Annotated in this window: 153 protein-coding genes, 3 pseudogenes and 1 riboswitch (1 of these 157 running past the window's edge); of the genes and pseudogenes, 72 read left to right on the top strand and 84 right to left on the bottom strand. The window is 63.2% G+C overall.

Features of this window, described 5'->3' with window-relative positions; genetic code table 11:
* Window positions 1-219: 219 nt before the first annotated feature.
* Window positions 220-1,116: a LysR substrate-binding domain-containing protein gene (locus tag NKI47_RS12775; RefSeq protein WP_023676118.1), complete on the bottom strand. Its 897-nt coding sequence runs from the start codon at window positions 1,114-1,116 to the stop codon at window positions 220-222.
* Between the two features lie 328 nt (window positions 1,117-1,444).
* Between NKI47_RS12775 and NKI47_RS12770 the strand changes: the two genes are divergently transcribed.
* From NKI47_RS12770 to NKI47_RS12760, 3 genes are all read left to right on the top strand, one after another.
* On the top strand, window positions 1,445-2,470 hold the full coding sequence (locus tag NKI47_RS12770; RefSeq protein WP_352590436.1) for an aldo/keto reductase: 1,026 nt from the start codon (window positions 1,445-1,447) through the stop codon (window positions 2,468-2,470).
* Between the two features lie 142 nt (window positions 2,471-2,612).
* Window positions 2,613-3,335 (top strand): SDR family oxidoreductase, encoded by a 723-nt coding sequence (locus NKI47_RS12765; protein ID WP_352590419.1) that lies wholly within the window; start codon window positions 2,613-2,615, stop codon window positions 3,333-3,335.
* A gap of 68 nt (window positions 3,336-3,403) precedes the next feature.
* Window positions 3,404-4,237, top strand: coding sequence for an SDR family NAD(P)-dependent oxidoreductase (locus tag NKI47_RS12760; protein ID WP_352590416.1), 834 nt, complete (start codon window positions 3,404-3,406; stop codon window positions 4,235-4,237).
* A gap of 117 nt (window positions 4,238-4,354) precedes the next feature.
* Here the strand turns inward: NKI47_RS12760 and tnpC are convergent.
* A pseudogene (tnpC, locus tag NKI47_RS12755) lies at window positions 4,355-5,061 on the bottom strand (IS66 family transposase); the annotation flags it as partial.
* A 116-nt stretch (window positions 5,062-5,177) separates the two neighbouring features.
* Window positions 5,178-5,774, bottom strand: coding sequence for a response regulator (locus NKI47_RS12750; protein ID WP_036238319.1), 597 nt, complete (start codon window positions 5,772-5,774; stop codon window positions 5,178-5,180).
* Between the two features lie 335 nt (window positions 5,775-6,109).
* Between NKI47_RS12750 and NKI47_RS12745 the strand changes: the two genes are divergently transcribed.
* Window positions 6,110-7,888 (top strand): chemotaxis protein CheB, encoded by a 1,779-nt coding sequence (locus tag NKI47_RS12745; RefSeq protein ID WP_352590414.1) that lies wholly within the window; start codon window positions 6,110-6,112, stop codon window positions 7,886-7,888.
* 14 nt (window positions 7,889-7,902) lie between these two features.
* Entirely contained in the window at window positions 7,903-8,244 is a 342-nt protein-coding gene (locus NKI47_RS12740) for a response regulator (protein WP_352590412.1), read from the top strand.
* Window positions 8,245-8,311: 67 nt separating this feature from the next.
* Here NKI47_RS12740 and NKI47_RS12735 read toward each other — a convergent pair.
* Window positions 8,312-10,613: pseudogene (locus tag NKI47_RS12735) on the bottom strand (FdhF/YdeP family oxidoreductase).
* A gap of 147 nt (window positions 10,614-10,760) precedes the next feature.
* Between NKI47_RS12735 and NKI47_RS12730 the strand changes: the two are divergent.
* From NKI47_RS12730 to NKI47_RS12710, 5 genes are all read left to right on the top strand, one after another.
* On the top strand, window positions 10,761-10,979 hold the full coding sequence (locus NKI47_RS12730; RefSeq protein ID WP_254818791.1) for a hypothetical protein: 219 nt from the start codon (window positions 10,761-10,763) through the stop codon (window positions 10,977-10,979).
* On the top strand, window positions 10,900-11,451 hold the full coding sequence (locus tag NKI47_RS12725; RefSeq protein ID WP_352590433.1) for a GFA family protein: 552 nt from the start codon (window positions 10,900-10,902) through the stop codon (window positions 11,449-11,451). The genes NKI47_RS12730 and NKI47_RS12725 overlap by 80 nt, the downstream gene beginning before the upstream one ends.
* A gap of 147 nt (window positions 11,452-11,598) precedes the next feature.
* Window positions 11,599-11,757, top strand: coding sequence for a hypothetical protein (locus NKI47_RS12720; protein ID WP_023676108.1), 159 nt, complete (start codon window positions 11,599-11,601; stop codon window positions 11,755-11,757).
* Between the two features lie 127 nt (window positions 11,758-11,884).
* Window positions 11,885-12,064 carry a hypothetical protein gene (locus tag NKI47_RS12715; protein ID WP_031193315.1) on the top strand — a complete coding sequence of 60 codons (180 nt, stop codon included), beginning with the start codon at window positions 11,885-11,887 and terminating at the stop codon, window positions 12,062-12,064.
* Window positions 12,065-12,067: 3 nt separating this feature from the next.
* The gene (locus NKI47_RS12710; RefSeq protein WP_352590409.1) at window positions 12,068-12,286 is read left to right on the top strand and encodes a hypothetical protein; all 219 of its coding nucleotides are present in this window, start codon (window positions 12,068-12,070) and stop codon (window positions 12,284-12,286) included.
* A gap of 43 nt (window positions 12,287-12,329) precedes the next feature.
* Here the strand turns inward: NKI47_RS12710 and NKI47_RS12705 are convergent, their stop codons facing one another.
* Window positions 12,330-12,596, bottom strand: coding sequence for a hypothetical protein (locus NKI47_RS12705; protein ID WP_352590406.1), 267 nt, complete (start codon window positions 12,594-12,596; stop codon window positions 12,330-12,332).
* 447 nt (window positions 12,597-13,043) lie between these two features.
* Here NKI47_RS12705 and NKI47_RS12700 point away from each other — a divergent pair, with 447 nt between their 5' ends.
* The 9 genes from NKI47_RS12700 (at window position 13,044) to NKI47_RS12660 (ending at window position 20,862) form a co-directional block, all read left to right on the top strand.
* Complete coding sequence (locus tag NKI47_RS12700; protein ID WP_352590403.1) at window positions 13,044-13,760, top strand: GntR family transcriptional regulator; 717 nt, start codon at window positions 13,044-13,046, stop codon at window positions 13,758-13,760.
* Entirely contained in the window at window positions 13,760-14,854 is a 1,095-nt protein-coding gene (locus NKI47_RS12695) for an LLM class flavin-dependent oxidoreductase (protein ID WP_352451596.1), read from the top strand. The genes NKI47_RS12700 and NKI47_RS12695 overlap by 1 nt, the downstream gene beginning before the upstream one ends.
* Window positions 14,854-15,399: a flavin reductase family protein gene (locus NKI47_RS12690; RefSeq protein WP_352590400.1), complete on the top strand. Its 546-nt coding sequence runs from the start codon at window positions 14,854-14,856 to the stop codon at window positions 15,397-15,399. The genes NKI47_RS12695 and NKI47_RS12690 overlap by 1 nt, the downstream gene beginning before the upstream one ends.
* A gap of 91 nt (window positions 15,400-15,490) precedes the next feature.
* On the top strand, window positions 15,491-16,468 hold the full coding sequence (gene dctP, locus NKI47_RS12685; RefSeq protein ID WP_352590397.1) for a TRAP transporter substrate-binding protein DctP: 978 nt from the start codon (window positions 15,491-15,493) through the stop codon (window positions 16,466-16,468).
* Between the two features lie 57 nt (window positions 16,469-16,525).
* Window positions 16,526-17,038 carry a TRAP transporter small permease gene (locus NKI47_RS12680; RefSeq protein ID WP_352451558.1) on the top strand — a complete coding sequence of 171 codons (513 nt, stop codon included), beginning with the start codon at window positions 16,526-16,528 and terminating at the stop codon, window positions 17,036-17,038.
* Window positions 17,039-17,041: 3 nt separating this feature from the next.
* Entirely contained in the window at window positions 17,042-18,352 is a 1,311-nt protein-coding gene (locus NKI47_RS12675) for a TRAP transporter large permease (protein WP_352590394.1), read from the top strand.
* A gap of 26 nt (window positions 18,353-18,378) precedes the next feature.
* Window positions 18,379-19,092 carry a hypothetical protein gene (locus NKI47_RS12670; RefSeq protein ID WP_352590391.1) on the top strand — a complete coding sequence of 238 codons (714 nt, stop codon included), beginning with the start codon at window positions 18,379-18,381 and terminating at the stop codon, window positions 19,090-19,092.
* A 42-nt stretch (window positions 19,093-19,134) separates the two neighbouring features.
* Entirely contained in the window at window positions 19,135-19,893 is a 759-nt protein-coding gene (locus NKI47_RS12665) for an HpcH/HpaI aldolase family protein (protein ID WP_352590388.1), read from the top strand.
* Window positions 19,894-19,905: 12 nt separating this feature from the next.
* The gene (locus NKI47_RS12660) at window positions 19,906-20,862 is read left to right on the top strand and encodes a C-terminal binding protein (RefSeq protein WP_352590385.1); all 957 of its coding nucleotides are present in this window, start codon (window positions 19,906-19,908) and stop codon (window positions 20,860-20,862) included.
* A gap of 267 nt (window positions 20,863-21,129) precedes the next feature.
* Here NKI47_RS12660 and NKI47_RS12655 read toward each other — a convergent pair whose 3' ends face one another.
* From NKI47_RS12655 to NKI47_RS12620, 8 genes are all read right to left on the bottom strand, one after another.
* Window positions 21,130-21,582, bottom strand: coding sequence for a MaoC/PaaZ C-terminal domain-containing protein (locus tag NKI47_RS12655; protein WP_352569274.1), 453 nt, complete (start codon window positions 21,580-21,582; stop codon window positions 21,130-21,132).
* Between the two features lies 1 nt (window position 21,583).
* Entirely contained in the window at window positions 21,584-22,660 is a 1,077-nt protein-coding gene (locus tag NKI47_RS12650) for a Gfo/Idh/MocA family protein (protein ID WP_352590382.1), read from the bottom strand.
* Window positions 22,653-22,982, bottom strand: a complete 330-nt coding sequence (locus NKI47_RS12645) for an L-rhamnose mutarotase (protein ID WP_023676093.1) — start codon at window positions 22,980-22,982, stop codon at window positions 22,653-22,655. The genes NKI47_RS12650 and NKI47_RS12645 overlap by 8 nt, the downstream gene beginning before the upstream one ends.
* A 9-nt stretch (window positions 22,983-22,991) precedes the next feature.
* The gene (locus NKI47_RS12640; protein ID WP_352590379.1) at window positions 22,992-24,104 is read right to left on the bottom strand and encodes a mandelate racemase/muconate lactonizing enzyme family protein; all 1,113 of its coding nucleotides are present in this window, start codon (window positions 24,102-24,104) and stop codon (window positions 22,992-22,994) included.
* A gap of 4 nt (window positions 24,105-24,108) precedes the next feature.
* On the bottom strand, window positions 24,109-25,206 hold the full coding sequence (locus NKI47_RS12635) for an ABC transporter ATP-binding protein (RefSeq protein ID WP_352590377.1): 1,098 nt from the start codon (window positions 25,204-25,206) through the stop codon (window positions 24,109-24,111).
* 1 nt (window position 25,207) lies between these two features.
* A complete protein-coding gene (locus NKI47_RS12630) occupies window positions 25,208-26,074 on the bottom strand; it encodes a carbohydrate ABC transporter permease (RefSeq protein WP_352451567.1) in 867 nt (288 codons plus the stop codon).
* A 2-nt stretch (window positions 26,075-26,076) separates the two neighbouring features.
* A complete protein-coding gene (locus tag NKI47_RS12625; RefSeq protein WP_023676089.1) occupies window positions 26,077-26,973 on the bottom strand; it encodes a carbohydrate ABC transporter permease in 897 nt (298 codons plus the stop codon).
* Window positions 26,974-27,115: 142 nt separating this feature from the next.
* Window positions 27,116-28,432, bottom strand: coding sequence for a type 2 periplasmic-binding domain-containing protein (locus NKI47_RS12620; protein ID WP_352590374.1), 1,317 nt, complete (start codon window positions 28,430-28,432; stop codon window positions 27,116-27,118).
* A 158-nt stretch (window positions 28,433-28,590) separates the two neighbouring features.
* Here NKI47_RS12620 and NKI47_RS12615 point away from each other — a divergent pair, with 158 nt between their 5' ends.
* Both NKI47_RS12615 and NKI47_RS12610 read left to right on the top strand, forming a co-directional pair.
* Window positions 28,591-29,379: an IclR family transcriptional regulator gene (locus NKI47_RS12615; RefSeq protein ID WP_352590371.1), complete on the top strand. Its 789-nt coding sequence runs from the start codon at window positions 28,591-28,593 to the stop codon at window positions 29,377-29,379.
* Window positions 29,380-29,446: 67 nt separating this feature from the next.
* The gene (locus NKI47_RS12610) at window positions 29,447-30,283 is read left to right on the top strand and encodes an amidohydrolase family protein (protein WP_352590368.1); all 837 of its coding nucleotides are present in this window, start codon (window positions 29,447-29,449) and stop codon (window positions 30,281-30,283) included.
* A gap of 131 nt (window positions 30,284-30,414) precedes the next feature.
* Here NKI47_RS12610 and NKI47_RS12605 read toward each other — a convergent pair whose 3' ends face one another.
* Window positions 30,415-30,843 (bottom strand): hypothetical protein, encoded by a 429-nt coding sequence (locus tag NKI47_RS12605; RefSeq protein ID WP_352590365.1) that lies wholly within the window; start codon window positions 30,841-30,843, stop codon window positions 30,415-30,417.
* A gap of 139 nt (window positions 30,844-30,982) precedes the next feature.
* Between NKI47_RS12605 and NKI47_RS12600 the strand changes: the two genes are divergently transcribed.
* Entirely contained in the window at window positions 30,983-31,312 is a 330-nt protein-coding gene (locus tag NKI47_RS12600; RefSeq protein WP_352590362.1) for a hypothetical protein, read from the top strand.
* Window positions 31,313-31,467: 155 nt separating this feature from the next.
* Here NKI47_RS12600 and NKI47_RS12595 read toward each other — a convergent pair whose 3' ends face one another.
* The 8 genes from NKI47_RS12595 to NKI47_RS12560 are packed head-to-tail and all read right to left on the bottom strand — an operon-like array spanning window position 31,468 to window position 39,003.
* The gene (locus NKI47_RS12595; protein ID WP_352590359.1) at window positions 31,468-32,433 is read right to left on the bottom strand and encodes an ABC transporter permease; all 966 of its coding nucleotides are present in this window, start codon (window positions 32,431-32,433) and stop codon (window positions 31,468-31,470) included.
* Between the two features lie 5 nt (window positions 32,434-32,438).
* Window positions 32,439-33,389, bottom strand: coding sequence for an ABC transporter permease (locus NKI47_RS12590; RefSeq protein ID WP_352590356.1), 951 nt, complete (start codon window positions 33,387-33,389; stop codon window positions 32,439-32,441).
* The gene (locus tag NKI47_RS12585; protein WP_352472917.1) at window positions 33,386-34,129 is read right to left on the bottom strand and encodes an ATP-binding cassette domain-containing protein; all 744 of its coding nucleotides are present in this window, start codon (window positions 34,127-34,129) and stop codon (window positions 33,386-33,388) included. Before NKI47_RS12585 ends, NKI47_RS12590 begins: the two co-directional genes overlap by 4 nt.
* Complete coding sequence (locus NKI47_RS12580; RefSeq protein WP_352590353.1) at window positions 34,122-34,859, bottom strand: ATP-binding cassette domain-containing protein; 738 nt, start codon at window positions 34,857-34,859, stop codon at window positions 34,122-34,124. Before NKI47_RS12580 ends, NKI47_RS12585 begins: the two co-directional genes overlap by 8 nt.
* Window positions 34,860-34,916: 57 nt before the next feature.
* Window positions 34,917-36,104 carry an ABC transporter substrate-binding protein gene (locus NKI47_RS12575; protein ID WP_352590350.1) on the bottom strand — a complete coding sequence of 396 codons (1,188 nt, stop codon included), beginning with the start codon at window positions 36,102-36,104 and terminating at the stop codon, window positions 34,917-34,919.
* Between the two features lie 20 nt (window positions 36,105-36,124).
* Window positions 36,125-37,267 (bottom strand): carbohydrate ABC transporter substrate-binding protein, encoded by a 1,143-nt coding sequence (locus tag NKI47_RS12570; protein WP_352590430.1) that lies wholly within the window; start codon window positions 37,265-37,267, stop codon window positions 36,125-36,127.
* Between the two features lie 20 nt (window positions 37,268-37,287).
* Entirely contained in the window at window positions 37,288-38,448 is a 1,161-nt protein-coding gene (locus NKI47_RS12565; protein ID WP_352590347.1) for a CaiB/BaiF CoA transferase family protein, read from the bottom strand.
* Window positions 38,449-38,451: 3 nt separating this feature from the next.
* Window positions 38,452-39,003 (bottom strand): MaoC family dehydratase, encoded by a 552-nt coding sequence (locus NKI47_RS12560; protein WP_352455282.1) that lies wholly within the window; start codon window positions 39,001-39,003, stop codon window positions 38,452-38,454.
* Between the two features lie 190 nt (window positions 39,004-39,193).
* On the opposite strand from NKI47_RS12560, the gene NKI47_RS12555 reads away from it, so the two are divergent.
* Window positions 39,194-40,291 carry a lactonase family protein gene (locus tag NKI47_RS12555; protein WP_352590342.1) on the top strand — a complete coding sequence of 366 codons (1,098 nt, stop codon included), beginning with the start codon at window positions 39,194-39,196 and terminating at the stop codon, window positions 40,289-40,291.
* Window positions 40,292-40,298: 7 nt separating this feature from the next.
* Here NKI47_RS12555 and NKI47_RS12550 read toward each other — a convergent pair whose 3' ends face one another.
* Window positions 40,299-41,012: a GntR family transcriptional regulator gene (locus NKI47_RS12550; RefSeq protein WP_023676076.1), complete on the bottom strand. Its 714-nt coding sequence runs from the start codon at window positions 41,010-41,012 to the stop codon at window positions 40,299-40,301.
* A gap of 258 nt (window positions 41,013-41,270) precedes the next feature.
* Between NKI47_RS12550 and NKI47_RS12545 the strand changes: the two genes are divergently transcribed.
* The 6 genes from NKI47_RS12545 to NKI47_RS12520 all read left to right on the top strand — a co-directional run bounded on the left by NKI47_RS12545 (window position 41,271) and on the right by NKI47_RS12520 (window position 47,208).
* Window positions 41,271-42,359, top strand: a complete 1,089-nt coding sequence (locus tag NKI47_RS12545) for an ABC transporter ATP-binding protein (RefSeq protein ID WP_352590339.1) — start codon at window positions 41,271-41,273, stop codon at window positions 42,357-42,359.
* A gap of 36 nt (window positions 42,360-42,395) precedes the next feature.
* Window positions 42,396-43,685: an ABC transporter substrate-binding protein gene (locus NKI47_RS12540; protein ID WP_023676074.1), complete on the top strand. Its 1,290-nt coding sequence runs from the start codon at window positions 42,396-42,398 to the stop codon at window positions 43,683-43,685.
* A gap of 203 nt (window positions 43,686-43,888) precedes the next feature.
* Window positions 43,889-44,800, top strand: a complete 912-nt coding sequence (locus tag NKI47_RS12535) for an ABC transporter permease (protein ID WP_023676073.1) — start codon at window positions 43,889-43,891, stop codon at window positions 44,798-44,800.
* 4 nt (window positions 44,801-44,804) lie between these two features.
* The gene (locus NKI47_RS12530) at window positions 44,805-45,623 is read left to right on the top strand and encodes an ABC transporter permease (protein ID WP_352451583.1); all 819 of its coding nucleotides are present in this window, start codon (window positions 44,805-44,807) and stop codon (window positions 45,621-45,623) included.
* Window positions 45,624-45,625: 2 nt separating this feature from the next.
* Window positions 45,626-46,366 (top strand): aspartate/glutamate racemase family protein, encoded by a 741-nt coding sequence (locus NKI47_RS12525; RefSeq protein ID WP_352590335.1) that lies wholly within the window; start codon window positions 45,626-45,628, stop codon window positions 46,364-46,366.
* Window positions 46,367-46,371: 5 nt separating this feature from the next.
* Window positions 46,372-47,208 (top strand): GNAT family N-acetyltransferase, encoded by an 837-nt coding sequence (locus NKI47_RS12520; RefSeq protein ID WP_352590332.1) that lies wholly within the window; start codon window positions 46,372-46,374, stop codon window positions 47,206-47,208.
* 51 nt (window positions 47,209-47,259) lie between these two features.
* Here the strand turns inward: NKI47_RS12520 and NKI47_RS12515 are convergent, their stop codons facing one another.
* From NKI47_RS12515 to NKI47_RS12490, 6 genes are all read right to left on the bottom strand, one after another.
* A complete protein-coding gene (locus tag NKI47_RS12515) occupies window positions 47,260-47,406 on the bottom strand; it encodes a hypothetical protein (RefSeq protein ID WP_352452379.1) in 147 nt (48 codons plus the stop codon).
* A gap of 76 nt (window positions 47,407-47,482) precedes the next feature.
* Window positions 47,483-48,775, bottom strand: coding sequence for an NAD(P)/FAD-dependent oxidoreductase (locus NKI47_RS12510; RefSeq protein WP_352590329.1), 1,293 nt, complete (start codon window positions 48,773-48,775; stop codon window positions 47,483-47,485).
* A complete protein-coding gene (locus NKI47_RS12505; RefSeq protein ID WP_352569443.1) occupies window positions 48,772-49,749 on the bottom strand; it encodes a branched-chain amino acid ABC transporter permease in 978 nt (325 codons plus the stop codon). The genes NKI47_RS12510 and NKI47_RS12505 overlap by 4 nt, the downstream gene beginning before the upstream one ends.
* Window positions 49,746-50,654 carry a branched-chain amino acid ABC transporter permease gene (locus NKI47_RS12500; RefSeq protein WP_352569309.1) on the bottom strand — a complete coding sequence of 303 codons (909 nt, stop codon included), beginning with the start codon at window positions 50,652-50,654 and terminating at the stop codon, window positions 49,746-49,748. Before NKI47_RS12500 ends, NKI47_RS12505 begins: the two co-directional genes overlap by 4 nt.
* On the bottom strand, window positions 50,651-51,400 hold the full coding sequence (locus NKI47_RS12495; RefSeq protein WP_352590326.1) for an ABC transporter ATP-binding protein: 750 nt from the start codon (window positions 51,398-51,400) through the stop codon (window positions 50,651-50,653). The genes NKI47_RS12500 and NKI47_RS12495 overlap by 4 nt, the downstream gene beginning before the upstream one ends.
* Window positions 51,397-52,194 (bottom strand): ABC transporter ATP-binding protein, encoded by a 798-nt coding sequence (locus tag NKI47_RS12490; protein ID WP_352590323.1) that lies wholly within the window; start codon window positions 52,192-52,194, stop codon window positions 51,397-51,399. Before NKI47_RS12490 ends, NKI47_RS12495 begins: the two co-directional genes overlap by 4 nt.
* A gap of 126 nt (window positions 52,195-52,320) precedes the next feature.
* On the opposite strand from NKI47_RS12490, the gene NKI47_RS12485 reads away from it, so the two are divergent.
* From NKI47_RS12485 to NKI47_RS12460, 6 genes are read left to right on the top strand one after another with little or no spacing between them, the layout of a single operon-like run.
* A complete protein-coding gene (locus tag NKI47_RS12485) occupies window positions 52,321-53,058 on the top strand; it encodes a GntR family transcriptional regulator (protein WP_352505374.1) in 738 nt (245 codons plus the stop codon).
* Window positions 53,055-53,543: a DUF3830 family protein gene (locus NKI47_RS12480; RefSeq protein WP_031211593.1), complete on the top strand. Its 489-nt coding sequence runs from the start codon at window positions 53,055-53,057 to the stop codon at window positions 53,541-53,543. Before NKI47_RS12485 ends, NKI47_RS12480 begins: the two co-directional genes overlap by 4 nt.
* A complete protein-coding gene (locus tag NKI47_RS12475) occupies window positions 53,544-53,903 on the top strand; it encodes a TIGR04076 family protein (protein ID WP_352472221.1) in 360 nt (119 codons plus the stop codon).
* Entirely contained in the window at window positions 53,900-54,955 is a 1,056-nt protein-coding gene (locus tag NKI47_RS12470) for an aldo/keto reductase (protein WP_352590320.1), read from the top strand. Before NKI47_RS12475 ends, NKI47_RS12470 begins: the two co-directional genes overlap by 4 nt.
* An 8-nt stretch (window positions 54,956-54,963) precedes the next feature.
* A complete protein-coding gene (locus tag NKI47_RS12465; protein WP_023676059.1) occupies window positions 54,964-55,392 on the top strand; it encodes a DUF4440 domain-containing protein in 429 nt (142 codons plus the stop codon).
* A 48-nt stretch (window positions 55,393-55,440) separates the two neighbouring features.
* Window positions 55,441-56,700, top strand: coding sequence for an ABC transporter substrate-binding protein (locus NKI47_RS12460; RefSeq protein WP_352590317.1), 1,260 nt, complete (start codon window positions 55,441-55,443; stop codon window positions 56,698-56,700).
* 75 nt (window positions 56,701-56,775) lie between these two features.
* On the opposite strand, the gene NKI47_RS12455 is transcribed toward NKI47_RS12460, so the two are convergent.
* From NKI47_RS12455 to NKI47_RS12445, 3 genes are all read right to left on the bottom strand, one after another.
* A complete protein-coding gene (locus NKI47_RS12455) occupies window positions 56,776-57,693 on the bottom strand; it encodes a sigma-70 family RNA polymerase sigma factor (RefSeq protein ID WP_036238331.1) in 918 nt (305 codons plus the stop codon).
* Between the two features lie 10 nt (window positions 57,694-57,703).
* Complete coding sequence (locus NKI47_RS12450; RefSeq protein WP_023676056.1) at window positions 57,704-58,243, bottom strand: dihydrofolate reductase family protein; 540 nt, start codon at window positions 58,241-58,243, stop codon at window positions 57,704-57,706.
* Window positions 58,244-58,382: 139 nt separating this feature from the next.
* Window positions 58,383-58,922: an Lrp/AsnC family transcriptional regulator gene (locus NKI47_RS12445; protein ID WP_352455265.1), complete on the bottom strand. Its 540-nt coding sequence runs from the start codon at window positions 58,920-58,922 to the stop codon at window positions 58,383-58,385.
* Between the two features lie 48 nt (window positions 58,923-58,970).
* On the opposite strand from NKI47_RS12445, the gene NKI47_RS12440 reads away from it, so the two are divergent.
* Both NKI47_RS12440 and NKI47_RS12435 read left to right on the top strand, forming a co-directional pair.
* On the top strand, window positions 58,971-60,152 hold the full coding sequence (locus NKI47_RS12440; RefSeq protein ID WP_352569316.1) for an MFS transporter: 1,182 nt from the start codon (window positions 58,971-58,973) through the stop codon (window positions 60,150-60,152).
* Window positions 60,153-60,207: 55 nt separating this feature from the next.
* The gene (locus NKI47_RS12435) at window positions 60,208-60,636 is read left to right on the top strand and encodes a GNAT family N-acetyltransferase (RefSeq protein WP_352590313.1); all 429 of its coding nucleotides are present in this window, start codon (window positions 60,208-60,210) and stop codon (window positions 60,634-60,636) included.
* Here the strand turns inward: NKI47_RS12435 and NKI47_RS12430 are convergent, their stop codons facing one another.
* The 9 genes from NKI47_RS12430 to murA all read right to left on the bottom strand — a co-directional run bounded on the left by NKI47_RS12430 (window position 60,637) and on the right by murA (window position 71,294).
* Window positions 60,637-61,767, bottom strand: coding sequence for an anhydro-N-acetylmuramic acid kinase (locus NKI47_RS12430; RefSeq protein WP_352590310.1), 1,131 nt, complete (start codon window positions 61,765-61,767; stop codon window positions 60,637-60,639).
* A gap of 5 nt (window positions 61,768-61,772) precedes the next feature.
* Window positions 61,773-62,774, bottom strand: a complete 1,002-nt coding sequence (locus NKI47_RS12425) for a serine hydrolase domain-containing protein (RefSeq protein WP_352590307.1) — start codon at window positions 62,772-62,774, stop codon at window positions 61,773-61,775.
* A 69-nt stretch (window positions 62,775-62,843) separates the two neighbouring features.
* On the bottom strand, window positions 62,844-64,592 hold the full coding sequence (locus NKI47_RS12420; RefSeq protein WP_352590304.1) for an ABC transporter ATP-binding protein: 1,749 nt from the start codon (window positions 64,590-64,592) through the stop codon (window positions 62,844-62,846).
* Window positions 64,589-65,428 (bottom strand): ABC transporter permease, encoded by an 840-nt coding sequence (locus NKI47_RS12415; protein ID WP_023676049.1) that lies wholly within the window; start codon window positions 65,426-65,428, stop codon window positions 64,589-64,591. Before NKI47_RS12415 ends, NKI47_RS12420 begins: the two co-directional genes overlap by 4 nt.
* Window positions 65,428-66,387: an ABC transporter permease gene (locus NKI47_RS12410; protein WP_352590301.1), complete on the bottom strand. Its 960-nt coding sequence runs from the start codon at window positions 66,385-66,387 to the stop codon at window positions 65,428-65,430. The genes NKI47_RS12415 and NKI47_RS12410 overlap by 1 nt, the downstream gene beginning before the upstream one ends.
* 34 nt (window positions 66,388-66,421) lie before the next feature.
* Window positions 66,422-67,942 carry an ABC transporter substrate-binding protein gene (locus NKI47_RS12405; protein ID WP_352590299.1) on the bottom strand — a complete coding sequence of 507 codons (1,521 nt, stop codon included), beginning with the start codon at window positions 67,940-67,942 and terminating at the stop codon, window positions 66,422-66,424.
* Window positions 67,943-68,041: 99 nt separating this feature from the next.
* A complete protein-coding gene (murQ, locus tag NKI47_RS12400) occupies window positions 68,042-68,965 on the bottom strand; it encodes an N-acetylmuramic acid 6-phosphate etherase (protein WP_352455307.1) in 924 nt (307 codons plus the stop codon).
* 185 nt (window positions 68,966-69,150) lie between these two features.
* Window positions 69,151-70,041 (bottom strand): glucosamine kinase nucleotide-binding domain-containing protein, encoded by an 891-nt coding sequence (locus tag NKI47_RS12395; protein WP_352590296.1) that lies wholly within the window; start codon window positions 70,039-70,041, stop codon window positions 69,151-69,153.
* On the bottom strand, window positions 70,038-71,294 hold the full coding sequence (gene murA / locus NKI47_RS12390) for a UDP-N-acetylglucosamine 1-carboxyvinyltransferase (RefSeq protein ID WP_352590293.1): 1,257 nt from the start codon (window positions 71,292-71,294) through the stop codon (window positions 70,038-70,040). The genes NKI47_RS12395 and murA overlap by 4 nt, the downstream gene beginning before the upstream one ends.
* A gap of 186 nt (window positions 71,295-71,480) precedes the next feature.
* On the opposite strand from murA, the gene NKI47_RS12385 reads away from it, so the two are divergent.
* The 3 genes from NKI47_RS12385 to NKI47_RS12375 all read left to right on the top strand — a co-directional run bounded on the left by NKI47_RS12385 (window position 71,481) and on the right by NKI47_RS12375 (window position 74,623).
* A complete protein-coding gene (locus NKI47_RS12385; RefSeq protein ID WP_352590290.1) occupies window positions 71,481-72,329 on the top strand; it encodes a MurR/RpiR family transcriptional regulator in 849 nt (282 codons plus the stop codon).
* Window positions 72,330-72,571: 242 nt separating this feature from the next.
* Window positions 72,572-73,681, top strand: coding sequence for a carbohydrate kinase (locus tag NKI47_RS12380; protein ID WP_023676042.1), 1,110 nt, complete (start codon window positions 72,572-72,574; stop codon window positions 73,679-73,681).
* Window positions 73,682-73,693: 12 nt separating this feature from the next.
* Window positions 73,694-74,623 (top strand): pseudouridine-5'-phosphate glycosidase, encoded by a 930-nt coding sequence (locus NKI47_RS12375; protein WP_023676041.1) that lies wholly within the window; start codon window positions 73,694-73,696, stop codon window positions 74,621-74,623.
* A gap of 35 nt (window positions 74,624-74,658) precedes the next feature.
* Here NKI47_RS12375 and NKI47_RS12370 read toward each other — a convergent pair.
* The 12 genes and pseudogenes from NKI47_RS12370 to NKI47_RS12315 form a co-directional block, all read right to left on the bottom strand.
* Window positions 74,659-76,058: pseudogene (locus tag NKI47_RS12370) on the bottom strand (FAD-binding oxidoreductase).
* 183 nt (window positions 76,059-76,241) lie between these two features.
* Complete coding sequence (locus tag NKI47_RS12365; RefSeq protein ID WP_023676039.1) at window positions 76,242-77,498, bottom strand: VWA domain-containing protein; 1,257 nt, start codon at window positions 77,496-77,498, stop codon at window positions 76,242-76,244.
* Window positions 77,491-79,749, bottom strand: a complete 2,259-nt coding sequence (locus tag NKI47_RS12360; RefSeq protein ID WP_352590287.1) for a DUF5682 family protein — start codon at window positions 79,747-79,749, stop codon at window positions 77,491-77,493. Before NKI47_RS12360 ends, NKI47_RS12365 begins: the two co-directional genes overlap by 8 nt.
* A 4-nt stretch (window positions 79,750-79,753) precedes the next feature.
* Window positions 79,754-80,833: an ATP-binding protein gene (locus tag NKI47_RS12355; RefSeq protein WP_023676037.1), complete on the bottom strand. Its 1,080-nt coding sequence runs from the start codon at window positions 80,831-80,833 to the stop codon at window positions 79,754-79,756.
* Window positions 80,834-80,853: 20 nt separating this feature from the next.
* Complete coding sequence (locus NKI47_RS12350; RefSeq protein WP_352590284.1) at window positions 80,854-81,978, bottom strand: DUF5691 domain-containing protein; 1,125 nt, start codon at window positions 81,976-81,978, stop codon at window positions 80,854-80,856.
* Window positions 81,979-82,283: 305 nt separating this feature from the next.
* On the bottom strand, window positions 82,284-83,684 hold the full coding sequence (locus NKI47_RS12345; protein ID WP_352590282.1) for an SWIM zinc finger family protein: 1,401 nt from the start codon (window positions 83,682-83,684) through the stop codon (window positions 82,284-82,286).
* A 192-nt stretch (window positions 83,685-83,876) separates the two neighbouring features.
* Complete coding sequence (locus NKI47_RS12340; RefSeq protein WP_023676034.1) at window positions 83,877-85,157, bottom strand: amylo-alpha-1,6-glucosidase; 1,281 nt, start codon at window positions 85,155-85,157, stop codon at window positions 83,877-83,879.
* 32 nt (window positions 85,158-85,189) lie between these two features.
* Window positions 85,190-86,230, bottom strand: coding sequence for an ABC transporter ATP-binding protein (locus NKI47_RS12335; protein ID WP_023676033.1), 1,041 nt, complete (start codon window positions 86,228-86,230; stop codon window positions 85,190-85,192).
* Window positions 86,231-86,251: 21 nt separating this feature from the next.
* Window positions 86,252-87,094 carry a carbohydrate ABC transporter permease gene (locus NKI47_RS12330; RefSeq protein WP_023676032.1) on the bottom strand — a complete coding sequence of 281 codons (843 nt, stop codon included), beginning with the start codon at window positions 87,092-87,094 and terminating at the stop codon, window positions 86,252-86,254.
* A complete protein-coding gene (locus tag NKI47_RS12325) occupies window positions 87,091-87,936 on the bottom strand; it encodes a carbohydrate ABC transporter permease (protein WP_352590279.1) in 846 nt (281 codons plus the stop codon). Before NKI47_RS12325 ends, NKI47_RS12330 begins: the two co-directional genes overlap by 4 nt.
* Before the next feature lie 75 nt (window positions 87,937-88,011).
* Window positions 88,012-89,280, bottom strand: a complete 1,269-nt coding sequence (locus NKI47_RS12320; protein ID WP_023676030.1) for an ABC transporter substrate-binding protein — start codon at window positions 89,278-89,280, stop codon at window positions 88,012-88,014.
* A 36-nt stretch (window positions 89,281-89,316) separates the two neighbouring features.
* Window positions 89,317-90,360, bottom strand: a complete 1,044-nt coding sequence (locus NKI47_RS12315; RefSeq protein ID WP_023676029.1) for a LacI family DNA-binding transcriptional regulator — start codon at window positions 90,358-90,360, stop codon at window positions 89,317-89,319.
* A 227-nt stretch (window positions 90,361-90,587) separates the two neighbouring features.
* On the opposite strand from NKI47_RS12315, the gene NKI47_RS12310 reads away from it, so the two are divergent.
* The 10 genes from NKI47_RS12310 (at window position 90,588) to NKI47_RS12265 (ending at window position 102,324) form a co-directional block, all read left to right on the top strand.
* The gene (locus NKI47_RS12310; RefSeq protein WP_352455242.1) at window positions 90,588-91,562 is read left to right on the top strand and encodes a sugar-binding transcriptional regulator; all 975 of its coding nucleotides are present in this window, start codon (window positions 90,588-90,590) and stop codon (window positions 91,560-91,562) included.
* A gap of 44 nt (window positions 91,563-91,606) precedes the next feature.
* Window positions 91,607-93,052 carry an ABC transporter substrate-binding protein gene (locus tag NKI47_RS12305; RefSeq protein ID WP_352455241.1) on the top strand — a complete coding sequence of 482 codons (1,446 nt, stop codon included), beginning with the start codon at window positions 91,607-91,609 and terminating at the stop codon, window positions 93,050-93,052.
* 152 nt (window positions 93,053-93,204) lie between these two features.
* Complete coding sequence (locus NKI47_RS12300; RefSeq protein ID WP_352452414.1) at window positions 93,205-94,128, top strand: carbohydrate ABC transporter permease; 924 nt, start codon at window positions 93,205-93,207, stop codon at window positions 94,126-94,128.
* Window positions 94,129-94,137: 9 nt separating this feature from the next.
* Complete coding sequence (locus NKI47_RS12295) at window positions 94,138-94,995, top strand: carbohydrate ABC transporter permease (protein WP_023676025.1); 858 nt, start codon at window positions 94,138-94,140, stop codon at window positions 94,993-94,995.
* 4 nt (window positions 94,996-94,999) lie between these two features.
* Complete coding sequence (locus tag NKI47_RS12290) at window positions 95,000-96,118, top strand: ABC transporter ATP-binding protein (RefSeq protein ID WP_023676024.1); 1,119 nt, start codon at window positions 95,000-95,002, stop codon at window positions 96,116-96,118.
* Complete coding sequence (locus NKI47_RS12285) at window positions 96,115-97,239, top strand: ABC transporter ATP-binding protein (protein WP_352455240.1); 1,125 nt, start codon at window positions 96,115-96,117, stop codon at window positions 97,237-97,239. Before NKI47_RS12290 ends, NKI47_RS12285 begins: the two co-directional genes overlap by 4 nt.
* On the top strand, window positions 97,239-98,801 hold the full coding sequence (locus NKI47_RS12280; RefSeq protein ID WP_352590274.1) for an FGGY-family carbohydrate kinase: 1,563 nt from the start codon (window positions 97,239-97,241) through the stop codon (window positions 98,799-98,801). The genes NKI47_RS12285 and NKI47_RS12280 overlap by 1 nt, the downstream gene beginning before the upstream one ends.
* 7 nt (window positions 98,802-98,808) lie before the next feature.
* The gene (locus NKI47_RS12275) at window positions 98,809-99,849 is read left to right on the top strand and encodes a 2-hydroxyacid dehydrogenase (protein ID WP_352569340.1); all 1,041 of its coding nucleotides are present in this window, start codon (window positions 98,809-98,811) and stop codon (window positions 99,847-99,849) included.
* 19 nt (window positions 99,850-99,868) lie between these two features.
* Entirely contained in the window at window positions 99,869-101,386 is a 1,518-nt protein-coding gene (locus NKI47_RS12270) for a glycerol-3-phosphate dehydrogenase (RefSeq protein WP_352569341.1), read from the top strand.
* A complete protein-coding gene (locus NKI47_RS12265; RefSeq protein WP_352569446.1) occupies window positions 101,386-102,324 on the top strand; it encodes a sugar phosphate isomerase/epimerase family protein in 939 nt (312 codons plus the stop codon). The genes NKI47_RS12270 and NKI47_RS12265 overlap by 1 nt, the downstream gene beginning before the upstream one ends.
* Window positions 102,325-102,371: 47 nt before the next feature.
* Here the strand turns inward: NKI47_RS12265 and fba are convergent, their stop codons facing one another.
* Window positions 102,372-103,436, bottom strand: coding sequence for a class II fructose-bisphosphate aldolase (gene fba / locus NKI47_RS12260; protein WP_352569342.1), 1,065 nt, complete (start codon window positions 103,434-103,436; stop codon window positions 102,372-102,374).
* 255 nt (window positions 103,437-103,691) lie between these two features.
* Here fba and NKI47_RS12255 point away from each other — a divergent pair, with 255 nt between their 5' ends.
* The 3 genes from NKI47_RS12255 to derI are packed head-to-tail and all read left to right on the top strand — an operon-like array spanning window position 103,692 to window position 105,695.
* Window positions 103,692-104,456: a DeoR/GlpR family DNA-binding transcription regulator gene (locus NKI47_RS12255; RefSeq protein ID WP_352569343.1), complete on the top strand. Its 765-nt coding sequence runs from the start codon at window positions 103,692-103,694 to the stop codon at window positions 104,454-104,456.
* Between the two features lie 10 nt (window positions 104,457-104,466).
* On the top strand, window positions 104,467-105,225 hold the full coding sequence (locus NKI47_RS12250) for a triose-phosphate isomerase (RefSeq protein ID WP_352569344.1): 759 nt from the start codon (window positions 104,467-104,469) through the stop codon (window positions 105,223-105,225).
* 26 nt (window positions 105,226-105,251) lie between these two features.
* Window positions 105,252-105,695, top strand: a complete 444-nt coding sequence (derI, locus tag NKI47_RS12245; RefSeq protein WP_023676015.1) for a D-erythrulose-4-phosphate isomerase — start codon at window positions 105,252-105,254, stop codon at window positions 105,693-105,695.
* On the opposite strand, the gene dhaL is transcribed toward derI, so the two are convergent.
* From dhaL to mtnK, 10 genes are all read right to left on the bottom strand, one after another.
* Window positions 105,692-106,330 (bottom strand): dihydroxyacetone kinase subunit DhaL, encoded by a 639-nt coding sequence (gene dhaL, locus NKI47_RS12240; protein ID WP_352569345.1) that lies wholly within the window; start codon window positions 106,328-106,330, stop codon window positions 105,692-105,694. The two genes, derI and dhaL, sit on opposite strands and share 4 nt — an antisense overlap.
* A gap of 9 nt (window positions 106,331-106,339) precedes the next feature.
* Window positions 106,340-107,347: a dihydroxyacetone kinase subunit DhaK gene (locus tag NKI47_RS12235; RefSeq protein ID WP_352569347.1), complete on the bottom strand. Its 1,008-nt coding sequence runs from the start codon at window positions 107,345-107,347 to the stop codon at window positions 106,340-106,342.
* A gap of 66 nt (window positions 107,348-107,413) precedes the next feature.
* Entirely contained in the window at window positions 107,414-107,887 is a 474-nt protein-coding gene (locus NKI47_RS12230; RefSeq protein WP_023676012.1) for a 6,7-dimethyl-8-ribityllumazine synthase, read from the bottom strand.
* Window positions 107,888-107,964: 77 nt separating this feature from the next.
* A riboswitch (FMN riboswitch) is annotated at window positions 107,965-108,111 on the bottom strand.
* Window positions 108,112-108,227: 116 nt separating this feature from the next.
* A complete protein-coding gene (locus tag NKI47_RS12225; RefSeq protein WP_352590268.1) occupies window positions 108,228-110,537 on the bottom strand; it encodes a xanthine dehydrogenase family protein molybdopterin-binding subunit in 2,310 nt (769 codons plus the stop codon).
* 98 nt (window positions 110,538-110,635) lie between these two features.
* Window positions 110,636-111,106, bottom strand: coding sequence for a nuclear transport factor 2 family protein (locus NKI47_RS12220; protein WP_352569349.1), 471 nt, complete (start codon window positions 111,104-111,106; stop codon window positions 110,636-110,638).
* Window positions 111,107-111,177: 71 nt separating this feature from the next.
* Entirely contained in the window at window positions 111,178-112,164 is a 987-nt protein-coding gene (locus NKI47_RS12215) for an FAD binding domain-containing protein (RefSeq protein WP_352569350.1), read from the bottom strand.
* 3 nt (window positions 112,165-112,167) lie between these two features.
* Window positions 112,168-112,827 carry a 2Fe-2S iron-sulfur cluster-binding protein gene (locus tag NKI47_RS12210; protein WP_352590264.1) on the bottom strand — a complete coding sequence of 220 codons (660 nt, stop codon included), beginning with the start codon at window positions 112,825-112,827 and terminating at the stop codon, window positions 112,168-112,170.
* 130 nt (window positions 112,828-112,957) lie between these two features.
* Entirely contained in the window at window positions 112,958-113,842 is an 885-nt protein-coding gene (locus tag NKI47_RS12205) for a helix-turn-helix domain-containing protein (RefSeq protein WP_352590261.1), read from the bottom strand.
* Window positions 113,843-114,023: 181 nt separating this feature from the next.
* Window positions 114,024-115,118: an S-methyl-5-thioribose-1-phosphate isomerase gene (gene mtnA / locus NKI47_RS12200; protein ID WP_352455228.1), complete on the bottom strand. Its 1,095-nt coding sequence runs from the start codon at window positions 115,116-115,118 to the stop codon at window positions 114,024-114,026.
* Entirely contained in the window at window positions 115,115-116,386 is a 1,272-nt protein-coding gene (gene mtnK, locus NKI47_RS12195) for an S-methyl-5-thioribose kinase (RefSeq protein ID WP_352590258.1), read from the bottom strand. The genes mtnA and mtnK overlap by 4 nt, the downstream gene beginning before the upstream one ends.
* Window positions 116,387-116,521: 135 nt before the next feature.
* Between mtnK and NKI47_RS12190 the strand changes: the two genes are divergently transcribed.
* From NKI47_RS12190 to NKI47_RS12180, 3 genes are all read left to right on the top strand, one after another.
* Window positions 116,522-118,033: a sugar ABC transporter ATP-binding protein gene (locus tag NKI47_RS12190; RefSeq protein ID WP_352590255.1), complete on the top strand. Its 1,512-nt coding sequence runs from the start codon at window positions 116,522-116,524 to the stop codon at window positions 118,031-118,033.
* 83 nt (window positions 118,034-118,116) lie between these two features.
* Window positions 118,117-119,112 (top strand): ABC transporter permease, encoded by a 996-nt coding sequence (locus NKI47_RS12185; RefSeq protein WP_352590252.1) that lies wholly within the window; start codon window positions 118,117-118,119, stop codon window positions 119,110-119,112.
* 46 nt (window positions 119,113-119,158) lie between these two features.
* The gene (locus NKI47_RS12180) at window positions 119,159-120,214 is read left to right on the top strand and encodes a substrate-binding domain-containing protein (protein ID WP_352590249.1); all 1,056 of its coding nucleotides are present in this window, start codon (window positions 119,159-119,161) and stop codon (window positions 120,212-120,214) included.
* Window positions 120,215-120,279: 65 nt separating this feature from the next.
* On the opposite strand, the gene NKI47_RS12175 is transcribed toward NKI47_RS12180, so the two are convergent.
* Both NKI47_RS12175 and NKI47_RS12170 read right to left on the bottom strand, forming a co-directional pair.
* Window positions 120,280-122,334 carry a bifunctional aldolase/short-chain dehydrogenase gene (locus NKI47_RS12175; protein ID WP_352590246.1) on the bottom strand — a complete coding sequence of 685 codons (2,055 nt, stop codon included), beginning with the start codon at window positions 122,332-122,334 and terminating at the stop codon, window positions 120,280-120,282.
* Window positions 122,335-122,417: 83 nt separating this feature from the next.
* Complete coding sequence (locus NKI47_RS12170; protein WP_352590243.1) at window positions 122,418-123,383, bottom strand: sugar-binding transcriptional regulator; 966 nt, start codon at window positions 123,381-123,383, stop codon at window positions 122,418-122,420.
* A 188-nt stretch (window positions 123,384-123,571) separates the two neighbouring features.
* On the opposite strand from NKI47_RS12170, the gene NKI47_RS12165 reads away from it, so the two are divergent.
* From NKI47_RS12165 to msuE, 7 genes are all read left to right on the top strand, one after another.
* Window positions 123,572-125,212, top strand: coding sequence for an acyl-CoA synthetase (locus tag NKI47_RS12165; RefSeq protein WP_352590240.1), 1,641 nt, complete (start codon window positions 123,572-123,574; stop codon window positions 125,210-125,212).
* A 236-nt stretch (window positions 125,213-125,448) separates the two neighbouring features.
* Window positions 125,449-126,057, top strand: coding sequence for a TetR/AcrR family transcriptional regulator (locus NKI47_RS12160; RefSeq protein WP_352590238.1), 609 nt, complete (start codon window positions 125,449-125,451; stop codon window positions 126,055-126,057).
* A 62-nt stretch (window positions 126,058-126,119) separates the two neighbouring features.
* On the top strand, window positions 126,120-127,268 hold the full coding sequence (locus NKI47_RS12155) for an efflux RND transporter periplasmic adaptor subunit (protein ID WP_352590235.1): 1,149 nt from the start codon (window positions 126,120-126,122) through the stop codon (window positions 127,266-127,268).
* Window positions 127,269-127,476: 208 nt separating this feature from the next.
* Window positions 127,477-130,617, top strand: a complete 3,141-nt coding sequence (locus NKI47_RS12150; protein WP_352590232.1) for an efflux RND transporter permease subunit — start codon at window positions 127,477-127,479, stop codon at window positions 130,615-130,617.
* Between the two features lie 70 nt (window positions 130,618-130,687).
* On the top strand, window positions 130,688-132,181 hold the full coding sequence (locus NKI47_RS12145; RefSeq protein ID WP_352590229.1) for an aldehyde dehydrogenase family protein: 1,494 nt from the start codon (window positions 130,688-130,690) through the stop codon (window positions 132,179-132,181).
* A gap of 133 nt (window positions 132,182-132,314) precedes the next feature.
* Window positions 132,315-133,670, top strand: a complete 1,356-nt coding sequence (locus tag NKI47_RS12140; RefSeq protein ID WP_352569354.1) for an LLM class flavin-dependent oxidoreductase — start codon at window positions 132,315-132,317, stop codon at window positions 133,668-133,670.
* A 115-nt stretch (window positions 133,671-133,785) separates the two neighbouring features.
* Window positions 133,786-134,346: an FMN reductase gene (gene msuE / locus NKI47_RS12135; protein ID WP_352455213.1), complete on the top strand. Its 561-nt coding sequence runs from the start codon at window positions 133,786-133,788 to the stop codon at window positions 134,344-134,346.
* Between the two features lie 147 nt (window positions 134,347-134,493).
* On the opposite strand, the gene NKI47_RS12130 is transcribed toward msuE, so the two are convergent.
* The 16 genes from NKI47_RS12130 to NKI47_RS12055 form a co-directional block, all read right to left on the bottom strand.
* Window positions 134,494-136,200 carry a trimethylamine N-oxide permease gene (locus NKI47_RS12130; protein ID WP_352590227.1) on the bottom strand — a complete coding sequence of 569 codons (1,707 nt, stop codon included), beginning with the start codon at window positions 136,198-136,200 and terminating at the stop codon, window positions 134,494-134,496.
* A gap of 216 nt (window positions 136,201-136,416) precedes the next feature.
* A complete protein-coding gene (locus NKI47_RS12125) occupies window positions 136,417-138,783 on the bottom strand; it encodes a trimethylamine N-oxide demethylase (protein WP_352590224.1) in 2,367 nt (788 codons plus the stop codon).
* A 265-nt stretch (window positions 138,784-139,048) separates the two neighbouring features.
* Window positions 139,049-139,678 carry a sarcosine oxidase subunit gamma gene (locus tag NKI47_RS12120; RefSeq protein WP_352590221.1) on the bottom strand — a complete coding sequence of 210 codons (630 nt, stop codon included), beginning with the start codon at window positions 139,676-139,678 and terminating at the stop codon, window positions 139,049-139,051.
* A complete protein-coding gene (locus tag NKI47_RS12115; RefSeq protein WP_352590217.1) occupies window positions 139,671-142,655 on the bottom strand; it encodes a sarcosine oxidase subunit alpha in 2,985 nt (994 codons plus the stop codon). The genes NKI47_RS12120 and NKI47_RS12115 overlap by 8 nt, the downstream gene beginning before the upstream one ends.
* Window positions 142,655-142,930, bottom strand: coding sequence for a sarcosine oxidase subunit delta (locus NKI47_RS12110; RefSeq protein WP_352569361.1), 276 nt, complete (start codon window positions 142,928-142,930; stop codon window positions 142,655-142,657). Before NKI47_RS12110 ends, NKI47_RS12115 begins: the two co-directional genes overlap by 1 nt.
* A gap of 17 nt (window positions 142,931-142,947) precedes the next feature.
* A complete protein-coding gene (locus tag NKI47_RS12105; RefSeq protein ID WP_352569362.1) occupies window positions 142,948-144,201 on the bottom strand; it encodes a sarcosine oxidase subunit beta family protein in 1,254 nt (417 codons plus the stop codon).
* A gap of 36 nt (window positions 144,202-144,237) precedes the next feature.
* Window positions 144,238-145,545, bottom strand: a complete 1,308-nt coding sequence (glnT, locus tag NKI47_RS12100) for a type III glutamate--ammonia ligase (protein ID WP_352569363.1) — start codon at window positions 145,543-145,545, stop codon at window positions 144,238-144,240.
* A 33-nt stretch (window positions 145,546-145,578) separates the two neighbouring features.
* Window positions 145,579-146,907, bottom strand: a complete 1,329-nt coding sequence (locus tag NKI47_RS12095) for an FMN-binding glutamate synthase family protein (protein WP_023673984.1) — start codon at window positions 146,905-146,907, stop codon at window positions 145,579-145,581.
* Between the two features lie 6 nt (window positions 146,908-146,913).
* The gene (locus tag NKI47_RS12090; protein WP_245274607.1) at window positions 146,914-147,576 is read right to left on the bottom strand and encodes a GltB/FmdC/FwdC-like GXGXG domain-containing protein; all 663 of its coding nucleotides are present in this window, start codon (window positions 147,574-147,576) and stop codon (window positions 146,914-146,916) included.
* A gap of 94 nt (window positions 147,577-147,670) precedes the next feature.
* Window positions 147,671-148,564 (bottom strand): class II glutamine amidotransferase, encoded by an 894-nt coding sequence (locus NKI47_RS12085; RefSeq protein ID WP_352590213.1) that lies wholly within the window; start codon window positions 148,562-148,564, stop codon window positions 147,671-147,673.
* Between the two features lie 83 nt (window positions 148,565-148,647).
* Window positions 148,648-148,980 carry a hypothetical protein gene (locus NKI47_RS12080; protein ID WP_352590210.1) on the bottom strand — a complete coding sequence of 111 codons (333 nt, stop codon included), beginning with the start codon at window positions 148,978-148,980 and terminating at the stop codon, window positions 148,648-148,650.
* Window positions 148,977-149,657: a hypothetical protein gene (locus NKI47_RS12075; protein WP_352590207.1), complete on the bottom strand. Its 681-nt coding sequence runs from the start codon at window positions 149,655-149,657 to the stop codon at window positions 148,977-148,979. The genes NKI47_RS12080 and NKI47_RS12075 overlap by 4 nt, the downstream gene beginning before the upstream one ends.
* Before the next feature lie 46 nt (window positions 149,658-149,703).
* The gene (locus NKI47_RS12070; protein WP_292653875.1) at window positions 149,704-151,104 is read right to left on the bottom strand and encodes an APC family permease; all 1,401 of its coding nucleotides are present in this window, start codon (window positions 151,102-151,104) and stop codon (window positions 149,704-149,706) included.
* 15 nt (window positions 151,105-151,119) lie between these two features.
* A complete protein-coding gene (locus tag NKI47_RS12065) occupies window positions 151,120-151,281 on the bottom strand; it encodes a hypothetical protein (protein WP_023673991.1) in 162 nt (53 codons plus the stop codon).
* A gap of 15 nt (window positions 151,282-151,296) precedes the next feature.
* Window positions 151,297-151,674: a hypothetical protein gene (locus NKI47_RS12060; RefSeq protein WP_023673992.1), complete on the bottom strand. Its 378-nt coding sequence runs from the start codon at window positions 151,672-151,674 to the stop codon at window positions 151,297-151,299.
* Window positions 151,675-151,685: 11 nt separating this feature from the next.
* Window positions 151,686-151,973, bottom strand: a complete 288-nt coding sequence (locus NKI47_RS12055; RefSeq protein WP_023673993.1) for a hypothetical protein — start codon at window positions 151,971-151,973, stop codon at window positions 151,686-151,688.
* Window positions 151,974-152,259: 286 nt separating this feature from the next.
* On the opposite strand from NKI47_RS12055, the gene NKI47_RS12050 reads away from it, so the two are divergent.
* From NKI47_RS12050 to NKI47_RS12035, 4 genes are read left to right on the top strand one after another with little or no spacing between them, the layout of a single operon-like run.
* A complete protein-coding gene (locus NKI47_RS12050) occupies window positions 152,260-153,393 on the top strand; it encodes an aminomethyl transferase family protein (protein WP_352590204.1) in 1,134 nt (377 codons plus the stop codon).
* A gap of 14 nt (window positions 153,394-153,407) precedes the next feature.
* Entirely contained in the window at window positions 153,408-154,004 is a 597-nt protein-coding gene (locus tag NKI47_RS12045; protein ID WP_352590201.1) for a dimethylamine monooxygenase subunit DmmA family protein, read from the top strand.
* Window positions 154,001-154,966: a PDR/VanB family oxidoreductase gene (locus NKI47_RS12040; protein WP_352590198.1), complete on the top strand. Its 966-nt coding sequence runs from the start codon at window positions 154,001-154,003 to the stop codon at window positions 154,964-154,966. The genes NKI47_RS12045 and NKI47_RS12040 overlap by 4 nt, the downstream gene beginning before the upstream one ends.
* 9 nt (window positions 154,967-154,975) lie before the next feature.
* On the top strand, window positions 154,976-156,016 hold the full coding sequence (locus NKI47_RS12035; protein ID WP_352590195.1) for a heme-dependent oxidative N-demethylase family protein: 1,041 nt from the start codon (window positions 154,976-154,978) through the stop codon (window positions 156,014-156,016).
* 467 nt (window positions 156,017-156,483) lie between these two features.
* Here NKI47_RS12035 and NKI47_RS12030 read toward each other — a convergent pair whose 3' ends face one another.
* Complete coding sequence (locus NKI47_RS12030; protein WP_352452528.1) at window positions 156,484-157,203, bottom strand: helix-turn-helix domain-containing protein; 720 nt, start codon at window positions 157,201-157,203, stop codon at window positions 156,484-156,486.
* Window positions 157,204-157,462: 259 nt separating this feature from the next.
* Between NKI47_RS12030 and NKI47_RS12025 the strand changes: the two genes are divergently transcribed.
* Window positions 157,463-158,821, top strand: coding sequence for a trimethylamine monooxygenase (locus NKI47_RS12025; protein WP_352452529.1), 1,359 nt, complete (start codon window positions 157,463-157,465; stop codon window positions 158,819-158,821).
* Window positions 158,822-158,847: 26 nt separating this feature from the next.
* On the opposite strand, the gene NKI47_RS12020 is transcribed toward NKI47_RS12025, so the two are convergent.
* Entirely contained in the window at window positions 158,848-159,027 is a 180-nt protein-coding gene (locus NKI47_RS12020) for a hypothetical protein (protein ID WP_352590191.1), read from the bottom strand.
* Between the two features lie 481 nt (window positions 159,028-159,508).
* Between NKI47_RS12020 and NKI47_RS12015 the strand changes: the two genes are divergently transcribed.
* The 4 genes from NKI47_RS12015 to NKI47_RS12000 all read left to right on the top strand — a co-directional run.
* Window positions 159,509-160,093, top strand: a complete 585-nt coding sequence (locus NKI47_RS12015; protein ID WP_352590188.1) for an OsmC family protein — start codon at window positions 159,509-159,511, stop codon at window positions 160,091-160,093.
* Between the two features lie 44 nt (window positions 160,094-160,137).
* Window positions 160,138-161,424 (top strand): NAD(P)-binding domain-containing protein, encoded by a 1,287-nt coding sequence (locus NKI47_RS12010; protein ID WP_352590185.1) that lies wholly within the window; start codon window positions 160,138-160,140, stop codon window positions 161,422-161,424.
* Window positions 161,425-161,617: 193 nt separating this feature from the next.
* Window positions 161,618-161,806, top strand: a complete 189-nt coding sequence (locus NKI47_RS12005; protein WP_352590182.1) for a YjiS-like domain-containing protein — start codon at window positions 161,618-161,620, stop codon at window positions 161,804-161,806.
* Window positions 161,803-161,836: the 5' end (the start) of an alpha/beta fold hydrolase gene (locus tag NKI47_RS12000; protein WP_352590178.1), read on the top strand. 797 nt of this gene lie beyond the right edge of the window; 34 of the gene's 831 nt are visible here — the first part of the coding sequence; it begins with the start codon at window positions 161,803-161,805; the stop codon falls past the right edge of the window. The genes NKI47_RS12005 and NKI47_RS12000 overlap by 4 nt, the downstream gene beginning before the upstream one ends.

Here is a 161,836-nt window from a genome sequence, read left to right as displayed (position 1 = left end):
AACCGAAATCTCCACCCCGCGGGTTCCTTCCCTGGAGGCTTCCGGACGCCGGCCTCGAGCCACGCCATCTCAGTAGACGGCCGGCATCCGAAACCCATCACAACAGCGGACGTTGTTGGATTGCGATCCGCAGCACCAAGGTGACGAAGGCCGTCAATATTCTTCGCGTTGACAGCGGTTCTGTGGGAAGCGAAAGCTGCGTCCAATAGGAAGCTCGCGCTACCTCTTCTCCAGGCCTTTGAGATGTTCGATGAAGGCCCGCAGTTTGGGGTGAACTTGAGACCGCTGCGGGTAGTAGAGGTACACACCCGAGCTTGTCCCGGTGAAGTGGTCCAGAACGACTTCGAGCTTGCCGCTCGTCAACTTGTCGCTGATCGCTTCTTCAGGGCTGTAAACGACCCCTAAGCCGTCGACGGCCGCATCGATCGCCAGCAGAACATCATTGAGGATCAGCGGCCCCTTTACCTGAACCTCAAATTCCTTGCCGTCGCTCTCGAACTCCCACCGATCGTACACACGATTGCCAGCTCCCGCGCAGATGCAAGGATGGGCCAACAGGTCTTTTGGATGTTCAGGGTGCCCATGCTTGTCAAGGTAGGCCGGTGCAGCAGCCACAACCCATCGGACGGGACCGAAGAGTTTGAGCGCCACGACATCTTTGGCAAGGATGTCTGACACCCGTATTCCTGCATCAAACCCGCGCTCGAATATGTTGGTGGCCGCGTTCTCGAAGAAGATCTCAACCGTCACATCCGGGTACTTTTCGATAAAGGTCGCGATCAGCGGCCTAAGGAAGTTCGGATAGACGGTCTGCGGGACATTCAAGCGCAGACGACCGGCAGGCTTGTCCGCTGCGCTTCCCGCGTCCTTCATAGCGGAAAGGATCGCATCCAGCGCCGGTCCCGCCTGTTGCAGGAATTTCTCCCCGGCTTCGGTCAAGCTCGTAGCTCGTGTCGTTCTTGTAAGCAGGGTGACGCCCAGGCGAGTTTCGAGGTGTCTGATCATCTTGCTTATCGCAGGCGGCGAAACCCTGAGTGCTTCTGCCGCCGCCGTGAAGTTCCGCTTCTCGGCGACAAGCGCAAACGCCACAAGCCCATCAAGCTGATCCTTGTCCATTATGAACCTCTGGTTAATGTCGCATCAACCCGAATGCCATTTTTTGAAAAGAACGGCCATCGTATTCTGCGCTCACTTACGAAGACACAGCCGCAAACGCTGATGTGTTTCGGAGGTTGATCAAACCCAGTGGAGGTGCAGCACCATGAAGAACTATGCAGACGATTTCGAAACAGGCGCTCCCGAGATGCCAAGCCGCCGTAAATTGTTCGCCGCTGGGCTAGGCATCGCCGCAGCGTCGCTGCTGCCTCTTTCCGAGTCGAGAGCTCAAACGGCAACATCGGGTGCCGCAGCCACAGGTGCAAGGTCATCGAACCTTCAGCGTCGCATGCTCGGCTCGCTGGAAGTCTCTGCCATGGGGATGGGCTGCCAAAACTTTGCCGGGATGTACAGCCCGCCCACGAACAGGCAGGAGGCCGTGCGGATCATCCGGGCGGCGCATGACCGGGGCGTGACCTTTTTCGACGTCGCTGAAGTCTATGGACCCTTCCTGGGCGAGGATATTGTTGGCGAGGCGCTTTCGCCGATCCGCGACCAGGTGATCATCGCGACCAAGTTCGGCTTCGACATCACGCCCGAAGGCCAGGTCACAGGCGTCAACAGCCGCCCTGACAATATCAAGCGGGTGACCGAGCAACAGCTCCGCCGCTTGAAGACGGACTACATTGATCTTCAATACCAACACCGTGTCGATCCGACCGTGCCCGTCGAAGACGTGGCCGGAGCGGTGCAGGAATTGGTCCGTGAAGGCAAGGTCCGCCACTTCGGCCTGTCCGCTGCAGGCGAAGCGACCATCCGCCGCGCCCACAAAGTGCAGCCAGTCACGGCGGTGCAGAATGAATACTCTGTCTGGACCCGCGATCCGGAGGTGGAGGTTCTGGCGACCTGCGAGGAGCTTGGCATCGGGTTCGTGCCATGGAGCCCGCTCGGCATGGGATACCTGACCGGTACAGTCACCCCCATGTTCGTGCATGGCCCTGCCGACCTACGGGCCAACCTGCCGCGCTTCACGCCTGAAGCCCGCCGCGCCAACTGGCCGGTGGTCGAACTGCTACAGCGCGTAGGCGCACGTCATCAGGCTGCGCCCGGCCAGGTCGCCCTTGCCTGGTTGCTCGCCCGTAAGCCGTGGATCGTGCCCATTCCCGGCCCGATAACGGAGGACCAGATGGACCAGAACATGGACGCGCTGCAGGTCCAGTTGAGTGCGGCCGATGTCAAGGAGATCGATGACGGCTTTGCCCGGATCACGGTCCAGGGCGCGCGTCTCAGCCCACCAATGCTCGCGATGATCGATACCGGCGCAAAACTTGGAACGAGTTCCAAGGGCGGAACCGGCATGTCACCGGTCAGGTGACCAACCCACAAGAACCGACGGGCTGAAGTCTAGCCGGGTACCTGCGGCGCTTCTTGTCCGAGGCGCTGCCACCTCTGTGGTCCTCGCTCCGGTCTTTCCGGATCGGTAGGGCCAGCCAGAGAGCACAACGAAGGAGACTGCCATGAATAACAACAATCGGGTCGCTGTAATCACTGGTGCATCCTCCGGAATCGGTGAGGCGCTGGCACGTGAGCTTCTTTCAGAAGGATATCGCGTAGCCCTTCTAGGGCGGCGCCTCGAGCGTGTCGCGGCACTCGCAGACGAACTCGGCGAAGGCGCTATCGCGATCCAGGCTGACGTGACCGACCGGGACTCCATCGCTGGAGCCGCCGCGCGCGTCCAGGAGTTCGGCGGCGCCGATGTTCTAGTCAACAACGCAGGCGTGATGCTCACAGCGCCGTTTGGATCGGACAAGCGATCCGAGCATCGGCAGATGGTCGAAACCAATCTCCTGGGTGCCATGACTGTGACTGAGGTTTTCCTTGACCAACTCCGCGCCAAGAAGGGAGATCTGGTGAACATCTCTTCTGTGGCAGGTCGCGTAGCTCCAGCCGGGTTCGCTGCCTATTCGGCAACCAAATGGGGGATCAACGGCTGGTCCGAGGCGCTTCGCGTCGAACTCCAGCCAGACATCCGCGTGATAGTCATCGAGCCTGGTGCGGTGGCGACAGAATTATCCGACCACATCACACACGAGGAAAGCAAAAAGTCTGCTCAGGACTACCGCGACAACGTTGCAATTCCGGCTCAAGACATCGCCGAAATCATAGCCTTTGCTCTCAGCCGGCCGAAGCGGACGTCCCTCAACGGGATCCTGGTCCGCCCGACCGTGCAGGCGATGTGAACAACTGTCTTGCAGCCCCATGCGCCGCAAGATCGGTGAAGGGCTGACAACATGAAAGGACACATGAGATGAGTAACAAAGTGTGGTTCATCACCGGGGCAGGACGTGGCCTCGGCCTGGACATTGCCAAGGCGGCCCTGGCAGCCGGCCACAAGGTGGTCGCGACTGGCCGTAATCCAGACAAGGTGGCGAACGCTCTAGGTGCTTCCGACGACCTTCTTGTCGTGAAACTCGATGTCACCAAGGCCGCTGACGCCGACGCCGCCGCGCAGGCGACCCTTGAGCGGTTCGGACGGATCGACGTGCTGGTCAACAACGCGGCCAGCTTCTACGCCGGGTATTTCGAGGAACTGTCTCCCAAGCAGATGCAGTTGCAGCTAAGCACGAGCCTTGACGGTCCGATGATAGTGACGCGGGCGTTCCTTCCGGTCATGCGCAAGCAGCGCTCCGGCCAGATCGTCTCGATCTCCTCGACGGCAGGTCTGATGGGCTTTGAATTCTGCACAGCCTACTCTGCTTCGAAGTTTGGCCTCGATGGCTGGATGGAAGCGCTGCAGACTGAAGTCGGTCCGTTCGGCGTCGAGACGATGATCGTCAACCCAGGCTTTTTCCGCACGGAGCTTCTGACCGAGGAGTCCACTAGTTACGCGGAAATCGCGATCGAAGATTATCACGAGCGACGCACGGCACAGATTGCCTTCTGGACGTCCCAGCACGGCAAGCAGGGCGGTGACCCCGCTAAGCTGGCACGCGCTCTAATCACGCTCGCTGAGCAGGACGAACTGCCACGGCGCTTCCTCGCTGGCTCTGACGCTATCCAGGTGGCGGAGCAGAAGATTGCTCTCTTGCAGCAGCAGATCGAAGCGTACCGAGAACTGTCGAGTTCTCTCGCCATAGACTGAGGACGCTGGAACGCCCTGAGTCCACACCCTGCGTGCGGGCTTTGGGGCATTCGCCGATCCTCTATCTGCGTACCTTCCGAAGTCCGCTTTGGGCCGACTGTAGTCTTCGGGGCCACATTACTTCCCCTTGTAAGCCCAAGGCAGCAGCTCATCGATCCGGCTCTGCTTGTGACCGTTGACGATGGCGGTGAGCGTATTGGTCAGGTAGGCCTGCGAATCGACGGCGTTGAGTTTGCAGGTCTCGATGAGCGATGCGATGGTGGCCCAGTTCTCGGCTCCAGCGTCGTGCCCCGCAAAGAGTGCATTCTTGCGATTGAGGGCATCGGCCGGATGGTTCGCTCGACGCTGTTGTTGTCGATCTCGATGCGGCCGTCGGTCAGGAAGAGCTTCAAACCATCCCAATATTTGGCGATGTACGCCAAGGCCTCGCCGAGTGGAGACTTGGTCGCGACACGGGCGCGGTGATGGACGAGCCAGGTCTGCATGTCGGTGACCAGTGGCGTTGATCGTTCCTGTCGTCCGGCGAGGCGAGCCTCCGGATCAAGGCCACGCAGTTCGGCCTCGATCCGATCCAGTTCGCTGATCCGCTTGACGCCCTCTTCGGCGATAGGTGCTGCTCCGTTGCGGGTTATCTCCACCAGCTTGCGGCGAGCGTGTGCCCAACAATAGGCAAGCCGGATGTCCGAGCCGACACGGTCAGGTGCGATCAGTCTGTTGTATCCGGCATAGCCATCGACCTGCAGGATGCCGGAGAAGCCCTGCAATATCCGTTCGGCATGAATGCCCCGAGCGTAGGTGAAGGCCACACCAGGCGGAGCACCGCCGCAACTGGATGTTCTCAACCGAACAGGCGCGCCTCAAATTGGCCAAGGCCTATCCAAAGCCAACCGCCAAAGAGTCATAATCCATGTGCAGAGATACTAGTTGCCGGCGGGCATGGTCAGTGCAGCAGGTTTGCTCCGCGTGCCTTGACGATGTTTCGCATGATGCCGTTAAGCCAGTCCTCAGTGGAGGAACCGGATCGTCTCCTGTCGATCTCGCCGATCGCCTGCTCGAGCGTCCGCTCGACCAGCCGGTCGGAAGCGTCAACGTCTCCCAGCAGCAGACGCGCTGCGAGCCTGAGCTTAGGCAGCAGGGAAAATACGTCGTCTGACGGCTCGGTCGCCAGATTTCCGCTTGATGCTTTGGGCTCGGAGGGGAAGAGAGCATCGAAAACAGCCTGGCCGTCCGAGGATTTTCTGAGGCTGCTGGCATACCGAAGGCGCTCAGGAATAACGATGTCTTCGTCGCCGCTGAAAAACACGAACGGCACGCCGCGGCGCATCAGTTCGTCCGCGATCGGGAATACCCGTCTTCCGTTGAGATTGACGTCCAGGATTGCGGCTTCCGCCTCATCGGTATGCTTCGACGCCTGTTCGACTGTCGCCACGGGGCCAAGCACGACGGCGCCCATCTTGCTGAAATAACGTGCAAGATCGCCCGCCAGCATCCATTCGTCCTCGACGATCAGGATATGCAAGCCTTGCAGGTCGCGCACCTCATTGTTCCTTCTTTCTGCGGGAGTCACGGCTGTCGGCGCGGACATTTTGCTGGCTTTATCTCAGGTGGTCGTTTTGCCATTGGAACCGCCTCGAAAACCGGATGTTAATGCCCACCGGCGGTGCTTTGTTCCGTTCGAGGACTATTTACTGGCATGAGGCTCGGTCCGGTCCCTAAAGCACGTCGCGTTTTGCCGGCCTCATGCGACGCGCTTTAGGCTGTTGTTTTTATTCATCTCGTTATCGCAAAACCGCTGCACACTTTTGCGCGACATGCATTAGTCTGAGGTCCGATTTGGCGGTTTCGCAGCCGCGGCTGTTACCGAGGCGTGGCATGGTGTTCCAGAACGGAAGATTTCCCATTGTCGGCGTCGGCGCATCGGACGGCGGCATTCCCGCGATGGAGGGCCTGTTCAAAGGGCTGACCGGCGGCACCGGCATGGCGTTCGTCGTCGTCACTAATCTGAGCCCAGAGCGCGAAAGCCTGCTGCATGACGTTATCGCACGTTACACCGGCATGCCGGTCATCGTCGCCGAGGAGGGCATGGCGGTCCAACCCGACCAAGTCTATGTGATGCCGCAAAACGTCGTCCTCACCATCCGTAAGGGCGCGCTTTCGCTGCGCCGGCCGAACACGCTTAACCGCGAGCGCAAACCGATCGACATCTTCTTCCGTGCACTGGCCGAGGACCAAGGGGAGTACGCCATAGGCATCATCCTGTCGGGGGGCGATTCGGACGGCACGCTGGGCGCCCGGGCGATCAAGGAACATGGCGGACTGACGATTGCCCAAACCTCCGACGGTTCCGGCGCGCGCAACCCGGACATGCCGCAAAGCGCGATTTCGAGCGGCCTGATCGATATCGCAGCGCCCGCCGAGGAGATCGGCGCAAAGCTTCAGGCGTTTGGCCGCGGCTTCAATGTGCTGAACGGGCTGGCCGAGGGGGGTGGCGAGCACAAGGCTGACATGGATCGGGCCGCCGATGAAATCGACCCCACTCTGCGCGGCCATTCCGGTCACGACTTTTCCAGCTTAAAGACGAAGACGTTCTCCGTCAATGAAGAGGCACAGTCGACCAATGAGCTTGAGGCCTCGAAGGAGGAAATGCAGTCGCTCAACGAAGAGCTAAACACCATCAACGCGGAGCTGACCGGCAAGATAGAGGAACTCGATCGCGCCAACAGCGATCTCAGAAACTTGTTCGAAAGCACGGAAATCGCCACCATCTTCCTCGACCGCAACCTTGTGGTGCGGACCTTTACTCCCGCCGCGTCATCGTTCTTCAACTTGCGTCCGTCCGATGTCGGCCGACCGCTGACCGATCTTTCGAGCCAGCTCGACTACCCCGAGTTGAAGCGGCACATCCAGGCGGTGTTCGAGACGGGAGAGACCCTGAACCATCACCTTGCGCGCGACGACAAGGGCCGGTTCTATCTGGTTCGCATCAACCCTTACCGGGACAAAGGCGGCAGCATCCAAGGCGTGGTCGTGACCATGATCGACGTGACGACGCTGGCGCAGGCGGAAGAGCGTCAGCAGGTGCTCATCTCGGAGCTGAACCATCGCGTCAAGAACATGCTGGCGGTCGTCGCCAGCATCACCAACCGGACGCGCGAATACTCGGCGTCGAAAGAGGAGTTCGCCGAAGCCTTGATCGGGCGCCTGCATGCAATGTCACGAGCCTATAGTCTGCTCTCGCGCGAGAGCTGGACGGAAGCCTCCGTCGAGGAACTGCTGCACCAGGAACTCGAAGCCTTCGGGGCCGAACGGTTCGAGCTCGATGGCAAGCGGGTAAGCCTCAAGCCTGTACAGGGGCTTTCGTTCGGCATGGCAATCCATGAACTGGCGACCAATGCCGCCAAATATGGCGCACTGTCGAAGCCTGCCGGGCGGATAATTGTGAAATGGTCGGTGGTGGATGGAACCTTCAAGCTCGTCTGGCGCGAGAAGGGCGGCCCTCGCATCAAGGAGCCAACCGACAGCGGCTTCGGCCTTACCCTTCTGCGCGGAGAAATCGGCTATAGGCTGGGCGGAAAAGTTGAAACAAGTTTCCGCTCAAATGGTTTGGAGGCGGAAATCGCATTCCCTCTGACCCGCGAGGAATCGTCGTGACCGGAAAGGTGCGTGTGCTGATCGTCGAGGATGAATGGCTGATCGCCGACGATGCGGCGGCTTACCTGCGCAAAGCCGGCCATCAGGTGGCTGGACCTGTTTCGTCGGTGACGGCGGCACTCCGGCTCATTGGCGAAGGCGGCGTCGACGCGGCGTTACTGGATATCCAGTTGAACGACGAAACCAGCTATCCCATTGCGGAAGCGTTGCGGACGCGTGGTGTTCCGTTCGCCTTCCTCTCCGGCTTTGGCGAACGCGAAATTCCGGCCGGGTTCCGCGCTTGCAGGATCGTGCAGAAGCCGGCGAGCCAGAGTGCGATCCTGAATGCCGTGGATGAACTCGCACGAGCCGGCTGAGGTCGCGATTTGAAAGTCGCGCCAGGTCACATCGGCGTGGTGCGTGCCTGCCGCGAACGACAAACGCCTATGGCAATATCCGCACCGGTACCGATTTGACCGCCGGAACATGAGCCTTTTCGGCTCTGTGCCACAAAGGAACCAGCGGGTTGAGCTCGGGATAAATAACCGGCACAATTTCCCTCCGGCACCGAGTAAGGCGTGATGCGCAGTCCGTGCACGCGGCGCTCCACACCGTCCTGCGCGTTGGCTTCGAGATCGACCTCCTGTCCCACGCTCAAACCGAGGCGCTGGATATCTTTCTCGCTCATCAACAGCACCATGCGTGTGCCGCTGATGCCGCGCAGCCGGTCGTTGTAGCCGTAGACGGTCGTGTTGAACTGATCGTTGGAGCGGACCGTGATCAGTGTCAGCACATCATCGCCGGCGACATCGATGTCGGGATCGGTTTCAAGGCCACTTGGCAGCTTGAAGTTGGCCTTCTTGTTCGGCGTCTCCCACACCCGCTTGCTCGCCTTGATGTCGCGATGGAAGCCGCCGGGCGTCAGGAAACGCTCGTTGAAGTCGCGGAAGTGTTGGGGGTAGCAGCGCTCGATTTCGTCGCGGATGCGGGAATAATCCCCAACCCACTCGTCCCATGGGATCGAACTCCTGCCCGGCACTGTCGCCTTGGCAAGCTCGGCAACGATCCTGGGTTCGGAAAGCAGATTCGGCGAAGCCGGAGGTCGCGATCCGAACGAGCCGTGGATACAGGCGGTGGAATCCTCGATCGACACTCTTTGGTCGCCGCTTGCCTGATGATCTCTTTCCAGCCGTGACAGGCAAGGCAGCAAATAGGTTGTCCGCCCGGCGATCAGGTGACTCCGGTTGAGCTTGGTCGCGATCTCGACATGCAGGTCGAGCCCACGCCAGGCTTTCTCGACCAGGCCGGTTTCCGGCACGGCCCGCACGAAATTGCCGCCGAGCCCGACGAAGCCCTTGACCGATCCGTCGATGACGCCTTCGCACGTCTCGACCGTATCGAGACCTTTCTCGCGCGGCGGTTCAAAGGCGTAGAATTCGGCGAACTTGTCGAGCGGGACGAGCTCGGGCTTTTCCGATATGCCGACGGTGCGCTGCCCCTGGACATTGGAATGGCCGCGCAGCGGCGAAATGCCGGCGCCGGGTTTTCCGATATTGCCGCGCAGCATGAAAAGGTTGCACAGCATCTGGACGTTCTCGGTGCCGTGCCGATGCTGGGTCAAGCCCATGCCGTAATTGCCGATCACCGCGTTGGCATGGCTGTAGACCTCGGCGACATGCTCCAGGTCGGTCTGCGCAATGCCGGATCGCGCGACGATATCGCTCCACTGGGTTTTGCGCAGGAAGGCTTCGAATTCGGCGAAGCCATGCGTGTGCTCGGCGATGAAAGCCGGGTCGAGGACACGCGTCCTGCCGCTTTCGCGGGCGGCATCGTCGAGCGCCAGCAAGGCCTTGGCGATACCCGTCATCGCGGCGATATCGCCGCCCGAACGAACCTGGAAGAAGTCGCTGGACATTTTGGTGCCAGGCCCGGGCGACAGCATGTCGACAGGGTTTTGCGGGTTCTTGAAGCGTTTCAGTCCCCGCTCTGGCAAGGGATTGAAGGTAAAGACGGGCACGTTGCGTTGACGTGCCTCTTGCAGCGGATGCAGCAGGCGCGGCGCCGTCACCCCGGTGTTGTGCCCGAAGAAGAACATCATGTCGCATTTCGCAAAGTCTTCGAGCTGCACGGTCCCGACCGGGGAGCCGATCGATTCCGGCAAGCCGACCGAGGTCGATTCATGACACATGTTGGACGAATCGGGCAGGTTCGAAGACCCATAGATTCGTGCAAAAAGCTGGTACATGAACGAGGCCTCGAGCGAGGCGCGGCCAGACGTGTAGAACACTACCGATTTGGGATCGAGCCGCCGCAGTTCGGCAGCTATGTCGCGGAACGCATCGTCCCAGGAGACCGGCTCGTAACGGTCGGTGGCGGCATTGTAGCGCATGGGCTCGGTAAGCCTGCCCTGCTTCTCCAGATCGTGGTCCGGCCAATCGAGCAGTTCCGTCACCGAATGCTCGGCGAAGAAAGCGGTTTCGCAGCGCAGCTTGGTCTGGTCCCACATCGTCGCCTTGGCACCGTTTTCACAGAATTCGAACGGTCTCGGCTGGGCTGGCTTTGCCCATGAGCAAGACACGCACATATAGCCGTCGGCCTTGTTCTGCTTGAGCAGCGTGCTCCATATCCCGGACAATAGCAGGCCTTCGCCGCGCGCCTTGCGGACCAGGGATTTGAGCGATCCCCAGCCGCCTGTCGGGTGGTCGTATTTCTTGGTTTGGATGCGATCGGTTACGGCGGGTTTCATGCAAGCCACTCCCTGTAGAAGAGCACTCATACGAACCCCGCGGTGAGGCTGAATGTTCCGGGCTGGGTCCGTACCGTCACGCCGGTCCGTCTCGCCGGAACCATTTCCGCCATCGTTTGTTCGGCTCGAAGAAAGGAGCCGCGCGAAATGGAGCGACGTAACGCGTTAATTGCGATGGTGATTTCGGCCATTATTATCGTCGGCTTTCTCATAGGCTTTTTGTACGGCGATATGGGCTGGCAAACCTCGCCGCTCAAAAGAGCCCCTGAGCAGAACCAGGGTGGCAATGCTCCAGCCGACACCTCGCCTGCCGCCGGCATCAAAAAGAACCCCAAGGAAAATACCGAAATGCCAGGCCAGCAATGACGTAAGGCCAGCAATGAAATCCAGCAGCAAGGCAATACCACGAACTGAAACGGGGTCCTGTTTTTGCGGCGCCATAACGGCGGAGATGCGCGGCGAGCCTTTCTGGATTTGCTCCGATCACGATGACGACTGCCGCAAGGCGATAGGAAGCCCACTAACGGTGTGGGTCGGTTATCGGCCTTCCGAATTCTCGTTGCTCACCGGCACGCCGAAGACCTTTTCGAAAACCCCAGGCGTGCTTCGGTCCTTCTGTGCGGATTGCGGAACATCGATCGGCTATGTCGACCAGGGCCTGCCCGACGAACTCTATCTGGCGATCGGCTTCCTCGATCATCCCGAACGGTTTCCGCCGCAGGCTCACGCATATTGGGACATGAGGCTTCCCTGGGTCGACTTTCCAGACGAGCTGCCGCGGGTGGGGACGTATTCGAGGCGGCGAGATCCGGCGTTCGGAAATCCGGCAGACCGATAGCCTACTGCCCGCCTGCAGGTGGAAAAGTACCGTTCGCAGCCTCGTACGAAAACGACAATTGGCGCGCGGCCGAAAACGCGCGATCATGTGCCAATGGGCCGCCGTTTGGATGACAAGCTCGATTGCAAGGCGTGCGGGACGATCCTGATGGAGATTCCCGACAACCCGAAGGATTCGACGCCGATCCATTGCAGCAATTGCGGCGCCTATCTCGGCGAATGGGGCGATCTGCAGGAGGATTTCTTCAGGCAGGCGTTCGGTGCCCAGGCCTTCGATCTGAACAACGGAAACATCATCAAGAAATAATCCTGGATCCCGCCGGCCCCAAGCCACGGCCTGTGGACCCGGCTCGTTGCGGCAATCACCGTTAGTATCGGACCCTCGGGAACCTTTCTCCCGAGCCGCTTGTTTGGGTGGCGGAAGGAGAAACGCCATGAGCACAAAACCTCCGCCTGTGCCGCCGAAGAATCTGAGCCCAAAGGGCGCCGGTGACAAAAAATCGGTAGCAGCCGACCAGGCGCCGCAATCGACCGTGCCGGATCCCGACAAGCAGGGCCAGCAAGGCAATACGAAGGTCAACACCACCCATCAAGGCAACGTCCAGGATCGCTAGGTCATGTCCACGTCGAAGAAGACTCCTGCCAGCATCCGCCAGGGCGGTCCCGGCGCCGCGCACGAAAACGCCAAGAAGCCGCTGAGCGTCGAAAAGCCGCCGGCCGACTCCGACCGTCGCAGCCACAGCAAGGTCTCCGGCGGCGGCGGCGAACGCGACAGCCACCATACCCACGACCCCGAAAAGAAAGGCGACACTCGGCCCGCGCATCAGGGCAAGTGAAGTCGGGCGGCGACGCGATGATCGGTGTGGTTCGAGCGAAGTGTCAGCGGGGACGCCGCGCCGAGGCGAACGGCACGACATTGTCGACATTTGCCACCGGCAAGTCGAACAGCATCGGAAGCCCGCGCGTCGCGGCCATTTCCACGATCAGCTCCTCGATGGAGTGATCGGTCAGACGGGTCTCGACGCCCAGCCGGATCATCGCCGCCAGCTTGTGCACCGGCACCGGCACGGACTTCGCCCGGTCGTCGAGCAGCTTGCTGATTTCGATCACGACGTCGGCGTCGATATTCCTGGGCAAGTCTCGCATAAGCGCCTCCCCGCCAAACGAAACGAAAAGCCCGCCGCACCTTTCGACACGGCGGGCGATCCAGTAATGCGTACCGGCGAGGGGATCGGGGTGGGCGTGCCGGCGCGCGCAGATCGCAAGTAATTTTAGTTAAATCCGTCAACTTCGATGTGTCACGGAAAAACGTCTGTACGTTTTTTACCGAACCGCACGGATCGTTAGCTGTCCCCGCCGTCGCGCGGCGCGGCAGCACAGATGGCGCGATCCATTGCCCTCCGGACAGCGAACTCAAACAGTATACATTATAAACTTAAAACATCTTGCCAGGTGATCCAGCCTATGCTCCACTTGAGCCGGGAACATGGCTGATAGGTCGATTTCTGACGACACGTGGCTGCATTTCAAACGGCACGACTACGAGAACACAGCCTCAAACGATATACGAAATCTTCGCATGGGAAGGCGTGGATGACGGAAACGATAGAGCTCAAACGGGTTGGCGATGGCAATCTGCGTGCCCAGGTCTATCAACAAATCCGGTTGACGATACAGCATGGCGAATTGGCGCCTGGCCAGAAGCTCGTCGACGTCGATATTGCCGCCCAGCTCGGTATTTCCAGAATGCCTGTTCGCGACGCCTTGATGCAGTTGGTGCATGAGGGCTATCTCGTCGGCACCACACGCGGCTTCACCCTGCCCACGCTTACCGCGACGGATGTCGCCGACATCTTCGAGGTCCGCCGCTTGCTCGAGCCGCGTGCCGCCGCGCACGCCGCACGGACACTTGACGCCGCTGGCCTCAAGACGCTGGCAGCCGCGCTTCGGGAGGCCGAGGCTGCGGCCGCCGCCGGCGATGCCGACCGCTTTTTCCAGGCCAATTCGGCATTCAGGAATTGTTGGCTCGGCGCCGTCGCGAACGAGCGCCTTTCACAAACGATTGCAAGGTTCGCCGATCACGTGCTCGTCGTCCGCTTAAGGACGCTGTCGCACCAGCCGACGCAGGCCGTTATCGTTGCCGGCATGCGCGCAATCTATGAGGCATTCGTCAAGCGCGACGCCGTCGCCGCTTACGACCGCATGACCCACTTCATTCAGAACGCCGAGGAGCGTTTCATGAAGCTGAGCCCGCCGTTTCAAAACTCCAACGGTGAAGGTGAGGGCATGTCGCGTCGGGGGAAAGCATGATCAGGAAGCAGCACCCGCTGAAAGGGCCGAACAGGTTCAAGCTCGGCGTCTTTTCAATGAATGCCGATGGCGGCCTGGCAATGACCACCGTTCCCGAGCGCTGGCGTGCCCGCTGGGAAGACAACCTCAACTCCGCCTGTATCGCCGATCGCGCCGGCCTCGAGTTTCTGCTGCCGATCGCCCGATGGCGCGGCTTCGGCGGTCTGACGCATGTGCGGGAATGGTCGTTCGAGACTTTCACCTGGGCGGCGGGACTTGCTGTCGCCACCGAGAACATCGGCCTGTTCATGACCGTGCATGTGCCGCTGGTACATCCGCTGCAGGCTGCAAAAGCGCTGGCGACGGTCGACCACATCTCCAACGGGCGGGCTGGCTTGAACATTGTCTGCGGCTGGAACCCCGACGAGTTCGCGATGTTCGGGCAGACGGTCGGCGATCGAACCTACGATCAAGCGGAGGAATGGATCAACATCATCGTGCGTGCCTATCAATCGAGGGAGCCGTTCGACTTCGGCGGCGAGTTCTATGATCTGAAGGGGGTGGTCAGCCGCCCGCCAAGTCTGCAGGCGCCACGACCGGTGACCATGAACGCCGCCTTCGGCGCGCCGGGGCGCAACTATGCGGCGCGCCACTGCGACTATTTGTTTTCGACTTTTTCCGAAATTGCCGACGGCCGTGCGCATGTGGTCGACATTACCAACCGCGCGGCCGAAGTCGGGCGCGAAGTCGGCGTCTATACGGTCTGTCACGTCGTCTGCCGGGAGACCCAGCAGGAAGCCGAGGACTACTACCGGCACTACGCGCTGGAATGCGCGGACGAGGGTGCGGTCGACGAGCACATGCGCAAGAAGAAGGAATTCGCGAACTCGCACGATGCGAAGGCTTTCACCGAATATCGGCAAAGGTTCGCCGGTGGTGCCGGAACGTTCCCGCTCATCGGAACGCCGGAAAAGATCGTCGACGATCTCACCGAGATCATGGACCAGGGTTATTCCGGCGCCGCCCTCACATTCGTCAACTACACCTACGAATTGCCCTTCTTCTGCGACCGCGTGCTGCCGCTGATGCGCCAGGCCGGGCTTCGAGTCAATTGATGCCGGCGGCCGCCATTCCGACCCCGTGGGTGCATGGGCACGACGCCATCAATCCGCGCGCCTTCAAGCAGGCGATGCGGGCCGTGGCGGGCTCGGTCGCCATCCTCGCATCGGAACATGACGAGATCGGTTTTTGCGGCATCACGGCGACGGCTCTCTGCTCGTTCAGCGCCGAGCCGCCGTCGCTGCTGGCCTGCGTCAACCGCGGCAGCACCTTTGCCTCGGCCATTCGCGAAGGTTTGCCGTTTTCGGTCAATCTTCCCGCCGGCGACCAGGAGAACGTTGTACGTGCCTTTGGCGGCATGACCAAAGCCAAGGGCGCCGCGCGGTTCTCGACCGGATCATGGGTGCGTGGCGAAACCGGCGCGCCCTTGCTTGTCGGCGCACGGGCAATATTCGAATGCCGGGTGGCCGAAATCATTGTGCGGGCGTCGCACATGATCGTCATCGGCATCGTCTCAGGCGTCGCGCTGGACCGCGCTGACCGATCGCCGGTCTTCTACGCGCATGGACGGTTCCTGACAGTAGGAGATGATGCCAACTAACCGCCGTTCACGCGGCGGCGCAGCGATTGCAATTTCAGATCGGCCCGATCATGGGCCGGATCATGGGCGAACTATCAGAGGGAGTACGGCAATGCGCATTTGGAAATCCCTTGTTTTGGCTGCACTCATGTCGGGTGTAGCGGGTATCGCCACGGCCGAAGAGGTCGTCCTCAACGCCGTGCATTTTACGCCGACGCAGAACGGCTACGCCCAGAGCTTCCTGAAATTCGTTCAGAAAGTAAACGAAAAGGGCAAGGGCGTGGTCCAGATCAACGTCCGTGGCGGGCCGGAGGTCATTCCGCCGATCCAGCAGGGCGCGGCGCTCAGGAGGGGCCTGATCGATGTGATCGACACACCGGCAGGGCAGTTCCTGGAGCTCGTGCCCGAAGGCGAGGTTTTCTCCGCATCGTCGAAGACGCCGTGGGAGGTCCGCGACAATGGCGGCTGGGATTTCATCAACGGAATTTTCGAGAAGAAGGCCAATGCCCATCTGCTGGCGCATGTCGACGCGGGTTCGGGCTTCAACGTCTTCACCGTCGACGAACCCAAGCTCAATAGCGAAGGCAGCATCGACTGGGGTGGCCTGAAAATCCGTTCCTCGCCGCTCTACCGCGATTTCCTCGAATCGCTAGGCGCGACGGTGATCGTGCAGGCGCCGGGGGATGTCTACACCTCGCTCGAGCGCGGCGTCGTCAATGCCAACGCCTACACGGTATTTGGTTATGCGTCGTTCGGCTGGGACAAATTCACCAAATACCGTGTCGACCCGCAATTCTTCAAAACCGATGTGCTGATCTCGATCAACAAGGCGAAATGGGACACGCTGTCACCCGAGGCGCAGAAGCTGCTTGCCGACACGGCCGTCGAATACGAGCGCGTGAGCTATGACGCCAATCTCGCCGAGTCCGAAAAGCAGGCACAGGCAATGATCGGCGGCGGGCAGAAGGTGATCAGCTTGACCGGCGCCGGCCGCGACAAATTCCTGGCGGCTGCCACGCAGGCGAGCTGGGCGAGAATGGCCAAACGCGATCCCACCAACATCGATCAGTTGAAGAAATTCTTCCAGTAGCCCGAGCCGAGGGTGCTGGTGCGCCCTTCATCAAGGTGGACATGAGGGTCGTCGGAAATGGACGGATTGTTTGCAGCGATCGGGAAGCTGAGCCTTGCGTTGGCGGCGGCGGCAAAAGTGGTGCTTGGCCTCATCATCGTCGCGGTGGTTGCTGATGTGTGCGTCCGCAATCTCGGCCTGAGGCCGCTTGCCTGGGCGGTGTCCGCAACGGAATACGGTCTGCTCTATGCGGCATTTCTGCCGATGCCCTGGCTGGTCCACAGCAAGGGCCATGTCTTCGTCGAGTTCCTGCGCCAGGCGCTGCCGGTGCGGGCACGGGCGGTGCTTGAAAAGCTGGTCTATCTCGCCTGCATTGCCGTCAGCCTCTACCTCGGCAGCGTCGCTCTGTCTTCGCTGACAAGTGCCGTTGCGGGCGGCGAATACGAAACGCGCAGTTTCGATATGCCGAAATGGCTGGTCTTTCTGCCCATCATGCTCGCCTTCTATCTCTCGGCGCTGGAATGGCTCAGATATCTGCTCGGCCGTGACACGCTGTACACGCTCGATCCGCTGGAAATGGAAGGGCTCTGACCGGTGGCCTGGCTGTTTCCATTCGCCGTGCTCGTTGGCACCATCCTGGTGTTGATGGGGCTTGGGCTGCCGGTCGCCTTCGCGTTCTTCGTCACCAATGTGATCGGGCTGTACCTGTTCTTCGGCGGTTCGATCGGCGTGACGCAGATGGTCGCCAACTTCTCCGACGCTGTCTCGACCTATGCGCTTGCTCCGCTGCCGATGTTTCTCGTCATGGGCAGCCTGTTCTTCCGCTCCGGCCTCGGCGAGAAAGTCATCTACGCGCTCGACCTGTGCGTCGGCAATCTGCGCGGACGCCTCGCCTATGTCGTCCTCGCCGCCGGCACGATCTTTTCGGCGCTGTCAGGTTCCAGCCTTGCCAATACCGGCATGATGGGCTCGCTGATGGTGCCCGAGATGCTGAAGCGAGGCTACAAGCCGCATATGGCCTACGGCCCGGTGCTTGGCGCCGGAAGCCTTGCCGTCATCATCCCGCCATCCTCGCTGGCCGTCTTGCTCGGCTCGCTTGCCCAGATCGACGTCGGCGCGCTGCTCATAGCGGGGGCTCTGCCCGGACTGCTGCTCGTTGTCATGTACGCGGCGCTGATCTTCGCGCAGACAAAGATCGATCCGGACGCCGCTCCGCACTATCCGGTACCCGCCGTTCCCGCGGCCGAGAAGGTGAGGGCGGTTGCCGTCAACATCATTCCGATGAGCGTCATCGTGTTCATGGTGGTCGGCACGATCATCCTTGGGATAGCGACGCCGACGGAATCGGCCGGACTCGGCTGTGCCGCCGTCTTCGCCTTGTTGTTTGTCTACCGACGGTTCAGCTGGTCGGTTGTCTGGAAGTCGCTGGATGATGCGATGAAGGTCACCGGCATGACCTTCCTGATCATCTCGGCTTCGACGACGTTCTCGCAGATATTCGCCTTCTCCGGCGCCTCCAACGGCTTTATCCAGTTCATCGTGGGCTACGATCTTGGACCGTATCCCATGCTGCTCATGATGGTGCTCGTCATCCTGCTGCTCGGCATGTTCATGGATCAGGTCTCGATGATGCTGATCACGCTGCCGATCTTCCTGCCGATCGCCCAGCAATTCGGCTACGAGCCGGTATGGTTCGGGCTGATCCTGCTGCTCGCCTATGAGGTCGGCTTCACCACGCCGCCGTTTGGTCTGCTGCTGTTCATCATGATCGGCGTTGCGCCGAAAGGCACATCGCTCAAGACGGTTGCCATGGCTGCGGCGCCTTACATCGCGCTGACGCTTCTGCTGATCCAGCTGATTGTCCTCTTTCCGCAGATCGCTCTCTTTCTTCCGAATTTGATCTAGTCGAACTCGATCCAGCAGGTGTCCACATGCGCTTTGCCTATCTTGCTTTCTTCCATGATGACCGCGAGGCAAATTTGGCCATCGCCGGCGAAGATGTTGACGCTGTGCGGCGTGTGATTGCATCAACGCCGGGCCTTGCGCTTGCCAACATCTATCTGCCCGAAGTGGCGACGGACATGTTCAACAACGATGGTCCACCGCCGGTCTTTGGCTTCCAGCTCTATTTCGACGAACTGGCGGACATGGAGGCGGCGCTGGCGCCGTCCGGCCATCTGCAGGCGCTTGCCGCACCTGGTATGCTGTCGAGCATCGCCGCTTCGGGGCCGACGCAACAGGCAATGTGCATGCGTCCGTTTCCCGTCGATGACGCTGGCGTCAAGACGTCCGAGCTCCCCTGCAGCTATCTTGTCCACTATCCCGGGCCGGCCGAAGACATGAATGCCTGGCTCTACCACTATGTGACGCATCATCCGCAATTGATGCGGGGCTTCCCCGGCATTCGCCACATCGAGGTTCTGTCGCGACTGGATTGGTGCGGTTCGCTTCCCTGGCCGCGGATCGACCATATGCAGCGCAATCGGGTCATGTTCGACAGTCCCGCGGCATTGACGCACGCGCTGCAATCGCCGGCGCGGCTGGAGATGCGCGCCGACTACAAGACCTTCCCGCCGTTTTCAGGCGGCAGCCGGCATTTCCCGATGTCGACGGAAGCCGTGCATCCTTTGGCGCGGGCCACATAGCGCACACAGGTTTTGCCGACGCCGAAAATTTCTGGAGATTTCATGTACGACTTTCGCAAGAAATGTATCTCTCTCGATCGCCTCATCGGTACCTTCTGTGCCATCCCGCACCCTGTGGCGGTCGAAGTGGCCGCCGCCAGCGGGGTCGATTTCCTGTGCATCGACTGGGAGCATTCGCAGATCGGCCGCGAACGGCTCGAGGATCTGATCCGCGCCGCCGATGTCCACAGGATTCCCGCGATGGTGCGCGTTCCCGGCCACACGCCGGAGTGGATGGCGGCCGCGCTCGACGCCGGCGCGTCGGGTGTCCTGGTACCCCGCGTCTCCACGGCCGAGCAAGCGCGCATGGCGGTCATGGCCTGCCGGTACCCGCCGGTCGGCGCCCGCGGTGTCGGCCCGGGCCGCGCCGCCGGTTATGGCTACAGGATTCCGGACTACCTCAAATCGGCCAACGAGGTCCTGACGGTCGCCATCCAGGTCGAGACGGCCGAAGGCCTCGCCAACATCGACGACATCGTCCAGGTCGACGGCGTCGACGTGGTCTTCATTGGCCCCGGCGACCTGTCGGTCTCGATCGACGCGATGGGGCCCGCCGGCCAGGACAAGCTCAATGCAGCGATTATGAGGATCGCGGCCGCGGCGCGCGCGGCCCGCAAGGCCGTCGGTATCTTTCGCCCTTCGGCGGATGATGTCGGCAAATGGTCGCGGCACGGCATCAGCTTCTACATGCTGGCCAGCGACACGATGTTTCTCGGGGCCGGCCTTGCCGCCGGGGTCGCCTCGGCGCGCAGCGCCTCATAGCAAGAGTTTGCCATGAAGATCATCAAGACCGACGGTGTGCTGTCAGTCGAGGAGGAGCAGCTGCGCTACCTCGACGGCTTGAACGTCGAATTTGTCGAAAAGACGCTGCTCACGGAAGATGCCCTGATCGAACACTGCCGCGACGCCGACGCATTGATGGTATTGCGGGAGCCGATCACGGCTCGCGTTTTGGCGGAACTGAAGAGGCTCAAGGTCATCGGGCGGTTCGGCGTAGGGCTCGATTCGATCGACGTCGAGGCCGCCAGCCGTGCCGGTGTTCAGGTAACCTACGTGCCGGACGCCAATCTGGTTGAAGTCAGCACCCACGCCATGGCCCTGATCCTGGCCTTGACGCGCAGGCTGAAACAGTTCGACAGCGCGGTGCACGCCGGCCGCTGGGCTGCAATGACCGACGGCGCCGGCATCACGCGGCCCGACAGGCAGATCCTCGGCCTGATTGGCTTCGGCCAGATCGGGCGGCTGACTGCCGAGCGGGCGCGGGTCTTCGGCTACCACATCATCGCCTACGACCCGCATATGCCGGCCGAGCGCATCGCGGCCGGTGGTGCCGAACCGGTCGGCTTCGACGAGCTGCTGGCCAGGGCCGACATCGTCTCGCTGCACGTTCCAGCGACACCGGAGACCAGAAACATCATGTCGGCGGAAGCCCTGTCGCGGATGAAGGAAGGGGCGATACTCATCAACGTGGCCCGCGGCGGCCTGGTCGACGAGGTCGCATTGGCGGACGCGATCCGGCGCGGCCATCTGGCAGGCGCCGGCATCGACACGTTCGAGCTGGAGCCGCCTTCGCCTGACAATCCGCTGCTGGCGCTGGACACCGTCCTGGTCAGTCCACACGCGGCGCACTACTCGACCCAGTCTTACGCGGAGGTTCGCAACAAGGTGTTTGCCGATGTCGCATCGGTCCTGCGCGGCGGCAAGCCGGTATATCCGGTCAACCGGATATGACCAATTCCCGATGTCGGCACCACCCGCTGCCTGTCGACAGTTCCACCTTAACGTTCCGGGGCAGGCGCCCCCTGAGCCGACCTCGGCAAGCGGATAAAGACGGGAACGGGTGAAGTGCATTCGCATTTTTTGCCGACAGCGCCACATTTTGTTCTTGCTTTGTGCCGGCAGCTATGCTACTAATTTGGGTATGGTGCTGATTCGCACCGAGAACCCGCCGCAAGGCGGTTTTTTTGTCTTTAGGTTTTCAGCGCCATCCGTCGAGCCTCAACTCGGCTTGTCGCGCCGCTCGACGATGTAGATGTGATCGGCGACCAGCACCACGTCGCCATGCTGGTTGATCACCTCGCAGCGCTCGACGACCCGGCCTGAATCGGGTCGCTTCGGGTCGTCTTCCTTGGCCGAGATGGTGGTGCGGGTCCTGATCGTATCGCCGATGAACACCGGCTTGATGAAGCGCAGCCGGTCGTAACCATAGGAGAAGGCAACCGGGTTGACGACGCTGGCCGTCAGCCCGACGCCGACCGAAAACACCAGCGTGCCGTGGGCGATGCGCTGCCCGAACGGCGTCGTCTTCATGAACTCGGCGTCCATGTGGTGGGGAAAGAAATCACCGGTATGGCCAGCATGGACGACGAAGTCGGTCTCGGTGATCGTGCGCCCGCTGGTCATGCGCGACGAGCCGATCCGGTAGTCCTCGAAATAGACTGTCTGCTCCATGTCAGGGCCTCGCCGCGATCGGTGTTGCCGGCGCCGCGCTCGATCGGTAGGCGGCTTCGACCAGCGCCATGGTGTTCCAGCCGTCCTCGACGGAACTGACAAGCTCGGCGTCCTCGCTCAACGCGTAGCGCTGGACATTGGCCATGCGGCCGGCAAAGGCGTCCGGAAACCATGCGCCGACGAGTGGAACCGCAATCCAGTCCGTGCCGTCTTTGGGGTAGATTTCGAGAATGTCCGGCTCGCCGCGCGGATAGTCGAGGTTGACGCCCAGTTTGAGGTAAGCGGCGCCCTCGGTACCGCAGATGCGGAATTCGCAGGCCTGGTGTTTTCGACCGAATTTGTGATCGTGGTTGATCGACAGTGCACAGCGCACGGTGTCGCCATAGTCGAGAATCGCGCTGGTGCGCGTTTGCGCAACCTTGTGGCCGGGATGGCCGAGCGTCTTGGCGTGAACCCCCTTGGGGTCGCCGAGCAATTGCCGGATCAGGTCGAGATAATGGATGGAATGCATGGCGATCTCGACGCGCGGCGCCTGCAACAGGAATTCCCAGAGCTGCCAGGGTGTCGCCAGCGCCAGCCATGCATCGAAATCGACCACGTCGCCCAGCCAGCCTTTGGCGATCGCATCCTTGAGCGCCAGCATCATCGGCGCGAAGCGAAGCTGGAAATTCACCGCCGCCTTCAGGTCTTTGGAGCGGCAGATTTCGAGGATCTCGGTCGCCTCGGCGAGATTGCTGCCCATCGGCTTCTGGATCAGCGCTACCGCACCATCGGGCAGCGCCCTGAGCACGCCGGCGTGGTGAGCCGGGGGCGTCGCCAGATCGAAGACGGCGTCCTTGATTGACGCAGCTTCCTCGACCGACCGGTAAGCGGTGACGCCCCATCTCTGCGCCAGTTTTTCCGCCTTGGCCAGGTCGGGGTCGAAAAGCCCGGCAACCGGGAAGCCGGCTTTCCCATAGGCCGGGAAATGCGCATCGCCGACGATCGAGCCGGCGCCGAAAATCACGATCGGCCTGGGCTTTGACGGCTGTGCCCAGGCCTGGGAAAGCGAGGCAGGATCGAAAATGTCATCAGTCATAATGGAAGACTTCGTCCATCGACGCCCACCACTCGCCCTCCTTGCGGGTCGGCAGCGGCTCCTGGCATGGCATGCAGAGCGCCCACCATTCCTGCGTCGTGGGATCGGCGGCCATCTTCGCCATGTCGGCGGCATAGTCGGTGCCGTGGTACTCGAAGGTGCTGAACAAAAGGTGCTCCGGCTCCCTCAGATAGATCGAATAATTCTTGATATTGCAGGCGGAAATCATCTTGAGGACGTCCGGCCACACAGCAGCGTGAAGCCGCACATACTCGGCGACTTTCTCCGGCTTGAGGCCGAGCACCATTCCCATTCGCTGCATGTCCGCCTCCTATTTTTCTATCGCCATGGTGAATTCCGCGATGCTCTTCGCCTTGATCGCATCCCAGTCCCAGTCGATGCCGATGCCGGGTTCGTCCGGTGCCAGCGCGTGCCCGTCCTCGATACGCATTTTCTTGCCGGTCAGCTCGTCGAGCTGGGGAATATACTCGACATATCTGCCGTTCTGAACGGCGCATGTCAGGCTGACATGCAATTCCATCAGGAAATGCGGGCAGACCGGTATGTCGAACGCCTCGGCTGCATGCGCCACCTTCAGCCACGGCGTGATGCCGCCGATGCGGCCGACATCGACCTGCACGATCGAACACGCGCCCTTTTGCATATATTCGCGGAAATGCCGGATCGAATAGAGCGACTCGCCGATGGCGATCGGCGTCGATGTGGCCCTCGACAGCCGTACATGGCCGTCAATGTCGTCGGCCGGCAACGGCTCCTCGATCCAGGCGAGGTCGAGTTCACGCAGGCGTTCGGCCCGGCGGATCGCCTCGTCGACAGAAAAGCCCTGGTTGCAGTCGGTCATGATCTCGTAGGAGTCTCCAACCGCCCGGCGCACCGCCGTCAGCCGGGCAAGATCCTCGGAGCCGTGCGGCTTGCCGATCTTGACCTTCGAGCCGCGAAACCCCTTGGCCTTGGCGGCCAGCGCATCCGCGACCAGCGCCTCGGTTTCGATATGCAGCCAGCCGCCTTCGGTCGTGTAGAGCGGGCAGCGGTCCTTGGCGCCGCCGGCAAGCTTCCACAGCGGCAGCCTCTGTTTCTTGGCCCGCAGGTCCCAAAGGGCAGTGTCGATGGCCGCCAGCGCGATTGCCGTGATCGCGCCGATCGTCGTGGCATGGGTGGCGAACTCCAGCTCGTGCCAGATCGCCTCGATCATGTCGGCGTCGCGGCCGATCAGCCGCGGCGCAAGGTGGTCGGCCAGCAGCCGCATCACCGAGGAGCCGCCCGTGCCGATCGTATAGCTGTAGCCGGTGCCGACCGCGCCGTCGGCGTCGGTGATGGTGACGATCGGTGTTTCCTGGCTGACAAAACTCTGGATGGCATCGGTGCGCTTGACCTTCGGCACCAGGTCGACCATCCGCAGTTCGATTTTCTCGATCTTTGCCATGATTTTAACCTCGCAATGTCCTGCCTGTTTCGGCGGAAAACAGATGGGCCTGCGACAGGTCCAGGCTCATCTTGACCCGGTCGCCGGCTTTCAGCGGCTTTGGATTGAGCATCCGCGATACCCAGTCGCTGCCGTTGAATTCGGCAAACACCAGCGTCTCGTTGCCGAGCGGCTCGGTGACGGTCACCGGCAACTCCAGCTGGTGGACGTCGACGTCTTCGCCGGAGCTGATGCCATGCCCGGTCGGATAAATGTCGTCGGGCCTGAGGCCGAACACGACCTTGTCCCCAGTCCCGACATTTGCCTTGAACTGGCTGGGCAGCGGCAATCTCTCGCCACTGGCGAACAGCAACTGTCCGTCGTCGACAACCGCCTCATGCAAATTCATCGGCGGCGAGCCGATGAAGCCGGCGACGAAGCGGGTCTGCGGCCGGCGGAAGACCTCGTCGGGTGTGCCGACCTGCTCGATGAACCCGTCACGCATGATGACGATACGGTCGGCCAATGTCATCGCTTCGACCTGGTCGTGGGTGACGTAGATCACCGTCGACCGGACCTTGGCATGCAGTTTCTTGATCTCGGTGCGCATCTGCGTCCGAAGCTTGGCGTCGAGATTGGAAAGCGGCTCGTCGAATAGGAAGACGTCGGGATCGCGCACGATGGCGCGACCCATGGCGACGCGCTGGCGCTGTCCGCCCGACAGCTGCGACGGCCGGCGGTCGAGCAATTGGTCAAGGCCGAGAATGCCGGACGCTTCGGCGACGCGACGGTCCATTTCTTCTTTCGCGGCGCCCGCTATCTTGAGCGAGAAGCCGAGGTTTTCGCGCACCGTCATATGCGGGTAGAGCGCGTAGGACTGGAACACCATCGAGATGTTGCGCGAGCGCGGCGGCAGGTCGTTGACCATGCGGCCGCCGATCTCGATGATCCCGTCGCTGATCGCCTCGAGGCCGGCGATCATGCGCAGAGTTGTCGACTTGCCGCAGCCGGACGGCCCGACCAGCGCGATGAACTCGCGGTCGGCGACCTCTAGATCGATGCCGTGCACCACCGCCACCGGGCCGTAGCTTTTGGTGAGGTTCTTGAGCGATACAGTTGCCATGTCAGCCTTTCACCGCGCCGGAAGTGAGGCCGCCGACGAGGTGTTTCTGGACGATGAAGGTAAGCGTGAGCGCCGGTATGACCATGACCACGGCGAGCGCGCACATGCCGCGCCAGTCGATGGTGAATTCGGCTGTATAGTCGAGCAGGCCCACCGGCAGGGTCTTGGAGTTGATCGAGCGCGTCAGCTGCGAGGCGAGCGCGAACTCGTTCCAGGAGGTGAGGAAGGCAAAGATGCCGGCCGAGGCGATGCCCGGCCCGGCCAACGGAAACTCGACCTGCCAGAAGGCCTGCCAGCGCGTGCAGCCGTCGATCTGCGCGGCTTCGGCGAGATCTTTCGGCACCTGGCGGAAAAAGCCGTCGATCAGCCAGACGGTGAACGGCACGTTCAGCGCGACATAGACCAGGATCAGCCCGAAATGCGTGTCGATGATGCCGAGCCGCGCAAAGACGAAGAACAGCGGCAGCGACAGTGCGATGCCGGGCACCGTGCGCGTCAGCATCAGGCCGAGGAACATCGCCGATTTGGCGCGAAAGCGGTAGCGCGCAAAGGCGTAGCCGCCGGCCATGCCGATGACGATGGCGATCACCGTCGAGGTCACCGAGATGATCAGCGAATTGCGGAAGTAGTCGAGCACCGGAATGCCGCCCTGGCCGACGCCGCTGAACATGGCGATGTAGGCGTCGAGCGAGAGTTGCTGCGGGATCCACACCGGCGGCTTGGCCATGATTTCGACGGTCGGCCGCAGCGACGACAGCACGATCCAGATGCCGGGCAGGCAGATGACCAGCATGGCCAGGAACAGTCCGATGCCGTGAACGATTCCGAGCGCTTTGTTGCCGACGCGATGCAGGCTGTTCTGGTCCATCCTCACCACTCCGCCGCGATCTGCGTGCGCGCTGCGGCGAGCTTGCGGTAGAAATAGACGGTGAACAGGATCGACAGCAGGATCGAGAAATAGGCCATGGCATTGGCCATTCCCATCCTGGCATCGCTGTAGGCGGTGCGGGCGACCAGCGTCCAGACCAGTTCGGTGCGGCCGGCGGGGCCGCCGTCGGTCATGATCTTGACGATGTCGTAGGCGCGCGCGACGTCAAGCGAGCGGATGGTCATGGCGATAAAGGCAAACGGCATGATGAACGGCCAGGTGACATAGCGGAATGTCTGCCACGGCGTGCAGCCGTCGACGCGGGCCGCCTCGACCGGTTCGCGCGGCATCGCCAGCAGCCCGGCCAGGATCAGGATCGCGAACACCGAAGTCGACGACCAGATCTCGGCGATCAGGATGGCGATGAAGGCGAGATTGCCGTCGATCAGCCACGGGATGGCGCGATCGGTCAGGCCGAGCCCCTGCAGGGCGTTGTTCACCAGGCCGATATTGTCGTTGAACATGAATTTGAACTGGAAGCCGACGAGGATCGGCGAAAACATCATCGGAAACATCATGATGGTGCGCAGGATCCGCTGGCCGCGCGATGCCTTCTCCACCAGCAGCGCCAGCCCGAGCCCGATCAGCATTTCCAGGTTGAGCGCCACCGTCAGCAGCACCACGGTGCGGGCAAAGGCGACCCAGAAAGCGCGGCTGGTCAGAATGGTGACGTAGTTGCGCGCGCCGATGAAGACCCAGAACGTCTCCGGCCTGGTCAGCCGGAACGGCGTGAAGCTGGAATAGAGCGAAAGCAGCAGCGGCACCACCACCACGGCCGCCAGAACGATCACCGCCGGCAGCAGGAGCAGCAATGGCGGCGAAGGTCTCCAGCCTTTCATGGCTATCCGGTTCTGGTTGGTGCCCGGACACCGAAGGCCGCCATCGGCGAGCTGGGATCAAGACAAAGCGTGTTGCGCATGGTTCGCAAAAAGTTCGGGGGCGCCGCTCTTCGATGAGCGCGGCGCCCCCTTGGGAGAATGGTCAAAGCTTGCCGGCGTCCTCGAGGATTTGCATGGCCTTGGCGGCAGCGTCGTCCAGTGCCTGCTTGGAGGTCTTGTCGCCAAGGATGGCGGCCTGCAATTCGGGATAGACGGCGTTGGAGATTTCGATCCATTCAGGTGTCTGCGGCACGGCAAAAGCGTGCTTTGCCTCTTCCTGGAAAGCCGCCAGCACTTCCTTCTTGTAAGGATCGCTGGCCGCCTGCTGGATATCCCAGTCCCACACCGCCGTGCGGGTCGGCAGTGGGCCGCTTGCCGCCTCGAGCTTCTGGCTGTCCTCATTGGTCAGGAACCAGACCAGCGACGCCGCGGCTTCCTTGCTGGCGCAGTTTTCGGTGACCGAAAATCCGTGGTGCCCCGACCAGCCCGTGCGAATGCCTGCCGATCCCTTCGGCGCCACCTTCACCCCGACATTGCCGGCGACCTTCGACGACTTCGGATCGTTGAAGAAGCCTGCCCAGCCCGGCCAGTCGAGGTTGATGGCGACGGTGCCGGAGGCAAAGCCCTGGCCGAGATCGTCCCACAGATAGTTGGTGGTGCCGGCCGGCACCGCCTTAGCCTTGTAGAGATTGACGAACCAGTCGAGCGCGTGCACGCCGGCTTCCGAGTTGAAGGCCGGCTTGCCATCCTTGTCGAGGTATTCGCCGCCGTCGGCGATGAGCATCTCGTAAAAGCGGCCGTTGATCGCCTCTTCCTTGCCGGCGAACTGGGTGCCGTAGAAATCGGGCGGGCTGGCGAAGAATTCCGCCTGCTGGGCGACCTCGTCCCAGGTGTCGGGCGGTGTCAGCTCCTTGCCGTACTTGGCCTTGTAGGCGGCCTTCTTGGCTTCGTCCTGATAGAGGCTCTTCTGGTAATAGAGCGCCGAGACGTCGAACTGCGCGCGCGGCAGCATCACCAGCTTGCCGTCGAGCGTCGAGGCCTTGATCGTCGACGGCACGAAGGCGTCGATCTCCTCCTTCGGCAGCAGCTTGTTGAGGTCGGTGTAGATATCAGGATATTGCGGCGCGAAGGACGAGTGATTCGACCCAACGCACCAGTTGATGCTGCCGGAGGCGATGTCCGACTTGATTTCCTTATCGAGCTCGAAGTGGTTTTTCTTCGAGATCACGTTGACCTTGGCGCCGGTCAGTTTTTCCCATTCGCCGATGCGCGCGTACAGCCCTTCATATTGCTGGCCGCCGATCAGCTTGGCGTCGATCGTGACGCCGTCGAATTCGCCGGGCAGGTCGGCAGCAAGGGCAGTCGCACCCAGTGCGAGCAGCGTTACGCCGGCCGACAGGCCGCAAAACAGTTTCGTCATGGTATCCTCCCAAGAGTCTGCGTCGATCCATAGCGAGGGCGGATCGGCAGCGTCATTCATATACAAACAAAACATTTATAGGATCGTCAAGCCGAAAGTTCTTCCGGAAGCAATGCCGTTATGCGTATATGAAAGATGAAATTCACTGGAGAAGCCCAATGGCAGAGGACGAGGAAGACGACCGCTATCGAGCCCCGGCGTTGGACAAGGGGCTCGACATTCTCGAGCTGCTGGCCGGCGTCGACGGCGGCCTGACGCAGGCGGAAATCGCCAAGAAGCTCGACCGCAGCCCGAACGAGTTCTACCGCATGCTGGACCGGCTGGTGCGGCGCGGCTACGTCACGCGGCCGGATGGCGACCGTTATTCGCTGACGCTCAAGCTGTTTGGCCTGGCGCAGCTGCACGCGCCGGTGCGCCGGCTGGTTTCCTATGCGACGTCGCTGATGCGCGAACTGGCCGAAACCACACAGCAGGCAAATCAGCTCGTCGTCTTCGATCGCGGCTCCGCTGTGGTGATTGCCCAGCAGGAAGCGCCGGATTACTGGGGCATCTCCATCCGCGTCGGCTCGCATATCAGCCTGTTCGACACCGGCTCCGGCCATGTGTTGCTGGCGTTCCGCCCGCCGGAAGAGCGGCAGATGATGATCTCAGAACATCTGCGCAGCACCGACAAGCCACCGCAATCGCCGGAGTTCTTTGCCCGCCTCGACCAGATCCGGGAACGCGGCTACGAGATGATGGCATCGATGCAGACCGCCGGTGTCTTCAACCTGTCAACACCGGTTCTTGGTTCGGACGGCAGGGCGATCGCCGCGCTGTCGATCCCCTACATAACCCTGGTCAACGCACCCAAGGCGCCCGACATTACGAGGACGATTGAGCTGCTGCTGGCAGCGACCGAAAAGCTGTCGCAACTGGCGGGATCGACCGTCAAGCAATCGCGATGAATTCTTATTTGAATGAAGAATTTCTCCGTGAGATGATCTCGAAGTCGCCAAGGAGGAGCGCGCCACCATGATCTTCGACACCCATCTGCACCTGATCGACCAGTCCGCGCTGCGCTATCCCTGGCTGGCCGGCGTGCCGGCGCTCAACCGCGATTTCCCCTACGACGAATATGCAGTCCAGGCCTGCCGCGCCGGCATCGAGGGCGCATTGCATATGGAGGTCGATGTCGATCCTGCCGACATCGCGGCTGAAACCAGCCGTGTCAAAGCGCTGTCGCGGGAAAAGGCCAGCTTGCTGCGGGGGGCAATTGCCTCCTGCCGTCCGGAAGAGCCCGGCTTTGCCGCCTATCTCGAGCGCCAGCGCGCCGATCGTTTCGTCAAGGGCTTTCGCCGCGTGCTGCACGTCATGCCGGACGAGCTTTCGGAGGGCGCGCTGTTTCGTGAAAACATCAAGCGGCTTGCCGGCACCGGCCTGACCTTCGACCTTGTCGTTCTGCCGCACCAGATCCCCAAGGCGATTGCACTCGCTGACCTCGCGCCGGACGTGCAGTTCGTGCTCGACCATTGTGGCGTGCCCGACATCAAGGGTGGTGCCGAGCACCCCTGGCGCGAGCACATGGCGGAGATCGCGCGGCGCCCGAACGTCGTCGGCAAAATTTCCGGTGTGGTCGCCTATGCGGATGCCGGATCCTGGACTGTCGAAACGCTGCTTCCCTATGTCGAGCACACCATCGAATGGTTCGGCTGGGACCGGGTCGTCTGGGGCAGCGACTGGCCGGTCTGCACGCTTGGCGGCGGGCTTGCGACCTGGATTGCGGCAACGCACGCGCTGCTTGCCGGCACCAGCGCCGATGAACGGCAACAACTGCTGTCCGGCAATGCGAAGCGGCTGTGGCGTTTGTAAGCCGGCTTACTTTAGGGTCAAAACTCAATCACTCCGAACGGCCGAGTTCGACCATTTCGGTCGTAGGTCGGTCAGCTAGGAATTTCCAGAGCCGGACCCTCGGCTTTGCGAGGCGGCGGCTGCTCGGTACGCTAAGCAGGCGAAGGCGACCATGCGACTTCAAGCTCGCGGAGCATTCCGCCGGGAAGACCATCTTGACCGGGTAATGCGCGGAACCTTGCCCCATAAAGGGTCGGCAGTTCCTGAAGTCGCGCTATCTGTTCGTCGAGCCAGAACTGCAGTTCGTCGTATTCAGCGTCGCCGCCGTGGCCCGGATGGGTCTCAAGTTCAGCGTCGCCGCTATGAAATTTGCGCTCCCAAGCCCGATAGATGTCCCAATTGCGCATTGCGCGTCGCATGAACTCAGGCCCAATGGGATAGAGCTTGAAATTGTCAGAGTAGTCGTCCGCGCCTTCGTCAAACTGAGAAGCGAAATAGTGGGGAGCGCCATCCAAATCAGCTACGCCGGTCCGAACCCCGTCGTAAAAATCCCAAATTGCATGCACCTGTTCATATCGCATTGGAGAGCACCATACCGCGTGGAAAGTCTAGCGCCAATGTCCGCCTTTGCTGAGTTTCAGGCGAAAGGGGGACCTACCGCTATCCACCCATTGCAGACTTTCGATTATTGGCTGACGGTAAGGGAAAGGGTATTTAAGAATGGACCGTTGGACCGTCATCCGCGAACAAATCGCAACCATTGTTGCGCAGAGCGAAGAGCCCTTCGAGCCTGAGACGATCCAAAACGCTTACGACTTTGTGGCCCTCACACAGACCCATTGCCCTCCGCCTGCCGGTATCGGAAAGGGCTATCGCCCTACGTTCTGCATCTGGTGGAACGATGTGGATTTCGAGATCGCGGCAGACCGGATCGAGTTCTACCGGTCAGGGGAAGGGCACACCGACATCCACGAGCACCTGCGTTCGCCCGGCGAGCCATTTCCTGAAGGTTTGATTATCGACTTACCGAGCTCTGCTGGTTCGAGTTGACCGCTTTCCACCCGTCTCGGCCATTTCGGACAGCCGCCTGATTGAACGGATTCATGGGAGGCGCTTCAAGTTTCTTGTTTTTATGCATGTCGTTAGCGCAAAACCGTTGCGCACCCTCGGTTCAAGCCCGAGGGCATGCTTTTGCGCGACGTGAATTAGATCGTCGCCGACACGTGCCGCTCGCGACCGTAGAGCGAAACCAGGAGCACGATGACCAGGCCAAGTGCCGCCTGCACGGTCGAGGGCCGGAAGCCGAGGCCGATCAGCAGCGTGTTGATCTCCGTCAGCACCAGCACGCCGGCAATGGTGCCGAAATAGCTGCCGCGGCCGCCGACAAGGGCGGCGCCGCCGACCACCACTGCCGCGATCGTCTGGAACAGATAGGGCTGGCCGACATCGCCATAGGCCGAACCGGTGAAGCCGAGCAGCAGCACGCCGGCCGCGGCGGCGAAGAAGGCGCTCGCGGCATAGGTCACGGTCCACATGCGGACTGGATCGATCAGCGCCAGCGGCGCAGCACCTGGATTGCTGCCTAGGGCGTAGAGACGGCGGCCGTATGGCGTGCGCGCCAGCACCAGCGCCACCAGCAAGGTCACCACCGCGACGCATGGCACCAGCCCCGGCACCGGCAGCGGTCCGACCGAACCGCCGATCGAAACGAAGGCGGAAACCGCTTGCGGCGCCGATCCGGATGGAAAGCCACCGGTCCACAACAGGACGGCACCTTGCACGATCATGCCAGTGCCGAGCGTGACGATCAGCGGGTGGATATCGAGCCCACGCGAGATCAGGCCGTTCAGCGCCCCGATCAGTAAGGCGAGCGCGCCGACGACTGCGCAGACAAGGGCAAAATTCCAGCCGCCGCCGTAGAGCTGTGCGGCAACGACATTGGCAAAGCCGATGATGAAGGGGATCGACAGATCGATACCGCCGAGAATGACGACGAGGGTCTGGCCGATCGATGCCACCGCCAGCAGCGAGGCGATGACCAGCAGCGCCCGGATGGCGAACGGCTGGGAGTAGCCCGGGATGAGCAAGGTGCCAAGGAGATGCAAGGCGACAGCGACGGCAAAGGCACCGGCGACGCGGGCATTGGTGGACTGGAACCAGTTCCGGCTCATGCTTCTCAGCCTTTCCGTCCCGAGAGCCGCTCCTGCAGCGCCGTCATGATGACGGCCACAACCAGGATCGCGCCATAGGCGATCTGCAGCACATAGGTGGAGACGTTGAAGGCGGTCAGCACGCTCTGCAGCAGGAAGATGTCGACAGCGCCGATGGCGGCGCCGGCGAGCCCGCCGCGCCCGCCGGCAAGGCTGACGCCGCCGAGCGCCACCGCGGCAATCGCGATCAGCGTGTAGGTTGGCCCGATATTAGGGTCGGCCGAACCGATCAGGGCGGTCAGCATGAGGCCGGCACAGGCGGCAAGTATGCCGGTCATGACATAGGCTATGAAACGTACTTTCGTCACCGGAATGCCGGCCGTGTAGGCGGCGCGGTCGTCGCTGCCCACCGCCATCAGCTGGTCGTAATAAGGCGTCTGTCGCACCAGCCACCAGAACAGCAAGATCAGCGCCAGCGGCAGCGCCGACCAGGGTCCGGCCATTGCCTTCAGCCAGCCCGGCGCCGGCCCGATCGGCGCCGGCAGGATGGTCAGCGTCATGCCGGTGAGGATCAGATAGGTGCCGAGCGTTGCGACGATCGGCTGGATGCGGACGATGGTCGCCAGAAAGCCGTTGGCGGCGCCGACGATCGCGCCGATCAACAGCGCCGCCGGCACGATGAACATCGGCGAAGACATGCCAAGCCTGAGAAACAGCAGCTGGATCACCATCGCATTGACGAAGCCCATCAGTGGCCCGACGGAAATGTCGATGCCGCCGCGCCCGGCGAGGATCACCGGAGCCGAGGCGAGCGCTGCGCCGATCAGCGGCGCGGCGAGCCCGATCAGCGCGCCCCAGGCGGCAGGATGGAAGCGCGCCGGATTGAGCAGCAGATTGACCGCGATCAGGATGACCAGCAGCACTGCCGCAAAGCCAGCGCCGCGCCATCGCGCCGCCATGCGCCGCAAGCCGCTCATGCCGCGCGCCCGAACATGGCGGCGATCACCGTATCGCTTTTCATCGCGTCTCCGGTGATTTCAGCCGCCACCTGCTGTTCGCGGAACACCAGCACGCGATGGCAAAGCAGCAGGATCTCCTCGATCTCGCTCGACAGGATGACCAGCGCCATGCCGTCCGCCGCCAGTCCACGAAACACATCGTAGAGGACATGGCGCGTCGCCACGTCGACACCGCGCGTCGGATCATTGAGGAGCAGGATCGCCGGTTCCAGCGCCAATGCGCGGGCCAGCAGCACCTTCTGCTGATTGCCGCCGGAAAGCGTGGTGATCGGGGCGTCCGGCCGTGGCGCGATGATCGACAGTCTGTCCCGATAGCGTTCATAGCGCTGCCGCCGCGCGGCGAAGCTGAGCAGACCGAAACGCATATCGCGCGACAGCGTCGAGACGGCAAAATTGTCGAGCACCGATTGGGTCGGAAAAATGCCGGTGGTGCGCCGGTCGCGCGGCAAATAGGCGATGCCGCCCGCGACCGCCTTGCGGAAATTGGTGATCGCGCGCGCTCCGGTTGGCGCCTCGACGGTCACCTCGCCGCCGGCCGGGCGTTCCAGGCCGGCCAGCACTTTCAGGAACCGCTCCTGTCCGTGGCCGTCGAGGCCGGCAAGGCCGACGATCTCGCCCGGCGCAATGGTTTGCGTCATGGGGCTTGCGCCCGGCGCGATCACCAGGCCACGCACCGAAAGGCTGGCGCGATCAGCCATGCGCCAGCTCCGCCGCCGTGCGTGGCGCCATCGCTCTGAGAAGTTCGGATGCGGTGGACGTGCCGCGTTCCTCAGTCGTCACCACGCTGCCGCCGCGCAGCACGGAAATCCGGTCCGAAAGCGACATCACCTCGTCCATGCGGTGGGTGATGAACAGGATCAGGCAGCCCTCCGAAGCAAGCCTGCGCATCATGGCGAAAACCGCCTCGCGATCGGCAAAGTCTAGCGCCGCTGTGACCTCGTCGAGGATGAGAATGCGCGGGCTGCGCACCACGGCGCGGGCGAGCACTACCAATTGCTGAACCGCAAGCGGCAATTGCCCGGCCAACTGGTCGAGCGGGATCTCGGTCACCGCGAAGCGCTTCAGCACCGCTTGCGCGCGTTGCCGCCGCTCGGCGCGCGGCACGGTGCGCGTCAGCAAGCCGTCGAGGCCGAGCAGGATGTTGTCCGTCACCGAACGGTCAGGCGCGATCAGCACTTCCTGGAACACGGTGGCGAACCCGGCGCCCTGGAACGCCGCCGGCGAGAGGCCGGTAAAGGGCGCTCCGTCGAGCAGGATCGCGCCGCTGTCCGGCTGGACGATTCCCGACAGCAGCTTGACCAGGGTGCTCTTGCCCGAACCATTCTCGCCCAGGATGGTGTGGATCGTGCCGGCGCGGAATGCGATTGAAGCATTGGCCAGCGCGATCGTTTCGCCGTAGCGTTTCGAGATGGCCTGGACTTCCAGCATGAGCAATCCTGATGGAGAAAGCCGGCACCGCTGGTGCGGAGCCGGCCCTCATAAATGCTACTTGGCGCAGGCGTCCGGCACCTTCGAATAGTCCCAGCCCTTGGTCGGTGCCGGATTGGCGAAGTAGGCATCGAGCCATTCCTCCGGCATCGGATCCTTCGGCGGGACCGGGAAGATCGAGACGGCGTCCGGCGTCATGCAGTCCTTGTACCAGGCGCCGAGGTCGGCATTGTGGACCGGCGGAATCGGGATCAGCAGCGTATTGAGCTTCGGTTTCTGTCCGTCGAGCATGCGCACGCCGACACGAAACAGCGTCTCGGCCGTCCAGTGCGGCAGAACCGCATGGCCTTCGAAGCGGTATTTGTCGGGATTGGCCTTCCAGTAGCCGAGCGCATCGCCGGTGATCGAGCCGGTGATCAGCGGGGCAGGGCGGCCGGCCTCGGCAAAGGCCTCGGCAACGACGCGGCTTTCGCTGCCCGTCGTCCACACTGCATCGATCGGCGCCGGATTGGTGGCGATTGCCTGCAGCACCGCCGTCTTGGTGACGTTGGCCGTCCAGTTGCCGTTGACGCTGCGCGAGACCTTGAGCTTTGAATTTTCGGCCAGTGCCTTGTCGCCGCCCTGGCGCTCCTGCACGACGATCGGGTGACCGGCAATGCCTTCGACCAGAAGCACGCTGCCGCCGTCCGGCATTGCTTTGCCGATCGCCGTCATCATGTCGTAGCCCCAGCGCGCATAGTTGGAATCGACATTGATCGCATTCGGGCTAGTCACCGACCCAGCTGCCGTGATGAAGGGGATGCCGGCTTTGGCTGCCGCATCGATGGCATCGTCCAGCGCCGTCGCCGAGCCGGGGATCGAGGTGATGATCGAGCATTTCTTGTCGATGAAGGCGCGGATCTGGTTGATCTGCTGACTGGCGTCGTTGTTGGAATCCGACACCTCGAAGCTCGCCACGGTGCCGTCGGCGATCAGGCCGTCGACCAGCCGCTTCAACTCCTTGGTCACGGTGACGCGCCACGGATTGCCCTGGTAGGACTCGGAGTGGCACCATTTCCACGGCTTTGACGGCGGCGTGAAATTATCCCAGGCCGACGGCAGCACCTTTTGCGGCGCGCCGTCATATTGTGCCTTCAGTTCGGTCGGCAATCCAGCAATCACGCCCGAAACGTCTTGAGCGCAGGCTATGGTCGTGACCGATGCAAGTGCGGTTGCGGCCATAAGGCCGCGGATCAGGCTGTTCATGTTCTCCTCCGTTCGGTTGTTCAGGCTCCTCCGCCGGCAACGCCGGACACCTGCGTCGAAAGGCTCTCCCGAAACAGGCGATTGAGATCGGCAACGACGCGAGCGGCATTGTGCCTTTCGCTCAGGCCGAGATTGATGCGATCGGACGCCGCCTGCTGGAACGCCATGTAGCCGTCGTGCCGCGGCCTGACCCAGGCACCTTCGAGCGTGGCCCGCGTGTCCTTGTAGAAATTGCCGGCGGCGGCGTTGACGGCGGCATCCGCCCAGGCTGCCGCATGGCCGGGCTGGCCGCCGGCCGAGGCGTAAGGGCCGCGCTGCACGTCACCGCTGGCGATCCAGTAGGCGAAGTCGATTGCTTCCTGTCCGGCCTTCGAGAAGGCCGACACGGCGATGCCGGTGCCGCCGAGCGCCGAGCGTTTGGGGCCGGCATTGCCAGCGGCCGGAATATCCGCGAAAGCCAGGCGGTTGGGTCGAAACCCGGCGATGGCATAGGAGACATAGCCATAGATCAGCGGCGCGCAGGCGATCCGCGAGCCGGATCCGGCCATTTGCTCCAGAACCGCGATCGGATCCATGCCAAGACAGGCCGGGTCGACGAGGGCTGCGATCTCGCGCATCATCTCGAAGACCTGCTTGCCCGCTGCCGGATCCACATGGTCGCCAGGGCCTTCACCGGCGGGTCGGCCGAGATTGCCGGCAAGCGTGTAGAACACCATCAGCGAATGCGGCGGCCTGAGCGGCAACAGCACGTGGCCTTGCCGGGCCAGATCGAGGGCATCGGCCCAGCTCGCCGGCGCAGCCGAAAGCATGTCGGGCCGCCATGCCTGCACCTGGCTGGCCGCGTCGATCGGAAACGCCCACTGCCGGCCTTGCCAGTTGTAGCTCGGAAAGGACCGGCCGACGCTGCCCGCCGCAAGTGCTGCACGCTCGCCTTCCCGGCCGGCGACATCGAGCGGCGTCAGGCAGTTCTCGGCGGTGATCTGGCCGACATGCGGATGGTCGACGACGATCAGGTCGTAGGCACGAGCCAGTTCCTCGACCGGGAAGGATTCGAAATCCTGCAGCGAGCGCTTGTCCCATTCAACGGCGACGCCGGTGCGTTCCGTCCACACTGCCGAACAGGCGACCATCGGGTCATAGCCGCGCGGATGGCTCCAGGTCATGCCTTTGAGCGTGACGTCGCTCACAGCCCGAACTCAGCGCGGATTTTTGCGCTGTGCTCGCCGATGCGTGGCGCGGCCCGCTCGACCTTCGCGCGGATGCCGTCTACCCTGAGCGGCGAGCGCGTGGTGAGGATCGAAACGTCATCCTCGCGCGTCACCGTCTGCAGCATGTCGAGGACCTGGAAGCCTTCGCTGGCCATCATTTCCGGCCAGGTCAAAACCTTGGCGCACCAGATGTCGGCAGGCTCGAGAATGGCAAGCCATTCGTCGACCGTCTTCGTTGCGATCTTTTGCGCGATGATCGCCTTGATCTCGTCGCGGGCGGTGAACCAGGTCGACGGCTGGTCGCGATAGGGCGCAAGCTCCTCGAGCCCGAGGAGATCGGCGAGTTTCGAGATCGGCGTCATGGCGATCGCCAGATAGCCGCCCTTGGCCGGATAGACGCCGTAGGGCGCCGAGAGATAGGCGTGCGCGCTGCGGAAGCTCGACCGCCGCGGCAGCCGGCGCCCGTCATTGAGATGCGTGGTCAGCACCTCGAACTGGAAGTCGACCAGCGCTTCGAGCAGGCTGGTCTCGACATGGCTGCCCTTGCCGGTCACGCCGCGCCGCACCAGTGCGGCGAGGATGCCTTGCGCGGCGGCGGAACCCGCCAGCATGTCGGCGATCGCCAGGCCGAAGGGCACCGGCCCCTGGTCCTCGTCGCCGTTCAGCCACATCACGCCGGAGCGGGCCTGCGCCAGCAGATCCTGCCCGGGCCGCTTGACCCACGGGCCTTCCTCGCCATAGCCGCTGATCGAGGCGTAGACCAGGCGCGGATTGATCTTGCGCACCGCCTCGTAATCGAAGCCCAGGCGTTCGATGACGCCGGGCCTGAAATTCTGGATCAGCACGTCGGCCTTGGCCAGCAGGCCGCGCAGCGCCGCAAGGTCGGCCTCGTCCTTCAAGTCGATGGCAAGGCTTTCCTTGGCGCGGTTGATCGCATGGAAAATGGTGGAATCGCCACCGATCTCGGTGTCGCTGAGATAGAGCCGGCGCGACAGATCGCCGCCGTCCGGCCGTTCGATCTTGATGACGCGAGCGCCGAGGTCGAGCAGTCGCAGCGAGCAGTAAGGCCCGGACAAGAACTGGCTCATATCGACAACGATGAGCCCGGTCAGCGGCAGTTCGGCAATGGCAGCCATTGCCTATTTCTCCGTCTTGCCGGCGAAATCGGCCGGATTGCGGTACTTCACCGTCTGCAGGTGCTCGCAATAAAGCACGAGCTCGCCTTCACCCTTGAAGACTTCATAGCTGGCGCGGATCAGCCCCATTTCCTTGTATTTTGGCTTCTTGTCGAGGTTGGAGCGGATCGAATAGATCGTGTCGCCTATGAACACCGGCTTGATGAAGCGCAATTTGTCGTAGCCATACGAAAAGGCGTTGATGCAATTGGTGGCGACGAGACCGAGCCCGGCCGAGAACACGAAGGCCCCTGCCACCAGCCGCTTGCCGAAAATGCCTTGCGTCTCGGCGAACATCTGGTCCTGCACGTATGGATGGATGTCGAGCACCAGCGTGTTGAAGAGATGGCTGTCGCCCTCGGCAATGGTCCGGCGCAGCGAGCGGATCTTCTGGCCGACCGGCCAGTCTTCGTAGAACCAGTTCTCCGCGTTCCAGACGGGAAGGTCGGCGTGATCCCTAGGCATGTTGGCGGGGTGTGTCGATGCCACGCCCACGGTTGGCGCGAAACCGCTCATGACGACTTCCTTTGGGAGCGGGAATCGTCCATCAGGGCGCGCCGCGGACCAGCGAAATGCATGATCGATCCTCCCGTCAATCTTCTTTTGTGAATAGTATTTTCACATATGGGGTTGTGTTGCAAGCGTGAACAGGCGAAATTTTGCCTGCTCCGTCGGGGCCAATGCCGGCGGAACAAGGGAGGAAGTGATGCAGAATGCCTGTCTGGTTTTCGTCGGCAGCCTCAATCGCGACGCCCCGTATTTTCAGGGCGCGCGCGGCATCGGGCTGGGTGTCTACAGTTTCGACGAAGGGAGGCTGCAGACGAAGAAACTGGCCGAGACGGGAGACATCGACAATCCCACCTTCCTGTCGGTGACGCCGGACGGCTCCCACATCTATGCCAACTCAGAAGTGTTCACCTGGCGCGAAGGGGTGGTCTCGGCCTACCGTTTCGACAGGCAGACCGCCACGCTGTCCTACATCAACAAGCAGCCGACGCTGGGCAGCATCACGGCGCACAACACCATCACGCGCGACCGTACGAAGCTGCTGGTCGCCAATTACGGCATGGGCGAGGGCGGCCCCGATCGCTCGGTCGTGGTCTATGGGTTGGGTGAGAATGGCGGCCTGACAGCGCCGTTGTCGAGCGTTGCCCATAGCGGGACCGGACCAGATCCTGCCCGCCAGGAGCGGCCGCATGCCCATAGCGTAACCGAGACGGTTGCCGGCGGCATGGCGATCGTCGCTGACCTCGGCATCGACCGGCTGGTGTCCTATCGCATCGGCTCAGACGGCAGCCTGACGAAGCTCGCCGAGTCGGCGCTTGCGCCAGGCGCGGGTCCGCGCCATCTCGCACTGCATCCGGGCGGTCGCTTCGTGTTCGTCATGAACGAGCTGGATTCGACGGTTGTCTCGCTGGCGCTGGACGAAGCATCAGGCAAGCTTCCGGTGATCGACAGCAAGCCGGCCGTGCCGCCCGAGGCGCGCGACGGCAATCACTGCGCCGACATCCAGATCTCGCCTGACGGCCGCTTTCTCTACGGCTCCAACCGCGGCCATGACAGCATAGTGGTGTTTTCGATCGACCAGCAAACCGGCAGGCTTGCCCTTGTGGGCTATACGCCTTGCGGCGGCGCCACGCCGCGCAATCTGGCACTGACGCCCTCGGGCGGCCATCTGTTCTCGGCCAACCAGAATGCCGACCGCATCTCGATTTTCGCCCGTGATGTCGCAACCGGCCGGCTGACCGACGCCGGCCGATCCATCGATATTGGCACGCCGATGTGTGTGAGGATCGTGCGTTGACGCGATCTCAGAACTCGAGCGCCTGCCTGAGTGCCGGGCCGCTCCTGACGCGCAGATCGAGGTCGGCCTCGATATGGTCGATGTGGTGCAGCATCAGCGCGCTGGCGCGTTCGGCATTGCCATTTTCCAGCGCCTCGAGGATCTGCGTGTGTTCGTTGTGGCCGCAGCTCGAGATGCCCGAGCGGCCATAGAGTGCGATCACCAGCGATGAACGAGCGACCAATTCCTCCATGAAGCGCTGCAGGATGACGTTTCCCGCGACCGACGCCAGAAGCAGGTGAAAATCCCCCGACGCCTTGATCTCCGATCGCCTTGCGTTCGGTCCGCGTTCGGCGATGAAACGGCCTTCTTCGTCGAGCTGGGCCTTGAACGCGGCGACATGCGCCGGCGTCATCCGTCCGGCGGCGGCAATCGCGATGCCTGGTTCGATGAGCCGGCGCGAAGCAAAAACCTGCCGCGCTTCCTCCGGCGACGGATTGGCGACGAAGGCGCCGCGATTGCGCTCGGTGCGCACCAATCCCTCGAAGGAAAGCATCTGCAGTGCCGCACGCGCCACGGTGCGGCTGACATCGAACAGCGTGCCGACTTCGCCTTCGGAAAGCTTTGTTCCCGGCGCCAGCCGGCGATCGACGATCGCGTCGCGCAACTGGTCGCGGATCGCCTGCGCGCGATCCTCGTTGGCGGCCTCGATAGCAGGGAAGGTCTGGTCGGCAATGTTCATGGCAGTGGTCCTGCGTTCTTCTACCCTGAATCGCATCGCTTGGACGAGAGACAAAGTGAATACAGAGATGAAAAAGATTGCATACGATCTTTGCGAAGATCGGCGGCAATCGCCTATAATTTGTGCATTGCACAAGGGCGACGTATCGGCAGCTATATAGAGGCGGCCCTGATTTCTTCGAGGATTCAGTTGGTTGGTGCGGCGGCGCGCAACTGGCACGCATGATGCTTTGGCTAATCCGACCAAAGGGGAAACTGGATGTCCAAAGCCGCCGAAATCGACATTGTGTCCGTTTCGAAAGTCTATGGCGCGACGACTGCCGTCGAAGGCATCAGCCTGAAAATCCCTGCGGGTACCTATTGCTGCCTGCTCGGTCCGTCCGGCTGTGGCAAGACCTCGACGCTGCGCATGATCGCCGGGCACGAGAGCATATCGAGTGGCGACGTGCGTCTCGGCAACACAGTGGTCACCGACCTGCCGCCGGCCAGGCGCGGCACTGCCATGATGTTCCAGTCCTACGCACTGTTTCCGCATCTCGACCTGATCGACAATGTCGCCTTCAGCCTGAAGATGAAAGGCGTCGGCAAGGAGGAGCGCCGCGCCAAGGCACTCGACATGCTGAAGCTGATGCAGATGGCGGCCTATGCCAGCCGCCGCCCGGCGCAGCTTTCCGGCGGGCAGCAGCAGCGCGTTGCTCTTGCGCGCGCATTGATCACCGATCCCGAGGCGCTGTTGCTCGACGAACCGCTTTCGGCGCTCGATCCTTTCCTGAAGATCCGCATGCGAGCCGAACTGAAGAAGCTGCAGACGTCGCTCGGCATCACTTTCGTCCACGTCACCCACAGCCAGGAAGAGGCGATGGCGCTGGCCGACCTGATCGTGGTGATGAACGATGGCCGTATCGAGCAGGCGGCGCACCCTCGCACGGTGTTCGAGCGGCCGGCCACGGCCTTCGTCGCTCGTTTCATGGGCGACCACAATGTCATCTCCGGGCGCGTCGCCGGCAGTCGCGACGGCATGGTCGTTTTCGATGTGCCCGGCGGCGTCACGCTCGCGGCCAGCGGGCAGGGCAGGGAGACCGGGGAACCCATCGACATCGCCATTCGCACCGACCACGTGCGCATCGGCGAGCCGCCGGCAGCCGGGCTCGGCTTCACCGGCATCGTTTCAAACGTCGAGTACCGCGGTTCGACCGTGAAGCTCTCGGTCAATGGCGCCGGCATCGAGGATTTCACCGTAATCGTCGACGACACCAGCTTCTTCGCCAGCCCGGTTGCCGTCGGCGACGCAGTGCCGATCGCCTGGGACGCCGAGGACGCGATCGTCCTTGGTCGTCTCGATTCCTGAAATCCAGCATAACCAATCAAAACAGGGGAACTGAACATGACCAACACCACCGACAAGAAGACTGGAATATCGCGACGTTCGCTGCTCAAGACAGGTGCCGCCGCCGTCGGTTTCGCCGCCGGTTCCGGCGCCATATCTGGCTTTCCGACCATCTGGGCGCAATCGAACATCACGCTGCGCCAGTTCGGCACCGGCGTATCCAACCTCAATGCCATCGCCGACAAGTGCAAGGCCGATCTCGGCATCACGCTGGAGATGACAGCAACCGATTCCGACGCCGCCGCACAGCGCGCCGTGACGCAGCCCGACAGCTACGACATCGCCGACATCGAATACTGGATCTGCAAGAAGGTGTTCCCGACAGGCGTCCTGCAGCCGATGGATGTCACCAAGCTGAAATATTACGACGAGCTGGTGCCGCTGTTCAAAACCGGCAAGCTGGCGCCGGACAGCGTTATCGCCCAGGGCACCGCGCCGCACACGGTCGGTTACGTCGAGGCGCAGGACAGCAAGGTCTTCGCCAAGGCGCCGACCAACTGGTTCACCATGGTGCCGACGATCTACAATGCCGATACGCTCGGCATCCGCCCCGACCTCGTCGGCCGCGATATCACCACCTGGGCCGACATCATGGATCCGGCCTTCAAGGGCAAGACCGCCATCCTCAACATCCCGTCGATCGGCATCATGGATGCGGCGATGATCATGGAAGCCACCGGCAACATCAAATACGCCGACAAGGGCAACATGACCAAGGAGGAGATCGACAAGACGATCGACTTCCTGATCAAGGCCAAGCAAGCCGGCCAGTTCCGCGCCTTCTGGAAATCCTTCGACGAGAGCGTCAACCTGATGGCTTCAGGCGAAGTGGTGATCCAGTCAATGTGGTCGCCGGCCGTGGCCGCGGTCCGCTCCAAGGGCATCGCGTGCCGGTTCCAGCCGCTCAAGGAAGGCTACCGGTCCTGGGGTGGCGGGCTTGGCCTGGCAGCCCATCTCTCCGGCGCCGAACTCGATGCCGCCTATGAATACATCAACTGGTACACGTCCGGCTGGGTTGGCGGCTATCTCAACCGCCAGGGCTATTACTCGGCCAACATGGTGTCGGCCAAGAAGTTCATGTCCGAGGACGAGTGGGGCTACTGGATCGAAGGCAAGCCGGCAAAGGGCGATATCCTGTCGCCGGACGGCAAGGTCATGGAAAAGGCTGGCGCCGTGCGTGACGGCGGCTCTTTCGAAGAGCGCATGGGCAAGGTCGCCTGCTGGAACTCGGTCATGGACGAAGACCGCTACATGGTGAAGCGCTGGAACGAGTTCATCGCTGCGTAGGTACAACGTCTTCCCCTTCTCCCCTTGTGGGAGAAGGTGGATTGGCGCGCAGCGCCAAGACGGTTGAGGGGTGCCGGCCGGAGCGCTGTTGGTGCCAAGCTGGAACACCCCTCATCCGACCGAGCTTCGCTCGGCCACCTTCTCCCACAAGGGGGAGAAGGAAAGGCGGCTTCGCCGCATCGCTGACTTATACCGAGATGTTCATGACAGCCGCGCTCGAACGCCCCGCCACCGCCGCCGCCAAACCCGCCAGACGCCGCCGGCTCTCGATCGGCGCCCTCGTCCCCTATCTCCAGGCAACACCACTTGCCCTGATCCTCGGCGCGTTCCTCCTGCTGCCAATTCTGATGATCGCCGTGGTCTCATTCTGGGATTACGATTTCGCGGCGATGTATCCGGATTTCCTGACCACCAATTATTCCGACACGCTCGGCTCCTGGGTCACCTGGAAAACCTACCTGAATACGCTGAAATACGCCGCCATCGTCTGGGCGCTGACGCTGTTCATCGGTTTCTGGGTCGCCTATTTCCTTGCCTTCCATATCAGGACCACGGCCATGCAGATGGTGCTGTTCCTTGTCTGCACGGTGCCGTTCCTGACCTCCAACATCATCCGCATGATCTCGTGGATTCCGGTGCTTGGCCGCAATGGCCTGGTCAACTCGACGCTGGTGCAAATGGGGCTGATCCCGAAGCCGATCGAATGGCTGCTCTATTCCGAATTCGCCGTGGTGCTGGCCATGGTGCATCTCTATACGCTGTTCATGGTGACGCCGATCTTCAACACGCTGATGCGCATCGACAAGTCATTGATAGAAGCCGCGCGCGACGCCGGCGCTTCCGGCTGGCAGGTTCTGTGGAACGTCGTCATTCCGCTCGCCAAGCCCGGCATGGCGATCGGCACCATTTTCGTCGTCACCCTGGTGATGGCCGACTTCTCGACGGTGCAGGTGATGTCCGGCGGGCAGAGCGCCTCCGTCGCGCTGATGATGAAGAACCAGATGTCGCTGCTGCAATATCCGGCAGCCGCCGCCAACGCCGTCGTGCTCTTGGTGCTGGTGCTGCTGATGGTCGCGGGCATCCTGCGCATCGTCGACATCCGCAAGGAGCTGTGAGGCGATGAGCCAGGACAAGCGCACCCTCGAATTCTATGTGTTGGCGGCGTTCTTCGGTCTTTTCGTGTTGTTCCTCTACGGCCCGCTTTCGGCGATCCTGATCCTCTCTTTCCAGGGCGAGAACGGCGGTCTGACATTTCCGCTGAACGGCGTGTCGCTGCACTGGTTCGCCAATTTGTTCGAGCGCCAGGCGGTCGGCGACTTCGGCGGCAGCTTCAAACGCTCGCTCGTCCTTGGCCTGATGGTGATGGTCGTCACTGTCGCCGTGTCGCTGCTCGCCGGCCTGGCCTTCCGGCAGAAATTTCGCGGCGCAACCGCACTGTTCTATCTGGCCGTCGCCAGCCTGGTCGTGCCGTCGATCATCATCAGTCTCGGAATCGGCGTCGTCTTCCAGCAGATCGGCTTCCGCCCCGCCTGGTACACCTCCGCTTTCGGCGCCCATCTGACCTGGACCTTGCCTTTCGGCGTGCTGATCATGTTTGCTGTCTTCAACCGGTTCTCGCCAGCCTATGAGGAAGCCGCGCGCGATCTCGGAGCATCGTCGTGGCAGACCTTTGCCCATGTCGTGCTGCCGATGATCGCGCCCAGCCTGATCGGCGTCGGCCTGTTCGGCTTCACTCTGTCATATGACGAGTTCGCCCGCACGCTGATGACCTCGGGCACGTTCAACACGTTGCCGCTCGAAATCTACGGCATGACGACGAATGTCACGACGCCGGTGCTCTATGCGCTGGGCACCGTGACGACCGTGTTTTCCTTCCTGGTGATCCTGCTGACGCTCGGCGCAATCGTCTATGTCGGCCGCCGCCGCGAGCGTGCCTGACAGTGCAGATCCTCGTCGTCAATCCAAACACCACCGCCAGCATGACCGATACTATCGCGGTCGCCGCCCGATCGGTCGCTGCTCAATCGACGAAGATCGTTGCCGTCACCTCGTCGATGGGACCTGTATCGATCGAAGGCTATTACGATGAAGCACTTGCCGTGCCCGGCCTGCTGGTCGAGATCGCCGCCGGCGAACGCTCGGGCGCGCAAGCCGCGATCATTGCCTGTTTCGACGACACCGGCCTCGATGCCGCGCGCGCCATGGCCAACATTCCGGTCATCGGCATTTGCGAGGCATCGCTCAGCACGGCCTCGTTCATCGCCCAGCGCTTCACCGTCGTCACCACCACCGGACGTTCGCGCGTGCCGGTCGAAGGGTTGGTGCAGCGCTATGGCATGGCAGGGCGCGCGCGTGTGCGCGCCGCCGACATCCCGGTTCTTGCCCTCGAAGATCCGGCGTCCGACGCACTGCTCAGGCTGCGCAACGAGATTGCGCGCGCCATCGACGAGGATCGCGCCGAGGCGATCGTGCTCGGCTGTGCCGGCATGGCCGATCTGGCGGCGGCGCTGCAGGGGGAATTCGGGCTTCCGGTCATCGACGGCGTGGGCGCTGCCGTGAAACAGGCCGAGGCATTGATCGCCCTTGGCCTGACGACATCCAAGCGCGGCGCCTATGCAAGCCCGTTGGCAAAGTCCTATCATGGCGCGTTGAAATCCTTCGCGCCTGGCGCCGCCGAGTGATCGCAATGCCCCGAACGATCCGAACGCTCGCACGTGAAGAAGTGCAAACCCTTGTCGATTGGGCGGCGGCGGAAGGCTGGAATCCCGGCCTTAACGATGCCGCGCTGTTTCAGGCAGCCGACCCGCAGGGCTTCATCGGCGCCTTTATCGATGGCGAGATGGCGGCCGGCATTTCGGCCGTTGCCTATGGCGACGGTTTCGGCTTCATCGGCCTCTACATCTGCCGGCCGGACAAGCGTGGCCAAGGCCATGGCAAGGTCGTTTGGGATGCCGGCACGGCGCGGCTCGGCAAGCGCACGATCGGCCTCGACGGTGTCGTCGAACAGCAGGCCAACTACCGCAGCATGGGTTTTGCACCGGCCTACCGGACGATCCGGTTCATGGGGTCACCGAATGTCCCGGCAGCCGTCGGCAACGACATTCGCGCCATAGGGCCGGAACTCGTGCCGGACATACTGGACTATGACCGCCGCTTCTTTCCCGGCCCGAGGCGATCCTTCCTGGAACACTGGCTGCGCCCGCCGCATATGGCGCTTGCGATCCTCAAGCACGGCGCCATTGCGGGATACGGCGTCGCGCGCCAATGCCGGGACGGCCGCAAGATCGGCCCGCTCTTTGCCGACAGCCTGGACGCGGCAAGCCATCTCTTCGCCGCGCTCGCGCACATGTCCGGTCCCGGAAACGTCCATCTCGACGTTCCCGAAACCAGCCGGCAATTTGCAGACTTGCTGTCGTCCGCAGGCCTTCAACCGGGCTTCGAGACGGCTCGGATGTACAAGGGAAAGGCGCCGCAGCTCGTGCAGTCCGGAATTTTTGCGATAACGACGTTGGAGTTGGGGTGAGGCGGTACAAGCCGACTTCCAGTGCAAAGTCGGGCAACAGGACTACGCGGTCTATTTTTCCTGAACTGAAATGCCGGAATCGTCGATGCGAAGTTCCACGCCTTTCGGCCTAGTCTCCTCGCGATAAACGTAAATCCCCAACGCAATAACGGCGACGGCCAAAGCGCCGATGATGAGATAAAGATAGTTCTGCTTCATCCGCTGTCGTTAACAACATGATGTGGGCGAGTCTAGCAGTTCGGGTATCAGGACGGCGGCCGGAGACGCACGTCGATCAGCCATCCAGCCGGTCGCGCAGCATGCTCCAGGGGAGCACCATGTTTGGTGCATGCCGCATCAGGCTATGGAACGGGATCGGCGACGGCGGCGCAAACGGCAGCGGCAAATCCTGAGGCTTTGTTCCATCAGCCCAATCCGCAAGCACCTTGCCCATGCTCGTGGTCATGGCGATGCCGCGTCCGTTGCACGCCAAGCCGGCGATCAGCCCGGGGCCGAGATCGACGAGGTGCGGCAGGAAGTCGGGCTTGACGGCAGCCATCCCCGACCAGCTGTATTCAAGCGGCGGGATGTCCGGGAGATCGAGATGCCCGGCAAGCCGCCGCCAGATCGCCCGCGGCACCCGCGTGTCGGCACCGGGGCCAAAAACATGCATGCCGCCGGTGATCAGCCTGTTTTCGCCGTCGAAGCGGAAGGTGAAGAGATTGCGTCGTGTGTCGCCGACGCCTTGCCCGCCAGGAAGCAGGCGAGTGCGTATTTCGCGCGGCAGCGGCGCTGTCGCGATCTGGAAGATTTTCAGCGGGAAATAGGTTCGCTGCAACGCCCGATCCAGCGCTCCGCCATAGGCGTTGGTGGCGACCAGCACCTTTCCTGCGCGTACCGAACCGGAGGCCGTCTTCAAAGCCCAACCATCGCCTATGTGATCGATCGACGCGACACGCGTATGCTCGAAGATGCGCGCTCCGGCCTTTTCCGCCGCGTCGGCCAATCCGCGCGCATATTCGACCGGATTGAGGACGCCACCCGATCTGTCGATCCAGCCGCCGAGATAACCGCGAACGCCGGTCAGCTCTTCGACCGCCTGTCTATCCAGCGCAACAGCCGGCCTTCCGCGTGGTGCCCATTGTTCGGCGCGCGATCTGGTCTTTTGCAAAGCGGCCGGTGAATGGGCTGGTTGTATCCAGCCGCTCTGGACGGCATCGCATTCGATGGCATGCCGCCTGATCAGGTCGAAGACGAGGTCGGCGCTGCCGGCGGCGAAATCGACAAGGCGTTCGCCGCGTTCGGGCCCGAGCTGGGCAATGATATCGTCGGGGTCTCTTTTCGCGAAATTCGGCACGACGAAGCCGGCATTCCTGCCGGTTGCCCCCCAGGCGATGATTTCCGCCTCGAGGACGGCAACCGAGATGCCTTTCTCGGCACTGTGCAGCGCGGTGGAAAGGCCTGAAAACCCGCCGCCGACAATTGCCAGATCGACATCGAGTGCGCCTTCGAGGGTGGGCCGGTCGCGGCGACTGCGGCTGACGGCATGCCAAAGGGAAACGCCGTGCGGCCGGGTCACAGCGTTCATGAGCCGCTCTCGCTCGAGGCCACGCGTGCACGCTTGCCGAACCTTGGACGCCGCGGCCTGTCGCCAAACAGGCCGTTCGGCCTGACCAGAAGGATGACGCACAGCATCACGCCGATGGCGACGATCTGCAGCGAAGCGGCGCGGGCCTGTTGTTCGGGCGAGAACAACATACTGGTCAAGGCTCCCGATCCGGCCCATATCGCCCAGACCAGGATGCTGCCGATGACGGCGCCGATGTTGCTGCCCGAGCCACCGACGATCAGCATCACCCAGACCTGGAAAGTCAGCGCCGGCAAATAATTGTCCGGCGCGATGAAGCCGGTGAAATGCGCCTGCAGCGCACCGGCAAGCGCCATGATGGCGCCACCGACGGCAAAGGCCTGGACGCGGTAGAACCGTGCGCTTTTGCCTAGGGATATCGCGGCCCGCTCATCCTCGCGAAGCGCCTTCAACACGCGCCCCCACGGGCTGCGCGACAGATGCTCCAGCGCGAGATAGACGATCAGCGTCACCACCGAGACGATCGCAAGGTTCGAAAGGTTGAACAGCAACGGCGTTTCGGCAAGACCGCCGAACGGACGCGGAATGAAGCCGATGCCGAACGGCCCGCCGGTCAGCTTCTGGGCATTGAGCGCTACCAGTTGCACGACGACGGCGACGCCGAAAGTAGTGATCGCCAGATAGTCCGATCTCAGACGTAGCGTGGCAATGCCGGTGATGGCGGCGGCGACGCCGCCCAACAGCATGGCGCCAAGCCAGCCGATAAGGATCGGCAGGTCGAAGCCGCCCAGGCGCGCGGCATCGTCGGGCGTGGTCAGCAGCGCCGAGGTGTAGGCGCCGATGGCAACGAAGCCGGCGACCCCGACATTGAAAAGCCCGGTCAGCCCCCATTGCAGATTGAGCCCGAGCGTGATGAGCGAAAAAATCAGCGCGGTGGTCAGGAAGAAGGCGCCGTAGCCGAGCAGATCCATCAGCGTTCCCTCACTCCGAAAAGGCCGATGGGCCGCACGAACAGCACCGCCATCAGGATGATGAACGAGACGGCTGCCCGCCATTCGGCGCCGATCAGCTGCACCGCGCCGGCTTCGGCCATGCCGATGATCAGGCCGCCGAGAACGGCGCCGGGCACGCTGCCGATGCCGCCGAGGATGGCGGCCGCGAACATCGGCAGCAGCATCTCGAAACCCATGAACGGGCGGATCTGGATGAGAATGCCGATCATGACGCCGGCGACGCAGGCCAGCGCGCCACCGATGATCCAGGTGACGCGCACCACCCTGGCGACGTCGATGCCGACGATGCGGGCAAGTGCCGCGTTCTGGCTCAATGCCTGCATCGAGCGGCCGGTCTGGGTCCGCGTCATCAGGAGATGCACGCCGAGCACCAGCACGGCGGTCAGCAACAGCAGCGCGATCTGGTCCGGGGTGATGCGGATGCCGAAACCTATCGGCATGGCGATCTGGATCGCCCGGCTGAAATAGGTCGGACGCGAGGTGAAGATGAATTCGAGCAGGCTTCTCAGCGCCATCGAGGCGCCGAAGCTCGCCATCACCACGATGATCGCCTGACCCTTGGCCCGTAGCCGCGCGAACAGCACGATGTCGAGCGCCAGCGCCAGCAGGCCGGTGGCCGCCATGCCGATGATGAGCGCGACGATCAGCGGCCAACCGAAGGAGAGGGGCGCGATCGGCGCGATCTTGCCGAAAATCGCGCCAATGGCGCCAACCACGGCGAGCGTCGCATAGGCGCCCCAGGCCATGAAGTCGCCATGGGCGAAGTTCGAGAAGCGCAGGATCGAATAGGTGAGTGTCACGCCGATGGCGCCGAGGCCGATCATCGACCCTGCCAGCAGTCCGTCGACGACGAATTGCAGGTTCATGCCGCGCTTCCTTGTCCAAGGTCGAGGCGGCGCTGGCCAAGATAGAGTTCAGCGACGACCGGGTCGTTCCAGAGCTCGGAGGCGACGCCCTGGTGCCGCTCCTTGCCCTCGACCAGCACGTAGGCGCGGTCTCCAATGGCAAGCGCTGCCTTGGCGTTCTGTTCGACCAGCAGAATGGTGACGCCGGACTTTCGGATGCCGGCCAGCATCTCGAACACCATCGCCACGAATTTCGGCGACAGGCCGGCCGACGGCTCGTCGAGCACCAGCACCTTGGGATGGACGATCAACGCCCGCGCGACGGCCAGCATCTGCCGCTGTCCACCCGACAGATTGCCCGCGGCCGTTCTGCGCTGACGGGCGAGATCGGGAAAGGCCGCATACATTTCCTCGATGCGGGCTGGGACCTCGCGCGGCCTCAGGATGACGCAGGCGACCCTGAGATTGTCCTCGACCGACATCAGCGGGAAGATGTTCTCTGTCTGTGGCACGAAGGCAAGGCCAAGGCGGACCATGATGTGAGCGGGCGACGCCGTGATATCCTTGCCGTCCAGCAGCACCGTGCCGCCGGTGATCGGGACAAGGCCGGCGATGGCCTTGATAAGGCTCGACTTGCCGGCGCCATTGGGACCGAGAACGACGACGATCTCGCCCTGGTCGACGGTGATCGAAGCGCCGCGCACGATCGGAACGCCAGGCTCGTAGCCGGCTTCGAGATCGCGGACATCGAGTACCTTTTGGCTCATGCCGTGCCTCCGAGGTAGGCCTCGATGACGCGCGGGTCGCGCGCCACCTCCTCCGGGGTGCCTTCGCACAGAAGCTGGCCGCTCGCCATGACCAGCACGCGGTGGCAAAGCCGCGTCACCATGTCGATATTGTGCTCGATCAGCAGGAAGGTGATGCCGCGCGCATTGATGTCGCGGATGCGGTCGATAATGATCTCGAGCAGGGTTGCGTTGACCCCGGCCGCCGGCTCGTCGAGCAGGATGATCGCCGGGTCGGCCATCATCACGCGGGCCAACTCGAGCAGCTTGCGCTGGCCGCCTGAAAGCACGCGCGCAGGTTCGTGCGCGAGGTGAGCGATCGTGACGAGCTCGAGCAGTTCGACGGCTCTTGTCTCGGCAGCCCTTTCTTCGGCAGCGACCCGCCGGGGCGTCAGGAAATTGGCGAGCAGTTTTTCTCCGACCTGCCCTTGCGCGGCCAGCATGACGTTTTCGATCAGCGTCAGGTTAGGCAAGGGCCGGGGGATCTGGAACGTGCGGCCAAGGCCGCGGCCAATGCGGCGATGGGCAGCTTCCCCCGACACCGATACGCCGTTGAGGAGGATTTCGCCGCTGGTCGGCAGAATGCTGCCGGCGAGCAGGTCGAACATCGTGGTCTTGCCGGCGCCGTTCGGGCCGATAAGGCCAAGTATTTCGCCCGGCCGGACGTCGAACGAGACATTATTGACCGCGACCAGGCCGCCGAAGCGTCTGAGGACGTTCCTGGCCGTGAGGACCGGCGTACGGATCTCCTCCTGCCGTTCCGTCGTGTCGCTCATCAATTCCTCTGGCCGAAAAGCGATCTTCGTCGCCTATGATTTGATTTGTGATCACGCTTGCTTTGATCACGCTATTCGGCTTTAATTTCTTCCGCAAGCCGAAAACGGCCAAGACCGGGATTGCCTATGCAGAAGGCCGCCATCGAAAAGAACAATGAGATGATCGCAGCCCAGCTTACGCCGGTCGGCCGCGAGACCGTGCAGGATCGCGTCTATTCGGAGCTGCGCCGCGCCTTGATCGGCGGCCTTTTCGAGCCGAGCCAGGTTCTGACCATCCGCGGCCTCGCCGACGCGCTGGTCACCAGCACCATGCCGGTGCGCGAGGCGCTCGGACGGCTGATCACCGAGAAGGCACTGGAGGCGCTTCCCAACCGTTCGGTGCGCGTGCCGCCGATCACGCTGGAGCGCATCGACGACCTCTTGCGCGCCCGCTCTCTGATCGAGGGCGAAGCGATCGCGCTGGCCGCCACGCGCATGAACCCGCGCCAGATTGCTTCGGTCGAGGCCATGCTCGGCGAATGGGACGAGATGCGGGCGCTGAAGCATAAGAAGGATATCGACCGCGAGGCCACGCTCAACCAGAGCTTCCACTTCGAGATCTACCGTTGCTGCGGTTCCGCCGTGCTGATCCCGATGATCGAGAGCCTGTGGTTGCAATCCGGGCCTTGCATCCGCGTTGCCATTTACGCCTTCTCCGACGCCGGCGAGGTCGATACGGCCCACTACCACCGCAGCATCGTCGCAGCGCTTTCCAGGCAGGATGCGCAAGCGGCGCGCGAGGCGCTGGTGGCCGACATCAGCCGGCCCTTCGCCTTTCTGCGCGACAAGCTCCAATCCACAAGCAAGGAAGGATTGAGGGCATGACGGTGCCTGGCATCAACATCACCGAGCCACACTCGATGCTTTCCGTGACCGCGCTGCTGTTGCCTGAAAAGGCGCCCGACAACGCTGCCTTCCTGCTGGCGTATCTCGAGCAGCCGCGCGTCGTTGCCGGCATCCATGCTATGTGGACGGGGCCGGAAATCTCCTGCCCGGTTCCATCAGCCGAACTTGAGGGCCAAACCTATGCCAGGCCCTTGCCGGCGGAGAACGCAACGCTGACGCCGCAGCCGGGCGACATCGTGTTGTCCTACGTGCCGCCGCGCATGTGGGGCGGCAACCCGAATGCCATCTTTGACGTCGGCCTGTTCTACGGAGCGGGTGCACGCCTGCTGTTCCCGATCGGCTGGCTTGCCGGAAGCGTCGTCGCGCAGGTGGTGCCTGAGGATCGCGATAAATTCGCAGCCGCTTGTGGCGTGATCCGCCGCAACGGTGCCTGCGACATCACCTTCACCCGGGTGGAGATCTGAATGGCTGAGACCGACGACAGTTTCGAACTCTTCGACCTTCGCGTCGAGGCGGTTATCCCCGAGGGCAAGCCGATCTATTGCGGCGCCAAGCCCGGCGACTACTTCGAGTTGAAGGGCGAGATGCTGTCGATGCCGGCGGGGCAAGGTTTCTCGATCTATTCCATTGCGGCAGTGTTGCCGCTTCTGGCCGCAAAGCAGCGCCCGACCCACAGGAACGACTGGATGACGTCGGACGCCGAGATCGCTTGTCCGGATCCCAATTGTGCCAGCCGGCTCCGGATCGTCAGGACCGGCAAGCGGCGGTTCAGCCATGCCGAAACGACGGCGGTGCCGCTGCCGAAGGAGAATGACCGGAGATGACCGCCAAGGCTTTCGAGCTCAGCCCCGGCTATACGATCTCGCGCGTTATTCGCGGCGGCTGGCAGCTTGCCGGCGGGCACGGCGCGATCGACCGCCAACAGGCGGTAACTGACCTGATCGCCACCTTCGACGCCGGCATCAGGACCTATGATTGCGCCGATATCTATACCGGTGTCGAAGAGCTGATCGGCGCGGCGCGCCTGCGCCTTGCCAATGAGCGTGGCCTCGACGCTGCCACCAAAATGAAGGTGCACACCAAGCTGGTGCCTGACCTGGAAAGGCTTTCCAATATCAGCCGCGACTACATCAGAGGCATCGTCGAGCAGTCGCTGCGGCGGCTGAAGACCGAGCGGCTCGATCTCGTGCAGTTCCACTGGTGGGACTATGCGCTGCCCGGCTACGTCGAAGCGATGGGCTGGCTCAACGAAATCCGCAGGGAAGGCAAGGTGCGCAACATCGGCACCACGAACTTCGACACGCCGCGGTTGGCCGAGATCCTGGCCGCCGGTGTGCCGCTGGTCAGCCAGCAATTGCAATACTCGGTGCTCGACCAGCGGCCAGCCAACAGCCTTGCAGCGCTCGCCAGCCGGCACGGCGTCAGTTTCCTCTGCTACGGTTCGGTGGCGGGCGGCTTCCTCAGCGAAAAATGGCTTGGCGCTGCCGAGCCGCAGACGCCGCTCGAAAACCGATCGCTGGTCAAATACAAGCTGATCATTGACGACTTTGGTGGCTGGGAGCTTTTCCAGGAGTTGCTTCGCACACTGAAGGCCGTCGCCGACCGCCACGGCGTCGATATCGCCACCATCGCCAGCGCCTGGGTGCTGGAGCAGCCGCAAGTGGCGGCCGTCATCGTCGGCGCCCGCAACCAGGCGCACGCCCTTGCCAATGCCAGAATCATGGACGTCGCGCTCGATGCCGACGACCGGGCGAGGATCGCTGCCGTGATCGCGCAATGCCGTGGGCCGCTGGGCGACGTCTACACATTGGAACGCGACCGTCACGGCCGCCACGGCTCGATCATGCATTACAATTTGAATGCAGGCAGGAACTGAACGCGGCCATGGACGAAAAGCCCTCCTTGCTTTCCCGCGCCAGCGCCGAGGTGGTCGATCTCCACCGCTTCTTCGTCGACTGGTTCAATGCGGCGAGTGCGGACAATGCAGATTTCAGGCGCTTCGAACGCGTCATGGGCGAAGGCTTCTGCATGGTTGTGCCGGATGGCCAGGTCCTCGATCGTGACGCGGTGCTCGACCATGTCAGGGCAAGCCGCGCCACTTGTGACGGCGATTTCACCATCTCGATCGAGGAAATCCGGGCCGGCTGGCAACAAGGCGACACGATCGTCGTCAGCTACATCGAAGCGCAGCAGCGCGCCGGCAAACATAGCCGCCGCCGCTCGAGTGCCGTTTTCACCACCAGTTCATCGGCGCCCAACGGCGTCGAATGGCGACATCTGCATGAAACCTGGCTGCAGATGCCGGAAGGCTGAACAGGCTCAAGACATCAATGAGAGTCGTGTAACGAAAGGGGAACAACAATGAAAAAGACCATACTTCAGATCACCACCGCGCTCGCACTGCTGACAGCGGCCGGCGCAGCGCAAGCCGCCGATTGCAAGATCACCGTCGGCCTCGTCATGGAACTGACAGGCCCGGCCGGCGAGTACGGCCAGGCCGGCGCCAAATCGGTCGAGATGGCCTTCCGCGACATCAACGATGCGGGCGGCGTCCGCGGCTGCGATCTCGCGACCGACACGCGCGACAGCCAGAGCCAGGGCAACATTGCGGTCGACGCCGCGACGCAGCTCGTGCAGGTCAAGAAGGTGCCGGTGATCATCGGCGGCATCATCTCCTCGGTGTCGATCCCGATCCTGACCTCGGTCACCGCTCCGGCCAAGATAGTCCAGGTGTCGCCTGCTTCCTCGTCGCCGACGCTGACGGCGCTCGGGCGCGACGGCAAGACCAACGGCATCTTCTTCCGCACCATCACATCTGATGCGCTGCAGGGCGTCGCTGCCGCCAAATATGCCATCGACAAAGGCTTCAAGAAGCTGTCGGTCATCCACGTCAACAATGACTTCGGCGTCAACATGGTGGCGGAATTTTCGCGCGCCTATAAGGCACTCGGCGGCACCATTGTCTCCGACACGCCCTACAATGAAAAGCAGTCGAGCTATGCCTCGGAAGTGACGGCGGCGATGGCTGGCGAGCCCGACGGGCTTTATCTCGTCAGCACGCCTGTCGACGGCGCAACCATCGCCCGCACCTGGATTTCGCAGGGCGGTGTCCAGAAATTCCTGCTCAATGACGGCATGAACAGCCCGGACTTCATCGAATCCGTTGGCGCGGATTACCTGAAGGATGCGTACGGCACTTCCTCCGGCACCAGTCCGACCGCATCGACCGAGTATTTCACCAAGAACTACAAGGAATTTTCGGGCATCGAACCGTCGAACCCGGCGGCCGACCGGTCGTATGATGCCGGCGCCATCGTCGGCTTGGCCATCGCCATTGCCGGCTCCGAGGATCCGGCCAAGATCAAGGACGCGATGTACAAGGCGGTCGACCCGGCCGGCACGCCGATCTATGCCGGCAAGGACGAGTTCGCCAAGGCGCTCGGCCTGATCAAGGATGGCAAGCCGATCCGCTACGAAGGCGTCATCGGCCCGGTCGCCTTCGACAAATACGGCGACATCACCGGCCCGTTCCGCCTCTGGAAGATCGTCGATGGCAAGGTGACGACCGACGGCGAAATGACGACGGATGACGTCAACGCCCTGCAGGCGAAGCTTCAGTAAGCCGCCTATGTCTTGTCCGGCGTCGATCCCATTTCAATGAGGTTGATGCCGGCCACTTGCATGTCCTGCCGCTGGTTAGGCCGGCCTGGAAACGACCACCGCACCTGCCGCCGGCATGATCCAAGGGCAGGCATAGTAATCGGCGATGCGATTTATGGTCCCGCCGGCGGCTTCGATCCGAACCGGATGGGCCGGCTTCCAACCGTTTTCGCCATGGTGGAGCACTAGCAGCACCGCCTGGCCATCGATCTCGCCAACCGCCATTTTCCAGGTCGTCGAGGCTCTTTCATATTCAACGAAGTAAGGTGATTCCGACAGCCTGCCCTTGAAGCAATCCGCGACACGCAATTGTGCGTCGGCGCTGGTCAACGCCCGTACCCCATCCCAATCGCGGCGGTTGAACAGTTCGACATAGCGGCTGAGCAATTCCAGGAATTCCGGATCGCGTTGGGGCTCCGAACGGACGATTGGGTCGCCTGACAAGGCGGCCAATTTCGAACGGCCACGGCTCAACGCAGCCTTGACGCCGCCCACGGTCGAGCCGACGAGGTCGGCGATCTCTTCCAGCGAATAGTCGAAGACGTCCTTGAGCAGGACGCAGGCGCGTTCTTTGGGCGGCAGGTGGATCACCAGCCGTTCGATCGCGCGATCCGCGCCCTGGCCCGCCGGCTCGACCGGCAGGATGATCTCGTCTTCGGCGAAATTGGCCTCCGCATGCTGACGCACCTGCCGGCTTCGCAGAAAATCGATGCAGCGATTATGTGCAATGCGAAAAAGCCAGGGGCGAAGAGCACTCGCATCGTCCAGCTTCTCGATCTTCCGATAGGCCTCGAACAGCGCCTCTTGCATCACGTCTTCGGCGTCGAGCGTTGAACCGGTCATGCGTGCACAGTAGCGGTGCAGCCGTCCACGCAAATGCGCGACTGTCTCCAGAAAACCGGCGTAGCGGACGTCGAAAAGCCCGGTCGGGTCAAGTCTTGGCTGCATCTTCATGGCATACGGATCATAGCGGGACATAGGTCAACGTAATGACGCCGTTCTTGAAACGGTGGGTATCTATAAGCTCCAGTCTGACCAGGGACGGGTCGACATCCTGGAAAGCGCGTTTGCCATGTCCGACGCGGGTCGGCACGATCGAGAGCTGATACTCGTCGACAAGCCTGTTGGCGAGCAGCGTCTGGTCGAGATTGCTCACTCCGTACTTCAAAATGTTGCCGCCGGCCTGCTGCTTGATCCTGGCAATTTCGGCAGCGATGTCGCCTTCGATCAGCGACGCGTTCCAGCTCACTTCCTTGAGGCTGCGCGACGCGACGAGCTTCTTCAGCCCGTTCATGCGATCCATGTACTTGCTGCCTTTGACCTGCGGCCAACGCGCCGAAAACATTTCGTAGGTGACGCGGCCGAGCAGGAAAAAATCCGCCTCGCCGGCCTTTTCATAGGAGTGTTCCTTCATCTCCTCGTCGAAGAACGGTGACGCCCATTCCATTGGTGCTTCGATGACGCCGTCCAGCGAAATGAAGCTGCCCACGATCAATTTTCTCATCGCGTGTCTCCGGTTGCGCAACAGGCATCCCGTCGGATCCAAGAACCGGCGCAAACGAACCGGCCGGACGGATGACCACAGGATGCAGTGCCTAAGACGTTTCCGGTTCGACTTTGGATACGCGTGAGAATCGTTTGAGCTAATAAAGCGGCTTGGCCATATGCCGGGGGGTCGGCCATTCCGTCGTTATCCCCGGCTGCACCGGCCGCTCGAGATAGGTCGACAGGACCACATAGCTTCGCGTCGAGGTGACGCCAGGCGTTTCGTAGAGGCGCGACAGCAGGCCCTCGAGCGCCCGCGTGTCCTCGGTGCGGACCTTGATCAGCATGCATGTGTCGCCGGCCACCGAATGGATCTCCTCGACTTCGGGGTGTTCGGAGATTGCCATCAGCTCCGGCGTCTTTCCCCACCCCTTTGTGTCGATATGGACAAAGGCAAGCAGCGGCTTGTGCACCGCCTTGGGATCGATGATGACCGCGGTGTTGCGGATGGCGCCGCTGCGCCGGAGGCGCTTGACGCGTTCATGGGCTGCCGGTGGTGAAAGGCCGACGCGGTCGCCGAGCTCGGCATAGCTGATCGTGGCGTCGTCGACCAGAACGCCTAATATTTTTCGATCGGTTGCATCGATATCGCGGGCGGCGGGCCTGTTCTGCGGAATGCCATCTGTTTCTTCATTCATATTAAAATTCCCGATTGATGCAGAATTTAATACGGCCATTATTGCCATATGTCGAACACTGATCAAGTCGCCACATTCGCAGCGGCCCCCAAGCCGCCAATCCCGGCACTCGCTTACGTGCTGACGGGGTGCATTGCCGTGATCGGCTCGAACTCGCTGGTGCTCGGTCCGATCGCGCCGGCGGTGGCCGCGTCCTTCGGCACAAGCGTGCCGGCGGTCATGATCGCGTCGGCCGCGTTCGGGCTCGGGACGTCGGCAAGCGCCTTGTTCCTGGCGCGCTATATCGATCGGCTTGGCGCCCGCCGCATGCTGCAAGGGGCGTTGCTGCTGCTGGCGATAGCGCTCGTCGCCAGCGCCGCTGCGCCGACCGTGACGGCGCTGGTCGCGGCCCAGCTTCTCGCCGGCATCGCTGCAGGTGTCGCCATGCCGGCAATCTATGCCAGCTCCGCCGCGATTGCACCGCCCGGCCGCGAAAGCGGCACCATAGGCGTCGTGCTGACCGGCTGGACGCTGAGCATGGTCGCCGGCGTTTCGCTGTCGGCCGTACTTGCCGATCTGGTACATTGGCGCGCCGTTTTCGCGGCGGTCGCGGTGCTCGCAGCACTCGCATTGGCCAGCCTGTCTCTGACGTCGCTCAGCGATGTCAGGAAGAGCGGTCCGGCGCCGACGCCGCTGGGCGCCTTGAGCGTTCCGGGCATCGTGCCGCTTCTGGTTGCCTGCGCCGCCTTCATGACCGCGTTCTACGGCATCTACGGCTATCTTGGCGATCACCTTCACAACGGCTTGGGACGGCCGGTCAGTGCCAATGGGCTTGCCGCGCTCGCCTATGGCGCCGGCTTCGGCGCGGCGGCACTTCTTGACGGCGTTATCGACCGCTTAGGCGCGCGGCGTGTCATGCCATTTGCCTATCTGCTTGTCGCGGTCGTCTATGTAGTGATTGCCGCGGCAAGCAGTAGTTTTCATCTGACCATAGCGGTGATAGCCCTCTGGGGCCTTGCCAATCATTTCGGGCTGAACGTCCTGGTGATGCGCCTGTCGGCGCTCGACCCTGCGCGTCGCGGCACGATCATGGGTTTGAACAGCGCGGTGACCTATCTTGCGGTGTTCGTAGGCACCACGGCGTTCGGACCGCTCTATTCCACGTTCGGTTTTGCAGCATCGGCGGTGATTGCAGCTTTGCTCATGCTAATCGCTGCTGCGGCAGCGGCGTGGCGTTCGCCGAAGCTATAGCTATAGCGCAGCAAGGCTTGCTTCTCGGTCCCGTCCTTCGATAGATGCTTGGTGGATGGACAATACAACGCTTGAGACAACCGCCGATCCCTTGCCGCACGAGCTGGCTTTTCTCGGAGAGCGGCTTGCGGCGTTCAACGACAGTGATGTCGGCGCCTCCGGCAGGAAGGCATTGGCCGTGTTCGTGCGCGATGAGCATGGCGCTATTGTCGCCGGCATCTCGGGATATACAGCCTGGGGCTGGCTCTATGTGCAATGGCTCTGGGTCGATGAAAAACTGCGCGGTCACCGCATGGCCGGCAGGATGCTCGAGGCGGCCGAGAGGGAGGCGATCGCGCGCGACTGTCACGGCGCCTGGATCGACACGTTCAATCCCAAGGCCGCCAAGGCCTATGAGCGCCAGGGCTATCAGCCCTTCGGCGTGCTCGCCGATTTCCCCATTGGCCGCAGCCGTATCTTCCTGCAGAAGAAATTGTTGGCTTAGTTAGCCGGCAAGGCGTCCGCCGCGCATCGGCTGGGGCACGCCGGTCGTACTGGGGAAGCTGATCGGCAAGCCTCTGAGCACGCGCACTGCCAGGAACGCAAAACACTCCGCCTCCACCGCATCGCCCTTCCAGCCAAGCGCCTCGGCCGGAACCGCTTCGACGCCAGCGCGGCTGGCAAGCATGGCCATGATCGTTGGGTTGTGTCGACCGCCACCGCTGACCACCAGCCGCTTCGGCCGGCGCGGCAGAAGATCGAGCGCCTTGCCGACGGCGGCCGCGGTGAAGGCCGTCAGCAGGGCTGCGCCATCCTCGGCGTTCATTCCGTCCGCCATCGAGGCGCCGAAATCGAAACGGTCCAGCGATTTCGGATAGGGTTTGGTCAAATATGGATGCTGCAGGAGCTTGGCCAGCCGTGCCTCGTCGACCGTGCCGGCGCGGGCAAGGGCGCCGTCGCGGTCCATTTCGCCGAGCCCCTTCGATTTGATGAAATCGTTCAGCGGTGCGTTGGCGGGCCCGGTGTCGAAGGCAACAACATTGTCCGTGCCGTCCCACCAGGTGATGTTGGCGACGCCGCCGAGATTGAGCACCGCCGTGTCGCCGGTGGCGTCGGCTTCGCGCAGCAGCGCGGCGTGATAGGCGGCCGACAGCGGCGCGCCCTGGCCGCCGGCGCGCATGTCGGCCGAGCGGAAGTCATAGGCGACCCTGGTGCCAAGGATGGCATGCATCAGCTCGCCGTCGCCAAGCTGGCGGGTCTGGCCCAGTCGGCCCACTTGCGGGGCACGGTGCAGCACGGTCTGGCCGTGGAAGCCGACGACCCCTATATCGGCCATCGTCAGCCCGTGGCTTTCGACCAGATCCTTGACCGCCGCGGACTGGGCGCGCGTCAGCGCTTCCTCTGCCTCGTGGAAGATTGCCGGTTCCGGCCCTGTGAAATTCCAGCTCCTTGCCTGCCGCAGCGTCTCTTCCAGCAAGGTCCGGATCGACTGCGGGTAGGGGGCCAGCGTGTAGATGCCGAAGTCGTCAATCCGTTCGCCGTCGGTCTTGATCAGCGCGACATCGATATTGCCGTCCAGCACGGTGCCGGTCATCAGGCCGACGGCCCACATGGGTTCGCCATTTTTCGGATTCATGGTTGTCAGGCTCCGTTGACGAGATCGCCGACCGCTTGGCGAAGCGCTGCGATCCCGCTGTTGAAATGACGTGTCGGATGGATCCGGTTGGTGAGCAAGGTCCAGGCTCTGCCTTTGTCGAAGTCGACCCACAGCCCGACACCGGTAAAGCCGGTATGCCCGATGGTTTCGGGGCTGCATAACCGGCCGCCGGACCAGCCTTCGTAGGGTCGCTCCCAGCCATGGGTGCGGGTTGCCGACAAGGGCGTGCGCATTAGCGCGATCGAACGCTGCGACGCGCCGGTCCCGTCCAGCAGCCCTTGCGCAAAGTCGAGGACCGAAGCCGCCGTTCCGAACAGGCCGGCGTGACCGGCACCTTGCAAGGCCGAGCAATTGTCGTCGTGGACTTCGCCGCAGAGCACGCGATGGCGCCATGTGCAGTCTTCGGTCGCCGCCGCTTGATCCGGTTCGGCGGAGAACGCGAAGCCCGGACCGGGATCTATGTCGCGAATGGTCTTGCCAGACAGGCGCTCCAGGACGAAGCCGAGCAGGATGAAGTTGATATCGGAATAGACCGGCTCGCCAGCCTGCCATTCGCGCTGCAGGATGAAGGCGCGCAGCAGCTCGGGGTCACGCCCATAGGTGTAGATTGGCGCGACGGCGGGAAATGGTGTCTGATGGCCGAGACACTGGCGAAACGTTACGTTCCGTTCCCAGGCTTTTTCGTCATATTGGCGAAGGTCGGGCAGGGCGGAAATCAGCGGCGCGTCGAGGTCGATGACGCCTTCTTCCGCCAGTGCCAGGATACGCGACGTGGTGAAGATGACTTTGGTCAGGGATGCCAGGTCGAACCATGTCCCGACATGCATCGGCCGTATCTTGGGCACGACTTGGGCTGAGCCGATTGCCCGGACGATGCGTTCGCCGTCCCCGTCAACTATGCCGAGCACGCCGCCCGGAATGCGCGATGCGGCCACGGCCGCTTCGAGCGGGGCGAATGCGCGGGAGAAGAGATCATGGTCGATCAACTACGCCTCCGTTTGGAAGGCAGCGATGGGGCTGTCCCTCCGGCCTTTCATATCCTTGGGCGACAATCATCACACTTCCACCTGTGCTCTATGATCCGGCCCGAATTGCTGCCAATTGGCCGGGCCCGGCTCAAACCCCAGCGGACGCACGAGCGAGGGGACCTGGCGCGTGTCCAGCTCGAAACGTTTATGCCGTCGGTCTATAGTAGGAACGGCCGCGATAAGCTGTTTGCTATAGGAGTGCTTCGGCTCCGAGAGCACCGATCTGGCATCGCCGATCTCGACAATCTGGCCGGCATAGATGACCGCGATGCGATGGGCGATCCGCTCGACGACAGCCATGTCATGCGAGATGAACAGATAGGCCAGCCCGAATTCACGCTGCAGCTCGATCAAAAGCTTCAACACCCTGGCCTGCACCGACACATCGAGCGCCGAAACCGCTTCGTCGAGGACGATAACCGAAGGATTGAGCATCAGCGCGCGAGCGATGCACAGGCGTTGCCGCTGGCCGCCGGAGAATTCGTGCGGATAGCGCTGCAGGCTGTTTTCCGGAAGGCCGACGCGTTTCAGCAGCGCGGCCATTTTCGCCCGTGTTTCAGCAGTTATCCGTCCGCCGGTAGCGATCACCGGCTCTGCGAGGAGGTTTTCGACGGTGAGTCTGGGATTGAGCGAGCCATAGGGATTCTGGAACACCATCTGCACGGGAAGGGCGCTCTGCCCGGCGGCGGCCTTGCGCGCGCCGGCCGAGATTGTGCCGCGCGTCGAGCGCACCAGCCCCAGAATCGCGCGGGCGGTGGTGGACTTTCCGGAACCGCTCTCGCCGACGACCGCCAATGTCTCGCCCGGCATTAGCTCGAAATCCACACCGTCCACGGCATGGACGGCACCGCTGGTACGGCTGAGAAAGCCACCCTTGACTGGAAATCGCACTACGAGGCCATCGACCTTCAGCGCCGGCTCGGCAGCTTTTTGTTTTTCGCGTTGCGCGTCCCTGCGTGTCGCGCTGCCGCCGGCGAAATGCGGCACCGCATGTAGCAGATGCCGCGTATAGGGATGCTGCGGATCGTCCAATATCTGGTTCAATGCGCCCTGCTCGACAGCTTCTCCGCCTTGCATCACCATCACCTTGTCGGCGATGCCTGCAACCAGACCGATGTCGTGGGTGATGAAGATCATCGACATCCCGGTTTCCTGCTTCAACTCGGCGAGCAGCGCCATGATCTGCGCCTGCACCGTAACATCCAGCGCCGTCGTTGGCTCGTCGGCAATGAGCAGGCGCGGGTTGCACGCAATCGCCATGGCGATCATCACCCGCTGCAGCATGCCGCCCGACAGCTGGTTGGGCGTGTATTTCAGCCGCCGTGCAGCGTCGGGAATACGGACGCGGTCGAGCGCGTCCTTGGCCGCCGCCGTTGCTTGTCGTCCGGTCAGGCCGCGATGCAGGCGAAATGATTCCTCGATCTGCCAGCCAATGGTCAGCACCGGATTGAGCGAGCTCATCGGCTCCTGGAAGATCATGCCGATTTCGCCGCCGCGGATCTTCGTCAATTGCGGCTCGGCTGCGGCGGTCAGGTCGAAGGTGCTGCCGTCGGCCCGCCTCAGCTTGATCGACCCGCCGGTGATGCGGCCGCCGCCATAATCGACAAGGCGATTGATCGACAGCGCCGTAACCGATTTGCCCGAGCCGCTTTCGCCGACGATGGCCAGCGTTTCGCCGTCGGCGAGATCGAAGCTGACGCCGCGCACGACCTCATTGGCTTGCGGGTTGCGACCGAAGCCGACGCGCAATCCGCTGACGGACAGCAGCGGGATCATGCGATCGATCTCCGCATCTTCGGGTCGAGGACATCGCGCAACGCATCGCCGAGCAGGTTGAAACCGAGGATGCCGATCATGATCGCCACGCCCGGGAAGATCATCAGCCAGGGAGCTGTCTCCATCAGATTGCGGCTGTCGCTCAGCATCAGGCCGAGCGACGCGGCGGGCGGCTGCGTGCCGAGCCCGAGGAAGCTTAAGCCGGCTTCGGTCAGCAGTGCCCAGGCCAGCGCCAGCGTCACCTGAACCGTCAGTGGCGCCACCAGATTGAGCAGCAGATGCCGCGTTACGATATAGCCCGCACTGCTGCCGAACGTGCGGGCCGCGTCGACGAACTCGCGCGCCTTGAGCGACAGAGCCGGACCTCGCACGACGCGCGTGAAGATCGGTGTGTAGACGATGGCGATGGCAATGACGCTGGTCGAGGTTCCCGGTCCCGCAACCGCGACGATCAGCAGCGCCAGCAGGATCGCCGGGAACGCCAGCACAACGTCCATGATGCGCATCACTAGGCCGTCCCAGCGGCGCCCGAACCAGGCTGCCGCCAGCCCGAGCACGGTGCCGGCCAGTGTCGCGACGGCGACCGAAAAGAAGGCCACGATGAAGGACTGGCCGATCCCGGTCATCAGCCGGCTTGCGACATCGCGGCCGAATAGGTCCGTGCCCATCCAGTAGGTGCTATCAGGCGCATGCAGCCGTTCGACCCGGTGCTGCGTCAGCGGATTGTGCGGCGTCAGCCCCAGCATGCCAAGCACGGCAAGCAGCAGATAAAGCGCAACGATCGCACCGCCGATGCGGCCGCTGGGATGCGCAAATATAGCCCGCAATGTCGCCATCAGTGCTCGCTTAGCCGGATACGCGGGTCGAGCGCGACATAGGCAAGGTCGACGAGGAGATTGACGATCATGAAGTTGAAGGCAATGAACAGCACGCTTCCCTGCACCAGCGCGTAGTCGCGTTGCAGGATGGCATCCAGCACCATGCGGCCGAGACCGGGCAGCGCATAAATCTGCTCGACGATGACAGCTCCGCCCAGGAGGTAGCCGAACTCTATGCCGCTCAGCGTCACGACCGGGATGAGCGCGTTGGGCAAGGCATGCCGCCAGATGACGCCGCGCGCCGAAACGCCCTTGCTGCGCGCCGTCCTGACATAGTCGTCGCTGAGCACGTCGAGCATCGCCGAACGCGATATGCGGGTCACCGAAGCCGCGAAGGCAAATCCAAGCGTGACCGCAGGCAGCAACAGCTGGCCGAGATTGCGCAGCGGATCCTGCCACAGCGGCGAAAACTCGCCCATCGCCGGCAAAACGCCAAACCCCGCCGACAGCGTGTAGATGATCAGCAGGGCAAGGACGAAGTTCGGCGTCGACTGCCCGATCATTGCGACAACGCGCACGCCGAGGTCGGACAGCTTTTCGTTATGGGTGGCGGCAAAGATCCCCGCCGGCATGCCGACAACCAGGGCGATGACCATCGACAGCAGGGCGAGTTCCAACGTTAGCGGGAAACGCTCGAGGATGACGTCGAGCACCGGCCTGCCATAGGTGGACGAAATGCCGAGATTACCTTGGAAAAGACCAAGCAGCCAGCGCCAGTACTGGATGAACCAGGGCTGGTCGATGCCGAAATAAGCTGCAAGCGCATCGCGCTGCTGCGGCGTCAGCAGGCCGGCTTCGGTCCCCAGCATTGCCGTGATCGAATCGCCCGGAATCATCCGGATCGCCAGGAACACCACGATGGACACGCCAAGCAGGACGAGAGGGAAGGTCGCCAGTCGCCGCATCAGATAGTTCACTCGAAGAATATCCTCTCGTCCGGCATCAAAGCAGCTACTGGATCGTCACCTTGGCGAGGCTGAACAGCGAGCCTGTCGGCACCGGTTCGAATCCTGCGATATTCTTCTGCTGTGCCGTGTAGCTGTAGGACGTGTAGAGCCAGATCCAGGGCGACATCTCAGTGATGTGCTTCTCGAAGTCGGCGAAGATCGCTTTGCGCGCTGCCGGGTCGGTCTCGGTGCGGCCCTTCTGCATAAGACTGTCCAGCGTGTCGTCGATATAGTTCGCCACCTTCTGCAGATTGCCCGTCTTGGTCCAGTAGCGGTTGTACATAGTGTAGGGATCGGCCCTGCCGCCGTTCAGCGCGACGGCCATGTCGAAATCGCCCTTCAGCCAGGCGTCGACATAGACGTTGAGCTCCATCATCTTGATGTCGAGCTTGACGCCGATTTCTGCGAGTTGCGACTGGATGACCTGGGCTTCCGCCGCTGCCGTCGGCGGCTCGCCGGTGGCGCCGATCACGGTCGCCGAAAAGCCGTCGGCATAGCCGGCTTGGGCCATCAACTGCTTGGCCTTCTCAATGTCGCGCTTATAGCAGAACAACTGCTTCGGATCGGTCGCCAGTGCCGGGATGGTCAGCGGGCCGGTGATCTTGCCTTCGCCGAGCGAGGCGGTGTCCAGCACTTCCTGCCGGTCGATGGCGCAGGAAATCGCCTGACGCACCTTGAGTTCGGTCATCGGCTTGCGGGAGGGATTGAGCTGCAGCACGTGATAGGCAAGCACCGGCACGCGGTTCAACTGCAGGCTGGCTTCCTTGGGCACCAGCGTGGCGACAAGCGGATCGTTGAGCAGGGCAAAATCGATCTGCTTGGTGCGCATCGCCGCCAGAATCGCCGTCTCGTCCGGCAGCACGCTGATATCGATGCCGTCGACGCCGGTCGCGCCGCCTGCCCAGTCCTTGTTGGCGACAAGCACTTCCTTGGAATTCGGATCCCATTTTTCGAGCTTGAACGGACCCGAGCCGATCGTTGTCGTGCCGATCGAGCCGGCCGCGATTTCGCTTGCCGGGACGATCGCCGCGTTGACGTCGCTCATCGCCGTCAGGATCGGCACGTCCGGCTGGGAGAGGTGGAACACGACGGTGGCGGGATCGGGCGTGTCGATGCTGGCGATCGAGAGAAAGTTCGCGCGCGCCGCAGCACCCGTCTTCTCGTCGAGTATGCGCTCGAACGATGCCTTGACGTCGGCCGAGGTCACGGCGGCGCCGTTCTGGAATTTTGCTTTCGGATTGAGCCTGAAGCTCAGCTCCTTGCCGTCCGGCGAGAACTGCCATGAATCGGCAATCGCGGGCGTGATTTGCAGGTTTGCGTCGAGCCGCACCAGCGGTTCGTAGATCAGCTCCAGCAGCCGCAGTGAGGAGAATGCGGTCTGCTTGTGCGGATCAAGCCCGGTGGCGTCCTGCGACCACGCCATATGCAGCGTCGCCGCACTCGCCTGCACCGGTAGCGCGGCGATGGCAACCATTGCCGCGAGCGTCATGCCGGTAAGCAGTTTCTTGCCAATGTGCCGTACCATTGTCGTCTCCCATTATTGTTAAACCAGATGCCTTGCAGTTCCCCGGACCGCTTCAAAGGGACACACGCCCCGGAACATCGGCCCAGTATCCATGCGGTCTTACACCGTCTTTTCGCCTATCGCCTTGCGCAGGAAACCTCCCGCGTTGGCAAGCGCCTTACGTGCTTCTTCGACACCCATGCCGGTGATCGTCACCAGGATTGCCAGTTTTACATCATTGCCGGTCTGGTCGAGTGCCTGTCGTGCCTGCTGTGCCGCGCAGCCGGTCGTCTGCATCACGATCCTGACCGCCCTTGCTACAAGCTTCTTGTTGCTTGGATTGAGGTCAACCATCAGGTTCTGATAGCTCTTGCCGATGCGGATCATGCTGGCGGTGGACAGCATATTGAGCACCAGCTTTTGCGCGGTTCCCGATTTCAGCCGGGTCGAGCCGGTGAGGACCTCCGGGCCAACCACCGGAGAGATGCCAATATCGGCAATGCCGGCAATGGTCGATCGAGGATTGCAGGACAACGCCACGGTGGTGGCTCCCACTTCCTTGGCATAAGTCAGGCCACCGATCACATAAGGTGTGCGTCCGCTGACAGCGATGCCGACCACCACGTCGCCAGCGGTCAGCTTGATGTCCTGCAGCGCCTTTATTCCCTGTTTCGGATCGTCCTCGGCGCCTTCCGCAGAGTGCACCAGCGCGTCGACGCCGCCGGCGATCAGGCCCACCACCATGTCCTCGGGTACGCCGAAGGTCGGCGGACATTCCGACGCGTCGAGGACGCCGAGCCGGCCGCTGGTGCCAGCCCCCATATAGACAAGGCGTGCACCGTTCTGGAACGCGCTCACGATCCGGTCCACGGCCGCAGCAATATCGGGGATGACCTTCTCGACGGCTGCCGCAACGCCTTTGTCCTCGTCATTGATCTTGCGCAGCACCTCGAGGGTCGGCAACAGATCGATGTCCATGGTTTTCGGGTTCCGGTCCTCGGAAACCAGCCGCTCCAGCTCCGACATCAACCCTTGTTCGACCACTTCGCTTACTTTCAAGTGCGACTGCGAGCAGGACTGTGATGCCCGCGGCAAGCGGCGTCCAGTGCCTGCACCTGGCCGTCGGCTCCGTACCGGCTGCGCCGGTTCTGTTTCGTTAACTTTTTAGAATTCGATATTCCCTTTGTCAACGGAAAGTAGGAATATTATATTCCTTGCCGAGCAAGGCATCACTGGCGGCAGAGGGATTTTCTGGTCAGGATTATGGCTCCCGAAACCGCATCGCCGTCGGCCGGCTTCAGCCGTCGGCGGACGTCGGGAGCGAGCCATGGCTCAAGCGGGCTGGACAACCCTCCGAGCAACGTAACCCGCGGCGCGCCTTTTTCGAACAGCACCCGCACGAAGGTGTCGATCTGCTCGGCAGCGCCTTGCACGATCCGCCGACCGGCCGGATCGCCCTGGTCGGCATGGCGGATCACCATCGGCGCCATGGCGGCATAGTCCGTCGCGCTGGCGCGGTCCATCCAGGCCACCGCCTCGAACGGATCGTCCTTGAAGCGCTGCATCACCTCGGCCAGCAGCGCCGTCCGCTCATGCCGGCCGTCATGGGCTCGCAAGGCAAGCTGCACTGCCTTCAGTCCGAGATCGGCGCCGCTGCCCTCGTCGGAAATCGGAAAACCGTAGCCGCCGACGCGCAGGTCGCGCCCTTCGACAAAGCCGAGCCCGATCGAACCGGTCCCGGCTATGACGATGGCGCCGTCTTGACCCGAATGCGCGCCAAGGCAAGCCGCGACGCCGTCGCTGACGAAGTCGATGCTCGCAAAGGGTTGTTCGATGTCATGAAACGCCTCGAGCGCACCCTTACGGCCGATGCCGGCAACACCGATACCCGCGCGGATCCTGGCGATTTCCGCCGCCGCGAAACCTGCCTCTTCGATCGCCGCGCCAAAGGCTTTGGCAATCGAGGCCCAGGCCACCTCTATACCGAGTCGCGTTGTCGCCGGGCCCGACAGGCCTTGCCCGAGCACGGTTCCTGCCTCGTCTTCGATACGCGCGCGGCAGCCGGTTCCGCCGCCATCGACGCCCAGGAAATAATGCGGAGACGCCCCACCGGCACTCATTGCCTTATTCGTTCGATCTGGGCGCCGCACAGCCGGAGCTTGCGGTCCAACTGCTCGTACCCGCGGTCGAGATGATAGACGCGATTGATCGTCGTCTCGCCCTCCGACACCAGCGCTGCTAGCACCAGCGAGACGGAGGCGCGCAGGTCGGTCGCCATCACTTGCGCGCCCTTCAGCTTCTCGCCTCCGCGCACCAGCGCCATGGTGCCTTGCAGCTTGATATTGGCGCCGAGCCGCATCAGTTCAGGCACATGCATGAAGCGGTTCTCGAAGATCGTCTCGCGCAACAGCGAAGCGCCCTCGGCACAGCACATCAACGCCATGAACTGCGCCTGGAGATCGGTCGGAAAGCCCGGATAGGGCTCCGTCGTCACGTCGACCGCCTTGAGCGGCCCGTCTCTCGATATGATCAGCCCGCGGTCGCCCGGCCATATTTTCACACCGGCTGCTTCGAGCAGCTGGACGATGGATGCCATGTGCTCGAGCCGCGCGTGGGTCAGCTCGAGCTGACCGCCGGTGATGGCCGCTGCGACGGCATAGGTGCCGGCCTCTATCCGGTCCGGGATGATGTCGTGCGTGGCGGCGCGCCAGTCTGTGCTGCCCCCGATCAGGATGCGGTGCGTGCCGGCGCCCTCGATCCGCGCGCCCATGTCGTTCAGGCAGGCGGCAAGATCGGCCACCTCCGGCTCGCGGGCCGCGTTGAGGATCTCGGTCTCGCCGTTTGCCGTCGTCGCCGCCATCATCGCCGTTTCGGTCGCGCCGACCGACGGCGAGCTCAAAACGATGCGCGCGCCTTTCAGTCCGCCCGGCGCAGACGCGACGATCAGTCCGTTTTCGATCGCGATATCGGCGCCAAGTGCGGCAAGTGCGGCGACATGCATGTCGACCGGCCGTGCGCCGATCGCGCAGCCGCCAGGCAGCGAGACCCGGGCATGGCCGAAGCGGGCAAGCAGTGGACCGAGAACCAGCACCGTCGCGCGCATGCGCCTGACGGTATCGTAGCTTGTCTCCCTGGAAGCGGCAGCACTGGTATCGATTGTGGCGGCATTCGCCGATCTGGTGACTTCGGCCCCATGAAGGCCGACGACGCCAAGCATGTTGTCGACATCCGTCACCTCAGGCAGGTTGGTCAGCTGCAGCGGATAGGGGCTGAGCAACGCCGCCGCTATTTGCGGCAAGGCCGCGTTCTTGGCGCCGGAGATCGTCACCGCGCCCTCAAGCCTGTGCCCGCCGACGATCCGCAATTTGTCCATGGCTCTGACCTAATCCCGAGCTGTCGGCGAGTCTACGATCTTTCATGTCCGAATCGTCGACATGCCCGAAGGCTGGGCCGCAACCGCACCAGTCGAGATTTGATGGTTCATTCTTGGCTGGCAATCAGAGACGGAATAATTTATTCCTTGGCTTGGCATTGTCGATGACAGGCAATGGAGGAACGCATGTCCGTCCTGAAGAAGATCGAGGCCAAGCTCGAAGTCATGGCGCCCGGCGACCGCGAGATCGGTCGGTATATCGTCGATAATCCCGACCAGATGCTCCGCCTGTCGACGGCGGCGCTTGCCGCCGAGATCGGCCGCAGCCAGTCGAGCGTCGTCAAGTTCAGCCAGAAGCTCGGCTATTCCAGCTATCAGGAGCTTAAGCTCGCCGTCAGTGAGGCCAAGTCGCAGGAATGGCACGTGCCGGCCGGCATGATCCACGGTTCGATCGAGGTCGACGACAGCTATCTGGTCATCTTGCGCAAGCTGATCGGCAGCAAGCTTTTGTCGATGCAACAGACCGTCGCAGCCAACACCGAGCAGGAAATCGGCAAGGCTCTCGAAGCGTTGAACGGTGCGCGCCGTATTCATTTGGCCGGCGTCGGCGCATCCTCGCTGGTGGCGCGCGATTTTTCCTACAAGCTGATGAAGCTCGGCCGCAACGTGCTGCACGACAGCGACAGCCATGTGCAAATGGCCAATGTCTCGACGCTTGGACGAGGTGACGTGCTGTTCGCGCTCTCCTATTCCGGGGCGAGCATCGAAACCCTGCGGATGGCTGAACTTGCCCGCAAACGTGGCACCACCGTTATCGCCGTCACCGGACTTCGCGACAATCCGCTGAGCCGGGTTGCCGACATTCGCCTCCACACGATCGCCGATGAAGAGCGCGCGCGCTCGTCATCGATAACTGCGCGTGATGCACAACTGACGCTGACCGACCTGCTGTTCATCCTGCTCGTGCAGAAGCAGCCTGACGCCAACGAATACGTCCACAACAGCGAATTGGCCGTCTCGGTGCTGAAGGCTTAGCGCTCTTCGCCGTCTCGCGTTAAGGCCTCAGTTCCTCCCTGGCGCTGCACGCCGACAAGAGCAACTTTCGTCCTCCTTGGTGAAATAGCTTTCTTCAATGTGCTCACCCGCTTTCTTCGTCCGGCTGGCAGAGAGTCGCGGGAGCGCCGATTGGTCAAATGCCGCCGGTCGAAACAAATGTTGACAATGTCATCTGTTGTTGCGAAAGCGTTCAGCCTCGAATTTGACGGCCGGGTGAGACAATGGACGACCTTGGAGCACAGGAACAAGCGGTTCTCGACCTCATTGCGGCGAACCCATTCGCCGGCCAGCAGGACATAGCAACGGTGCTCGGCATCGCCCGCTCGACGGTCGCGGCTCACATCGTGCAACTCGTCAACAAGGGATACATTCTCGGCCGTGGTTACGTCTTGCCGACGTCCAAGCGCATGGTCTGCGTCGGCGGCGCGGTGCTCGACCGCAAATACCACGCCAAGAAGGATCTGATTTTCGAGACGTCGAACCCGGTCGACGGCTATCGCAGCTTCGGCGGGGTTGCCCGCAACGTCGCCGAAAACCTTGCCCGCCTCGGCGTCGACATAAGCTTCGTCTCGATCGTCGGCGACGATGAAACCGGCCGCTCAATGGTGCGGCATCTGCGCGACCTCGGCGCCGATGTCAGCCAGGTCATCACCACCGCGGAACGGCCGACGGCGGAATACGCGGCCATCCTCGACCGCAACAACGACCTCGTGCTCGGCATTGCCGACATGGAGATCTTCGATCTGTTTTCGTCGTCCTATCTCGACCGCTTCTGGCCGCATCTGGCTTCGGCGACATGGGTGTTCATCGACTGCAATCTGCCGGCTGCGACCCTCGCAGCACTGATCTCGCGCAAGCAGGCCGCGCGCTTCAAGCTCGCCGTCGACGCGGTCTCGTCGCCGAAATCAGCGCGCCTGCCGAAGGACCTGACCGGCATCGATCTTCTATTCACCAATCATGACGAGGCCAATATGATGCTCGGCATGACGGATGCCGACAAGCGGCTGACGCCGGAGGAAGCAGCGGCAGCGCTGCGCGCGGCCGGCGCCGGAGAGGTGATCGTGACCGTAGGCGCGCATGGATTTGCCGTTGCGACCGAGAGCGGTGTGACGAACATGCACTCCGTCCCGGCCCAGCCCGTCGACATCACCGGCGCCGGTGACGCGATGATCGCCGGCACTCTGTACAAGGTGCTTTCGGGTGAGCCGGTCGCTCATGCCGTGCGCACCGGCGCACTGCTTGCCACACTGACCACCGAGAGCGAATCCAGCGTCCATCCCGATCTGTCGCCGCGCTTCCTTGCCGCCGGCATGTACCGCATTCCTGCCTGAAAGCGAGATGATATGAAACCTTTCCTTGTCCACCTGAACGATGAAGTCGCTGCTGCGCTTGATGAAGGCCGCGCGGTGGTGGCATTGGAATCGACGATTATCACCCACGGCATGCCATATCCGGCCAATCTGGAAACTGCCCGTGGTGTCGAGACCGTAGTGCGTGAAAACGGCGCCGTGCCCGCCACGATCGCAGTGGTCGCCGGCAAGATCAAGGTTGGCCTCGACGACCGTGAACTGGAAGAGCTGGCAGCGGCAAAGGGCGTGGTCAAGGCTTCCGGGCGCGATCTCGCCGCCATCATGGTGCGCGGCGGCTCGGCCGGAACCACCGTCTCGGCGACGATGCGGATCGCCGCTTTAGCCGGGATCGGCATTTTTGCGACCGGCGGTGTCGGCGGCGTGCATCGCGGCGCCGAAGCCACTTTCGATATCTCCGCCGACCTGACCGAACTCGGCCAAACCGGCACGACCGTCGTCTGCGCCGGAGTTAAATCGATCCTCGATATTGCGAAGACGCTGGAATATCTGGAAACTCAGCGCGTGCCGGTGATCGCCTATGGGAGCGATGATTTTCCGGCTTTCTACACCCGCTCCAGCGGGCTCAAGGCCGATCATCGCCTCGACACGCCCGACGAGATCGCGCGAGCCATGCTGCTGCATGACGAGATGGAATCCGGCACCGGCATTCTCGTCGCCAACCCTATCCCCGAAGCGGACGCGCTCGATCCGGCGTTCATCGACGGCACGATCGCAGCGGCCGTGGCTGAGGCCGAGAAGCGCGGCATCGGGCGCAAGGAACTAACGCCATTTCTGCTCGCACGCATCAATGAGCTTTCGCAAGGCCGCAGCCTGAAGGCCAACATCGCGCTGGTCCGCAACAACGCCGCGCTTGCTGCCCGCATTGCGGTTGCGCATGCGGAATTGAAGAGCGCGACCAGATAGAGACAGTATCCGGCCAGCGCTACCGGCCTTCGATTTCAGCCCGGCGCCAGGTCGAAGATGCGCCCGGCATTGAGGATGTTGTTCGGGTCGAAGGCTGCTTTCAGGCGGCGCATGGCCGCGATCTCGGCGTCGCTGCGCACAAGGTGCAGCCATTCCTTCTTGTCGAGGCCGATGCCATGTTCGGCCGAAACGCCACCGCCGGCGGTGGCAACACCGCGGTACACGATGCCGTATGCGGCCGCCGGATCCGCGGTGCGGACCTGATAATGCAGATTGCCATCGCCGAGATGGCCGAAGACGTAGATGTCGGCGCCAGGGTCGACGGCCCTGATGGCGGCTTCTGTTTCGCCCAGGAAAGTCGCCATTCTCGCCAGTGGGATGCTGATATCGACGCCGATCAGGCCTGCCATCGAAAACAGGAAACGGTTGGCCTCTTCTCGCACCGCCCAGAGCGCCCGGAATTCGCGCGGCGATTGCGAGACGACCACGTCGTCGATCACGCCATCTTCAACCGCCTGCATCAGCACCGCGGCAAAACGTTCGCCGTCGCGGTCGGGCTCGCTGCCCTGTATCTCGGCAAGCACATAGACGGGCGAGCCGGCGGGCAGCGGCGCCGGCGCCTCCATGCCGGCGATCATGGCGCCATAGAGCGGTGCGAAATTCACCTCATAGGCCGACAGCAAGGGCCCGAGCTTCCGCCTGAGCAGCGCAAGCAACGTGATCGCCGCGTCCAGCGAAGCAAGCGCGCAGAAGGCGTTGATCTCGGTGGCCGGCTTCGGATGCAGCCGCAGGCATGCGCGTGTGACCACGCCGAGCGTGCCTTCGCTGCCGATGAACAATTGGCTGAGATCGTAGCCGGAGTTGTCCTTCGCCAAACCCTTGAGCGAGGTCAGGATACTGCCGTCGGCAAGCACCGCTTCCAGCCCAAGCACCTGCGCCCGGTACATGCCGTAGCGCAGCACGCGGATGCCGCCGGCATTGGTGGCGACATTGCCACCGACGGTGGCCGTGCCGCGCGCTCCGATGTCGACGCCGAACAGCAAGCCGGCCGCATCGGCGGCTTCCTGCACCGCTTGCAGCGGCGCGCCGGCCTCGGCGATGATGGTCGCCGCCTCGCGGTCGAGAGCTTCAACGGAAGTCATGCGCTCCAGCGACAGCACAGCTTCGCCGGGTTGGATGCGAGCGCCGCTGGCAAGCCCGGTCCGGCCCCCCTGGACCACAAGCCTCTGCCCCGCCTCATTGCACAGGCGCAGTATGTCCGACACCTCGCCGGCAGTGCGCGGTCGCAGCACGACCTCCGGCCGCGCACCGGTCTTGCCGTCGGGTCTTCCCTGTAACGCGGCCCGGCCTCATCTGCCGAGACGATCGCCGACCGATCCAGCCGACCCTCAAGTCGCGACAGAAGTTCGGCGGTTCGCGAGGAGAGGGCGCTCACGGATGCTATTGGCGCGCAGATATCGATGCAACGCACGCGAAGACCGCTGAGGATTGCAGGAGCGGCTTGACGCGAATTTCGCTGGAAAGAAAACATGCGGAAAACCCGCCAAAAATGCAGTCGGTTGCTGTCGCCATGCACCGCTCCTGTAACAGGTCGACCATAGGCGCGGACCGCGTTTTGTCAAACTGTGGCAGTTGGTGATGGGTGGCTCGACGCCTGCGTTTCGGCGCGGACCACCTTGATGTCGGCGCCTGCCGCCCATGCTCCGATATCGTCGCGGCGTAAGGCCGCAGCCATCATGTCCGGAAACAGATCCGGCGTGCAGGCGAAGACGGGAATACCAAGGGCTGCTACCGAGCCTGCCATTGTTGGATCGTAGCCGGGCCGGCCTTGATCGGTCAGCGCCAGAAGCACGACGACATTTACGCCGGATCGAACCAGCGCTGCCAGTCGCCGCAGCAGTTCCTGGCCATTACCGCCTTCATAGAGATCGGTGATCAGCACCAGATGCGACTTGGTGGGCCGTTCGATACGGTCGGCGCAATAGGCGACCGCCTGATTGATGTCGGTGCCGCCGCCAAGCTGCACGCCGAACAGCACCTCGACGGGATCGCTGAGCTCTTCGGTCAGGTCGACGATCACCGTATCGAAGCAGACAAGCTTCGTGCGCACAACCGGCAGCGAGGCCATCACCGCCGCGAAGATCGAGGCGTAGACCACCGAGCTTGCCATCGAGCCGGACTGGTCGACGCAGAGAACGACCTCATCCAGATCGACAAGCCGGCGCTGCTTGCGCATGAAGCCGACCAGTTTCTCCGGCACGATGGTCCTATGCTCGGGTTGATAGTGGCGAAGGTTCGCCGAAATAGTGCGCTGCCAGTCGATATCGCGTGCACGCGGGCGGTTGGTGCGTCTCGATCGATCGAGAGCGCCGCGTATCGCCTCGGCGGTCTTCTGCTCCAGCTTCTGCATCAGCTTGCCGACGATATCGGCAATGATCGTCCGGGCAATGTCCTTGGTCTTGGCCGGCATGACCGAGCGCAGCGAAATCAGGTCGGCGACGAGATTGACGTCCGCCTCGATCGCCTTGAGGAATTCCGGTTCCATCAGCATCTGCTTCAGGTCCAGCCGTTCGAAGGCGTCCTTCTGGACGATCTGGACGACCTGCGCCGGAAAGAAGGAGCGGATGTCGCTCATCCATTGTGCAACGCGCGGCGCCGACCGGCCAAGGCCGCCACGCCGCTTGCGTGGGTCGGCAGAAGCGGCGCTAATGCCGTCGCCGTAGAGAGCGTCGAGTGCCGCCGAAAGCCGTTTGTCGTCGCTGGAAAGTGCCCCAGACGTTTCGTCATCGGCGCCGATCGCCAGTCGCCAGCGGCGCTCCCTTCCGCCATCGGCAGTGAGCGGGCCGGGTTCGTTCATTTCGGCCTCGTCATCCATTGCCGGTTTCTCCGTTGAGCAATGGTCCAAGCAGCCCCAGGTGCCGGCGCCATGCCTCGCCGCCATCCGGCGTCGGCGTCAGGCCAGCCGGCAAGCGCGCGGCGCGGCCGAGGACCGCTTCGATCAGCCGGCGGCGTTCCATGCGATCCAGATTGGAAAAGACGCGGCGCAGCAACGGCAGGTGCGCGATGAAAGCATCTTCGTCCAGGGATCTGAGCCACCCATCGACCGCACCGCGCAGACCCTCGTCATAAATCAGCCGTTGACCGGCTGTGCTGAAGAAGCCTTCGAAGAACCCGGCCGCGTCAGTGACAGGCGTCCCCGGTGACAGGCGTCCCCCGAGCAGCCCGGCAGCGGCTTCGGCGGACAGGCGACCAGCTTCATACAGCAGGTGTGCGGCGCACCCGGCCAGCAGCGCCGTCGACCGTGACGCCTCCAGTACGGCCGCCAGCCCGTTGCGCCATCCGTCCAGCACGTCTTGGCCGGGTTCGACCAGCCTGATCGCCTCATCGGCCTTGCGCATCGCACCAACCAGTGTCGCGGCGGCCTGCTCATCCAGATCGCGCGCAGCGTAGGGAAGCGCGATCGCACCTTCGACGATCAGCCGCTCCATGAGGCCGGACAGCCGGTCCGTTTGCGTTTTGCGGGCCTCGCCGTAGCGGACAATGTCGGCGAGCGGCGGCACCGACGCCAGGATCTCCAGGCATTCACTGCTGCGCGCCGCGCGTGCCTCCAACGCCGTGAGGCCGGCAGTCGATGCTTCCGACAGGCCTGCAGTGATGGCGCTCTGGACCAGTGCCGCAAGCGTATCGAGCGTCGCCGCCGTTTCGATCATCTGGATCAGGCGGCCATTGGCAGCCTTTTCGATGGTCGGCCCGTAGATCAGGTTCTCGACCAGACGGACGGCATATTCCGGTTCCCACGCTAGGGTCCACCGCTCGCGGAAGGTGCCACGGCTGCGGCCGCTGTCAGTCAACTTACCCCAATGCACACCAAGCACGTGCAGCCGATGCAGCAATGTCGAGCGGAACAGCCCGCTCTCGCTTCGCAGGTCGACCGACAGTTCCCGCTCCAGCGCCTCGGGTTTTAGGCGCGCCGCCTTTTGGCTACGCTGCAGATCCTCGATCAGTGGCGCCAGCGGTGTGTCGGGCGGAATTTCGCCGACGTCCGAACCCAGAAGCAGCTCGGCCTCGACCAGCCCCCACAGCAACGCTTCGCCGTTGAAGAGGGCGGCGATCGCGGCGTCGCGCAATTCCTCAAATCCGGGTTTCGGTCGTTCGCGAATCGCGGCTAGCGTCCGGGCGAGCCGCTCCGCTTCGATCAACGAAGCGGTCGAGATCAGGTGACCCTTCGCCCGCAGCACGGCGGCGATCGTCGCAAGCCACAGGGTCGCCGCATCGCGCCGGCCGCGCGTGCGCCAGAGATGCTTGCACCAGCCCGGTGCGACGACGCCCGCGCCATAGCCGTATCCCCGCGCCAGGCGCGGTCCCGTCCAGGGTGCCCATGTCATTGTGCTCTTGCGCCGGGCAATTCCCTTGATCAGGACCTGATCGTTTTTCTGAGTGTGGGTGGCCTGCAGCGCCGGCACATGCCATGCCCCGCAGACGACGGCGATCGGCCCGTCGAACTGCTTACGCGCCTTGGCGATTTCGAGCCGCATATGCGCCTCGCGCTTGGCTTCGAACTGCGCGATCGGACCCTCACCATTCCGCAGTGTCGTCATCGCATCGGCGATGGCCGCAAATATGGGGCCGGGTTCCGGGTTCTGTTCAATGATGTCCGACCACCAGCTTTCGCCGTCCTCATAACCGGCGGCGTGTGCCAGCATGGCTATCGGATCACGCGGAAGCGGAGCCGCGTCACCATCCTCGGGGGCTTGGGTAGCTTCGGTCGCATCGGTGTCCTCCGCGCCACCGATCGCAGCAGTGGTGAACCGTGCCGATGACGGCAGGTCGATAAACTGCAACGTCGCCTTATTGCCCACAGCCCAAAGCGCCGCCTGGTATTCGGGCGAGAACTCGGCAAAAGGCCAGAAGCTTGTCGAAGCCGGATCGTCCTCCGGATAGCAAAGGAGCGCCACAGGCGGCTGCATTTCGGGGCGGGCCAGCATGGGCAGAAGCTCAGAGGCGTCGATCGGCCCCTCGATCAGCACGGCGACCGGGTTCAAATCCTGCAGTGCCTGCACCAGGCTGTCGGCGGAACCCGGCCCGTGATGGCGTATCCCGAAATAGGCAATGTCGCCGTGGCCCATGGCGTCAGATCGCTGCGTTCAGCGCCGCGTAATAGCCGGCATAGTCGGCCCGCTTCTTGAGCACGGTTTCCAGATATTCCTCCAGCACCACCTTGTCCTGCACCGGATCCTTCACGATCGCGCCGACAAGGCTGGCGGCGAGACCTTCGGCGCCGAGCTTGCCACTGTCGAACCACGCCGCCTGGCTGAGCCCGCCAACCATCGTGGCGATCGCTTCTGCGGTCGACAGCGAGCCGGAAGGCGTCTTCAGCGTCACCTTGCCGTCGGCAGTCGCGCCGGAGCGCAATTCGCGGAAGATGGTCAGCACACGGGCGATCTCCTCGCCGACATTTTTCGGCACCGGCAGGTCGAGTCCGCCAGCCATCTCGTCGACCCGTTTGGAGACGATCGCCACCTCTTCGGCCATGTCTTCCGGCAATGGCAGCACCACGACATTGAAGCGACGCTTGAGCGCCGAGGAGAGCTCGTTGACACCTTTGTCGCGGTTGTTTGCCGTGGCGATAATGTTGAAGCCGCGCTGGGCGTAGATCGAGGTGTTCAATTCCGGGATAGGCATCATCTTTTCGGAAAGCACGGTGATCAGCGTGTCCTGCACGTCTGAGCCCATGCGGGTCAGTTCCTCCAGCCGGCAGAGCTTGCCGTTCTGCATGGCTCGGTAGAGCGGCGTCGGCACCAACGCTTCCTGGCTCGGGCCCTTTGCCAGTAGCTGCGCATAGTTCCAGCCATAGCGGATCTGGTTCTCGTCGGTGCCGGCCGTGCACTGCACGATCAGCGTCGAGTCGCCCATGATGGCGGCGGCAAGATGTTCAGACACCCAGGACTTGGCGGTTCCGGGAACGCCGAGCAGCAAGAGTGCACGGTCGGTGGCGAGCGTCGCTACCGCGGTTTCCATCAACCGGCGGCGACCGACATATTTTGGCGTTACCAAGGTGCCGTCACCGGCCTTCCCGCCTAGCAAATAGGTCAGCACAGCCTGTGGCGACAGGCTCCAGCCGGCAGGCCTCTGCCGGTCGTCATCGCGCGCCAGCGCCTGCAATTCCGAAGCGTAGGCCTGCTCGACCGGGAGGCGGATGGCTGCGTTCATTTTGCTGTTCTCCGGATTGGTCATGTGTTGCTTCCAGGCCCCGCCAGTGATGCATTGAGACGTAGAAGCCCGAGTGAAGGAGCCGCGGGCGGCACGCCCGCCGCGACCATGTCGTCGATCAATTTCGCTGCCGTGGTCGCGGTGGCAAGGAAGCCGATCGTCTCCAGTACATCGTCGAGACCCCGCCGCGCGGCGTCGTCTTTTCCGCCGGCGGCGGAACGCAGTGCGGCGAGCGCCTGTCCATTCGTCAGGTCGTCCCATTCCAGCCAGTCGACATCGATGCCTTCCGCCAGGTTGATCATGCCAAGATAAGTTGTCTCCTTGAGGATCAGCCTGATGAGGACACGCTTTCTGCGGCTGTCCAGGCGCGGCATGAGGTGAAGCACGAACAGCGCCGGTTTGCCGCCTTCGGCGATAAGCGTATCCGCCATCTGCGTAAGGGCGGCTTCGCTCCCTGAGGCGGCGACCATTCGTGCGATCAGGATGTCGGCTTTATTGTCGGCACCAAATTGCCAGCCTCCTATGAATTCGGCTTCCGTAGTGTTGAACCGTTCGGTAAGGTCGACGAGGTTGCATATCTCGAACAGTTCGGCGCGGCGTTGCTCCTGCACTTGGGATTTTAGTTTTGCTGGAGTGTAGATCGTCCGGCGGCGGATGAAGCCCGATCTGCCTTCAGTGATAAAGGCGGCGAGTTCGGCTACGGGATCGTCCGGTCCACCGTCGCTCGGGCGAACGTGCTCTCCTAATCTTGCCAGCAGCCGGCCAGCCAGTTCGCGCACCTTGCCGGACCTGTCGGCGGAAAGGCTTTTCAGGAAAGGCACGTCCTCGGCACTCAGGCCGAAGCGCATAAGCTCGACCAGCGCAAGCCTGACTTCCGCCGGTTCGCCCGACGCCTTGGCTTCGATCAACATTCGAGCCGATGTCGGGTCGGTACGGCGCATATCGGCAAGGACCAAGCGTCGCGCGGCGGGATAGAACTCATCCCAGTTTTCCGCAGTCAGTTTCTCTTGTGGGGCAAGCCTTTCCCCGTTCATGCTTGCTTGCCAGTCTACCCATGGTGCGTAGACGTCCGGGCTGTTCTGATCCGAGGGCATCCAGTCCATGGGATGGAGCACAAAGCCGCGGCTGGCGACGAGCGCCGCCACGCGTGCCTTTCGCCTCGCGTCGGCGGCGTGCTTCAGAGCGGCTCTCAACAACGGCCGAAATCGTGCCGGCAGAATGGGCAGGGCAAGTCTGGGCAGCGGCGGACGACGCTTGAGTGTCGTCGGCGCGGCCGGCCGCAGCGCGACGTCGAGCGCTTGTGCTGCGATTGCAAGGAGCCGGCGCTCCTGTTCGTCGGGACTTGCACCGCCGGCGATTGCCTTCCATCCGGCCGGAGCCAGATCGAACGTAGCACCGCCGGTGATCCAGCAATCGCGCATTGCCGCCAGGCCTGTTTGCTCGCTTTCGTTCACGCCAGATCAAGCCTCCCGAACTCGCTTTGCGCCGCCAGAAGCTCAAGCCGGGCGCCGTTCCAGAGCGCTGCCGTGGCTGCAAGGTCGAGGCCGAGCAAGGTTTGATCTACCGCGCCGGCGATCGGCAAGGCGATCCCCTGCGGTTCATCCTCCGCCTGCCACCATGCCGTGCCCCGATCGTCGAGCAGGATAGCACCGGGCGGCAGCATGAGGGGACAATCGGCGATCCAGGGCGCGGCGTCCTGATGGGAAGCATGCGTGGCGAGCGGATCCTTCGCGGTGCCAAAAGCAAAATCGGGCCACGCGCCGGGCGCAACCTCCCCCATGCGCTCCACCACGAGGGCGCGGAGCGGCAGGCGTGATGGATAAAACACCAGTCGGGCATTGAAACGGTCGCCTGGTGCAAAAGCGTTGGACCGGCGCCCGGCCGAAGCCGGGAAAAAGTCGAGCAGCACGGCAAATTGCGGGGTGGCGCTTTTCAAATCGAGCAGCCAGGTCGAATGGCTGACCAGACCATCGCGGCGGCTCTCGATCTTCTCGCCGAGAACTTCCCAGAGGCTTTCAACCCGTCTTGCATCCGGACTGCTGAGAACCTGTTCGCGGGGTTCCGACGTTGATACGAGGCGCTTCAGCTCGGGGTCGTCGGGCTCCGACCGCCACGCCTTGGCCAGCAGCACGAGCTTGCCGAGCTCGCGGATTGCCGCATCAGACCGTTCCTCGCTGCGCAGCGCCATCAGCCGCGACGGAATCTCGTCGATACGGCCGGCGAGCGCGGCTGCCTTCATATCGACCAGCCGCGCAGCAATCCGCCGGCAACGGTCGCTGCTGGCGTCGACAAACCCGGACAGACCGAGCCGTAACTGGTCGGCAATCCACTGGTCAAGCTCATCGAGCCCAGCCGACACTGCTTCTCGTGTGCTTTCCGCCCGCTTGCGCTGCGCCGCCTCGCGACGCTCCAGCGCCGCGATGTCTTCAATGGCGGTGCTCTCGTCGGCTTGTGAGGCTTCGCCGATGCGCTTGGCTTCCGCACCGGGTACCGGTTGCGCCGGCTGTGGCGTTGTCTTCCTGCGTCGGCCAAGCCAGTCATTCACCCATTCCGGCGTGGTATTGGCAGCGGCAAAACTGGCTGGCGCGGTGGCGGCAATCCACATCAGGGCCAGAGTGTGCTTGCATGGGAATTTGCGCGAAGGGCAGGTGCATTTGTAGCCGTGATCACCCGTGTCGACCACCACTCGATAAGGATTGGAGCCGGAGCCCTGGCATTCGCCCCAGATGAGCGCCTGCTGCTCATGCTTTTCGAGCCGCGGCCAGTTCGTTCGTTTGGTGAGCTTGGAGGCGGCGCTCAGCGACGCCTGATCGGGAGCAAGCGCCTCAATGGTTTTCAGATCGAATTCCAAGCCGCGCTTCTCCCCGCCCCGACGCAGTATAGATAGCGGTTTGTGAAGAATTATTATAGCTCTGGCATGGTGAAGATTGGCATGCCTTGGCCCTGTTTTGATGGGCCGGGACATGCCTCAGACGCAAATGGGGTCGACTGTTATTCGGCAGACAGAACGGGCTTTGGTAGCCGGCGGCCTAGGCGGAAGCGTTCAGGCTCTGCCCTTCAGGAACTCGATCACCATTGCCGCGGTCCAGGTGAAGCGATTGCCGCCGAGCGGCTCGCCGCTGAGGGGATCGTAATATTCGGCAAAACCGCTCTCGGCGATCAGCTCGAGACTGGATTGCGTGATCCGTTGTGCGATTTGGCTGTGGCCGGCGGCGGCAAGGCCGTCGGCGATCATGTAGTTGACCACCAGCCAGACCGGGCCGCGCCAGTAGCGCTTTGGGTCGAAGCGCCCATCCTCAGGATCGTGCGACGGGACGATGTAACGCGCTTTGCCGGCGATGCGCTCGATCGTTGCAGCGATGGTCGCTGCCCGGCTTTCCGGGATGGCCGAAAATACCGACAGAATGCCGCCGACCGACGCGCTGTCAACATGCTTTCCGGCCACTCGGTCGAAACAAATGTACTGGCCATGCGCGTCGCTCCACAGCCGTTCCATTGCCGAAAGCCCCTTTTCGGCACGGGCGCGATTGGCTTCTGCGATTTCGGTTTCGCCAAGTGCCTCGGCGAGATCGGCAAGGTCGGCGGCGGAACGGATCAGGATGGCGTTGAAGCCGGGATCGACGACCTGGAATGGCGAGGCATCGTGCAGCCGGGCATTATCCCAGCCAAGCCCGCGGAAATGCTGCAACAGCCAGACATAGCGGTCATACTGTGCCTTGGTTGGACGATGCGCCGGATCGGCGTGCAGGATGTCGCGGCGGGTGTAGGGCTCGACGCCTTCGGTCGGCACGCGCTCGAACGCCTCGTCCCAGTCGATCGAGTTGTCGCGGCCGGACTCCCATGGGTGGATTATGGCGACCAGCCCTTCGCCGTCCGGGTCGCGATTTTCGTAGAACCAGCGGTGCCAGGCATCGATTTTCGGCAACAGCGCGCGGGCGCGATCGGCCGCCAGGGCCTTGTCCTTGGCCTGGTCGAACAAGCGGCGCACGGCAAAGCCGGCGACCGCCGGCTGGGTGATGCCGGAGGTGGCAGTCGGGCGGTTGGTTCGCCAGACCTCCGGCCCGGGGAAATAGCCGTCGCTCCAGACATGGAAGACGATGTGCGGCACCATGCCGTCTGGCCATTGGTGGGCGAACAGCGTGTCGATCTCGGTCCAGGCGCGCGCCTCGTCATAGTGGGCAAGGCCGAGCGCGGTCAGGCAGGAATCCCAGTTCCACTGAAACGGGTAGAGCCCCTTGGTCGGTATGGTATAGGTGCCTTGGTCATTTTCCCTGAGCACCTCGACGGCGCGGGCGATGGTTTCGTCGACAGCAAGAGATATCATCGGGGCGTTCGTACTTTCAGAATCGAAGGGGATCAAAGGGCGTTGGTGGTTTCGGGATCGAACCAGCGGACGCGATCGGGTTTGGGCGAAAGCCGCAAGTGATCGCCGACGGCGACCGTGGCATTCGATTCGAGGATGGCGCGGAACAGGCCGCCCTCGACGTCGCAGGTGACCAGCGTGTGCGGTCCGAGCGGCTCGACAACGCGCACGGTGGCGTTAATACCTTCGTTGCCGGCGTCCACATCCTCGGGGCGAATGGCGAATTCTATCGTCTGCTTGTCCGATTTGGGGCCGGGCAGCGTCAGCCCGGCGACGGTCCAACTGCCGTCGGCCGTCTTCGTCGCCGGGATGAAATTCATCGGCGGGTTGCCGATGAAGGAGCCGACGAAGCGGGCCGCCGGATTGCGGTAGACCTCTACCGGCGAGGCGGCCTGGACGATACGGCCCTGATGCATGACGGCGATGCGGTCGGCGAGGCTCATCGCCTCGACCTGGTCGTGGGTAACGTAGATGGTGGTGGTCTTGGACGCCGCGAGCACACCTTTGAGCTCGGCGCGCATTTCGAGCCGCAGCAGCGCGTCTAGGTTGGACAGCGGCTCGTCCATCAAGATCACGTCAGGCTCCATCGCCAGGGCCCGGGCCACAGCCACGCGTTGGCGCTGACCGCCGGAAAGCTGGCCCGAATAGCGCTTCAAAAGCTGTTCGATATGCATGAGCTCGGCGGTGCGGTTGACGCGCCCGTCGACCTCCTGCTGCGGCAGCTTCTTCATGCGCAGGCCGAAGGCGATATTCTCGAATACCGTCAGGTGCGGAAACACGGCGTAATTCTGGAACACCATAGCGATGCCGCGTTCGCGCGGCGGCAGATGGTCGACGCGACGGCCGCCGATCCAGACCTCGCCCTGGCTTGGCGTTTCCAGCCCGGCGACGATCCTCAGCAGCGTGGTCTTGCCGCAACCCGAGGCGCCAAGCAGCACCATGAATTCCTGGTCGGCGATGGTCAGGTCGATCGAATGCAGCGCTGTGAAGCCGCCGAAACGTTTTGCCACCTGCTTGATGACGATCTCAGCCATCGGCGTTCTCTTTTGTGCGCGTCATCGGTTGGCGATCCCCCACATGGCGAACAGATATTTGCGAACGGCGAAGATGAAGATCAGCGCCGGAATGACCAGTGCCGCGCCACCGGCAAATTTGAGGTAGAGCGGCGATTCGCCGAGGCTCTGCAACAGGAAGGCAGTCAGCGTCCGGTTCTCTATGGTGAGCACTGCGGCAGCAAACACCTCGTTCCAGGAGATGGTGAAGGCAAACACCGCCGACGCCGCGATGCCCGGCAGCGCCAGCGGCAGAATGACTTTTCGGAATGCCTGCAATCTCGTGCAGCCGAGCGTCCAGGCCGCCTCCTCCAGCTCGACGGGAATGCCGGAGAACAGCGAGAAGGTGATCAGCACCGCAAACGGCAGCGCCAGCGTGGTGTGGACCAGCGCCAGCCCGATCGCGGTGTCGTCGAGGCCGGTGCGGATGAACATCACCGCCAGCGGCAGCGCCAGCAGCGGCAGCGGGAAGGCGCGGGTCATCAGCACAAGGAAACGGAACGTTTCCTTGCCCGGGAATTCGAAGCGCGACAGCGCGTAGCCCGCGGGTGCGCCGAAGCCGATCGAGAGGAGCATCGTCAGCGTGGCGACGAGAACGGAGTTCCACAGCGCCTTGGCGACGCCGGCGAAATTGATGAAGAAAGAAAGGCTGCCGAAATCGAATGACGGGAAGAAGCGCTTGGGAAAGGCGGTCACCTCTTCCGGCGACGACAGCGCGTTGACGATCAACAGATAGATCGGCAGCAGCACCCAGACGCAAAGCAGGATGACCGTTGCGACCAGCAACCAGTTGCCGGCTTTGCGGGCCTCAGGCGCGGCGATCGAGAGCTCCGCGACAGTGCTCATATGCGAGTCTCCTTCGGCACACGCAGCACCCGCAGGAAGAACAGCGTGAAGCCGATCGAGATGGCGAGGATGAACAGCGCCATGGCGGCGGCGACATTGTGGTCCTGCAGCGTGAACTGCCAATTGTAGGTCTCGCCCATCAGCACCGGCAGATTGGTGCCGCCGAGTGCTGCAACCACGGCAAAGACCTCAAAGGCAAGGATGACGCGCAGGATGATCGCCGTCTGCAGGCTTGGGCGCAGCAGAGGCAGCGTGATCTTGATGAAGCGCTTCCACGGGCTAGCGCCAAAAACCTCCGCCGCCTCGTAGTATTCCCGGGGGATCAGCCCCATGCCGGCGACCAGAATGACCATCATGATGGCGGTCGCGCGCCAGATCTCGGCCAGCGCCACGGCGATGAAGATCGTCAGCTTGCTCTGGTAGCCGAGGAACATGACCGGCCTGTCGATGACGCCGAGATTGGAGAGCAAGGTGTTCAGGAAGCCGGACTGGTCGAAGATGGCGAGCCAGATCAGCCCGGCGGCGAGATCGGAGATGCCGAGCGGAATAGCGAAGACGTAAAGCGCAGCGCTGCGCCCGGTTTCAAGCCGCGACACCACCGTTGCCATCAGCAGCGCCATCACCAGTTGGATCGGCACGACGATGGCGCTCAGCAGCAGCGTATTGCGGACAGTGACCGGAAACTTCCAGCTGCCCGCCATGGTGCGGAAATTGTCGAGCGTAAAGCCGCCGTCGCGGGTGAACGCCTCGAAGGCGACCAACACGAACGGGTAGAGGAAAAAGACACAGAGGAACAGCGTCGCCGGCGTCAGCAGCAGATAGGGCAGGGCCTTGCTGTGCATGGAGCGCTCTCTATTCGAAGCTTCAAAAGGGGTGGGCGCCCGGCGCGCTGGAAATCCGGACGCCCGGGAGGATTCTTAATCGACCGGGCAGGCGCCTTGCGAGGGCTTGTCGGGCGCCCAGCATGGCGCCTTCGCCTGGTCGATGATCGCCTTCAGCGCCGTCGCCTGTTCGTCGAGCACGCCGTGCACATCGTCGCCGCCGAGCACGATGCGCTCGAAGCTGTCGGTGTAGACCTGGTTGAACTTGCCGCCGAGGCCGCCAAGTCCCATCGGCAGCAGCGCCGGCAACGCATCGGGAGCTCCGGTCATGGTGGCGATCACTGGGCTGAAGGCCTTCACCGAGGCCGGCATGTCGTCGGGCAGCTTGACGTCGACGATGGGGAAGAAGTTTGTCGCCTTCACCGTCGCGATCTGGGTTTCCGGTTTCAGCATATAGGCGACCAGCGCCTTGGCCTTGTCCATGTCAGGCGAGGTCTTCGGGATAGCGACACCGGCCACCACCGGCATGTAGCCGCGGCCTGCCGGGCCAGCCGGCGCCGGGAAGGCGACAAACTCGTCGGGTTTCTGGTTGAAGGCGTCGGCGAGGCGCGCCACGTGATCGAATGCCACCCAGACTTCGCCGGTCAGCAGCGGCTCCTGCATGAAGGCATAGTTGGTCGAATTCGGGTTGGTGTATTGCCACAATTCCTTGAACTTATTCCACGCCGTCTCGGCCTCCGCCGAGCGGAATTTCGTCACCATCGAGCCGGTATACGATGGAAGGAGAAAACCCTCGAAGAAACGGTGCTTCAGCCCTTTCGGGCCGGCCGGAAAACCGAATTTGGGCGAACCGGTCTTTTCAGCGATGTTTTTCGCCCACTTGATCAGTTGGTCATAAGTGATGGTGTTGAGATCGGTGCCGGCCGGCAGATATTGCAGCGCCTGTTTGTTGGCCGCCATCAGAAAGGTGGCCTGCATCCATGGCAGGTACTTCTGCTCGCCGGTGCCGAGCATGCCGAGCTTCTTGTAGGTCTCGTTGACCTTGACGCCACCGAGATCGACGCCAGAGAGATCGACAAGGTTCGCGCCGACGGTGGAGAAGTCTCCGTGCAGGCCGCCGAGCACGCCTATGGTGCCGGAGCCGGCCTGCAGTTCGGCCTGAAGGCGGGTGAGCCAGGGCCCGTCCTCGGCGACCTGATAGTCGACCTGGCCGTCAAACCCCTTCAGCACTTCGCTGCGCATCTTCTGTGTCTCTTCCACTGGTCGCGCCTGTGTCGACCAGAACAACACCTGCTGGGCTTGTGCTGCGCCGGCAGCAAGCGACAACGCCAGCACCGCACCTGCCAATGTCCTCAACGCATTCATCGTCGTCTTCCTCCCTGGTTGTGCGCCGCTAAGGCGTCAGTTCCGTCCTGTGGGTGCCGGGCCATGGCTTGCCCGCGAGACAAGTGTCGGCCGGACCAGCCGCGTCAGTGGCGAGTCCGGCCTGTCGCCGATGACGGTCAGCAGCATCTCGCCGATCTCGCGCGCGCACCGGCGGATCGAGGCGTCGAAAGTGGTCAGCCCCGGCGGCGCATAGGCGGAGGCGGCTATGTTGTCGAAGCCGATCACCGAAAGGTCGCGAGGAATGGCAAGTCCGGCGCGCCCCGCCTCTTCCATCACAGTCAGCGCCAGCTCGTCGAACAGCGCGACAATCGCCGTCGGCCGCTCGGTGGCGTGCAGAAGCCGGTTGATTGCCTGGATGCGGGCACCGCGATCGAAACGCGGCGCCGTCGCCACATCGAGCCTGACGGACGGATCGCCCCGGCGGGCGATCGCGGCGGCGAGCCCGTCCTGTCTGAGATGGCGAAATGTCATCGGCTCGGAAATCGTCACCAGGCCGAAATGGCGGTGTCCGAGATCGTAGAGCATGTCGAAGGCCTCGCCGAATGCGTGCGCGCCATCGGTATCGAGCCAATGGTAGGCAAAGTCGCCGTCGAGCAGCCGGCCATGCGCGACGAACGGGAAATTGCGGTGACGCAGATAGGCAAGCCGCTCGTCGACCTCGGCGATGCGGGTGACGACGACCCCATCGGCGCGTCCGGATTCGACGACATGGCGAAGCACGGAAAGTTCCGACTGGCCCTGCGCCGCTGCGGCCAGGATCAGGTCGGAGCCGTGCGAAACCAACCCTTCGCCGAGCCCGGTGACGAATTCGCCGAGGAAGGAATCGACCAGATTGGGGCCGCGGATCGGAAGCACCATGCCGACAAAGCCGCTGCGGCCGGAGACCAGCGTGCGGGCTGCGGTGTTCGGCACATAGCCGGCCTGATGCGCAGCCTCGGTGACACGTTGGCGCGTTTTCAAGGCGATCTGCTCGTGGCCGGCAAGGGCGCGCGAAACGGTCGTGATCGACAGGCCGAGCTGCGCAGCAAGTTCCTTGAGGGTCGTAACGCGGGCCGGCATCGTTCCTCCCGAACGAAGTTTGAAACGTTTGTAATCAGTTCAAGCGAAATTGCAAACGTTTTAAATGGCGCGCGGTCGGTGTTGTTTCTTGCCCGTTGGTTAGCGCGGCCCTATTCGGCCCCGGCCGGCAAGCTCCTGGCCGGAGATTTAAACGCAGCGGTTGCTTGACTCGGGCGACGCCTTGTGAAAAATTTTGCAGCAACTGATAAAAATATCAAAGGGCGGAAATGGTTGGTTTTGGCAACGGCCTGCTGCGCGACGATGAGACCGGAATGGCAGCCCGTGCCGCCTGGCTTCACTATGCCGGCGGCCTGACCCAGTCGGAGGTCGCCAAACGGCTTGGCCTGACCAGTCTCAAGGCGCATCGCCTGATCACCAAGGCCAATCAGGAAGGCCTGGTCAAAGTCTACATCGACGGCGAAGTCTCAGAATGCGTGGAGCTTGAGGATGAGTTGTCCGGCCGGTACGGCCTCGACTACTGCGAGGTGGTTCCGGACTTCGATGCCGAAGACCTGCCGCTCAAGGCGCTCGGCATTGCTGGCGCGCAGTTTCTCAAGCGCGAGATCGAACGCGGCGAAGAGGCGCTGATCGGCGTCGGCCACGGCCGCACGCTTGCCGCCTGCGTGGAATATCTGCCGCGCATATCGGCCGGCAGGATCCGTTTCGTCTCGCTGCTTGGCGGCCTGACGCGCAAGTTCTCGGCCAATCCGCATGACGTCATCCACCGCGTCGCCGAGCGGACTGGTGCGGAGGCCTATGTGATGCCCGTACCGATGTTCGCCAACACGGTCGAGGATCGAACGGTGTTGCTCGGGCAGAAGGGCGTCAGCGATGTCTTCGACCTCGCCAAGACCGCCGACCTGCTCATTGCCGGCATCGGCACCGCCGAGCGTGAGGCCTCGCTTGTCGCCACCGGCATGATCGAGAAGGGCGAGATGGAGGAGATTCGCCGCAACGGCGGCGTCGGCGAACTGCTCGGCCATTTCTTCGACGATGCCGGAAAGGCCGTTGCGACGACCCTTTCCAACCGGGCGCTGGCACTGGCGCGCGAAGACATCAGCAACCGCAGGATTGTCGCCGTCGCCGGCGGCAAGGTGAAGGTTCGCGCCATCAAGTCAGTGCTGGAGGGCCGCTATCTCAAGGGCCTGATAACCGACGAGCGGACGGCGCGATCGCTCGTGGAACAGACGCCGGTCGGGTAGCCGGCAACCATTTCGTTGAAACTACCCTGTGGAGGAGAAGAGAAATGCATGAGAAAGAGAAAGACCTCATCGACGCATTCCTGCGTGGACAAGTCGACCGCCGTGGGCTGATCAAGGGCCTCGGTGCAATGGGCCTTGCCGCCAGCACCGCCGGCACACTGCTCAATTTCGGGCAGACCCGCGCCCTGGCGGCTGATTTCGACTGGCAGGCGCATAAGGGCAAAACCATCAAGCTGTTGCTCAACAAGCATCCTTACGCCGATGCGATGATCGCCAACCTCGACAATTTCAAGAAGCTGACCGGCATGGAAGTCGTCTATGACGTATTCCCGGAAGACGTCTATTTCGACAAGGTTACCGCCGCGCTGTCGGCCAGCTCGCCCGAATACGATGCCTTCATGACCGGCGCCTACATGACCTGGACCTACGGCCCGGCCGGCTGGATCACCGACCTCAACGAATGGATCAAGGATCCGGCCAAGACCAACCCGAAATATGCCTGGGACGACTTCCTGCCAGGCGTCAAGAACTCCTGCGCCTGGAACGGCCAGCCGGGCGGCGCGCTCGGTTCGGCGGACGCCAAGCAATGGTGCATTCCGTGGGGCTTCGAGCAGAACAACATCACCTACAACAAGGGCATGTTCGACAAGGTCGGCGTCAGCGTTCCCGGCAATATGGATGAGATGGTCGCTACGGCGGCGAAGCTCACCAAGGACGTCGGCGGTGGCGTCTACGGCATCGGCGTGCGCGGCTCGCGCTCCTGGGCAACGATCCACCCGGGCTTCCTGTCGGCCTACGCCAATTTCGACCAGAAGGACCTGAACGTCTCGGCTGACGGCAAGCTGTCGGCCGCGATGAGCACCGCCGAATCCAAGGCTTTCCACAAGCAGTGGGTCCAGATGATCCAGGAGAGCGGCCCGAAGGACTGGTCGACCTACACCTGGTATCAGGTCGGCACCGATCTCGGTGCAGGTGCTTCGGCGATGATTTACGACGCCGACATCCTTGGCTACTTCATGAATGGCGGCGACAACAAGATGGCCGGCAAGCTCGCCTTTTCGGCATTCAAGGCCAATCCTGCCGCCAAGGCGCCGACGCCCAATATTTGGATCTGGTCGCTGTCGATGTCCAACTTCTCCAAGGACAAGGACGCCACCTGGTACTTCATGCAATGGGCATCCGGACCCGAGCATGCATTGTTCGGTGCGACCAAGATGGACTTCGTCAATCCGGTTCGTCAGTCGGTCTGGAACGACGAGATGTTCCGCGAGAAGCTGAACAAGAGCTATCCGGGTTATGTCGAGATGTTCGACGTCTCGGCGCCAGGCGCCAGCATCAAGTTCACCCCGCAGCCGCTGTTCTTCGATCTCACCACCGAATGGGCGGCGACGCTGCAGAAGATGGTGGCCAAGGAAGTGCCGGTCGACGAGGGCCTCGACAAGCTGGCCGAGAGCATCAACAGCCAGCTCAAGGAAGCCGGGCTCGGCTAAGCCGCGGCCAAGGCTGACCCGTCCGCGGGCCAGCCTTTGAGATGTGATACGTTTGCGACGCGGTCCCGAAAGGTGCCGCCTGCTCGCCCGACCGGCCGCCTTGCTCCCTTGGGCGGCCGGGACGGCGAAGCAACAGGATGACGGAGCAGCCGATGACTGCGGCGACAATACAAAGAAACAGGCCGTCGGGCTTCAGGATCAGCAAGCGGGTGCTGCCCTATCTCCTCAGCCTGCCGGCTCTGCTGGTCTGCATCGGCATCCTGATCCCGTTCCTGACGTCGGTGGTCTATTCGTTCCAGCGCTACCGGTTGAGCCAACCCTGGGCGCGGCAGTTCAACTGGGGCGACAACTATATCTCCTTCTTCACCGACCCGAAGTTCTGGAACACGCTGGAGATCTCGCTGCTCTACGCCGGCATCACCGTTGTGCTTGAACTGCTTCTCGGTCTCGGCATCGCCATGCTGCTGCAAAAGCGCTCGACGCTGAACAACTTCATCTCGATCATGCTGCTGATGCCGCTGATGACGGCGCCGGCGCTCGCCGCGCTGATGTGGAAGCTGATGACCAATCCCGGTTTCGGCGTGCTCAGCTATCTCGCCAGCCTGATCGGGTTGCAGGATTTCCGCTGGGCCTCGTCTCCGTCGACGGCACTGCTCACCGTCGTTCTTGTCGACATCTGGGTCTACACGCCCTTTATCATGATCCTGCTGCTTGCCGGCCTGCGCAGCCTGCCGACGCAGCCCTTCGAGGCGGCAGCACTCGACGGCGTGCCACGCAGCTTCGTCTTCTTCCGCATCACACTGCCGATGCTGACCCCCTACATCTTGACGGCGACCTTGTTCCGCCTGCTCGATTCGATCCAGCAATTCGACATCATCTACGCTATGACCCAGGGCGGTCCGGGCGACACGCTGACCGTGTTCCAGGTCGAGGCCTATCTCAATTTCTTCCAGTCGACCAATGTCGGCCGCTCGGCGGCACTGATGATCATCCTGTGGGCGATCACCTATTTCCTCTCGAACATTTTCATCAAGAACTGGCTGCGGCTGCGCGAACGCGCCCGCGGCCAGGCATAGGAGGCTGGCGTGGAACACACCTCGCTTCTCGAACGCATCCTGCGCGGCATTGCCCTGGCGCTGGTCGTGATCTTCTTCATGTTCCCGATCGTCTGGATCCTGATGATGTCGTTCCAGACCAACGAGACAATCCTGCGGATTCCGCCGCAGCTTGTCTTCGAGCCGACGCTCGCCAACTACACTGCCTTGATCACCGGCAAGCTGATGACGGCGGCCGGCACGCTCGATATCGCCTTCATGCGCAACCTCTGGAATTCCGTCTTCCTGTCGGTCACCTCGGTTGCCGTCGCGTTGCTGCTCGGCGTTCCGGCGGCCTACGCCTTTGCGCGGCACAAATTCCGCGGCTCGGAGGACATTGCCTTTACGCTGCTGTCGTTCCGGTTTGCGCCGGCGCTGCTGGTGCTCCTGCCGCTCACCCTCTATTTCCAGAAGCTCGGGCTGGCCAACACCTATATCGGGCTGATCTGGGTCTATCAGCTGATCTGCCTGCCGTTGATCCTGTGGATCGTGCGCGGCTATTTCGAGGACATTCCCGCCGACATCGAATACGCCTACCGCATTGCCGGACATTCCTGGTTTGCCACCTTCCGCAAGATCGCGCTGCCGCTCGCCGGCCCAGGCATTGCCGCTGCCGGTCTGCTCGCCTTCATCTTTGCCTGGAACAATTTCGTTTTTGCGCTGGTGCTCGCCTCGGCCGACAAGCAGCCGGTGACGGTCGGCGCGCTCGCCTTCATCACCTCCTCGGGCATCCAGTACGGCCAGATCTCGGCGGCGATCGTGCTGTCGATCACGCCAACGCTGGCGCTCGCGCTCTATGCACAACGCTATCTCGTCGAAGGCCTGTCGCTTGGCGCGGTGAAAGGATAGTCCGATGGCAAGCCTCGAACTGCGAAACATCGTCAAGCGCTATAAAAGCCAGACTGTTCTCGACAATCTGTCGCTGACCGTCGCCGACGGCGAAACGCTGGTCCTGTTCGGGCCGTCCGGCGCCGGCAAGACCGTGCTGCTGCGGCTGGTGGCCGGCGTCATCGACCCCGACGAGGGAAAGATACTCATCGGCGGCGAGGACATGACCGATCTCGACGCCGAGTTCCGCGGCGTCGGCATGGCATTTCAGAACTTCGCGCTGTTCCCGCATATGACGGCGTTCGATAACATTGCGACGCCGCTGCAGGCGAAGCACTCATCGCAAGGCACGATAAAGACCGGCGTCGAGAGCGTCGCCAAGCTGTTGAAAATCGGCCATGTGCTCAGCCACAAGCCACGGGCGCTGTCCAACGGCCAGAAGCAACGCACCGCACTTGCCCGCGCCCTGGTCGGCTCGCCGCCGCTGCTGCTGCTCGATGATCCCTTGCGCAACGTCGATGCCAAATTGCGCTTCGAAATGCGGCTGGAATTGCCAAGACTGCTGGCGGATCGTGGCGCGACCGTCATCTACGTCACCCAGGACTACAAGGAAGCGATGGCGCTCGGCGACCGCATCGCGGTGATGTCGCAGGGCGTCGTCAAACAGCTCGGCACGCCCGAGCAGATCTACCGCGAGCCGGCCAACGTCGAGATCGCCCGGCTGTTCGGCGATCCGACCATCAACCTTCTGGACGTCAAGCCGGCGCGGGACGCCAAGGGCATCTATGTCGGCCTGTCCAACGTCCAGGTCCATCTTGCCGGCGCTCATGAGGCGGCGGTCGGCCGCGACTGCGTGATCGGTTTGCGGCCGGAGGCGCTGGCGTTTGTCGATGAACGCACGCCCGGCGCCATCCCGGTGACGGTCGAGGCCGAGACGCCGCTCAACGAGAAGATCGTCACGCTGGTGCGCACCGTGCGCGGCCGTGAAATCCTGGTTTCGCGTCCTTCCGGGACACCGGGCCAATCCGAGGGCAAGGTCTACATTGCCGTCGACAGTAAAAGCGCCCTTTTGTTCGATCGCACAAGCGGCGAGCGCATCGGCTCGAAAAACGTCGTCAATTTGCGCAGCGGAGAAGCGGCATGAGCCCGACCGCAATCACCATTTCGGGCGTCGACAAGTTCTACGGTCCGATCGACCGCGGCGTACACGCCGTCAAGAACCTGACGATGGAAATCGCCAAGGGCGAGATCGTGGCGCTGCTCGGCTCGTCCGGCTGCGGCAAGACCTCGACATTGCGCATGATCGCAGGCTTCGAAGAGGTCTCGCGCGGCACCATCGCGGTTGCCGGCCGCAAGGTGCACACGTTGCCGCCGGTCAGGCGCAACGTCGCAATGGCCTTCGAGGGCTATTCGCTCTACCCGCCGCTGACCGTGCGCGAGAACATGGCCTTCGCCCTCAAGGCGGCCAGGCTGGCGAAGAGTGCGGTCGATGCAAAGGTTGCCAACATCGCCAAGCTGCTCGAGATCGAGGACATTCTCGAGCGCTATCCGAGCTCGATCTCCGGCGGCCAGCAGCAGCGCGCCAGCCTCGGCCGGGCGCTGATCCGCGAGGCCGACCTGCATCTGCTGGACGAGCCGATGGGCCAGCTCGAGCCGCAGCTTCGCGCCGTGCTGCGCGGCCGCATCAAGCACTTCATCAAGGAGCGCGGCCTGACCGCGATTCTGGTCACCCACGACCAGACCGAGGCCAATGCGCTGGCCGACCGCATCGCCGTTATGGAGGGCGGCGTGCTGCAGCAGTTCGATACGCCTGACAGGCTCAAGGAGCGGCCGGCAAACCTGTTCACCGGCACCTTCGTCGGCGAGCCGCCGATGAATGTCTTCGAGGCCTATGTCGGCACGGCTGCCGGCAAGATCAGTCTCAAGCTGCCCGACGGGCTTTCGCTCGACTACGACAAGGATGCGTTCAGCGGCCCGGTTCGCGACGAATTGCTCAACCGCCAACGCGTCGTCATCGGCGTCAGGCCCTATGCCGTGCGCCGCTCGAAGGATGGCGTCCCGGCCATGGTTTCGGCCAATCAATGGCTTGGCGACCAGACCCATATTGCCGCCGATTTCGCCGGCGGTTCGCTGGTTCTGGTCGAACATGACCGGACGCGCCTGGAGCTCGGCGCACCGATCAAGATCAGCATCGATCCGAAAAACCTGCACGTCTTCGATCAGGCGAGCGGCGACGCCATTTCGCACGGCACGGAGCTTGCTTGATGCAGGATGTGCTGATCGGCATCGACGCCGGCACGTCTGTCATAAAATCCGTCGCCTTTGACACGGCGGGCAGGCAGATCGCGTCCGCCGCGCTGCCCAATAAATACGAGACACTGCCGGGCGGCGGTGCCGAGCAGGACCTGACACGCACCTGGGCCGATACCGCGACGACCTTGCGCGAGCTTGCCGACAAGGTGCCGGATCTCGCCAGCCGGACCATTGCCATCGCCGTGACCGGGCAGGGCGACGGTACCTGGCTGATCGACAAGGATGGCGAGCCGGTTGCCAAGGGCTGGCTGTGGCTCGACGCGCGCGCTGCCGCGGTCGTCGAGGAGATCCGCGCGCGGCCGGAGGACCGGCTGCGCTTCGAAAAGACCGGCAGCGGGCTCGCTGCCTGCCAGCAGGGATCGCAGTTCGTGTTCATGAAGCGCCACATGCCCGCGATGCTTGCCAATGCAGCGACGGCGTTCCACTGCAAGGACTGGCTCTATTTCAAGTTGACCGGCCACCGCGCCACCGACCCGTCCGAGGGCACCTTCACCTTCGGCGACTTCCGCACGCGCGGCTATTGCGATGATGTGCTCGAGGTACTCGGCGTCACCGATCTCCGGCATCTGTTGCCGCCCATCGTCGATGGCACCAGGCAAAGCACCTCGCTGTCGGTGGCAGCAGCCGATGCGACCGGCCTGCTCGCCGGCACACCGGTCGTTCTGGCCTATGTCGATGTCGCCTGCACGGCGCTTGGCGCCGGCCTGTTCGATCGCGAGCGCAAGCCGGGATGCTCGATCATCGGTTCCACCGGCATGCATATGCGGCTTGCCGAAACACCGGACGAGGTGCTGCTCAACGAGGCTGCAACCGGCTACACGATGACGATGCCGGCACCCGGCGTCTTTGCGCAGATGCAGTCGAACATGGCGGCAACGCTCAATATTGACTGGGTCCTTGGCCTCGCCTCCGGCATTCTCGCCTCGCAAGGGATTACGCGGACCAATGGCGAGATGATCGCGCTGGTCGACCAGTGGATATCGTCGTCTGAGCCAGGCTCGCTGCTCTACCAGCCCTATGTCTCGGAGGCCGGCGAGCGCGGGCCGTTCGTCGATGCCAATGCCAGGGCCGGCTTCATCGGCATTTCGTCCAGGCACGGCTATGCCGACATGGTCCGCGCGGTGTTCGAGGGGCTGGCTTTCGCGGCACGCGATTGCTACGCCGCCATGGGGCCACTGCCCAAGGAAATCCGCCTGACCGGCGGAGCGGCCAGGAGCCCGGCTCTGCGCAAGATCCTGGGTGCTGCGGTCGGCGCCGACATTCGCACCAGCGAGCGCGAGGAGGCCGGTGCTGCGGGCGCCGCAATGATTGCTGCGGTCTGCGTCGGCCAGTACGCATCGATGGACGATTGCGTCAGTGAATGGGTCACGCCTTTGCTCCGTGCGGCCGAGCCCAGCGACCGGAAACTTGCCGGTGCCTACGAGGCGATGGCCCCATCCTACACATTGGCGCATGAGGCGCTGCGGCCGGTCTGGCGTTCGATGGCCGCGTCCAGGCAAACCGACGTGAATTGAGAAGAGCATGCCCAAGAAAATTGCGATCATCGGCGACCGCTTCATGCTTCCGGAAGTGTTTCGCGAGAAAATCGAGGCGGCCTGCGGCGACAACCTCGACATCCGCAGCATTGAGACCGCTTGGCCCGACGAGCCGATGCAATTCGGCAATGCCGCGCTTGGTCTGGACAAGGTCAAGGAGTATTTCGGCGATCCCGACGAGGTGGTGGATTTCATCGGCGACGCCGAAATCTTCGTCACCCAGCTTGCGCCGCTCTCCGAAAGCATGATGCAGCGCCTGCCCACGCTCAAGCTGGTTGCGGTCTCGCGCGGCGGACCGATCAACATCGACATGGCCGCCGCCAAGGCCCACGGCATCACCGTGGTCAATGTGCCCGGCCGCAACGCCAGCGCCGTGGCCGAGTTCACCATCGGCGCCATTCTCGCTGAAACGCGGCTGATCCGCGTCGGTCACGAAGCCTTGCGCAAGGGCGAATGGCGCGGCGATCTCTACCGCGCCGATCGCACCGGCCGCGAGCTCAACGAAATGACCGTCGGCGTCATCGGCTACGGCAATATCGGCACCAGGCTGGTTCGCCTGCTGCGCGCCTTCGGCTGCCGCATCCTGGTTTGCGATCCCTATGTGCAATTGAGCGCCGAGGACCGCAATGCCGGCGTCGAACTGGTTGCGCTGGACGATCTGCTGTCGCGCTCCGATGTGGTCACGCTGCATTCCCGGGTCACCGAGGAGACGCGCGGCCTGATCGGCAAGAACGCCATCGCCCGGATGAAACCCGGCGTAATCTTCGTCAATACCGCGCGCGGACCGCTGGTCGACTACGATGCGCTCTACGAGGCGCTCGTCTCGGGGCAGATCGGCAGCGCTATGCTGGAGACGTTCGCCGTCGAGCCGGTGCCTGCCGACTGGCCGCTGTTGCAACTGCCGAACGTGACGCTGACGCCGCATATCGCCGGCGCGTCGGTACGCACCGTGACCTACGCGGCCGAGCAGGCGGCCGAGGAAGTGCGCCGCTTCATCGCCGGTCTGCCGCCGGTCAACCCATGCTGACGGTGGGGCCTAAGGTGAGATGAGCAGTGACAGCGAAATCGTCGATCTCTTCGTCATCGGCGGCGGTGTCAATGGCGCCGGCATTGCGCGCGATGCAGCAGGCCGGGGGCTGTCGGTCATCCTCTGCGAAAAAGACGACCTCGCCGAGGGCACCAGTTCGCGATCGGGAAAGCTCGTCCATGGCGGTTTGCGGTACCTCGAATATTACGAGTTCCGCCTGGTGCGCGAGGCGCTGATCGAGCGCGAGGTGCTGCTGGAATCGGCGCCGCACATCATCTGGCCGATGCGCTTCGTGCTGCCACACAGCCCCGATGACCGGCCGGCCTGGCTGGTCCGGCTCGGCCTGTTCCTCTACGACCATCTTGGCGGCCGCAAGCGGCTGCCGGCCACGCGTACGCTCGACCTGCGCACCGCGCCCGAAGGCGCGCCGATCAAGGACGCCTTCAAGCGCGGCTTCGAATATTCCGACTGTTGGGTCGACGACGCTCGCCTGGTCGTCATCGACGCGCTCGACGCCGCTGAGCGCGGAGCCAGGATATTCACCCGCACCGCCTGCATAGCCGCCCGTCGCGAAAACGGCCTGTGGTCGGTGGAGATGCGCGACGGTCGAACCGGCGTCAGGACCACAGTCCGGGCACGGGCGCTGATCAACGCCGCCGGACCCTGGGTCAACGACGTCATCAACCGCGTCGCCGGCCAGAATTCCAGGCGCAACGTGCGCCTGGTCAAGGGCAGCCACATCGTTGTGCCGAAATTCTGGGAAGGGCGGCAGGCCTATCTGGTCCAAAACAGCGACAAGCGCGTGATCTTCATCAATCCCTACCAGAACGATCTGGCGCTGATCGGTACCACCGACATTCCCTATGACGGGCGGCCGGAAGACGTGACCGCCGATGCGAGCGAGATCGATTACCTGATCAAGGCAGTCAATCGCTACTTCAAGCGCCAGCTCGCACGAAGCGATGTCGTCTACTCGTTTTCCGGCGTCAGGCCGCTCTATGACGACAATGCCGACAATCCGAGCGCGGTGACCCGCGATTACATATTCGAACTCGACGCACCGGCTGGGCAGGCGCCGCTGCTTTCGGTCTTCGGCGGCAAGATCACCACCTTCCGCAAATTGGCCGAGCACGCGCTCGACCGTATCGCCCCGTTCTTTCCGAAAATGGGCAAGCCGTGGACCTCGAAAGGGCACCTGCCGGGCGGCGATATCGCCAATGCCGATTTCGAGCAGTTTCTGGGCGACCTCGGCCATGAATTTCCCTGGATGCCGGCATCGCTGGTCAAGCATTACGGCAGGCTCTACGGCACAAGGACGCGCGATCTGGTCGGCGCGGCCACCTCGCTCGCCGAACTGGGCCGGCGCTTCGGCAAGGATTTTTTCGAGCGCGAAGCCAATTACCTGTTCGAGCATGAATGGGCCGAGACCGCCGCCGATGTCCTCGAACGGCGCACCAAGCACGGCCTGCATCTGTCCGCCGCGGAAAGAGAAGCCTTCGAGGACTGGTGCTCGAGCCGGCTGGCAAAGGCCGGCTGATGGCCTTTACGCTTTCGCTCAACACCAATCCGCTGGTCAACCGCTTTGCCGAGCCGGACGACCTGATCGATACGATCGCCTACGACATCGGCATCCGCGACGTGCAGCTCACGCATGAATTCGTCAATCCCGGCTGGCCGGCGGCGACGATCTCGAAATTCCTCCGCCTGTTTCGCACCGCGCTCAACCGCACCGGTGTGCGCGTGACCTCCGCGATGACCGGCCCTTACGGCCGGCTCAATCATTTCGGCCATCCCGATGCCGACGTGCGGCGCTACTACGTCGACTGGTTCAAGACCTTTTCAGAAGTTTCGGCCGAGCTCGGCGCCGCGGGCATGGGCACGCAATTCGCGATCTTCACCCACCGGGATTACGACAATCCTGAGCGTCGCGCGCGGCTTTTCGACATCGCGCTGGAATGCTGGCGCGAGGTCGCCGAGCATGCCAAAACAGCCGGCTTGACCTACCTGTTCTGGGAGCCGATGTCGGTCGGCCGCGAATTCGGCCATACGATCGAAAGCTGCCGGGCACTGCAGCGCGAGATCGAAGCGGCCGGCATGGCCGTCCCGCTCAAGATGATGGTCGACATCGACCATGGCGACGTGACCTCGAGCAATCCGGCGGACACCGACCCTTATGCCTGGGCCGAAGCCTTTCCCAGGCAATCGCCGATCATCCACGTCAAGCAGTCGTCGATGAACAAGGGCGGCCATTGGCCGTTCACTGCGACCTACAACAACGACGGCCGTATCACGCCGGAAAAGCTCCTTCAGACGGTGCGTCGCGGCGGCGGCGTCGACAACGAGATCTGCCTCGAATTGTCGTTCCGCGAGCGCGAGCCCGTCGACCACCAGGTCATCGCCATGATCCGCGAGTCGGTCGACTACTGGGCACCATTTATCGAGACCGGCAGGGCCGATCTCTTGCCGCGAGCATGATCGGATGAGCAGGAGCTGAGGCAGCTCCTGCTCAGAACCGGAATACGTCAGCCAAATTTCGGATCGAGGCTTCCGGACTTGTAGCGCTTGGCCATTTCCGACAGCGGCAGCGGCTTGATCTTCGGTGCGTTGCCGGCGGTGCCGAATTGCTCGAAGCGCTCCTTGCACAGCTTCCGCATCGCGGCCATTGCCGGTGTCAGATATTTGCGCGGATCGAATTCGCTCGGGTTCTCGGTCAGCACCTTGCGGATTGCGCCGGTCAGCGCCATGCGGTTGTCGGTATCGATATTGATCTTGCGCACCCCGTGCTTGATGCCGCGCTGGATCTCTTCGACCGGCACGCCCCATGTCGGCTTCATCTGGCCGCCATATTTGTTGATGATCTCCTGCAACTCCTCTGGCACCGAGGACGAGCCGTGCATGACGAGATGCATACTCGGCAGACGGCGGTGGATTTCCTCGATGACGTTCATGGCCAGTACAGCGCCGTCCGGCTTGCGGCTGAACTTGTAGGCGCCGTGGCTGGTGCCCATGGCGACGGCCAGCGCATCGACACGGGTGTCGCGCACGAATTGTTCGGCCTGCACCGGGTCGGTCAGCAGCTGGTCGTGGCTGATGACGCCCTCGACGCCATGGCCGTCTTCCTGCTCGCCGCCGCCCATCTCAAGCGATCCAAGGACGCCGATCTCGCCTTCCACCGCGACGCCGCCCCAATGCGCCATGTCGACGACGCGGCGGGTGATGCCGGAATTATAGGCGTAGTCGGCCGGCGTCTTGCCGTCTTCCTTCAGCGATCCGTCCATCATCACCGAAGTGAAGCCGTGCTGGATCGCGGTGACGCAAGTGGCTTCGTTGTTGCCATGGTCGAGATGCATGCAGACCGGGATATCGGGATGGATTTCGACCAGCGCGTCGATCAGCTTGGCTAGCACCACGTCGTTGGCGTAGGCTCGCGCGCCGCGGCTGGCCTGCAGGATAACCGGCGATTTGGTCTCCTCGGCTGCCTCCATGATGGCGAGGCCCTGTTCCATATTGTTCATGTTGAAGGCAGGCACGCCATAGCCGTATTCGGCGGCATGATCGAGCAATTGTCTCAGTGTGATGCGAGCCACTCAGTAGTCTCCCGTATCCGGTTTCGAGCCAGTGTTTGCGGGCCGTTCGGTTGTCGTCGAGCCCCTGATGCTTCTGGCCGGATTTCCGCGGCACCGCAACCGCTGGGCGCTCGGCCGGCAGCAATTCTTGTTACAGGACGCGACCAGAAGCGTCATGACATCCCATAGAGATATAACATTATCACAAAAAATTGGTGGCTTGTGCAACGTTTGCTGTTATATCTCGGAACCGGATTGCACGAGGAAGCCGCGGAAATGAAGAGCGACGGCCGTCGGCAAGGCATCATGGATTTTCTGATGGACATCGGCACCGCCAGTGTCGACGATCTTGCCTCACGCTTCGGCGTGTCAAAGATGACTGTCCACCGCGACCTCGACGAGCTCGAGGAAAGCGGCTTCCTGCGCAAGGTGCGCGGCGGCGCCTCGATCCAGCCGAGCAGCCTTTTCGAGAGCGATTTCCGCTACCGCCAGCGGCTGGCCGGCGACGAGAAGAAGCGCATCGCCGCCGCTGCCGTGACGATGATCGAACCGGGTCAGACGGTGATCATCGACGACGGCTCAACCGCGGGCGGCGTTGCTCGGCAGCTTGCCGATCTGCGTCCGCTGACGGTGATCTCGAACAATCTGGCTGTCATCCAGGATTTGGCGGGCGTTGCCGGCATCAACCTGATTGCGCTCGGCGGCCAATACAACAAGAAGTTTCACGGCTTCTTCGGCCTGCTCGCCGAGGACACGCTGAAATCATTGCGCGCCGATGTCGCGTTCATGTCGTCATCGGCCATCCATGGTGCCTCTGCCTTTCACCAGGATCAGGAAGTGGTCCAGACCAAACGGCTGATGATGGCCGCAGCAGCGCGCAAATATCTGCTAGTCGATCATGGGAAATTCGGCCGCACTGCCTTGCACTTCCTGACAGATCTCAAGGCCTTTGACACGGTCTTCACCGGCCGCGAGCCGCAGCCGCAGATGCGCGCCGCGCTGGATGGTGCCGGCGTTTCGCTGACAGTGATCGCAGAATAGGAGGGCACGTATGGTTTATTGGGTCGGCACCAGCTGGAAAATGAACAAGACGCTCGCCGAGGCGTTGGCTTTCGCCGAGGCGCTGGCGGAGTTCGTCCCCGGTTTCGACGAGCGCATCCAGCCTTTCGTCATCCCGCCCTTCACGGCGATCCGCGAGGTCAAGAAAGCGCTGTCGCCGACGCGCATCAAGGTCGGCGCGCAGAACATGCATTGGGCCGACGCCGGTGCCTGGACCGGCGAGATCTCGCCGGCCATGCTGAAAGACTGCGGGCTCGACATGGTCGAGCTCGGCCACAGCGAACGGCGCGAGCATTTCGGCGAGACCGACAAGGCTGTCGGGCTGAAGACTGCGGCGGCGGTGAAGCACGGTCTCGTGCCACTCATCTGCGTCGGCGAGACCTTGGCTCAACGCGACAGCGGGCAGGCCGCTGCGGTGCTGGCCTTGCAGGTGCACGGCGCGCTGCAGTTTCTCGAAGGCGCGGCGAAGGCGGCGACGATCCTGTTTGCCTATGAGCCCGTCTGGGCGATCGGCGACAAGGGCGTGCCGGCCAGTTCGGACTATGCCGACAGGCAGCAGGCGCTAATCAAGAAAATCGCACGCGACCTGCTGCCGGTGGTGCCGCCGGTGCTTTATGGCGGCAGCGTCAATCCGCAAAATGCCGCCGAACTGGTCGGCCAGCCCAACATCGACGGCTTGTTCATCGGCCGCTCGGCCTGGCAGGCGGACGGCTATATCGACATCCTCAAGCGCGCCTCGGCGGCGATCTGAATCATCAAACAGGAAGGAAACGGAACATGAAAATTGCCATTGGAGCTGATAGCGCCGGCAAGCCGCTGCTCGACGTCATTGCCGCTCACCTCGCTACCAAGCCCGGCCTCACGGTTAGCGACCTCAGCCAGTCGGGCTACTATGCCGACCTGTCACAGAAGCTCGCGCAGACCATCCTGGACGGCGAAAACGATCGCGGCATCCTGTTTTGCGGCACCGGCATCGGCGTATCCATATCCGCCAACAAGGTGCCCGGCATTCGCGCCGCACTCACCCACGACACCTATTCGGCCGAGCGCGCGGCAAAATCCAACAACGCCCAGATCATCACCATGGGCGCCCGGGTTATCGGCCCGGAACTGGCCAAGTCGATCGTCGATGCATGGCTTGCATCGGAATTCGATGAGAAGGGACCATCGGCCGGCAATGTCCAGGCGATCGACAGGCTCGACGCGGCGAAGCGGGGTTAAGCCAGACTGTTCCACATCGCTCTGATGATCGTCACGGCCGATGCGGCGCCGGGGTCCATATGCCCGAGCGAGCGCTCGCCGAGCCGCGATGAGCGGCCCTTGGCGGCGATCATGTCCTTGGTCGCCTCGGCACCTCGTTCAGCCGCTGCAAGTGCAGCCTCCAGGCTCTCGGACAGGCTCTTGCCGGCTTCCTGCGCGGCACCCGCTGCTTGCGCCGCCGGCAGCCAGGCGTCGACCATGGTCTTTTCGCCGAGCTCGGCCTTGCCGCGATCCTGGATGCCTTGCGCCATCGCCCGGAGCATGGCGATGATGTCAGCGTCCTCCAGAATTGCCTTGCCTTTGACGGCGGCGGCACCGCGCATGAAGGCGGTCGCATAGAGCGGGCCTGACGAGGCGCCCACCGCGTTGAGGAAGGATTTCGCCGCAGTGTTGAGCAGCGCCGTCGGCTCGGTCGCCGCGAGGTCGAGTTGCGCTAGTGCATCGCGCGCAGCAGTGAAGCCTAGTGCCATGGCGATGCCATGGTCGGCGTCGCCGATGACGCCGTCGAGTTGGCAGAGCCTGTCCTTGTCGGCGTCGATCGTCGCCGCGATCTCATCGAACATTCTTTTCAAGCCGACTGAATCGATCGAGGTCATGATGCTTTCTCAGCCGGCGCGGAACATGGCGCAGTCGCAAGGATGGTCGAGCATCGCCTGCAACTCGCCGTCGAGATGCATCAGCGTCACCGAGGCGCCGGCCATTTCGAGAGAGGTGCAGTAATTGCCGACCCAGGTCGCGTGGACGGAAACGCCGATCTCGTCGAGCCTCTGCTTGACCCGCCGGTTCATGATGTAGAGTTCCATCAGCGGCGTCGAGCCGAGCGAATTGACCAGAACGGCGACCTTATCGCCGCGCGCCGGCGCCATCTCGTCGAGGACCTTGTCCAGCATTTCGTCGGTGATCTCGTCGGCCGTTTTCAACTTTCCGCGCGCGATGCCTGGCTCGCCATGGATGCCCATGCCGATCTCCATCTCGTCCGGTCCGATCTCGAAATTGGGCCGGCGGGTCTGCGGCAGCGAGCAGGGCGACAGCGCCACGCCCATGGTGAAGGTGTGATCGTTGGCCTTCCTGGCGATACGCTCGCATTCATCGAATGACAGCATCTGGTCGCATGCGGCACCGGCGGCCTTGAAGATGAAGAAATTGCCGGCGACGCCGCGCCGCTTCTGCCTCTGGTCGCGCGGCGCCGAGGCGACATCGTCGGTGGTCAGCACGGTGCGCACCTCGATGTCGTCCATCGCCGCCATTTCGGCGGCCATGTCGAAGTTCATCACGTCGCCGGCATAGTTGCCGTACATGAACAGCACGCCGGCGCCACCGCTGGCCGCCTTGGCGCATTCGAGGATCGGGTCCGGCGGCGGCGAAGCGAAGACATTGCCGATCGCGGCGGCGTCGGCCAGCCCCTTGCCGACGAAGCCGAGGAAGGTCGGCTCATGGCCCGAGCCGCCGCCGATGACAAGGCCGACCTTGTCTGGGCGCGGTCCGTCGCGGGCGATAATGGCGCGCGGACTGCCGTCCGCGCTTCTGAGGTGGCGCGGATGCGCGGCCAGAATACCCTCCAGCATCTCGTCGACGGAGCGATTGCCGTCATTGATGATCTTCTTGGTCTGCACCGGCATCCTCCTGCTTCGTGAGATACTACAGCGCCTTACCGGGATTTCCACCCGGCGGTGGAGGTTTCACGCCGCGATGTGTTCGCGTGCTGCCAGCAGTTGCACGCAGGCACTGGCCGCCTCTTTGCCCTTGACCTTGAAATGTTCGAAGAAGAAGCGGTGATGGTCCGCGCTGTCATGGTAGTTGTGCGGCGTCAGCACCGCCGAAAGCACCGGCACGCCAGTCGACAATTGCACATTCATCATGCCGTCGATGACCGCGCTTGCAACAAACTCGTGCCGGTAGATGCCGCCATTGACGACGAACGCGGCGCCGAGGATAGCGGCATAGCGGCCGGTCACGGCAAGCGTCTTTGCATGCAGGGGAATCTCATAAGCGCCAGGCACATCGAAGACATCGACGGCAAAGCGTTTCTCTCCGAGAACCGCCAGTTCCGCCTCGAATGCTTCAACGCATTGGTCGACGATATCGGCATGCCAACGCGCGCGAATGACGGCAACGCGGATCGTTTCATAGTCGTTGTGGGAATGCTGATTCATGGGTCCATCCTTCCGTTTCGAACCAGAATCAGGACGCACGATACGGAGTCCGAACCGCGAAAGCGGACCGTCTTCCATTTCGTTCTCTTCCATCCGGACTGTGACCGTCGGCTCCGGAATCACACCGGATCTGCTGACCCCTCCGGCTAACCGGAGAGCGCTCGCGGGCTTGGGCCGAGACCCTTACCGCCGGTGGGGACTTTCACCCCGCCCTGAGAACATTGACGGCGTTTGTATGGAAGGGCCGGAAAGCGCTGTCAACCACCGGCGTCGTCGTCGATGGCGCAGAAATAGCGATCCGTTTCGACCTGGTCACCGTTGAGGGCGAGGGAGGAGAGCGTCAAATGGCGATCACCGGTAAGGCAGGCAGCACCTTGTCCAAGGTGATGGGAAATTCACGCACTCGCACGCCGGCCGCGTTGTAAACGGCGTTGGCGACAGCAGCCCCCGCACCGCACACGCCGAGCTCGCCGAGACCCTTTGCGCCAAGCGGGTTGGCCTTGTCGTCGTCTTCCTCGAGGAAGGCGACCTCCATATCGGGGACATCGCCATTGACCGGCACATGATACTCGGCAAGATCGTGATTGACGAAATGGCCGTAGCGCGGGTCGAGCACCGTCTGCTCCATCAGCGCTGCACCGATCCCCCAGGTCATGCCGCCGATGATTTGCGAGCGCGCGGTCTTGGCGTTGAGGATACGGCCCGCGCCGATCACAGCCAGCATCCGGCGCATGCGGATTTCACCGGTATCGCAATCGACAGCGACCTCTGCGAAATGCGCGCCATAGGAATGCTGCGAATAGGTCTTGTATGACTGGGTGGTGGCGCCCGCGGCTACGGAGCCTTCGGCTTCGAGCCCGTCGGGAGAGATCCCTCGGATAAGATCGGCCAGGCTCGCCGATCGCTGGCCGACCCTGACCTCGCCGTCGGCAAAGCTTGCCTCGGTGGCGTTCGCGCCGCGCAACGGCGAGGCTTCGTTCGACTGCGCCGCCTCCAAGATCTGTTTCTTGAGGACGTTGCACGCATTATACAAGGCCGAACCCGCGCTTGCTGCGCCCCAGGACCCGCCGGAGCCGGCGGTACGCGGGAAGCGGCTGTCGCCGAGCTCCACCTTGACGGACGAGATCGGCAGGCCGAGGCTCTCGGCGGCAATCTGGGTCAGGATCGTATAGGTGCCGGTCCCAATATCGGTCATGTCGAGCCGCGCCGTCACCCGACCGTCCCGGTCGATCGCAACCCGCGCCGTCGCCGCGCCGATATAGTTCGGACGGATCGCCGCCGCCATGCCGTGGCCGATAAGCTTGCGGCCCTCCCGAGTTCGGCCCGGTGTCGGGTTTCTCCGCTCCCAGCCGAAACGGCGGGCGCCTTCCTCCATGCAGGCGACGAGATTGCGGGTGGAGAACGGCACGCCGCGCTCGGGATCCTGTGCCGGTTCGTTGCGGATCCTGAGTTCGATCGGGTCCAGACCGGCGCGCTCGGCGAGCTCATCCATGGCGCATTCGAAAGCCAGCATGCCGGGCGCTTCGCCGGGAGAGCGCATCCATTCGCCGCGGTTGATGTCCAGCGGAACCAGGCGATGGCGGGTGAGACGGTTCGGCGCCGCGTAGAGCGAGCGCGCAAAAACTGCCGTTTGTTCGCAGTACTCCTCGAAGCTGGACGTTGCGGACCAGACATCGTGTGCGATCCCGGTGAGCCGCCCGTCAGTGTCCGCGCCGAGACGTACCTGTTGGACCATCTCTGCGCGATGACCGGCATTGGCGAACATCTGTTGTCGCGTCAGCGCGATCTTCACGGGGCGCTGCAGCACCTGCGCTGCAAGTGCGGCCAGGATCGTGTCGGCATGGGCAATCAGCTTGGAGCCGAAGCCTCCGCCGATGAAGGGGCTGACGATGCGCACTCGCTCGAGCGGGATGCGAAGCGTGCTGGCGACCCCGGCCCGGAAGTTCGCGAGGGTCTGCGCCGATGTACGGATCGTCAGCTCGTTGCCTGACCAGGCAGCAAGCGTCGCATGCGGCTCCATCGGATTGTGATGTTCGAAGGGGGTCCCGTAAGTGGAATCGATCTTGATCGGCGCCGTCGCAAAGGCGCGCTCGAAGTCGCCGACCACGCTGTCGGTCTCGAAGCCGGCATTGGTCCGCTTTGGCGCGTAGGCGTCGGCGATATATCCCGGTAGATCGTAGAGGCCCGGCTCCTCGTCGTAGCGTACTCTGATGAGGCCCGCAGCAGCGCGTGCAGCCTCGAACGTCTCCGCAACGACCAGCGCGACCGGCTCGTCGTAATACCGTACCCGATCGCTGTTGAGCGCGGGCCGGGGGCGCGTGAAGACCTCCGGCACCGTTGGCGTGACCGTTGGGCCGAAATCCGGCTGGGCCGGCGCATTCCGGTGCGTCATGACGAGCAGCACTGCCGGCGCCCGTTCGGCTTCGGCCGTGTCGATCTCGGCGATGCGGCCCTTGGCGACGGAGGCGCCGAGAATGTAGCTATAGGCTGTACCATCCAGCTCATTCTCGTAAGCGTATGTGGCGCCGCCCGTCACTTTGAGCGGACCGTCGATGCGGTCGATCGGCCGCCCGATGATGCCAACATCGGCACGAGGTTTCACCCTTGAATGGGTGGCGGAGCCGGGCAGTCCGGGTATGGTCTCGTTCATAAGTCACCTAAAGATTTTTCATCTGGAGTTCGGAAGCATCGAGGCCGCGACGACGCCGCTTCCTCGCACCTTTATGTTCGTCGCGCGGCGGCCGGAACTCACGCGGCGATCTCGCCGAAATACTCGCGAAACTCGACCAGCCTCCCTGTTGGGCCGGCTCGCATGAAGATCGCATGCAGGCCAGTGTAGGGCGCGCCACTGATTGTCCCGCTCCCGCGATCGCAGACGATGACCCAGTCGGCGGCGAAGAGCTTGAGATCGACGGTCGATTTCGTGATCCTGTTCCCCTGCGCTTGATGCGCGGCGGTCCAGGCTGCGAGTGCCCGCTTGCCTTCCGGCGGTCCGTGTCGGCCTCGTTGCTCGCCGACAGGGAATTGGAAGGTCATCGTCTCATCGCAACAATCAAGGAATGCCGTCCAGTCGCCAGAGGCCCAGCCGGCAAAGAAGGCGTCGACGGCGGCCTCGAGCCCGTGACGAGCTCCCGGATCGGATGCGGCGCCCCAGGCTGTGGCGGCAGAGACGAGAAGGCCGCCACCCGCGGCGGCAACGGCGCGTCGCGTGAGTTTCATATCGATCTCCTGCTCGGCGCCTGCAGCTGGGAACCGCGGTTCGGGGTCGTCGTCTCTGTCATCGTGTCGCCTCATGCACTCTCGGCGGCAGCAGCGAGCGTGTGCCGCATCGTCCGTTTCGCCAGCGGGATCTTGAAATCATTGACGCCATGCCCGACGGCTCCGGCGAGCGCGGCTTCGGCCGCGTCGCTAAAGGCACCGTCGGACGCCGCCGCGCCTGCCAGCGCGCGCTCCGCCTCCGTCGCGCGCCAGGGTTTCGCTGCCACGCCGCCCATGGCGATCCGAGCGCTTCGGATACGGTCGCCGCTTTTCTCGACGATTGCTGCCACCGACACCAGCGCGAAGGCGTAGGAAGCACGGTCGCGCACCTTGCGGTAAGCCTGTCGGCCGGGCGGTGGTGGCGGCAGGGCAACCGCAACGACTATTTCGCCGTGGCCGAGCACGGTCTCCACCTGGGGCGTCGCCTCGGGCAACCGATGGAAATCGCCGATCGGGATCGTGCGGGTCTCGCCGCCGGGCGAGACGGTCTCGATCCTGGCGTCGAGCCCGGACATGGCGACCGCCATGTCAGAAGGATGGACCGCGATGCAGGCTTCGCTCGCGCCGAGTACGGCGTGCATGCGGTTGAAGCCCTGAAGTGCCGCGCAGCCCGAACCCGGCTGGCGCTTGTTGCAGGGCATGTTGCGGTCGTAGAAATAGGGGCAGCGCGTGCGCTGCAGGAGATTGCCGCTGGTCGAGGCCTTGTTGCGTATCTGGCCGGACGCTCCCGCCAGCAGCGCTTGCGTGAGCATCGGGTAGCGCGACCTTACCCGCGGGTCGGCGGCGAGATTGCTATTGCGGACCTGGGCGCCGACCCGAAGCCCGCCTTCCGCCGTCTCCTCGATCCGATCAAGTGGCAGCCGGCTGATGTCGACGAGATGCGCTGGGCGCTCGATCTCGAGCTTCATCAGGTCGAGCAGGTTGGTGCCGCCGCTGATGAACTTGGCGTCCGGCCGGGCCGCAACCGCGGCCGCCGCCTGCTCAGCACTCGTCGCACGTTCATAAGTGAAGGACTGCATTGCTCATGCCTCCTCTGCCGCGTCGCGGATTGCAGCGACAATGTTCGGATAGGCGGCGCAACGGCAGATGTTGCCGCTCATCCGCTCGCGGATCTCGGCATCGGTGAGAGCGACGGAAGCCGCTGCCACGTCGGCGCTCGCATGGCTTGGCCAGCCGGCCCGCGCCTCGCCCAGCAAGCCAACCGCCGAGCAGATCTGGCCTGGCGTACAGTAGCCGCACTGGAAACCGTCGCGGGCGACGAAGGCGGCCTGGACCGGATGCAGCCGGTCACCCTCGGCAAGGCCCTCGACCGTGGTGATCTCGTCGCCTTCATGCATTGCGGCAAGCGTCAGGCAGGAATTGATCCGGCGCCCATCAACGAGCACCGTGCATGCGCCGCACTGGCCGTGGTCGCAGCCCTTCTTCGAGCCGGTGAGGCCGAGATGGTTGCGCAGGGCGTCGAGCAGCGTCGTCCGCGGGTCGAGCTCGATGGCAATATCCTTCGCGTTGATCCGTAACGACATCGTCATCGTCGGTAGTGGTGAGGACGACGCAGCCGCCGTGACGGTCTCGGCCGGCTCGGCGTCAACCGGTAGTCCGGTAGCCAGGAGCACCCCGGTCGCAACACCGCCTTCCAATACCATCCGACGCGTCGGCCCGCTCCTGTTGCCCGTTTTGGCCATGCATGATCTCCCAGCCGCAATGAAGCGCAGACGGCAACTTGACCCGAGCGAACCCTCGGGTTCTGTCACCCAACGACACTGGAGGTGGGAGTGCGGGCGGCGGCTTTCTTTCAAGAAACCGGCGGCACTATCAGGATTCTGGAGAAGAATTCACCCGATAGGCACGAGGCGTCATGCCCCTCAGACGTCGGAAGGTCGTGGTGAAGTGGCTCTGGCTTGAGAAGCCGAGCCGAAAGGCAATGACACCGATCGACAAACCCGTTTCGCGCAGCAGCACCTCCGCTCGCCGCACCCGTTCCTCGATCACATAGGCGTAGGGTGCAAGGCCGGTCGTCGCCTTGAAGCGACGCGCAAAACTGTCGACGGCCATGCCCGCGGCGGCTGCCAGCTCGCTTAGCGAAATGTCGGAATTCATATGCGCATCGATGTAATCCCGAACGCGACCAAGTGCCCGGCGGCTGAGACAGCCGTGACGTACAAACCGCGGTTGCTCCCGGCTCAGGTTGGCCACGCGGAGACTGACGAGGGCGACCAGATGCTCGACATAGGCAGTGTCTGGCTTGTGGCCGAGTGCCATCTCGTCACGAAGCGAACTCAGCAGCGTGGCGACGACCGCGTCTTTCTTGTTTACCAGTATAGGCAGGTTCCTCAGGCGTTCGCATCCGGGAAGCCCGATATCGGGATCGATCCACAGGGCTGAATAGGAGAGGTTTACATCGCGATAGAAGCCCTGTCGTTCCGCGCCTGCCGGGACGAAGGTGAGGGCTCCGGGACGGTCCATTCCGTCGTAAAGGGATCGTGCCTCGTGCCGGATGGATGTCTGGGACGTGCCGCCTTCTTCGGTCAGCACGATCAGATGATGAGGGGCTGTCCAGCGGAGCTCCGCCTCCCGGCACGCCCACCGCCGGTTGTCGAAGACGATCGAGGAGCTGACCCATGACGCGGTTTGCAGGGGCTCCGACTTCTCGTCCTGGCTCCGAACCCGTCCGTCACCAAGCAATGGTCTGAATGACATCGCGGTATCCCGCTGGTTCACTCGCCGAGCCGTGGGCAACCCCGGCTTCGAGCGTTGGGCGCCGCCCCGCCGCTACGCATACGGCCGTCCATGTGGGACAGGCAACGGGCGTTTTTAACCGTGCCGTGTTCAAGAAATCGTGAGATCAGGCAAATCCGGAGCGCCCTCTCGGCAAAGCGGATCATCCGCGCTCGGGAAACATCGCCCTCAGGCCTTCGCGCGAGGCCGTAGCGACACCGCGTTCGGTGATCAAGCCGGTGACCAGCCGCGCCGGCGTCACGTCGAAGGCCGGATTGGCCGCCGGCGTGGCTTCCGGCGATACGCGGACCTGGGCGATCTCGCCGGAAGCGGTCTTGCCCCAGACCAGTGAGACCTCGTCGGGCGAGCGCTGTTCGATCGGGATGTCGGCCAGCCCGTCGCCCACGGTCCAGTCGATCGTCGGCGACGGCAGCGCGACATAGAACGGCACGTCGTTGTCGTCGGCGGCGAGCGCCTTGAGATAGGTACCGATCTTATTGCAGACATCGCCGTCGGCGGTGGTCCTGTCGGTGCCGACGACGACCATGTCGATCTGGCCGCGCTGCATCAGATGGCCGCCGGCATTGTCGACGATCAGCGTATGCGGCACGCCGTGGCCCGCCATCTCCCAGGCGGTCAATTGGGCACCCTGGTTGCGGGGTCGTGTTTCGTCGACATAGACATGGACTGGAATGCCGGCTTCCGTCGCCAGATAGATCGGCGCGGTGGCGGTGCCGTAGTCGACCGTGGCCAGCCAGCCGGCGTTGCAGTGGGTCAGAATATTGACCGGTTCGCCCGGCTGCTTGCGCGCCGCGATCGCCTTGATGATTTCGAGCCCATGGGCGCCGATGGCGCGGTTGAGGCCGACATCCTCGTCGGCGATCTCGCCGGCACGCCGATAGGCAGCCGCGGCACGTTCTGCCAGGGGAAGCGTCAGCAGGAAGCGCTGCATTTCGTTCAGCGCCCAGCGCAAATTGATCGCCGTCGGGCGCGTTTCGTGCAAGGTTGCCCAGACGGCGTCGAGTGCTGCATCCGACGGATCGTCGGCCATCTGCATGGCGACGCCATAGGCCGCGGTGACGCCGATCAGCGGCGCCCCGCGCACCCACATGTCGCGGATTGCCGTGGCGATGCCGGCGACGGTATCGATCTTTTCGATGCGGAAATCATGCGGCAGCCAGCGCTGGTCGATGATCTCCACCGAACGCCCGTCGTCACTCGGCCAGATGGTGCGGTAGTGGCGGTCGCCGACGTTCAAATCCTGCTCTCCCGTTCGATCAGCGCGGCCAACCGGTTGACCTCGTCGATGCTGTGGATCTGGCGCCGGTTGACGGCGAGGTGACGGCCGAATTTCAGCGCCTTTGCCTCACATCTGGCGCGCAGATCCGGATCGGCAATAGTCTCGAAATCGGCATTGTGGGCAAGTCCGAGAATTCGCCGGTGAACCTCGACGCCGGCAAAGCCAAGCAGATCGGTCCAGATCGAATGCAGCATGTGGTCTAGCGCCTGCTCGGCGCCAAGCCTGTCGCCCTGATCTTCGAATAGGCTCTTCTGGTAGAGCATGCCGGTACGCTCGGTTCGCCACAGATGCGAGAACTCGGCGCGAAACACCGACCATGTCTCGACCGTAACGCCGAGCAGATAGTCACGCATGGCGTCGCGGCTTCCGTCCTGTTCATGGCCGCGCTGCGAGAAGAACGCCATCCAGAAATTGGCGAGCAGCATGCCGACGTCGAAGGCGATCGGCCCGTAGAAAGCGAATTCGGGGTCGATCATCCGCGTTTCGGTGTCGGTGACCATGATCGAGCCGGAATGCAGGTCGCCATGCAGCAGCGTCTCGGCATTGGCAGCGAAGATGTGCTTCATGCGCTGCGCCTCGACCTTGAGGTCGCGGTCGGCGCGCAGCTCGGCGACAATGCCATCGAGCTGCGGGCTGGTGTGCCGGTTCATCTTGGCATCGAAATACGGATCCGAGAAAACCAGGTTCTCGGTGATGTCGCAGAGTTCGACATTGTCGGCGAACAGTGCCAGATCGGCCTTGCGGTCCTTGGTCGCCATATGCAGGTCGGAGCCGCGAAACAACGTGTGGGCCATGAACAAGCCGATGTCTGTCGCGATATTGGGCAATTGCCGGCCTTCGATCAGCGCCCGCCGCAGGATAATGTGCGGCGACAGATACTCCATGATGATCAGCGCCTGGCCTTCGTCGAAGTGATAGATATCGGGCACCGAACCCGGCGCCCGCGCCTGTTGCCGCGTCAGCGCATGGTATTCGAAGAAGGAGCGTTTTAGCGGCAGCGGCCAGCTGTCGCCGACCAGCCGGACGTAGGGCAGGGCCTGCTTGACGACGGCCGCACCCTCAGCACCCTCGACGATGAACACCAGGTTCAGATTGCCGTCGCCGACTTCACGAACCTTCCACTGGCTCGTATCCTTGCCGATCTGCGAACACAGGGGCTCGTTGGCACCGAGACGGCCCGCCAGTGTCTCGACCGACAGTGCTTCGAACGGCGATTTCCCAGTCATCCTCACCTCCCGCTCATGTGCTCCGATGATAGCGGAGCCAACGCGGTCGGGCCAAGCTAGGAAGCCTGCTGGCAATTGTCAATCGTGTTGACAATTGCCGATATAGCCCATAGCGTCATGGTCAGGGAGGAACGAATGGGCAATGATGCCGTGTTCCGCGTCGACGGCCTGAGGAAATCCTTTGGCCATATCGAGGTGCTTGGCGGCGTCTCGCTCGAATTGCATGCCGGCGAAGTGACCGTGCTGATGGGCGCCAACGGCGCCGGCAAATCCACCCTCGTCAAGATCATCAGTGGCGTCTACGACCATGGCGGCGGCTCGATGTCGCTTGCCGGTCATGAGTTCGACCCGAAAACGCCGGCGGAGGCGATCCGCGCCGGCGTCGTTACCGTCCACCAGAACATCAATGACGGTGTCGTCGCAGACCTCGACGTCGCCACCAATCTTACCCTCGACAGGTTGAGCGGCAGCGGCGTGCCGACCCTGTTCAATCCAGGCCGGGTGCGTCGCGAGGCAAAGGCGGTGGCCGACCGCATGGGACTGGCCATGGACCTCAAGGCCCGGATCAGCGATCTCTCTCTGGCCGACCGCCAGATGGTGGCGATCGCCCGCGCCATGGCGCACCGGCCGAAAGTGCTGATCCTCGACGAGCCGACTTCCTCGCTGTCCAGCGCCGAGGCCGACCGGCTGTTCGCATTGCTCGACCGGCTTCGCCAGCAAGGCGTGGCCATCCTCTACATTTCGCACCGTATGTCTGACATCAGGCGGCTTGCCGATCGCATCATTTCGATGCGCGATGGGGTCATCTCAGGCATCTTCGACAAGAAGCCGCTGGATTACGAAGGTGCGGTCAACGCCATGCTCGGCCGCAAGATCCAGCTCGAGCGGATCGTCGCCAGGAATTCGGCCAAAGCAATTTTTGCCACGGACGGGTTGCGGGTTGCAGAAGGCGCCCGGCCGATTTCGCTGACCCTCGGCGACGGCGAGGTCGTTGCCATCACCGGCCTCGTCGGCGTCGGCAAGACCGCGCTCGCCGAGACGCTGTTCGGCCTGCGCCAGCCGCTGGGCGGGACCATGATGCTGAACGGGAAACCCTATGCGCCGGCATCGACCGGCGAAGCGATTGCCGCCGGTGTGTTTCTCGTCGCCAAGGACCGGGGCGAAAACGGCATCGTCGGCGACTTCAACGTCCAGGAGAATATCAGCCTGCCGTTCCACAGGCGCATGTCGCGTCTCGGCGTCCTCAAGCGCCGTATCGAACGCGCCATTGCTCGCCAGCAGATCCAGGAGTTGGGCATCGTCTGTCGCTCCGAGAGGGACGAGATGGCGTCGCTTTCCGGTGGCAATCAGCAGAAGGTGATGGTCGCCCGCTGGATGTCGCAGGCGGCAAGGCTTTTCATCCTCGACGAGCCGTTTCAAGGTGTGGACATCTCGGCCAGACGCGATATCGCCGCCAAGCTGCGGACCAGCGCCCACGGCCGCGCGACGCTGCTGTTCGTCACCGAACTCGACGAAGCCCTGGAGACGGCCGATCGCATCCTGGTGATGTCGGAGCAGACGATCGTCGGCGAGCACCGCAATACCGATGTCGATCTCGAGCGTCTGCTGGCCGAAGTGGCGGGCGGGCCTTTGCACAGCGCAGCCTGAGAGCGGGAAGACGATGAGAATTGGAATGGAGAGGGCATGAATTCGGGTCGGATAAAGACGGTGCCAGCGTGCGGGAGCGCTGAATGATCCTGCGCGACAATGCTATTCGCTACGGCTTCATCGTTCTGTTGTTCGGGCTGATCGCCTATTTCGCTGTTGCCGCCGATGGTTTCGTCTCGCCGCAAAGCGCCGTCTTCATCTTCCAGTCGGTCGCCATCACCGGTGTTCTGGCGCTCGGCGTCACCGCCACGCTGGTCGTCGGCGGCTTCGACCTGTCGATCGGCTCTGTCGCCACCAGCGCCATGATGGCGGCTGCCTATGTCATGGTGGTGCTGGGGCAGAACGCCGTCGTGGCGGTCGTCGTCTGTCTTGTGATCGGCGCCGTCGTCGGCCTGATCAATGGCTGGCTGATCGTCTATATGCGGGTTCCGGACCTTTTGGCGACGCTCGGCATGATGTTCCTGCTTGTCGGCCTGCAGCGCATCCCGACCGAAGGCCGCTCGATCGCCACCGGCATGACCATGCCCGACGGCTCGGTCGCCAACGGCAGCTTCGGCGCCGCGTTCCTGGCGCTTGGCCGCCATCGCTTCGATTTCTTCATCCCGAACCTCATTCCGGTGTCGGTCGTCGTTCTGCTCGTGCTGGCGGTGCTGATCTGGTTCTTTTTCGAATACACGCGTTTCGGGCGCATGATGTATGCGGTCGGCAGCAACGAACGCGCCGCAGAACTCGCCGGCGCGCCTGTCAAGGCATACAAAATCTGGGCCTATGTGATTTCGGGAGTTTTTGCCTCGATCGGCGGCATTTTGCTCGCTGCCCGGCTTGGACGCGGCGACATCGCCTCGGGTAATAATCTATTGCTCGACGCAGTGGCTGCGGCACTCATCGGTTACGCGGTTCTCGGCGCCGCCAAGCCGAACGCCTTCGGCACGGCTGTCGGCGCGGTGTTTGTCGGCGTGCTGCTGCAGGGCCTGACGATGATGAACGCGCCTTACTACACGCAGGATTTCGTCAAGGGCGTGGTTCTCGTGGTCGCCCTTGTCTTTACCTTCGCCCTGTCCGGCAGGGGCAGGAGATAGGGTTCGACCGGGTGACATTTTGGGTTCAACAAGTGGAGGAAGCGACGTGAACATCACAAGAAGACTTTTGGGGAAGGCAGCGCTCGGGCTTGCCGGCGCAACATTGCTGATGCAGTTGCCGGCGATGGCGCAGGACAGGCCGGCGCCGTTCGACAAGCCGGGCGCCGTCAAGATAGCGCTGGTCCGCTATCTCTCGACCGGCGACTTCTTCCAGGCGTATCTGTCCGGCGTCGAGGCGCAGGCCAAGGCACTCGGCGTCGACCTGCGCGTGCTCGACAGCCGCCAGGACGCGGCGCTTCAGGCGGACATGGTCGACCAGGCCATCGCGCTCGGCGTCCAGGGCATCATCATCCAGCACGGACTGACGGAATCGATGAAGGACGCCGCCCAGCGCGCGGTCGAGGCCGGCATCAAGGTCGTCGCCTTCGACGTCAATGTCGAAAACCCCAAGATCCCGCAGATCGAGCAATCCGACCGCGACCTCGCGCGCCTGGCGCTCGAGCAAGCAGTCAAGGACAATGGCGAGAGCTGGAAGGCCGGCTATGTCTATGTCGCCGGCATCGCGCCGCTCGATCGCCGCAACGAGACCTGGGTCGAATTCAAGAAGAAATATTCGGGCATCGACGAAGTTGCCATGTTCGGCACGCTCGACAATCCGATCGCCAATTCGGTCGCCAACCAGGCCCGTTCGGTGCTATCGGCCCATCCCGACATCAAGGTGATGTTCGCGCCCTATGACGAATTCGCCAAGGGCGTGAAGATCGCCGTCGACGAGGCCGGGCTGAACAAGGACATCAAGATCTATTCGGCCGACATCTCGACCTCGGATATCGCTGCGATGCGCGAGCCGGACAGCGCCTGGGCGGCAACCGCCGCCACCAACCCGGCCGTCGTCGGCCAGGTCTCGGTGCGTGCGCTGGCGCAGCTCTTGGCCGGCGAGGATCCCGGCCACAACGTCATCGTGCCGCCGACGCTGATCACCCAGAAGGATCTGCTCGACAAGGACATCAAGAACATGGAGGACCTCTCGGCCAAGCTGCCGCAATTCGCCCATGCCGATGTCGCGATGCCGACCTGGATGCCGAACCCGAACGCGAAGTAGTCTTTCGCTATCGGCAAAGGAAAAGAGCGGCTGGCGGGCCGCTCTTTTTGTTGGTGGGATCTGGCTTACCGCAGCGCCGCCGCGATGTTGCCGCCGTCCACCGTCGTCACATCGGCGGTGGTCCGCTCGGCCAGCGCTTGATGCAGAAAGGCCTGGGCGACGTCTTCTGCCGTCACTTCCTGTCCGAGCAGGTTGCCGGACATGTACTCCTTCTCCGACACGCCGCGCGCGCCCGAGCGGCTGGCGATCATGGCATCGGTCAACAGCCCCGAACGGATGCGGTCGGCGTTGACGGCATTGGAGCGGATGCCATGGGTGCCGTAGTCGAGCGCATATTGCCTGGACAAAAACAACGTTGCCGCTTTGGGAATGCCATAGGCGCCGAACTTCGGCCCCGGATTGACCGCCTGCTTGGAGGTGTTGAACAACAGCACGCCGCCGGTGCCCTGTTCGAGCATGATGCGCACGGCATTCTGCGCCGCCGACTGATGGGCGAAGAAATTGAGTTCGAAGCTTTTGCGCAAGGTGGCGTCGTCGAGCTCGCCGATCCGGCCCTCCCAGGCAGCACCGGCATTGGAGACGAGAATGTCGAGGCCGCCGTAGACGTCGACCGCTTTGTCGAAGGCGGCGCGCATCTGCACCGGATCGGTGATGTCGGCGCCAATGCCGATCGAACCGTTACCGGCCTTTTTTGCCGCCTCGGCAGCCCTTGACCCATCGAGATCGACGACGACGGCATGGGCACCGTTGTCGGCGAACAGCTTTGCCGTGGCAGCACCGATCGCGCCGGCGCCGCCGGTGACCAGCACCACCTGGCCGGTCAGCGGCTTCGGCTTGTTGGCTGCGAGCTTGGCCTGTTCCAGCGACCAGTATTCGAGCGGGAACAGATCGCTTTTGGAGAGCGGGCGGAAATCGCCGACGGCTTCGGCGCCGCGTACCGCCTCGATCCACATTTCGCCGACGTCCGAGGCAATCTTCGCATCCTTCAGCGTGCGGCCGTGGCCGAACATGCCGAGGCCGGGCACCAGCGTCAGCCGCGGCATCGGGTCGAGCATGGTGCGCTTCACGTCGTCGAGCGCATCATTGGTTTCGAAATAGGCGCGATAGTCCTTGGCGAATTTCTCGACATGCTGGCGGATGACGGATTTGTAGTCGCCGACCTTGTCCGCGTCGGGCGCCGGCAGTGCCATCGGTCCGGTTTTGATGCGGATCGACAGGTCGGGTGTCGACACGCCGCGCCCGGCATAGTCGGCAATTTTTGCCGAATTGATGAAATCGACGATCGCATCCGAGGTGCGGAAATCGCTGATCATCCGATCGAAGCGGCCTTCGCCGCGTGCCACCGCCACCGCGCCGCGCAGCATCGGCGCAATCTCCGCAGGCTTCGCCAGCCTGGCCGGCAGTGCCACTTTTTCGGTGCGCGGCTTGCCGTTCCCGGCGATGAAATCCTCGGCGACGTTCACATAATGGATCATCCGGTCATAGGCCTGCCTGGCATCGTCGCCGAAGGTGAAGATGCCGTGCTTGTCTAGGATCAGGCCTTCGACCGTCGGATCGGCGTCGAATACGTCGGCGGCCGCCTTGGCCAGATCGAAGCCCGGCATGATGTAAGGCACGAAGCCCATCTTTTCGCCGAACACCTTCCGGCTCAGCGCCTCGCTGTCCTCCTGGTCGACGATGGCGAGGATCGCCGTCGAATGCGTGTGGTCGACGAATTTGTGCGGCAGGAAGGCGTGCAGCAGCGTCTCGACCGACGGATTGGGCGAGGACGGATCGATGAGGTTCGCCCGCTGCAGCGCGACCATGTCCTCGTCGGAGAGCTTCTTGAGCGACCGCGCCTTCAACAGCGCGCCGAGCTTGACCGCCGGCAGGCCCTGCGGCTCGATGACGCCCATGTCCCAGCCGCTGCCCTTGACGCAGAGCACGTCCCATTCGTCGCCGACGAGATCGGTGGCCCTGGTCTTGCACGAGGTGTTGCCGCCGCCATGCAGGACGAGCCGCGGCTCGCCGCCCAGCAGCCTGGTCGTGTAGACGCGCAGCGCCAGGTCGCGGGCCACACCCTTCTTTGCATAGTCGGCGACCAGCTTCTCCGCCTCGCCGTCATTCCACAGGTTCTTCATGTCAGCTTCGTCCGATTTCTCTTTGTTGGAACAGGAATGCCGCGACACATTGATGCCAACGCGCCGGCGGCTGGAACTGGGTATCAGGCGACCTCTTCTGCTGCTGCTCCGGCATGGTCGAGCAGCCGTCGCGCCATGCGCGCGCCTACGACGAGATGGGTGCAGAGCCCGCCGGCGATCGCCGCGACGAGCGGTTCGAACTTGCTCTCTTCCTGCACCACCACAAGGCGCTTTCCGATCTGGCGCAGCGATGACAGCTCTGCCGAAATCAGCCGGCGGTTGTAGCTGCAGTCGAGCGCCTGGCCTCGGGCGTCGATGATCTGCCCGGCAATGACGCCGGCCGCACCCGCCTTGCGCAATACAGCCATTTCGCTTGGCGTCAGCGCGCCGCATTTGACCAGATGGCTGTCGGTGTCCACCGAGCCTACCGAATACAGCGCCAGGCCGCATTCGCCGATGCCCGACAATTGCTCGCGGATCACCGGCTCGGCGCGCAGGCCGCGTGCCAGTTCTTCCGTCGTCAGCACCAGCGGCGCGTAGAAATTCAGCCCCTTGGCGTTGAGCCGGCGCGCGATTTCCATCGTGCATTGGTCCGGCCGGTACGAATAGGGGGCGCCCAGATTGCCGCAGAGCTGCACCACGGTGACGTCCTGCAGATCGGCATAGGACATGATGTCGGCGATCGTGTAGATGGTCCGTCCCCAGGCGACGCCGATGCGGTCGCCCTTCCTGATCAGCTCGAGAAAGACGCTTGCCGCCAGCACCGCGATGTCGGTCGAGGGGTCGGCGACATAGCCGTTTTCCGGCGCGATCCAGACCGCGTCGAGCTTCAGCGCGTCTTCCAGCTTGCGTGCCAGCACGTCGTCGGTGAAAAGCTGGGTCGAGGTCGAGATGTTGACGATGCCGGTCTCGCGCGCCTTGCGCAGATACATCGCCACCGAGGCACGGGAAATCTTGAGCTGGCTGGCCACCTGGTCCTGGCGCAGGCCGTGTGCATAGTAAAGCCAGGCGGCCTTGTGGATAAGCTGTTCTGCCGGTCGGATCGCCATGCCATCTCCTTGCTGACATTATTCACGGCTCTCGACAAAAGTCAAATTGGAGGAAGGAATAGATGCGCTTTCGCCGCCGAATCTAGACCATTCTTGTGCCACACGCGGTCTATGATGGCATCGTTGGTGGTGACGGGCCGGAAGCCGGTAGCTAAAGTTCTCGACGAACACATTGCGCGGAGGACGGGATGGGCAATCCCTACGAACAGGACCTAGACAGGAACCCGGCCAACCATCAGCCGCTGACGCCGCTGACCTATTTCGAGCGGGCGGCAAAGACCTTTCCCGATCAGACCGCCATCATCCATGGCCGCCAGCGCACGACCTATCGCGATTTCTGGAAGCGCTCGCTGAGGCTTGCCTCGGCGCTGGCGAAGCGCGGTATCGGCAAGGGCGACACCGTCACCGTCATGCTGTCCAACACACCGCCGATGCTGGAAGCGCATTTCGGCGTGCCGATGACCAGGGCGGTGCTGCATTCGCTCAACACCCGCCTCGACGCCGCCGTCATTGCCTTCCAGCTCGATCACGCCGAAAGCAAGGTGCTGATCGTCGACCGCGAATTCGCCGGCGTGGTCCGGCAAGCGCTGACGCTGGCCAAGGTCAGGCCGCTGCTGATCGATTACGACGATCCCGACTATGCCGCCGATGCGCCCTATCCCAAGGGGGAGCGGATCGGCACGCTGGACTATGAGGCGTTTGTCGCCGACGGCGACGAGGATTTCGCCTGGTCGATGCCGGACGATGAATGGGATGCCATTTCGCTCAACTACACCTCCGGCACGACAGGCAATCCGAAGGGCGTCGTCTGTCACCATCGCGGCGCGGCACTGATGGCCTATGCCAACACCATCCATGCCGGCATGGGCAAGCACCCGGTCTATCTGTGGACGCTGCCGATGTTCCACTGCAATGGCTGGTGCTTTCCCTGGACGCTTGCCGTGCAGGCTGGCACGCATGTCTGCCTGCGCTGGGTGCGGCCGAAGCCGATCTACGACGCCATCGCCGATCACGGCGTCACCCATCTGTGTGGCGCGCCGGTGGTGATGTCGGTGCTGATCAACGCCAGGGACGAGGACAAGCGGCAGTTTCCTCAGACCGTCACCTTCAACACGGCCGCGGCGCCGCCGCCTGAGGCGGTGCTGTCGGGCATGGCCGATGCGGGCTTTGCCGTCACCCATCTCTACGGCCTGACCGAGACCTACGGCCCGGCCGTCGTCAACGAATGGCACGGCGAGTGGGACCGGCTGGAGAAAGGGGCGAGGGCGGCGAAGAAGGCCAGGCAAGGCGTGCGCTACGCCGCGCTCGAAGGCCTGACTGTGATGGACCCGCAGACGATGCAAGAGACGCCGGCCGACGGCGAGACCATCGGCGAGGTGATGTTCCGCGGCAACATCGTCATGAAAGGCTATCTCAAGAACCGCAAGGCGAGCGACGAGGCCTTTGCCGGCGGCTGGTTCCATTCGGGCGACCTCGGCGTCATGCATCCGGACGGCTACATCCAGCTCAAGGACCGTTCCAAGGACATCATCATCTCCGGCGGCGAAAACATCTCCTCGATCGAGGTCGAGGAGGCGCTGTACAAGCATCCCGCCGTCGGCTCCTGCGGCGTTGTCGCCAGATCCGACGACAAATGGGGCGAGGTGCCGGTCGCCTATGTCGAGCTGAAGCCGGGCAAGGCGGCGACCGAGGCGGAGGTAATCGAGCACTGCCGCGCGCTGCTCGCCCGCTTCAAGGTGCCGAGAGCGGTGATCTTCGCGGAAATCCCGAAGACTTCGACGGGCAAGATCCAGAAGTTCCGGCTGCGGGAGATGGCAAAGCAGCCTTAGGGCCTGATCCGAAAACGGAACCGATTTCGGAAAGCATCTTTTCAAGATCCTTCGCAAAAAACACGGGGCGGCGTTGCAGGCGCGCCCGGCGGAAACCACATGCGTTTCATGGGCCGACTCCGTCCAGGGATGTCACCATCTGTCATCAGCAGCCAAAATCGTGCCTTGACAGGTGATGGTTTTCAATTTACGAGTGACGAAATTCTAAATTCGTCAGTCGTAAATTGGCCAACGAGATGCTTGAAACCCTAGATACCACCGCCGATTCCGCCCGCCAGGAAAATGTCACGCGCATCCTGGATTGCGCGGAGCGATTGTTTCGCCACTACGGCTACGGCAAGACCAACGTCGCCGACATTGCGCGCGAACTCGGCATGTCGACTGCCAACATCTATCGCTTCTTCGCCTCCAAGGTGGAAATCCACCAGGCGGTTTGCGGCCGTATGCTGGAGACCTGCTACCGGTTGAGCTACGAAGCCTGCCATAGCCCCGGCACCGCCAGCGAGAAGCTCCGCCGCTACGTGCATACGCACTATCAGTGGACGCTGGAAACCATGATCGACCAGGAGAAGGTGCACGAGATGGTCATCGTCGCCATCGAGCGCGATTGGCATGTCATCGAAAAGCACATCGACCGCATCCACGACCTGGTCGCTGAAGTGATCCGCGAGGGCATCGCCACCGGCGAGTTCGTCGATCAGGATCCGGTGGTCGCTTCCCGGTGTTTCGGTGCTGCCATTATCAGCCTCTCTCATCCACAGATGATGGCTCAGTGCCTCGCCAAGAAGAACCGGGCGACGCCGGACGAGCTTACCGAGTTTGCCATCAGAGCCTTGAAGAAATGACCGTTGCCGCCCGTCGGGCGGCGATACCGGCAATTCATCTCCACAGTTCGGGAGTACGAAAAGTGTCTTTGTCCAAGTCCATCACCTACAGGCGACCGGCCGCCGGCCTGGCACTGATTATCGTTGTCGCTCTCGGCCTCGCCGGCTGCTCGCAGGAGAAAGCCGAGGTCACCGAGATCATCCGCCCGGTCAAGGTGGTCGAGATCGCTAAGGCGAGCGATACCCGTCAGCTTTCCTATTCCGGATCGGTGCGTGCCCGCACCGAGATGAATCTCGGTTTTCGCATCAACGGCAAGATCACTGAGCGCCTTGTCGACATCGGTGACCGCGTCAAGCCGGGCGACGTTCTCGCCCGCATCGATCCCACCGACTACGAGCTTTCGGTGAGAAGCGCTCAGGCCAGCCTCGATGCTGCCGACCGTCAGGTCGAGACAGTCGAGCTTACGCGCAAGCGGGCCGAACAGCTCTACGCCAAGAATTTCGCGCCGAAGTCGCAGCTCGAGCAGGCGACGCTCGCCTATAATCAGGCGGTCGCCACGCGAGACTCCGCCCGCTCGCAGCTTGCCCAGGCACAGAACCAGGTCCGCTATACCGATCTCAAGGCGGACAAGAACGGCATCGTCACTGCCGTTGCCGCCGATGTCGGCCAGGTGGTCGGCTCCGGCACGCCGGTGGTGACCGTTGCCATCGACGGCGAGAAGGAAGTCCTGATCGCTGTTCCGGAAACCGATATCGCCGAATTCAAGCCGGGCAAGACCGTCAAGGCTGGCTTCTGGTCCGATGAGGCGCTGACGCTCGACGGCAAGGTCCGCGAAGTCGCCGGCAGCGCCGATCCGCAGTCGCGCACTTTTGCCGTTCGCGTCAGCCTGCCCAACGATCCTCGCGTGCTGCTAGGCATGACCGCCTCCATCGAAGCCGCGGCGGACAACCGGCAGCAGCTGGTGTCGATCCCGCTGGCCGCGTTGGCGCAAAAGGACAGCCAATCGATCGTCTGGACAGTCGACCGCAACGGCGGGACCGTCCATGCGCATCCGGTCAAGGTCGCCGCCTTCACCCCCGACGGCGTCAGCGTCGCCGATGGGCTGAAGCCGGGTGACGTCGTCGTCGCCGCCGGCACGCAGTTCATGACCGAGAATCTGAAAGTCAAGCTGACCGGTGATGCAGCGCAACAGTCGGCGTCGGCCGATGACGCTGCAAGGCGCTTGCGCTGACGGCCAGGCAATTCACGGTTTCCGGGCGGCAGGCGCCCCCGATTTTCGAGATCTCAGGTCGATGTAACCCCCACGTCGATCCTCGCGTCCCACCGCGATGTAGATCTCTCAACTCGGAAAGCCACGCCGCCCGGAAGCCCACATCGGAAGTTCCTTGGGCATGCGAAAGCGCGTGCTCTGTTGATAAAATTGAAACGGACTGACGCCGATGACTATCGACACCAATGAAAAGCGGTCTTTCAATCTTTCGCGCTGGGCAATCGGCCATCCGAGCATTGCCCGCTTCCTGTTCGGGCTGATCATCGTCGCCGGTGCGCTCGGCCTGATGCGCATGGGCCAAAAGGAAGACCCCGATTTCACCTTCCGCGTCATGGTCGTCCAGGCGATCTGGCCAGGCTCCTCGATCAAGGAGATGGAGGACCAGGTCGTCAACAAGATCGAGCGCAAGCTGCAGGAAACGCCGCACCTCGATTTCGTCCGCTCCTACACCCGCGCCGGCAGCGCCATCATCACCTTGCAGGTCAAGGGCGACACCAATCCGGCGCAGGTCGCCGATGCTTTCTATCAGGTGCGCAAGAAGGTCGGCGATATCGCCAATGAGCTGCCGCAGGGGCTGCTCGGGCCCTACTTCAATGACGAATTCGGCGACACGTTCATCACCCTGCATTCGATCAGCGGCGACGGCTACAGCTATCCCGAGCTGAAGAAATTCGCCATCCAGGCGCGTGACATGCTGCTGACGACGCCCGGTGTCGAGAAGGCCGTGATCATCGGCGACCAGCCGGAAAAACTCTACATCGACGTTTCATCCAAGGCGCTTGCCGAACGTGGCCTGACGTTGACCGACCTGCAGAATGCGATCCGAGGCCAGAACAATGTCGATCCGGCAGGTTCGGTCGACACCGGCCAGCGTTCGGTGCGCATTTCGGTCGAGGGCGATGTCACCAGGGCGGCTGACATCCGCGAGCTTCGCCTGCGCGCCGGCAACCAGGTGACGCGCCTCGGCGACATCGCCACCGTGACCTCGGGCCTCGAGGATCCGTACCAGCGCAAGTACCGTTTCAACGGACACGACAGCGTCCAGCTCGGCGTCGTCATGGCCAAGGGCTTCAACGTCACCGACGTCGGCAAGGACGTCGAAGCGACCTACAAGCGCTTCGAAGAGGCGCTGCCCTATGGCGTTTCGGTCGATCAGATTTCCGACCAGCCGCATGTCGTGAAGGAGGCGGTGAGCGAGTTCATGGAAGCGCTCGGCGAAGCGCTGCTGATCGTGCTTTTCGTATCGTTCCTGTCGATCGGCTGGCGCTCGGGCCTGGTGATCGCGATCGTCATTCCGCTGGTCCTGGCGGCCACGTTCGCCATAATGTACGAGCTCGGCATCGACCTGCAGCGCATTTCGCTCGGCGCGCTGATCATCGCTCTTGGGCTCTTGGTCGACGACGCGATGATCGTCGTCGAAATGATGGAGCGAAAACTAGAGGAAGGCTTGGTCAAGGTCGAGGCGGCGAGCTTCGCCTACTCCTCCACCGCTTTCCCGATGCTGACCGGCACGCTGATCACGACGGCCGGCTTCATTCCCGTCGGGTTCGCTGCCTCGACCGCCGGCGAATATGTGCGCACCCTTTTTTACGTCGTCGGCATCGCGCTGATCGTGTCCTGGTTCGCGGCGGTCTATTTCACGCCATGGCTCGGCCACATGATCCTGAAGCAGCGCAAGCACGCCGGCAACCATCACGATGTCTTCGACACGCGCTTCTACCGCCGTCTTCGCTCGACCGTTGCATGGGCGGTGCGCCACCGCATCATCGTCCTGGTGATGACGCTGATGACGTTTGCCACCAGCCTGTGGGCGTTCCAGTTCATCCCGCAGAATTTCTTCCCGCAATCGTCGCGCCCGGAAATCCTTGTCGACCTCTGGTTGCCGGAAGGCACCAGCATCAAGGAAGTCGAGACCCAGGCCAAGGCTCTCGAAGCCAGGATGATGGACGACAAGGACAAGCGCTTCATCGCCACCTATATCGGCGAAGGCGCGCCGCGCTTCTTCCTGCCGCTCGACCAGCAGCTTCGCAACCCGAACTTCGCCCAGCTTCTGGTGATGGCCAATGACGAACCAGCCCGCGAGCGGCTGATCGTCAAGCTGCGCACCATCCTGGCCGAGGATTTCCCATCGATCCGCGCCAAGGTCGATCGCCTGTTCCTTGGTCCGCCGACCGGCTGGCCGGTGCAGATGCGCGTCATGGGTCCGGATCGCCAGGAGGTGCGCCGCATCGCCGACGAGGTGAAGGCGAAGTTCCAGGCAAATCCGCTGCTCGGCGCCATCCACGACGACTGGCTGGAGCCGGTGCCGGCGATGAAGCTGGTGATCGACCAGGATCGCGCCCGTGCGCTCGGCGTCACCTCGCAGCGCATCCGCCAGATACTGCAGGCGACCATGTCGGGAGCGCCGCTCGATGACTTCCGCGACGGCGAGGAGACGGTTTCGATCGTCGCCCGTGAGCCGGAGGCAAGCCGTCACCTGCTGTCGGCGGTCGACTCCGTCTACATCCCGACCGATTTCGGTGGCTCCGTGCCGCTGTCGCAGGTCGCCAAGATCGTCCCGGTGCTGGAGCAAGGCGTCGAATGGCGGCGCGACCGCTTGCCGACCATCAGCGTACGCGCCACGCTTCCGGACGGCGTGCAGTCGAACGATGTCGCCATGAAGATGTACAGCGACATGCAGGGCCTGCGCGCCAGCCTCGCCCCCGGCTACAAGATCGAGATCCAGGGCGGCGCCGAGGATGCGGCCGAAAGCCAGGCCTCGATTGCGGCGAAAGCGCCGATCATGCTGGCCGTCATCGTCGTGCTGCTGATGATCCAGCTGCAGCATTTCGGCAAGGCCATGCTGGTGCTGGCGACCGGTCCGCTCGGCATCATCGGCGCGGCGGCGGCACTTTTGATCAGCGGCGCGCCGTTCGGCTTCGTCGCCATCCTCGGTGTCATCGCCCTGCTCGGCATCATCATGCGCAACTCGATCATCCTGGTCGATCAGATCGATCAGGACATCGCCGCCGGCGTAGAGCGTTCCGAGGCCATCATCGGCTCGGCGGTGCGCCGGTTCCGGCCGATCGTGCTGACGGCGCTGACGGCGGTGCTGGCGCTGATCCCGATCTCGCGCGGCGTCTTCTGGGGGCCGCTCGCCTACGCCATGATGGGCGGCATTCTCGTCGCCACGGTGCTGACCATCCTTGTCCTGCCGGCAGCCTATGCGCTGTTCTTCGGCAGGGAGCGCAAGAAGGTGGTGGCAACGGAAGAGGCGGCCAAGGTGGCAGAAGAAGGCGAAAGGCCGCAACTGGCCCTGGCGGCCGAATAGAGCTGTTGGCAAATGTGACCTCCGGCGGTTTAATCCGCCCACCAGGCGTAGGCGCCGGAGGAGGACGGTCATGACCATGGCTCAGACAAAGGCACCGCTGCGGCTGCCGATCGACGGGCGCCATCGCCAGATGTTCATCGGCGGCGGCTGGGTCGATGCCCGCTCCGGCCGGACCATGGAGAGCCGCAATCCCGCCACCGGCGCGGTCATCGCCACGGTGCCGCGCGCCGACCGCCAGGACATCGACTTGGCGGTGACTGCTGCGCGCAAGGCGTTCGAGGGCCCGTGGAGCCGGTTCAAGCCTTATGAGCGGCAGGTGCTGCTGCTGAGGATCGCCGACCTCTTCGAAAAGCACTGGGAAGAGATCAGCCGCTCCGACACCACCGACATGGGCATGCCGATCATACGCACCCGCGCCAATCGCAACCGCGTCATCGGCATGCTGCGCTACTATGCCGGCATGGCGACGGCGCTGCACGGCGAGACGATCGACAACTCGCTGCCCGGCGAAATCGTCTCTTTCACCCGCAAGGAGCCGGTCGGCGTCGTCGGCGCCATCATTCCCTGGAACGCGCCAACGGCGGCGTCGATCTGGAAGATCGGCCCGGCGCTGGCGACCGGTTGCACCATCGTGCTGAAACCATCGGAAGAGGCGCCGCTGACGCCGCTTTTGATCGCCGACATCATGAACGAGGCCGGCGTTCCGGAAGGCGTCGTCAACATCGTCACCGGCACCGGCACCGAGGCAGGTGCCGCACTCGCCGAGCATATGGGCGTCGACAAGATCGTCTTCACCGGCTCGACGGCGACCGGCCAGTCGATCGTGCGGGCCTCGGCCGGCAACCTCAAGCGCGTCTCGCTGGAGCTCGGCGGCAAGTCGCCGGTCATCGTCTGCGCCGATGCCGATCTCGACAAGGCGGTGCCGGTGGCGGCGATGTCGGTGTTCGCCAATTCCGGCCAGATCTGCATCGCCGGTTCGCGCCTTTTCGTCGAACGCGCCGTCCATGACGAGTTCGTCGAGCGGCTCGCGGCATACGCCAAGGGTCTCAGGGTCGGCGACGGCATCGACCCGGCGACCGAGATCGGTCCGCTCGTCTCCGAAAAGCAGCTGCAACGGGTCACCGGTTACCTCGAGGCCGGCACCGCGGAAGGGGCGAAACTCGTCACCGGAGGCACCCGGCTTGTGGAAGGCGCACTTGCCGCCGGCAATTTCGTCGCGCCGACTGTCTTTGCCGGCGTCTCGGACGACATGAAGATCGCCCGTGAGGAGATATTCGGGCCGGTGATTTCAGCCTTGCCGTTCGATGCTCTGGACGAGGCGGTCGAGCGGGCCAACAACACGCCTTACGGCCTGGCTGCAGGGGTCTGCACCCAAAATCTCGCCACCGCCCACCAGCTGTCGCGAAAGATCCGCGCCGGCTCGGTCTGGGTCAACACCTATCACGCGATCGATCCGGCCGTGCCCTTCGGTGGCTACAAGATGAGCGGCTACGGCCGCGAGGGCGGCGCCGAGCACCTCGCCGAATATCTCAACACCAAGGGCGTGTTCATCAAGATCGATTGATCGGTCCGCCGCCCGCACAAAAAATGCTCCCCGACGCCGGTTTTGCAAAACAGAATTCCTTCCCATGGCCGCAAAGCCATCCCATGCTCGAGCAATTGGAGCGTTACGCTCGTCGTCATCGGTGCGTTTTTCCATGGCAGAAAATCGACAATTGCGGCTTGGCGCTTTCATGCGGCCCGTCAGCCTTCATACCGGCGCCTGGCGCTACCCGGGCGCCTATCCCGACGCCAACTTCAATTTCGCGCATCTCAAGCACTTCGCGCAAAGGCTGGAAGCGGCGAAGTTCGACGCCTTCTTCATGGCCGACCACCTGGCCGTGCTCAACATGCCGATCGAGGCGCTGCGGCGCAGCCACACGGTCACGTCCTTCGAGCCGTTCACGCTGTTGTCGGCGCTTGCCGCCGTCACCGATCGTATCGGGCTGATCGCAACCGCCTCGACGACGTTCGACGCGCCGTACCACATCGCCCGTCGTTTCGCCTCTCTCGACCATATCAGCGGCGGGCGCGCCGGCTGGAATATCGTCACCACATCCAATCCCGACGCCGCGCTGAATTTCGGCTTCGACGAGCATGTCGAGCACGACGAGCGTTATCGCCGGGCGCGGGAGTTTTACGATGTCGTCACCGGCCTGTGGGACAGTTTTGCCGACGATGCCTTCATCCGCGACGCCGAAAGCGGGCTCTATTTCGATCCGGCGAAGCTGCATGTGCTCGACCACAAGGGCGAATATCTTTCGGTGCGGGGACCGCTCAATATCGCGCGGCCGGTGCAGGGCTGGCCGGTCATCGTGCAGGCCGGCGCGTCGGAGGCCGGACGGCAGCTCGCCGCGGAAACGGCCGAGGTGATCTTCGCCGCCCATGCCGATCTCGCCTCGGGGCAGCGCTTCTTTGCCGACGTCAAGAAACGTGCGCAAAAACTTGGCCGGTCGCGCGACGACATCAAGATCCTGCCCGGCGCCTTCGTCATTGTCGGCGAGACCGTCGAGGAGGCGCAGACGAAGCGGGCCAAGCTCGACAGCCTCGTCTACTACGAGAGCGGCGTCGCCTCGCTGTCGATCGCGCTCGGCCACGACGCGTCGCGCTTCGATCCTGATTCAGTCTTGCCCGAAATCCCGGAAAGCAACGCCAGCAAGAGCGGCCGCGAGCGTGTCATCGAACTGGCGCGCAAGGAAAACCTGACCGTCAGGCAGCTTGCGCAGCGGCTGGGCGGCTATTCCGGTCTTGCCTTCGTCGGCACTTCGAAAACCATCGCCGACGAGATGGAGGAATGGCTGGTCACCGAAGGCTCGGACGGGTTCAACGTCATGTTCCCCTATCTTCCCGCCGGATTGGATGATTTCGTCGAGAAAATCGTGCCCGAATTGCAGCGGCGCGGCATTTTCAGGAGCGAATACGAAGGATCGACCCTGCGCGAAAATCTTGGCCTGAAGCGGCCGCCAAACCGGTTCTTCCAACCTGAGACGGCAGCGATCCGCAAAGCTGGTTAGAACCGGTAATGATTTTAGACCGTGGCAAGCATCCGTTCTTTTCGTTCGGTCCGAATGTCCATAGGGTCATGAGCAGCGGGCTGGCAGCCCGAAATCATCGCGAGGGCTTTGCATCATGACCAATCCGGCCGTTGTCGGTTTCTCAGGCAATTTCACCCGGCCGTCCAAGACGCGCGGTTTCGTCGATCGTATCGTGAATGAGGTAGCCGGCAGATATGGCCTGGCCGCCAGCACGCATGACGTCGTCGACCTCGGCCCCAGCCTCGGTGGCGCCAAATGGGCGCGTGAACTGGATGCGCAAGCGGGCGATATCCTCAAGCGCGTCGTCGCGGCGGACGTGCTCGTCGTCGGCTCGCCCACCTACAAGGGCAGCTATACCGGCCTGTTCAAGCACTTCTTCGATCTTGTCGACCCAACGGCGCTCAGGGGCAAGCCGGTGGTGCTGCTGGCGACCGGCGGCGGGGACCGGCATGCGCTGATCATCGAGCACCAGCTGAGACCGCTGTTCGGCTTCTTCGAGGCCTTTACGCTGCCGACCGCGATCTACGCTTCGGACAGGGATTTCATCGACGGCGTGCTTGCGTCCGAGACGATCCAGGCGCGCGTCGGACAGGTGCTCGAGGATATCGGCGCAGCGCTTGGCGGTCGCTCCCGCGCTGGCACCGCTGCCGAATAGCCCCTAAAAAGAAAAACCCGCCTCGGCGGCGGGTCTCGGGGCGAATCAGCACCATACCGAAATTACTAGCATAGCTGCCGGCACAAAGCAAGAACAAAATGCAGGGACCGAGCGCGCCTTGCGCGCCCGATCCCTCAAGGCAAGTCGTCAGATGACGAACAGCCAGTTGGCGAGCAGCATCACCACGACGCCGGCGACGAGCGTCAGATAGGGCAGCATCCCCGCCTTTTTCACCGCAAGGTCGGACGAGCTCATGCCGAGATCGGCCAGCATGTGGTCGGGGAATTTGCCCTTGTCCTGGATGTAGTGCCGGAAGCAGAACACCGGGATGATCAAGGCTGCCGTGATCAGCCCGGCCCACAATGCCATCGGGTTCCACACCTTGGCGCCGGCGCCCATGAAGACCGCGTTGACGTAGGCAAAGATGGCGCCGAGGCCGAGCAGCCAGCTCGGCGCCTTCCATGGCCGCGCGATGTGGCCATTGTCGATGCGGTGGATCCAGCCGGCATTGAGGTTAAGGAAGTTGAAGATGATGTAGCCGCAATTCGACACGGCGAGGATGAAGAAGAAGCTCGTTGCGTCGGCCGAGGCGATGGCCAGCACGATCAGGTTGAAGATCAGGTCGGTCCACATCGCCCGCGTCGGGGCGCCGTGCTCGTTGACATGGCTGAGATAGCGCGGCAGCCAGCCGTCGACCGAACCTTGATAGAGCGTGCGCGAGGAGCCGGCCATCGCCGTCATGATGCATAGCACCAGGGCCAGGATCATCAGCATCACCAGCAGGCTGTGGATCAGCTGTCCGCCGCCGACCATGCCGGCCAGCGCATCGGCCACGCCGGAGCCGTCGACGATCGGCGTCGCCAGCATGCCGTTCAAGCCGAGCACGCCCTGGAAGGTGAACGGCACCAGGATGAACAGCAGCATGCACAGCAGGCCGGAATAGAAGATCGCCTTGAAGGTATCGGTGCCCGGGTTCTTGAACTCGGAGGTGTAGCAGACCGCAGTCTCGAAGCCGTAGGTCGACCATGCCGCGATGAACATGCCGCCGAGCACCAGCGTCCAGCCGGCGATGTTCCACGCGCCGGGCTCCGGCGCATAGGCGGCGGCGAGCGGCACCAGCGGCGAAAAATTTGCCCAATTGATCTGGCCGGTGACGATCGGCACCACGCCGACGATGAGCATCGGGATGATGACCAGCAGGCCGATATATTTCTGCACGTTGGCCGTGCCCAGGATGCCGCGATGCTGAATCGAGAAGATGATCAGCATCAGCACCGCGCCGATGAAGAAGGTTGCGTTGAAGGTGAAGGAAACCGGGCCAAGCGTGTGACCGTAGAGCGTCCAGTTGCGGATCGCCGGCGTCGCCGCCGCGGTGACCGCGGTGATGGCGTCAGCGCTGGTTCCGGCATGGGCCGCAATATAGGCGGCGACTTCCGGCGAAGTGTCGGTGAACAGCGGCACCGGCGCCAGTGCGTTGAGGATATAGGCGGCGGCGATCGAGCAGCCGAGCGACAGCACCGGCGACCAGGCGAACCAGTTGCACCACACCGAAAGCGGCGCGATGAATTTCGAATAGCGCAGCCACGCGGTGGCGCCGTAGACCGAGGCGCCGCCGGATTTGTTCGGGAACAGCCCGGCGATCTCCGCATAGGTGAAGGACTGCAGGAAGCCCATGACCATGGATACGGCCCAGATCAGGAAGGCCAGTGTTCCGGTGGTGCCGGCGATGCCGCCGATCGAAAACAGGACAAGGGCCGGAACGCCGCTTGCCACCCAGAAGGCGCCGCGCCAGTCGATGTTCCGGTGCAGCTGCCCTTCGGCAGGCGGGACCAAGGTGGTGACTATCGTGCTCATTTACGTGGATTCCCCATTTTTGATGTTCCCCATCGGCAACAGCCGCAATCTCGCGAGGCGTCATCGACGCTCACGTTGAACGGCCCCAGGCGTTTTCCGCTCAGTAGTATTTTTTTCTTAGCAGTGAAGATTGACCCAACGCGCTTTCAGGTCAAGCGCTTTGTGACGCTGTGCACATTGCGCTTGTGGGAGAAGGGAAGAACCAGGCAGCGTCGGTCAGGAGCGCGGCCTGGTCTTTTGCGGGTCGTAATGGGCGAAGGCGACGACGCGCGCCGGCAGCCGCTTGCTGTGACCATCGAGCTTGCCGATCTCGACCTCGGTGCCGATCGCCGAATGTGCGACGTCGAGCCTGGCCAACGCGATGGTCTTGTTCAGCACCGGCGAACGCATGCCGGAGGTGACGACGCCGATCTGGGCCCGGCCGACATGCACGCAATCGCCGTGGCCGACGGCGACATTGGCGTCGATGTCGAGGCCGACCAGCTTCTTCTGCGGGTTTTCCTTGCGCCGGATCAGCGCCTCGCGGCCGATGAAATCGTCGCTCTTGGTCTTCAGCGGTACGGTGAAGCCGATGCCGGCCTCGAACGGATCCGTCTGGTCGGAAAACTCGTAGCCGGCAAAGATCAGCCCGGCCTCGATGCGTACCATGTCGAGCGCCTGCAGCCCCATCGGCTTCAGGCCGTGCGTCTGGCCGGCCTGCCAGATCGCGTCGAAGACCTTGCCGGCGTCGCGCGGATGGCACCAGATCTCGTAGCCGAGCTCGCCGGTGTAACCGGTGCGCGAGACAACGACCGGAATGCCGTTGCCACCGCCGATGCGGGCGACGGCGAAACGGAACCATTCGAGTTCGTCGATCGACGGCTGCAGCGGCGAGGTCCAGATGATCTGCCGCAGGACGTCGCGGCTTTTCGGTCCCTGCACGGCAACATTGTGCATCTGGTCGGTCGAGGAGCGCACCAGCACGGTGAGGCCGAGTTTTTGCGCCGTTTCCCGCAGCCATTGGCCGGATAGATCGTCGCCGCCGACCCAGCGGAAATTATCCTTGCCGAGCCTGAGCAGCGTGCCGTCGTCGATCATACCGCCATGCTCGTAGCACATGGCGGAATAGACGACCTGGCCGACGCCGAGCTTCTTGATGTCGCGGGTCAGCGTGTATTGCAGCAGCGCCTCGGAGTCCGGCCCGGTGACCTCGAACTTGCGCAGCGGCGACAGGTCCATGATCACGGCGTCCTGCCGGCAGGCCCAGTATTCATCGATCGGGCCTTGCCTGGCGAAGGAATTGGCCAGCCAATAGCCCTTGTACTCGACGAAGTTGCGGGTGTGCTTGGCAAAGCTCGAATGAAAGGCGGTCTCGCGGGTCATTTTCGGTTCCGAATCGGGCGTCATGCGTCTGGCGATCGCTCGCGAGAATTTGTGCTGGCCGGAATAGGTTCGCACATGGATGTCGGTCAGGTTCCAGCCATTGGCCGGCGTCGTATCGTCGGGGCAGGCGGACGAGACGCAGACGATGTCCGTGAGCGCCCTGAGTAGCACATAGTCGCCCGGCCGCGACCACGGCTCGTCCGATACCACGACGCCATGCGCGTCGATGGCCGTGTTGAAGAAGAAGTTGATCGCCATCCAGCCGGCGCGAGGCGTGACACCCTTGTCGGCCAGCGCGCGGTTGAAATTCTCCGAGCAGTTGGGATGGCCGGGATAACCGATGTCGTCGTAATATTTGGCCGCGCAGGCGAGCGCGAATGCATCGTGGCGGCCGCAAGTGTCCTGCACAACCTCGACCAGCGGCTCCATGTCCTGGTCGTAGTATTTCGAGTGCAGACCGGGCATCGGATAGCTCGAACCCATCAGCGTGCGCGTCGTCGTCACGTCGAGCGGATGATCGCGGCCCTTGTCCAGCTTGCGCGCCGAAAAGCACTGGAAGTCGGTGCATTGGCGCCCGTCGACATCGATGATCTGCAGATAGTCGCCCGCCTTGACGAAGTAGGCCTCCGCCGTCGCCGAATGGACGCGCAGGTCGAGCACGGGATCGGCCAACGGGTCGGCAAGCCTGGATTTCGCCGCCGGGCGGATGGTGGCGCGGCGGACGATGACGCTAAGCGGCGTCGCCGTATCGTGGCCGTCGACCAGCATCGGCCCGCCGGGCGCGGCAATCAGCATCGACCCATCGCGGGCGACGGTAAAAGCCTGTTCGGTACCGGCAGGGGTGGCGCCGCCGAAAACGCGAACCGCCTTCGCCTGGTCGAGCTGCACCTGGCGCCGCTCGAGCCCCCGGCGCAAGGATGCGAGGCTGTCGTCGCCTTCGGCCAGCAGCGCCTTGATGCCGGCGGCATTGCTGTTCGATTTCTCGCCGAGAATGCCGGGATCGGTCGCGTCGCTGCTGTCCCATGCCAGCAGCTCGCAGGCCTGCCCGCCCTCGATATTGCGCACGCTGATCGTATCGCCGGCCTCGACCTCGATCAGCATCGCGCCATTGCCCTGAACCGAGTAGCGCTCCATCCCGGCCGGCAGCGTAATCTGGCCTGGCCGCAGGATCAGGCTCGGCCGGGGCGGTCCGGCGACGACGGGGTAGGGCGACTGGCTCATCTCAACCTTGGTTTCGAGAAACAAGTTTGCCTGTGTGTAAAATTATTTTAGCGGGAAGAATAGCAGGGGGATCGGGTTTGGCAAGGTGAAGGTGGCACAAGCTCCCCCTTCTCCCCTTGTGGGAGAAGGTGTCGCCGAAGGCGACGGATGAGGGGTGTCCCAGGGAACGCCAGCCTCTCACTCCGCTGGAACACCCCTCATCCGTCTCGGCGTTGCGCGCCGATCCACCTTCTCCCACAAGGGGAGAAGGGAAGACGCGCCAAGGCTATGCCAACTCCTCGTTGTGGCTGATCTCGACGCCATACTCGGCGGCAGCGTCCAGCATCGTATGCCACAGGCTTTCCGCGAAGGTGGCGAACACCAGAAGATTGAACACCGCCTGTCCGTCCGGCCGGTCATTGCCACGCCAGAGATTGATGCTGGTGTGATCGACCGAGGTCGCCGCAGCGGTGCCGGCCGGGAACGCCGCGGGGTGCAGGTCTAGCGACGACAGTTTGGCCAGCATCGCGCGCGCCTTTTCTCCGGAAACGCTGATCAGCGCGCGGGCATGCGACTGGTCGGACAACGAGGCGGATTGCGCAAACGCCTGGCTCAGCGGTTCGTTCGGGTGCTTGCCGCCATTGGACAGGACCAGGAACTGATCCGGTCCCGACCAGATCAGCGTAGCGTCGGGAGTTTGGGTCGCCTTGGGCGTTTCCGGGGCGGCAACGCCGAAGCGGGTTTCGGCGGCCTTCCCCAGTTCTGCCGCTTTGCCGCGCCGCGCCATCACCTGGATCAGGTCGAAATTGCGGATCTCGGTGAGCGATACGCCGGCCGCCGTGCCGCGCGCGCCATAGGCGCCGACAACAAGCGCTTTCTCCAGCGGACTGCGGGCAATCCAGGAAAACTCAGCCACGCTGGCGCCCTCCATCCGGATCGTAGAAGACGGGACTGCACAGCTCGACGTCGTAGTCTTCGCCGCGCAGCGGGTCATGCGCATGGACGATTTCGCCGATGCGCTCGCGCCCGCGCTCAACCAGTGCCAACCCAATCCACTGGTCGAGCGTCGGCGAGAAGCAGACCGAGGTGACGTAGCCCTGGTCGTTATCGGGACCGGGCGTCTCGCCCTTCGGGATGATATGCGCGCCGGAACGCAGGCGGCGCGTCTTGTCGACCGGCTTGATGCCGACCACGACCTGGCGGTCCGGCGCAATCAGCGCCTCGCGCCCGGCCATGACGCGGCCGATGAAATCTTTCTTGCTGGACATCATCTTGCCCAACCCGAGGTCGGCGGCGGTCGTCGTGCCGTTCAGCTCCGGGCCGGCGACATGGCCCTTTTCGATGCGCATGACGCCGAGCGCCTCGGTACCGTAGGGCGTAACGCCGAACGGCTTGCCGGCCAGCATCAAATTGCGCACCAGCGCCTCGCCATAGCGGGCGGGAACCGAAATCTCGAACGCCATTTCGCCCGAAAACGAGATGCGGAACAGCCGCGCCTTGATGCCACCGCGAAGCGCGACTTCCCGCGCCCCCATGAACGGAAAACCTTCGTTCGACAAATCCTCGGACGGAGCGACGATTTCCCGGAGCAGGTCACGGGTCTTCGGCCCGGCGATCGAGAATTGCGCCCACTGGTCCGAGACGGATGTCAGCTGAACGTCGAATTCGGGGAACAGCACCTGCCGGCAGAATTCGAGATGCTGCATCACCAGCCCGGCCTTGGCGGTGGTGGTGGTCAGGAAATAGTGGTCCTCGGCCAGCCGTGACGTCGTGCCGTCGTCATAGACGATGCCGTCCTCGCGCAGCATCAGCCCGTAGCGGGCTTTGCCGACGGCGAGACTGGAGAAGGTGTTGATGTAGACGCGGTCGAGAAAGGCGCCGGCATCCGGGCCGTGCACGTCGATCTTGCCGAGCGTCGAGACATCGCAGAAGCCGACGCCGGAGCGCACCGCCTTGACCTCGCGGGTGACCGATTCCAGCCAGTCCTTTTCGCCGGCGCGCGGATACCATTGCGCGCGCTTCCACAGGCCGGTGTCGACGAAGATCGCGCCCTGTTCGGCCGCCCAGTGATGCGATGGCGTCAGCCGCGTCGCATGGAAATTCTCGTCACGGTGATGGCCGGCGAAGGCGCCGATGGCGACCGGCACATAGGGCGGGCGGTAGATCGTCGTGCCGGTTTCGGGGATCGATTTGCCGCTGATTGCCGCCATGATGGCGAGACCGGCGACGTTCGAGGTCTTGCCCTGGTCGGTGGCCATGCCGAGCGTCGTATAGCGCTTGAGATGCTCGACCGATTCGAAACCTTCGCGCTGCGCCAGTTCGATGTCGGACGCGGTCACGTCATGCTGGTAATCGACGAAGGCTTTCCCTTTGCCGGCCACATACCAAAGCGGCGTCAGCGAAAACGCCTCGCTGTCGGCGACCGGCGATGTGCCGGCATTGCCGCTGCGTCCAGCACTCTGCGCTGCCGCAGCACCCGCGGCAAAGCCCTGGCGCAGGCAGTCGCCCAGCCCGAAGGCGCCGTTGGCGGCGCCGGCGGCCACCATGCCGGGCGGCGCACCATCCGGCACGAAGGCTGCGATATCGTCCTGCCATTTCGGCCGGCCGCGATGATAGGAGGTCAGCCCGACCGCCGGATTCCAGCCGCCGGACACGGCAAGCCCGTCGGCTTCGACTTCCGCCCGTGCGCCGCCGGTCAGCGCCACCACGATTTTCCGGACCCCGTCCTTGCCGCCTTCGACGCCGCTGACCGAGCCGTTGAGCACGGCAAAGCCGCCTTTGGCGGCAAGCGCGCGATGCGCGGCGGAGACGTCCGGGCGCGCATCGACGACCGCCGCGATCTGCAAACCGGCGCCAAGCGCGGGCTCGACCGTGCGCCAGCCATCCTCATTGTTGGTGAACAGCGCGATCCTCTTGGCAGGGGTAACCGCGTAGCGCGCGACATAGGTCCGCATAGCCGAAGCCATCATCACGCCCGGCGTGTCGTTACCGGCAAAGACGATCGGCCGCTCGATGGCGCCGGCGGCGACGACGCAGCGCTTGGCCACGATCCGCCACAGCCGCTGGCGCACCTGGTGCTCGGGCGGCGAGGGCAGGTGGTCGTTGACCCGCTCGATGGCGCCATAGGTGCCGCCATCATAGACGCCGAACAATGTCGTGCGGGTCATGATGCGGACATCGGGCAGTGCGGCAAGTTCGGCCAGCGTGCGCGTAATCCATTCGGCCGCCGGCGCGCCGTCGATCATGCCGCCGTCGGCGAGCAGACGGCCGCCAAGCGCAAAATCTTCCTCGCACAGGATGACGCGGGCGCCGCCGCGCCCGGCCGCCAGTGCCGCAGCCAGCCCGGCCGGGCCGGACCCGGCAATCAGCACGTCGCAATGCGCCCACGCCTTGTCGTAATGGTCGGGATCGGCGACGCCTGCAGCGCGGCCGAGGCCGGCGGCGCGGCGAATCGTTGGCTCGTAGATCGTTTCCCAGAATTTCGCCGGCCACATGAAGGTCTTGTAGTAGAAGCCGGCGACGAAGATCGGCGCGAACAGCTGATTGACCGCCATCAGATCGTGGCGCAGCGACGGCCAGCGGTTCTGGCTGGCGGCTTCGAGCCCGTCATAGAGTTCGGCCGTGGTCGCCTTGGTGTTCGGCTCGCGCCGCGCTCCGCTGCGCAGTTCGACCAGCGCGTTGGGCTCCTCCGAACCAGCGGTCAGGATGCCGCGCGGTCGATGGTATTTGAAAGAGCGGCCGACCAGCTTGACGCCATTGGCGATCAGCGCCGAGGCCAGCGTGTCGCCTTGGAAGCCGGCAAAGCTCTTGCCGTCGAAGCGGAAGGCCAGCGGCGCGGCGCGATCGATGAGACCGCCGCTCTCCAGCCGGTGTGTCTGCGCGGGGCCAACCATCAGGCCCCAACCTCGGCGGCACCGACGCCCGCAGCCGGCTCGACGGAGGAAATCTCGTGCGTCAGCGTGTTGCGGGCGACTTTCAGCCAGGCCCGGCAGCCGCCGCCATGGTACCAGTACTCACTCATCGGCCCGGCGATGTTGTCGCGCAGATAGACGTAGTCGAAGACCTCGTCTTCGGTGGCGCCGGCCGCCGGACGCGTCGGCTTGGCGTCGCCCAGATAGGTGAACTCGCCGAGTTCGCGTTCGCCGCAGAAGGGACAGACAATGCGCATGCTTCTTCAGCCAGCCTTCAATGCAGGTTCGGTTGGGCGCCTTGGCCCTTTTCGTCGATCATCGCACCTCGCCGGAAGCGGTCGAGACGAAAGCGGGCAGCCTCCTTGTGCGGCTCGTCGCGCGCCAGCAGATGAGCAAAGACCAGGCCGGAGCCGGGCGTCGCCTTGAAGCCGCCATAGCACCAGCCGGCGTTGAGATAGAGCCCGTCGACCGGTGTTTTGTCGATGATCGGCGAGCCGTCCATCGACATGTCCATGATGCCGCCCCACTGACGCAGCAGCCGTATCCGGCCGATCATCGGCATCAGCGCCATGCCGCCTTCGCAGACGTCTTCCATGACAGGCAGATTGCCGCGCTGGGCGTAGGAATTGTAGCCGTCTATATCGCCGCCGAAGACCAGGCCGCCCTTGTCGGACTGGCTGACGTAGAAATGCCCGGCGCCGAACGTCATGACATTGGGGATTAGCGGCTTGATCGCCTCGGAGACGAAGGCCTGCAGCACATGGCTTTCGATCGGCAGCCGCATGCCGGCCATCGCCGCGACGCGCGACGAGGAGCCGGCGACCGCCATGCCGACCTTGGCCGCGCCGATCCTGCCGCGGCTCGTCTCGACGCCGGTCACCTTGCCGCTGCCATCGCGGACAAAACCGGTCACCTCGCAGTTCTGGATGATGTCGACCCCGAGCGCGCTCGCCGCATGCGCATAGCCCCAGACCACGGCGTCGTGGCGCGCCGTGCCGCCGCGCCGCTGCAAAAGCCCGCCCTGCACCGGGAAACGTGCGTTGTCGAAGTTCAGGAACGGCATCATCTTCCTGACCGCCGTCAGATCGAGCAGTTCGGCATCGATGCCGTTGATGCGCATGGTGTTGCCGCGCCGCGCATAGGCGTCGCGCTGCGCGTCGGAATGGTAGAGATTGATGACGCCGCGCTGGCTGACCATGGTGTTGTAGTTGAGGTCCTGCTCCATCCGCTCCCACAGCTTCATCGACAGCTCGTAGAAGCCGGTATTGCCGGGCAGCCCGTAATTGGAGCGGATGATGGTGGTGTTGCGGCCGGCATTGCCGGAGCCGATCCAGCCCTTTTCCAGCACCGCGACATTCCTGATGCCGTATTCGCTGGCGAGGAACCATGCCGTCGCCAGGCCATGGCCGCCGCCGCCGATGATCACCACGTCGTAGTGGCTCTTTGGGCTGGCGTCGCGCCAGGTGCGCTGCCAGTTCTTGTGGCCGGAAAATGCCGCCCGGGCGAGGGAGAAGATCGAGTATTTCATGAACCTGTTTCGCGCCGGGCGTGCAACAATTCCGGATCAGATGTCGAGCGTGTGGTCGCGCTCCCACTGGGTGAAGTGGGAAGCATAGGAATTCCATTCCTGCTGCTTGAGCTTTAGATAGGCCGACGAGAATTCCTCACCCAGCGCCGCCTTGAGCGATTTGTCGTTGTCGAACTCGCGCAATGCGTCGAGCAGGTTGAGCGGCAGCTTCGGCGCCCCTTCGACCGTATGGCCGAACTGGTACATGTCGATGTCGTAGCGCCGGCCGGGGTCGGCCTTCGAGCGGACGCCGTCAAGGCCGGCGGCGATGATGACGGCCTGCAGCAGATAGGGATTTGCCGCGCCGTCCGGCAGGCGCAGCTCGAAGCGGCCTGGCCCAGGCACGCGCACCATGTGGGTGCGGTTGTTGCCGGTCCAGGTCACCGTGTTCGGCGCCCAGGTGGCGCCGGAGATGGTGCGCGGTGCGTTGATGCGCTTGTAGGAATTGACCGTCGGGTTGGTGATGGCGGCAAGCGCGGACGCATGTTTCATGATGCCGCCGAGGAAATTCCTGCCCTTGGCCGACAGGCCGAGCTCCATCGCATCATCGGCAAAGACATTGGTCTTGCCGTCTTTGTCCCACACCGAGATATGCGCATGGCAGCCATTGCCGGTCAGGCCCTGGAAGGGTTTAGGCATGAAGGTTGCGCGCAGGCCGTGCTTTTCGGCGACCGATTTCACCATGAATTTGAAGAAGGAATGCTTGTCGGCGGTCGCCAGCGCATCGTCGAAGGCCCAGTTCATCTCGAACTGGCCGTTGGCGTCCTCGTGGTCGTTCTGGTAGGCGCCCCAGCCGAGCGCCAGCATGTGGTCGCAGATCTCGGCGATCACATCGTAGCGGCGCATCACCGCCTGCTGGTCGTAGCAGGGCTTCGACGCCGTGTCATATTCGTCGGAAATCGTCTTGCCATCCGGCGAGATCAGGAAGAATTCGGCCTCGACGCCGGTCTTGATGTGCATGCCGTCGCCAGCGGCCTCCGCGATCAACCGCTTCAGCGTGTTGCGCGGCGCCTGCTCGACCGATTTGTCGTCCATGATGCAGTTGGCGGCGACCCAGGCGACTTCCGGCTTCCAAGGCAACTGGATCACCGAGGCCGGATCCGGCACCGCCAGCATGTCGGGATGCGCCGGCGTCAGGTCGAGCCAGGTGGCAAAGCCGGCAAAGCCGGCACCGTCGCGCTGCATGTCGGCGATCGCCTGCGCCGGCACCAGCTTGGCGCGTTGCCCACCGAACAGGTCGGTGTAGGATATCATGAAATATTTGACGCCCTTCTCCTTGGCGAAGGCGGCGAGATCGTTCCCCATTATAGTTCCTCGCTTACTGGCATTTGGTTTGTCTTAGAAGCCGTTCTTGCCCGGTATCCAGTTGGTGCCGGCCAGCGGCACGCCGGCCATGGCGGCGGCTTCGATCGTCAAGGCCACAAGATCCTCGGGCTCGAGATTGTGCAGGCTGTTCTTGCCGCAGGCGCGGGCGATTGTCTGAGCCTCAAGTGTCATCACCTTAAGATAATTCGCCAGCCGTCGGCCGGCCGCAATCGGATCGACCCGTTTCATTAGCTCGGGATCCTGCGTGGTGATGCCGGCCGGGTCGCGACCCTCATGCCAGTCGTCATAGGCGCCGGCGGTGGTGCCGAGCTCGTTGTATTCCGCTTCCCAGCGCGGGTCGTTGTCGCCGAGCGCGACAAGCGCTGCCGTGCCGATCGACACCGCGTCGACGCCGAGCGCCAGCGCCTTGGCGACGTCGGCGCCGTTGCGTATGCCGCCGGAGACGATCAGCTGCACCTTGCGGTGCATGCCGAGATCCTGCAGCGCCTGCACGGCCGGCCTGATGCAGGCAAGCGTCGGCTGGCCGACATTTTCAATGAACACTTCCTGGGTCGCCGCCGTGCCGCCCTGCATGCCGTCGACGACGACGACATCGGCGCCCGATTTCACCGCAAGCGCGGTGTCGTAATACGGCCGCGCGCCGCCGACCTTGACGTAGATCGGCTTTTCCCAGTCGGTGATCTCGCGCAGTTCGAGGATCTTGATCTCGAGGTCGTCCGGCCCGGTCCAGTCGGGGTGGCGCGAGGCCGAGCGCTGGTCGATGCCTTTCGGCAGCGTGCGCATTTCGGCGACGCGGTCGGAGATCTTCTGGCCGAGCAGCATGCCGCCGCCGCCGGGTTTGGCGCCCTGGCCGACGACCACCTCGATCGCGTCGGCACGGCGCAGATCGCGCGGGTTCATGCCGTAGCGCGACGGCAGATACTGGTAGACCAGCGTCTTCGAATGGCCGCGCTCTTCCTCGGTCATGCCGCCGTCGCCGGTGGTCGTCGAGGTGCCGGACAGCGTCGCGCCGCGGCCAAGCGCTTCCTTGGCCGGCCCGGACAGCGAGCCGAAGCTCATGCCGGCAATGGTGATCGGGATTTTCAATTCGATCGGTTTCTTCGCATAGCGCGACCCGAGCACGACGCTGGTGTCGCAGCGCTCGCGATAGCCTTCGAGCGGGTAGCGCGAGATCGAGGCACCAAGGAACAGAAGGTCATCGAAATGCGGCAGCTTGCGCTTGGCGCCGGCGCCCCTGATATCATAGATGCCGGTCGCCGCGGCGCGGCGGATCTCGGAAAGCGTGTAGTCGTCGAAGGTCGCGGATTTGCGCGGCGTCGTCGGCGGGTTGCGATAGGTCATTGAGCCTCAATACGCGTCGGCGTTGTCGATATTGAAATTGTAGAGGGTACGAGCCGAGCCATAACGCTTGAACTCCGCCGCCTTGACGCCGGTCACACCGGCGCGGTCGAGCAAGCCTTGCAGCAATTCGAGATGCTCGGGCCGCATCTCCTTGGCGATGCAGTCGGCGCCGAGGCTTTCGACCTTGCCGCGCACGAAAAGCCGCGCCTCGTAGATGGAATCGCCGAGCGCATCGCCGGCGTCGCCCAGCACCACGAGGTTGCCGGACTGCGCCATGAAGGCCGACATGTGGCCGATATTGCCATGGACGACGATGTCGATGCCCTTCATCGAGATGCCGCAGCGCGACGACGCGTTGCCTTCGATAACGAGCAACCCGCCCCGGCCGGTGGCGCCGGCATACTGGCTGGCATCGCCTTTGACGACGATCTGGCCGGACATCATGTTCTCGCCGACGCCGGGCCCGGCCGAGCCATGCACGGTGATGGTGCCGCCGTCGTTCATGCCGCCGCAATAATAGCCGACGCTGCCGCGCACATCGATGGCGACCGGCTGGTCGACGCCGACGGCGACCGAATGGCTGCCTCGCGGGTGGAGCACCTCCCAGGCGGTCTCGTTCGAACCGGGCGCCAGATCGTGCAGCGCCTGGTTGAGCTCGCGCAGCGACATTTCGGCCAGGTCGAAGACCCTCGATGCCTGGCCCGGCTCACGCGCGGCCTTGGAGAGGTTGCCCGTATTGAAGGCATTGCTTGCCGGCATTGGTTCAATGCTCCCAGAAATAGACGGTTGCGGGCTCGGGTTCCCAGACCTTCGCATTGTCTATGCCGGGCAGTTTGGTGAGCGCACGATATTCCGAGCCGAAGGCGACATACTGGTCGGTTTCGGCCATTACGGCGGGCTTGCAGGCGATCGGATCGCGCACCACGCCGAAGCCGTTCTTGGTGCCGACGACGAAGGTGAAAAAGCCGTCGAGATCGCTCAGCGTGCCTTCCAGCGCCTCGCCCAGATTCTTGCCATGCGCCATCTGCGAGGAGAGATAGGCGGCAGCGACCTCGGTGTCGTTCTCGGTCTCGAATGTCATGCCTTCGCGGATCAGCTCGCGGCGGACATTGTTGTGGTTGGACAGCGAGCCATTATGCACCAGGCACTGGTCGGCGCCGGTCGAGAACGGATGCGCGCCCATCGTCGTCACCGCCGATTCGGTCGCCATGCGGGTATGGCCGATGCCGTGGGTGCCGGTCATCTCGCGGACGCCGAAACGGTCGACGACCGCTTCGGGCAAGCCGACTTCCTTGTAGATTTCGACGACGTCGCCGGCGCCCATGATGCGGATGTCGGGGCGCAGCGTCTGGATCGCCTCGCGCGCTTCGTCGATCTTGGCAGGCATCGTCCGGACCACCGCATGCGTCGACTTCGCAGCAATGCTCACCGACGCGCCGATCGCCTTGGCGAGTTCGGCGTCGAGGCCGCGGAAATCGCGCTCCGGCTTGGCCGACTGGATGGTGATCTTGGCTTCACTGGAGGGCGCGCCATAGATGGCGATGCCGGCGCTGTCGGGACCGCGATCGCTGAGCGAGATCAGCATCTCCGACAGCATCGCGCCAAGCTGGGGCTCGAGCGACTTGTCCTTCAAAAACAGTCCGACGATTCCGCACATGTCAGCCTCCGCGAGTTTGTTCCCTCCGAGATGTATCGAATGAGTCCCGGGAATTCAATGGTATGAAAAAAATTTTCCTGTCGTTATATATCGGCTGAGGCGCCGCCGGCCGCACTATCGCTGCGCTGGCCGCCATTGTGAACCCATTTGGCATAGCGGATGCGGGCGATCTTGTAGGCATCCAGGATCGACAGGGCATAGATCAGGAAGCCGCCGGCATGGCGTCCGACGAAGCTGGCGTCGGGCGGCGCGATCTTGGCGGTGACCCAGGCAAGGATCACCATGAAGAACAGGAATTGCAGGCCGCGCACCGGCACGCCGAGCACGACCTGCCCGCTCGCCGGCAAGACAATCGCAGCGCCCAGAACCAGATAGGGGCTCGGTGGTGCGGGGGAGGTGGTGATCTGGCTGGTCATGCTGCTTGCCGTTCGCTTTGATTGATGGCATCGCGCAGCGCCGAAGCCGACGACAGCAGCCTCTCGATCAGCACCGGATCGAGCCTGACCGTGCCGAATTCGGCTTGCCGGAATACGCCGTAGCGCGCCCGCTCGGCCTCGGCCAGCAGCCAGACGATGCGCACGCCGTTCGGCGTGATCAGCAATTCCTTGGCGCGCTCCTCGGCAAAGACATCGAGGTGGCCGGCGATGACGGCTTCGGGGAAGCGCACGCCCTTGCGGTCGCTCCGCAGCACCGCCTCGGCCGGAAACCCCGCCGCCTTCGGCAGCGTATGGACGAGATGATCGAAATTGGAAAAAGTCGTCGGCGATCCCGGCCGCATCATCATATCGAAAGTGCCTGGTATCGCGACCTTTTCGGTGATCGAAACGCTCAGCCAGCGCGCCGGCAGCTTCCTGATCGCCAGCGTGTCGACGATGGTCCGCACCTGCACCCGCCGGCCGTTCCACGAGCCGGCGAAGGTAACGACGCCGGCAGTGCCGTCCGAGACGTTGGCCGCGTCGGGGATGACGGCGCGGACGCCGGCTTCGTCGGCGGCAAGCCCGGTCGAAGCCTTGGCGCGGCTGGCCCGCGCAAGCCAGGCTATATGGAGGACGAGAGCCAGGGCAACCGCCCCGGCGAGCAATGCTGAGATCACCTAACGCACCTCGTCACGCAAATGCCCGCCCAGACCGGGCGCGCCGTCAGTAGCCCTGCGGCTTCGGCCACGGCATGGTGAACTGGGCACCACGGCGCACGAATTTGTAGCGGTAGAAGTGGAACCACAGCGAGATCAGGAAGTAGAAAGCGACCATGGCGATCAGCTGCGAGCCGAAGCCGAGGAAGATCGCAAAGAAGGTGACGACGCAAAGGCAGAACAAGACGATAGCCGGCAGCGGATGGAACGGATGGGTGTAGCCGCGGCGGATCGAGCCGAGCGGCCACTTTTTCCTGAACATGATGATGTTGATGCTCATGAAGGTGTATTGCAGCACGCCCGACAGGATCGAGAAGGTGATCGCCTGGTTGAGGTCGGCGATGAAGGCAAAGGCAAGCGCGATCGGCAGCAGAAACAGGATCGAGCGATAGGGCGTGCGGTATTTCGGATGCACCGCCGAGAACCAGGTCGGCAGATAGCGGTCGCGGCCGAGCGAAAACCAGGCGCGCGCGGCGTCGTTGATGCAGCCATTGGCGGAGGCGAGCGCGGCAAGTAGCGTCGCGATGAACAACAGGTTTTCCAGCAGCGCACTGCCGGTCAGTTTGCCTGCGTCCCACAGCGGATAGTAGGTGATGCCGAGATATTCCCAGGGCATCAGCGAGGCGCAGACATACCAGGTCATGGCGGCGGCGATCAGAAGCGTGATCATGCCGGCCATCGTGCCGTAGGGCAGCGAGCGCGCCGGCGAGCGCACTTCCTCGGCGGCCTGCGTGGTGCCCTCGATGCCGAGGTAGTACCAGATGCCGAACTGGAAGGCGGCGATGACGCCGATCCAGCCATAGGGCAGGGCGTTGCCCGGGGTCACCAACTCGTTCAGCTTGAGCACGGCGCCTTGCGTCCACGGGCTGACCGAGAAGAACAGGATGACGATCGAGACATAGGCGATGGCGGTGATGACGAAATTGACGTTGAGCGTCATCAGCACGCCGCGATAGTTCAGCCATGCCAGCACGACGATGGTCGCGGCGATGAAGGAATTGTGGTTGAGCCCCTCGACGCCGGCTTTGGCGACGATGGTGTCGCCGAGCAGGATCGCGTCCGACACTTCGAGCATGGTGTAGGCAAAGACCAGGAACAGCGCGACGTTGAAGGCCATCAGCGGCCCGACAATGTGCTTGGCCTGGGCATATTGGCCGCCGGCGGCGGCAACCGTCGAGGTAACTTCGGAATCGATCATCGCGACCGACGTGTAGAGCAGGCCGACGATCCAGCAGACGATCAGCGCCGCCAGCGCGCCGCCCTTGTCCGCCGCGAAATTCCAGCCGGTGAATTCGCCGACCAGAACGATGCCGACACCGAGCGCCCAGACATGGGCGGGGCCGAGCACCCTGAGCAGTGAAACCCTGTCGCCTTGCACTTGCACCGCTGGTTCAGCCGTGATCGTCATCGTTCAATCCCCCACTCAGATCCGGTGTTTTTCGGACACGGCTTCAAGTTCGCCTTCCCTGGACGAGGTCAGCATCTCTTCGGAATAGGTCGTGTCGATCTTGAACCAGTCGTAGAGCATCCACAGCGCGAGCACGATCGAGATGCCCCAGCATGCGTAAGAGAGTGCCACCCACATGACGATGCTTCCTATCTATTTGTCGCCGAACTTTTCGTCGATGACGTCGCGGTATTCGCGGTCCGATGCGCGGAACAGAAAGATGAAATAGCCGATCAGCACTGCCGCCATGATGATCAGCGTCGGCCAGTCGATGATGTAGTGGAACCGGTTCTGGATGATGTCGTGCGCGGTTTCCGGCGTGTAGCCGAGCTTTTCCCAGATCGAGGCCATGGTCGGGTTTTGTCCGAGCGCTTCCCACGTCTTGGCGTCGAGCGCGTCAATGGATTTTGCCGCCCCTGCCAGACCTAGTTTCAGCGGCAGCCACAGCGCGACGAAAATCGCGACCACGACGACGGCGATATCGAAAACCTGTCCGGCCTTGCTCTGTTCGGGCGGTGTATAGCGGGCCATGCGTCTCCCCCTCAGGACTTGCGGTTGCGGTAGGCGTCGGCGTTCTTGATGTCGAGGCCGTAGATGAAGTCCTTGTCTTCCTTGTAGTGGTTGACCATCGCCAGGATCGCGGCCGTGTTGAAGATCAGCACCGCGGCGGCGGCGACCGCGACGACGAGCTTGATGCCTGCGTCGGGGACGTATGGCCATGTCATGAACAGGACAAAGAGGATCGTCGCCCACAGGCAGACGATCAGGAGCATGGATCCACGCACGTCGGAACGGTACAACGCTTCCACGCGCTGTTGCAGGTCGGACATCGGCTTTCCCCTTTTTCAACGCCGGTCCGGATTGGCCGGTCATTGCCCTCTTTCAAGAGAGTGAAATTTTTTTCATAAAATCCGGCCGAATTCTGGAATTGTCAAGACGATTTTACGCGACGTTAACCGTTAGTTTGGGCGCGCCGGATTTGCCTGACAATGAAATTATTTGCTTACGGGTATTGCAGGCTCCCGGCGTTTGCGATCAATATTCAAGGCAACGCTCCCGCCTGTGTGCAGGGAGCAGGGGAAAGCAAAAAAGTTTCTTTCGAACGGAGGACAGCGGATGACGGCATCCTGGAGATTTTCGACGCTTGCGGATCGCCATCGCGCGCTCGGCTCGAAGCTCGAGGACTGGAGCGGCATGGGCACCGCCTGGACCTACGACAAGGACGCGGACGAAGAGTATATCGCCATCCGCACCAAGGCCGGCCTGATGGATGTGTCCGGCTTGAAGAAGGTTCACATCACCGGGCCGCACGCCTCGCACCTGATCGATCTGGCGACGACGCGCGACGTCGAAAAGATCTATCCCGGCAAGTCGGCCTATGCCTGCATGCTCAACGAGGCCGGCAAGTTCACCGACGACTGCATCCTCTACCGCACCGGCCCGAATTCCTGGATGGTCGTGCATGGCTCGGGCACCGGCCATGAAGAGCTGCAGCGCGCTTGCGTCGGTCGCGACGTGTCGCTGCGCTTCGACGACAATCTGCACGACCTTTCGCTGCAGGGGCCGCTAGCCGTGGATTATCTGGCAAAGCATGTGCCCGGCATTCGCGACCTCAACTATTTCCACCACATGCAGACGCAGTTGTTCGGCTTTCCGGTGATGATCTCGCGCACCGGCTACACCGGCGAGCGCGGCTACGAGATCTTCTGCCGTGGCCAGGACGCCGGAACGATCTGGGACAGGATCCTCGACGAGGGCAAGAGCGCCGGCATCATCCCGTGCCGCTTCACCACGCTCGACATGCTGCGCGTCGAGAGCTACCTGCTGTTTTACCCCTACGACAATTCGCAGAAATACCCGTTTGAGAACGAAGGCCCCGGCGACACGCTGTGGGAGCTTGGTCTCGACTTCACCGTCAGCCCCGGCAAGACGGGCTTTCGCGGTGCCGAGGAGCACTACCGCCTCAAGGGCAAGGAGCGCTTCAAGATCTTCGGCGTGCTGCTCGAAGGCAAGGAGCCGGCCGACGAGGGCGCACCGGTCTATCGCGACGGCAAAAAGGTCGGCGTGGTGACCTGCGCAATGTATTCGCCGCTGGTCAAAAAATCGATGGGCATTGCCCGGCTCGACGTCGACTGCGCGGTACAGGGCACCAGGCTCGAGATCCGCAACAAGAGCGGCCCCATCAGCGCAACCGCCGAGCCGCTTCCTTTCGACGATCCGAAGAAGACCAAGCGCACGGCGAAAGGCTGAGGCATACTGCGGGTATGGCAGCGAAAAGCATCATCAGCCGGCCGGTCTATGGGACCCTGTCTCCGCAGCCCGGCAAGCATCATCTTTTCATAGCGGATGCAGAAGGAGCGCTGGCCATTGCCGATCTGGCCGCCAAGGCACCGGCGGATTTCTTCGGCGGCGCCCACATCATCTTCATTCCCGGCCGCGACGGCAAATACGCCGATGCGGTCGAAGCCCTGAAGCCGGCACAGTTCTACCTCGGTCATTCCTTTGCCAGCGCCCTGCCGCGGCTGAAGCAGATGCTGGCCAACGCCCATATGGGCCTCAGGCTCTATCTCGCCGGCACCGAGGGGCTGATCGGCCAGGCCATGCAGGCGGCGCTCGAAGCCGGCATCGACCACACCTCGGTTCAGACCGAGCATCGCGGCTCGCTGGCGCGCCGCATGCAGTGCGTCCATTGCAAGGGCATCACCGAGAACGTGACGACGCAGCCGGCAACCTGTTCGCATTGCGGCCTCTTGCTTCTGGTGCGCGACCACTATTCGCGGCGCCTCGCCGCCTTCCAGGGCGTCTGCATCAACGCCGAGGACCGCAGCGAAATTCCTCCGATCGAGGAGGTCTTTCGATGAGCGCCGGCACAACTAAGCTCGATGTCGTCGTCAGCGATGTCGTCCCGGTCAACGAGCTGGTGACGCGCTTTCATTTCCGCCGGCGCGACGGCGAGCTTTTGCCGACCTTCTCCGGCGGCGCCCATGTCGTCGTCGAGATGCGCGATGGCGAACGCACCAGGCTCAATCCCTATTCGCTGATGGGCTCGCCGCTAGACACCCGCGAATACACCATCTCGGTGCGCCGCGACGACGCCGGCCGCGGCGGCTCGTTGTTCATGCACAGGCAGGTCAGGCCGGGCACGGAGATGGTGGTCAGCTATCCCGTCAACCTGTTCTCGCTCGATCTGCGCGCCAGGAAGCATCTGATGCTGGCCGGCGGCATCGGCATCACCCCGTTCATGGCGCAGACCGCGCAGCTGGCGGCGGAAGGCGGCAATTTCGAATTGCATTACACCTGCCGCACCGCCTCGCTCGGCACCTATGCCGACCTGCTGAGAGAGCGCTACGATCACCGGGTCAGGCTCTATCACGACGACCGCGACGAGCGCGTCGATCTCGACCGGCTGTTGTCATCGCAGCCGCTCGGCACGCATCTCTATGTCTGCGGCCCGTCGGGCATGATTGGCTGGGTGCGCGAGCGTGCCGCGGCGCTCGGCTGGCCTCCGGAGACCGTGCATTTCGAGCATTTCGCGGCGCCGCAGCCCGGCGCCCCCTTCGACGTGACGCTGGCGGTCAGCGGCAAGACCATCCGTGTCGACGAGCAGCAGAGCCTGCTCGAGGCGATCGAGGCGGCCGGCGTCGATCCGCCCTATCTCTGCCGCGGCGGCGTCTGCGGCCAGTGCGAGACCAACGTCATTTCGCATGACGGCAAATTCATCCACAACGACCACTGGCTGAGCGAGGAAGACCACCGTTCGGGCTGCAAGATCATGCCCTGCGTCTCGCGCTTCGAGGGCAGGTCGCTGGTGCTGGAAAGATAGGAGGCGAGCTTGGGCATCACCTTTCGCAAGGAAACGTTCCGCGACGACTTTACCTTCAGGAACAGCCCCGAGCACATCAGGCGGTTCCCGTTCCCGTTCCATGAAGACAGCTACATGTATGCCGTCAACATCGAGCCGCATGTCGTCGGGCCGAAGGGCAGCGTGCTGGAGAATTTGATCGACGTCGACGAGCACTATGTCGCCGAGATGCAGGACCGCGCTTTGGTGCTGGCCGAGGATCCGCTGCGCTGCCAGTCGCTGCCGCACATGACGCTGGCCGGCTGGGATCTGCTCGAGCTTTTGATGGAGCAGCAGGCGCTGGGCTATCCCGAGCATTTCACGCTGACGCGCGATGGCGACCGCTGGCGCTGGATCAACCGGCCGCTTGGCATCGACGACAGCTTCACCTTTGGCGATGTCTCGACGCTGCCCTATGGGCCGATGGAATACATCACCCGCCAGAGCCAGGGCGATTTCTGCATCCTCGACCAGCGCGACGGCAACCTGTGGATGGATGCCGGCATGGTCACCACCCAGGCCGACTGGTCGCTCGATTTCGACATCGGCATGAACTTCTTCGAATGGCACGCGCCGGTGCCGCTGGCGCATGAGAAGGGCATATTCGTCCGGGCGCTGAAATTCCTCACCAACATCCAGCAGGGCAAACCCGCACGCCGGCTGAACTGGACGATGACCATCAATCCGCGCCTCGATACCAGCCCGGAAAATTACCACAAATGGGGTCCGGACCGCGCCACGGTGACGCCGGAAAACGTCGGCGACAAGGTTCATCTGCGCGTCGAGCTGCAGAGCTTCTGGCGGCTGCCGCGCTCGAATGCGATCGTCTTCCCGATCCGCTGCTACCTGATCAAGATGGACGAGCTGGTGACGCAGCCGAAATGGGCACGGCGCCTGCACCGCGTCATCCGCGACCTGCCCGAGGAACTCGCCAACTACAAGGGCCTGACGCGTTACCGTGCGACATTGGTCGAGTGGCTGTCGAAGTTGGATGACGGCAGTGCGACGTCGCCGGGGTTTGGGCCGGATTGAGGTTCTGTTTGCGAGGTTCGCGCTGCCCGTCAAGCTGCCAATCTCCCCCCAAGAGGGGGAGATGCCCGGCAGGGCAGAGGGGGGCGCCGTAGAGCGCCGGCCTTTAGCCCCCTTGCGACCAATCGAGGACGAGCTTGCCCTGCAGTTCAACGTAGCAGCGCGTGGAGGTTACGGCATGGATCCTAGGGTCTCCGCTACGTCGCTTCGCTCCTGCTCCGCCCTAGGATGACGAAGTGAGGGACGCTTCAGCTAACCTCGAAACTTGCGAATTGCCGTCGGCCACCAACCTCTAAGCCGCGATGCAACTGCCAATCTCCGACATCCGCGATTAGCCTTGGACCCCACGCCTTCGTCATCCTAGGGCGAAGCAGGAGCGAAGCGACGTAGCGGAGACCCTAGGATCCATGCCGTTACCGTGGCCGTGGAGTGCAGCGATCCAGGATTGCTTGTGCGCCCTCATCTCCGGCTCACCCCGCGCTCTGCGGGTAGCAGATGATCGACAGATAGCGCATCGGCAGAACGCTCAGCACTTCCGGTCCGTGCGGCGCGTCGGCGTCGAAGAACAGGCTGTCGCCGGGCTTCATCGGGTAAAGATTGCTGCCGTGCCGGTAAACCACCTCGCCCTCGAGCATATAGAGGAATTCCATGCCCTCGTGCTGGAAGGTCGGGAACACGTCGGAATCCTCGGTCAGCGTGATCAGATAGGGTTCCACGACGACGCCGCTGGTGTTGGAGCCGATATGGCCGAGCAGATTGTACTGGTGGCCGGCGCGCGTGCCGCGGCGTTCGACGTCGAGGCCTTCGCCGGCCTTGACGAAGACGGCACTGCGCTCTTCCTCGAAGCGGCGGAAGAAGGCGGTGACGGGAACGCCGAGCGCCCGTGACAGCGCCTGCAACGTGGTCAGCGATGGCGAGGTGATGCCGTTCTCGATCTTCGACAGCATGCCAAGCGAAATGTCGGTGGCGGCAGCCAGATCGGCCACCGTAATGCCGAGCTTCTTGCGGAAGGCCCGCACCTCGCGGCCGATGGCGACCTCCAGGACCTTTTCGCGGGTGTCGCGAATGGCGTGCGGGTTCTGGGTGAGCGGCGCGCGTATCTTGCGCGGATCGATTGCAGCGACCGACGGCTTGGCTTTGGCGGCGACGACGGCCGCAGCGGGCTTTAGACTGGATGCTTTTTTCGCCATGTTGCCACCCCGGACCTTGCCGATTCATTTCACTCACGGTGAACATATTCGGTGCCGATACAGAAGCGCAACTGCCACGGCAAGCCACCCGTGTCGAATTGCGCAATGTCCGGATTTCGCCCGAGCTACTGCGTCGCTTGGAAATCCAGCTGGGCGAAACGCGGTTTCGCGACAAGCCCTGTTGACAGCATCGAAGGGGCAATTACTGTCCTGTCAGTGAAATTTGTTTCGTTAGGGAAATGAGATCGGGAGGCCCGCAATGAAAGATCGTGTTGCCGTCATCGGAGCCGGGCCGTCCGGCATGGCCCAGCTCAGGGCCTTCAAGTCGGCCGCCGACAAGGGCGCCGATATTCCCGAAATCGTCTGCTTCGAAAAGCAGTCCGACTGGGGCGGCCTGTGGAACTACACCTGGCGCACCGGCCTCGACGAGCACGGCGACCCGGTGCACGGCTCGATGTACCGCTATCTCTGGTCGAACGGCCCGAAGGAATGTCTCGAATTCGCCGACTACACCTTCGAGGAGCATTTCGGCCGGCCGATCGGCTCCTATCCGCCGCGCGCCGTGCTGTGGGACTACATCAAGGGCCGCGTCGAAAAATCCGGCGTGCGCCAATGGGTGCGCTTCAACAGCCCGGTGCGCATGGTCACCTTTTCCGAAACGACAAAAAAATTCACGGTCACCGCGCATGACCGCACCAGCGACGTCACCTACTCGGAAGAGTTCGACAATGTCGTCGTCGCCTCGGGCCATTTCTCCGTGCCCAACGTTCCCTATTTCGAGGGCTTTTCGACCTTCAACGGCCGTATCCTGCACAGCCACGATTTCCGCGACGCCATGGAATTCAAGGGCAAGGACATTTTGATAATCGGCCGCTCCTATTCAGCCGAGGACATCGGCTCGCAATGCTACAAATACGGCGCCAGATCCATCACCTCCAGCTATCGCTCGAAGCCGATGGGCTTCAAATGGCCGGAGAACTGGAAGGAAGTGCCGCTGCTGCAGAAGGTCGTCGGCAAGACCGCGCATTTCAAGGACGGCAGCACCAAAGACGTCGACGCTATCATCCTGTGCACCGGCTATCTCCACTCCTTCCCGTTCCTCACCGAGGATTTGAAGCTGAAGACCGCCAACCGTATGTGGCCGGACGGGCTCTACGAGGGCGTCGTCTGGGAGAAAAACCCGAAGCTGTCCTATATCGGCATGCAGGACCAGTTCTATACCTTCAACATGTTCGACGCGCAGGCCTGGTTCGCCCGCGACGTCATCATGGGCCGCATCAAGCTGCCCTCGGCCGAAGCGATGGCCGAGCACGGCCGGAAATGGCGGGCACGTGAAGAAACACTTGAAGACGCCGAGCAGATGATCTGGTTCCAGGGCGACTACACCAGGGAGCTGATGGAGCAGAGCGACTATCCCGGCTTCGATGTCGAGGCCGTCAATCAGACCTTCATGGAATGGGAGCACCATAAGGCGCAAGACATTATGGGCTTCCGCGACCATGCCTATCGCTCGCTGATGACCGGCACGATGGCGCCGTTGCACCACACGCCCTGGCTGCAGGCGATGGACGATTCAATGGAGAGCTATCTCGAAGTGAAGGGCGTCGCGGCGGAGTAGGCAGTCCGAACGGCGATTGACTTGCGTCAGACAATTTCCCGCGCCGGGTCGGCTGCCAGCGCCAGGGAATTTGCGACGTGCTCGAGGTGCTCCTCGCTCAGGATGCTCGTCGCGACGCGCACGGCGCTGGTCTTTCCGGTCGAAAACTTCGCCCCGGCATGGACCGCGATGCCGTGTGCGGCCAGCTGGACGTCGACCGAAAACATTATCCCGACAAGTGTTGTCGACGGGGGGCCGATCGGCACTCCCGCCGCAACAAGCCTCATGTGGTTTTCTCGCGGCCAGGCCGATTTAGGGTGCTCGCCTATGTGTGAATCTTCGCGATATGGGCGAGCACCTCGGCCTTGCTTGGCCCGCGAGCTATGACAGCCCAGTCGGTTGAGGACGGGCGGGTATCCTTTCCAAATGAACGAGACATGGTCTGATCTCCTGTGGTTTCGGTTGCGAAGCGTTCTCGGCGCTTACGGGAGATCGCACCGCGCGAGGAAGCAAAGCGTTTGAAGGCCCGCCGTTTCGCTGATTGCGGATCTGGCGCTGTTCACGACTGGTTGACGCAAAAAAACCTCTCGTTTTCCCACTGTTGTTCCCACTGCACGTCAAACGCTGCCGGCCGAGGTTTAGCCGTCCGGGGCGATCCCGGTCGCGCAATATCCGAACCCAGGAGTGAATGACATGCAGGACGATACAATGGTCATGGAAAAGGCTTCCGTTAAGAAGGCGTCGCGAGAGCCGAGGAACGGCGTCAATACGCCCACCCTTCTGGCCACCATCAATGCCGTCGCGGGCCAGCCGGAGCTTGCCAAGTTCCAGTTCCGGGCCAAGAGCCGCTGGATCACCGGCACGCACAGCCGCAGCACGATGGCCAACTTCTTCGGCGCCGGCGCCGAGCAGCCGCATGTGACGGCATACCAGGCCGACAGCGATCATCCGGCGGTCCTGTGCGGCACAGATAACGGCCCGACGCCGGTCGAATACCTCCTCCACGCGCTTGCTTCCTGCCTCACCGCGGGCATCGCGAATATCGCGGCCGCGCGCGGCGTGACGCTGCATGAGGTGGAATCGACCGTCGAAGGCGACATCGACCTTCGCGGCATCCTCGGCATCTCTAACGAAGTCCGCAACGGCTACCAGGGCATCCGTATCTCCTTCAAGATCAAGGGCGATGCTCCGGCTGAGAAGCTCGAGGAAATCGTGATGCAGTCGCGCGCCCGTTCCGCGGTGTTCGACGTACTGACCAACGGCGTGCCGGTCTCGGTTGCCGTGAAAGGCTGACTTCGGTCCGCAAGAGCAATATCGCCGGCCTCGTCCTGAAAAGGATGGCGCCGGCGATCTGTTGCCCCTGCTTACAAGGCGCGGATTCCATGCAGCATACAGACGTGGCCATTATCGGCGCCGGACAGGCGGGTCTCGCCATGAGCCGGTGCCTGTCCGAGCGCGGGGTCTACCACGTCGTGCTGGAGCGCGGCCGCATCGCCGAGCGCTGGCGCAGCGAACGGTGGGATTCGCTGCGCCTGCTGACGCCCAACTGGATGACGCGCCTGCCCGGCGGCGGTTATCGCGGGGCCAAGCCCGACGGCTTCATGACAATGGCCGAGACCGTGGGGTTCCTAGAGGATTATGCGTGCTCGATCACCGCACCCGTAGCAAACGGCGTTGAGGTGCTTTCGGCCGAAAGGGTCGATGGAGGTTTCCGGCTGCTGACCGATCGCGGCCAATGGAGCGTACGTGCGGTCGTGGTCGCGACCGGATACAGCGACAGGCCACGCATTCCGCCACTAGCAAAGCAGATCTCCTCCCGGATCAGGCAGGTCGTGCCGCGGGACTATCGCAATCCTCAGCAACTGCCCCAGGGTGGCGTTCTCGTGGCCGGGGCCTCGGCGACCGGCATACAACTTGCGGAGGAGATCAATCGCTCCGGGCGCCCGGTGACCCTGTCGGTCGGCAGTCATACACGCCTGCCGAGGCTTTACCGCGGGCACGACATCCTGTGGTGGCTCGACCGGCTGGGAATGCTTGCCAAGCCTGTCGCTGAAGTTCCGGATCTCACCGCGGCACGGCGGCAGCCCTCCCTGCAGCTGATAGGCACACCCGAGCGCAGGACGCTCGACCTTGCCGGTCTTCGGGAGCAAGGCATTCGTCTTGTCGGTCGAGCGGCTGCCGCCTGCGATACACGCATTCGGTTCAACGGCGATCTCGCCGAAACGACCATGGCGGCGGAACGCAGGCTGAGGCGCGTGCTGGCCAATATCGACCGCGCGGCCGCCGGCGATGGCCTCTACTCGATCGATCCCGGTTCCATTCCGAGCCTGATTCTGAGCGCCGAGGCGACCGAAATCGACCTCATCGACCAGGGTATCCAGACGATCATATGGGCTACCGGCTATCGCCGGGAATACCCATGGCTGAAGCTGGATGTGTTCGACGCCCGGGGCGAAATACTGAACGATGGCGGCGTCTGCGCGTATCCGGGACTCTACGTGCTCGGCCTCAATTTCATGCGCCATCGAAGCTCCAGCTTCCTCGACGGCGTCGGCCGCGATGCGGAGGCGCTGGCGGCTCACCTGGCAATGTTTCTCGACGTCTCCCGCCGAGCAGCGGCCTGACCGCCGAATACAACGCTAGCGCGGCAAAAATCGACGTTGCCTTCAACGATGAAGCTCACGGCGGACAACGACAAGGGCTCCACCGGCGCCGTAGTCAGCGCCCGCAACCATGGAGAAAATCAAAATGAGTGCAATGGTGAACCCATCCCCGTGCCTCACCACAACGCGAGGTTTGCGCTGGGCTGGCGGAACAATGTTGGCCGCAGTCTGGCGTTTCATTCGCATCCAACGGGACCGTAGACAGCTTTATGAGTTGCCGGACTACATCTTGCGCGACATCGGCGTCACCCGCTTCGAGATCAACTGGATCACTTCGTTTGCCGGGCGTGATCCCAGCCGCCGCACGCGTTTTTTGAGGGGGCAGGAGGGCGGGGCTCGATGATTGCCGCATCGACGTCCCACGTCTCGCATA

Origin of the sequence: Mesorhizobium sp. M0633 (assembly GCF_040320645.1) — a bacterium.
Classification (GTDB): Bacteria; Pseudomonadota; Alphaproteobacteria; order Rhizobiales; family Rhizobiaceae; genus Mesorhizobium.
The sequence above is the reverse complement of the archived record's forward strand: the minus strand, read 5'-3'. Positions and strand labels throughout refer to the sequence as shown.

Excerpts from the sequence above, each read along its gene's own strand:
- NKI47_RS12775 (WP_023676118.1), bottom strand. The coding sequence starts at position 1,116 with ATGGACAAGGATCAGCTTGATGGGCTTGTGGCGTTTGCGCTTGTCGCC.
- NKI47_RS12770 (WP_352590436.1), top strand. The coding sequence starts at position 1,445 with ATGCTCGGCTCGCTGGAAGTCTCTGCCATGGGGATGGGCTGCCAAAAC.
- NKI47_RS12765 (WP_352590419.1), top strand. The coding sequence starts at position 2,613 with ATGAATAACAACAATCGGGTCGCTGTAATCACTGGTGCATCCTCCGGA.
- NKI47_RS12760 (WP_352590416.1), top strand. The coding sequence starts at position 3,404 with ATGAGTAACAAAGTGTGGTTCATCACCGGGGCAGGACGTGGCCTCGGC.
- NKI47_RS12745 (WP_352590414.1), top strand. The coding sequence starts at position 6,110 with ATGGTGTTCCAGAACGGAAGATTTCCCATTGTCGGCGTCGGCGCATCG.
- NKI47_RS12730 (WP_254818791.1), top strand. The coding sequence starts at position 10,761 with ATGGAGCGACGTAACGCGTTAATTGCGATGGTGATTTCGGCCATTATT.
- NKI47_RS12725 (WP_352590433.1), top strand. The coding sequence starts at position 10,900 with ATGCTCCAGCCGACACCTCGCCTGCCGCCGGCATCAAAAAGAACCCCA.
- NKI47_RS12720 (WP_023676108.1), top strand. The coding sequence starts at position 11,599 with ATGGAGATTCCCGACAACCCGAAGGATTCGACGCCGATCCATTGCAGC.
- NKI47_RS12715 (WP_031193315.1), top strand. The coding sequence starts at position 11,885 with ATGAGCACAAAACCTCCGCCTGTGCCGCCGAAGAATCTGAGCCCAAAG.
- NKI47_RS12710 (WP_352590409.1), top strand. The coding sequence starts at position 12,068 with ATGTCCACGTCGAAGAAGACTCCTGCCAGCATCCGCCAGGGCGGTCCC.
- NKI47_RS12705 (WP_352590406.1), bottom strand. The coding sequence starts at position 12,596 with ATGCGAGACTTGCCCAGGAATATCGACGCCGACGTCGTGATCGAAATC.
- NKI47_RS12700 (WP_352590403.1), top strand. The coding sequence starts at position 13,044 with ATGACGGAAACGATAGAGCTCAAACGGGTTGGCGATGGCAATCTGCGT.
- NKI47_RS12690 (WP_352590400.1), top strand. The coding sequence starts at position 14,854 with ATGCCGGCGGCCGCCATTCCGACCCCGTGGGTGCATGGGCACGACGCC.
- dctP (WP_352590397.1), top strand. The coding sequence starts at position 15,491 with ATGCGCATTTGGAAATCCCTTGTTTTGGCTGCACTCATGTCGGGTGTA.
- NKI47_RS12680 (WP_352451558.1), top strand. The coding sequence starts at position 16,526 with ATGGACGGATTGTTTGCAGCGATCGGGAAGCTGAGCCTTGCGTTGGCG.
- NKI47_RS12670 (WP_352590391.1), top strand. The coding sequence starts at position 18,379 with ATGCGCTTTGCCTATCTTGCTTTCTTCCATGATGACCGCGAGGCAAAT.
- NKI47_RS12665 (WP_352590388.1), top strand. The coding sequence starts at position 19,135 with ATGTACGACTTTCGCAAGAAATGTATCTCTCTCGATCGCCTCATCGGT.
- NKI47_RS12660 (WP_352590385.1), top strand. The coding sequence starts at position 19,906 with ATGAAGATCATCAAGACCGACGGTGTGCTGTCAGTCGAGGAGGAGCAG.
- NKI47_RS12655 (WP_352569274.1), bottom strand. The coding sequence starts at position 21,582 with ATGGAGCAGACAGTCTATTTCGAGGACTACCGGATCGGCTCGTCGCGC.
- NKI47_RS12650 (WP_352590382.1), bottom strand. The coding sequence starts at position 22,660 with ATGACTGATGACATTTTCGATCCTGCCTCGCTTTCCCAGGCCTGGGCA.
- NKI47_RS12645 (WP_023676093.1), bottom strand. The coding sequence starts at position 22,982 with ATGCAGCGAATGGGAATGGTGCTCGGCCTCAAGCCGGAGAAAGTCGCC.
- NKI47_RS12640 (WP_352590379.1), bottom strand. The coding sequence starts at position 24,104 with ATGGCAAAGATCGAGAAAATCGAACTGCGGATGGTCGACCTGGTGCCG.
- NKI47_RS12635 (WP_352590377.1), bottom strand. The coding sequence starts at position 25,206 with ATGGCAACTGTATCGCTCAAGAACCTCACCAAAAGCTACGGCCCGGTG.
- NKI47_RS12630 (WP_352451567.1), bottom strand. The coding sequence starts at position 26,074 with ATGGACCAGAACAGCCTGCATCGCGTCGGCAACAAAGCGCTCGGAATC.
- NKI47_RS12625 (WP_023676089.1), bottom strand. The coding sequence starts at position 26,973 with ATGAAAGGCTGGAGACCTTCGCCGCCATTGCTGCTCCTGCTGCCGGCG.
- NKI47_RS12620 (WP_352590374.1), bottom strand. The coding sequence starts at position 28,432 with ATGACGAAACTGTTTTGCGGCCTGTCGGCCGGCGTAACGCTGCTCGCA.
- NKI47_RS12615 (WP_352590371.1), top strand. The coding sequence starts at position 28,591 with ATGGCAGAGGACGAGGAAGACGACCGCTATCGAGCCCCGGCGTTGGAC.
- NKI47_RS12610 (WP_352590368.1), top strand. The coding sequence starts at position 29,447 with ATGATCTTCGACACCCATCTGCACCTGATCGACCAGTCCGCGCTGCGC.
- NKI47_RS12605 (WP_352590365.1), bottom strand. The coding sequence starts at position 30,843 with ATGCGATATGAACAGGTGCATGCAATTTGGGATTTTTACGACGGGGTT.
- NKI47_RS12600 (WP_352590362.1), top strand. The coding sequence starts at position 30,983 with ATGGACCGTTGGACCGTCATCCGCGAACAAATCGCAACCATTGTTGCG.
- NKI47_RS12595 (WP_352590359.1), bottom strand. The coding sequence starts at position 32,433 with ATGAGCCGGAACTGGTTCCAGTCCACCAATGCCCGCGTCGCCGGTGCC.
- NKI47_RS12590 (WP_352590356.1), bottom strand. The coding sequence starts at position 33,389 with ATGAGCGGCTTGCGGCGCATGGCGGCGCGATGGCGCGGCGCTGGCTTT.
- NKI47_RS12585 (WP_352472917.1), bottom strand. The coding sequence starts at position 34,129 with ATGGCTGATCGCGCCAGCCTTTCGGTGCGTGGCCTGGTGATCGCGCCG.
- NKI47_RS12580 (WP_352590353.1), bottom strand. The coding sequence starts at position 34,859 with ATGCTGGAAGTCCAGGCCATCTCGAAACGCTACGGCGAAACGATCGCG.
- NKI47_RS12575 (WP_352590350.1), bottom strand. The coding sequence starts at position 36,104 with ATGAACAGCCTGATCCGCGGCCTTATGGCCGCAACCGCACTTGCATCG.
- NKI47_RS12570 (WP_352590430.1), bottom strand. The coding sequence starts at position 37,267 with ATGACCTGGAGCCATCCGCGCGGCTATGACCCGATGGTCGCCTGTTCG.
- NKI47_RS12565 (WP_352590347.1), bottom strand. The coding sequence starts at position 38,448 with ATGGCTGCCATTGCCGAACTGCCGCTGACCGGGCTCATCGTTGTCGAT.
- NKI47_RS12560 (WP_352455282.1), bottom strand. The coding sequence starts at position 39,003 with ATGAGCGGTTTCGCGCCAACCGTGGGCGTGGCATCGACACACCCCGCC.
- NKI47_RS12555 (WP_352590342.1), top strand. The coding sequence starts at position 39,194 with ATGCAGAATGCCTGTCTGGTTTTCGTCGGCAGCCTCAATCGCGACGCC.
- NKI47_RS12550 (WP_023676076.1), bottom strand. The coding sequence starts at position 41,012 with ATGAACATTGCCGACCAGACCTTCCCTGCTATCGAGGCCGCCAACGAG.
- NKI47_RS12545 (WP_352590339.1), top strand. The coding sequence starts at position 41,271 with ATGTCCAAAGCCGCCGAAATCGACATTGTGTCCGTTTCGAAAGTCTAT.
- NKI47_RS12540 (WP_023676074.1), top strand. The coding sequence starts at position 42,396 with ATGACCAACACCACCGACAAGAAGACTGGAATATCGCGACGTTCGCTG.
- NKI47_RS12535 (WP_023676073.1), top strand. The coding sequence starts at position 43,889 with ATGACAGCCGCGCTCGAACGCCCCGCCACCGCCGCCGCCAAACCCGCC.
- NKI47_RS12530 (WP_352451583.1), top strand. The coding sequence starts at position 44,805 with ATGAGCCAGGACAAGCGCACCCTCGAATTCTATGTGTTGGCGGCGTTC.
- NKI47_RS12520 (WP_352590332.1), top strand. The coding sequence starts at position 46,372 with ATGCCCCGAACGATCCGAACGCTCGCACGTGAAGAAGTGCAAACCCTT.
- NKI47_RS12515 (WP_352452379.1), bottom strand. The coding sequence starts at position 47,406 with ATGAAGCAGAACTATCTTTATCTCATCATCGGCGCTTTGGCCGTCGCC.
- NKI47_RS12510 (WP_352590329.1), bottom strand. The coding sequence starts at position 48,775 with ATGAACGCTGTGACCCGGCCGCACGGCGTTTCCCTTTGGCATGCCGTC.
- NKI47_RS12500 (WP_352569309.1), bottom strand. The coding sequence starts at position 50,654 with ATGAACCTGCAATTCGTCGTCGACGGACTGCTGGCAGGGTCGATGATC.
- NKI47_RS12495 (WP_352590326.1), bottom strand. The coding sequence starts at position 51,400 with ATGAGCCAAAAGGTACTCGATGTCCGCGATCTCGAAGCCGGCTACGAG.
- NKI47_RS12490 (WP_352590323.1), bottom strand. The coding sequence starts at position 52,194 with ATGAGCGACACGACGGAACGGCAGGAGGAGATCCGTACGCCGGTCCTC.
- NKI47_RS12485 (WP_352505374.1), top strand. The coding sequence starts at position 52,321 with ATGCAGAAGGCCGCCATCGAAAAGAACAATGAGATGATCGCAGCCCAG.
- NKI47_RS12480 (WP_031211593.1), top strand. The coding sequence starts at position 53,055 with ATGACGGTGCCTGGCATCAACATCACCGAGCCACACTCGATGCTTTCC.
- NKI47_RS12475 (WP_352472221.1), top strand. The coding sequence starts at position 53,544 with ATGGCTGAGACCGACGACAGTTTCGAACTCTTCGACCTTCGCGTCGAG.
- NKI47_RS12470 (WP_352590320.1), top strand. The coding sequence starts at position 53,900 with ATGACCGCCAAGGCTTTCGAGCTCAGCCCCGGCTATACGATCTCGCGC.
- NKI47_RS12465 (WP_023676059.1), top strand. The coding sequence starts at position 54,964 with ATGGACGAAAAGCCCTCCTTGCTTTCCCGCGCCAGCGCCGAGGTGGTC.
- NKI47_RS12460 (WP_352590317.1), top strand. The coding sequence starts at position 55,441 with ATGAAAAAGACCATACTTCAGATCACCACCGCGCTCGCACTGCTGACA.
- NKI47_RS12455 (WP_036238331.1), bottom strand. The coding sequence starts at position 57,693 with ATGAAGATGCAGCCAAGACTTGACCCGACCGGGCTTTTCGACGTCCGC.
- NKI47_RS12450 (WP_023676056.1), bottom strand. The coding sequence starts at position 58,243 with ATGAGAAAATTGATCGTGGGCAGCTTCATTTCGCTGGACGGCGTCATC.
- NKI47_RS12445 (WP_352455265.1), bottom strand. The coding sequence starts at position 58,922 with ATGAATGAAGAAACAGATGGCATTCCGCAGAACAGGCCCGCCGCCCGC.
- NKI47_RS12440 (WP_352569316.1), top strand. The coding sequence starts at position 58,971 with ATGTCGAACACTGATCAAGTCGCCACATTCGCAGCGGCCCCCAAGCCG.
- NKI47_RS12435 (WP_352590313.1), top strand. The coding sequence starts at position 60,208 with ATGGACAATACAACGCTTGAGACAACCGCCGATCCCTTGCCGCACGAG.
- NKI47_RS12430 (WP_352590310.1), bottom strand. The coding sequence starts at position 61,767 with ATGAATCCGAAAAATGGCGAACCCATGTGGGCCGTCGGCCTGATGACC.
- NKI47_RS12420 (WP_352590304.1), bottom strand. The coding sequence starts at position 64,592 with ATGATCCCGCTGCTGTCCGTCAGCGGATTGCGCGTCGGCTTCGGTCGC.
- NKI47_RS12415 (WP_023676049.1), bottom strand. The coding sequence starts at position 65,428 with ATGGCGACATTGCGGGCTATATTTGCGCATCCCAGCGGCCGCATCGGC.
- NKI47_RS12405 (WP_352590299.1), bottom strand. The coding sequence starts at position 67,942 with ATGGTACGGCACATTGGCAAGAAACTGCTTACCGGCATGACGCTCGCG.
- NKI47_RS12395 (WP_352590296.1), bottom strand. The coding sequence starts at position 70,041 with ATGAGTGCCGGTGGGGCGTCTCCGCATTATTTCCTGGGCGTCGATGGC.
- murA (WP_352590293.1), bottom strand. The coding sequence starts at position 71,294 with ATGGACAAATTGCGGATCGTCGGCGGGCACAGGCTTGAGGGCGCGGTG.
- NKI47_RS12385 (WP_352590290.1), top strand. The coding sequence starts at position 71,481 with ATGTCCGTCCTGAAGAAGATCGAGGCCAAGCTCGAAGTCATGGCGCCC.
- NKI47_RS12380 (WP_023676042.1), top strand. The coding sequence starts at position 72,572 with ATGGACGACCTTGGAGCACAGGAACAAGCGGTTCTCGACCTCATTGCG.
- NKI47_RS12375 (WP_023676041.1), top strand. The coding sequence starts at position 73,694 with ATGAAACCTTTCCTTGTCCACCTGAACGATGAAGTCGCTGCTGCGCTT.
- NKI47_RS12365 (WP_023676039.1), bottom strand. The coding sequence starts at position 77,498 with ATGGATGACGAGGCCGAAATGAACGAACCCGGCCCGCTCACTGCCGAT.
- NKI47_RS12360 (WP_352590287.1), bottom strand. The coding sequence starts at position 79,749 with ATGGGCCACGGCGACATTGCCTATTTCGGGATACGCCATCACGGGCCG.
- NKI47_RS12355 (WP_023676037.1), bottom strand. The coding sequence starts at position 80,833 with ATGAACGCAGCCATCCGCCTCCCGGTCGAGCAGGCCTACGCTTCGGAA.
- NKI47_RS12340 (WP_023676034.1), bottom strand. The coding sequence starts at position 85,157 with ATGATATCTCTTGCTGTCGACGAAACCATCGCCCGCGCCGTCGAGGTG.
- NKI47_RS12335 (WP_023676033.1), bottom strand. The coding sequence starts at position 86,230 with ATGGCTGAGATCGTCATCAAGCAGGTGGCAAAACGTTTCGGCGGCTTC.
- NKI47_RS12330 (WP_023676032.1), bottom strand. The coding sequence starts at position 87,094 with ATGAGCACTGTCGCGGAGCTCTCGATCGCCGCGCCTGAGGCCCGCAAA.
- NKI47_RS12325 (WP_352590279.1), bottom strand. The coding sequence starts at position 87,936 with ATGCACAGCAAGGCCCTGCCCTATCTGCTGCTGACGCCGGCGACGCTG.
- NKI47_RS12320 (WP_023676030.1), bottom strand. The coding sequence starts at position 89,280 with ATGAATGCGTTGAGGACATTGGCAGGTGCGGTGCTGGCGTTGTCGCTT.
- NKI47_RS12315 (WP_023676029.1), bottom strand. The coding sequence starts at position 90,360 with ATGCCGGCCCGCGTTACGACCCTCAAGGAACTTGCTGCGCAGCTCGGC.
- NKI47_RS12310 (WP_352455242.1), top strand. The coding sequence starts at position 90,588 with ATGGTTGGTTTTGGCAACGGCCTGCTGCGCGACGATGAGACCGGAATG.
- NKI47_RS12305 (WP_352455241.1), top strand. The coding sequence starts at position 91,607 with ATGCATGAGAAAGAGAAAGACCTCATCGACGCATTCCTGCGTGGACAA.
- NKI47_RS12300 (WP_352452414.1), top strand. The coding sequence starts at position 93,205 with ATGACTGCGGCGACAATACAAAGAAACAGGCCGTCGGGCTTCAGGATC.
- NKI47_RS12290 (WP_023676024.1), top strand. The coding sequence starts at position 95,000 with ATGGCAAGCCTCGAACTGCGAAACATCGTCAAGCGCTATAAAAGCCAG.
- NKI47_RS12285 (WP_352455240.1), top strand. The coding sequence starts at position 96,115 with ATGAGCCCGACCGCAATCACCATTTCGGGCGTCGACAAGTTCTACGGT.
- NKI47_RS12280 (WP_352590274.1), top strand. The coding sequence starts at position 97,239 with ATGCAGGATGTGCTGATCGGCATCGACGCCGGCACGTCTGTCATAAAA.
- NKI47_RS12275 (WP_352569340.1), top strand. The coding sequence starts at position 98,809 with ATGCCCAAGAAAATTGCGATCATCGGCGACCGCTTCATGCTTCCGGAA.
- NKI47_RS12270 (WP_352569341.1), top strand. The coding sequence starts at position 99,869 with ATGAGCAGTGACAGCGAAATCGTCGATCTCTTCGTCATCGGCGGCGGT.
- NKI47_RS12265 (WP_352569446.1), top strand. The coding sequence starts at position 101,386 with ATGGCCTTTACGCTTTCGCTCAACACCAATCCGCTGGTCAACCGCTTT.
- NKI47_RS12255 (WP_352569343.1), top strand. The coding sequence starts at position 103,692 with ATGAAGAGCGACGGCCGTCGGCAAGGCATCATGGATTTTCTGATGGAC.
- NKI47_RS12250 (WP_352569344.1), top strand. The coding sequence starts at position 104,467 with ATGGTTTATTGGGTCGGCACCAGCTGGAAAATGAACAAGACGCTCGCC.
- derI (WP_023676015.1), top strand. The coding sequence starts at position 105,252 with ATGAAAATTGCCATTGGAGCTGATAGCGCCGGCAAGCCGCTGCTCGAC.
- dhaL (WP_352569345.1), bottom strand. The coding sequence starts at position 106,330 with ATGACCTCGATCGATTCAGTCGGCTTGAAAAGAATGTTCGATGAGATC.
- NKI47_RS12230 (WP_023676012.1), bottom strand. The coding sequence starts at position 107,887 with ATGAATCAGCATTCCCACAACGACTATGAAACGATCCGCGTTGCCGTC.
- NKI47_RS12225 (WP_352590268.1), bottom strand. The coding sequence starts at position 110,537 with ATGAACGAGACCATACCCGGACTGCCCGGCTCCGCCACCCATTCAAGG.
- NKI47_RS12220 (WP_352569349.1), bottom strand. The coding sequence starts at position 111,106 with ATGAAACTCACGCGACGCGCCGTTGCCGCCGCGGGTGGCGGCCTTCTC.
- NKI47_RS12215 (WP_352569350.1), bottom strand. The coding sequence starts at position 112,164 with ATGCAGTCCTTCACTTATGAACGTGCGACGAGTGCTGAGCAGGCGGCG.
- NKI47_RS12210 (WP_352590264.1), bottom strand. The coding sequence starts at position 112,827 with ATGGCCAAAACGGGCAACAGGAGCGGGCCGACGCGTCGGATGGTATTG.
- NKI47_RS12205 (WP_352590261.1), bottom strand. The coding sequence starts at position 113,842 with ATGTCATTCAGACCATTGCTTGGTGACGGACGGGTTCGGAGCCAGGAC.
- mtnK (WP_352590258.1), bottom strand. The coding sequence starts at position 116,386 with ATGACTGGGAAATCGCCGTTCGAAGCACTGTCGGTCGAGACACTGGCG.
- NKI47_RS12190 (WP_352590255.1), top strand. The coding sequence starts at position 116,522 with ATGGGCAATGATGCCGTGTTCCGCGTCGACGGCCTGAGGAAATCCTTT.
- NKI47_RS12185 (WP_352590252.1), top strand. The coding sequence starts at position 118,117 with ATGATCCTGCGCGACAATGCTATTCGCTACGGCTTCATCGTTCTGTTG.
- NKI47_RS12175 (WP_352590246.1), bottom strand. The coding sequence starts at position 122,334 with ATGAAGAACCTGTGGAATGACGGCGAGGCGGAGAAGCTGGTCGCCGAC.
- NKI47_RS12170 (WP_352590243.1), bottom strand. The coding sequence starts at position 123,383 with ATGGCGATCCGACCGGCAGAACAGCTTATCCACAAGGCCGCCTGGCTT.
- NKI47_RS12165 (WP_352590240.1), top strand. The coding sequence starts at position 123,572 with ATGGGCAATCCCTACGAACAGGACCTAGACAGGAACCCGGCCAACCAT.
- NKI47_RS12160 (WP_352590238.1), top strand. The coding sequence starts at position 125,449 with ATGCTTGAAACCCTAGATACCACCGCCGATTCCGCCCGCCAGGAAAAT.
- NKI47_RS12150 (WP_352590232.1), top strand. The coding sequence starts at position 127,477 with ATGACTATCGACACCAATGAAAAGCGGTCTTTCAATCTTTCGCGCTGG.
- NKI47_RS12145 (WP_352590229.1), top strand. The coding sequence starts at position 130,688 with ATGACCATGGCTCAGACAAAGGCACCGCTGCGGCTGCCGATCGACGGG.
- NKI47_RS12140 (WP_352569354.1), top strand. The coding sequence starts at position 132,315 with ATGGCAGAAAATCGACAATTGCGGCTTGGCGCTTTCATGCGGCCCGTC.
- msuE (WP_352455213.1), top strand. The coding sequence starts at position 133,786 with ATGACCAATCCGGCCGTTGTCGGTTTCTCAGGCAATTTCACCCGGCCG.
- NKI47_RS12130 (WP_352590227.1), bottom strand. The coding sequence starts at position 136,200 with ATGAGCACGATAGTCACCACCTTGGTCCCGCCTGCCGAAGGGCAGCTG.
- NKI47_RS12125 (WP_352590224.1), bottom strand. The coding sequence starts at position 138,783 with ATGAGCCAGTCGCCCTACCCCGTCGTCGCCGGACCGCCCCGGCCGAGC.
- NKI47_RS12115 (WP_352590217.1), bottom strand. The coding sequence starts at position 142,655 with ATGGTTGGCCCCGCGCAGACACACCGGCTGGAGAGCGGCGGTCTCATC.
- NKI47_RS12110 (WP_352569361.1), bottom strand. The coding sequence starts at position 142,930 with ATGCGCATTGTCTGTCCCTTCTGCGGCGAACGCGAACTCGGCGAGTTC.
- NKI47_RS12105 (WP_352569362.1), bottom strand. The coding sequence starts at position 144,201 with ATGAAATACTCGATCTTCTCCCTCGCCCGGGCGGCATTTTCCGGCCAC.
- glnT (WP_352569363.1), bottom strand. The coding sequence starts at position 145,545 with ATGGGGAACGATCTCGCCGCCTTCGCCAAGGAGAAGGGCGTCAAATAT.
- NKI47_RS12095 (WP_023673984.1), bottom strand. The coding sequence starts at position 146,907 with ATGACCTATCGCAACCCGCCGACGACGCCGCGCAAATCCGCGACCTTC.
- NKI47_RS12090 (WP_245274607.1), bottom strand. The coding sequence starts at position 147,576 with ATGTCGCTGCGCGAGCTCAACCAGGCGCTGCACGATCTGGCGCCCGGT.
- NKI47_RS12085 (WP_352590213.1), bottom strand. The coding sequence starts at position 148,564 with ATGTGCGGAATCGTCGGACTGTTTTTGAAGGACAAGTCGCTCGAGCCC.
- NKI47_RS12080 (WP_352590210.1), bottom strand. The coding sequence starts at position 148,980 with ATGACCAGCCAGATCACCACCTCCCCCGCACCACCGAGCCCCTATCTG.
- NKI47_RS12070 (WP_292653875.1), bottom strand. The coding sequence starts at position 151,104 with ATGACGATCACGGCTGAACCAGCGGTGCAAGTGCAAGGCGACAGGGTT.
- NKI47_RS12065 (WP_023673991.1), bottom strand. The coding sequence starts at position 151,281 with ATGTGGGTGGCACTCTCTTACGCATGCTGGGGCATCTCGATCGTGCTC.
- NKI47_RS12060 (WP_023673992.1), bottom strand. The coding sequence starts at position 151,674 with ATGGCCCGCTATACACCGCCCGAACAGAGCAAGGCCGGACAGGTTTTC.
- NKI47_RS12055 (WP_023673993.1), bottom strand. The coding sequence starts at position 151,973 with ATGTCCGACCTGCAACAGCGCGTGGAAGCGTTGTACCGTTCCGACGTG.
- NKI47_RS12050 (WP_352590204.1), top strand. The coding sequence starts at position 152,260 with ATGACGGCATCCTGGAGATTTTCGACGCTTGCGGATCGCCATCGCGCG.
- NKI47_RS12045 (WP_352590201.1), top strand. The coding sequence starts at position 153,408 with ATGGCAGCGAAAAGCATCATCAGCCGGCCGGTCTATGGGACCCTGTCT.
- NKI47_RS12040 (WP_352590198.1), top strand. The coding sequence starts at position 154,001 with ATGAGCGCCGGCACAACTAAGCTCGATGTCGTCGTCAGCGATGTCGTC.
- NKI47_RS12030 (WP_352452528.1), bottom strand. The coding sequence starts at position 157,203 with ATGGCGAAAAAAGCATCCAGTCTAAAGCCCGCTGCGGCCGTCGTCGCC.
- NKI47_RS12025 (WP_352452529.1), top strand. The coding sequence starts at position 157,463 with ATGAAAGATCGTGTTGCCGTCATCGGAGCCGGGCCGTCCGGCATGGCC.
- NKI47_RS12020 (WP_352590191.1), bottom strand. The coding sequence starts at position 159,027 with ATGTTTTCGGTCGACGTCCAGCTGGCCGCACACGGCATCGCGGTCCAT.
- NKI47_RS12015 (WP_352590188.1), top strand. The coding sequence starts at position 159,509 with ATGGTCATGGAAAAGGCTTCCGTTAAGAAGGCGTCGCGAGAGCCGAGG.
- NKI47_RS12010 (WP_352590185.1), top strand. The coding sequence starts at position 160,138 with ATGGCGCCGGCGATCTGTTGCCCCTGCTTACAAGGCGCGGATTCCATG.
- NKI47_RS12005 (WP_352590182.1), top strand. The coding sequence starts at position 161,618 with ATGTTGGCCGCAGTCTGGCGTTTCATTCGCATCCAACGGGACCGTAGA.